The sequence below is a fragment of the Vibrio azureus genome (assembly GCF_002849855.1).
Lineage (GTDB): Bacteria > Pseudomonadota > Gammaproteobacteria > Enterobacterales > Vibrionaceae > Vibrio > Vibrio azureus.
Window position 1 is genome coordinate 1384114 of record NZ_CP018617.1, and the last position, 189378, is coordinate 1573491.

Here is a 189378-nt window from a genome sequence, read left to right on the forward strand (position 1 = left end):
TGCATCACCAGCTCACCATAATTACCCACAGCACATGCGATAATAACCGCCGTACCTCCACATATTGCAGCCTGATATTGACGCCCAGAATCTGTTGTGAAGGGACGTTTATATATTCCTCTGCCAAAAACACTGTCAAAAGGAATATGTACTTCTTCAGGTAATGTCGTTCCTTTAATTTCGACCATATGTGGCTGTTCGATATCAAAATGAGGCATTAATAAGTCTTTTGTAACAAACCGCTTATCGGCTGTGACCACTTTAAACTTTATACGCTCATCTTTCTTGTATTCGATAAGATCAGATAACGAATTAGAGTTGGACATATCAAGCTTACCTACTGGTATCCAAGGACCATTGTTTATTGCATAGAAGACATCCATATATTCGGCTTGGTCACCTGATTCTGATAGCCCATTTTTTATAAAGATGCTTTCACACCAAGCTGATTTAGTCACAACAAATAATAAGCAACATAATATAATTCTTTTTATCATTGGTCCCCTCACAAAAACACCCATTTGGCAAAACAAATAGATAATATTTACTTTACATTAACTTAACAAGATGAGGATTGTTGAATTTGTTTTTTTTTAGCTCAAACGCATATTTTTTCTTATTCATATTTATTTATTTATCACAAATGAAATACGATTTAATAACGCTATACTGATAGTAAGCGTTATTAAATACTTCGATTGGATTATTACCAAGAAAATTAATTATGTTTATCTATACCCCATTAATCACAAGGTGCTCTTAATTAAGCATCTTGCGGCTAATTGAGTATATTATTGTTATTAGCCAAAAATCTTACTCCAAATACTAGGGCTGCGCTTATCATGATATTCTTGGCGTAAGCCATCGATGACATGTAATCCTTGCTTTGCTTTAGTAAAGTCGCCACTTTCTAAGTCATATTTTATCTGCTCTAGTGTCAGGGAAAGCTTATCAAAACCTTGATGATAAGTGTCTGCTTTTTCAGGTGGGAACTTCCCTTTCTTTGACTGTTCAACCAAGCTCTGCATGTGAATGATAGACTGTAACATCGAGTCAACATCGGAGGCTTGAGCTGCATGATGAAACTCTAATTTCATTTCCTTCATATTCCCTTTTAAGTCAATATCTTCTTGTACTTTAGCAGAGGTACTGAAGGCCACAAGTGAACCGATAAATAGACAACGTAACATATCATTCCTTCTTTTTACGATGAGGTTATCCCCGTGTGAACTCAGGTGCTCGATTCAAAGCAATGCTACTTGATCAGGCATTTTGAGGTTACTTCGATAGAAGCAAGAAGTAAATCAGAAACTAAATATATACCCAAGTGACCTCAAGGTGCTTGATTCAGAGCGAAGTCACTTGGGGTATAAGTTGTCTCCAACTCGCATTCATGTGGGTTAAATTCATATCGACTAGATACACAATAAATTAATGTGGTCTAAAATTAAGGTAAGATAACAGAATCAAGGATGATGTAATGAGGTTATATTCTGCCTTCATGGGTTTGTCACTACTAGTCAGCTTTACCACACTCAGCTCAGAACAAGGCGAGTCTTCTGAATTAACCGCATACATTATCGGAGGTAAACCCGCCCCTCTAACCCAGCCACCTTTTTTCGCAAGAGTGATTTTGCATCGTACTGGAGAAGCGCAATTCAATAACTTATGTGGTGCTTCAATCATTAATGACCGTTACATCATGACGGCCGCCCATTGTCTAGGAGATGACGTTTTTACTGATGGTTGGACGATCGATGACTTACGTATTCTAGTAAAAAATCCAACCATGAATGATGTTTATCTTGAAGAGTTTAAAGATGTTCGTTCATTTATAGTGCATCCGGATTACGATGAAACAAATTTGTGGATAAACGATATCGCTCTCATTGAACTGAGCCATCCCATCACTGATAACGTTCAGTCCATCACTTTACCACAAGACTTTGGCGACTATAGCAACGAGGCTGTTTATCAAATATTTGGTCTAGGACAGACCTCAACATCGAATACAAATGAACCATCACGGTTACTCTGGGCAGAAGTCGAACCACTAACAGACACTCAATGCTCCAGTATGATCTCTGACTTTAATACTCAGGAATCGCTGTGCGCAACGGGAGTGACGAATCAGGCATACACTGGTATTTGTAGTGGTGATTCAGGTGGGCCTTTGACCTATCAAGACAGTAGTAGTCAATATCAGCAAATCGGCATTATCAGTTATGGCTCATCGATTTGTGAGTCCCCACGTGTTCCTAGTGTATTTACAGAAGTATTGAACTACACAACATGGATCGAAGCCCACACCAGTTCTGGAGAAAAGACTCAATATGATGCTCAACTTGCTGCAACGGAGACATATTACAGCAATGGTGATAATGGCTTTCAACCAGAAGAAACCAATGGCTCTCCGCCTGAAAGTATTACCAGCTCTACCAGCGGTGGAGCTATCCATGTTTTCTGGCTTTTGATGGGGGGAATGCTCACTTATCTAAGACGTAGCGCTTGTTCTTTAAGGAGTCGAGTCAAGGCTTGACTTTTATAAAAGCAGGACCTCATATACCCAAGTGACCTCAAGATGCTTAATTCATAGCGAGGTCATAAAACCCTAAGGCCGTCTCGCTGAACATAGTGTCTTGAGGTTACTTTGGTATAGATATTAAAGATAAAGACCAGTATGTATTAAAAGTGAGTAATGACCAGGAGCAAACATCTTATTCCCATTTGGCATTTGGATTTGATAAATATACCAGTGGCTCACTTGTTTGTTTCCTGGATGAGCGACCATGCCTTTCAGTTCACACTGAGATTGTAGTTTTAGATAATCTTCGAGACTCAATGTAAAATAATAAAAACCCTGCCAACCAGAAGCTCTGTAAAATCCCCATTCTCCTGTTGCACTCGCAAATTCCCCATCAGTATCTTGTAGCCACTCCCAATGTTTGCCATCGGTGGTTGCGCAATATACGTTGGCAGATTCCGCAAAACCTAGAATGGGCATGAGTAAAAAACCGCTCAACCAAAAAATCGTTAACGTCTTATTCATTCTAGTGAATACGCCAGCATTAAAGGTGGAAATCAATGGGGACTATGACCGAATAGACCCCTTGAGTAAATGCTGAATGTCCACTCGGCATCTTGACCTGAAACACGTACCAAGAGCTATAGCGATTGTCTCCGGGGTGCGCGACCATACCTTTATCTTCACATTGGGATTGCACACTCTTATAATCATCAAAGCTGACGCTTAAATAACCAAAGCCTTTATTTTCCTGCTGCAAATGAAAGCCCCACTCTCCATCGATTCTGGCGTAGTCTCCGTTTTCATCGTACAACCAAGTCCAGCTATTGCCATCAATCGTTGCACAATAAACGTCGGTAAGTTCTCCGCGACAAATAAAAGATATCAAAAGAGAGCAAGCCAGTATGCTATGTACCAATATTAATTTCATTATTTAGCCATTTATTTTTAAGTCAACACGAAGCAAGAATAATAAAATATGATAAACAGTATTCAAGTCATCTTGACAAAACAATAGTAATTTGCAACTTGACTCACATTTACCAATACTATTAATGATTTATTACTCACTTATAATGAAATAATGCTTTCAATACCTTAATATATCCAAGTGACTTAAGGTCATCTCGCTGAGCACAGTATCTTGAGGTTACTTGGGTATATTAAGCGTTAAACCTCACTCGAGCATTAATAATATCTTCAACGACACGCTGCTCTTGTTTAATTTTTGTTGTTTTCTGCAAGTCTCGCCATTGATGAACCAAATTTTCTAAACCTTTAACACGTGTTTTTTTATAGTACAATCTATCTTGTATGGCCCGAATTTCAGCTTGCAAGATACTTCTCTCTTGTTCGAAATGAGAAAAAGTAGTTTGTAACATCACACTTGTCTGGTTAGCATTAAGTAACAAAGCACGACAAAGACGCTCTCCTTTATTAATATGTTGAACCGTGGTTTGTCTTAGAACAGAAAGTTGCTCAAGTTGAGTGGTTAGAGCATCATAGCGCTGATGAATCGATTGTAACTCTCGTTGTATCTTCTCACATTGTATTTCCTCAAATTGCCATAATTGAATTGCTGCTCGTAACTTGGATTCCATATTTTTCTCCTAAGTATGCCCAAGTAACCTCAAGATACTGCGTTTCAGTGAGACAACTTTTGGGAGTATGTTACCGAAGTTACTTGAGTATCAATCCGTTTTATTCTGTAAACATCTGCATTAACTCATCACAGCTTGGGGCAAAAGCCACAGCCTCATTAGCCGCTTGTTTTAAGTAAGCATTCATTATTGGATAAAGTGAAATCGATTTATCTAGCTCTAAATCTTGCCCAGCTTGATAACCTCCAAGTGGCAGCAGGTCCTTGACTTGTAAGTAATTTGCATAGTATTGACGGAAAAGGTTGGCCGCTTGGCTATGCTCTGGTTCAATACAAGCGTTCATGCAGCGGCTGATCGATGCATTAATATCAATCGCGGGATAATGATTTTTCTCCGCTAAAGAACGGGATAAAACGATATGACCATCTAAAATAGCTCGAGCTGAATCCACAACAGGATCTTGCTGATCATCCCCTTCCGCTAACACCGTATAAATCGCAGTCAAACTTCCATCTTCATGTTCACTGTTTCCTGCTCTCTCTAGCAATTGCGGTAATGCACCAAAAACCGAAGGTGGGTAACCTCGTGTTGCTGGGGGTTCTCCTAAAGCTAAGGCCACTTCACGCAGTGCCATCGCATAGCGGGTTAACGAATCCATGAGCAGTAATACGTCTTTTCCTTGATCACGAAAATACTCTGCAATCCGATGACAAAGTAACGTGGCGCGAAGCCTCATAAGCGGAGATTCATCAGCGGGTGCTGCAACAATAATGGCTTTCTTCTTTGCCTCAGAAGTCAAATTGCGTTCGATAAATTCACGTACTTCTCGCCCTCTTTCACCAATCAACCCGACAACGATCACATCTGCTTCAGTATTTTGCGTGATCATACCAAGCAAGACACTTTTACCAACGCCACTGCCTGCCATCAGGCCCACCCTTTGCCCCTTGCCTATAGTGAGCAAGCCATTGATCGCTCTGACTCCAACATCAAGTGGCGTATCAACATGACGTCGTTTCAAAGGATTGATGGGGTGAGGTTGTAAAGACACTCGTTCTCCTTGAGCCAAAGGTTCTCCATCATCAATCGGCTCTCCTAAGCCGTTAATGACTCGCCCCAGCCAACTCGTACTGAGTTGTACTGTACTGTCCCCATCAATAGGGATCACTTTTGCACCAGCAAACAGTTCACCCAAACGCCGAATAGGCATTAAGTAGGCAATGGCATGCTCAAATCCAACCACTTGAGCTTCCATCATGGTACCATCGGCAGTTTCAACCAAGCAGCGTTGTTCGAGTTTAAACTGGCAACCGACGGCTTGCAGCATAAGCCCATTCACTTTGATAAGACGCCCTGTCACTCGAGCGACAGGAATAGCTTCAAGTGATGCTAACGCCCCATTAAACCGTGAGCTTAAAATATCCACACAACCAGCCTCACTCATTTTCTTTACTCAGTTGCGGTAAAGATTCATCCAGTAAGTGCTGCTTTACGTTGTCCATGCACGCTTCTAACCGAGAGTCACAGCTTGCATCCGCTTCTGCATCATCAGTGATCAATAAACACCCTCCACTAGGCAACTTTTCATCCGCCACCAGCTTCCATGCTTCAGGTAAATCGGCATTAATTTGACCAATACGTTCTAAGTCTTGAGGATTAAGCTGCACTGTCACCGTCTCCGGTTTGCCTGGCATCGCGGCTAATGTTTCATCTACCAAAGCAAGTATTTGCTGTGGCATTAACGTTAACTCTGCACGTACAACCTGTTGAGCTACCTTTTGTACGAGCTCGCAAATCATATGTCGCTGCTGCTGTTCTTTTTCTTTTTGCCAGCGTGAAAGTTGTTGAAAAAGTTCGTGTACTGGTTTGGCCGCTTCAATAAAGTTCTGCTTTCCTGATTTCTCACCAGAGATAAACCCCTTCTGAAAGCCTTCTTTTTGGCCATCGAGCATACCCAGTTGCTTGCCCTGCTCAAGACCTTGACGTAAGCCCTCATCGTGACCTTGCTGCAGACCTTGCTGAAAGCCTGCCTCAAGCTGCTGTTGAAGGTCTCCTTGTCTATCTTCTTGCCAAGACTGCTCTTCTAGTAACATATCATCACCCATTATAGATTCCGCTAAAGGAGGGAATCGATGCTGACGATAGGTACCCGGTGACAAACGTAAAATGTTAGGAATTCTTTTTTTGTCATTGCTTATTCCACCGTAGGTTCTTCGTAAAGCATGAGCTGAATTTCTCCAGATTCATCCAACTCTCGAACCATCTGCATAATATCGTGACGAGCTTTTTGCACATGACTGAGTGCTATCGCTCCTCTCAGTGACATATCATCTTCCAATGCTTTTACCATACGTTGAGGCATCGATTGCTTGATGGCTTTTTGCAGCTCTTCATCTGCACCTTTCAAAGCAACAGCCCATAATGCGAGTGGAATCTGCTGGGTCAACGAATCCATCGTTTCTTCTCGCTGTCGACCGAGTACCATGAAATCGAACATATTCTCTTCAATTTCATGAACCATTTCTTCATCATGCAGTTTGAGCATTTCCATTAATGACGCTCGGTCTCCTTCGAAGCGGTTGATAATGTCTGCCGCTTGTTTGACACCTGATAACGGCGTGCTTTGTATCGCCGACACTTTCTCTATACAACGCTCGACTAACTCATGCAGATCGATAGCGACTTGGTGATCAATATCTTGCAATTGAGCAATTCGATACAGGATTTCGTCATGATCACTCTCAGGCAAATACTTTAATACTGATGAAGCACTATCTGCAGGTAAATAAGCTAAAAAAATCGCTTGCATTTGAGGGTGCTCGTGCCTAATAAAACCCGCTAGCACATCTGTCTCAACCCATTGCAATCTTTGCATGTTATTACGAATTTCATCGCCATAAAGGCTATTTAGCAAGCCTTTTGCCAAGTCGTTACCCAGAGCTTTACGTAAAGTGTTTGAAAGGTATTCCTTGGAAGCCCCACGTATGCCACTATGTTCGCTAAAATCTTCAAAAAAGTGTTGAATAACCGTTCGAGCAGAATCACTTTTAATCCCATTCAACTTGGCCATCGCACGAGTGACTCGCTGTGTTTCAGCCCGGCTAAAATGTTGTAACACCTGCGCGGCGGCTTCTTCCCCCATACCAAGAAGCACTAGGGCGGTTCTTTCTACATAACTAAATGTTTGTGCTGACATCGACGGTACTGTGTTCATTGATGTTTACCCATTGTTTTAAAATTTCGGCTACTCGCTCTGGTTCCTCATTTGCTATAAGCTGCAAATGTTTCAATTGGATTTCTAATGGCGAATCTGATGGTGGAAGCATGTCACTCTTAATGTCTAATCCAGTAGAACTGCTGATGCCTTTCTCAGACAAACGTCGGTTGAGATCTTCTTCATATTCCAATTCCTTACGTGTTTGAAGATCATTCATTTCAGGCTCAGGAGTTTGCTGAAGTTGTGCGAATTCCAGTTCTGTACTCTGATCTTGCTTGTCTGTGCTTCCTGTCAAATGTTTGATCAAAGGACGAAGTACAAACAAAATCATCGCTAAACCTAATATCCCACCAATAAGATACCTTAACGGCTGCTGCACCATTGGATTTTGCCACCATGGTTGTACTGGTGGCGCCCCAATTTCAACGGGTGTAAATTGAAATGTCATCAAACTCAATCGGTCACCACGTTCTGAAGAAATACCTACCGCGTCATTAATAAGCGTGACGATCTGTGCCTTCTCTGCTTCTCCCCAAGCCACACCATCTGGAGCAGATTGTGAATTCAGCAATACAGACACGCTGATTTTTTCAATTTTTCCTTGTTGATATTGCGTTCGGCGCACACTGCTGCCCACCGCATATTGGCGGTTAATTTCTGAACGTGAATTTGAGTTTTGGTTTTCTTTATTCTTAACAGGTTCTTCTCCGGTTACCGGTGGTTGATTACTCAGAGAGCCAGGAACACCCAATGCTATTTGATCGACCGAGTTATTTTGAATACTGTGCTCGTTGCGTACCACTGGCTCGTCATCGAGTATTTCTTGAGTCTCTTCTACCTGACTGAAGTTCATATCTGCAGCAACTTGAACACGAAAGTTACTCGGGCCAACAATAGGGGTCAGCATATCTGCAGCACGTTGTATGATCTGCTTTTCGACCGTTTTTTGGTAATCAAGATACTTCGCGTTGACCTTACCAACCTCTGCCGAAGCCACATCGGCACTCAGCAAGCGGCCGTATTGATCCACCACAGAGACAAATTCTGGTTTCATCCCAGTCACACTGCCTACCACCAAGTTAATGATCGCTTCCACTTGCTCAGATTTAAGATCTTCACTAGGAGTAAGTTCCAGCATCACCGAGGCTGAGGGCGCTTCTGCATTTTGTCGAACAAAGAGTGTTTGCTTTGGAATCGCAAGGTGAACTCGAGCATTCGTCACTGCATGCAAAGACATGATAGTACGAACCAGTTCTCCCTCTAGACCATGACGATATCGCGCCGTTTCCATAAATTGGCTGGTACCCAGCGCACTGTCTTCTTTCAAAGATTCCAATCCTGTCGGCAACTGAGCTTTAACCCCCTTTGACGCCAGCAACATACGGATACGAGCCACTTGACCTTCAGGTACAAGCACTTGGCCATTTTGTTCCTGCATCCGATAGCTGATACTTTCATTTTCCAAGACCGAAATGATTTCTCCGATATCAAAGCGTTCTTGCTGGCTGTACAGTGGACGATAGCTCTGAGATGAACTCCAAAGTGCGACAACAATAATCGCCGCAATAACGGCTGCTAACACGGCCGAAAGAACCAAATTTCTTTGGCTGCTTGACCACCATTGTTTCAATTTATTGGTCGCTTCGTACATACTGCTAGATGTAGAAAGCGACGGGGCTGAATTGGCTTGAAGAACCGAGTTTCCAGCGACTTGAGTAGAGAGTTCTGACATAAATTACACCGGCATTTTTCTAATATCTTCAAGTGACGAGATGACTTTTTTGCTCACTTGCATCATAGCCGTTAAGGAGAGATTCGCTTTTTGGCTTGCAATCATTGCACCCACGAGATCATCACTTTTTCCCGTTTCAACCGCGGTCATTTTTTCACTCGCTGAGACTTGATGGCTATCCACCTTGTTTATGACACTGATCATCGCTTGCGAAAAAGAGAGCGCTGGAAAAGAAGAGAAGCGGTCTGTGTGTATTCTATCGATCGGATTTGCGCTCACGGCAAATTCGGATGTTGGTAAATGCGAACGCATTACTTCCATTTTATTCAGCATCATTTGCTCTGCTGACAATAAATGAGTTGATTGACTTGCCATCGATTTTCTCCTTTTAAGCTGCCGAACCCACTGCCGACTGTAAATCAATTCCATGTTCACGCATTGCTGCGAGTTTATAGCGCAGCGCTCGAGTAGAGACGCCTAGCGCGCTTGCTGTTTTGGTGCGGTTTCCGCCAAACTGCCTGAGTTTTTCAAGCACAAACTGGAACTCTGCTTGTTTTTTCGCTTCCACATGCCCAAAACTTGGCATCACTTCCGGTATGTTTGATGATTGTGGTAAGTCCATTGGCAACATCAAATCATGAGCAGTGATGTAGTCGCCATGCCTCATTACGAGAGCTCGTTGAATCACATTTTCTAGTTCACGAATATTGCCCGGCCAGTGATAGTGGTTGAGTGCCATAATTGCGTCTTGTGATAAGTAGCAGTGGCTGGTTTCTTTGTACTTGCGAATGAAAAATTCGCTGAGAGGAATAATATCTTCATGACGTTCACGCAATGCAGGCCAGTGAAGCGGCAAAACATCCAGTCGATAATAGAGATCTTCACGAAATTGACCTTTCTTTACCTCTTCCCTTAAGTCTTTATTGGTTGCAGCAATCACACGTATATCCAGCTGCACCGATTTATGACTGCCAACTCGTTCAACCTCTTTTTCTTGTAAAACACGCAGCAATTTCGCCTGAACCGCAGGGGACATTTCACCAATCTCATCCAGTAAAATGGTGCCTCCGTTCGCTTCCTCAAATTTCCCACTCTGTGAGTGTAAAGCCCCAGTAAAAGCGCCCTTGACATGACCAAATAACACTGCTTCAAGCATCGACTCAGGAATGGCTGCACAATTGACCGCGATAAATGGTCCCGTATGGCGAGGGGATTGTTGGTGCACATAACGAGCCAATACTTCTTTCCCTGTCCCTGACTCTCCCGTAATTAAAACACTGGCACTGGTACAAGCCGCTCGATGCGCCAGCTGCAAAACTTGCTTGCTGCGCCAAGAACAAGCAATCAGATTTTCAATCGGCTTTTCGAGTGCTTCCACACGCTCAAGAAGGGTGAGTAATTGCTTGATTTCATAGGGTCGAAGTAGATAATCCGTCGCACCAGATTGCATGGTGTCAGCCGCAAGTAACCCTTGGTCCTTGTCCACAATCGCAATCACAGCAGCGGACTTATTTTGTTTTTGGTGGCATGCTACAAAGTCACGTATATCCATATCAGACAGGTGAGAACTGACTAAAGTGATGCTCGCTCTATTTTTATCTCGAACATTTATTCCTGTCTGTAGTAATGCTCTGCGTCCGGAACGGTAGTGGATGACGTTATAACCGGCCTCGACTAAGCATTCCTGTATTGACCGCGCTGAGCATTCATCTGGCTCCACCAACAGGATATCCATTTTCATCATTATCGAGCCTTATCCTTTTCTGGTTGTATTCATTGTTTTTTCTGAATGGTTACAGGGAAATTTTTAACTATTTATTGGGAACCGTTTGTTCGTCATCACGCACTAAACGTAATGTCACCCGCCGATTCTTCGCTTTACCTGACTTTGTATGATTGCTGGCTGTTGGGTAGCGTGCACCATGAGCTCTTACCTCAATCATCTCACGAGCGATGCCTTGTAAAACTAATTGATCCGCCACTTGCTGTGCTCGGCTGCGTGAGAGCGTCAAATTAGATAATGCATCACCAGTATTATCGGTATGGCCATCTATGAGGATCTTGATCACTCGTTTATCCTTCGTTATATAGTTATACACATCACGCAGTTGAGCTTTATGTCTATTACTAAGGTGCTTTTGACCGATATGAAAACGTAAATTGACATCTCTTGCTTGCGAGAATGACAGTTTGGGTAACTGTCCACGGCACCTTTTAAAATCTGCCAATGCGCTCTGAATGCCAATCACTGGCAAAGTCACTCGCAAGCTTCTTGATAACAACTCATCATCATAGAGAGATATCGACACCCAACGTCCATTTGCCATATTCTCTAGTAAGTCCTCAACACCATCATTAAGTGAAAATTGATTCGTCGCTTTAGACACAGTAACGGAAGAATGCTCGGAACTTATTTGCTTTTTCTTCCACGGCGGAAGTTGACTCGATAAAACAACACCACGCCAGTTATTTCCAGAGTCTTTAAAATTTAAAACCAAGCTGACTTTTTTATTAGGTTCCGCATGGAAATAAAACTTCCCATGTACGTTATCAGAATGAATAAGCCTGCATTTAAACGAATCACCTTTATAATTCCATTTAGATAGATCCATTGAAGCAATAACGTCTTCAAAAGCAAAGCTCGTTTTAAAAGGAACAAAAGAAATAATAATAAGCGAGAAGGAAAATCGTATAAATTTCACCCCACCAAAAAATCTAACAAATGACTCAAACATGTTTAAATAATATCTCAATTCTAGAACCTTGGAAAAGGAATCAAACAAAAAATCAATTACGAAAATCAAAAAACCAATTAAAACAAACATTTAAATAAAAATTATCACTAAGGAAAAATAAAACCTTATTAATTCCTTATATATTATAATGTTAAATATCTTATTTATTGTATAAAACCAAATTAACTCTTTTTAATTTTTATTAAAAGTACCCTTTTATCAATTAAAGCCAACATGTGAACTAAAGTCACAAACTTTTAATTTACCCCTAATATAGATTAAATTATCAAGTGTAAAGTGACTGCTATTAAGTTAAAAAAGAAAATATTGTCAAGGAACGGTAAATAATGATGAGAGGCGAAGTGAAACCACCAATTAGCGAGGTTAAAACTCTAGATGTAGAGTTATTAGGCAAACCTATTCATATTATTCGTGATAAATTAGAAAAAATGATATTAGACTCTTGCTCTACTCTAACTAATGAACTGCAACGTTGGGTTCAAAAAAACAGTTTAGACGTAGAGCTAAATTCAGTCTCTATCCAAAAATTACATCATGATGCAGTAAATAAAGAACACTTTTCCACCTTTGCACATCAACTAGGTGGGTTGGTCAATGTTTACTTTGAACCAAACACGTTACTTAGGCTGGCTGATTGTTTTTATGACAATACTAATGAACGCCCATCTTCGCATGTCACCACCAGTGACGTACGAATCCAAGAGCGTATTGGGCGTCTGGTGCTTAGTTTTCTGGCACCACAAGAGATGTGGCAGAGCGGATTATATGAAAGTGCTCAAGAAATCGGGATAGAGATAACGCTCGTCATCCGTATTGATAACAACAAGGGGCTGTTTAAAGTGACATTAAGCAATGCTCTAATCCAAACGCTACTCAAACAATTAAGCCTATCTACAGAGCATGATCTATCAGAGCCTTTCTGCCACGCACTGCAAGGGACGCCAATACGGCTCAATGTCACGTTAGCTAAAAAGCAAATGATATTAAGTGATGTGATAAACCTAAAACCAGATGACATCATCCCTATCGAGCTTTTCAACTCGGCCCCCGTTCACATAGGTCATCATTCACTTTTTACCGGTCATGTTGCGGACCAAAATGGTCAACTTGTATTAATTCTCAATCCAGATAAGGAATCACAGTAATGAACGACTCAACGAATACAACTTTTGATGCCCAAGAACTCAACTTTGATGACTTCCAGTTGAATGACTTAGAGGGTGAATCATTACCTAATGAACCAAAGAAGGTCGTTCAAAGGGATATATCGTTTTTTAAGCAAATACCTGTCACCGTCACGTTAGAAGTCGCCAGTAAAGAGATCTCACTCGGAGAGCTGATGCAAGCAGGCGAAGGAAGTGTTATTGAATTGGATAAGCTCAATGGTGAGCCTTTAGATGTGAAAGTCAACGGCTCTTTGATGGGGCAAGCGGAAGTCGTTGTCGTCAATGACAAGTATGGTCTCAGACTGGTGGAGGTTTATGATTCTGCACTAGATAGTGTCGGTCATTAAGATCGATGGTGGGCGATGTCATGCAACAATCAAACATTAAGCAGCGACCGATACATCGGATGATCATTCTATTCGTCTGTATGTTACTTTCTTTTCCCAGTCTCGCTGTCGACAATGGTCTTAATATTTTGACCGTTTATGACGGTGATACGCAGCAAGAGTATAGTGTCAAACTGCAAATTCTCTTACTGATGACCGCACTCAGTTTTTTGCCTGCTTTTATTTTAATGGCAACAAGCTTCACCAGGATCATCATTGTTCTTGCTATTTTGCGTCAAGCTTTAGGTTTACAACAAAGCCCACCTAATCGAGTCCTCGTCGGTATTGCTATGACTCTAACGTTACTGATCATGCGTCCGGTTTGGACAGACATCTATGAACATGCGTTTGTTCCGTACGACCAAGGTGATATTACCCTAGTGCAGGCATTTTCTATCGCTGAAAAACCCGTCAGAAATTTCATGCTAGCCCAAACTCACCAAAGTGCCCTTGAACAAATGCTGAATATTGCCAATGAACCCAAGGATCAAAAAGTCGAGGATATTTCTTTTGCCATTATCCTCCCAGCGTTCGTTATTAGTGAATTAAAAACCGCGTTTCAGATCGGGTTCATGTTGTTTATTCCATTTCTTATCATTGATTTAGTTGTCGCGAGCGTTTTAATGGCCATGGGAATGATGATGCTATCGCCCTTAATCATTTCTCTCCCCTTTAAACTGATGATCTTCGTCCTTGTCGATGGATGGACAATGACAGTCGGCACACTGTCAGCCAGTTTTGGATAATAGGAAAGCACCATGACACCTGAATTAACCGTTACCCTATTTTCTGATGCCGTCTGGTTAATCATCGTTATCGTTGCTGTGTTAGTTGTTCCCGGTTTGATCGTCGGTTTAGGAATTGCCATTTTTCAGGCAGCGACTCAAATTAATGAGCAAACCTTGAGCTTTCTTCCCCGGCTATTTGTCACTCTTCTTATGGTTATTTTTGCTGGCCATTGGATGCTCAGAAAAATCATTGACCTATTTAACTTCTTGTTTCATAACATTCCGGGGATGATAGGTTAATGGCAATAACATTTGAAGAGCTGTCAGTAATACTCGGCCAACTTTGGTGGCCATTCTTTCGTGTGTTTGCGGTATTAGTCTCGCTCCCCTTTTACGGCGATGCACTTATTCCTATCTGGGTTCGCAGCTTACTTGCACTCTCACTGGTTGTGATTACTGCTCCTCTAATGCCAACAATGCCAGCATTGGAACTCTTCTCTGTGAGCGCGATTCTTCTTGCAGTGGAACAGGTAGTCTGGGGAATGCTGTTTGGCCTGATCCTACATATGTTATTCAATGTATTTACTATGCTAGGTCAAATTGTATCTCTTCAGATGGGGTTAGGTATGGCAATGATGAATGATCCGATTAATGGCCTTTCTGTTGCCATTCTCGGACGGCTTTTCTTGTTATTCTCAACCCTTCTTTTCCTAGCGTTGGAAGGGCATTTATTAATTATTGACCTCGTCATCCAAAGTTTCGTGATCTGGCCTGTCGGCTCTGGTATCTCAGCACTCTCATTACAGGTGATCATTAACGTATTCGGCTGGATGTTAATGGCCTCTTTGGCCTTAGCCCTTCCCGCCATCGTCTCGATGCTATTGGCCAATATTAGTTTTGGTGTCATGAACCGCGCCGCACCTTCCTTAAACGTTTACGCACTTGGCTTCCCAATGACAATGTTACTTGGTCTATTCAGTGTCCTACTTTCTGTTTCCGGTGTGCCAAGCCGATACACCACGCTGGTGCATGAGATGTTTCAGTACCTTAACCACTTTATTCAGGGGGGAGCATGAGCGAGTCTACGTCACAGGATAAAACCGAAAAAGCGTCCCCACAAAAAATCAAAAAAGCCCGCCAAGAAGGGCAAATACCGAGAGCAAAAGAGTTTACAGCCGCAATTATCTTTTTGGCGACCTTAATCTTTTTCCAAACCCAACTTGATTCAATTTGGGAAAATGTCTCTGGCCTATTTACTTATAACATGACCTTAACTAGGCAGACGCTAGACAGCCCAAACAATATGTTAATTCAGCTAGGGCAAAGCCTCAGTGTTCTCATCCAATTACTGCTGCCATTTTTCGTAATGATTGCCTTAGTGGTGTTGGCCAGCAGCATGGTTGTCGGAGGCTGGCTGTTTCGCCCTGCTAATCTCACACCGAAGCTCAATAAACTTAACCCTATATCGGGGGTCAAACGGATTTTTTCCACACGTTCACTGGTTGAACTCATCAAGTCAACATTGAAGGTGGCGGTGATATTTGCCCTTCTCTATAACTACCTCAGCCACCAGCTTCAACCAATATTGCACATACAAACCTTGCCTCTGAATCAGGGCGTGGTGACCATATTAGCGATTTTATTTGAAGGCATCTTATTACTTGGGTTTGCGCTCTTACTGTTCGGGGTTATCGACATTCCTTACCAGCGTTGGGAACATTTAAAAGAACTTAAAATGACAAAACAAGAGCTTAAAGAAGAGTTCAAAAATAATGAAGGGCGCCCGGAAGTAAAACAGCGCATCAAACAGGTTCAACAGCAATTTGCTCGGCGTCAGATCAATAATGCTGTACCAAAAGCCGATGTCATTATTACCAACCCAACACACTATGCGGTTGCTTTAAAATACGATCCCACTCTGTCTGATGCACCTTTCGTCGTAGCAAAAGGCATTGATGAAACGGCCATGCATATTCAGCGCATTGCCAGAGAAAACCAAGTGGAAGTGGTGAATGCACCACCACTTACCCGCTCTATCTATCATACAACGGCCATTGAACAAGCCATACCCAGCCAACTCTATGTTGCCGTTGCTCATATTCTTAATTACGTCTTGCAATTGAAATCATTTCGGAAAGGACACGGTGATCAACCTACCCCTCTGCCGTCGTTTTCGATTCCAAAACATTTACAACACTGATTAGCCTGCATTGGCTCTAGGACACAAAAGTATGCTGAACTGGTTAAAACACATTCGCACTTCCACCCGGGGATACATCGGCATCCCTATTGCCTTATTAATGGTGCTCGCAATGGTTATTTTACCCTTGCCTCCATTGCTATTAGACGCGTTATTTACTTTTAATATCGTTTTAGCCATTCTGGTACTCTTAGTCAGTACAACAGCAAAAAGGCCACTAGATTTTTCAATCTTTCCAACCATTTTACTGGTTGCCACTTTGCTTCGCCTGACACTGAATGTTGCTTCAACGCGAATTGTCTTACTCGAAGGCCACAATGGTGGAGATGCTGCTGGTAAAGTGATTCAAGCCTTTGGTGAGGTGGTAATTGGTGGTAACTACGTGGTTGGCCTTGTGGTGTTTATCATCTTAATGATCATCAACTTTGTCGTGATTACCAAAGGGGGTGAGCGGATTTCTGAAGTTTCTGCTCGCTTCACATTGGATGCACTACCCGGTAAGCAAATGGCGATCGATGCCGATTTGAATGCTGGGCTGATTGATCAAGAAGCCGCCCGCCAGCGCCGTCAGGAAGTCGCTAATGAAGCCGACTTTCATGGCTCAATGGACGGTGCTTCTAAGTTTGTCCGTGGTGATGCCATAGCTGGATTATTGATTCTGTTTATTAATATTATCGGTGGTGTCAGTATTGGGGTCTTTGAATATAACTTGCCAGCATCGGAGGCCTTTAAGACCTTTGCTCTACTCACCATCGGTGATGGTCTGGTTGCCCAGATCCCTTCACTTCTTTTGGCAACCGCTGCCGCAATTATTGTTACCCGGATCAATGACAGTGATAACAGTATGTCGGAGACTATGCAGCAGCAGTTGTTAGCCACACCGGCGACAATCTTTACTGTTGCAGCCATCATGGGCGTGATCGGTCTTGTGCCTGGTATGCCACATCTGGCTTTTTTCACTTTTGCCTTTGCTCTGGCTTTTGCTGGCTGGCGTCAAAGTAAAAAACAACAAGGACAGGTCGACATAGAGCAAGTGGAGGTGCTTGCCAATGCGATGCAGGAAGATGAAGCCCCGTTAACTTGGAACGACATTCCTCATATTAATTCTATCTCTTTAGCATTAGGTTACCGTCTGGTGCACCTCGTCAATAAAGAGCAAGGCGCACCTCTTACTCAACGCATCAAAGGAGTCAGGCGTAACCTCTCAGAGCAAGTCGGTTTTCTACTTCCAGAAGTCCGGATTCGCGATAACTTAAATCTAAAACCCAATCAATATACCATTTCCCTAAATGGAGAAGTCATTGAACAAGGCTTTATTGAACCCGATAGACTCATGGCGATTGCTGTCGGTGAAACCTATGGGGAAATCGATGGCATCTTAGGCAGTGATCCAGCTTATCACTTGCCTGCAGTGTGGATAGAGCATCAACATAAAGCGAATGCCCTGAATTTAGGCTATCAAGTTGTTGATGATGGCACCGTCATTGCGACTCATATCAGTAAAGTCATGAAGACTCATTTAGCAGAGCTATTCAATCATGATGACGTAGAAGCAATGACACAGCGTCTTACCCATTATGCGCCAAAACTTGCTGAAGCTCTGACTGCAGCTTTAACGCCTGCTCAACAACTTAAAATATATCGCCAGTTACTGCTTGATCAAGTGCCACTCCAAGACATACGCTCGATCGCCAACACCATGCTAGAATCATCAGAAAATACTAAAGACCCGATCTTAATTTCTGCAGATGTCCGCTGTGCCCTGAGAAGAACCTTAGTCAACTTGATCGCAGGATCCAAAGATGAGCTGAGTGTCTACGCCCTATCAGATGAACTTGAACAGATGCTCTTGGCCTCATTGCAACAAGCCCAAGCGACTGGCAACGTCATGTTAGACAGTTTTCCAATCGAACCCAATATTCTCAGTCAGTTTCAGCAAAACTTGCCACTCATTCGTCAACAACTGAAACAACAGGGGTTGCCACCTATTCTGCTGGTTATGCCACAGTTGCGCCCTCTCTTGGCCCGCTATGCACGAGCCTTTACACAAGGGCTTGCCGTACTGTCTTATAATGAGATCCCTGAAAACAAAAATATTAATGTGATTGGTAATTTAGGCTAATTCCCTACTTCTTATACCCAAGCAACTTCAAGATGCCGAGCTTAACAATGCGTAAGCTCGGCTTTTTTATACATATCCCCAATCGTCCTCAAAATTCTTGGGTGTAACGTGGACTAAAAACATGATTTTTTGTGACTTTACTCCATAAAAAATGCCTAAAAACCCTATTTTATAAAAAAATCTTAATTGCGATTAACAAATCAAATCCATTGGCCGTCTGTAAATAATGAACAGGGAATAACCCAAAAGCCCGCTTAAAATAGTAATAAACCAAGGAGATTACAATGGCTTTATCTATGCACACTAACTACGCTGCAATGGTGACTCAAAACACTCTGAACAACACAAATAACCTACTAAGCACTGCGATGGAACGCTTAAGCACGGGTTACCGTATTAACTCTGCTGCTGACGATGCTGCTGGTCTACAAATCGCAACGCGTCTTGAGTCTCAAACGCGCGGTATGAATGTTGCCATGCGTAATGCTCAAGATGGCATTTCAATGATGCAAACAGCAGAAGGTGCGATGGACGAAATGACCAACATCGTTTACCGCATGAATGACCTAGCGACACAATCAGCAAACGGCACATACACAGGCACTGATCGTATAGCATTGAATGCTGAATACCAAGAGCTTGGTAAAGAACTTGTCAATATTATGGACACAACCAGTTTTGGTGGTCAAAAACTGCTAAAAAAAGATGAAGGTCAATTTGAACAAGGTGCCGTTAATTTCCAGATTGGAACACAAGCTGGCGAACAACTGGCAACTAACGTTTCAACGCAAGTTCAAAACATTAATGATGTGCTTATTGCTCTTGGTGATTTGCTAGATGAAGGGACTGCTAACACAGCTATGACGACTCTTACTGGTGGTACAGGCTCTGAAGGCTTGTTAGCTAACCTGGGTACAGCTCGTTCCGCATTCGGTGCTAACATTAACCGCTTAGAGCACACTATTGCGAACTTAGGCAACATGGTTGAAAACACAGCGGCGGCTAAAGGTCGTATTACCGATGCTGACTTTGCGGTCGAATCATCAAATATGACAAGAAACCAGATGCTAATGCAAGCAGGTACCACTGTTCTGAGCAAAACAAATCAATTACCAGGTATGGCAATGTCACTGCTTCGTTAATAGAGTGGTTCATTGGCAAACATTGCTTAATAAAGAACCTTACCTATATTATAAGCCTCTCACAAGAGAGGCTTTATTGTGTTATCAACATTCCTTTAATGTCTAGCTAAACATTTGCGTGTTGCCGGTAAGCTTCTTACTCTCATATTCTGATACTTTTATATTCTCATACCAAAAGTGCCCTCTCTGACTAGGCTCGAAAGGGTGAGCACTCCGCTAAAGGTCTTTGCTCATTGACAGCTTATCCCCGAGTGACTTCAAGGTGCATAGTGCCGTTATGACTAATAGATTGGCACCGCATGCCTTTACTTATTATTTTCAATATCTTAATTAATTTTTTTTGTTATTTAAACCGCCTATATATTGTGAAAACCCATGATTCCCCAAGTCACTGGCAGACACTTGTTTCACATCGCTCTTAGCGTAATAGACCTAATTAGCTAAAGGCCTCTACGCGTATGGCTCTCTGAATCCATGTCGAATGCTGTCATTTGATGAGAGCAATGGGGGAAACGGAACCCAACAAACGGAAGTTCACCTTCCCAAACAACAGAAATTTAAAAGTAAACCATTGTTTTAAAAAGAAAATAAAACAGGCGCATATCTTGCAAAATATCCATGCATTACAGCAAGACAAGTAAGCCAGCATCAAGGAGAAAGGAGTAATCTCATGAATTCGTTAGATCCGATCACGATGGCAACTCAATTTGCCACACTAGACGTACAACCCTTTCAGCAACGTAACCAAAAACAAGCCGCTCAACTTCAGGCTGAACAGAAGGCGATTGGCAAAGTAGAGAGTGCTTTACGGGACTTTCGCTCTGCTATAAATGCAATGAACAAAGATGATCAGAGCATCATCAAAAATAGCGCGACTCTATCCGATGAGGGTTTCATGGCAGTGGCCGCCGATGCGAAAGCTTTACCTGGACGTTATCAAATCTTTGTCGAGCAAATCGCGACTTCCCATCAAATCTCTATGGCCATGCCTAACGGTGGTGATGGCAATATTAACCTGCCAGGTTCAGGCAACTTAACGCTGTCTATTAACGGCGAGAGTTTAGACCTCAACCTTGCAAATTTAGACAAGAATGAGGACGGTAGGCCGACGATGGCTGCATTAGTTAAGGCCATCAATAATGATCCAGACAACCCTGGCGTTAACGCATCTGTCGTGCGCTCAAATGGTCAGACTCATTTTATGCTGACAAGCACGGAAACTGGAGCACAAAACAGTATTGCAATCCAAGTCTCTAATACCAATCAGACAGAGTTTGAAAGTGCAATCAACAACCCCACCACTTTGAGCTCTGCTCAAGATGCGGTTATTTGGTTGGGAAGCGAGAACAGTGGCCTAGAGCTAACGAATGCGAGTAACCAATTTAAAGACATGATTGATGGAGTTGAACTTACCGTAACCAAAGCACAAATAACGGGAGAATCGCCAATCACAGTAGACATTGCCTTTGATCAAGAAAGCACCCAAACGCAAGTGAATAGCTTTATTGAAGCCTATAACACATTAACCTCAACGCTTGATTCCTATACACAAATTGGAACAGACAACCGATCACGTGGTGTTTTAGCCAGTGATCCAACAATACGTTCTCTTAAAAATGAACTCAATGCACTTTCTAGAGGCCAATATCAAGGTACGAGGCTCAGCCAAATCGGCATCAGCTTAGATCGTAGTGGCAAAATGAAGCTCGACCAAGACAGGTTTGAACAGGCGCAAAACCGTAATAGCACCACTTTGGAAAGTATTTTTAACGGCGATAATGGCTTATTTGATTCTTTTGAGGCCGTCGCAGCACCACTACTGAGTTTTTCTTCCGGGGCATTTAACTCTAAAAAGGAAGCACTGCGAAATAGCCTTGAGCGTATCGATGAGAAACAGGCTTCACTTGAACGCAAATACGACAAGTCATATCAGCTCTACCTCAAACAATTTACTCAGATGAATACCCTGATGACCCAAATGAACCAAACCATGTCAATGTTTGGTTAATACACTTAAGGAGAAGTTTTATGCTCATGGATTCCGGCTACGACTCATATCAGCAAGTTGATGTTGATGCTCAAGCAGCCTCAGCGAACCCTCACCAACTGGTCGTCATGCTTATTGATGGCTTACTCAATGAAGTCGAACGTGTACGCGGCCATTTGGCCGCCAACCGATTGGCAGAAAAGAGCAATAGTATTAATAAGTGTATGAATATTCTTGTTGGACTCAGCAGCGCATTAGACGAAAAGAACGGCGGTGAAGTAGCACAAAGTTTGCACCAGCTCTACGAGTTCTGCCAAGTCGAACTGTATTACGCAAGTATACACAATGATGCGGAGCGCTTAACCAATGTTGAGCGTGTCATGAGTAACATAAGAGAAGGCTGGGTCAGTTTTGGACAACAAGCATAAACATTCGCCTCAACGATATCGTAAATTGTCGAACAACATTCGTCATGCCGCTGACGCTCAAGACTGGGCAGCATTAAAACGTTATGACTTACTCCTTCGTCAATTGCTACGCGATGATCAAAAAGTACTGAGCCACCCTGCTCTCGCCAAGGTCATTCGAGAGGCAAAAGCGGAGCACAATGCAGCTTGTGAAAAATTACGCATTGCCACCCAAGCGATTGAGCGAGAAATGCAGCAGGCTCGTGGCCTACAGGATCGTGCGATGGCATATCAACTCACTACTCCAAGGGGGATCGTTCTATGATGCTCACCAATATGATAGCGCCGAATATTTTGCTCCGTTCAGATGTGAGCAATTCGTTCGCCGTGGAGCAAATAGAGGTAAACCACCTATCTGAAGCGGCATACGCAACCCAAATTGCTGGGGAGACGCCAAAACCTCCCCCACGTTTTCAGCTTGATTTCCTCCCAAGTCGTCCCGCTCCTGAGCCCGTACAACATTCATACGGGGTTAACCCTTACAGTGGGGTGTCAAGGGAGCACAATGTGTCCAAGGATCAAAGTGGAACAGAGTTATCGATGGTGAGAACCCTGCCTTCATTTACCCAGCAGGACTTGGTTAAGGTGGCTAAAAAGAATGAGCAAAGTGCTATTAGCTTTCATGCTACACCGACCAACCGCATTATGATTTCTGATTGCCTTCAACTTCAGCCTACACAGCCAAATCATGATGTTACCGCATCCAGCAGCACACAAAGTTCGTCGTTTAATGCGCTTTCGCTCATTCAATCTCAAACAGCGAATTCGTCAAGCGTTGTAGAAAGCGGAGAGTGGGCGGCAATTAAAGTCAATACTCATTCGAGCCGCTGGGGGGAGCAAATGATGCAAGTCCTTCAAGATCGAGTCACGTTGCAAGCGAACCAAAATATTCAAGAAGCTAAAATTCGCCTTGACCCGCCCGATTTAGGAAAACTAGAAGTCTTAGTACGAGTCGAAGGGGATCGCCTGAATGTACAGCTCAACGCCAATATAGCAGCAACCAGAGAAGCACTCGCCCAAGTATCTGAACGATTGAGAGTTGAATTACAAGAACAACACTTCGTTCATGTCAATGTCAATGTCGGCTCTGAATCAGGGCAGGATTCTCCCTCAAGTGCCTACCACCAAGAGGAAGCCATCGTTGCGGCAAATCATCAGCCCACTCTGACGGATACCACTCCTGATCTTAAAGACTCAGACCATTGGCTCAACACACACGCCTGATTAATCACCAAGGAATAAACAATGACTAAAAAACAAATGATCCTGCTTTTTATTAGTATGATCATCACTATAACACTGGTTTCAGTCGCAGCCGTGACAGGTAGCATCTGGTATCTCACTCAAAAAGAGGATCCCTTCACCATTGAAGAAGGTACTGACCGCTTCTCTCACTTTTTCAATAAAGAAGAACCTGCAAGCAAAGAACCTCGTTTCCATACCCTCGACAAAGTCGTTGTGAGTATTAAGGGAGAGAAGCGTTCTCATTTTGTCATGCTTGAACTGGCCATCGAAACTCGTCGCCCAGAGCAAATAAAAAATATTGATCACTACTTGCCAGTTGTGCAGAACTCGATGATCAAACTATTCAGTCAAAAGAATCTGGATGAATTGCAGCAAGCAGGAGCTATCGATTCTCTGCAAAAAGAAATCAAACAAACCTTGCTAGATACCTTTGCCAAAAACGACCTTGTGCGAAATATCGATGACGTATTGGTGACCAAGTTCGTGGTGCAATAACGGAGGACACGCATGCTAGAAATGAATTCATCTCAAAGTTATCAAAGCCAAGAAGTGTCAACGCCCTCTTACCCACCTCTTGATGAAGCTGCTTTACTGCAACGCCATCAAAAAATGGTAAAGCGAGTTGTCAATCAATTCCGTATCCACGTTTCACCTCACTGTAGTCTTGAAGACATGCAACAAATCGGATTAATTGCATTAATTGAATCTGGAAGACGCTATCAAGATATTAATGACCCTCATTTTCCTGCCTTTGCGGTGTGTCGGATTCGTGGAGCAATACTGGATGAGCTTCGCCGCCTAGACTGGCGCTCTCGTAATACGCGGCAAAAAGCGCATGAACTAAATGACATGACTCGGGAATTAACTCGCAAGCTAGGAAGAGTGCCCTTCGATAGTGAGTTAATTGATGCTTTAGGTATCGACGAACAGGACTACATGCGCAGGCAAAATGCCGCATTAGCTGGGGAAATGCAAAGTCTCGATCAAATCTTAGAAGCCAGTGGTGACAGCGTTATTGGCGGACAATATGATGGCATGGAGCACGAACATCTGCGCCGAAGCCTTGAAAAAGTCCTTGATCAACTTCCAACTCGTGATCAACTTTTGTTGAGCTTGTTTTACCAACATGAACTCAACTTACACGAAATCGCGCTTGTACTTGACTTAACTCCCCCACGAATTTGTCAGTTACACAAGCAAGCACTCAAACAACTCAATCAATTACTGTCGTCTTAGGAGTGACAAGATGCAAAAATTTTTTGGAGCCATTACCGTTTTAGTTTGTGTTTTTGGTGGTTATGTATGGGCGGGTGGCTATCTTAGCGCCATTTGGCAACCCGCTGAGTTTATTATTATTTTAGGGGCAACCGCAGGTTCGTTGATCATTGGTAACCCACCTCAAGTGCTCAAAGAGATGCGTCGCCAAGTACAAGCAACCATTGCTGGAAAAAAAGAAGAGTACGAATATTATATGGAGCTCATGGCTTTACTCAATAATTTACTCGAGACCGTAAGAAGCAGAGGCTATAAGTTCCTTGATTCACATATCGAAGCGCCAGAGCAAAGCTCAATGTTTCTTGCTTATCCACAAGTCAGCGAAGACCCGCGCCTTATTTCTTTTATAACCGACAATTTGCGCTTAATGGCAATGGGCCAAATGTCGCCTCATGAATTAGAGGGGCTTTTAGAGCAAGAAATTGATGCGATTGAAGCTGAGATGTTACTGCCTTCACGGTCGATGCAACGAACCGCCGAAGCATTGCCGGGTTTTGGCATTCTTGCCGCAGTAGGTGGCATCATTATTACCATGCAATCTATCGATGGTTCGGTCGCCTTAGTTGGTTACCACGTCGCAGCAGCGCTAGTAGGAACCTTTATTGGTATTTTTGGTTGCTACTGCTGTTTAGATCCTCTCAGTAATGCCATGGCTCAACGAGTCAAACGTAACATGACAGCATTTGAATGTGTTCGGGCTACACTCGTCGCCTATGTGGCCAAAAAGCCAACACTTCTCGCAATCGATGCTGGCCGTAAACATATCCAGTTAGACATAAAACCAACCTTTAACCAAATGGAGAAATGGCTAGCTGAACAGGAGGGATAATGCAAAATCAGGAACAAGTGGTATTTAAACGTGCACGGACACGCTATGACGCAGATTTTCATTCAGGGGCTTGGAAGGTCGCGTTTGCCGACTTCATGATCGCTTTAATGGCGTTATTCCTTGTTCTTTGGGTCATGCAAGTTGTAGATAAAGAAGATAGAAAAGCCATCATGGCACATCTTCATAGTTCAAGTGTGTTCGACAAAAGTTATGGTAACCCATTTGATTCCAAACAGAGTATCTCTCCTATTGACTTGGCACAAGATTCGTCAGTGCCAAGTCAACATGATTCAAACCACGTTGTTCATTCTTATTTTCAAGGCGATGGAGAAGGACCAGAAATGGACGCACTCATTCCAGGTCAGTTCGATACTCAAGAGCAACTGGCACAGTTGGCAAAGGTCATGGAGGTATTGATCAAACAAAGCCGTGCTGATGGAAACGTGAATATCACTGTTGTCCCTCAAGGGCTCCGCTTGGTACTTCAAGATGACAATCATCACACTATGTTTGCCCGTGGCGGTTCCACGCTGACTCCTTTCTTTGAAGATTTACTTTTGGCATTTTCGCCCGTCTTCCAACGAGTGACCAACACCCTCATCATCAGCGGTCATACCGACTCGATCCCTTTTAAAGGCAATCTAGATAAACGTTCAAACTGGGACTTATCTAGTGCCCGTGCTGGTGTAGCAAGGAACACGCTTGTAAGAGGAGGAATGCCGGAAGAACGAGTATTTCAAGTGACTGGCATGTCGAGCCGCTTACCTCTGAGTCCAGACCAGCCAGAATCAAGTGAAAATCGCCGTATTGAGCTCTTTATCTTAACCACATCAGCTCAAGAAGTACTAGAAGGGCTATTTGGCTCTGGGCACAAGGAAAGTAATGATAATAACGAGCTAAACAAAGCAAAGCAAAGTGCTGAAATGAACCAGCCTGTCACTCGGCAAAAAATCCCGCCTCAGGTAACAGAATAATCTCGAGTTTTTGACTAAAATCGAGCGACCCAATCAACATAGCGCTTGTGGAACTGCAAGCGCAACATACTCTAAAAAATTCACTTATGGCAAAAAACGTTTTTAGCACACAAAAGCAAGACTGCGTCAAAAAGGGCTTTCTTTGGCTTATCTTGATCGATTATCTACTTTTGGCCTTCTTTTTGTTTCAGCTACCCAGTTTGACACTTAACAGCGGTACCACTATCAGCTTTCTCCTTGTCGTGTATAATTTCTTATTAGTCAGCCTGTGTTTTCATCGCACTCAAAAGCAAGATTCGTATATTATTTATCCTATTTTATCTGCAACGCTTCTCGCATTTACTTGCTTTATTTATTTCTTTTTTTGGATTTAGTGTTGCCCAAGAAGCACATCCGTCATTGTCATAAGTGAAAAAAGCGAATGTGAGTATCAACTCAACATCCGCTTTATGAATACACCTAAGTCACCTCAGATACCGTGTCAAATGGGACGATCTTAGCACTCAGGCGCAGCAACGATTCATAAATACAGTGGTTCTGCATTAAGAGTCGTTAGTCAACAATGGCAACGTTTGATGGTGGGCAAAGTTCCTGATTTCTTACATGTTGCTCTACCATTAACTCACCTCTGTGATTGTCAAATACGACACCGCTCCAAACATCACCATTTTCTAGTTCAAACTCAATGGCATAATGCTTTTCATTACCACGAACAAATTGTGTTAGAACATGCCTTACTTGTTTCAGGTTTGCTTGAAAATCGATTTGATGAAGCAGCAGCTCCAACCCCCGAGCCGCAATGCGATCAGGGCTTTCTTTCTGCCATGTTACTTGTTCCATCTCAGTCGTGTCACAAATTTTCTTTTGTCCAGCACTGATTGAAAAAGAGAGCAAAATCAATCCAAACATCAGTGTTTTTTTCATTGCCAACCCCTTAGCTTAAAATTAAAGCTATCACTTTAAATTCAGTTAGTTAGAGCATAAAACCCCAATAAAAGTGTAGCATTGTTAAGCCAAAGGAAAGCATTTTTTGAAAAATCCCGAGCAACATCACTCTAAGTAAAAATTTACAAATACCCAAATGACCTCGCTCTGAACGCAGCATCTTGAGGTTATTTGGGTATATAGCCAATTACTCCTCTCGCTCACTCAGACCAAGAATTGACATATTTGCCAAGAAGTAATCAGGAACTCCGCGAGGGAAATATTTATCCTCTAGACAACGATAGTAATACTCTCTGCGATTTTTATAATGGTATGGTGGTAATCCACATACCTTATTTGCTCTTGTTAAATTAATATGCTCGGGCTTAGAGTGATCATCGATTTTTTCAACAAAATAAAATCGTTTTCCTTTGATAACACCTGCCATATTCTCATTAAACATCGATGATTTTAACTTTAATGTTGCTACATTCGTGTCATCGACATTACTAAAGACTTTTAGCGTATAGTTGTTAATATTTTCCCCCAAGAGCATTTTCTTTTTGAGAATAATTTGTTGCTTAGCGAAGACCACACTACGAAAAACAATAACCCCAGAATCATGGACGAGAAACACTCGATACCCCACATCATCCTGACCATAAAAGCTAAAGTCATCGTCAAGATAAGACTTGATCTTATCTATTAAAACCTCCCAAGAATTTGTCAATGATGATAAGTATATAGCCCGAAGCATATCGCCTAGAACCTTGCCATGAAATTCACTGCTGCTGAGATTTCCATCGAGTTGAGAACTAATCGTAATAGGAAAACTCTCAGCTCTAAAACTTGGAACATAAACACAGATTTCTTCAAGACTTAGACCATTGGTGAAGCCAGAACCTTCAATAGAGTCACTGTTACATAAGTAGCGAATTGACTCACCAACGACAACTTTAGGAATATGTTTAACCACTGTATCGAGGGCACTAGCCACATTAAAAGTTTTTCCAATATTGCTGATTTTAAACTGACTTGTCACCGCTCGATTCATTGCTATTGAAGCGGTATTTGATAAAGTCGCTCCCGTGGCATCTGTGGTAATATTAACCAGAGAGTTAAATAAACGACGAATATTAGGTATCATAGACTTATTCCAAATCGAGCCACCTAAATAAAACTTATCGACGCCATCTTTCATCATCCTCCATGAATCAATATCTATAGTATCAGGTTTAGTATCTAGCATAAGCTTATCGATCGAAACAAGTAGATTATTTTGATTTTGCTGAATGTATTGGTTTAAGAAATACAAAAACTCAACAACTGATGTCCCTTCATTATCTCTTAGATAATACTCATCTGGATAAAGAACTTCTATTTTTTTAGCAGGGCCAAAAGCGCTGAAACCAAAGAATAACATCTCGGTAATGGAAAGCTCATGATAGATATTACCAGCAGGTCGTTCTAATTCAACAATGACACTTGTTGCACATTCAACACAACCAGTAAGGTCCCTAAAAATGGACTTTAGGTAATTGTCAAAGTTTTTCTGAACACTGGTTTGTAATACTTTTTTATCGAGGTATTCCAGAGCAAAAAGTAGCTCTTGATACTGGATTTTTTCACCCTTTTTTAGACTTTCACCTGCGATTTCAATCGCCTCTAGTACATCAATGCGATATCGCGCCACTTTATTTGTATATTCCTCCAGCAGCTGTTCATAAGCAGGCTGATAATTCACCCCTGTCCTACCATTATTTTCTTCCAATTCAGAAGCAATAATTTCACTAATGCGAAGGTTAAAAAAGTTATCAAACATCGTTTGTATATCTAAAATGATCGGACTTACTTTTTCTGTTTCACCATAACGTATAGCTGTTATAACATCACTGGTGTCTTGGAGCATTTTTAGTTTAACGTCTAAGTATTGCTTTTTATCTGGATTATTTTCTTGGTACCAATCAGACCATACTTCCATTTCCTTTTCATTTAAATAGAAGTTACAATCTTTATCATCATATTTATAGTTCAAACATTTTCTAGACATTACAAGTTGAAATAGATACAAAGCCTTATGATAATCCTTATTTACTTGGCTATAATAAGTATAACTATGCTCATGTTCTAAGTGGAGTGATTTTGAATTAGCTTTAAATGAAAACAATATTACTATTAGAAGGGAAATTTTTAATCTCATATTATCAATTACTATTTTTACATTACAAAATAGTAATCTTTGATTATAGATTATCAACACATTAAAAATAGGGTCATTATTATTTCATTCATTAAATTTATTCATAAATAAGAATAAAAATCATTACACCAATAAAGAGAATAGCCTCATTAATATTTCGCAGCAAAAAAAACACCATAAGTCACTGTTATATATGATAGGGAAATATTTCTGAAACAAATGCGGTGTACTTTATATTTTCTATTCTATATAAGTAAATTACTATGAAAACTGTCAGGTTATTTCTTTTTATTATAAGTTTTTTTATTGTATCTGTGGCTGGTGCAAGTACATATTCTCAAGAAAGTCATGATACTAGCAAAACGACATGGCTTGATGGTGCATCACTAGGCGTACCTCTTTGGTATGCAGTGAATAATAATGGTGATATACAATGCTATTCTATCGATGGTAAAAACTGCATTTGGCAACCCGATTATAAGCAAAGAACGGTGATGACTGACAATAAGTCATTAAGTAAACTCAGCCATAACCCCGAACCTTTAGAACTTTTGCTTTCCAAGCATAATCAGGTGAATATTAATATTCAAACGGCTGAGGTAATACAAAGTATTATTCTCCCGGATCACGTCCAACAGGGCGCTAAAGTTGTTGTTTATCTAAACTCCCCTTACAGTCTTCAGATACATTTTCCTAATGGACAATCCCAAACACTGGAGCAAGGTAATCACAGCAGTTGGGTATTTCTTGGTCAAGGGTGGTATCAAGAAGGAACACATATCAGCGATTACACTAACATTATGGCTGTAGCAAACCCTGTTATGTGTGGAGAGCCGCATAAGAAAGTATGGGGAGTCACTGGTTATGATAGCCCCAGACATTGGTGCAGTAAATTAAGCAATACCGACCGACTCTATTTAACCAAAACACTCAAGGCCGCAATCAAGGATAAACATCAAAAAATTAAACACCTCTCTAAGTTCATCGATAGCATGCCCTCAAAAGAGCCAAGCTATACCACTGACTACCCGAAACTGTTAAAAGAGCTAGGTGAAGCTCGTGATTCGAAGTATCAAGCTCGTGCTTTGACCTGTGGTTTAGCATGGTGGAACATACCAGGTATCGTTGCTTGCTCTGTTTTGTCTAAACAATATGACGATCTCTCCGAAGCATATCTTGCGCTTTCGGCAGAGAGTCAAGCACATCTTCATGCTATGAATGAAGTAAACAACCTAGAAAGAAGTCGTGGACAACAAGATTTCATCACGGCCATGACGAAAAAAAATATCGAACATTTTCGGGCATTACTTCAGGAAGAAAACCAAACTGTCGAAGAGTTGAACGCACTCCTTGCTCAAAATAATAAAAGCTTACAAAAGGCACATACTGACTATCAAGCTGCGATAAAGAATTATGAATTGGAGTCTAATTTCGGCCATATTGTGCTCAACTCTCTCGAAGCAGTCCCTTTCTTAGCAAGAGAATTAGATCATATCTCAGCCTATTCAAAACAGCCCAGCTCAAAAAATTTAAGGAAGATGCTATTAGGGTTAACAGGGCCAGTAGGGGAAACCTTAGAAGGCGTGATTGAACTAGAAACAGAAGATAAACCTCTTAATGAGAGTAAGTTAGATTTAATCTATCGCAGCCTGAGGCATTTGACACACGATACAATAGGCCAAGCACTGCAAGAAGTTGTCAGTGATACGATAAACAACTTAGGGGACGAGGCCATTGAGAGCCTGCGTCAAACAGGCCTATGGAAAGTATCTGAAAATAAACGTCCAATCAGAGATATTGCGTCTCAAAGTTTGGTTGATTTAAGAGCACAACTCACTCCTATTTCCTACGACTTTTGGCAAGGCGATTCAGTTGTTGAGTCCCGAGCCAAAGAGAAATTTTATCTATCACCTACCGCACGAGATGCGACTGCCATCAATCGTTATTATAATGAAGTCAGTGCACTGTTTAGGCATGCATTTGGGGCCAATTATGCACAAATCACCAAGCAAAACCCTAAATTTGCTTCTTGGACAGATCGTAAAGTAAATAAAGCATTATTAGAGGTACTTCAGAACCCTATCTATAACAACGTTCGAACCCCTTATTGGGGTAGTACTGAGTTAATGGGTGCTCGCCCTGCTGCTATGATTTTTAATGAACAGCACGCAATGATTGTGCTTAATCGAGATTTAGTTACATTACAAAGTGAAGATTTTCATAAGTTTTACTTCGAAGAACTCGGGCACTTGCTTAACTGGTGGCGGTGTAAATTGTTTGAACTGTTGCCTTCTTATTGCCAAGTCATTGGAGACGTGGGCGCTCGTTTTAGAGATGCTGTAATGCTTGATCCGAACCTGCATGATCGATCACTAGAAAGTTTACTTTTTGCTCTACCAATGCATACCAATAATACACAAGAGACATTACGGTTTCTGAATGGTCAGTTTGCCACACTTGAAGGTTGGCCAAATTACTACACGATCAATGAGCATATTGCTGGCCAAGGTAGGTTTTCCTGGCTAATGAGACTGGGTCTTGACATCACCAACCCAGAATTTGCTTTTTTGAGCGATGAGCTGGACATCGAAATTTCGATAACTGCCCCTATTGCCGCGATGAAAGGGAATCCATGGAAAAAATCAAACAAGGGTTACTGCACGCAAGATACTCAATCAGATTGCAATATGCCCACTCTATGGTTATCGGTATCGTTTAGAGATGCCATAAAAGTATCTGCGGCTAAATTACCTCGCTTTAAAAATAGTGCATTTTCTCAGGCAGGCGTAGACGTCTCACCTAGAATTGTCAGAAAACATGGTGGTAAACTGCCCTTTCAGTTGAAATCCGTTAATGGCGTTCAGTGGCAATATTTTAAACAACACAATATTTACGCAAAAAAGTTTACCGCAGGTCTGGAAAGTAAGCTCGACTTATGGAAACTCGGTCATGTTTTCGGCAAACAAAGCTTAAGTAAAACCCATCGGCCCGAGTTTTCTTTAAAAACGACCCCCTTATCAGGTAGCTTTTTAGTCGAAGTCGCAGCAAAAGACACCTCTGATTTAGCAGAGTGGTTAACCGGTGATATCACCAGCTCCATTGCAGGCTGCTCTTTGGGATTTGCAATTGGGATTCTTGCTGAAACCGATCCAGTGACGTTTTGTCACTCCATCTCATACTTATCAGAATTGGTTGAGTCGGCTCTTCAAGGCATTGACGAGCATCCCAGCATGTTTTTAGAGGCGGATGCAAGTGTTACTATCCCTACTTCTATCGAGTATAAATACGCAACCACAGGATCTCAATTAATAGGGATTGATCCCCACTCTTATGAAATGGGCAGGACTCAATATCATAACGACTCTGAGCTCACGACTTGGTTCACAGATGAAACGAAAACATCGAATCAGAGCTTCCGTCACCCTCAAATTACTAAGATTAAGCAAAAGGCACAAAGAATATTCTCTAAACTCGCCAGTACACCACTCTCACCTATTTCCGTGTTCCGAGCTCGAGTAGGCTTTAACTACTCAGAAACCATGCTAAAAAAAGGAAAATATCCGCTTCCATCTGTCATCGTTGTCGATTAGCCCTGATCAAACATCAGAGGAACAATTTCATCATCTTTGTAAGAGGCAGCCACGCCATCAATGGCAGCCTCCTTCAAATTATAAAAATACCCAACACCATTTGTATCAAGATCAGTCTCGAACAACATGGTTTTTGTTTCTAAGCGCACGTACGCTCGACCACTTTGTGGAAAATAGACCAACAAGCTATTTGCCCCCTCCTCGCCCAAAAATTCATAAACCCATCGGTTTTCATCTGGATAAACATCCACCACCTTCAACTGTAGCTTTTCATCAGGCAATTGAAGATTAATGGTCGAGCCTACAACGATCCTATCGGAAGAGGACAAATCTAAACTGAATACACCGTGATATTGTTTAAGAAGCGACACAGGCTCAATTTCTAAAACTGATCGGGACTGACTTGAAGATGTGGCGGAGAGATGTTTAATCCTTCTTTTATGTTGAGATGTTTGAGGATCCATTTTTGATACAATAATGTGGTATTGGTCACCACTTTCTGAAGGATAATCACTAGGCCCGAGCACAACAATTACCACGAAGAACAGAGCAATGATGACAATAAACACAGCAAACACTGGATATGAATACCTCACTACAATATACCTTATTTAATCATTTCTAATAAATCGTTCAGTATTCTGATTAATAAAGCGGACCGCATCGGCACTTTCAGCATCACCACACTGATAAAAAGCATCACATTCCAATTCTGGGTTAGAAAAAACCTGTTTTCTAATTAAGCCTCCATGATAAAACTGATAAGCCATGACTGTGACCCAAAGAAATGTTCCATGCCCAGCGGCATAAGGAGCGAGACTGTCTTGATTGGAAGAGTGAGTCAACCCCAAATTATGACCAACTTCATGGATAAAAGTATCCCCGCTTAAACATAACCAGTGACTATACCGACCAACAGAATACGCCGTTTCATTGTTGCCACTGACCACACCTAAGCCACATTCTGAGGTGCCAAAATTGAGTTCACTCAGTAAAAAGACTATGTGCGCATTTTTCTCCTCTTTCAACTTTCTTACTGTATGATTAAAGACAAGGTCTTCAATTTTATTAAAGGCTATATCTAAAGAATCAATACCTACTAATTTTGCTTTTACATTAATTCGAGAGCGCTTCAGTACGGAATTAAGTAGTGAGACTCTCGCTTGCGCATATTCTAGAAAGTTTTCACTTACTTCAACTGTACTGTCTTTTAAAATCAGAATATTCACTGCATATTCTGGCTGCCATTGTGCGGAGGGAGGAGAAGTTCCCGCAAAAGAGATAGACTGATAGAGAAAAAAATTTGATATGATAAATAATATTTTCTGCATGGCTTACTTAGGATAAGTAGAAACAGATTTAATCCTAAGCCACTTTATTTTTTTATGGCGTTTACTTAATCACACATTTTGATCTAAATAATAATAAATTTACTTTTTAATAAAATTAACCAAAAAGTAAATATACCCAAGTAACCCAAGATGCTCTATAAACGGGAGAACCTTGGAATGTTACCTGAGCATGACGTCATAGGGAGGATTTACAGAGAGTCAGAGTTTAAAAGCAGCTAACCGGATTAAAGTAACATTGCCAGAACTTTATACTTACTGGTTTCTCAGGTTCATCTGCACTCGTCGTTTCTGCATAAGAACTGATGGAAAAAATAGAAAATACGATAAGCCCTATAAAAGAAAGCTTCTTTATTTTTCTCATTAGAGACCTCTTAATATTAAAGTGCTGTTGTAGTTGATATCGATAGATCAAAGGTAGGATTGTACCCCAGTCGCATCAAGTTCCTTGATTAAAGACATACTAAACCACACCTAAGAACAGACAAGTTATACTAGAAGAAATAAAAAAACAATAACAAAAACACAATTATTAGAGTAAAAAACCTATCGTTAAAATTAGAAATACAAAAGATTTACCTTATTGATAAAATATAAAATAATTTGAAAGTTTTATAGGCTTTACATTATTCACACCATGGTTATTATTAGGAAATAATCAAATAATATACTCAGGTAACCTCAAGGTGCTGAGTTCAGTGAAATGGTCTTAGTACCTTGAGAACACTTGAGTATATACCTCCAAATTAATTACTCACGTTGGCAGCGAATGTTATGGTATCAAAGTTCACAAGAAACCTCTTTTTATTTATTCTTTTCATGTTTCAAGTAAACACTTACGCTCTCGACTCTGTACCTTCATTGAACATTGTTTTTCAGAATAATACTAATCAACCCATTCCATTATCTAATGTAAACCTACAGCGTAATATTGAGAGCCATGTTCTCAACTCCAAACAAGCTGTAGCTCTAGAAAATGTTATCGGCCTTTTGCTGCCTGAGCAATGCACACAAACCAAGCTCTACACAGATGCCACTTCAGCAGATGGTTCTAAGCGTAACTGGAGTATGAAATCTTCTTCTGCTTTAGATTTCAATATTAATATGTCAGGCTTGGGCAAAGCCATTACCTGGCCTAATTTCACTGCATTAGACTTTTATTCATGCCACACCACTCCAGCTATTGAATATCGAAAATGGATGAAAACAATTCAGAATAAGACCTTAACAATTGGTAATAATACGATTGACTATCAAATTGCTACCAATTCCGGGGCGGGTTCGATGCAAGGGACCTTTATCGTTGATGATATGGTCATTCGTTGGTGTTCGTATAACTTCGACATAGGCCTAAATAAATGTAACCAAAAAATACCAAGCCATAATCGTTTTTTACTTAATTACTACCCCACGACCAACCAAACACCAACCTATTATATCACTATCTCTAAACTGCCTAAAAATACAACACCTTATAAGGAGATGTTTCTATTTGGTGACAGCCTGACCGATACTCACAACTCTTTTGCTCTCAGTGGAGGCGATCTGCCAAAAGGTCCATTTTATAATGGACGCTGGTCTGATGGTTTAATGTGGCCCGATTATGTTGCACTGTTAACGGGCATCCCTGTCAATAATTACGCCTTTGGAGGAATGCGTATTACACGTCGATTTGATGCAAATAGAAGCTCCGTAATGCACCTAAATAAACTCGGTATTGACATCGTCTTTATGCCGTCAGGGCTTCCAATGTCACCTAACCTAGTCGATGAGTTAAAAACCGCTTTACCTCATTTAAAGTCCCAACTGTCTCATGCAAGCACACAACGTAAAATACTGGCTTCATTTTTAATGGGAGGCAATGATTTTATGGCCATGGCTGGAGGAGAAATTCCAGCAGATTTCCAAGGCGTTTTTGACTCATTAGCCACCTCTCTTCGCAGAAACTTTCTGGCTGAACTGACATTTACAGAACAAGAAAAACTTTCCGTTGCTCTATTTGAGTTACCTGACATCAGTATCGCACCTCAGCTTTATCACTCTTTTAAGGATGGCGCCACACAGATCAGCCTGGAAGATTTTCAAGCTGAGATCAGCACTTTTAACCAAAAACTGTGGCAGCTTTATGTGCAGTTACAAAATGAATACCCACATATTAATTTCATTCACATCCCGACTGAAAAATGGTTAAAAGACATTACGCGTCACCGAGGTAAATATGGCTTTTCGGATGGTATATACAATGGCTTTTACGAGTATCAATTATCATCACAAATCTGGGGACAACCTAAAACAATAGAAAATGAGCCTACTGAAAACAGCACCATTGTTAGAAATATCAATGATAGCAGTAACTTCCTCGGGGTCTTCAATCTACGTGGCATGAACGAAACCGCAGGCTCGGTGGGTGTAGCATCGGTAACAGTTGGTCCCACCGATGATTTTGTTAAAGACTCATTAATCCCATATCGCCCCTCATTGATTAATAAGGCTATTGTAGGGGGCTCTGTACATCCTTCAACAAAAACTCACTTTATTCTGGCGGCTCATTTTATCGATCAGAATTTAATGAGTATTAATAATCATAGAGCAACTGCCATTATGTCTGACATCTATGAATCAAAAGGCTTTCGACCACAAATAGAAAGCAATCGAAAAGCTGCTTTTGAACGCTTGCTAAACTACTCTAACCAAACACATAAGAAACCTGATTTTGCTGGTTGTGCATCTGGAGAACAATGTTATTTCCGCAATGGTAACCATACTTACGTTGAGCGTGATGGCTTTACTCCAAAAGTATTAAAGATCATTAATCACACGGCTAACCCAAATTGTCCTGAAGGAAACTGTTCTGTCTTTTCTGCTTTTAACGTTCAAGGAGAATCTCGCCACAACAAAAAAATGGAGTACCTTCGTTTATTCCCATTAGATGGTTCTGAGTTGAGCATCCCATTGGGCAGTTACGACAGATTACACTTTAATTTTAAATCACCTTACACCGATTTTTCGGTAGGCTCTGATAAGATACAAGAACATGGGAAATGCAAAGTGTTGGCCGTCAGCCATGGTGCTTGGGGGACCACTGACGGACGTTGCTTTAATGATGACTATAAAGTTTGTATCGCAGGAAAAGGTTGCGAATAACATTGTTGAGCCACTTCTAAATGCCCCGTAGTGATAACAACTTAATCCGTTGGATTAAACTTCACCTTACGGGGCTGAAGAAATTACGAGAAATAATTTGAAATTTTAGGGTCAGATTTAATTCTAAACGCCTAGCTAAACCTCAATAATGTTACATGCGAAAGCCATATGGCATATAGGTGTAAAGCTGATCTGAGCCATCCCCTCTCTTAACTTTCAACGGTGAATTGGATGTATTACATAAGTAGTCCGTAATCAACTCTTGGTTGAGCGTTTTAAATCTCTTACTTACCATGCGTCCGTCCACTAACGAGTGGCTCACCCCCAAATCTCCTTGTTGAATATAAACAAGATTATCATTTGCATAGCGGTACTCAATAGCAGGCTGATTGGGAATATTCTGCCTACTCATACGCCCAGCAACATCATATTCGTAGCTCGTTAACTCTTGCATTTGTGCATTAAAGACTCTCACTAGCTCTCCATATTGGTTGTAGCGAAGTTGCCTCCCTTCTTGATCCTCTGTCAGTGCACCATGAACGTTGTATTTACCTTCGAAGTTAACATTGGTATAAGCAGGATTACTGTGTTCAATAGAGTACAATTGTGTTGGATAATCTGGGTTATATCCATATAAGGAAGTATTGCTCGTTTGATCTTGCATCTCACTGATCACTTCACAAACATTACCGAAGTCATCGAATATAAAGTGCTGCTGTAAAATAGTTTTTCCAATCTCATCTTTAGGCAATAGCTCCGAGCTGCCTGAAGCAGAATAATTAACCAAACGGCGCATGGCATCGTACTCAAATGACTCAACCAATTCTTGGGAACCTAAACGAGTCACTTTATTTTCAACCAAACCATCTTTAGTGTAATGCTCTATCTCTTGCAATACATCTTGTCCTTGCTCTGTCGTCGTCACCATCACGTTAGGCAAACCAGAGTAGTCATACTGAATTGTCGTAGGGGTTACACCTGCGATTTCAACTCGTTGTGGTCTAGAAAAGGCGTCAAAGTCTAAATACTGTGCAACGTTCATCCCATCGTCAACCGTTGCAATTCGTTGAAAATCATCATAGGTAACAATGTCACAATTACCACCAGCAACTGAACTCGCAAGCAGTTTCCCTAACAAGGTATAATCATAGCCATTTGTCACACCGTCTATTGACTCGCTTTTTACTAAGCCATCAAATCGATGCGTATATTCAACAGATGAACCGGTTTCTTCATCATGGGCCTTTTCAATTAGCCCTCGAAGGCCCGGAGTTTGCACTTTAGACCCTGTCTTTTTATAGAGATTAAATTCAGGATCATAGTCTGTGTCTAACACGGTGCCATCAGGGCAAGTCACTTGATAGTGCTGCATGCTACCAGGAAGATAACTGAGGGTTGAAATACTATTATTAACTGTTTGTTGACGTAAACGGGAGAAAGCATCGTAGTCATTTTCTCCTAGTAGCGCTTGGTTAATCGCAATTGATTTCACACACTCTGTACCAACTTGATACGGAGCATACACAATGTCTTTGACCACTTCACGCGGCTTCTCTTCTGCATCAATATAACTTGTCTTAGTCTTCGCAATGCGGTCCAGCACGTCATAGTGATAATTTGTTGTGACCCCAAAGCTATCCCATCTGACACTTGGATTCTCAAACATATCAAACGTCACTTCAGAATGCGTGAGCAATTGATCATTCTTATCAAAGGTTTTATCTATCTGCTTTCTAGTCGCCGATATGACTTGGGTTTGCTGATACCCCTTTCCTTCAAAGCCAGAGAGCGTCGTCTGGGTAATAGGGTTGAAATCACTAATTTGAACGGTTCCATCAGGTTGAATTGTCCGTGACACATTCATCCACCCATCATATTCATACTTTGTTTTTAGCTTCCATGTTCGATTTTGTACTGATGCACCTGTTTGAGTTGCCTTCAGTGTGATATCAATCATCGTCTGACTAATTTTTTGTCCTAGGGAATTGTATTCTCTTTGTTCAACAACAAAATCACTCACAACATTAGGTACGGTGATTTGAATCTCAGTCATATTACCTAAGCCATCAAAATAGCTTCTTTTAAGATTATTGAATTGATCTCTCATGAGAGTCATTGATTGCTCGTCAAAGTATTCATACTCTCGAGCGCATTCATGGACACTATTAGGACTACTGATTTCTTTCTTCAACCGTCCGTCTGGGTAATACTCCATTTTTACAATAGAGCCTGAATCATTAACCAGTAGTTTTTGTCCAGTATATTGATCAAGTTCTAATAAAATATAAGACTGCTCACCGGGCAGACTATCGGCGCTTGTTATGCCTTTGACAAACAAAGTCGAGTCACCATCCTGATACTCAAATGCTTGTTTAGTACACTGCTGATCGTTTTTCATGACTTGTCGAGAAAGCAGTCTGCCTTGATGAACACCAGTTGGATAGTAGTCAAATTCAATGCTGGTATGAGAGTATGGGCTACTATCTGACTGTAAGTAGATAGCATCATTTATTGCGGTATATTTTCTGACAGATACTTCGCGCGTATTTGGCTCTCCATCAGACGCATTGAGATCGGTGACAGATTGCTTTTTCAAGAAGAAGACGAAATCTTCATATTTTGGACACCCTTCGACTGCATCAGCACGGGTGTCATAGTATTCATAGTCAATTCGAACATTATGAACATGATCTATTTCATGAAGCACATTACCAAATTCATCATAGTCGTATTCGTAAGTTTCCGTAAAAGTCGCTTTAGTTCGATCGCTATAGGTTTTTTCGATCTTGTTTGCTAACTTAAAGCGCCCTTCTTGAACAGAAATGTCATTATCATCGTTGAGATAATAGTGGTAAATTTCAGCCTGAGTACACCCTTTGTATGTTTTCTTTTGCTCTCTAAGGTTATGAAACTTGTCATAAATACACTCAACCACACTCTCGTTATTATCATGATCTTTTTCCGTCACGATCACCTTATAGAAGTAAGGTTTGATAATCGAATAGGTTGGGTCGCTACCTCGAGTATTGGAGATAGTCGCCTTGTATCCATAAGCGTTGTAATCTTTTCTATATTGATAATCGCTGGAGTCATCCACAGAAGGTTTAAAATCATAGGTGGTACGCTTTAACGTTTTACCGTTAAACTCAATGCTGTGCTGCTTAACCACAGCCATTAAATTACCTCTGTAATCATTAAGAGCCTCCCCCGAACGTTCTCCATGTTCAACAGACTGTAGAGCACCGTTGGGCGAAGTGATACTGTCGATAAGGTGGTATTTTACATTGGTTGAAAAACGTACACTCAATTTATATTTCGGTTGATCACGGTATTGTGATTGTTGAAAGTATGGCGTACTCACTTCAATTTTTTCAAAACGAGAATTAATGTAGGTATAAAGATAGTAGCGACCTGATAACAGAGTTAATTCTCTGCCACGGCTACTGGACGTGCTCCCTATAGACAGATATTCAACATTGTTATCATCGACAATCCGCTCTAATTTAGTGCCATTCCAGTCTAAATGAAGCGCATTGCCAGCTGAATCGCGTCTTTTAGCCAAAAATGCATAATCAGCCTTTGGCGTCTTCTTAAACTCATCCACTGATCCATCATGGTATTTTACCAAAAGCAATGAGCCATTATCGGTTATTTGAAAGTTACTTAAACACGCTTCGATGGGCTTGGCTAAGTTACGATCGGAGAGTTTGACTGATACGCCTTGGTCAGTATGTAAAATGGCTTTGGTACAATCAAAAAATGGCAGACTAAACTTTAATCCTTCTCCCAACCCCATATCAATAGATTTGAAGTGGTCAAAGCTTAGAGAAATATTCAGTTCTGGCCCTTTCAAATGATTACCAACAATATTGACAACGCCAGTAGAGAAATCAAAAAAGCCATTTCTTTCATTAACACTACCAGCAACTAAATTTTTATAATTGTTACTATAGCTAATCACATCACTCATTTTCTATTCCTCTAAGCTGTAAAAATACCCTGACGTACTTGTGAGTTTATCGATGCGGGGTTGGTTTCAATATTAAGAATACTGGTTCTAGATAAGCCGGGGGCACTGACCCTATCCACATATTGATTGGCACTTCTGTCTGAAAGAGCCACGAAAGTTTGATTGGGTAATGTGGTTTGTTTTTCTGCTAAAGCATTTGCTTTTATGACAAGACCAATACCACCACTTCCTATAGCGCCGACTTGGTCAATGACCGTTTTACTAATGGTTAAAGCTTCTTTCCAAGAATTCATACTTTTTCTAACTGTGTAGGTTTTTATCATCCTACTTCCCATAAAGCCAGAACTGCCAAATTGCTCAACTTTGTCCAAGGTTTCAGGAGCTTTAAGCACTTCACCAGTCTTTAAGTTTTTCATTGAAACAGGAGTAACAGATTGAGCATTTTTAAGCGCATATTTATCATTAGGAGTCCAATCAGCCTTAAGACGACGTGCCTTAACCTGACCTTTAGGCCTGAACTTAATATCCACTTTCAACCTAGACTGCCCTAGCCTTCCCTTTGAAAGCTTTGAAATGAACCCTGGAGCCTTAGTTCCTTGATAAATGCCACCCGCAGCACCAACCGCGCCAGCAACTAAAGAAATACCAGTAAATGCCCAAGAAGCAATATCTAACTTATCGGCAACATCTGGGTTTCTTTCTGCAACAACAGCAGCAGCAATACTTAACCCACCGCTAATCGCACCTGCAGCAGAACCAATCACGCCTGCAGCAATAGCCAGAGAAGTACCGCCCGTAAACGGTGCTGCAATCGCTCCAGCAATACCGACTAAGACGGCAAAAATACCCAGCCCCAGTTTCAATCCATCAAGGTGACCACTTGGGTCACTTCTATTGATGGGATCACCACTACAATACTGATAAGCATTAATACCCGCTTCAGAAAAAGGGCTTAATGAATCTTGTGACATAAATCGAATCAGAGTTGGATTATAAGCACGGTAACCATTACCAAGCATATAATTCCCAGTGACTGGATCGAGCGTTTCACCGTTAAAGCCTGTAAATTCATGAGAAAATAGAGTGATAAGATCATCTTCATCTAGATTAAAGGTTTTCGCAAAAACACTTAACGCATTCAAAGAGCATGTTGCAGTAATTGCGATTGAAACACTTCTACTCAAAAAACTTCTACGTGATATATTTGGATTCAATATAAATTCAGAGTCATAATCTTTCATGGGATACCAATATCAATGTTTGGTTATAAAACTTCTGATTTAAATAGTTTTGATTTAATTAAATCGAGAGGTTGAACAATATAAAAAATCTTTAAATCGAAATGGAGGGATACCCGAGTGTTGATGAAACACTCGGGTATAATTCAGTCAAGAATCGGTTCTAATGTTTCATCCTTCATACGGGATAGAACATAGTCTTTAGAGACACTATTTGTTGCTCCCATATTTGGCTCTGCATATAAGGTCGCATTAAATCTGAAGCGGTTACCGTAGTTATCTTCAATCACTGATGATATTTTCTTACTAACCTGCTGAGTTGAAGCCGACCAGTGGCCTCCGTCAGGCCTCGTCCAAATGACAAAACGGTGTGTATCTCCTTTTCGAAAATCAATCACAGGCAACACGCTAAAGACAGAGAAGGTTCCTGCACGGTCAGTATCTATAGCATCGGTATCGAATTGCCATGTATCTCTGTCTCCAGGCACAAAGCCCGGTTTATCGGCATCTTCAGTAGAATATGAAATAGGCATTGTTTTAGCGGAACCAAACTGAAGGTCGGTAGTGTAGAAACTTACGCCAGCAAAGCCATCTTCAACCACGCGCGTACAAATTCCATCATCTTTAGAGTCACTGCCGCCGGAAGCATCACGGACACAACCTCTAGCTAAAGTGGTTGATTTCGCATTTTCTACAGGAATGAAAGAATGATTTGGACGTCTTGAAGAATATTTAAACAAGTTAGCATCGGCATAGGAAATACCTCGCGCCCAACCATTGAAAATTCGCCAACCAGGTCGTCCGTGACAATCAGACTCATTCTTACAGACTCCATCAACTAAAGTCATCTCTTTGACAATATCAGGGTTGTTATTCATTGAGCCTTTGTAACTTCCATCTATAATGGAAATCCTTCTAGAAGAACTTCCAGTTCCATTTTGATTGCAGTCTTGAGTATCAACATTATTAATGAAATCACCATTTTCATCTTGCCAACGCTGGAATGCACAAACATTTAACGTTTTTTCCTCACCAAGGAATTTTGCTTTATATCTTAGCCAAAACGTCGTGCTTCTTAGGCCTCGTGCTGTAAGCGTTTTCTCATCTGTTGGTAAGGTCTCTTTACCATTTTTACCTGGTAGGCTAGATTGATACCTTGGATCTTTTTCATAATCGACAAAGATTTCATCATCCTCCACTAAATACTCAGGGCGACCAGCATCGTTTCTTCCATATCGGCCCAAATGAAGGTAGTACTGCGCTTCTTCTTGTGTAATATCGACTGAAGAACAAGAATCCTCATCTATATCAGCATCTTCGGTTAAACAAGCTCGATACCTAATTTCGATGGGCTTTTGCATTCGACCATTATTATAGAGGCCAGTCCCATTGATGCTTGTATCCACAGAGATATCAAAAAATGTTAGGTCACGTATGCTATCTCTTTTTGAGTCTACGCTTGGATTTTGCGCGTCAATCACATCCCATTTCGCTTTAGCATCATTCCAAGTAAAAACGTAGTACTCACCTTGTTTAATTTTTAGATTGGCGCCCATATTTCCAAGCATTGAGTTATCAACATACGTATCATATAGAGCTTGTGACCTCACTAAAATCTTGCTTGCCTGACCTTTTTGTGATGGTAAATGTAATAGACTATTCCAGTTAGCATCAGCAACATAATAACTCACATACCTTTTATCATTAGGAATATGATTTCCCACAGTATTAGGAGACGATTCATTTTTAAGACGCCAAGCAGATAGGTGAGCATCGAAGACGACATCTAACTTATCCTTTGTGTGCATTTCTAATGAACCAAAGCCCAATAAATTACCGACCAATCGTGATGTATAGGTCGCATTTGCGACAAAGGAAACCACATCACCATTTGATGGGTAGGCCGGCAAATAAATTTCTTTATTCCAATTCGCATCCATCGTTTGGATAACAATATTGGCGTCATTACTAGGTAGCCTTCCTTGGATTAAGTCATTGGGAGTGTAGGTACCCGCATTACATGCCGTTGCAACAGCAAGAGCAGTTAAAGTAAAAACGGAGATAGAATAACGCTTTCTTCTGATCATAATATAGCTCTGCATTTCTATGGTGATTAAAAGTTAACTGGGTATATAAGGGAGTCTTAAAAAAGCCTTAGTAATTTACTTACCACTTAGACGTAAAGACCAGCTTACCTCACTCCTAAACGTTATATTTATTTATAAATAACGTAAAATAATAGAAATATAGATTAGTTATTTAGATAAATGTTCCATTCGTAGATTAAATACATCCCATATAAATCACATACTGTAGTAAGAAGGATAAAACGATGATTTCATGTAAATTTAAATGTTAACAAATCCTAATGATAAATTTAATAATCAATATTAACTTTGAATTACATAGAAAATTGATCTACCTCAAATTAAATAATTTAATAATATAATTAGTTTTTATCGTTTATTTGTGATCATCATTCCATAAAAACCACCTCTTAATATCATAAAAGGTCGCTGACTATTTTTTATTATGCTTAAGTGACATAAAATTTGGGTATAATGTTAATAGCGATGTGCTGTCAGGTCGTCATCAGACGAGTGAGGCTTCCTACAGAGTAAGCAATGAGAAAGCCCTAGAATTGATAATAGAAAGTGTCCCAAAGTGACTTCAAAATAATTAATTAAGACTATACCCAAGTCACCTCAAAATGTTTGGGTATCTCATTTAAAAGATACAATGCTTAGTGAAGCCCGTCGCCTCATTCGCGGTCCATTCACCTTTAGGCTTATCCTTTAAATCTTTACACCATTGCTCACTACCGATACCGTCCTCAAGAACACAATGTTTTGCGTAGTCGACCGCAATCTCTGTCGTCCACTCTGTCTTAGGCTTACTGCGCATATCTTTACACCAGTTTTCTGTACCCACTTCGTCTGAACATGCCGCCAGTACTGTCAGAGCGGCTACAAGCACCATTGATTTCTTCATTTTTGATTCCATTTCACATTAAAATTTGATTAAAAAATGTTCTAAACCCAAATGACTTCAAGAACTATTAGCTTTAGCATCAATAACTTGAGCTAAGTCTACTCAGCTACCTTGTTAACATAGAAGGTTTATCGGATTTCGCACGATTAATTTCGTAATTACAAAAGCGCCATCAGCACTCAGTTATCAAACGTAATCTTCACTAACACTGAACTTCCGTTCACAGTCACTTCAATACGCCAAATAACCTAAAAACAATCGCCAAGTATTGCGATAAGTTGGTTCGAAATCAATTTTAATGTCAACAAACTCAATAAAAGGAAGCTGGTGAAAATATGGCAATGCAAAGCCCTCCGGCATTAACCAGAAGAACGGTTTGTCTGAGTTCGTTGATGTAAGGCTACCAATGTACATACCTTAGGAATAGCGACTGACTCAGACACGTCACAAAACTGGATTTTACCTTTTTCCAAAACATAAAAGAGAGGGATAACGAGGTAATCTTGATAATGCTTTTTATAGTCTTCATAAGTGAAGTTTTCACTTATCTTAGTGTGCTTTATCTCCGCATTTTGGCTAAATAAACTTGCTAATTGGCTGTAGCTGACATTTCCTCCCATTAGCAACTTGCCATGATATTCTTCCGCAAGCCAGTGCTTTTCATTAACACTTGAACGATTTTTTTGTAAGCAATGCACCTTATCTTCACCAAAATCATCAACAAAATGCATGCAAGCCATAATATTAAAATGCTGATCTGGGGTCAGTGCCACGACCTGTCCAACACCAATCAAATTAAGATTATCATCAGCATGGCTAGAGATAGGATTTCCGTAGTAATAATCCATGCCAAGCATCCTAACTTGACTGATGTAATCCCAATTCGAATCCGCTAACAATACTTTCCGATTATATTTCTTTAAGGCTAGACCAATTTCTCTTGCAACACGGTTAGCACCGATAATGAAAAAACCATGAGGGGCAGGCTCTGAAACACCGAGTAGAGACGCCATTTTTCTTGCGGTCAAACTTTGAAGTACAACCGTGCCTATGATGATCATAAAAGTCATAGGCACAAGTAACATTGCTTCGCTGAGACCATTGTCAACGAGTTTAATCGCAAACAAAGAAGAAATAGAAGCGGCAACGATGCCTCTCGGAGCGACCCAAGATAAGAATGCCTTCTCCTTAAAAGATAACTGATTGCCCATCGTAGATAAGAAAATAGATAAAGGTCGAGAGATAAACTGCATAAACAAAAATAATAAAATGGCACCGCTGCCTAATGCCGTAAACTGCTCAATACTGATGCGAGCAGCTAAAAAAATGAATAACCCTGTGATCAGCAATATGGTTAAGTGCTCTTTGAAATGTAATATTTGTTGAATGTTGATCCCTTTTGCATTGGCAAGCCATAGCCCCATGACTGTAACAGTGAGTAAACCGGCTTCCGATTCAAGTTGGTTTGATAGTGAGAAAACGCCCAGCACTACCATAAGCACTGCAAAAGGTTGCAAGTATTCGGGCAACCATCTGCGTTTTAATATACTCGCCACCGCCGCACCAGAAGCCGAACCAATGATGACACCGATCACCACAATCAATGCAAATACCTCAACACTATTTATAGCGCTATGTGAGACAATAAACTCATACACCATGACAGCAAATAATGCCCCGAGAGGATCAATCAATATCCCTTCCCAACGTAAGATGTTAGCCAGTTTTGTGGTTGGACGTACAGTTCTTAAGATTGGCACAATAACCGTCGGCCCTGTCACTATGGTTAAGCTTGCAAACAAGACGGCTAATTCCCAACTAAAACCTAACAAATAATGCGTCGCTACACTCGTAGCAATCCATGAAAAAATGGCCCCAAACGAGACAATCTTCCATACCGATCCACTTACACCACGAATTTCTTTCAAGTTAAGCGTCAGACTGCCCTCAAATAAAATGACAGCCACCGCTAGCGATACAAGTGGAAATAATAACTCTCCTAATAAGTCATCAGGATTTAGCCATTGAAGAATAGGTCCAATAAGGATGCCAGCAAGCAAGAGGAAAAGGATCGCAGGCAGGCGTACTCTCCAAGCGAGCCATTGACAAGCAAGCCCAATAACACCAACCGTAGAGAGAACAAGCGCTGCGTTACCTATTTGCATATAATCACGCTATCTATTCGGATTATGAAGGAATACTTTTAGTGTAGAACAAGTGATGATAATATCATTTGATAAGCCAAAAGATGTACCCAAGCAACAACGAAATACTTGGGCAGCCAATTTGTAGCCTAGCTTTTACTTAACCCATCAAGTCTCCTGCACTTTCTGCTCGAATCATTTTAATTAACATCGCTTGGTAATCATTAGCAATCTGAGAAGCTAATTCTGCAGAAATTTCAGAGCGATCATAATACAAACTAAACCCTAAAGATTCGCCAGGAAATAAGCACAAAACGATCTGATGGTTTGTGCCACTTACCGTACCTAAATGTCGGTAAGTTAGACTCGATTTATCCTCACCTTTCTGTTCAGGATAATTTTCGAACACAAATAAAGTGCCAAATGGTGCCGTTGGTCGCCATTCATCGTCGTAATGGTTAAGATCATAAAACGCATGATCGATACGTTGTTGATTATTCTCATTCAACTTTTTCACCATCTGAGAAATAGGGCCTTCGAGATGAACCCTAAGTGGTGGTGTTGCAACAAACAGTCCGACCAATTCAGTGACTTTACCAACATCCATCGGCCGGTTAGTCATTGTGGTACCAAAAACAATATCACTGCTATCTAGGTATTGAGACAACATAGCAGCCCAAGCCAATTGGCAAAATTGGTTAACCGTCGCTCCATGGCTTATTGCTGCTGATCTAAATTGCTCACTTTGCTGTTTGTCTAGTGCTCCGACAACGGAGTGAATACGCAATGCATTGGCATCTATACCATGATTGTCAGGTTTGAACCTCATATTCATTTGTGCATCACAAAGGTACTCTTGCCAAAAACTCGCTGATACCTCTTTCGGCTGAGCGCGAAGCCAACGAGGAAAACCAATGAAGCTGCGTTGTTCGATCTGGAGAGGTTCACCTTTTACCAGTTTTTCATAGTCATCCCTGATCTCACGTAAAAAGATCTGCATCGACCAACCATCAAACAAAACATGGTGGAAGGTAAATAATAAAATGTGTTTTGATTCACCGGTACGCGCTAGCAGCAATCGAAGCAAAGGCGGATTATACCAATCAAATGGACGCTGACGTTCATTAAGAACAGCATGTTGAATCTCTGTCTCCCAATCTTTATCTTGCCAATCCTGCCAGGTTAATGGTAGCTCGACATGGCGAGGAATAAGGACCAGTGGCGTTCCCTCGGTATAAGTATCATCAAATCCTGCCCTTAACATGTCATGTTTGCTCAGAGCTCGGTTCCACGCTGTTACGAAAGCTTCTTCATCTAAATCACCAGCCAGTTCAAAGTAAAGCTGGTCAATCTGATAATCAGGATTGACACGATTAAAGTACAAAAGCTCTCGCTGAAAGTCAGTTGCTGGGTAAATATTCTCTAATCGACCCACTTGTTTTTCCAAATTTTCAATGACTTCTTGCTCAAGGCTAATATCAGTAAGATCACTCGGCGTTAAACCACCAAGACAATCATCAGCAGTACAATGTCCAAGAAGTGCTTGTATAGACCTATGAATATTCTGGCTCAACTCTTCCACACTTATATCTTGAAAGGCACTTTCAACCATATCAAACTCAACATAGAGCTTTTCATCACTGACCCATGCATTAATATCTAAGGCACGTAGTGGTTTATTATCCTCACTGACAAGATATTGATTATACTTTTGCTCTATTTGCCATGCCTCATCACCACCTCGTCCAAAGCGCCCCAAGAAGTTGAAGCTGATCGGCAACTTTAATAGTGATTGGAATTCGTTTCTCACTGCTTCAGAGTTATGGCCGTAAGCAATCGCCAAAAAGTTTTCCCCTTTAGAAGGGAGACTGCGTAACGCCTGCTTAGTCTTTTTGATTAACTGCTGCCAAGTGTCATCATGTTTTGGTAAGCAGAGAGGGAAAATGCTGGTAAACCACCCTACCGTAGCATCACAGCGCACCTCATCCGAGAAGGACTTACGTCCATGCCCTTCGAGCAGCAGATTAAATGATCGTCCTTTACTGCCGAAGAAGGAATACAGGGCACTAATAAGCAACTCATTGGTATTGGTACCATATGGCTGATTTGCACTACCCAACAGGGACTGAGTTTCGTCCTCAGAAAGGATGAAATGACCTCGTTTCACATCCTTTGCTAGTTCAGCTTTGGGTGAAATATTCGCTCCAGAGCTGAGCCAATAATCGACTTCTGTATCACTGTATCGGAAGCAATCCCAGTGCTTACGATAACCTTGTGTATTGGTATAAGGTGTTGGCTGAAAATTGGCGCCTTGTTCATAAAAGCCCTGAAGATCACTACTGATGCGTCGCCAAGATACGCCATCCACAATCAGGTGATGACCACAGAGATAAAGGATCGGCTGTTGTTCGTCCGTAATACGCAGGAGTAACCCTTTCAGTAAAGGGCCAGTATGCAGATCGAAGGACGTGTTTAATTGGGCAATTTCTTCTTCAGCATGCTGCCAATTCAGCTCCTCCAACTCTCTCAGTTCAAAATGGTAATCGCCCATTTCGGAGAAAGTCTGCTGGCTGCTGTCATGAAATCTCAGCCAAAATGCATCATGGTATTGAGTTAAACGAGTTAGAGCCGATGCTAAATTAGCAAGCTCAACAGACTCAGGTAACTTCATCATAACGGCTTGATTGAAATGTTCTGGTTTAACAAAGTTTTGAGCAAAAAACCACTGTTGTACTGGGAGCAAATTGAAATGACCAAACTTTTCACCCAATTCAACCGAGGACTCTTCCGCAACCGAGATTCTATCAGCCATCTCTTCAAATAGACGAAAATTCATGATATCGGCTGTAGTAAGACGCATTCCCTGCTCTTCCAGTGCCACAGATAAAAGAATCGCTGATATTGAGTCGCCCCCTTGGTCAACAAAATCATCACTCAATGACACTGAATTCAAGTCCAGCACTTTACAAACCTGTTGCAACAACACTCTTTGCTGCTGCGTCAACTCACCTTGCTCTTCCTTCGATTCAACGGGCTCAGGCAACCTTTGCTTGTCGATTTTGCCATTACGATTCAATGGCATTTCTTCAACATGGATAAGATGAGCTGGAACCATATAACTTGGAAGCCAATGATGAAGCTGTTTACGTAGCGCTTTGACATCAATTGGCTCTTCTGCCTGATAGTAACCGAGCAATTGTTTATTGTTGGCTTTTTCTTTAAGAATCACAGTAGCCATTTGGACTTCTGGGATATGCTCCAGAGCTTGGCGGATCTCCGAAAGCTCGATACGGTAGCCACGTAGTTTAATTTGGTCATCCCGACGGCCCCGGAAGATCAGCACGCCATCTTGACGGAAATAACCAAAGTCTCCAGTACGATAAATGGTTTGCGGTTGATCGCCGTTGCACCCTTTAATCACTCGTTCACAAAACTTATCATTTTGGCCTGGCGCGCCTACATAGCCTTCCGCTAAGCAAGGTCCTGATACGATAATGTGGCCAACCATACCGGGTCCAAGTAAACGATCATGATCATCCACAATCCAAACTTGCGCATTCGGGCGTGGTTTGCCAATCGGAATCGCTCCTTCAACAAGGTCTTCTTGTGAGCAACGATGTGAAGTCACAAATATTGCCGTTTCCGTCGGTCCGTAAAGGTTTAATAAGTTTTGGATATTACACTCCATGCCATGCTCTATTGCTTGCTTAGAGACAGCATCACCACCAAAAGTCAGTGTCTGTAGGTCGTTAAACATCTCCCGTTTGGTCGATGCCATGTAAGTTTCAAAAAGTCCTGTGGTCAGGAAAAGATGATCAACCTTATGATCGTTGATCAAGCGTTCCATACAGTCTGGATTGGCAATTTCATTGCGACCCGGGATCACCAAAGTGCGACCGTGCAATAAAGCCAACCACATCTGCAAGGAAGCGGCATCAAAGGCTTCGTTTGCCGAATAAAGGACATTTTTTCCAACCGGAATCACACTTGTCTCATATAACGTGCTGACAAAAGCACGATGCGATAGCTCAACCGCTTTAGGCTGCCCTGTCGTTCCAGAAGTAAAGATATATTGACTGATGTCATGTTCAGTGACATGGCAAGGTTCAAACAAGGTTGCATTACGAGGTAACACCTCTAATGAAGCCAAATGTTCAAAATGCCCGCCTTCTTCCAACGCGATCGCTTCACCAATCAACACCATAGGCGACAATTGAGTCATCACAAATTGTTGTCTCGCTAAAGGAGCACTGCAATCCACACAAGTAAACGGAAGCCCTAAATATTGAGTCGCAAGAATACTGACCACAGTATCCGTTAAACAAGTTAAGTTGATCGCAACACAAGGGTTAACCGACTGTGGCTTTCGAGCTTTAACTTCCGTGAGATAATGAGCAACATCGGAGATTTTGCTATGAAGTTGTTGATAGCTGATCGCTTCACCCGAAACGGAATTCACCAGCGCAATCGCCTCGGGCGTACTGCCTACCCATTGATGTACCAATTGAGCCAACGATTGCTGAGGAAACGCTTGATATTCTTGGAGGGGAAGATCTCTTGGTGTTAAAAAAGGAAGATCAGATAATTCCACTTGATTCAATGAAATACAATATTCGACCAATCGTCTCAAACGCGGTAAAAAATCTTTAAAAATCCCACTATGTTCATAGGTTTTTAAGTAGTCGAAACGGAAGTTAAAACTCTGCCTACTGCTTTCACAAAAAAGAAGTTGGATATCCGTATTTAAATCTATAAAACTGTAGTTCTGGGTGATGAAACAATTATGCTCCAGCGATTGTGTCTCATTGATTCCAACCGTACTACCAAATGAAACATTACTCACCATTAATTCAGGTTGATCACTATTTTGCTTCAGGTAATGTATTAATTCCATATAAGGAATATCACCAAAGGCTTTGGTATTTTTACTGAATTGCTTAATTTGCAGCCAGTAATCATCCAAGGTGTTAACCTCGTTAAGATCAAATATATCAAGCCTAGTGTTAACGAAACATCCGATCGTTTGTTTGGTATTTTTGTTTCGCCTGTCCATCGGTGAAGTCATCGTAATCAAAGGTTGATTACTGATCCTAGAAACCAACAGAGCATATATCCCCTTGAAGAATAAATTTATGGTCAGGCTATTTTTCCGGCAGTACGATTTAACCTGATGGCTAAGCTGATGATCCAAGGATATATGCTCACTTTCAACACGCCTTTGTTCGGGATAAGTGACATGACCAAACTCAATTCTTGCAGGTTCGTTACGCAACGCATTCAACCATACATCGAAAGATCGCTCATGCTCATTAAGACTCGACGTTTCATCAGCAAGAGGGTTTAGCTCATTGGTTTGCTCTGCCCCAGAAAGCATTTCACCTTGAATAAGTCTTTGATAAGCAGATTTGATATTGGAGAAAAATAATTGAAACCCTGTCCCATCTAAGCAAATATGATGAACCATAATAATGACTTTGTAACGATTCGACTCGATTTTTGCTACTGCACCTCTAAAAAGTGGTCGACCATCAAAGATCATTTTATCTTGATAGTAGTCTTCAAGCAGGCCATCAAATGCTTGTTCTGGTGAAAGGGCTTTGGAAAAATCAAAATAAGGAATATCGATACTGCCAACTTTAAGTTCCTTATAGAGCTTTTCACCTTCCAGTGTATATTGATAATGAAAACACGGTTCACGAAAGCCATACGCAATCGCTTGTTGCATAAAATCAGGAATAAACTCCCCTTCAATATCCCAAACCATATACGTATTCGAAATAACATTACAAACTTCTGTTTGCGAATCGATGTAAAATGACTTTTCGTAACTGGATGCGAGGTACTTCATTATATATACCCTTTAAAGTTATTGACTTAAACATCAAATTTGAGTTGGAGAAAACGAGCTACGCCATCTGTAGAATGACAATCGGCGATGGGTAACATAGAGAGTTGATTAGCGAGGTCTGGCATCGCATTACGCATAATCACACCTTGCGCAGCTTGGCTTAAGAGAGGCAAATCATTAAGGCTATCACCAAATGCCATAGCCTGTTTCTGAAAGGAAATGCCCTTTTGAGCGAGTAGCTTGGTCGCGGCACTGGCTTTTGAAACATTAGCCGGACCGATCTCAAGTTGGTGCTCGGAAGTCCGGTAACATTCAAGTTGACCACTTAAGTGCTGCTTAATCGTCTCTTCGACGAATTGGATCCCTTGGTTTTTCCAAAGAAGTAACTTATTGATTTTTAGCTGACTGATTTCCTCAGCTGTAATCACTTTATAGGGAAAGCCCGAGAAAGAAGCGTATTGCTTAGCCATTTGATTTTCTTCCAGCAACTTCCACCCATCACGGTCAAAAAAACTAAGATGAACATCATGCCCCTGTACCAACTCCAATAATTTATGTATTTGCTCGGGACTAATATACTGTTCATCAATAATGTTCTGACTCTCACCGCACCAAGTTAATGCACCATTTAACCCAACAATACTGATATTGCGTCCTAATGAATCTGCAACGAGTTTGGCATCTCTCGGATGACGACCTGTGGCAAAAACAATTTCGACTCCAGCATCGCAAAGCTGGGTTAAAACTGTCTTTGTGATATCGGATAGTCGACCATTAGCATTAAGCAGTGTTCCATCTAAATCAGAAACAATGGCTTTATAAGGCATAAAACTTCACCTCTCAGTGTTATGTATCGGAGACTCTGCCAATGATACTAGACCATATGAACAAACATGCTTATTCAGTTTCAGGTAAATTCAACTTTTCACAAAAAACGCATACAGAAGCAAAAAAAATGATAGATTTAGAAATAAAAAAGCTAACAATACGAGGAAATAAGAACAAAAAAATAAAAAAATGTCAGGTTATTTGAATTAAAAGTGAGTATCAGTATATAACCCATGGTTAATGCAAAATGTAAAAATAAATCAATTCATAAGATCATCATTCAATATCTATAAATTTAATTATAAATACATTGCTCAATCCCACCCCTTTTGATAATCATAAAAAATACAAATATCAATATGGTGTTTTTTATGAAAAATAAAGTTCATGCGCTCACTACTCTTTTGCTAACAATGTTTTTTTCTTCTCTAGCAAATGCAGCATTAGGAGATTACAAAGTTATCCTGATTCATGGTTTTCAAGCAGGTCAGTTACAAACTAAGCCGACAAAAACGGAAGTAGAAGCCGATGGTGATATTTACTGGCAAGATTATTGGTCACAATATGCCGATGCTCGTATCGATTGGCCTTCTCATGAGCGAGTTGAGGGGAGAATCAGCAGTGACTATGTTTGGCCAAAACTACAAGAATTATCGCAAAATGGCACTTGTGATACAGGCTGTATCCTTGTGACCCACTCTACGGGTGACTTAGTAGCAAGATACTTACTTGATAATCAAGAAAACTGGCTTGAAAATGCTGGCCTACCACCTTTGAATATTGTTGCAAGCCTTGACTTTGCTGGTGCTGGTGGCGGTTCTGAATTAGCCGATCTAGCCATCAATTTCACCGACGGCAATGACTGGTACGACAGCGCTGTAAGTTATGCGATTTCACTTTGGTTAGGCGAAAGCCCGACAAAGGAAAATACGGGGGTTCTGAATGACTTAAGAGTGGCGAATGCTCGTCAAATTTCTATGTTGCCTGACAACCGTGTTCCTAGAATTCGCTTTGTTGGTAATGGTTCCGATTATCTAAAGGCAACATCGAGCTTCTTACCGGGTAATGATGATGGTGTGGTAGCAGTGCACTCATCATGTGGCTCTGCAAGTTCTGGTGACTTTGAAAGCTGTTTTTATAATCTTTCAATGAACGGTAAAGTCAAAGAACAAGCTAAAGCAGTCACTCGCTTTCTACCAAACCATTACCCACTGATCATGGGAGACGGATACAGCCACGGTGAAACGGTTGGTGCAAAACACCAAGGCCATATCACTTCAGGTACGCCTTCAGTATCATTTTCTGATGGTAAAGAGATCAAAGTAGAGACCTACCAAGAAAGCGGCTGGTTTGGCTCTCACTATATTTATGTACAAGACTCTGAGCAAAAGACGATGTCTGAAGTAGCATCACAACTTTAATTTGTTATTCTGAGCCAAACATTTATTATGTTTGGCTCTAATTTCATATATTTTGAATAATTATTAATAACTTAAGGTGTCGAGCATGAAAAATAAAAAGCGTCTTACCGCTATCATTGCCACGGGTGGCGTGAGTGCGTTCTTAATTTTACAGCAACCAGTGCATGACTCAGAAGAACAAGAAACAACAAGCGTCAATAAAGTAGCACACTCACACTCAATGCCAGCCAAACCCACAACATTAGGTGATAAAACACAACAACAAGCAGATTTGCCTTCTCCATCTGTGAGTCATGTTTCTTCACTAAAAAACGTTAAATTGATCGCCTATCAACATGAGCAGACCCTTCAGCATCCGGCTTACTCAAAACCAATCACGGACGAAAATAGCCCTTACTTGCATTGGAACCGTTTTGAAACAATTTCTTTACCCGTATTAGGGGGAAGCGAAAAGGCAGCACTGAGTGTGAACAAATACCGACATTTTTACCCAGATAGCATTACCGTCGCTCTCCACTCATCAGCCCCAGTGATTTCTAGCACTCTTGAAATCGTTGATGTTCAAAATCAGCAGGTGCTTAGTCGTCTCCCAATGGGAAATGAGGAATGGGAGATCACCCCTCAAGCGAGCTGGCCAGAAGAGCTAAGATTAATAGCCAGAACCGTATTTGAACAAGGCGAAGATATTGTCAGTGCAGATATCCGTCTATACCCACATATTGCAGATGTCGTTCACGTCGGCCAAAGCTACGCAGATAATACTGATATGGTTATCCCTGTGACACTCCAAGTGGAGAAGAATGGTATTTATCGTGTTCGCGGAAGTCTCTATCAAGCAGATGGCTCTGTCGTTGCCCTGCTGACACAAAAACAACGATTGCCTCAAGGCTCACATACCATTGCTTTAAAAGCCTTTCACAGCGTCTTACCAAGCGGCAATGTCAGCTATGAATTACGAAATATTTTTATCGAAAAAATGTCAGGATTTCCTGGACAAAAAGCCCAATACGGCCAAGCAGCTACCAGCGTTTATCCAGTTGGAAGCTTTAACGCTGATCACCTATCGCAAACTCCGTACCAAATGAGCAAAAACGAAAAGAAGCAACTTGAGTTTCTCAATCAAACGGCAAGCTCTATCTAATTCTATTACCAAGTGACTTCAAGCAGCTTAATTCAAAACATCTTGAGGTCAATTGGTATACGTAACAAAGGAAGCGCCCAAGTACCATTGGTATGCTGCCGTATGACTTGGGCTTATTTTTGTTAAAAGCTTAGAAACTTAAGTTATCGAAACTGAGCTTCAAAAACAGCAACTAAGAAGAGGGAATATCCCATTAAATTTTATCGTAAGCTTTGATTAAAACCGACGTATCCATTCGCCCTAAACCTCTCTCTTGTAGACCCTGATACTGATTATTCACTTCTTCAGTAAGCGGCAAATTCAGTGCACTTTTCTTCGCCTCATTCAAACAAATATCGAGATCTTTTCGCATCCAATCAATAGCAAAGCCAAAATCAAATTTATCTTGTGACATGGTGACCGCACGGTTCTCCATTTGCCAAGAACCCGCCGCGCCATGCTTAATTACGCTCACAACTTGTTCCATATCAAGACCCGATTTTTGTGCTAACAATACCGCTTCACTTAGGCCTTTTAAAACACCAGCGATACAAATCTGATTCACCATTTTACAGCGCTGACCTTGACCATTTTCACCCATTAAAACAGCCTGATTTGAGTAACTGGACATGACTTCTGACACATTCTCAAAAGCATCTTGTTGACCGCCACACATGATGGTTAAGCTGCCATTTTCAGCACCAGCTTGACCACCGGACACTGGGGCATCAATAAATTGAATGCCTTTTTCTGCACACTTTCCTGCTAACTCTTGAGCCAATTCAGCCGATGTTGTGGTGTGATCAATAAGAACAGAACCTGGCTGCATGCTATTTAATACCCCGGTGTCACCGTAAATAACACTTCGAACATCATTATCATTGCCAACACAAACTGCGACGACGTTTGCCCCCTGAGCAGCTTGAGAAGGCGTAGGAGCCGACTGACCAGAATGCTCTTTAACCCATTGTTCCACTTTGGCAACACTGCGGTTATAGACAGTGACATTAAATCCATTTTTGACTAGGTGTCCAGCCATTGGGTAGCCCATTACTCCCAACCCAATGAAAGCAACATGTACTGTGTTGTTAGATGAACGCATTATTCAGCTCCTAAAGTAATCACATCGAATAAGATTGACACACCTTAATCGATCTCATTGACATATGTCAATTTTAAAAACAGTGTTTGCACCACATTGGGCAACTCAGTACACGGCACATATAGCCAAGTAACCTCAAAATAGTGATTCCGCTTATTCTTTCAGTGACAATGAAAATCAACAACTTGATATCATTGTTGTTAGATATTGCGGTGTAATACCTATTCTGTGTTGGTAGCCACAATAAATATACAACAGAGATAGAAATGATGACTTTAATTACTATTATATTAATACTTTTTGTCTGCTTGGCTGGATGGAACCGTCTAAATAAAGCGAAAGAATGTTTATATGATACTGAACAAGAAGATACTGATGCTCAAGATTATACACAAGCCACTGAAAGTTTGATAAAAGCCGCCCAAAAAGGGGATGATGAAGCTCAATTATACCTGGCAGCAATGTACTTTCTAGGGAGAGAGATCACTCCAGATCAGGCCCAAGGAGTATACTGGCTGACACAATCCGCCAACCAAGGAAATGCTTACGCTCAGTACGCACTTGGTGACAATTACTATAACAATCAAGATGATAAAAAAGCATTTCATTGGTACACCAAAGCCGCCGAGAAAGAAAATGCAGAGGCTCAATATGCGTTGGGCACTATGTACGACGATGGAAAAGGGATTGCTAAAGACGAGGCACAAGCGGCATATTGGTACAAACAGGCGGCCGAACAAGGACATGCAGAAGCTCAATATGCACTTGGCGTAATGTACGATGAGGGTGAAGGCTTCGCTCAAGACGAAGCTCAAGCAGTGTATTGGTATACACAAGCCGCCGAGCAAGGAGATGTTCACGCTCAAAATAACCTAGGTCTTATGTATGATGAAGGCAGAGGTGTTACTCAAGATAAGAAACAAGCGATGTATTGGCTAAGAAAGGCAGCCGATCAAGATCATCCTGATGCACAAATATATCTAGCTGATATGAACGCGGAATAAATAAAAGACTTCTTATCTACGATAGGGCTATAAAAATCGTTCCTGACAATGCAAAAGCGGTCAGTGGTTCCAAGACGGACTTAACATAGAAATAACCCCTGAACAAATAACCAAAAATCAAAAATAAAGCAAAAACTACAATCAGAGATAAAACAGAGATGATGATAATTATAATTTTTATTTTAATACTCTTTATAATCGGCTCAGCGGTAAAGGAAGAACCACATAAAGCCAAAAGGGTAGAATATTTTCATAGAGCGGAACTTGGGGATGCTGACGCCCAAAACAATCTCGGCGTCATGTACTACGAAGGAGAAGGCGTCTCTCAAGACGAGATACAAGCCGAGTCTTGGTACAGAAAAGCCGCAGAGCAAGGCCAGGCTGACGCTCAATACAACCTAGGATCTATGTATTACCTTGGCAGAGGCGTGATTCAAGACAAAACCGAAGCACTATCTTGGTATAAAAAAGCAGCTGAACAAGGACATGCCGGCGCTCAAAATAATTTAGGTACAATGTATGATGAAGGTGATGGTATTTACTTAGATGATACCCAAGCGGTCCAGTGGTACCAGAAAGCCGCCAAACAAGGTGATGCTCGTGCTCAATTTAACCTAGCTCTGATGTATCATGAAGGTGAAGGCATCGCTCAAAATCACGCCCAAGCTGTAATGTGGTACAAAAAAGCAGCCTTGCAAGGGGATGCCGACGCTAAATTTAACCTAGCCTTGATGTACCATGATGGTGAAGGCGTTACTCAAAACAATTCCCAAGCGGTAAAATGGTATAAAGAAGCTGCCGAACAAGGCCATAACCTCGCTCAAAGCCAACTTAATGGGATGTGCAAGGAAGGGGAAGTATAACGCCACAAATGGTAAAATAATGCGCCTCTGACTGAGCTAAACCTAAGTAATCTCAAGATATTGTGTTCAGCCAGACACTCTTTGGGATCGTGTCACTTGGGTAGACATAGCACCTTAAAGTGACATTGGTATATTAATTCGATTAAACTAAGTCATATACCCAAGTAACCTCAAGATGCTTGAGGTCACTTGGGTATAGTCATCCTAATTATCAGCCCAAGGAGTATTTGTGAGTAGTGCAAAGTTCGTTCATATCGCGAAAGTGATCGAGGAACGTATTAATCAAGGCGAATACCGCCCCAATACAAAATTGCCGACTCACAGGGTACTCGCTGCTGAGTTAAAAACAACACCAGCAACTATCGCCAAAGCCTATCAACTCCTGGTTAATAAGCGTCGTGTCAAGTCTCATGTTGGCCGTGGGACCTACGTGTGTGATACATCTGCGCTCGGGCAGGCGATTCAAGCACCTGAACACGGACATGACTTTAATTTTTCGATTCTTCAGCCATGCTTGCACAAAAATTCTGAAGCAATCCGAGCAGCGTACTCCGCAACTGCTGATCATTTAACTCCCGAACTCATCGGTTATGTCGAACACTCCGGGCATAAAGCTCATCGCCTAGCGGGCTGTCATTGGGCCAAATATTATGGATTAGAAGGTGGTAATCTCAACAATACCCTGTTAACCAATGGCGCTCAGCATGCCCTCTCGCTCCTGATTCAAACCTTTACTCAGCCTGGCGATACCATTGCAGTTGAGTCACTGACCTACCCTGGTATTTTTGCCATTGCGAATCTTTCAGGACGTCAAGTTGTCGGCGTGGCCATGGATGATTATGGTGTCTCACCTGAGGCTTTAGAAACGACTATTGTGGAACATCAGCCTAAATTAGTCGTCCTCATCCCCTCACACCAAAACCCAACGGGAATTACCATGCCCGTATGGCGTCGTAAAGAGGTCGCTCAAATCATTGCCAAACACAATATCTGGCTGATTGAAGATGATATATATGGCTTTCTTAACGCAGAGCCCATTCCTGCAATCACGAATTTTATTCCTGATCATGCCTTTCATATTTCTGCGTTATCCAAAGCCATCAGTCCGGCGATGCGATGTGGTTATATTAAAGCTCCGAACGAGCAAATCACGCGAATACAAGCCTTCATTCGGGCAAATATTTGGCTTCCTTCTCCCCTCAATTTTCAGGCAGCAACAGAGCTTATTGAATCCGGTGAAGCCTTTACACTCGCACATGAACAGCGTCTTACCGCCCAAAAACGACAACAGATCGCTCGCGAGGTATTGCCTGACTTTATCAGTGATGACAGTAGCTATCACATTTGGTTGCCTTTACCCAACCACTGGAAAGCCGAGCACTTTGTACAACACGCCAAGACAGAGCATATCTTAACCAGCAGCGGCAGTTATTTTGATGTTACAGGCCTTGAGTCTCGTCATATTCGCCTATCATTAATGTCCATCAATACAGAAGATAGATTGAGAGAAGGGCTGAGCCAACTCAAAATGCTCTTGGACAGTCAAATGAATACTCTTTTCCCAATTTGACAGTGATATCCTAAGTTAACATTAATACCCTAGGTTAACAGCAATACCCAAGCCTGACCTTGGGTATATGGTAGTTGGAATAGATTACTTTAGCAGCGCAACAACAGTGTGACGTCGTACATTTGCTTGAGCATTTAAGGCTTCAAACGTGGTTGTAAAAGTTGAGGAAGCCGATGTCCACTGTTCTAATTTGTGATTCACTTCATCGCTCATGAGTAAATCCTGACGGTGTATTCTTTGCATTTGATCTTGTAAATCAGTATGGAACGCTTTTGCGGCATCGAAACTGCTTCTGACCTGACGGAGATGTCGGTTCACGTTCGAAATAGCTTGCTTTATGGCCTCTCGAGACCCCAAATCAAACGTCATTTCATTGACGCCATCTGGCTCAGACTTGAGTGTCATCAGGTTCGCTTGACCAGCCGGGAAGCGATGTCCTTCACCAGTGATCTTTACTTTTTGCTGCATGAGCTGATAGGCAGCATCACGAGCTTCAAACAAAATCGCTCCATCTCCAGCAAGAGATGCTCTCATCCCCATTGGAATCAAGCTTCTATCGAGCATCTTTACCATCTTAGATGGCTCTGAATGCCCATCGAAATGTATCATCACTGATTGGCCTTGTGGAAAGTCAAGACGAACCTGCTCTGCTTTATCACTTAGCCTGTTGGTATTGAGCCCCGGAATCGAGAAACGCCGTATATCTGCCCGATCCAAGTTAAAACGTAACCCATTATCGATGACCTTTTGACCATCAAAGCGTGTTTTTTCAACTTGCCTTTCTATCACTGCCTTTGAGCGAATTAATTGTTCTTGTATCCCATGAGCATTAGCCAAACCACGTTGCATTGCTTGCGTCAGATTACGTTTAATGCTCGTTAGCTCTTTGCCTATCACCTGTAAAGATTGAGAAGCAATTTGCACCGCAGTCGCTTGCTGCTGCCCTTGATTAAGGCGAACTCCCGTGACCGAGTAGGAAATGGAAGCTTCAACGTTCGTTGAGGAAACAGGCGGCTTTATAATGCCACCGGAGCTCATAGAGCGAGTCGGGGTAATTAGGGCTTTCCCACTCTTTCCCAAAGGAAGACTTGGTGAAGTGATTTCGACAGAGCTCATCGCCATAATATTTTTCCTTTCTTAAGCTCACATACGATCAAAGAGACGCAGATCGTTTATTTTGACATAACTGGCCTGTGTCGCTTGCAGCGCAGCCAGAAAGTTATGTAATTGAACAGAAACTTCACCGTAATCTAATGCCGATAACTCCTTGGTCACTTTATCGACAAACAAAGTATTCTCACCATGTGCACTGTCTAACAACGCCAAATTATTGTGACGCCCACCTATTTCCGTTCTGGCGCCGAGAACATTAGCCAACGTATCATCAATGCTCGACAGACTGGCCCCGACTTCCGCTTGAAACTGCTCGCTCGGACTCTTAAATTCTGCAATTAAAGCATCGATCTGATTAAGCACGTTCTCACCTGAGTCACGCCTTAGAAGCTCAGTGGCGGTTACATTTGCCTCTATGGTCACGCCTTTAGCGACGGTAACAATTCGTTTGTCATCGTTACCCACTACGGTATATTTATCATTAACTTTAGTCACCGCCGCTTGGTTTGATTGTGTCCCCGCAAAGAGAAAGTGGCCTTCTTCATCTTGGTTATTTAGGGAAGATTGAATCGCATCACGATAGCTTTTGAGTTCAATCACCATTCCGGTTCTGTCTTGATCTGTCAGGGACTCATTGGCTCCCCATAACACCAAATCACGCATACTCATCAGACTGTTGCCCATGGTCTCTAATTGGACTTCTTGCTGAGATAATGTGGTAGTAACGTTGGCAATATTTTTTTTATATTGTCCTAATGCGCTTCCCTCTCGCTCTAAATTCAACAACTTAATTGACGACATAGGATCGTCAGACAACTTTGTTAAACGCTCACCGGTCGCCATTTGTTGCAGCACTTGCCCTAAGCCAGCATTATTTCGTTGCAAGCTATGTAACATCATTTGGCTAAATTGACTGTCACTGATTCTCATGTCTACCTCCTTTAGAACAATTGCAGCACTGCATCAAAGAGTTGATTCGCTGTACTGATGACCTTGACATTCGCGTTATGTGCATTAGAAAAAGTCATTAGGTTTGCGGCTTCTTCATCAATATTCACCGCACTCACATTATCGCGTTCCGCTTGAACCTGCTGATTCATCGCATTTTTCACATCTCGATCTGTATTAGCTTGGCGAGCTTTAATCGCAAGCTCTCCTACCATTGAGTTAAATGCCTCATTTAAGCTCAGTTGACCGTATCCGGTCACCGCAACGGACTGATTACTGATTCCAATCAGAGCATTTAATACATCAGCATTACCTGGCATTCCATCACTTGAAAAAGCCAACTCTGCAGGACGTATATCATTAACACTTAAGCTTGCCGCTGGACTGTCTACATTGAAATCAAAAAGCGGTTTACCTGGTTGTCCATTGAGGTCGATCCCCGTTGCCAATCGGGAGTTATATTGTTGCGTGAGCGCTTTCGCCATATCGTCTAATGCAACTTGGTGAGGTTGAAGAATCTCTTTTTGATAATCCTGAATCGCCCCCAGCTCACCACCAACGGAATGATTCACCATAAATTGCTGCTGAGAAAACTGGATAGTCAAATGAGAAAGGTCATTATCATTTTTTGTCGGTACACTGCCTAATAAGCCGTGCTCAGACCCCATCACTAAAGGTTGTCCAGAAGCAAGCGTGACTTGTAATCCTCCGTTGGGTTGAGAGGTTGTCCTCACTTCTACTAATTGTGACAGTTCTCCAAGCACGGCATCTCGTTTATCAAGCAGTGGCGAAGGGTTTCCTCCTACCCCATTGATTTCTGCAAGTTGCTTATTTAACGTCGCAATATTCGCCAGTAGCGTATTCACATTTTCCAGTCCAGCTTCTCGTTGCTGGTTCAAGTCATGATTTTGATTGTGCAACGATTCAGATAACGTATTAAACCGTTGTGCCAAAGCTTCTGCTTCATTAATCACTTGCTGACGATAAGGTATTGACTCTGGTTTGACCGTTGCATCATTCAATGCAGCATTTAAAGAGTCCAACCCAGCCGAAAGATTAAACCCATCAGCACCAAAAGTATTTTCCAGTTGACTGAGGCCTGCACTATAGCTTTTTGCGTAAGAGGCGAGACTATTACTTAACCATACCTGCTTGACTAAGAACTGATCCGTCACACGCCGAATACTGGTGACTTCGGTACCCATTCCTGGACTAAAAATATTATGTTTCTCACCTTCGACAGAGGCAAATAATGCCTGCTGTCGGCTGTAACCTGGAGTATTCACATTGGCGACATTTTGCGCTGTTACGCCCAAGGCTACTCGGTTAGCACTTAACCCTGAAAGGGCTATATTTACAAGATTCATCTACCACTCCATTGTTTTGAGTAACGGTTGAGCAAACGCTGTTGTCATCCCCGCTTCTTTGAGTACCTGTTCTAGAGAAGCGACCGTTTGGGGATCAGTATTAATTCCTTCAAGCATTGGATTTTCTAGCATGTTTAGATCTTGTCGCGCAGATTTAGCATCAGCAGAAGAGAGCGATGTTATGCGCTCTCTCACATCAACTGCAGTCAGATGCACCGGTGATGCCTTCCTTCCTGAAACAAAATCACTTGAATGACGGCCTTCGTTTGCAGCATTGATAAAGCGAGAAGCTTCAACAGGACGGCTTTGCTCTACAGGACTCAATTGCTTAATCAGCATCTGTGCAATGCCCGCATTGTGTTTTTGAGCCAGTTCGATCGCCAATTGACCATCATACATATCGCGAAAAACACCCTGATTTTGATAGGAAAATGGCGAGTTTTTTGCAGATAAAACATCACTACTGCTTCTCATTTGACGCAGCACAATTTGTAAAAACATCGCCTCAAATTGACCAGCCATCGTCGATAATGCTTCTTTACTGCCTTGATGCTGCTTAATGTTCATCACCGCGCTATTGTCATGATAAAGAACACGATTTACATTCATAGAATTACCCAGTTCTTGTAACTTCATATCAGACTCCTTAGATAACGACCAGCTCAGCATTTAAAGCCCCAGCTTCATCGAGAGCCTGCAAAATTGACATGAGATCTGAAGGTGAAGCCCCTAAGCTATTCACTGCATTAACAATGGTATTGAGTTCTGTCCCCGCAGGCCAAATCAGCATTTGCGCCTCCGTTTGTTCAATATCAATATCACTTTGATTCACAACTTCGGTATTGCCTTGAGCAAATGGGTTCGGTTGGCTCACCTGCTGAGATTCCGACACTCTTACCGTAAGATTGCCATGGCTGACCGCCGCCTCACCAACTTGAACATTTTTACCGACAACAACGGTGCCAGTTCGAGAGTTAAACACAACTCGAGCTGGCTTTTTGCCTTCAACGACACTGAGCTCTTCCAGCATTGACATCATGGTGACACGTTGCTGAGTATCCATTGGCGCTTCCATTTCAACTCGTGCCTTATTGATCGCTTTCGCGACATTAGGCCCAAACATTGTGTTAATTTCACGGGCAATATTTTTTGCCGTAGTAAAGCTAGGTTTGCGTAGATTTAGGGTAATTTCACTTCGCTGGTTAAAATCTGTTTCAATTTCTCGCTCCAGCGTTGCACCGTTAGGAATTCGCCCTGCCGTTGGAATATTCATAGCAATTTTGGAACCGCTACTGCCTTCAGCACTGAGCCCTCCAACAACAACACTGCCTTGAGCAATGGCGTACACTTCCCCATCAATGCCTCGTAAGGGGGTTAATAACAACGTGCCACCACGTAAGCTCTTCGCATCGCCAATAGATGACACAACAACATCTAATGTTTGCCCCGGTCCTGCCATTGGATCGACCGATGCGGTAACACTAACAGAAGCCACATTACGCAACTTCGGGTTCATCGAATCATCAATTTGAACACCAAACTGGCGGAGCATATTAGTGATCGATTGAGCAGTAAATTTAACCTGATTGCGGTCACCTTGTCCTGCGAGGCCAACCACTAAGCCATATCCCACGAGTTGGTTTTCTCGGATACCTTGAATATCCACCAAGTCCATAATTGGAACGCTCGTTTCAGCTCTTAGCAGCATTGGCATTGCCACCGTCAGAGAAAATAAAAAAGAACAAAAAAATACATTAAGTGATTTCATTAAAAGGGTACCCATGGGCTGTTGAAGAACTGTGTTAACCATCCTGCAGCATTACTGTCTGACAAGGCTCCACGACCAGAATAGGTGATTCGAGCATCTGCAATTCGCTGAGAAGACACCTGATTACTCCGATTAATATCATCAACTCGAACAATGCCAGTTAAACGAATAAACTCATCGCCTTGATTAAGCCTTAACCATTTCTCACCGCTAATTCGCAGCACACCATTAGGTAACACTTCATGTACCGTCACAGTAATCGCACCTTGTAACTTGTTTCCTTGCGAACTGGAGGCACGACCATCAAAGTTTCGACTGGCATCAAGGCTCGCGCCGAAATCATCAAATGTTTTATTCCCAATCGTCGGTACAGCAAAATCGACACCTGAGCTTTTACCAAATTGAGTGCCTGCTTTTTTGCTTGATTTCGTTTCTTCAGAGAGTTGAACCGTCAGGACATCTCCAACTCGATACGCACGGCGATCTTGAAAAAGCGTCATGGTGTATTGGTGACGATAAAGACTGCCAGATTTTTTTTCTGGTAATGTATAATCTAGCACTGGTGGTGCATATTCTTGTGCATTAGGCTCAGGAGGAATAAACTCCTCACGCCCAGCACACCCCACCAGCAGTACGACGACCACTGCCCAACTGTTTGAAAGCCATTTCATTGCTTCTTCCTTACCATCACCAATAATTACTACAAGGACTGCGAGACGAACTTAAGCATATCGTCTGTTGCTGACGCGACTTTGGCGCTCATTTCATAAGCACGCTGAGTGGTGATCATATCAACCATTTCTTCGACAACCTGAACATTCGAGCCTTCTAATGCCCCTTGCTTAATACTGCCAACACCGTCGGTAGCCGGTGCGAGATCTGCCGCAGGACCACTGGCAGCCGTTTCTCTAAATAAATTGCCACCAATGGCTTCTAAACCGGCTGGATTGACAAATTTTGCTAAAGTGATTTGGCCTAGTGCTTGTGGCGTAGGATCATCGGATGTTGTCGCTGTGACCATGCCATTCACTCCAACTGAAAAAGATGTGGCATTATCCGGCACCTGAATTGATGGCTGTAATGGTAAGCCTTGACTATTAACCATCAGGCCTTCGGAGTTAATATGGAACTGCCCATTGCGGGTATACATGATCTGCCCATCAGAATTTTCAATTTGGAAAAAACCTTGGCCCATCACCGCTAAATCCAACTCTTGCGTTGTGTTTTGAGTATTGCCCTGAGTAAATACTTTTTGAGTCCCAACAACACGAACACCTGACCCCAACTGAACACCACTTGGTAAGGTGTTAACTTGATCGACTTGTGCTCCCGGCTGACGCTGAATGGTATAAAAGAGGTCTTCAAAAACCACTCGGTCACGCTTAAAGCCAACAGTATTAACGTTCGCTAAATTATTAGAGATGGCTGTCATCTTAGTATCTTGCGCAGCCATGCCTGTTTTACTTATCCATAATGCTGAGTGCATATTTTACTCCTTTAATACGACTAGCTCGCCGACATCAATTTATTACCGGCTTGAGCTAAGGTCTCAGCGGTTTTCATCATGCGAACTTGCATTTCGAAATTACGTGTTAGAGACATCACATTCATGAGCTCTTCAATTGCAGAGACATTACTGCCCTCTAGGTGCCCAGAAGAAATTTGCACCGTTTCGTTGGCTGGAAAAGGTTGACCATCAAGTGAATGCAAAAGGCCATCCGTCTCTTTTTGTATTTGCGCGGCTTCTGGCTTGACTAGTTTGAGGTCACCAACCTCGATTTCAGCGCCACCGCCAGGGGGAACCACAGTAACCCTGCCACGTTCACTGATCTCAACAGTTTGAAAGTCAGGGAGGATCAGTTGGCCATCTTCACTCAGAACTGGAAACCCATTGATTGTCACCGCTCCTGATGAATCCACACTCATGTTACCAGCTCGCGTGTAGGCTTCATCACCCGATGGCGTTGCTACCGTCAAGTAGCCTTCCCCAGTAATCGCTACATCAAGCACTCTACCGGTTTTCATGACCGCACCAGTATCCAAACGAGTCATGGCTGAGTTTGTGACCACCATCGTCCGACCATCAAATGCTTGCCCGGGCAAAGCCACACTGGTTGCCCGTTCCATATCGGCACGAAAGCCAGAAGTATCCGCATTGGATAAGTTATTCGAACGTACATGTTGCGCTTTCAAAACTCGACTGGCGCCAGACGTAGCTGTAAACAGTAAGCTGTCCATACGTATTCCTCATTACACCGCGTTGAATAGCGCTTGCGTCAATTTATCGCTGGTTGAGATGGTTTTAGCATTGGCTTGATAGTTGCGCTGCGCGGTCATCAACGACACTAGCTCACTGGTTAAGTCAACGTTAGAACCTTCAAGTGCTCCCGGAGTTAGATCCCCTAATGTGCCGCTGCCTGGCGCACCAATAACAGGGCTACCAGAACTGAAACTCTGACTCCATGCGGTACCGCTGACTTTCGATAAGCCTTGTGTGTTAGCAAAATCAGCTAATACTACTTGGCCTTGAAGCTGAGACTGACCGTTGGTGTAAGTCGCATAGACCATGCCATTTTCTTCTACTCGGACCCCGGTCAACTCACCCGATGTATAACCATTTGGGTTATTGGTGCTCACTCCGAATGTGTTACCGAACTGGGTGCTACCCGCAAGGCTAATATCCACACTGATTGCATCGGCACCAGCCACTGGAAACGTCACGTTAAACGCCTCAGTCGGCGAGGATAACGTGCCATTTGTATTAAAGGTCACTTCACGCGAGGTTGCTGGGATTGTCGGAGCTCCATTGGCTTCGACATTCACTTGCCAAGTATTGTCAGATGTTTTAGTGAAGTATTGAGTAATCGTATGAGATTGACCCAGAGAGTCATAAACTTGAGTGGTATAGGAAGAATTGAATGTGTTAGGGTTGGTTGAATCAAAAGGGAGAACATTTTGATCAATCGCCGTCGCGCCAGCAGCAAAGTTAGCCACAAAATCCATTGCATCGGTTGCTTTGGCATTCAAAGAAGAAGTCGAGACTTTGATACTGCCGAAAGATCCCGTCACCAACTTATTATTACCATCAACACTGTAGCCTTGAAGTTCTGCACCATTATTGGCCATGACCACATTGTTTTTATCTGTCCCGAACACACCTGAGCGCGTATAAAGTAGTTGACCCATATTGTCTTTTGTGACGAAAAAGCCATTGCCATTGATCGCCAAATCCATCGCACGACCTGTTCCTGTTACAGACCCATTTTTATCAAAGTTTTGCGAGATAGCCGCCACTTGAACCCCACCGGGTTGCATGCCATTATAAACGGCAGCAAACTCAGTCCTTCCTTCTTTAAAGCCATGCGTCGAAGCATTAGCGATATTATGACTGATGGTGTTCAGCTCTGTATTGGTCGCATCTAGACCACTAAGTGCAATATTAAGACTCATAAATAATTCACCTCTTGTATTTCCATATTTTGGTTAAGCACCAAACTGAGTGATTTGATAGAAAGGAACTTGTCCTACCCCTTCTACATTGACTAAGGTAGGTCCACCTGAACTCGGTATACGAACTTGTTCAACTGTACCCGCTAATAAAACCGTGGGACTGGCTTGCCCTTCTTGAACTTCGACCGAGATGGAATAAGGCCCAGGTTTGAGCCCCAACTCCTCAGGGTCAATAGAAAAGGGCACTTCTCCAGCACCTTTCGCTCCCAATGGCACCTTGGTGGTTTGTCCAAATGCATCTTTAACCAATAAAGTGACTTGATTAGATGCATGGGCTAATTCTATTTTTCCACTTTGTGTTTGCTGATTAAGATTGAATTCATTGGCAGTGACGTAGACAGTTTTGCCCATCAGTCCCGCTGTAGAAAGAACTTGCATATTGTCGAGCGACACCATACTGTTCTGCATCAACGTGGACATATTTTCTGTACTTTGCACCTGAGAGAACTGGGCGAGCTGACTCACGTACTCCGTTCCATCCAGTGGGTTCAGTGGGTCTTGATTTTGAATTTGTGCCACCATAAGTGAAATAAATTCATTTTGTAGCGACGCGGCCTTATTACTTTCCATTGGGTTATTCGAAACACTCGGCATACTTGACTGCGAAGCACTGGGCGCTTCAGAAGAGAGAGCATTAAACGGTGCAATACTCATTAGCTACCCTGCCCTAGTCTAAGCAAACCTTGCTGCATACTTTTCACGTTAGCCAGTACTTCGACATTGGTTTCAAAACTACGAGTGGCTTGCATCATATCGGCCATTTCAGATACCACATCGATATCTGGGTAATAAACGTATCCTTCTTCATCAGCTAGAGGGCTACTGGGCTCAAAACGCTTTTCAGCTTCTGCTGCACTCTTCACGACATCAACAATACGTACTTCTGCATTTGGGTAGACATCATTAGCCGTCGTGAGCTGAGTTTTTTTGTATACCGTTGCAAAAACGGGTTTCAATGCTTTGTACGCGTCGTCAGAGCTAGCCGAAACCGCATCAGCATTGGCTAAGTTACTCGCTACTGTATTCAAGCGCACAGTTTGCGCCGTCATAGCAGAGCCCGTTATAGAATAAATATCGGTAAATGACATCGTTAACGCCCCTCTATCACTTTTGCCAGTCCGCTAAACTTCATGTTCAGAAAAGTCAGACTGGTTTGAAAATCCATACTGTTTTGGGTGAATTTGGCTTGCTCAACCCCTAACTCAACCGTATTGCCATCATTACTGTTTTGATAAGGCACTGAGTATTTCGCCTCAATATTTAATTTCTCCTGCAATTTATGAGCGCTCCTTTGTGAAAAATGGTTCATAACAGTAGTAAATGTCAGGTCCTTAGCTAAATATCCCGGCGTATCAACATTTGCTAGGTTACTCGCGAGGACTTTGGTACGCTGAACGCGAAAATTAAGCGCCTCAGGATGAACACCCAACGCATTTTCGAATGAGATAGCCATGCATCTTTCCTTAATTGGCTCAAGTGATAGCAAAATAGAAACAAAATACATGCCATAAATAAAAAATAGGTTTTTCAATGATTTACAAAAAGGTAAGGAAGCCAAACTTCCGGTTTACGGAAAGCAAACATTACGGCGGGAAGAAAGCATGTTGTTTAGTTACTATACTCGTCAGCGGCCTGATGCTCGCTTTAACTGTGCGCGCAGATTCGAGAAATAACCGAGAAACAATCGACACTCTCAAAGCCATGGCTGCTGAACAATTTGAACAGGAAGTGGCTCAAACAGCCCACTCTCAGCAATGGCAAGATTATCAGCTCAATTATAGAATTTGGGTTCCACGGTCAGCGAAACACCTAACCAGATGTTCTGCCCCATTAACCTTTACCAGTCAAGATCATCAAGTGCTTCCTGTGGGCCATCTTAAGCGCATGCTGAGTTGTAATACGGCAGATTCTTCTTGGCGCATTAATATCACCATTAAAGCCAATATTACGCTGGATGTTGTCGTTGCGGCGAACACCATCAATAAAGGCCAACAGCTCAGTGCTTCACACTTAAAAAAAGCAAGAAAAACGTTCTCAAACCAGTCTAATTTCTACACGCAAACAGAGGCATTAATCGGTTTAGAGACCATTCGACAAATTCGGCTCGGCCAGCCTATTCATTCCAGTGTGTTAACCTCTCCCGCTTTGGTGAACAAAGGTAATGAAGTGCTCATTATTGCTTCTCAAGCTGGATTTATAGCCAGCACGAAAGGCATCGCACTTGAAAAGGGTAAGGAAAATCAACAAATAAAGGTTAAAAACTTACAGTCAGGTAAAATAATTCGAGCGCTTGTCACCGGATTAAATCAAGTTCACACACAATTTTGATTTTGGGCTCAGATTCTCATTTATAAAATGATAGTCTCGTCAAATTAAGGGCATTCTTGTATACAAAAAGAAGCTGGGTATATCCAAGTAAGTTTACGAAAAGTATTTAATATACTTCGAAATCGGCCGCCTGTTAGAAATATACCCAAGTGACTTCAAGATGCTTGATTCAGAGCGAGGTCACTGAGTCGAATTCAAGGAAGACAACGAAGCGGAATAGTATTCTATTTCCAAGTTGTCTGACGCAAGAAGTCCGCTCAGTGACACGCTCCCAAAGGGCGAGCGACCTTAACTCTCAGACTTTGTTAACGATTCTCAATGTAGAACGACTATATCTTCGAATCGTTGCCGCGCCTGAGAGATAAGGTCATCTCGCTGAACACAGTATCTTGAGGTTACTTGGGTATAGAACTTATGATTGAGGACAAAATATGAAAATTGACAAAGTTACCGGTGGCCATATAGCTCAGACCAAATTCCAGCAAGCCACGAAACAACCAATGGATAGCCCTGACGAAAAAACCATTCATGAACCCATCATGCAAGTCAATACTGCGGCCATTGAAAATGCTCAATCGGCAATGAACGCCTTGCCTGATATAGACATGGCTAAAGTGGAAAAAATCAAAGACTCGCTCCAACGTGGTGAGCTCGAGCTCAATACTGAAGCATTATCAAGAGCAGTTATGCAATTTCACACTGGCCATGAATAACCGTATAGGGGGAAGGCGATGACACAAAACTCGTCACAAGTTATTCAACAATTTGTTCGCTCTATTGCTAAAGACATTAAGCTTTATCAGCAGTTGTTGCCTATCATTCAACGCCAAAAAGCGCTTTATCTGTCCTTTGAAAGCGAGAGCCTAGACAAAGACAACAAGCATCAAGTCGAGCTATTAAATCAATTGAGCCAGTCGGCCAAAAAGAGAAAAGAGTGGATGCTGTCACTTGGCGTCCCTTTAAATGAACAAGGCGTATCGAAAATATTCGATGCCTTACCAAAAACCATCGCAATCCAAGCTCGAAAACAATGGACGGTTTTGCATACGCTCATTAAGCAATGCAAGCAAGAAAACACCAATAATGGAAGCACCGCCGCTGCATTTCAAGAGATCGTCACTCAACTCCTTCAGCCCGTTGCACATACTTATGAAGAACAGACTTTCTAAGCCCCAGCAACCGATGGAAATTCGGAATCCAACTCTGTTTCTTCAAAAGGTTATCTATACTTTAATGATGTTATTGTTGAGCTCGGCACTCTGTTCCAGTGCTGTTGCTCGGCCCAGTGACAGCGCGATTAAGCAACAACACCAAATTTTAGCTCGACATAAAACCCACATTTCCAAGAGATTTGAGACCTCGCATCAGTTGGTAAATCACATTCTTCAGCAACTTAAACATCGTTCGCTACCAGCAGATCTCGTTTTACTGCCCATGCTAGAGTCTTCTTTCAACCCTAAAGCCGTTTCTCACGCAAACGCAGCGGGGCTATGGCAGCTAATTCCTGCCACTGCTCGGCGTTTTGGATTGCAAGTTACATCACAACGTGATCAACGATTTGATGTAAAAGCCAGCACACAAGCGGCCCTTGCTTATTTAACATTTTTGTATAAGAAGTTTGACCAAGATATCGCTTTGACTTTAGCGGCCTACAATGCTGGAGAAGGACGTGTCGCAAGAGCAATCAAAAGAGCAGGAAGCCGGGATTTTAGCAAGCTGATACTTCCCCAAGAAACTCAGCAATATGTTCATCGCTTCTTTGCTCTGAGTCAGCTTATCAACGTGAAACAAATGCATTCGACTACAGTTCAACCCTTAATGCTTTTTTCTACACAAGAGACTTTTACTTTCGAACCTTTAGTTGATTGGGCCCCTCTGCCACCTCTAGTTAGTTTATAAAAACTGTACAATACGTGAGCTGGATTCCAATCATTATTCACGAGAGCAAAAAAGCCTCTCATATATAAGAAACGAGGATTAAATGATGATAGTCTGAAAAAATAGTTGATCTTAGCCAACATAAATGCGCTTTGTATATCAGCAAACGTAATTAAAGCTACTTGTTGAACATGATTAAAAAGAAGTGGTATAGGGTGACTATTTAAATCGCTCGAAGAGCAAAAAATGACGCTTCGCTTGCGCGTCTGGAATAGCCCGGGTTCCATAAGGAACTCGGGCTTTTTTTATCTACGAATGCATTCAACTGCATATATGAAGCGATTCTCTAACAACCAACTGCAACAGAAATGTTTCTCGCTCAATACTCATCCCTTTTTTTGGGCTTTCTAGTATTGTCTGCTCATTATGAGCAATCGCTTGATGAATATTGATCCAGACCGGGCGCATACCGTTACGAATCTCATAATCTTCATATGCAGTCTCACCCAATTCACGTTCGACGGTACAGGTATAACAGTAGGAGCTCATATGCATCACTTCTGCTTCTGCTTTATACCAAGGACGAAACTCTTCATATAAACCAAATGGTTTAATATTTTGAATCGACTTTGCCCCTGTTTCCTCTCTTAGTTCACGAACTAAAGCAGAAATGACATCTTCACCATCATCGATTCCACCACCTGGTAGTGTGTAATCATGATAGCGCTCGGTATAAAGAAGCAAAATATCTTCTCCGTGTAGAACAATTGCTCGCGCCGCACGACGTTGAATAATCGACTTATCATCCAAATGGCCAATATCCGGATGTACTGAGGTTCTTAAGTGTCTCAACATAACTCCTTATGTGCTTAGGCTATCTACCCATTATACCCAAATGACCTCAAGATGCTTGATTCAGAGCGAGGTCACTGAGTTATTTACTGCGGACTCAAAAAACTTGGTTATAAACAGAATTTTGCGAAAGCTTTCCTATAATTAATTAAATGGTCAACTAAATTATCACCAAGTGACCTTAATGAGCGGTATTCAATGCAACAATTTGAGCCTATAAGGAAATACAAATGAAAAAAATAACATTAGTGATCATTTCAGCAGTGGTAATGGCAACAGGGTGCTCTCTTCATGAAGGGGTCACTCATTCAAATGAATATACATCAATAACAAATCCTGCTGCACTTTACTGCATTGAGCAAGATGGTCTCCTCGATACTGTCACTGAAAATGCATCACGAACCAGTTATTGTCTACTACCTGATAATGAGCGAGTTGAGCTGTGGGAGCATTATCATATGACCCATTAATCAAGAGCCGTTTTAATTTTTAAAACCATTCAGTTAAATAACCGTTTAGCTAATTACAGTTGTATCTGAAACACAGTCGTATCTGAAACGCAGTAGAGCGATAAACTCATAGTACTAAGAGTGCTAAGTAACATTTGCATCAGACCCAACACATACAAAAAACCTATCAGTCCAAGAGCAATCAATTAACCTACTTATTCATCAATTATGAACACTGTTCAATTTAACCATAAAATGACTTTATTTACCCTTATCAAAGTGGTATTTATAATAGTGTCAACTAATTTACAATTTGAACGTTATTTTTAGAAAAATGAAAGAAAATACACAAAGCCAAACTGTGCTCCCTGCACAAAAAGCACAAATCACTGCAAGTAGTAAGCAAATCATATATGGTTCATTAAAAGTAGTGTTAATGACAATAATCATCAGCCTGTTGGTTAACTTTAGTTTACGAATTGACTTCATGTACTTAGAGGTCGGTTTAGGCGAGCGCTCCATCACTGAAAGCCTTCAACTCACAATGCTGCTTATCACAACGATTTCATTTTTTCGTTTGAGTCAAAAAAGCCAGACAGTTTCGCACGCTGCAATACTGATTACGGGTTTCTTTGCTGCTCTACTGATTAGAGAAATGGATTACTGGTTTGATATAATTCGCCACGGATCTTGGGTATATCCAGCACTATTAGTCAGTGTACTGGCGTGCTTTAAGGCTTACCAAGGTGGAAAAAACACGGTCAATCAAATGGCAGATCTCCTCCGAGAGCAATCCATGCAGCTGCTTATTGTCGCTGTCATTTTATTATTAGTATTCTCTCGAGTGTATGGCATGGGAAGTTTCTGGCGTCATGTAATGGCAGAACACTTTGTTCATGATGTCAAAAACATCGCTGAAGAAGGGATCGAGCTACTTTGCTATAGCCTGATCGCGTTTAGCTCTATCGCAACTTACCGTAAAGTGATGCGATAGATTCAGGATCAAAACGACGGTTTAGCATGGTTAAAATAGGGTCAATCACCGCTAATGCGACGTTAATTTCCTCAGCGGAAAAAGTAAAGGCTGTCTGATCGATGGCCTTTGCTAATTGGATAACGTGTTCATGAGCATGATCATCAAGCGGCATTAGCAATAACTGTTTGATTGCCTTTTTTGCAATGCTTAATGGTTGATGTTGAACTTCTGCCAACGGGCGCTGAAAAGCCTGATTCTTTACCCCCTGCAAATAAACACGATAAGTCGTCAAAGCTTCACAAGCTAAAAATGCTTCTGCCTGTGCTCCTTTATTTGGGTATGGCACACCAATGTGTTGCTCAATATCTAAAGGGATATTGGCAGTAATATTCGCTTGCGCACAGTGTAATTGAAATAATCGCAATAAACCTTGCTCATCTAACAGAGTTTGAATCTCAATTAATCGGGCTAGGTGGTAGTCATTTGATAGCAAAGATACATCTATAGTGTCACCACTATTAGCAAAGCCATTCTGAATAAGCAGAGCTGCTGCATTTTGTATGTTTTGAACTGTGTTGACCGACTGATTTTCAAGTAAAATAGGTAACTTAGGCAAACGACTCTGTGAATGATTTATAAGTTGTTGGTAATACCAAAACATCGCATCGGCTTCAGAAACTGCTTGCCCAACTGTTTTACCACCGCAAAATATCACTGTCGTCGTTTCTGCACACAACTTGGGCATCATTTCGATGAGCGCTTCAACTCGGGAGCGCCCCTCCGCAGTTAAATTCCCTCTAACTAGGCGCTTACCTAAAACAAGTAACACCTTTTTGCGTTTCATCGGCTCACATTACCCCAAGTTGCTATATACCCAAGTCATTTCAAGATCCCCAAGTGACCTTAAGATGCTTGAGTACAGCTTAAATCTCAAGCAAATAGTTCTGACCTTCAGTTTCTAAACGATCAATCAGCTTACGGCAGTGATCCAAATCAAGGGATTGATTAAATCGTCGTTTCAGATTCATTAAGAAGAAAATATCTTCACACATTGCTTTCTCTGGCTCATCACTTATTTTTGCCACAGGGGAGCCATTACAGGCAACCATTTTGATCACAATCGAAAGAGGAGAATAAGTTTCACCACGCTCATTAGAGTAAGTATCCATATCATTTGCTAAGAAAGTTCCGATGCCAAAGCTCACTTGAGCTCTGTTCTGGAAATGCTCGCAAATATCAAGTGCTTGCTCAAAGTTTAGCCCGTCAGTAAACACTAGGGTTTTACTCATGGGATCAATGCCGTGTGACAGGTAATGCTTAATGATCTTCTCACCCCATTCATAAGGGCAACCGCTATCGTGTCTTACGCCAGTATAAGCACGGCTCAAGCTTTCATCAAAATCTTGTAAGAAAGCGTCAATCCCAATGGTATCGGTCAAGGCTATACCTAACGCCCCATTAAACATCTTATGCCAGCGCTGTAAGGCTACCTTTTGCGAGTCTTGGACATTCACCAATGCTTGATGCCCCATGAACCACTCATGAGCAACTGTTCCTATCGGTGTAAGTCCTAACTGATGAGCAAGGTGATAATTGCTGGTGCCTGTCAAGCACTCAGGGAGTGTCGCACTGATATACTCGAGCATTAAGCGCTGAGCTTTATAAGAAAAGCGTCGACGAGTCGACATATCAGCAAATTTAAAGTTAGTGATATTACGTCGCTTTAATTCAGCTTTAAGAATACGCACCTTTTTATGAAGGGTATCAAGAAAGTGCTCAGCAGGAATATCAGCCCAGCGTGAACGGCTTCGGACTTCAGAAACAATACTCATGATGATCGTTTCATAAAGAATGGTTTCCTGCCATAGACCAGCAACGGTAATGTGTAGCTGATTCTTACCGTCTAAGCCCTTTTTAATACTGAAAGTAACATGACGTTCTGGATGAAAACAAAAAGACCGGAGAGACTCAATAAATTGCGTTGATAAATAAGGCGCAACACGTTGAATGTACTTAATGTGTTCAGGTGTAAATCTAATATTCTTCAACAGGTTAACTTGCTTTTCCACTTCAGGAAGCAAAGCAGAAAGATCTTCATCGCTACGAACAATGAATTTATAAGCGACTTCAATATCAGGGTAGTGTGACACTACCGCGCTCATCATATTCACTTTATATACGTCAAAATCTAACGCACTTTGTATGATACGAGAAGAAAATAAATTACTGGTCATGTGGAGCCCTTTTGCATGCCCTGTTAAAATCTACTCAGTCTTGTTTCATCCCACCTGAAAGTCCTAGAATATTGGTACTTTAAAGCTGTGTATATCAACATAAATTGAGTATATAACTATTTGTTACTTACTTAGTGCATAAACAATAAACACCCAAGTTTAGTTTGTCAACTTTTGTTACTAACTACTCTAAAGAATAATGTTTCATGAGCCTTTTAGTGATTAATTAATCCTCAAATCCCCAAAACATCTTCAATTTAACACAAAATTCATCGATAAAGAGACAACCTCAAAGAACCCCTTAATCACAAAATATAATTTAGTTTATAACATTTCGTTACTTACATATTGATTGAATGTAGCTTATACGCTAGATTACTTACAAATCATATTTAGGGGCTTATCATGATCGTCTGTGTCGATATCATTCCATTTCGATTATCTGGGTGCGCAGAGAAAAGACTTGAGGTGTTATTACTGAAACGTTCTAACCCTAACCGCCCCTATCACGGTGTTTGGGCCTTACCAGGCGGCTTCGTTTTCGATAAAGACATGACAGAGCAAGGTGGACGTCCAGCAGATGAGAACTTTGAGTCGGCACGCCGTCGTATCTGTAGAGAAAAGATCCACACTTATCCACGTCATTTTAGTGAAGCTTTTTTTGATAGCGATCCAAAACGCGATCCAGAAGAGTGGAGTTTAAATATCACACACTATGCTTTACTCGATAGAAACAATGTGGAACAAATCAATGACGCAGGTATGCCAGAATGCCACCTGAAATGGTTTCCACTGCAGGACATTCTTAATGGGGATGAAGTTCTGGCTTTTGATCATCAAAAAATGATCGAAATTGCATGGCAGAAGCTCCGTGCATCAATTGAGTATACCTCTGTCTTGCTTTTTGCCTTAGATAAGGAGTTCCTGGTTGCTGATATTATCGCGGCTTACCAAGAGTTTGGTATTGATATTAGCCGTATGACCATAAAGCGTCGCTTAATTGACTCTGGTGTAGTTAAGCCTACCAATAAAGTAGCCTCAACAAATAGAGGGAAAGGAGGTAAGCCAGCAATGGTCTATGCGTTAGCTAATGATGGCGTCACTTTCTTCCAGAACTGTTTACGCGGCTAGGCTTGCATTCCTCAGCTTGCCCAAATGAGAGCAAGATAAGGCATTATTACAGAACATCACAAACACGTTCAGTATCCTACAAAACTCAGTAGCCCTAACAATGAAAGATATATAGGCAATACATTTATGACTATTTCCGTTAACTATCAAAACACAGCAATTATCGATGTCGATCCCCAAAAAGGGTTTTCTGAGCTTTGTCCTGATGAGCTCCCCGTAAAAGGAGCATTAGAGATAGTCCCTGAGTTGGTGAAAAACCATACCAAAGGCAGACTTAAGCTCGTAAGTCGTGATCTTCACCCACCTAAAGCAGCTTGGGATGCAGAAACGCCAGCCAACATGTTAGAACCCGTCGGATTGCCAAATGTTGACTTAAAATGGAACCGTCATTGTGTGGTAGGCACTCAAGGTGTCGAATTACTGAACGGTTTACCTCCTGTATTGGATTATGATTTTCAGGTGAACAAAGGTATGGATCCTGACGCACATCCTTATGGGATTTTCTTCCACGATATGGCCGACACTATCACAACCGGTGCCAATGAATTCCTCAAATTTAACCAAATCGATACTGTCATCATAGGTGGCTTAGCGCTCGACTTTTGCGTTAAGAAGTCCGTTTCTCAAGCCCTCGACCTAGGTTTCAAAGTGATAGTCAACCTCGCCTCAACTCGCGCTGTGTTACCCGAAACCTGTCAACAAGTTATCACCGAGTTAGAACAACAAGGTGCGATTTTTGTCGCCTCATCTGATGAGATTCTGTGTCATATAACTGACTGAACAGGAACAGAACGGATATAGCCGAGTCAACGCAAGCAGTTTGGCTATGGCAGCATGATTGAAAGTCTCTAACTTTTACCCAAGTGATTCAAGGTGCTTGGGTATATTATCTTGGCATTGCCCCTAAATGCTTCAGGTTACTTGATGCACAGTGAAAGAAGCATTTACATATCAATATGGTAAGTGTTATTTGCTTGATTTAGTGAAATCACCCAGTTCTGCTCTGATTCATTGACATTCATCGGCACCCAATGAACATAAAGTTGTTGCCAATTAGTGTTGATTTCCAATTCTATCTGCTCAGTCAATTTCGGGTAAACAGTCGTTAACCTTGAACGCGGATCTCCAATAGCATCACCAGATGAGTCGGTATAAGCCGCTTCTGAGTAAATGTGTAAAGCGCCATCGTTCTCACCCTTATAATTCATAGAAAGCGTGATTTTAGTCCCAATATCAAAGTCAAAGTCACGAGCCGCCACAAGACTCTCCGTGTTGGGTAATGATTTCGGGACAGGAGTCACTGACGAGCTGTCCTCACCATCACCGCAAGCAGAAATCAAACCTGTGCACAAAAGGCTAACGAGCATAACTTTAACATTCATATCTTACTCCGGATGATCGAAAGGTATCGTTTTGATAGAGCTGTAGTTAAAGCTTTATCTCAAATTACTAATATTTGCTGTCTATACCCAAGTAACCTCAAGATGCTGTGTTCAGCGAGATGACCTTAGCTCTCAGGCGCGGCAACGATTCCAAGGTATAGTCGTTCTACATTGAGAATCGTTCACTGCATGTTTAATAAATAAGCAAGTTTAGTACCTGAACGTTTTTGCATTCTGACAAAACTTCGATATGACGGCCAAATGGCTTTTATCGAGACTTTTCATTTAAAGATATAATCCAATCAAAAAGTCATCCATGACTCCTTTTACTTTATTGAGTAAATCAAGCTTAGTACAAATACATTTCCTGACCAATGTGCCTATTATTAATAGGAACGGTATTTTTGAACTTCTACTTCTCAAAATAGGAAAACCATATGTTTGCTCAAGCTTACGTTACCAAAAAGAGTTTTATCTTGAGAAAATTACCTCTCCTCTTGTACCCACTTCTCCTTTCTTTTGCACCTTTCGTGCTAGCTAAGACTCAATTAACCTTCGGTGTCGTCCCTCAGCAATCTGCAGCAAAGCTTGCCGAGCAATGGCAACCTCTTCTTGATGCTTGGGGTGAACTCGCCAATGTCGAATTTAAATTTGCCACCGCTCGTGACATCCCAACTTTCGAGCAGCGCCTTGCTGACGGTCAATACGATGTCGCTTATATGAATCCTTATCATTTTACTCTGGTGAATAAGACTCCTGGCTATAGCGCTGTAGCACATGCTAAAGATAAGAAAATTAAGGGTATTCTAGTCACAAAAGCCGATTGGTCCGGCACCATAGCTGATCTTGCAGATGAAACGATTGCTTTTCCAGCACCAAGGGCGTTTGCCGCTTCGATAATCAACCAATCCGAGCTAGCACAAAAAAACATCCCAGTCACTGCCAAGTATGTCGGTTCCCATGATTCCGTATACTTGAATGTCGCGAAAGGGCTATACCCTGCGGGAGGAGGGGTTATGAGGACCTTTAAAAGCCTGCCAAAAAAAACACAACAACAACTGAAGATTCTCTATACCACTTCTTCGTATACACCTCATGCGATTGCGGTATCTCATAATGTTCCGATTGAGGCCCAACAAGCATTGCGCCAAACCATCGAAGCATTGAATTCAAACCAGCAAGCACAACAAAGCTTCAAGCAACTCAACATCAAGGGGTTACAAAAAGCAGATGACAGTGATTGGGACGATATTGTGCAACTTAATTTATCTCTTTAAAGGTTCGGAATGACCTTAAGAATAAAAACGATCATTGGTATCGCTTTAATTGAAGCCTTAGCACTCGCTATTCTTATTATTAGTGGGTTAAGTTGGCTTAAAAGCTCAAATGAGCAAAGTTTAGAGCTAGGCAGCAAGCAACTGGTTAATGTTTTTGCTAAAGCGTCAAGAGATGCGGTAATAGCGACAGATCTTGCTTATTTAGAGAGTTTCGCTAAGTCTGTCGTCAGTGAGCATAATCTTGCTTATATCAGAATTACTGATAGTGACGGTATCATGTTAACCGAACAGGGCAATTACGACGCAAATGAGGTAAACACCAACTTAAGCCCATTCGAAAGCCGCAATGGCATTTATGGTGTTGCAGGATCTATCCTACTCGGTTCTACTTCTTATGGACTTGTGGAAATGGGAGTAAAAGTCGATTCGATTCACCAGATTCTCCATCTAGCAACAAAAGCGAGTATCCTGATCGCTCTATTGGAGATGACTTTTGTTGCTCTATTTTCGTTCGCTCTTGGCAGTTATTTAATGAACCGTCTTGATTCATTAAGGCAAGGTGTTGTTAGAATAACCCAGCAAGGGCCTGGAGCAGAGTTACCCCTATCAGGTAACGATGAAGTCACACGCGTTGTCGAAGCATTTAATCAGATGTCGACATCATTAGCCGAAGCTCAAGCAACTCTCAGTCAGCAATACCAAAAACAGAAAGCGCTCTCTAACAAAGTAAAGAAAGAAGCTGAAAAAGCAGCGCAAGCGACTCGTGCAAAATCTGAGTTTTTAGCCAATATGAGCCATGAAATTCGTACGCCTATGAATGCTATTATGGGCTTCAGCGAAATTTTAATGGAGAATGAAAAAAACACCGAACAAAGAGAGTTGCTTCAGTTAATCTATGCTGCCTCCGACAATTTGGTCAACCTTATCAACGATATTCTTGATTACAGCAAAGTCGAAGCAGGTAAATTACACCTAGTTGAGGAAGAATTTGATCTTATCACCCTGATAGAATCGAGTATGGCCTTATGTGCTTTTCAGGCCAATCAGAAAGGTTTAAAGTTATTATTGGATGCTCCTCCCGATATACCCAAGCTTGTTTCAGGTGACAAAGGCAGAATTAATCAAGTTTTAATCAATCTACTTGGAAATGCCGTTAAATTTACTGATGACGGTCATGTCTTATTGAAATTAAGGCTACAAAAGACTGAGCGGAGTGATATCTACCGCTATCACTTTGAAATTATGGATACAGGGATCGGCATTTCAGAACAACATTTGCCCAATATTATGAATAAGTTCGAGCAAGTCGATAGTTCAATGACACGAAATTATCAAGGGACGGGATTAGGCTTAGCCATTTCACAACAACTGGTCGCCCTGCATGGCGGCAAGCTCAATGTAACATCACGCCTTGATGAAGGTTCTTGCTTCTCTTTTTCACTTCCACTCACAATCAACACAACTCAACAAGAAGCTCAGTTTGATCCTCTCAGTGAACAAACTGTTTTGCTCATTGATGACTATCAACCTCGGATTACTATCTTTAACTCTCTTGCAAGGTCGATGCAATGGTCACTTACAGTTATACCCAATGTCGCTACATTATCAGAGCAACTTATCCATTCTATCCACATGGAAGATTTTAACAGCGTCATCATCCAACCAACATCCTGTGCAGAGATAAGCAAACTGATTGAACTTGGTAAAACATGCACTCAGGGTCAACCTAAGCTTATTCTTATGGCTCCATACTCTCCCAATCTCCTTAGTCACGATCAGAAAACACGCGTAATTCCACTTCAGCAACCTATCACTCGCAATCAACTGCTTAAACTACTCATAGAAGAAGAAGCGTCTGACACGAAAACAGATTCAACCTCTGAAGTTTATCTTCACGGAAAAAAAATACTCTTAGTCGAAGACAACAGAATTAATCGTGTTTTAATCTCCAAAATGTTGCCTGTGAACGATATCGAACTGACTCTGGCCGAAAATGGAGTAATAGGCTTAGAGCTCTTCCAACGCATAAAACCGGATATTGTTATTACTGATATCTCAATGCCTGATAAAGACGGTTACACTCTTGCTCAAGACATTCGTTTGTTACAGCAAACAGGCGATTGTCCTTGGTGCCCGATCATCGCTCTTTCCGCTCATGCATTTGCAGAAGACCAAGTCCAGAGTATAAAATACGGGATTAATGATTATCTTACCAAGCCAGTGAAAAAGCATGACCTGATCGAGATGATTGCAAAATGGCTAACAGCCAAAAGTCACTAACAACCGATTCTCGCCCGTCTATTCCTCAAGATGCTGTATTCAGAGAGATGACCTTTAGGAGCGTGTCACTTGGGCATATTCCCTCCATTATTTATGGTTACTGGGTACACACTCCCTCTACTACTGTTAAAAAAATTCACACTTCTGGCACGTAAGAGTTGCAATCAAATTCTTAACAATGCACTCTTCCCACATATTCATTACTGCATTCAGGATATAAACAATGAAACTAATCAAGCCATTAACTTGTGCGCTTGCTTTGGCATTGAGTAGTCAAGCCTTCGCGAACATCACCATCACCGTCCCTGATGAAGTTTCCATCTTGGCCGCTAATGGCGAAAAAGCTCAATTATCTGGTGATTTCTTCGATGCTGAGAAATCATTGACGCTTCCAGACGGAGAAAACCAAGTCGTATTTCGCTATTCTCCATATTTCAGTCAAGGAAATGACCGCGTCAATGCAGAAAGTGACGTCATCGTAGCACGTTTTGATGCGTCAAATACCCAGCTCACCTTCGAAATGCCTAAATACCGTGATTTAAGAGATGCCAAAAAGCATATCAAGGACTTAGACTGGAAATTAGTGAATACTTCTGGCCAAGCGGTTCCAGTAAAGCAAGACAAGCTACTTAAGTCCGGCATGCAAATTGGTCGTGATTATGTTCGTGAAGTAGAAAGCTACAACAAAACAGGTGGCGTTGCCGCAATCGGCTTTGGCAGTGCCATGGTACAGCCAGTAACATTACCTGCACGATTACCAGCGGGTATGAAAGCAGACTCAACTGCAGAGGAAATGTTGCATTTCTGGTATCAAAAAGCAGACGCAGAAACCAAAGCCCGCTTTAAAGATTTCATCAATAAGCTATAGTATTTGCTTAATTTCTCTTGGGATCGGAGAAAATTGCAGGTATAAGGGATAGAAAGTCATCAACGAGAATTAATTATGAAACTAGATAAAATCGATAATAAGAACCGTCGTCTGCGTAAAAAGCTATTCCTAGGTGAATTCGCAATTTTAGGCTTTGAGATAAGTTGTGAAACTGACATCAAAGATTTTGATCGCTACGATCTCTTTGTTGATGAATTCATTGACTATATTGATGGACTAGAACTTTGCTTCGGCGGTGGTGGTTTAGAGCTATTTGAAGGTTTCCTATGCTCTACCGAGCGCTACAGCAGCGCAACTGAAGAACAAAAGAAACAAGTTTTAGCTTGGTTAGAAGCTCGCCCAGAAGTAAGCAGCGCTAAAGCGGGCGAACTGGTAGACGCTAACTACCTCTAAACATATACCCAAGTGACCTCAAGACGCATGAAGCAGTGCTCAAGTATTTTTAGAGCACTGTCATCGGACTGAGTTAGACATTCTTAATTTTGATTTGAGAATTGTGATACTAAAGTTCAACTGCGCGGCTAAAAAGCTGATTTTAGGATCAGCTTTTTTCGTCATCAAACTATGTATTTCAACACAAGTATTTAATTGTAGGTATTATTTGTAGATACTATGGCTTTCGCGCCGTTTCTGTTTTGGTATCTTTCCAATATTGGATTCGCACACGATGCAATTGTGCCCTTCTCATTTTCTTCATAGCCATCTCCCTAATTGGTATAAGTAGCGCTCATCATGAGCTTATTGTTTTATATCACGTATTAAATCTAACTAGTAACAGATAAATAAACAGTGATGCATATCACAAGATAATTACAAAACAGCCAATTTTGCAAGCTAATTTTTGACCATTTTACGTCCAAGTAGCTTCAAAGTGTTGAGTTAAGAAAAACAAACTTGGGTATATACCGTTCTCAAAACTCGAGACAGTCATAAAATTACCTCATGTATATTACAAATAGATGGCAGCGGAGCGAACGATTTCGATAACCTTAAGAAAAGCCCTCAACTCTTTTCTATGAGACTTCGATTTATTAAGGCCACAAGTTATTGAGTTCACAAATTATTGAGACCACAAGGTTCATATTAAATTACCCCACCACCTTGTAAGAGATCTCTCACAAAGAATGTAAGCTTAAAACCAAAAGCTCCCTAAGAAAAAACCAGATAACTCTGACAAATAATTGATTTTTAATAGATAAAATCAAATAACTCATTTTAGGCAGGAATATTTTTCTATTAAACAAATTGAACATCACCTGCGAAACCGCCATACTGAATTTGTCGACAGGATGTTGATAGGAACAGGAAAAGCCTAAAGGAATAGGTCTCTTCAGGAAGAAGACGTGGTTATTTAGGATGAATAACCCACAAGGAAGTTTGTAGCTCTAGGAAGGGCGCACCCGTCAGGATGACAGGTTAGTATGGACACCGCTAGGAAGGCGATGAACAAGGAAATTGGTTAAAGGATTTAGCCACAATCAAGGATAGATGCAGGGAGCACCTATTAGTAGCTGGATTGCTGCACAAAAGAATAGACCCCGCTTGAGTAAATCAAGCGGGGTTTTATTTTTTTAGCAACGTCATACTCAGTGATCCTAAGAGACTTAATTTAAATGGGTGACTTAGGTCCCTACTTCCAGTTCTTACCAAGTCCGTGTTAACCTTCCATCAATCACTCGTGCGACCGCTGATAATCACTATGCTAAATCCAGTCTGGCTCCATACTTTCAAAACACTCATAGAAGTTGGCCACTTCACAAAGACAGCTGAAAAACTTCACATGACTCAACCAGGTGTGAGTCAGCATATTAAAAAGCTTGAGCAAGCATGCCAACATGCACTAATTAAACGTGAAAATAAAAGCTTTGAACTGACTGAACAAGGCCGCATGCTTTATCATTATGCTTTAGAAAGAGAACAAAATGAAAAAAAACTGCTGGAAAGTTTAAGCTTTGATAATCCACTTGCGGGTTGTTGCAGACTTGCCTGTTCCGGCTCTCTGGCTTTGCAGATTTTTGAGCCTCTACTCGAAAAGCAATTGCAGAACGAGGAATTGTCTATTCATCTCGAAGTCGCTCCAAATCGCTCGATTCTCAAAAACATCAGCGACACAAACATCGATCTTGGTATTGTAACCGAGCACCCCAGCTCAAGAGAATTTGATTACGAAGTTATCGGTAAAGAGCCATTGTGCTTAATATTACCTCATTATTATAAAGGTAAGCAGATAACACCTGACTTATTAGCACAGTGCGGCGTGATCTCACACCCAGATGCTGCTCACTATATTTCTTTGTTTTTTGAGCAATGCGGTGAACCATCGATACAAGATCTAAGATTTGATGAACTACCAACCTCCAGTTACATCAACCAACTTTCTCAAATTCTATTACCAGTCAGTAAGGGGCTAGGTTTTACCGTTCTCCCCATCAGTGCACTCCACTCTTTTCCAAATCAAGAAACACTTTTTGTTGCTGATACAAAAAACACTGTCTACGAAACTTTATTCCTTGTTAAAAAACGTAATCGCACACTGCCCACTCGATATCAAACACTCAAAGAAATACTGATGATGGTTTGTAAAACCTCTTAGCCAACCGACCGACTGACACATTCCATACTTGTGATTGAAATCTCAAATCGAATGTTTTTTCTAAATACTGAAAGCGTCATGTATCCAAGATGCCCTTGCTCTGTAAGGCACGGAAAAGTCGATAAAAAATATTTGTCGTCACGATGATTTTTTTTCGTTTTCCTCCAAGACAAAAAAAACTATGGTTCGCAGCTCTAACGACGTGGTTGTTCAACCACTATCCTAAGTCATTGAAGTGAGAGAATATGGTGAATTCAATTCTCCCTCTCACAGGACTCTTTTATTAATGCTTTTATTTTTTACTGACTGAGCTAAGGAATTGTCATGCGTATTGCTATTCTTTCTCGTAATGAGAATCTATACTCCACCATGCGCCTCAAACAGGCGGGTGAAGAGCGCGGACATCAAGTCGATGTCATCGATACTCTGCACTGCTACATGGACATTACGAGCAATAACCCTAGGATTCGCTACAAAGGTGAAGAGCTTCCTCAGTACGATGCGGTTATTCCACGTATCGGAGCATCCATCACGTTCTACGGTACGGCGGTCGTGCGCCAGTTCGAAATGATGGGCACATTCTGTGTGAATGAATCCGTAGCGATCAGTCGTTCTCGAGACAAACTTCGCTCCATGCAATTACTTTCCAGAAAAGGGATTGGCCTGCCTCGTACCGGCTTTGCTCATCACCCGGATAATATCCAAGATGTGATCAAAAATGTTGGCGGAGCGCCACTGGTTATTAAACTTCTTGAAGGCACCCAAGGCATTGGCGTTGTCCTTGCAGAAACAACCAAAGCCGCAGAAAGTGTCATCGAAGCTTTCATGGGACTCAAAGCAAACATCATGGTGCAAGAGTTTATTGAAGAAGCCAATGGCGCTGACATCAGATGCTTTGTCGTAGGAAGCAAAGTTATCGCAGCGATGAAACGCCAAGCAAAAGAAGGGGAGTTTCGCTCCAACCTTCATCGAGGTGGCTCAGCACAGTTGATTAAGCTAAGTAAAGATGAACGAGCCACCGCACTTAATGCTGCAAAATCAATGGGTTTGAACTTATGTGGTGTCGATATACTTCAATCGAAGAATGGCCCTGTCGTAATGGAAGTCAACTCCTCTCCAGGTTTAGAAGGTATAGAGACTGCGACGGATAAAGATATTGCAGGAATGATATACGAATTCATTGAAAAACACGCGAAACCGTTTGCAAACCGCACTCGTGGAAAAGGCTAATATTCACACTATGCTCGCCTGAGTGTTTAACTTAGGCTTGTCACTCATCGCTGGGATAACACTATGAATCAAAAGATTATTATTGGTAACGCCGAAGCCATTGGTTTACCAGATTTGGGGATTAGCCAGTTAGAAGCACGCATCGATACTGGTGCCCAAACTTCTTCCTTGCATGTAGATAACTTGTATTGCTTTGAAAGAGATGGTCAATCCTTCGTAGAGTTTGATCTCCACCCTGATGTGTATCACTTGGAACATACTGTCCGCTGCGAGGCTCCGCTCAAAGCCAACCGTAAAGTTAAATCGTCCAATGGTACCTTTGAACATCGCTGTCTTATCACAACAACACTGCGCATGGGCGATACCGATTGGCCGATAGACATTACACTCACCAACCGTGAAGAAATGACTTATATGATGCTCTTAGGACGTCAAGGCATGGCTGATAAAGTGTTAGTTGATCCAAGCCAATCACACCTACTCGCTCTGTAGCTATTGCTTTTATCTGTCCGTTTTTTCGGTCATTACTTTTGGGGAAAACGTCAATCACCTTCCCCAAAAGTAATCTTAATCGAATCGTTTTCTTAGTGATGAACAATTATCTTTAATCGAAATCATAAAATTTAATTGTTAGACACCGTCACGATTTTATCCGTTAATTCCTGCCCACAATACTACCTCTAGATGTGCTTATCGCTCATTAACATGAAGTCTGGCTTTTATGCCATCTTCGTCGCGTATGGCTCAACGTGATTAGTGATTGTTTAATCAAGAGTTGAGGTCCAAGCCTCATCATTTGCTTTTTTGTATTTTCTCCTCTATTCCCTATGAGGGTGAAAATATACATTTGTGAGAATCGAGTTGGAAAAAACAACAAAATTAGACCGTATCAGAGCGGACTACAACGTACACTACTGGAGCCAAGGTTTTTATGGCATTGATAATCAAGGTGAGGTTTATGTCTCTCCTCGTAGTGATTATCCACATCAAATTCCTTTTAGCGCCATTGTCGATAAACTAGAAAGCAAGCAATTAAACTTGCCTGTTTTAGTGCGTTTTCCACAAATTGTACATCAACGCGTGCACGGTATTTGTCAGGCTTTCAACCAAGCAATTGAAGAGTACCAGTACTCAAATCAGTATCTTCTGGTGTATCCAATTAAAGTCAACCAGCAAAAAGAAGTGGTCGATGAGATCCTTGCTAGCCAAGCACAATTAGAAACCAAACAACTAGGATTAGAAGCTGGCAGTAAACCTGAGCTACTGGCGGTTCTCGCTCTTGCACAGCAAGGCAGTTCTGTGATCGTATGTAATGGATACAAAGATCGAGAGTACGTTCGTCTTGCTCTAATAGGGGAAAAGCTTGGCCATAAAGTTTTTATCGTGCTTGAAAAGCTGACTGAGCTTGATTTGGTTCTACAAGAAGCAAAAAGTTTAGGTGTGACACCTCGACTTGGTCTTCGCATTCGCTTAGCTTCTCAAGGCGCAGGAAAATGGCAAGCTAGCGGAGGCGAAAAGTCAAAATTCGGTCTTTCCGCCTCACAAGTTTTAAATGTGATTCAACGCTTAAAGCAAGAAGAGTTGCTCCACACGATGCAGTTAGTCCATTTCCATTTAGGTTCGCAAATGGCCAACATTCGTGATGTCAGAAATGGCGTCAACGAATCTGCACGCTTTTATTGTGAGTTACGCGCTATTGGTGCACAAATCGATTATTTTGATGTCGGGGGTGGTCTGGCTGTGGATTATGATGGAACTCGCAGTCAATCGTCTAATTCTATGAACTATGGCCTCGCAGAATACGCTCGCAACATTGTTCAGACTATCGGGGATGTTTGCCAACAATACGAACAGCCCATGCCTGTGATCATTTCAGAGTCAGGACGTTCTTTGACTGCTCACCATGCGGTTTTAATCTCTAATGTTATCGGTACGGAAACTTACCAACCAGAAGCCGTTTGTGAGCCGGCCGTCGATGATCCGATTTTGCTGCAAAATATGTGGCGTAACTGGCAAAACTTACAAGATGACTCTGATGCACGAGCCCTTATCGAACTTTATAACGACACGCAAAGTGATTTATCTGAGGTTCACTCACAATTTGCTACCGGAGTTTTAAACCTAGAGCAGCGAGCATGGGCAGAACAGCTGTCACTGCGAATCTACTTCGAGCTCAGCACAAAAATGAGTACCAAAAATCGTTTTCATCGACCCATTTTAGATGAGTTGAGTGAGCGCCTCGCTGATAAATTTTTTGTCAATTTTTCTCTTTTCCAATCTCTGCCTGATGCATGGGGCATTGATCAAGTCTTTCCCGTTCTTCCTCTCTCTGGACTTGGAGAGTCAGAAGAACGTCGAGCCGTTATGCTTGATATCACCTGTGATTCTGATGGTGCCATTGATAACTATGTTGATGGGCAAGGCATAGAAACGACCCTACCCGTTCCAGCCTGGAGTAAAGACAAGCCTTATCTCATCGGTTTTTTTCTCGTTGGCGCCTACCAAGAAATCCTTGGTGATATGCACAACCTATTTGGCGATACTCATAGCGCTGTTATTCATGTTGATGAACAGGGTCAGTTTGAGGTCAGTTATATCAATGAAGGTGATAGCGTTGAAGATATGATGCGTTATGTCCATATCGATGTCGCTGCTATTCGTGACAATTACAAACAATTGGTTTCAGAGCGAGTTGAAGCCAGTGAACAGCAATCCATTCTTGCTGAGTTAGAGCAAGGGTTAGCTGGCTATACCTATTTAGAGGATTTTTAATATGAATGATTTGTTTACAAAGACTGATTATTCGCTTTATTCGAATTCGATGTCGTTTCTACGTTTACCTTACATTAAAAACCCAGTCGCGACACAAGCCGATGTTGTCATACTTGGCGTCCCTCTTGATATGGCCACCTCTGGCAGACCTGGCGCACGCATGGGGCCCGATGCGATTCGAAGAGCATCCGTTAACCTCGCTTGGGAAGGTAAAAAATTCCCGTGGGATTTTAACCTACTTGATAAACTGAAAATCGTAGATGCTGGTGATCTTGTCTTCGATTGTGGTGATGCTGAAGATTTCACTTACCGTCTGGAGGCCGCGACCAGTGAAATTCTCAAAAGTGGTAAAACCATGTTAGCGTTAGGTGGGGATCATTTTATTACCTTACCGATACTACGTGCTTATGCTAAACATCATGGTCAAATGGCATTGGTTCATTTTGATGCTCACACGGATACCTACGCCAACGGCAGCTCCTACGACCATGGCACCATGTTTTACCATGCGCCAAAAGAAGGTCTTATTTCTGAAAAACATTCAATACAGATTGGGATCAGAACCGAGTATAAGCAGCAAGATCATGTTTTTCATGTGCTTAATGCCATGCAAGCGAATGACATGCCAGTCAACGAAATCGTTGCAGAAATCCAACGCACAGTGGGTGACAAGCCAGTTTATGTCACTTTTGATATTGACTGCTTAGATCCTGCTTTTGCCCCAGGCACCGGAACGCCTGTTTTAGGTGGATTAAACTCTGATAAAATCCTCAAAATCATTCGTGGTCTTGCTGGGATGAATATCGTTGGAATGGACGTCGTAGAAGTCTCCCCTCCCTACGACAATAGCGATGTAACGGCCCTCGCTGGTGCCACCATTGCTCTGGAACTCTTGTATGCTTATTCTGTAGGTAGAGAATAAATACCGAGAACTCAGGTACCTTACTCAATCAGAGGGGACTTAGGTTCCCTTTTCACCTCCAAGCCCACCCAAAATTCTATTAGTTTTTCTAATCCTTGTGTAGAGTATTTTTCTTGCTTAGAGTCACAAAACGTTGTTGCTAATATGGTCATCAATCTCTAATATCTCGCGCTCATGCTAATTAGCCATAGATTTATAACTAGATATGGTTGCTTTTGCATAAATCATTGTTCTTTATGACTGCCTGATATTTGGAGAAATACATTAATGTCTGCCTCATTCCCATTAGCGAAACTTACCTTTCTCATCGCTATTTTGACCGCTGTTGGTCAGCTGACACAAACCATGTACGTCCCATCTATTGGTTATATGGCCGGTGAATTTTCAGTCTCAGCGTCAACCCTTCAAGCAGTGATGGCATGTTATTTAATTCCCTACGGCTTTTCTCAGTTTATTTATGGACCGTTATCGGATCGCATTGGACGCAAACCTATCATTATTGTCGGCCTGTTAATCTATGTTGTTGGAACATTGATTGCGTTATTTGCCCATCAGTATGAATGGTTTCTTGCAGGTAGCTTTGTGCAGGGGCTCGGCATCGGCTGCGGAGGTGCCATGTCACGTACTTTGACTCGTGACTGCTTTGAAGGTACAGAGTTACATCGAGCAAACAGCCTGATCAGCATGTGTGTTATTTTTTCACCTTTGATCGCTCCCGTACTAGGTGGGTTCCTGACAGAAGAGTTTGGTTGGCGCTCCAGTTATTTATTTCTGTCGCTCTTTGCGATTGCGGTAACGATCACCATGATGACCAGCATGGTGGAAACCTTGCCAAAGGAAAAACGCCAAGTCGAATCTGTAACAAAAAGCTATCGCTTCGTCCTAGCTGATAAGCGTTTTCAAGGATTTTTACTCGTCCTTGTAGCTACTTTTTCAGGTGTTGCCGTATTTGAAGCCGCTGCCGGCGTCCTACTCGGAGGGGTATTGGGCTTACCCGCAACAACCGTGAGTATTTTATTTGTGTTACCCATTCCGGGCTACCTTGTCGGTGCTGGACTTTCTAGCTATTTAGCGCAACGTTACTCTGAGCGTCTATCTCTTAACGTAGGGCTAGGTGCTATCTTTGTTGGCTCTGCAATTGTTTTGGCTCCTGGTCTAATTGAAGCAACTTCCGCTGCCGCTCTTGTTGGGGGAGCAACATTGTACTTTTTAGGTGCAGGGATCTTATTCCCAGCCGCGACAACAGGTGCGTTATCTCCTTTCCCACTTCATGCGGGAACAGGCGGTGCAATTTTAGGTGGGATGCAGAATCTTGGCGCAGGATTGGTGACCTTATTCGCTTCAATATTTCCAACTCAAGATCAGTTACCGCTTGGGTGCTTAATGATGGCAATGTCGCTCGTCGTTTTATTTGGCCTACGCTGGATACAACGTCAGCAAGTTCAAACCAACCAAGCAGCATTAACGATTTAAACCACTATACCCGAGCAGCCTCAGGATGCTTGGGTATAAACGAAATAGACAAAAAGAGACGAAAAGCCAATTTAACCTTCTCCATTTCCGCTCACTGCGACTCAATTCCTTCTTTATACCTCATTTGCCATTAATAACATTTAAATAAGCCATCAAACTTTGTTAAAAAAATGTAAAACTCAAGTCACAAGGATACCCTAATGCGTTTTACTTTTCTTTCGATCGCAATTTCGACCATACTGGTCACTGGATGTAATAATAATAACGGAGTTCAAACCATGAGCCCTGCTTCTCAAGCGCAAATCACTGCTCAAGCGACATCGGCCCCCGTCGCCAAAAAAGAACCCTATCCCATGACCATACATGGCGATACTCGTATCGATGATTACTATTGGATGCGTGATGATCAACGCCAAGATCCAGAGGTATTGGGACACTTACAAAAAGAAAATCAATATGTCGAGACCGTTTTAAAGCACACAGAACCATTACAAGAAAGCTTGTTTGAAGAACTCAAAGGTCGTATTGCAAAAGATGACAGCTCGGTGCCAGTCCGTGAAGGAAAGTATTTTTACTCCAGTGAAGTGACCGGAGACAACGAGTATAGAACCTACCTGCGTTCTATCGATGCTCAAGGTACCGACAAACAAGTTATCTTAGATGTCAATCAATTGGCAAAAGGTCATGAGTTTTTCAGCATTGGCGACCTTTACGTTAGCCCAAACAATCACCTCTTAGCCTATGGCGAAGATACTTTGAGTCGTCGCATTTACACAATCAAGATCAAAGATCTCACAACAGGTGAGTATTTAGAAGATGAAATCCATAATGCAGCGAGTTCAATCGCTTGGCAAAACGATAACCAAGCCTTCTACTATATAAAGAAAGATCTTGAAACGTTACTGGGCTATCAAGTCTATCGCCACCAGCTAGGTACGCCACAAAGCGACGATCAACTGATTTATGAAGAAAAAAATAACGCCTTCTATACCGACTTAAGTAAAAGTAAAGATGGGCAAGAAGTTTACATTTGGCATTCCAGCACTGAAACAAGCGGAGTGTCGGTCATCGATGCGAATAATCCAGATGCCCAAGCTAAGATTTTCTACCCTCTAGCAAATGGGGTTGAGTACAGCGTAGCCAAACTTGGCGACTGGTACTACATCTTAACGAATGATAAAGCGGTCAATTTCCGCTTGATGAAAGTCGCCAAAGACCAAGTTCAAGATCGTTCTAAATGGGTTGATGTGATCCCTGCAAATAGTGATGTTCAATTGGTTGATTTCACTCTACTGAATGATCACTTAGTGTATGAACAACGAAGTAATGGCCTATCTAAGATCACCATTCGCCAACTTTCTACTGGAAAAGATTACCCACTCGATTTTAATGATTCAGCGTTTACTGCCTACTTAACGGGTAATTATGAACTGGATAATCCATACGTTAGAGTGTACTACAGCAGTTTAACGACTCCGGGAACTTACTACGATTTCGATCTGCAAACACATAAGTCAGAAATCGTTAAACAAACCCCAGTTCTGGGAGATTTTAAAGCCAGTAATTACCACTCAGAACGTATTATGCTGCCAGCTAGAGATGGCAAACTGATTCCTGTTTCTTTGGTGTATCGTAAAGATTTATTTAACAAAAATGGTACCAACCCCATTTATCAATATGGCTATGGCTCCTACGGCTCAACCATTGATCCTTCGTTTCGGTCATCCCGCTTAAGCTTGCTAGATCGAGGCTTCGTCTTTGTGATTGCGCATATTCGTGGGTCAGAAATGCTTGGCAGACCATGGTATGAGGATGGCAAGAAATTAACCAAGAAAAATACTTTCAACGACTTTATCGATGTGACTAAAGCACTCGTTACAGAAGGCTATGGTGCAAAAGATAAGGTATTCGCTGTCGGAGGTTCCGCAGGTGGTTTATTAATGGGAGCGATCATCAATCAGGCTCCTGAGCTTTATCGTGGTGTCGCGGCACACGTTCCATTTGTTGATGTTGTCACCACCATGCTGGATGAGAGCATCCCCTTAACCACCAATGAATACGATGAATGGGGTAACCCTAACGATGCACAATACTATGATTACATGCTGAGTTATTCGCCTTATGACAACGTGACAAAACAAGAATACCCTAATATTTTAGTCACGACAGGTCTGCACGACTCACAAGTTCAGTACTTTGAACCGATGAAGTGGGTCGCCAAGCTGCGTGAAATGAAAACCGACAATAATGTGCTGTTATTCAAAACAGACATGGAAGCTGGACACGGTGGAGCATCCGGTCGCTTCAAGCGTTTGAAAGAAGATGCACTAGAATATGCTTTCTTCTTAGACTTACTCGAAACCAAGTAGCTAAAGCAGTTTATTATTCTCAAATACTAGCCTAAACCTTTGCCCGTTTATTGCGGGCATTTTTACAAGCTCGGAAAGTGAAGGCATAGAAATATCCAAGTAAGCACCAATGATAACTTATCCCGATAAAATAAAACGCCCACCAAAAGGTGAGCGCTTATCATCAATCTGTTAGGTTGGCCGACTTAGAAGTAGTAGCGAGCACCTAATGTCCACATGTCGTTATCTGGCTTATTCTTGTCATTACCTAGATCAAACTGGTAGCCAGCGTAGCTAAACAATGAAGAAGTAACAGCGTACTCGGCTTGCAGTGCGGAGTGGCTGTAAAGTGTTTTACTATCAGAGTGATCATCAACAGACTCATAGTTAACACTGAAGTTCCAATCATTAACACCGTAAGCCAGCAGGCCTTCTAATTGGCGAGTTTTTTCATAACCTTCATAGAAGTACTTATTCATACCATACACTAATGCAGCATAAAGACCAGAACCGTATTCACCGTAATTGGCAGAAACGATGTGTGAAGTTGCATTTTCAGATGAAACTACACTTATATCACCACCACTGTAGGCATAACCCAAACCAAAGCCAGCAATCTCAGTGCTGAGCGCTATTTGAGCACGACTATGATACTCACCTATCAAGTCTAATGGACCATCTATTGGTATAGCTCCATCATGTTTACCTTGCCAACCTAAACCTAAGTTAACAGCTAAATCTTGCCCTAATTCAAAAGTCTTACGGTAGCTCAGCATTTTATCCGCACGAGCCGTACCGAGGTTGCCCTGGTTTTCATAAAGGAAATCGTTACCGTAAGCAATCGGTAAATCTGCTACACCAGCTACGTCGTAGTATGGTGCCCATTGAGTACCTGCTACAAATAAGCCGTATTCTTCATGGGCAAGACCAAGATAACCAAGACGAGTAGAAAAAGATTGGTCGCCGCCATCTAAGAAGTTTAGGCCCCACTCACCTTTCGCCTCGACAACAAAACCGTTACCAATATCTTGTAAACCAACAATATTGATACGAGGTGAGTTAGACCCGATTTCTGTCTCACCTTCATCAGAACCGTTCAGGTTAACAGAAACATGACCACCGATAGAGAGAGCGGTACTATCACTGTTGTAAACTTCTGCTGCAAATGCTTGAGAACCGACGAGCGCTGCCACTGCAATGGCTACATTTTTCATTTTCATTGTTAATATCCATATAGTTGTTTGGGTTAGCCAACTGAGAAATCGTAAATCCCGATTGACGACTACAAGGTAGTAACGAAATGACCATGTCACAAACCAAAGGATAGGCAATTTGTTTTATATTGATTATTTTTGTGAATTACATCATGAAAATAAATTGAACTTTTCATTATTTAACAACGATAACGCATGTATCATCACGTTATAACTGCCATCGAACTAAGGGATTCTCGTCGTTCACATTATGCTGACCTAAACGAGCCAGAGTATCGATTTCCATAATTCGTTCCTTAGGAACCAAAGCCAATAAAGATGAAGAGGGGCGCTTATCGGTAAGCAGCCATAATGACTTATCCTTTTCAAACTGTTGCTTGAGAGCCTGTTTATCCGCTTCCGTCCACTCTAACTCAGGGTTGAATTGGCGAGCGGCAACAAACAGCTGGTGGCCAGAGGCAAAGTCTTCTAGAGCCGTACTCAGTAACACCACATCTTCAATGTTTTTCTCTAGCAAAACCTCTTGCTGTTGATTAATTAATTGACGTATTTGTGTCAATAATCGCTGTTGATTATGCTCTATCTTGGTTGCATGCTTCGGATATATTTTCTTTAGATCTTCACCGATGATCGACGCCATACGAATCAAGTTCGTCGGATTCATCCAAACATATTTGGACAGAGCTTGCTCATCAGCTTTCAACACAGCAACACTTTGAGCTCTTGGAGAGATTGCTTGAGAGGCATCGATTTCAATCATACGAATGTTGCCCTGTCGCGTATAAACGAACGTCGGGTCTTGAGGCCAAACTGCCCCTAATGTAATCGCAACCGTCGCTTTCTCACCCGCTTGTTTAGCGAGTTCATGACCTTTTCCAGCAAACCAATTGACTAAACGTTCAATGCCATAACGTTTTGGTGGTAAATAGATCGTTTCGATCCCTGTTTCTCTCATTAATTGCTCAGACAAAATATACGTTGTGGGTGTACTGGTCACGATATCTTTAGCCAAGCTCAAAGAAGGAAATAAAGTGGAAATAAATAGAGTAGAAGCCAGTAATAAACTTCCAAATTTAATAGGGGGTATTTTCATGTTAATCGACTCACATTTCTTTGCATATAATTCGGTACATTGTGGCCAGCAAAAAGAACATGGCAGAAACAATGATAATGGATGCCCCTGATGGAATGGGAAGAGCAAGCTCCATCGGCAGTAAGGTTCCGGTTATACAAGCCACCGTCGCGAGAAGCGATGAAAGTAAAACGAAGCTTCCCATTCGTCGGGTTAATAATCTTGCGGTTGCACCAGGGATCAGAAGAAGAGCCCCAACCAAAACAGCACCAATGATTTTAACTGCAGCAATCGTGACTAGCGTGATCATCATAACGAAGAGATAATCATAAAAGCGCGTATTAAAGCCTCGAACTCTTGCAATATCAGGGCTAATACATGTCAGTAGCATGCGGTTAAAGGTGGGCAACATTAATAGTAAGATCAGCAAACAGCTCAAAGCTAAAACGATGATGTCACTGTCTGTTACCGTCAAAATAGAACCGAATAGTACATTCTCCAGCATATGAATATTGATCTTTCGGGCCACAAACATCAACAGGGCCGCACCCACAGCTAAAGCCAGTGCCAAAAATACCCCAACTAATGTGTCATACGGAACATGGGTTCTGTTGCGAACAAAATGCAACAAAAGGGCAAAAATCATACAAAAGCTGAATAAACCAACAAATGGATTTTCTGGAGGCTCACCCAACAGCACACCAATTGCAATCCCTGTTAGAGCCGCATGACCTACCGCTTCAGAGAAAAAAGCCAAGCGTTTCGCAATCACTAGGGTTCCTAACCCTCCTAATAAAGGACCAAGGATACAAGCAGCGACGAGTGCATTCACCATAAAAGCATAGGCAAAGCTGTCGCTTAACCAACCCGCTTCCACACCATATAGTGCCTGTTGACGTAACCAATCCATTACGCTGCCTCCACGTTGGCAGAGTGATGATGGAAAAGGGTTTCTATGCGCTCGGGCCTTAATACTTCAGCACAGTTTCCAGAAGCAACGATTTGACGATTGACGATGTGTACCTGAGCCTTCAGCCGACGAACTGCAGAGATGTCATGGTGCACTGCTAGCACTGTTTTTCCTTGTGCAACAATCTCATGAATCAAGCCTTCTAGATACCTTACCCCTTGATCATCCATACCTGTTGTTGGCTCATCCAGAACAAGCAGGTCAGGATCGTCCAATAGAGCCTGTGCAAATAACACCCGTTGCTGCTCACCTCCTGATAACTGCCCCATTCTACGATCATGACGGGCAGCCATTCCTACTCGATCTAGCTGTGCCATCGCCCGTTCAAATTGCTGGGATCTTCTTTTCCAAAAAAGTGGAATTCGAGTTTGATTGAGCAAAACAAAATCCATGACTGTCAATGGTAAGCTGGGTTCAAATACCGCACTCTGAGGAACATAACCGATGTTACCAGCCTTCTTCGTTAAACTTGCTTGAGGCCATTGCAGACAAATCTCTCCTGTGAACGAGGTAAGGCCCAGTATCGAACGCAATAACGACGTCTTGCCTCCGCCGTTCGGCCCCATGATGACATGGCATTTACCTGCCTCAAAATTGGCCGAGATATCCTGTAAAATAAGGTGCTCACCATAATTTAAGCTGAGATTTTTAAGCACTATCGATGGACCTATTGCCATTGCTCTTTCCTCACTGGCTTATTAGCAACAAATTTGATTGCCTGAAGGAGCGTGTCGACATTGTCTTTCATCTCTAATTCCACTTTTTCAGCTTGATACTCACCGTGTGTCATATGTGAAAATCGATATAGTTGCACGTCTGTGGCTTTCTCAATCGTCGTCACGAAGCGATTAGGCATATTTAATTCGTAGAACAAGACATCAATATCTGAAGCGCGAATCTTTTCGATGGTTTCCTGCAATTGGCTGGCACTTGGCTCAACACCGTGTGCTGGCTCTATTACAGCATCCACATCAACACCAAATTCTTGTAACAGATAACCATAGGCATTGTGTGTTGTGGCAACTTTGATGCCTCGCATTTCTAGTTGACCGAGGGCAAGCATGGCCTCGCGTTTCATTAAACGAAATTTCTTAGCATAGCTTCGAGCATTTTTTCGGTAGTAATCCGCATTTTCTGGATCAAGCTGTCCTAGTGCTGAAGCAATGGTGTACACTTTTTGTACCGTGGTAGATAAACCAACAAAGGTATGTGGGTTGACCGCACCTTTGCCAACCGACTGCCCCATTGCAGGTAGTAGAGGAACCTCTCTATTTGCTTCAATCACAACTAAATCATCACGCTGCGCAGCTTGAATCACTTTCAAAGCAAAATCATCGTGACCGATCCCATTGACAACGATAGCATCCATTTGACTGAGTCTTTTTAAATCATTAGGTTGTGGTTGATAGTTGTGAGGGTTGAAACCCGCATCAACCAAGGGGATCACCTCCGCTTTGTCTCCCACTACCGCCTTAACGTAACTGTAGTAAGGCTGTAAGGTGATGCCAATTTTCAATTTATCCTCTGCAAAACTGGGATAACAAGCCATAAAAAAAGCGCCAATGGCGAGCAATGGTGAGAAAAATAGTTGTTTAAACATGATAAAATTACCCATTTGTCATTAGTGAGTAAGATGGTTGGGTGATGCAGGCGCAACAAGAACCACTTGACGCAACCCTTTTGGAAACTCTGTTGCTGCTTGAGTTAATGCACCTGTTACATCAGGCAAAGATACCGCTTCCGTTGTTGACAACAACGTTGACAATGATTGCGAAGAAGACGCCTCTGATGAAAACCAAATGTCAGCGACCTCATAGCGACTATCTAATAAAATAGTAGCAACACCTTGTTCATTGCTTGCCACACCCAAATAAAGCCCGGGGGCAACCATTTGCCAACGGTGAGCGCCTTGAAATTGCCAACTTTGATCCTCAACAAAAGGGGCTAACCACATTTCCTGCAACTCATTTATCTCTGGCCACTGGGCGCTCTCACTAAATAGGTCTCTGATCTCTTCATGAGCCAATTTGAGCTGAGCGATGATCGTAAGGGCATTTTGATCGAGTTCAGTCAAGAGCACCTGATGTGATAGCAGCTCTTCAGATTCCGGTGCTAGCTGATGATATGGCAATATCGCCGCCGAAAAAGCCACGATCATGATAATCATGAGTGCCACCCACTTACCTTCACGGCTGCCACTATCTGGGTAAACCTTTTGCACGACCATCATGGTTTGGTCTCAATTTCAACCACATCAACTTCTACTGGATTTTCATGCCCTGCATCAAAGACCAAGTAAAAGTCATTTTTTGGCAATACAAATTCGGCAATAGACCGCTTATCGGTGGCCACTTTGGCAATCAAGTTATCATCATAGTCATACATAATAACGTCGTAATCTACAGCAGTTGAGCCATCAGAATACCCGGCTTCACAAAGTACTTTTTGCTGAGCGATATGACAGCTCATTAAAGGAAAATGAGCCAATGTTTGTGAAGAAAAAGTACTCAGTAGCAGAGCAGAAATGCCAAAAGTAATACCATATTTCATATTGATACCTGCAAGATCATGAAAACGAGTTCAATCATAAATGGGTTGGAAAATACAGTGGTTAGAAAACAAGCTAGTTAAGTTGGGCTTCAAACGTAAGGTGTACGTTCATACTAATGCGATCAGCCAGTGGATCATTCTTTAGTTCCCCCTTGTAATTCGCCTTCATTAAGTAACGACCTGCAACACTTGGTGTGAATGTGATCTTGCCATCTTGGTCGCTGACCACATCAATTTGTTCTTGATGATTGCGATACAATGTACCCTCACGAGTAATTTCTGCCGTCACTCCAGATTGTGGCTTACCATCAAAAAAGAATTGAAACGTAACCGCTTCTCCTTCAACAATATCGGAAGGATGAGTTAAAGGTTTCATTTCCAATAGGCGACCTTCAATATCTAAAACTTTTTCGGTCGGTTTTCCCACGGTAATATAGCTCTCTGCACGAGTTGACGTCAGTTGAGTCATCAAGTCTCTCGCCTGTTTTGGCAGCACAGTATCTCGATTACTTTTGTTCGCTTTTATCCACTTTATGGTATCGCGACGTCCAGCTTTATATTGTGTGTAATAATCAGGCGCATTATTAATCGTAACTTTATGTGTCCCCTCTTCTACAAAGAAAAAATCAAAAACAGATCGGCGCTTGCCACGTAAGACAAAATTGGGTCGTTCGGAACGGCCATCTGGCATAATAATTAACGCTTGCTCACTGCTAGCAGGCTTATCAAACACAAATGTTCCGTGTGAAGCGGTGACATCAAATGTCAGCCAATCACCGCCCTCCTTAGACACGGTAAAGTGGGAAGGTAATACCCAGCGAGGGTGAGCATGAACGCCTATTGCTACAAAAGAGTTCAAAGCGATAAAACTTACCAACGCGATTGCTTTCATGCGTTTTGTCATGATGTTTGTTTCTCTATTTAACTTGATAATTTAAGGTAATCTGACCGGTTTCTTCGGTCGGTTTGATTTGATAAGAGACTTCGTTATCGGCAAGCTGCATCTTTTGACGCAGGTAATTTCGTCCACCATGCTCCCGAACCACTTCAACGTGAAAAGTATATTCACCTTGTTCTAACGGTTGCCCAGCGTCATCTTTACCATCCCAAATGAATCGGTACTGGCCAGCAGGGCGCGTAGCCGAGGTGACCGCATCCACCAATTCACGATCATATCGCCCCACTTTGCGCCACCAGCTTCGTAAGTCTTTCAGCCACTCATCTTTACCCACCCATAATTGAATGGTTTTAACTGGTTTGCGATCGGCATCTTCTATCCATACTGCGACATAAGGGCGAGCATAGGTCGTGGTATTGATGGTTGGCAATTGGAACTCGACATCGACCCTGGCCTGCTCAGGCAATGGTAAAGCAAAAGCCCTCGCAGAGGTCAATGACGCCAATAACAACATGCCTTGCCAATAACCTTTAAATGCAAACCGCAATTCATGTCGAGAGTTAATTTTTATAATACGTCGGTAAAAAGGACGAAATCTAAGTAACATAATACATTCTCTACACGCGCCACTAAGGCACGGCAAAAAGATAAATAATCAACGTGAGTAAGGTACCCAACCCCGTCCACTGTATCGAAGTGATCAAAGTTTTTCTTTTAGGTAGAAGCAAACACACACCAGACAAAACAAACAACACCATCAGCATGGCAGAGATATCGATAAACCCTTTCCAAACACCACCACTGTTACGGCCTTTGTGTAGATCATTCAGTAATGCAACCCAACCATAATCAGTAGTCTCAACTTCTGTTTTGCCTGACAACAGGTCAACAAAAGCCGTTGCGTTATAACCAGGCCCTTTAAAGTCCAGAGATATCTCACCCATGAGCAACTGGCCGTTTTCCACTTCGGTATAAATGTCCATTTCTGATGGTGTACCACGTAGTTCAAACTGCGAGTTCATTAAAGCCAACAACCTAGACTGCTCGATCTTAACTCGGTGATCGGCACCTAACAGAAGATCGGTTGAAATAGTAAAAGTGTGTTGCTGACGAACTGGTTCTCGGAGTTCAAACCAATCTGGATGATTTAAAGTGATTCCAGTTAATGCAAAAAATAGTGTGACTACTAAAAGCGCCATCGATATGTATATATGCAGACGACGAGCCCAAATTTGTACCGCTTTGCTCTTTAACCACATAAAAAAGTCATTAAGAATTATTGTCGGCACAATGTAGATGATAATCATTCTTATTGGCATTTAATTTACATTATTTACATTGATATTGTCCGTTCAGTAAATAGCGAGAAATAAGTGCGATAAAAATTAAGGAAGAACAGGAAGAAGAAGTTAGAAGAAGTTAGAAGAGAAGAGAGAAGAGAGAAGAGAGAAGAGAAAATATAAGTCCCCCCTCCAAAGTGGTCTAAAGGTAATGAGATATAAAAATATCGCCAATATATACCCAAGTAACTTCAAGATGCTTGGGTATAGATATATTGGCGATATTAACTGTTGAACAAACTCAAGTGCTCTCTAGATACTTAGGCATCTGTATTTAAAACTCATTTTTGTGTTTAAAAGAGTGTAAAAGCACAAGGACAATACATACAGCAGCACTACCAATCAAAGTCATTGCCAGATTACCTATTTCAGCAGCCTTATGAAGACCAAAACCAATAATCAGGTAATAGAAGAGGCCTAATAAAGCACCTGCGCTGCCTAAATGGTCACGATACTCAACTAATGCTCCACTTAATAGGTTAGGTAATGCAAGCCCAAATGATAGTGAAACTAGAACCACTGGTACAAAAAACCAAACTGAGTCCTGCATCATCCATACACAAAGGCCACCCATTAAAAGTAGTACTGATGCGAAGGTAACAATTTTATCATGGCTTAAATGAGCACGGATTAGTCGCATATTAATAACCGAGCCCAGCACAGAACCAGCCGCTAACACAAAACCTGTATTACCAAAAAAGCTGACACTTGCTCCCAATTTCTCAAACATAAAAGGTGCAATACTGTAGTATGAGAAGAGAGCAATATTGAATAAGCCAACCATCAACGTCACGTACCAAATATGGCTATCTGTTAACATTTTTAAAGCCACAGAAATTAAACTGTCACGCCTACTGTTCTCTGCCTTAGTTTCCGGAAGTTTAACTATTGACCAAATAAGTAAGGCTGCCACAAAGACCACCATTGCTACGAATACTAATTTATAACCGCCAAAAGAAGTTAACCAGCTACCAACTAACATACCAACAACAGGACTAATACCAATTGATGTCCCGACAATTGAAAATACATGACTTAATTCTTTACCATGGTAACCGTCACGGATGATCGTTTGTGTACAAACAGATCCAACTGCAGCACCAAAAGCACAACAACCAAAGCCCGTTAGTAAGAGATCAAAGTTTGGAGCAAGCATGGTAAATATTGCCGCTGCAATAAAAACGACTAAGCCAGCCAAAGTTGAAACTCTTCTTCCTATCACATCACACATTCTGCCCCAGAAAACGACACCAAAAGCAAAAGCGATAAAGAAAATGGACATTGCTTGAGATGCTTCATTCGAAGTTACTCCGAACGTATTTTTTACTGAAGTGAGCGCAGGGCTATACATTGTTTCGATGATCTGCGGAAACATCAAAAGTACCACAGCCAAAGGGATCGATATTTTCTCTATAATTTTATTCATTTTCGGATTCTCAAATATACCTCAATTTTTCATTGTTGATTCACAACACAACAAAAACCAAGCTAGCTAAGTAACCTCGTGTACGCAGTAGCTCAATCGATGTAAGGAGTATACAGCCACTATTGATTGGGCTTATAATAGGAAAAAGACTTTAAATACCATAATTCGGACAAGGAGAGGTGTACGATGGCTTTCATTAAGCAAAATGAAGTCTTTAATGAAAATGATTACGACAGCTTAGTCGTGGGCATAGCCTCTGAGATCTCACAGCATGATTCTGGCCTACACAAACACAAAAAAGATCAATTAATTTCCTCAAAATCTGGCTGCATGACAATCACATTAGATAATATCAAATATGTGTTGCCTCCAATGAGGGCAGCTTGGGTACCTAGTGGCATTGAACATAATGCCCAATCAACGAACATGACTCACTATCGTTCCATGTACTTTCATTCTTCACTTGAACCTCAATTACCTCGTCAAATTAAGATTTTTGATGTCACGCCATTAATGCAGGTCCTGATAGAAAGGATGTCATTCTGGCCTTTTAACAAGCCTGATGAAGAACAAATCAATACCGTCAATTTATTTATAGAAGAATTGAATGCTTCAGAAGAAGTGTACTTAAAGCTACCTTTACCAAAAGACCCTCGCTTAAATAAATGGCTATCCAAAATAGATACCGCGGATTTTCTTGTTCCTTCTTTGGCTAAGCTAAGCCAGAAAGTAGGCGCGAGCGAGAAAACCATTACTCGAATTTTTAACAGAGAAACGGGAATGCCATATCAAAGTTGGCGACAACAGTGGCGCTTACTTGGTGCTATTGAGCTCTTGTCAAACGGTATGAGAATTACGGATGTAGCTGATAGGTTGGAATTTTCGAGTGATAGTGCTTTCATTGCATTCTTTCGGCAAAAAACAGGGCAAACGCCAATGAACTTTATGAGCAATAAGCCCAGTGATTAATATTGTGCTTATACCTAAGTACCTCGAGATCACTTGGGTATCAGTGACCTCAAGATACTTAGGTATACCCAAATTACCTTATGCGCATATCATTGAATCACACCCATTAGGTGCTCCCGCCCTGCTTTAAGCCCCATTCTATATCCCTCAATTAGAACGGATTGCTTCATCGACAGACGGTGAACTCTAAATGTTTCTGGAGGGGCAATAACGTTTATGACGGTATTTGGGGGTGGGTTTCGGATGAAATTAAGGGATGCATTATAATTCTCCGATCTGTGAATAATAGCCTCAGCCATTTCGGGATACTCCAGAAAGCATTGTTTAACTAACCAAGGCATTTTCACTCTTTTCTTCTCATAACTCAGAGGATGAGAGAGGACCACTGTGATATCACATGCACCGCGACGGTATGCTTCTCGCACTGGAATAGAATCAGCAATACCTCCATCTGAATGGCAACTACCGGTAAAAAATGGAAGATGCTTATATGCAATAGGTAAAGCTGTCGTGGCCTCAATCACCCTCTCAAAGTTATTGCGATCAATGCGGTAATATTCCGCCAGTCCTGTATTGGCATTTGTCGTTACCGCAACAAAAGGAATATCATTAAACAATTGATTTCTATTGAGGGTATAAGTTCGATTAGACTCTTCAAATAACCATTTAACATCAATTAAATCGCCTCCTTGTAAGAAGCGATTTACATCGAAAAAGCGCTTACTTGTAGCAAGCTTTGTAATAATATTAATACTTCGATGAGGATAGTCCGTGAGATAACCAATTAAATTAGAAGCGCCTGCTGAGACACCGATTGCAAGATCAAAAGGTTTATAACTTTTCTCTAGAAAGGCATCCAAAACCCCACTGGCGAAAACGCCACGCATTGCGCCGCCTTCAACAACAATTGCTTTTTTCATATTCTTTCTCATTAAATAAGCTTCTATCCTCCAGTAGCATCAAGGTGGTTGATTAAGAGCACCTTGATACTGTGCCCAGGTAATCTCAAAGTGCTTGAGGTTACTTGGGGATACTGGGTTATATTTAAATCGAAAACAGTCTATCGACTTTTAACCTGTCATATTACTGACATTAGGACTAATAATATAAAAATAAGAACAGTGCTTATTGATGGCAGCAAGCAATTATACAGTATTTACATATACCCTTGACTTACGGCCTTTGTGCTTGCCTCAGTTGAGAAAGATATTTCACCCAGCTTTGTGCTTGCGTGGATGGTGCCATTTCATTTGAACGTTTTGCATAAGCCAATGCGTCATCAAATTTCTGTAACTTAAAGTAAGCACGAGTTTTCATCAAAGCGACATCAGCTTTACGCCCCGATACTTTATCTAATGCAGCAAGCGCACTTTGATATTGGCCTTCTTGAACTAATAATTGCGCAAGATGCCAATTATACTGACGATCCAACTTTGCTGCTAAGCGCCAGCTTGCGATAGATTTCTGCCATTCCTTAGCCATTTGCCAGTAAGTAGCTTGCTGCGCTTTTAGTTTGCGGTCAGAGTCGATACCCGCAATCTCACCCAGTTCTTTTGCAGCTCGTTCTGGAATACCACGCTTGGCATATAATTGAGCCAGTAGTTTATGATCACTGTTATCAAAAGGGACCCCTTTCAACTTGGCCAGAGCCATAGTATCCAGTGCCTTACTACTATCATTCACATGCAGATATAAAGCAACGAGTTGACGCCACCACTCAGTGCGACTTGGTTGCAGATCGATCAAACGCTTGATCGTTCCAATCGCGGGTCGCCACTTTTTCAGTTCAAGCTGCGCCGATAATGTCATCGATAAAGGCGCTTGAGTGTCAGGAAGGTGGAAGCGATCATAGCTAGCCATCGCTGATAACACCTTTTTCCACTCTTTCAATTGGTAATGAGATTGGGCAATACGCAGCCAAACTTGGTCGACTTTTTGTTTTTTTGGCGTCGCTTTAGTCAAATGATAATAATGTGGTAACGCCTGCTTAAACTGCTGGGCGTTGAGTAAGAGATCAGCCAACATTTTTTGCGTTTGCCATGCCTGCTCGTCTTTTAATTGCCCACTTTTCACCGCTAGGGTTAATTGCTTAATCGCAGGTTGTACTTGCCCATTTTGCCAATAAAAGATACCGAGCATCCTAGCAACAAAAGCACGTTCATACCCCCGAGACGGATCCAGTGCTTTAAGTATGGCAATCGCTTGGCTAAATTGCTCTTTTTCAGCCAACTGATGAGCCTTTTGCACACGACCAGCCGTATATTGGCTTAATTCATTCGCACTAGAGCTCAAAGCTGCCAAACTAAGTGCAACCCCCAGCAAAAATAACTTCATCATTTATCTAACTTAAACTCCAATCTCACGGTTTGGCCTTGCTGTTCAATAGAATGGCCATTTTCAACTTTCGGCTGATATTTCCACTTTTTTAACGCACGAATTGCATCTTTCTCAAACCAGCGTTTAGGCTGAGCTTCTATGACTTCAATATCTACAGGGCGACCTGATGCATCGATAGTAAAACGCATCACGACGTAGCCTTCTATTTTACGTTTCAACGCTTTTGATGGATAACGAGGTTCAACACGGTAAAGTGGCATAGCCTGCTGGGTACCCATCATCCCTGATAAATTTGGGGCTTGAATGGCGATACCATCCATAGACGTATTCAGACCCAAAGCTGCAATAGGTGACATCTGTTGCATCGCTTGCTTCGGTACTTCTGCTTGCGACAATGCCATTGGCTCCGGAATCGATGGTGGTTTGGGTTGTTCAGGCACAGAGCGCTGTCTTCGTTGTATATCTGAGTCATTTTCGAGCATGACCATATCAAAGCGAACCGCCTCCGAGGCTGGTTGGACATCTTGTTTGCCTCTATCAACCATCCATGCCATCAAACTAAATAAGCTGAGTGTAATGATGCATGAAAGTGGCAATGCCATCATCAACAAGCGCATTAGTGTTTCTCCGCAGCTAAGGCGATATTTTTCACTCCAGCACCTTTCGCTGCATCCATCACTTTGACAACTGTACCGTTATACGCATGCTCATCCGCTTGAATCACCAATGCCGCCTCCGGTTGCTCCAATAGTAAATGCTCTATCGTCGCTTCAACACGTTCAATATCAACCATACGTTTATCGATATACACATCATTCGCAGCCGTAATTGCGATAAAAATACCTGCCTCTTTTTGACTGATAACATTTGACGCTTGCGGGCGATTCACTTCGACACCCGATTCACGAACAAAAGAGCTGGTCACAATAAAGAAGATCAACATGATGAATACAATATCAAGCATCGAGGTTAAATCTATCTGAGCTTCATCTTGTTGAATGGGTCGGCGTCCGAGTCTCACTTTTGACTCCTTAATGATTGTTCTAGTTGGATTATTTTTCTTTCACATGACTTACTCAAGCGAGCATGTACAAACATTCCCGCCAAGGCGGCGACCATACCTGCCATAGTAGGTAACGTCGCAAGAGAGATACCTGAAGCCATCAGTTTAGGGTTGCTGCTCCCTTGGGTTGCCATCATGTCAAACACACTGATCATCCCTGTTACCGTGCCAAGTAGACCGAGCATGGGGCAAATAGCGACTAAGACTTTCATGGTTGATAAGTGCTGGTATAGATCACCTTTAGCCTTCGAGATCCATCCTTCTCTAATCTGGTGTGCATACCATGACTGCTGTTCCAACCTAGAGCCCCATCGTTGTATCAGGTGTGCTTTTACCCTCGGAAACACAGTATGGAGGTAAAGCAGTCGATCGATAGCCAGCAGCCAATATAGAGCAACGACAGCGGCTAACCACCATAAAATGGGACCTCCTTGATGCATAAAACTCATCAATGTCGAACCCCAATCTTTCACGATTACCTCCTCCACGCTGGATACGCTCAGTGCCATTACGCTGCACTCTCTGTCGTCAAGTGTGAATGAGCTGTGCTTAATAAACTGCCTTGTTCTGCTTGCTCCGCGATAAGGCCAAGACCTTGCTTTTCAAGAACATTTCGAATGCGTTCTGCTTGAGAGCTTAAAATATTATGCGCCAGTAAAAGAGGCATAGCAGCAATAAGACCGAGTACAGTGGTCACGAGCGCCATCGAGATCCCTCCAGCCATCACTTTCGGATCACCATTACCAAATTGAGTGATCACTTGGAATGTTTCAATCATCCCTGTCACCGTACCAAGTAATCCTAGCATTGGCGCCAATGCAGCCAATAACTTCAACATTGATAAACCTTTTTCCAAATGCATTTGCTCATCAACAACCGCTTCTAATAAACGAAGTTCTAATGCCTCGACACTGCGGTGCTTATCTTTTTGGTACACCGCAAGAATTCGACCCAGAGGATTATCAGTTAATTGTTCAGGATTTTTGAGCTGCTGAGTAATACGTTGGCGAGCCATAAGCAAAGACACACCTCGAATCACGGCAATAGACAACCCAATCACCAGTAATCCAAGTATTATCTTGCCTACCACTCCACCGGCATTAAATCGGTCTAAAAGGGTGGGAGATGTCGCTAGCTGTTCTAATAAAACACCACGGGATGGGTCAATGACAACGCTATCAATCTGGCCAGCGTTTAATGAGTCTATTGTTGGGGCATTATCTGGTTGGCGAAGGTATTGAACAGCATCACCTCTCTGACCTTGCCATTTAACGAAACCTTTATCGTCAACAAGTGCTATCGCCCCTAAACGTACTCCGTTGGCTGTTTGTTCTCGCCCTTCACCATCCAATAATGGGAAAGAAACATTGACCAACTCTCCGCTGGCTTTAATTTGTTGTTCCATACTGCGCCACATGGCTTGCAACTGAGATAATGTTGGCAACGACTGCGCCGCAATAATATTCTCGACATTATCAAAACCAGCGTGAGCATCCACACTCGTGACGGACTGTTTTAGCTCCATTTCCAAAGACTTAGCACTTTGGCGAACCACACCAAACAGTTCACCTAAACTCCCTGTTTCTAAACGCAATTTCTCTTCTAATTGTGCAAGCTGAGATTCATTTTCACTGAAGGTTACACTCAACGTATCAGCTTCACTTTGTAGTGCTGCACGCTCTGAAGCCAATTGATTTTTTATCGACTGAAGCTGTTTTTCATTTTTATTAAATCCGGCTTCTCGGCTGTTATTATGTGACTGCTGCTGGCGCTGCTCTTGATGTGCACTTTGTAACAAAGCCTTACTTTCTGATGCCGAAGTATTCCCTGTTAAAGCAGCAAAAGACAATATCACGGCAGAAATTGATGCCTTCAGTGAACGGTTATTGATCATTTATTTCTTCTCCGCTACTTGGCTTGATAAAGGTAATGTCAGTAAACTTGGAACCAACTGTTTATTCGCCATTGCGTATGCTTTGCTCAATTCAGCAGACTGCTGGTCATCAACATATTCCCAAGCGTTGTTTTGTTGAGACCAACGCCAGAATTCATTACCAGAGAGGCTACGAGCGATCAGCGAGATACGCCCCAAGTAAAGCACATCAACTTCAATGAGATCACCATCTACAGGTTGAATTTTACCTCGGTAGGTTCCCAGCTTACTGCCGTAATCGATTTCAACCTGATACGCTTCCAAGATTCTTCGAAACTTCTCAGCATCGGCAACATCTGCACGCTTCATAACGGCTTCTAGCTTCGCAATTCGCTCTTCCCTTTGTTCTTTGCGGATAGGTAAATCATCAGCCACTATCGCTTTCAACCCATCAAGCATATGGTACATCAAAGGCACAATCCCTTGACGCGTCTTCGCAATCTGCTCAATCTGCTTATTCAAGCTAACCACTTCTTGATTTTGGCTCTCAACAAGACCGTTCAGGTGATCACGATAAATTTTCAAATTGCTGATTTCCTCACGCAACTGATCGATTTCAGCTTCCAAAGTCAGAGCTTTTTCAGCACTCACATCAATACGTTTTTGGCTCGATGCTGAAGCCTGATTTGTTTTGCTCTGGACAGTTTGTGCTCGGTTAAGTTCATCCGCCATAGCAGGCAGCAAAGCCGATGAAAGTAACAGAGCAAGGCTCGATTTAAATAGATTCATATGCGTTAAAATATCTTTATTTTCAGACCCTAGGGTTGGTTGACCTTTGTTGTTTTACTCAAGATACCCTGAAGTACCTTGAGTAAGTGTATTTAATACTTAAATTGCAGTGAAGCCATGTAGTTTCGTCCTTCACCAATCACGACACCGTTCGCGCCCTCTTGATTCTTCTTGGTCGTTCCTCCACCAGCAAGGTACTCTTCATCAAAGAGGTTTTCGATATTAAAGCGAGCGATAATATCCAACGAGTCATCGTACTTAAAGGTATGTGAGAATCCCATATCAAAGCGTGTATAGGCTTCTTTCTTAAACGTATTCGCAGCGTCACCGTAACGTTCACCTTCATAGATCATACCGAGATTGATGTTAGTATTCGGCTGAACTTCATAATTGGTCCAAACACTGGCTGACCATTCTGGCACGTCTGCTGGCTGATTACCTTGATAAGTTTTGCTTGCGGTTATTTCCGCATCTAAATACATCGCAGAGGCATTTAGAGAAAGAGTGTCAGTAATCATTCCTTGAGCAAGAACTTCCCCGCCCTTGTGGACTTGTTCGCCATCCTGAGTCGCAATTTCTTTGTTTGGATTACTTGGATCATCAATATCTAAACGAACATTTTCCAAAGTAATATCAAACAAAGATCCAGTCAGATACAAGCGCTCATCCAACAGTTCCCACTTAGTCCCAATTTCATAAGAGATCCCTCGTTCTGCCTCTAATTCCTGACCATCATTAGAAAAGTCAGGATCATTGACACTACCTTGAGGCATAAAGCTCTCAGAATATTGCACGTATATCGAACCATTACTTGCTGGATGGAAAATCACACCAAGCTTCGGAGAAACTTGCTGTTCTGTCAGGCTATCACTGCGTTTCTCATCATAGCGAACCCCTGCTAATACTTGCCATTTATCGCTTAATGTCAGCATATTTTGTGCATACAGGCCCCACGTATCATATTGGCTGGTTGAACGCTTTACTGAATTTACTGAGTTGGGTTTGGCAACCGTTTCGCCAGCAGGTACAAGCTCAGCATCATAAAATGCCATTGAACGGTCATAATGATAATCTAAGTAGTTAACACCAATTAAGAGGCTGTTACTGGTTTCAAACAGAGAAAAGTCTGTTGTGATATCTAAATAAGCCGTATCAAATACCCAATGATCAGAGCGTTCATTACCTTTATGCTTAATTTGACCAGTTTGGTCATACTCTTCAAAACTTGGGTAAGATTCTACATCAAAACGTTTAAAGTCTTGTCGATTGTAGCTCGCTTTCACATGCATGTTGTCCATTACTTGAGCATGAATTTCAACACCGTAGTTCTCTACATCGTTATCTATCTTGGACCACTGTGCATCCCAAATGTAATTTTCATCAATAACTGGTTTTCCATCCACAATATAAGCCCCTGAGTCCACACTACCGACCTCTTTAGTGCGATCATAGTGTGCAGAAAGCATGATATTTTCGGTTACGTCGTATTCGACAACGAGACCACCAATCGCTCGATCAGTATCAGGTTCTGTACCATCACCATATTGTCGCCAAGAACCATAATTCTCCTGAGCCAGAATCGTGCGAGCTCTTAATGATTCCGTATCATTCAATGCACCACCCACATCTAATACAGTGCGAGAATGATCATTAGAACCTATATCCTGACTAAAATGAGCTTGTGTCATTGAAGTTGGTTTTTTGGAGATCATGTTAACCAATCCACCCGGCTCTGATTTCCCGTATAATAAACCGGAAGGCCCTTTCAACACTTCTACTCGCTCTAATAATTCAATCGGCTGGCGATAGTGCGACCAATGCTGGCGACCATCTCGTAAAAACCCATCAGAGCTGCCGAGTTCAAAGCCTCTCAGTGAAAATCGCTCTCGATTCCTTCCCTGCCCACCAGCACTGATACTGGCGTCATTTTTTAACACTTCCCCAAGTGTACTTGCTCGTTGTTCATCGATAACAGCGGAGTCAATAATGCTAATTTGTCCCGGGGTTTCTAATTGCAACATATCCATTCGCAGTGCAGTCGAGTTATGATCCGCCTTGTAGCCAAATTCTCGACCTTCAATAATTAGGTGCTCATCCTCTTGAGCCACTGCGGTATTGATAAGAGCCCCCCCAATAGCAACGGCAAGTAAACACTTATTACACATATTCTTTAAGCTCCATTTTTGGGGGCACAGACAATCAAAGTGTGCGCCCATTTATTTCGAAGCACGAATATAAGTAATAATCATTCTTATTTATAACACATTTACATTCTTTGCTTTTGTCTTTTTATAAATCTTTGAATGTTCGTTCAGGAAAACATAATGTCACGATAAAACCACCACTGACTCTATTCGCAGCAATAACTTTTCCACCCATAATGCGCATTGATTCCTTAACAATTGCAAGGCCTAAACCGTATCCTCCGGCTTTTTTGTCTCTAGACGCTTCGAGCCGAGTAAACGGTGAGAAAATATCATCCAATCGATCTTCAGGAATACCTGCTCCGGAATCAGCGACACTCACAGTAAGGTAACGTTCTTTTTCAATGGTTTGATTCGCTAAAGAGACCTCTATAATTGCTTGCTCTCCGGCATATTTAATCGCATTTGTCACCAAATTACTGACACAGCGAATAACCAAAGCTTTATCACATAGAACCATCGTTTGCTCAGCCTCTGACGTAAGAGTAATGCTTTGCTCTGGTCTTAATTCAATTTCACACCGTGAGATTTGTAGCTCTAATAATGACAATAAGTCGGATTTTACTAACTCCGTTCTGTATCGTGTATTTTCAAGTCGACTGAACTCTAATATTTCCCCAATAAGATCGTTCAACTGTGTCGCTTCATCTTCAAGACGCCCTACAAGTTTTTGTTCTTTTGGGCCGACTTTATTGCGTAATAAATGTAATACCAAATTCTGTCTCGCCAAGGGGGTTCTTAGTTCATGAGAGACATCTCGAATCAAACGACGCTGCTTTTCTGCAAGGCGGTGTACTTCTCGAGTCATGTGATCAAAGTCTTCAGCTAACTCATTAAATTCACGTGTTTTAGAATGCAGTTCATCAACAACACACACATTAAAGTCACCATTGGAAAGCTTTTTGCTCGCTTCTCTAAGGCGACTAAGAGGTTGCTGTAAATTCCTGGCAATTAAAATCGAGAACAACACCAAAATAACCACAGCGATAAGCAACTTCAAAATGGCAGAATAAAAAATAAATTCACGGGCAGGGTGCAGCTGATGAGGCAGTTGTATCACCAAGTCCATACCTTTTTTTAAAGGAATAGAGATGATAGGTCGGCTGACTCGATTTTCAAGCTGTTCATCAATGCTGCGTTTAAATTGTAATTTAAATTGAAAGTGAGGATGCATCATTCTCTGGGTGAGAGGTTGAGCATTTTCATCGACAACAAACAAATCAAAACGCTGCGCCTGTGCCCAGTTTGCAAGCGCCTCCATATTCCCATCTTCTATCAAAACATTCGCTTTCTGTGCCAAATCTAACATTTCATTTTTTACACTTTGTGGCACTTTAAGCATCGTCTTAACTAAGGCTTGTTCAGCTAAAGTTTGCGCAACTAAAATACTGATAACAATAACCACCATATAACTAAACAACTGAAACGCTAGACCATCTTTATGGCGTGACATATAGTTAAATAACAAAATAGTCACTCACGTAATGAAGCATCTAAGTAACTGTAACCTTTGCCGCGAAAGGTTTTAATGTGCTGTTTTGATAAACCCGCCTCGACCAATTTACGTCGAATATTACTGACATGCATATCTAAGTTGCGATCAAATGGGCTTAACTCTTTTTTCAAGACCTCTGTCTGTAATTCTGCTTTAGAAATCACAATCCCTTGATGTTGCACTAAGTAACTCAGCAAATCAGCCTCTGTTCCTGTAAGGGGCAGTGAACTTAATTTATCGGTGATGGATTCAACAGTCTTATAAATCACTTGTCTTTGACGCTCTAACCCAACTCTGCGCAAAATAGCTTTAATCCGCATTAAAAGTTCTGCGACATTAAATGGCTTACCAATGTATTGGTCTGCACCAGCCTGGTAACCTTCAAGCATCGATTGTTCATCATTCAGTGCGGTTAGCATTAAAATGGGTGTAGCAAAGCGTTGGCAAATTCTTCGTGCGACTTGCATCCCCGATAAGTTAGGTAGCATGACATCGAGCAGTACTAAATCTACCGAGGTTTTTTCCATGTAACTCAAAGCACTTTCACCACAATGGACAGAAGAGACTTGATATCCCTCTTCTTTTAACACCACTTCAAGCAATTCACATAATGACACATCATCATCAACAACTAAAATCCGAGACATAGAAAAACCAACAATGAAAATACAAACGATTCTCATTTTAACCACCAAGTAAAGTTAGTGCAACGGATATCATAAAAAAGGCACTGGTTTGGCATGAATACATTGACAGGATGAACAAACTGAAAAGCAAATAGGCATATGGGTAGTGCTCTGACGAGCCACTTAATTCCCTATTAAACTTACATGTACTTTGTTCAACGAGACGCAGTATGTGGGTGTGTCACTAGGATATCTCACTGGTCTAAAGAAAACCTGAAAATATAAAAACCCTCAATAATATACCCAAGTGACCTCAAGATGCTTGATTCAGAGCGAGGTCACTGAGTCGAATTCAAGGAAGACAACGAAGCGGAATAGCAGGCTCTTTCTCATTTTTGTAAGAAGAACGGTTGTCTGACGCAAGAAGTCGGCTCAGTGACACGCTCCCAAAGGGCGAGTGACCTTAACTCTCAGGCTTTGTTAACGATTCTCAATGTAGAACGACTATATCTTCGAATCGTTGCCGCGCCTGAAAGTTAAGGTCATCTCACTGAACACAGCATCTTGAGGTTACTTGGGTATAGTGAATGCCGTACTACACCGGGCAAAAAATAAAAAAGAGCAAGTACACTTTTCTATTGTTTTTTTTATAAAAATTTAACCCTAACAAACCAACTTCATCATGAAAAAACCTGATTTTATTGACCCATCATTTTATTTCATTTTTTATCTTTTTCTATCACCTTTGAATCATTGATACATTGATAACTGAAGGCTAATAAACAGTGATTACAAAAGATGGAGTTGTAAAGAATGATAAGACCGCAAACAATATCATCCGTTCCAGTGAACCTTAAAAGAGCAAGAGAAACAACAACGGATGAAGTCCCACCTTTGCAGGCTAAAATCAAGTGTATACGTAATGAAAAAGAATCTTCTATCAGACGTAAACCTTCAATGCCATCTAGAAAACCATCTCAGACTACAATAAAGTTGGGGGGGTCGGCTAAGTCCTCTAAGCCTAACTCAGTCACTGTTCAACAACTCGTCAAAGATATAGCAAAACACACAGGTATTGTTGAATCGCACTTAGAACCACTGCAAAAACTCGCTAATGATACCAATCAAATCATCTCATTTCGTCCTGTCGATCGAATGTCAACAGGGCTGATTGAAAAGGGATACCCAACCAAAGGGTTTGAAATCAAGGGTAAATCAGCGAACCATGGTCCCCAAGCAGGCTTTATTTGTGTAAAACAAGAATTGAGTAAGCTTCACAAGGCAAATTTAGAGATATCAGAACTATCAAAAAAAGTGAAAAAGTACAACGGGGAGGTACAGTCTTGTATAGAGAAAAATGATGCCAAGCCCGTTCAATTGAGATTATCTCCAGATCGCCTTAGTTGGCTATCACAAAATGGCACAATTACGATTCCAGATCTCTCAAAATCATTCAACTCCTTTACTATTCACTCTGAAGGTCTTACTTATCAAGCTGATAGGAAAGGAAATGATTTTGTCATTTCCTATAATAATGAGCCACTAGAAGTACTTGCACATCCAAAGAGTAATATGCCCCTTACGGCAGATTATGATCTCATGTTTATAGCACCAAAAGCAGAACAGCTCGATGTGGGAAGAGAGGACAAGGTACCCGTCCCGCGTATACACTTTGGTGATATAAGTAAGATTTATAAAGAGAAATATGAAAAAGATAACAATGGAAAGTCTTTTACTCCCAAAGAATTCTTTGCTAAAGAGAACGAAACTCAAGGAAGTTGGGGGCAAGGTATCGGTAATGCCACACCAAGAATAAACAAGATGATCGATTCACTTAATTTAGCTACCGTCGGTAAAGGAGGTAATCCCGTTGTACATCACAATGCGGACTCTGGAAGCCCAGCGACGGACCCTAGCTCTAACTATCCCATCACTGTGTTTATGCCCAAAGCCTTTGATGATTATCAATCTATCCATATAATAAAGGACACTAAAGAATTGGCTGAGTTTGTGAAAAAGGCAAAAGACGCAGGTTTTTCAGTTCCACTCAACCCAAAATGGGAGAAACCAGTAGCTCAAGCACGATCAGCAAGGTTTACTGACGCACAAAACACGATTCTCAATTGGGCCCAAGAGACTCATATACCGAATTTAGCCAAACAAACAAGTACTTCACAATAGTCCTTTTCAAGTAAACCGGACATTTCGAGTTAATTTTTGCAGCGAATTGTTGAGTATTGATACAAGGCGAAGACTTAGATGGGAAGTCGGTAACGCAGTAGAAAAGCTCAACAGACGCTGCCCAAAAGGTTCAGCTAAAATCGTAAAGTGGCTTCAAGAAACTGGTTTGAAACTATTCTCATATTGGACTCTTCTATTAATGTCGATAGAGTATTCGCTGTTTTTAATGTGATCACCTAAAGTACTGGATGAGTACACGCTTAAGGTATAGATGTGACATGGAAACAATCATAATCGGACATCGCGGGGTAGCAGGGCATTACCCCGAAAACACACGTTCCAGCATTCAAGCAGCCATTGATATGGGGCTAAAGTGGATTGAGGTTGATATTCAACCAACTAAAGATAATACGCTTGTGGTGTGCCATGATCATACCGTCAACCGTTGCAGCAATGGAACAGGTAGATTAGATGAGATGAGTTTGTCTGAACTTAAAGAGCTCGATTTTGGCTCTTGGTTCAGCCACGAATTTGCCAACGAGAAGCTGCTGACTTTAGATGAATTGTTGCAATTAGCCGCTGAGAATAGCCTCAAACTCAATTTAGAAGTCAAAGTAGACAAACATGATGCTGCAGAGGTTGCAAAACTCGTCATTGATACTCTCCAAAATGGGCCCGTAAAAAGCGAACACCTACTTTTGTCGAGCTTCAACCACACGGTTATAAAAGCCCTTTACAATCAAAGTCAGGATTATCGACTGGGTGTGCTTAGTGACTTTTTAACACGAAAGGATCGTGAACTTCTTAATGAAGTGAATGCATATAGCTGTAATCTTAATATCAATTGGATACGTCGACGCCAGATAGAGAGGTTGCGACAAGAAGGTTATAAAGTCATGTGTTACACCGTAAACAACCCAAACAAGCTAAAGCATCTCCCCTCTCTTGATGGAATCTTTAGTGATTATCCAGAGCGGTTTATATAAAAGCATGGGAAGATGCCACAGATTTTACCATTCAATAAAGATCGGCGTACCCATCTTAACTAATCGAATAAATTCATCCATATCTTCATTGGATAACGCAATACAACCGTTAGTCCAATCAAAACTCTGGATAAACTGAGCTGGTTGCGTTTCGCCATTTTTCAAACCGTGGATTTTTATCTCTCCACCAGGAGAAACGCCTCGACGAAGAGCATCAGCACGGTCATGAGCATTGGGATAGCTTATATGAACGGAGCGGTAATAAGCCGAATCATTGATCACATACTTCAGTGTATAGTTTCCCTCGGGAGTTCTATTATCCCCTTCTTGCTGTTTATGGCCTTTGGGATTCGCACCAAGAGCGACTCGATACTCTTTGATGACTTCTCCTTGTTCCAGCAAGTACATTCTCCGTTTGGATTTATCAATTTTAACTAAATCGATCGCAGCTTGAACATCGTATGTGAAAGAATAACATACCGCTAGGAACACCCATCTTCTTAACATCACCAAAATACCTAACTCGCTCATTTAGAGGGAATTTAAACAAAGAACGACTATGCTAGACAGGTAAGCAGAGTAAATCAAATTGAATATTCACAGATTTGATGACAAGACTGCTTATACCTTGAGATGCTTGATTCAGAGTCATAACACTGAATTGAGTTAAATGAAGATCATAGAATGCTACAGAAGAAACCAAACCTTTCAGAGGGAGAGTCATGATTAATATTGCTTTTTTTAGCGCTAAATCCTACGACGAGATTTCATTTAACAAAGTCAAACACAATCAATTTACTTTCAACTTTCATGATTTCAGGCTGACAGCGACCACAGCTAAAATGGCTCACAACTGTGAAGTCGTTTGTGCCTTTGTTAATGACGACCTCTGTGATGCTGTACTGGAACAATTGGCACGAGGTGGCACGAAACTGATCGCGATGCGCTGTGCAGGCTATGATAAAGTAGATTTAGCCAGCGCTAAGAAATACGGTCTACAAGTGGTGCGTGTCCCTGCCTATTCACCAGAAGCTGTAGCAGAGCACGCTGTTGGCATGATGATGTGTTTAAATCGCCGTCTGCATAAAGCTTATCAACGTACGCGAGATGCCAATTTTTCTTTAGAAGGACTGGTTGGATTCAATTTCTATGGAAAAACCGTCGGGGTCATTGGTACAGGCAAGATCGGTATGGCAGCGATCCGTATCTTTAAAGGTCTCGGTATGAATGTACTGTGTTATGACCCGTACGAAAACCCTTTGGCAATTGAAATGGGGTGCCATTATTGTTCACTGAGCGACATTTATGCAAAAGCGGACATCATCTCCTTACACTGCCCGATGAGTGAAGAGAACTACCACCTATTGAATGAGAAAGCCTTCTCGCAAATGAAAGACGGTGTCATGATCATCAACACAAGCCGTGGAGAGCTCTTAGACTCAGTGGCCGCTATAGAAGCATTAAAGCAAAGTAAGATCGGTGCACTTGGTCTTGATGTTTATGACAATGAGAAGGATCTTTTCTTCCAAGACAAATCCAACGATGTGATTGTTGATGATGTATTTCGACGTTTATCTGCTTGTCACAATGTGTTGTTCACTGGACATCAGGCTTTTCTTACCAATGAAGCTCTGCACAATATCGCCTCGGTCACATTGAGTAACATCGAAGCATTTTTCTCAGGCGGAGTATCAGGTAATGAGCTTATTCTTTAGGGCCTTGAATTAGGCCCCATCTGTTATCAAGAGATATAGTAAGTCGTAACATGTTAACTATGCTATAATTGCCGACTAACAAATTTTTGAGTCCTTATCCATGAGCATAAAAACTGATATCCAAAAGCTGCACAACCGTCTAGATAACTGCCAACGAAAACTTGATGCGGCACGTTCTCGTGGTGATCATGAAATGATTTCTAAGTTCACTGATGAAGTGGAACAGTTAACCAAAAAACTTAATCAACTAAAACATAAGCAAAAATACGAGCTAAATAAAGAGCGCAAAAGCTTGCTTGATATGCCTTTCTCACGTGAAATAACCAAGGCTGAACAAGCGGATATCGGTAAATTGAAAAAGCGTGTCAAAGGTCTCGTTATTGTTCACCCATTAACTAAAGTGGGCAAAGAGCTACGTCTAGACGTTATGACAGGATTTGCTCCAAAAGAGTTTTAGCGATAACAGCTTGGCTTTATCTAAATACCAAGAAACCCAAGCTTATATAGGCTTGGGTTCTTAATAGCGGCATTTCTGCATAAAGGCTTATTTTTGAAACACAAGGGTTGCTATTGTGCTCCCAGTCCCCTCAAACAAGGGGCCAAAATCGCTTGGGGCTCGGGCTTGTTCAACACTCGGGTTTTAAGGTTGGAAGCATAGCGCTTAATCCTTATTTGTTGCATGTTACAGACTTAGTTAGCTGATTTAACTGCAATAAGTCCCATTTTGTACCGTATAAATCTTTAAACACAACAACTGTTCCGTATTCTTCAACACGTGGTTCTTCAGTAAACTCGACATCTTGAGCTTTCATAAACTCATAGTCACGCCAGAAATCATTAGTTTGAAGAAATAAGAAAACACGACCGCCAGCTTGGTTGCCAATTGATTTTAGTTGTTCGTCATTACTTGCTTGAGCCAATAGTAAATTTGTACCTGTTGAATTAGGTGGAGATATTTGAACCCAACGTTTACCACCGCCTAAATCAGTATCTTCGACGAGTTCAAATTGTAGTTTTTTGGTATAAAATTCAATTGCATCATCATAATTTTCAACAACTAGAGCGATATTACCAATTCTTTGTTCGATAGGCTTATTCATTTTTTACTCACTGCAGTTCAAAAATAGAATTCTACTCTATTTAGCTCATAGACTCACTTTTGCATATAACACCGCATTAAGGTCTGATCGGCGTAATAAAAAAGCTACCGCAACCCACACTAAACGCAAGAATAACGCATAATGAAAATACCACGTGTTATAAATCCCGCTTGAGCAGTTTATTATATTTTATGTAACCAACCCAATATTCTCTCATTTTTCACAACCCATTTACCATTCTTACTTTCAAGTAGATACCTTTCTCTTGACTGAGAAAATGGACCAGGATTTTGTTGAATTACTTCAATATAACCTTCAGATAAATCGACTTTTGATACTATAGCAACGTGACCATAGGGGTTTGTAATTGTCGACTTATAAACTAGAATATCACTAACTTTAGGCGAGCTTAAGCTACCATTCTCATACTGAATAAGATTTCTTTGTTTATTTAAATCGCCATCAGCCAAATCTAAATTAAAGAAGTCTTTAGCATGGCCATAGGTATCAGGCATTTTATGATTTAAATATTTATAATAATATCTTTTCACAAATTCAACGCATTGATACTTCAAGCCTAAATTGTATCCATCATCGGTTAAATTGCGCTCTAACACATGATTCACACCACCATTATAATATACCGAAACATCATTAAAAGAGTCTAGGGCTTCACCAATTTTATGCTTTGAGTTGAGGTTAATATTGGTTAGCATTTTATAACCGATAAAAATTAATGTAATTAAAGAAACAAATGATATTACTATTTTTCTCTTGATATTCATTGAACTCCAAACCTAATTTAAAAACATGACGCCGCATTAAGGTGCGAACAACACTAAACTAACGCTTACAGAACGAGCAAAATACCGGTACTTTTTTATTATATTCTTATTAACCAACACATGACTGTACACTTTTTCAGTACTCCTTGTTTATCAATATCTCTAAGTGCTGCCTTGGTGATTAACTCCGGTATTTACAGAACAAGAATCATATGTGAAGCGCCATAGTGAAAACGAACCTTAGTACCATCAATACAATCTCCATAAGCCGCCATACCCTCAGGAACCCACCTTTTATCACCTGAGTTAGTGGTTACGGAGACTTCACAATTGCAGCTGTACGATGCAATTCAATTGGATCTTTAATTTAGATGGATTCAATATTCATGCAAAACATATCATTTTATTCGTGCGCATGAGTAGTTAACTATCTGTATAAAAAGAATTTATCAGAATTCTGGTAAATATACCATCTAATAGCAATTAGATTAACTTTCATCATAAGCATCACCCTAACAATGGGTACGGAAGAATTTTTAATAGACAAGCAATGAGCCGCTCTTTTGCAAACAAATAGAATCGAATTTCTTTTGGATACCAGAGGGCTTAAAAGGAATAGGGCGCTGCAATACAGGGATAGTAAACGCTATTTGGGAGTCGTAACAAATACATTTGTATCATCCTTTGTACTTGTCGACTTTTGAGCTGTAAAAACGAATAAACCGCTGTAAAGACAGCGGTTTATTCTTTAATAGTGGCGGAGAGATAGGGATTTGAACCCTAGAACCGCTATTAACGGTTGCCGGTTTTCAAGACCGGTGCTTTCGACCACTCAGCCATCTCTCCACAAATTGTTACTAAAACATAGTCTTATCTTTGATGCTAAGTCTTAGCTTTACACCTAGATTTTAAAAATCTAAATGCATTAATCAAGCCTGGCGATGTCCTACTCTCACATGGGGAAGCCCCACACTACCATCGGCGCTAATTCGTTTCACTTCTGAGTTCGGGATGGAAATCAGGTGGGTCCAAATCGCTATGGTCGCCAAGCAAATTCTGTTTTAAACCCTCTCATCAGGATTTAAATAATCTGGAAAGCTGTTTACTTAATAAAAGTAGATTCTCTACACATTCAATTCGTTCTTGCTTTGAGTCCATCAAAACCCTTTGGGTGTTGTATGGTTAAGCCTCACGGGCAATTAGTATCAGTTAGCTCAACGCCTCACAACGCTTACACACCTGACCTATCAACGTCGTAGTCTCCGACAACCCTTTAGGATACTTAATGTATCAGGGAGAACTCATCTCAAGGCTCGCTTCCCGCTTAGATGCTTTCAGCGGTTATCGATCCCGAACTTAGCTACCGGGCAATGCGTCTGGCGACACAACCCGAACACCAGAGGTTCGTCCACTCCGGTCCTCTCGTACTAGGAGCAGCCCCTTTCAATTCTCCAACGCCCACGGCAGATAGGGACCGAACTGTCTCACGACGTTCTAAACCCAGCTCGCGTACCACTTTAAATGGCGAACAGCCATACCCTTGGGACCGACTTCAGCCCCAGGATGTGATGAGCCGACATCGAGGTGCCAAACACCGCCGTCGATATGAACTCTTGGGCGGTATCAGCCTGTTATCCCCGGAGTACCTTTTATCCGTTGAGCGATGGCCCTTCCATACAGAACCACCGGATCACTATGACCTGCTTTCGCACCTGCTCGAATTGTCATTCTCGCAGTCAAGCGGGCTTATGCCATTACACTAACCTCACGATGTCCAACCGTGATTAGCCCACCTTCGTGCTCCTCCGTTACGCTTTGGGAGGAGACCGCCCCAGTCAAACTACCCACCAGGCACTGTCCGCAACCCCGATGAGGGGTCGACGTTAGAACATCAACACTACAAGGGTGGTATTTCAAGGACGGCTCCACCAACACTGGCGTGCTGGTTTCAAAGCCTCCCACCTATCCTACACATGTAGGGTCAATGTTCAGTGCCAAGCTGTAGTAAAGGTTCACGGGGTCTTTCCGTCTAGCCGCGGGTACACTGCATCTTCACAGCGATTTCAATTTCACTGAGTCTCGGGTGGAGACAGCGTGGCCATCATTACGCCATTCGTGCAGGTCGGAACTTACCCGACAAGGAATTTCGCTACCTTAGGACCGTTATAGTTACGGCCGCCGTTTACCGGGGCTTCGATCAAGAGCTTCGACCCCTCTCTATAAAGAAAGAAAATCTAACCCCATCAATTAACCTTCCGGCACCGGGCAGGCGTCACACCGTATACGTCATCTTACGATTTTGCACAGTGCTGTGTTTTTAATAAACAGTTGCAGCCACCTGGTATCTGCGACTCTCAATAGCTCCATCCGCGAGGGACTTCACCGTCGAGAGCGTACCTTCTCCCGAAGTTACGGTACCATTTTGCCTAGTTCCTTCACCCGAGTTCTCTCAAGCGCCTTGGTATTCTCTACCCGACCACCTGTGTCGGTTTGGGGTACGATTCCTTACAATCTGAAGCTTAGAGGCTTTTCCTGGAAGCATGGCATCAATGACTTCACTACCGTAGTAGCTCGACGTCGTGTCTCAGCCTTAAGAAGAGCCGGATTTACCTAACTCTTCAGCCTACGCACTTGAACCTGGACAACCGTCGCCAGGCCCACCTAGCCTTCTCCGTCCCCCCATCGCAATTGTAAGAAGTACGGGAATATTAACCCGTTTCCCATCGACTACGCCTTTCGGCCTCGCCTTAGGGGTCGACTTACCCTGCCCCGATTAACGTTGGACAGAAACCCTTGGTCTTCCGGCGAGGGGGTTTTTCACCCCCTTTATCGTTACTCATGTCAGCATTCGCACTTCTGATACCTCCAGCATGCTTTACAACACACCTTCAACGGCTTACAGAACGCTCCCCTACCCAATGCACAAAAGTGCATTGCCGCAGCTTCGGTTTACTACTTAGCCCCGTTACATCTTCCGCGCAGGCCGACTCGACCAGTGAGCTATTACGCTTTCTTTAAATGATGGCTGCTTCTAAGCCAACATCCTGGCTGTCTGAGCCTTCCCACATCGTTTCCCACTTAGTAGTAATTTGGGACCTTAGCTGGCGGTCTGGGTTGTTTCCCTCTCCACGACGGACGTTAGCACCCGCCGTGTGTCTCCCGGATAGTACTTACTGGTATTCGGAGTTTGCAAAGGGTTGGTAAGTCGGGATGACCCCCTAGCCTTAACAGTGCTCTACCCCCAGTAGTATTCGTCCGAGGCGCTACCTAAATAGCTTTCGGGGAGAACCAGCTATCTCCAGGTTTGATTGGCCTTTCACCCCTAGCCACAAGTCATCCGCTAATTTTTCAACATTAGTCGGTTCGGTCCTCCAGTTGATGTTACTCAACCTTCAACCTGCCCATGGCTAGATCACCTGGTTTCGGGTCTATATCCAGAGACTGAGCGCCCAGTTAAGACTCGGTTTCCCTACGGCTCCCCTAGATGGTTAACCTTGCCACTGAATATAAGTCGCTGACCCATTATACAAAAGGTACGCAGTCACCCAACAAGTGGGCTCCTACTGCTTGTACGTACACGGTTTCAGGTTCTATTTCACTCCCCTCACAGGGGTTCTTTTCGCCTTTCCCTCACGGTACTGGTTCACTATCGGTCAGTCAGTAGTATTTAGCCTTGGAGGATGGTCCCCCCATATTCAGACAGGATATCACGTGTCCCGCCCTACTCGATTTCACTTTAAATGCGTTGCCGGTTACGGGGCTATCACCCTGTATCGCACAACTTTCCAGAAGTTTCACCTGACGCATAAAAAGCTTAAGGGCTAGTCCAATTTCGCTCGCCGCTACTTTCGGAATCTCGGTTGATTTCTTTTCCTCGGGGTACTTAGATGTTTCAGTTCCCCCGGTTCGCCTCGTTATGCTATGTATTCACATAACGATACGTGCTTATGCACGTGGGTTTCCCCATTCAGAAATCCCAGACTCAAATGGTTGTTACTACCTAATCTGGGCTTATCGCAAGTTACTACGTCTTTCATCGCCTCTGACTGCCAAGGCATCCACCGTGTACGCTTAGTCACTTAACCATACAACCCCAAAGAGTTTCAGAAGAAATCTTGAGTTTGTTGTTTAAACAACCAAAGTTTGCTATCTCATTATTTGAATGAGCGAGATAGCGTTCGATTTTGCCGGACTCAAATATGTTTTTCTTCATTCGTTAAGAACGAAGTAAAACCCAAGAACACTTGAATGTGTATTGGTACCTACATCTTTAAAAGACATAGGATTTGAGAACTTTTATTAGATAACAATCAATCAAATTGTTATCTGTCAGCTTTCCAAATTGTTAAAGAGCGAATTACTTAAGATAAAGTAACCATTTTTAAAAGCACTCGTCTTTTTCAAGAAAGTACGCTTAAAGATGGTGGGCGATACCGGGCTCGAACCAGTGACCCCCTGCTTGTAAGGCAGGTGCTCTCCCAACTGAGCTAATCGCCCTCAATGCTTGTTCATGCCAAATAAGGCAATAAACAAAACTGAGTGTTCTTTTATATCTTAAGATTCAAGATGGTGGAGCTATGCGGGATCGAACCGCAGACCTCCTGCGTGCAAGGCAGGCGCTCTCCCAGCTGAGCTATAGCCCCATCTTGAGAATCATTTCTAAAGGAAGAAATGGTGGGTCGTGCAGGATTCGAACCTGCGACCAATTGATTAAAAGTCAACTGCTCTACCAACTGAGCTAACGACCCATTTTACTTCAAAAAGAAGTGGTATCCCGTAGGGGAGTCGAACCCCTGTTACCGCCGTGAAAGGGCGGTGTCCTAGGCCTCTAGACGAACGGGACACTAAGTTGAACATCTTGGGGGATGTTCTTTCTCTTTTACTTTATAAACCGTATCAATCTGTGTGGGCACTCATCGTAATAATCATCGTATAAGGAGGTGATCCAGCGCCAGGTTCCCCTAGCGCTACCTTGTTACGACTTCACCCCAGTCATGAACCACAAAGTGGTAAGCGTCCTCCCGAAGGTTAAACTACCTACTTCTTTTGCAGCCCACTCCCATGGTGTGACGGGCGGTGTGTACAAGGCCCGGGAACGTATTCACCGTGGCATTCTGATCCACGATTACTAGCGATTCCGACTTCATGGAGTCGAGTTGCAGACTCCAATCCGGACTACGACGCACTTTTTGGGATTCGCTCACTTTCGCAAGTTGGCTGCCCTCTGTATGCGCCATTGTAGCACGTGTGTAGCCCTACTCGTAAGGGCCATGATGACTTGACGTCGTCCCCACCTTCCTCCGGTTTATCACCGGCAGTCTCCCTGGAGTTCCCACCCGAAGTGCTGGCAAACAAGGATAAGGGTTGCGCTCGTTGCGGGACTTAACCCAACATTTCACAACACGAGCTGACGACAGCCATGCAGCACCTGTCTCAGAGTTCCCGAAGGCACCAATTCATCTCTGAAAAGTTCTCTGGATGTCAAGAGTAGGTAAGGTTCTTCGCGTTGCATCGAATTAAACCACATGCTCCACCGCTTGTGCGGGCCCCCGTCAATTCATTTGAGTTTTAATCTTGCGACCGTACTCCCCAGGCGGTCTACTTAACGCGTTAGCTCCGAAAGCCACGGCTCAAGGCCACAACCTCCAAGTAGACATCGTTTACGGCGTGGACTACCAGGGTATCTAATCCTGTTTGCTCCCCACGCTTTCGCATCTGAGTGTCAGTATCTGTCCAGGGGGCCGCCTTCGCCACCGGTATTCCTTCAGATCTCTACGCATTTCACCGCTACACCTGAAATTCTACCCCCCTCTACAGTACTCTAGTCTGCCAGTTTCAAATGCTATTCCGAGGTTGAGCCCCGGGCTTTCACATCTGACTTAACAAACCACCTGCATGCGCTTTACGCCCAGTAATTCCGATTAACGCTCGCACCCTCCGTATTACCGCGGCTGCTGGCACGGAGTTAGCCGGTGCTTCTTCTGTCGCTAACGTCAAACAATACCGCTATTAACGATACTGCCTTCCTCACGACTGAAAGTGCTTTACAACCCGAAGGCCTTCTTCACACACGCGGCATGGCTGCATCAGGCTTGCGCCCATTGTGCAATATTCCCCACTGCTGCCTCCCGTAGGAGTCTGGACCGTGTCTCAGTTCCAGTGTGGCTGATCATCCTCTCAGACCAGCTAGGGATCGTCGCCTTGGTGAGCCCTTACCTCACCAACTAGCTAATCCCACCTAGGCATATCCTGACGCGAGAGGCCTTGCGGTCCCCCTCTTTGGTCCCCTTCGTTTATAGAAAACGACATTATGCGGTATTAGCCATCGTTTCCAATGGTTATCCCCCACATCAGGGCAATTTCCTAGGCATTACTCACCCGTCCGCCGCTCGACGCCGTTATCGTTCCCCGAAGGTTCAGACAACTCGTTTCCGCTCGACTTGCATGTGTTAGGCCTGCCGCCAGCGTTCAATCTGAGCCATGATCAAACTCTTCAATTTAAGATTTTGTTTGACTCAATGAATACTGAATAAATTGACTGTGCCAAGTCTTTCGACTTGATTGGTCACTCAGTTCATTGAAATCGAATTTGAAGCCTCTCATTAAGAGAAGTTTCTAATTGGATTATCATCAACGAGTGCCCACACAGATTGATAGGTCTATATTGTTAAAGAGCTTGGCTTTTTGGACTTCTCCATAAAAGCGGAGGCGTATGATAATTAATAATTTATTTTTGTCAACCTTTATGACATTCAAAATTTTAACTCGCCTTGTTATCAAAGTTTTGCTTACACATCTCCTTGACAACGGAGGCGCATTATAAGGAGCTTATTTATCTTGGCAACCTTTTTTTAAATAAAAATTCAAAAAAAAATTTCAGCTGTTCAAACAGCACCCAATCGTTCATTTATTGCGCCAAAAGGTTGCTTGTTGTGATGAAATGTTATGGCTAAGTAACGTCAAGATACTCTATTAAAAGAAAAGACTTATACCCAAGTGACTTGGGTATAAAGGTGGGTGCTATATCAATATGCATCTAACCACGATTCTTGAAACGAACTAACATCAATCTTTTTAGCCTGCTCATTTTCTCTTATCTCTATATCTGCAAGCTCTTTTTCTACATTACTCATAGTGAGTGTGTTGTTATCCAAGCTGTATACTTCCTTTAGCGTCACGTAATAATATTTAAGGATGGTCATTGCTTTCCAGTCGTTATCATTTGCAGCAGCTTTCAGTTTGCGCAGCTTCCGGTAGATTTTATTTTGTATCTGTTTTAACTGCCAAATATATCTAACCTCACTAAAATATGGCCGCCTCTTAATTGAATTAACCAATGTCAGTGTGAGCGCTAACCCAAGTAAAACACCTAAAAAATTCCAGTAAAAGTTACCTGTTGATTGATCAGGTACTATGTGATGATTACCAAAAAAGTAAATTAATATCGCGCCGCAAACAATTGAACTCACTACCAATAAAAAGGCAAATCCAACGATGATGATATTGACCTTTTTCCTATAACTCGCCTTATTAATTGTTTTAATTTCCATTATTTCACCTGCTTTATTCCCAGTGACCAGTTTTTGGAGAGAGTGACTCTGGAAGTCGATTCAGTGGCGCACTCCCGACATAAGAAGTTGCTTTGAGTGAACGACTTCTTCTCCATTGTCACCTTTTGCTGTCTATCTCTAGTTTAGTGACCTTGGTGACTCTCACCATTTGAGCTTTGTTATTAACGTCACATTTGTTCACTTTTGTTTGTACTTAGGTATATACTTCCGCGCATTCACTCTTCCTATATAGAGGCTAAATTCATGCGCTCTTTTGTTTTACGAGCTCGCGCAGCGCCAACCACCAGCAAAGCACTGTTAGAAGGTGTTGGTACTGAAGCGCATACAGAGATTCTCGCTCATACTATGATGAACACTATGTTCGTTGCTCAATCGCACCGTGACGATGTCGTTGTTCACTTGGTTTTAGAAAGTACAAAAGATTTCTCACGTACCATTACTATTCGCTCCAATGACATCACCAATATCGGCGGCTTTCATGAGTCAACGTTAATTGCAGCAGTGGCACGTGCTTTGGACGCTTCGGTTGGCATGGGTAAAGAACAGCTTCGTGAAGTCGAGCCCGGCATTACGGTTCGTACGGTCAGCTTTGAACGCCTAGTGCAAGAACTTTCAGAAGACCACCAGCTCTATATGCTGGACAAAAAAGGCGAGTTTGTTCGTGATGCAGAAATCGGTGGAAACCCATGTTTCTTGTTAACCGACCATATTCCGATGCCGAAAAAGTCTTTCAATAGTTTAAAGCGCCTTGGCACAGAGAAGATCAGCTTAGGTCCTAAGATGCTTTTCGCTTCTCAGTGTGTGGTATTGATCCACAATGAGTTGGACATCCGCGAATTTTAATCCTCGCGTAATCATTCGATAAAAGAAAGAGGACTCCGTTGAGCCCTCTTTGTGTTTCTCTTGGAATGCTAGACTTACTTGCCACCAATACTCAAACGAGCAAAGCGTACGTCTGGAGCAAAAAAGGTACGGCTGTCGCTAATAAGCTGAGTATCGCCGACCGCCTCAACTTCTTGAAGCATCTTATAGAAGTTACCCGCAACCGTGATACCACGAACTGGTTGAATCCGTTGTCCATCACGACACAAGAACCCACTGGCACCAAACGAGAAGTCACCACTCACCGCATCTGCACCAGAGTGGACACCTTGAAGTTCGACGAGCTCTAAGTACTCACCCGCTTTTACTTCCGACGCAGTGCTGTTGCCTGTCGCAATTACTTTATGATTTGCCGATACATCTAGGCTCGATTTTGCACCGCGAGCAGCACTTGCCGTCGATAAAGCCCCTAAGTAACTTGCGGTCTGGCTGTTGTGTAGCAAGGTTTTCAACTCACCATTGGCAATGATGGCATTATCTTGAGTAGCGAAGCCTTCACTATCAAAGCCCGAAATTGCCATACCATTTGGCATGTAAGCCGCGTCAGTAAAAGTAATCAAATCACTCGCAATACGTTGACCAAGCTTGTCACCCAGTGGGGTAATACCTTTCATTGCGCTGACACCAGAAAATGCACTACCGAAAGCACCAAACAAACTTGCAAGTGCATTGATGTGGAAAATAGCAGGGTAGTTACCCGTCGCAACAGGTGCACCTTCAAGAAGATCACGAGCAAGGTTGTAGCCACCTTCGATACAGTAAGCTGGGTTCAACTCATCAAAGCGACGACCAAGTGACATTTTCCCTGCCATCGACTGCTTGCCGTCTTTTTCAAACAAGGTATACGCGTAACAAGTAAACGAGCGTTCGAAGTGTTGACACAATGTGCCTTGAGTATTGGCAATAATTAGTTGCGTTTCACCATCGCTATAGCCATTGTAAGGCGAACTAGAAGCATGAGGCAAAGCCACAACCCCTTGTTCAAGGGCGAGGGACAGTTCGATCTTTTCATCAACCGAAGTGGTGTCTTCTTGCGCAATCTCAGCTACGTCAGTCGTGATTTGGCTGTTCACGCAACTAATGGTCTGGTGTTCGTCTTGCTTGGAAAAACGAGCGCTTTGCAGTGCATTAGTCAGCATCAAATCTAAGCTCGGTTGCTCTAATGATTCAGAGTAGCTCGTTGCGACACGCGCATCTTTAACAACACGAACACCCAGAACTTGGCTTGAGCTTACTTTGTACTCATCCAACTGCCCTTGGTTCGCTTTCAGAGAAAAGCTGCTGTTGCGGTTTACAATCACGTCCGCTTCTGCGCCTTGGCGCTTTGCTTCTGATAGGACGTAATCAACCGCATTAAGAAGTTGTTGTTCTTGCCTCATTAGTTACCGCCTCCTACCAGAATATTATCGACTTTCAATGTTGGCTGACCGACTGTGGTTGGTACTGAACCACTCACTGAACCACACATGCCTGGAGCAAGCGCCATATCTTTACCAACCATGCTGATTTCTTTCAACACTTTTGGCCCCGTGCTGATAAGCGTTGCTGTTTTCAGAGGCTTGGTAATCTTGCCATTTTCGATAAGGTAAGCTTCACGAACGGCAAAGTTGAACTCGCCCGTTCCCGGTTGAACTGAGCCGCCACCCATCTTCTTCGCGTAGATACCTCGTTCGATGCCTGCCAACATGTCATCAAGTGAATGATCGCCTTCTTCGATAAAGGTGTTACGCATACGCGAAGTCGGTGCGAACTTGTAATTTTGACGACGACCAGAACCTGTAGGCTCGTAACCTGTCTTCATACCACCCATTTTGTCAACCATAAAGCTGGTTAGCTTACCGTCTTTGATTAACTGAGTGCGCTGAGTCGGCATGCCCTCGTCATCAATATGAATTGAGCCCCATTCGTTGGTCATTGTGCCATCATCCACTGCATTCACAGCTGTGTGAGCTATCATTGCGTCCATTTTGTCGTGGAATACGGATGCTTTTTTGGCAACTGAAGTGGTCTCTAACAAATGACCACACGCTTCATGGAAGATAACGCCCCCAAAGCCGTTACCAATCACCACTGGCATCTCGCCCGATGGGCACGCATCCGCGCCAAGTTTCACCAACGCTTGTTGCGCAATAATTTGACCGAGCTCTTTCGCATCAAGTTGTTCACTGAACTCCCAACCAGCAAGAGCGCCAGGACCTTCCATACCAGAAGATTGCTCATTACCTTTTTGAGCGACGGTATTACCAGCAACTCGGATGTAATGACGAGTATCGTCAACGTGCAGACCTTCTGAGTTGAAGATGGATACTTGTTGTTCACGCTGAAGGACGCTGCCGATGAACTGGCTGATATGTTCACTCTCTGCACGTGCTGCATGGTCTACTTTCAATAAGAAAGCGATTTTAGAGTCGAGGTTAGCGTCTTTACCTAGAGGCATGCGACAGCCATGTTGAATTGGGTAGCGGTTCAGATTGAGAGAACCTGCTGAGGCGATTTGCTCACGCTTGTCTTTTGCTGCAAGCAGTGAGGTGACCCGTTTCAATTCTGTTTCATCTGTACTATTGGTGTAACCGTAAAGCACTTTATGTCCGAAAAAAAGACGAATCCCGATACCAAAATCGATACCTGAATTCACTTTATCTACTTCACCAGAGGCTATCTGAACAGAATTAGTTTGGTGGTGTTCAACAAATAGCTCGGCGAAATCTGCCCCCAAAAAGAGAGCATGATCGATCACTGTTTTCGCTGTTGCAGAATTAAGCATGAAATCTCCTTGCTCGTAATCCATTTTTCCCGCTCACCTTTTAACATACTCAAGCGATATAAAAACGCACCTTCGCAACATGACGTGCTAGGCATACTGAAAGTGTTCGGGCATTTATCAGTTTTTACACTGCCTAACTTTACTTTATGCTAACGATTATTAATATCAAAAAAGATTTGTTATGGAATATTTCTGACACACTTATGTCCGAGTAAATCAAAGGTGCTGGATATATGAAAGGAAAGAAGAGAGTACGAGCAAAGAAATGTTATGGCAATGTGGGCCCATAAAAGCCCACATCTATTAATGGATATTCTAACCTAAAGATGCTGTATCCAAGTGACTTCAGTTTTAGTCGCGACGTCTTTTTAGTTCAATCGCAGAATCTGAAGCGTCAGTGATGATTCGGAAACCACCCACTGCTGAATCGTTGCGATCTTTAAGAAAACGTTCGGCAGCAATACGCTCTACATTCATCACTGTAGGACTTGGCATATTCATATCAACCGTACCATTGTACGAACCATCTTCTGCATATACTGACGTTACAACACTAGCAAGGATAAGCGCTTTAAAAACATTTTTCATGATCATTTCCTATCTACTCAAAGGCAGTTTCTTATTATTCTATGGAGAGGTGCAGTATTTGCAGCACCCCCTCATTTATTCAATCTATTCAAAAGTGTGATAATTAGTCACGACGTCTTTTTAGTTCAATTGCAGAATCTGAAGCATCAGTGATGATTCGGAAACCACCTACTGCTGAATCGTTACGATCTTTAAGAAGACGCTCGGCAGCAATACGCTCTACGTTCATCGTTGTAGGGCTCGGCATATTCATATCAACCGTACCATTGTACGAACCATCTTCTGCATATACTGACGTTACAACACTAGCAAGGATAAGAGTTTTAAAAACATTTTTCATTATCATTTCCTATCTACCTATAGGTAGTTTTAATTCTTTTTAAAAAAGGGCTTATTTAATTTTGGGTTTGCCCTTGAACGAGACGAACTATAAGTGACACCAAAACATAATGCAAGCAATATTTTACCTATCAGTAGGTAGCCAATAGTAAAATGAACGCAATATATTGATTTAAATAAAAAAGAAAAGTGGCACTTTTTTGCATAAGAAAGAGCTGTTATGCTCTTAAAACAGTATGAGGAGACAGCAAGAATGTCTAAAGTAGCTTCTAAAGCCCACCCAAGCCTACGCCGTAAAATTCCCATTGTTTTGACTATTGCTGGTTCTGATTGCAGTGGCAAAGCTGGGATACAAGCAGATATAAAAGCCATCTCAGCTACCGGTGGTTATGCATGCTCAGTGATCACTGCAATCACTTCTCAAAATACTCAAGGAATGACGGGAGCCTTTCCGGTTCCAGTTGATCATGTGCAAAGCCAATTAGACGCAGTTTTTACCGACCTTGATGTCGCAGCAGTAAAAATCGGTATGCTTGTACAAGAAGATGTCATTACTGCCGTTGCAGAAAAGCTAAAGCAATACCGTCCACGAAACATCGTTCTAGATCCTGTCATGGTCTCAACTCGCGGCGATTTGCTTCTGCAACCAAGTGCGCTCAAAGCCTTGAAAGAAACCCTGTTTCCCCTAGTCGATTTAATAACCCCTAATCTACCTGAATGTGCCGCGTTGACGGATCAAACGCTACCTCAAACTGAACAAGAAATGTATGAAATGATCTCTGCTATACGTAAACTAGGCGCAAAGTCGGCCCTACTAAAAGGTGGCCATTTGATGGACTGCACATCCAGTAATGATTTACTCATCACTTCACAGAACACTGAGATGTTTCGCTCAGAGCGCATCAATACACTAAACACCCGCGGGACAGGCTGCACGCTTTCTTCTGCCATTGCTTGTTATCTCGCTCAAGGCGCTACACTAAGCCAAGCTGTCTCCTCAGGAAAAAACTACATCACACAAGCCATCCAGCATGCTGACAAACTAGACGTAGGACGAAACGCAGGGCCTGTTCACCACTTCTTCAAGCGACTTTAATCGCTGATTTTTGCCTGTAATTCATTTGGGCATACCCTAACAAATACGGTAATATAGCCAAGTAATTCCAAGAACCTCAATTCCAAGCACCTGACTTTCATGAAAACAAAACTTTACGGCTTGCTTATGCTGGCCTTATTCACTCTAACAATTATCTTTCTTTCGCTGTTAATTCCTGATTATGATTTAACCTCGCAGGTCAGCCGTACTACAGGACAAACCATTGCCTTATTAACTGACTCAGCCGGCAGTCATGGCTTCTTGTTGACCTTAATAGCTTTGCTTATTGCGCTTTCTAGAATGCATTCAACCAAGGCACTATGGATGAAACAACTCCCAACACTCGGATTGCTGTTAATTATTGGGTTTGCAGGAAAGACTGGTCTGAAATTAATAACAGAGAGCCCACGCCCTTACACAGAACTACTCGCAGCTGAACAGTTGATTGAACAACCACAATCTTTCTATCAACTCAGTACAAACCAACAATCCGATATTATTACGCGCATTTCTATTAACGTCAGTGAATGGCGAACTCAACACTGGCAAGGCGAAAAAGATTATTCCTTTCCTTCAGGTCATACTATTTTCGTTGCCATTTGCTTAGTATTTTTTGGTGGTTTGTTCTTACAAGCTGGAAGCTACCTATCTGCTGCCGTATTACTTCTATGGGCTACGGGTGTTGCCTTCAGTCGCTTGTGGCTGGGTATGCATAGAGTGGAGGATTTAATCGGCTCTGTTGCTTTTGTCGCTGCACTCTACTGCTTGATACCACTTGTATATTTAACTAAAAACAGACCATTCCTAAAAATAGGCAGGTCTTAAAGTAGGTCGAAAGTAATACGCTGCGCTCTTTTTAATAAACAAAAAAACAATATACCCAAATGACCCCAAGATGCTTGATTCAGAGCGAGGGTCTTGAGGTTATTTGGGTATAAGAAACATTACGGATAAAGGAATTATGGATAAAGTCGTTATCGTTACTGGGGCGAGTCGAGGCATTGGTGCGGCAAGCGCAAAGCTACTCGCTACACAAGGCTATTTTGTTTGCGTCAATTACAGAAGTCGCAGTGACGCTGCTCAAAAAGTGGTTGAAGGTATTGAACAAAGTGGTGGTAGAGCTATTGCCATTCAAGCTGATGTTTCCGATGAACAGCAGGTCAAAGATCTCTTCGATAAAACCGAGCGAGCATTAGGTAGCGTCACTCATTTAGTCAACAACGCTGGTATTTTATTTACTCAATCTCGCCTGACAGATATCAGTCTTGAGCGTTTTCAAAAAGTAATGAATGCCAACGTCGTCGGTTGTTTTTTATGTTGTCGAGAGGCCGCTAAGCGCTTTAAGTCTGGCTCAGCTATCGTAAATGTCTCCTCTGCTGCATCTCGCTCTGGTGCACCTTTCGAGTACGTCGATTATGCCGCCTCCAAAGGCGCTATGGATTCACTCACCAAAGGGTTATCTTTAGAACTGGCTGAAAACAATATACGAGTTAACGCTGTTAGACCCGGTTTTATCCATACAGAAATGCATGCCGATGGCGGTGAACCAGATCGAGTCAAACGACTCAGTCCCAATATACCTTTAAAGCGAGGAGGAACAACAGATGAGGTTGCGAACGCCATTGCTTGGTTACTCAGTGATGAAGCCTCATATGTCACTGGTTCATTCATCGACCTTGCAGGGGGCAAATAACTCTTTTTATTGCAGATACCTACTCGAACAGAAGCTTAACCAAAAGACTTTGAGTTTAATAAAAAATTAATCAGCAGACGCATTCTTTTTGGTAAGTGTTCTCGACTGGGATAAAGTAAATAACAGGAGAGTTGCTGAGCTTTCCAACCGGAAAGTACTCGAACCAACTCCCCTGAATCGATATAACTGCTGCTAATGTTGTTAATCAGTAGCCCAATCCCCATCCCTGATAAGATTAAATCCCTTGAAAAAATAGGAGAGTTGGTTTGTATAGGGTTAATCGGCGTAAAACGTCGCTTTTCAGTCCCATTCTGTAGCCAGATATCGCCATTTTCACTCAATCGCTTAAGCAGGACCCAACGCTGTTCAAGCAAATTCTCATCACCGATAGGCTCAGAAAGTGACTGTAAATATTGAGGAGCAGCGTAGACCTCTAATTCATCATCAAAGACTTTTCTTGCCACAAAACCATATTCATTCATCGCAGAGACTCTGACTGCCAAATCCACCTGATTTTTTATCAAGTCCACTTTGTCATCAGTGATCAGAAAATCAAACTCAATATTAGGGTATTGCTCAGAGAACGTCTTGATACGAGGTAGCAGCCAGTTATGTGCAATATCATAAGTGGCTGTCAGGCATATTTTTCCGACCATTTCATCTTTGGACAGAACACGCTCAGTCATCAATAAGGAGTCTAATACCGATTGAGCTAACGGTAATATCTTTTCACCATCGGGCGTTAAGCTCATCATACGTGTAGAACGTTGTAAGACTCTGACTTTTAGTAGTGCTTCTAACTTCCTGATTTGCTCACTTACCGCAGGTCTACTTAACCCAAGCAACACAGCAGCTTTGTTAAAGCTACCCGTTTGTACAACGGCTGCAAATACCGCCATGGCTTTCAATCTTTGTAACTGCATGACCTATTATTCCGTTTTTCGTAACAGTGAAATCATAACTTAATCCCTTACTGATACAAATAAAATCTTTTAAAGTACCTTCATCGCATCAACTTAAGAACACAAAACACCGTTAAAAGGAAAAATAAATGTCTGATTTAACAACTCAACAAAAAAACATTGCTGTCATAAACACTTACTTTGCTAGCCTTGCAGTCGGTGATATGAATAAATTTGCAAGCCTACTTGATGATAATGTTATCTGGCACCAACCTGGAAACAACTCATTCTCTGGTAAGAAAAACGGAATAGAAGAGATCGGTGCAATGGTGGCAGGCATGATGACCAAAACACAAGGATCTTTTGCAGTACAACCAAATGCTCAACCAATGGCAAGCGATGATTTAGTCTCTGTACCTGTATTATTTTCAGGCCAAAGAAATATCGATGGTGTAGAACACAGTATCCATATGGAAGGAACCGACTTATTCAAACTCAGCAATGAGAAAATCACCGAAATCTGGTTATTTTCATCTGATCAAGCAACAGAAGATAAGTTCTGGGATCGCTAATACAACCTTACTCGTTTGCCTTTAGGAGCCTTTTATGACTTCAACCAGATTAAACCTTTTTACTTTTCCTCATAAAGGGCTACGTAATGCACTCGCCCAGCTTAGTAGGCTTGCAGGTCAAGTAGAGTATAAAGATACTCATTCGTTAGAAGCATTGAATGATCTTGCCAATGAAGTATTTCTGTTGCTTGATCTACATGCTCATTCCGAAGAGTCCGTCGTGTTACGCGCTCTAGAAAGCGAACAACCGGGCAGCGCGACTCATAACCTAAACGAACATAAAGACGTTGAGCACCAACTAGGTAACCTAAAGAAGCAGCTTCATATACTCAACCAGCAACCTGTCTTGTCACATAGTCAGACGTTCTACTCAATGATCAATAATTTTTATTCTTCTTATTTAGCCCACATGGAAATGGAAGAGAGCGATATCAATGAACTATTGTGGACAAACTTTACTGATAAAGAGTTGATGCAACTGCACCACGATGTCATGTCGTCTTTAACTCCAGAGCAAGTGAGCATATGGTTTAAATACATTGTTCCTGCGCTTAACCAATCAGAGCGAGTAGCTATTATGAATAGCCTAAAAGAAGCGGCTCCAGAACCCTTTTTTCACTCTGTGTTAATGATGCTCGAGCACTATCTGGACCAAGGGGAATTCAAATTTCTTTGTCACCAGTTGGGATGTGCATAACTTCGACTCAAATGACGCCGAGCTGCTTGGCCATATAACCTCATCATTTTATAACCGAACTTATGGACTTTAATCCATACTTTTTTCATGGTTAGTAATACATATGTTGTTTATAAGGTTATAAGATGTGAGAGTCACAACGGTAAAAAGTAAAAAACATCAGTACCATGGACTCGCGTTATACATTTGCGTACTCACATTTGCACATAACGGGCCTAACTGGATTTCCCTATCTAGTTAGTATTTACCTAGTTAGCTCCTACAGCTAACTAGGTTTTTTTATTGTACTGTTGCAAAACCTTAAAGCAGACATTTCTACCGAGCTTGTATGTCACATTGACACTTATGGCGTATGTGAAATACAAGAACTTGAGATAGCCTGATTTTTAGTTGCAGCTGTAATGCCACCCGTTATTTGGAAACGGTATCCCGCATAATAGTTACTGTCTTCATATTGATCTTTTGCATTGTAATCGTGGGCTATATACCAGCCAAATATTGTCTTCATATCAAAAATATTTGTCTCATTAGCACTAACTGCATGTTTAAAAAAGCTTTCTAATTCAAAAGATAAAGGTCGTTGCCAGTTACTGCGCCCCGCAAAGTTCATTTCAGCCAGATGTTTGCAATAACGGTCAAACTGCCCCATCTCACCATAATCTTGCCCATTGGGTAAGCTGTCTGGTGGGGAAATAACACCCAATCCATCTTGCACTAGTAGTGCATAACCTTTATTCTTTTCTAAAAAGGTCTTCCCACTATCATTCGCTGCATCGGCAATCTGAATTTGTTTATACCCCAACCTTTCTAAGACATTGTATGATGGAGTGTTTGTTAACCAATTCCCCGTACTTTTATCCGATGCAACCTTTATACATGCACCAGAACCATTATTTTTATCGGTATCATCAACACCTGAGCCGCACATTTTAGGAGTGAAATCGACACTGATTGTCGATTGGCCAATATTTCCATCATCATCGATGGCTTGAACATGCACCGTCCCGACACGATCCTTTCCAGTTACCGCGCCATTATCGACCGTTGCTCCAACAGCTTCAACGACTTGCCATTCGACAGAATCGGTGACATTTTGTGGAGCTTGATCGTAGGTATAATAAGCCCATGCTTCGAGCTGTATTGTTTCCCCATTTTTCACTGCTGCGCTCTCCGGCAAAACCATAATGCCAAGCACTTTTGGTTTTACAACCGTGAGATTTGAAGTAGCGTCTGAATTGTAATTCCCAAGGGAGTCTCCATTAGGGGTGGCGGTTATCGTCACTTGATTAGCAGAGGCTTGGGTGAACATGATCGTCTTGTTCGAGTTATTGATTACACTATTCCCTTCATCTGATGATGAAAAAATAACTAAGTTTGTAGCATCAATCAGGTCACCATTCTCCTTTATCGCAGTTGCTTTGAGAGAGTACTCATAATTAATAATGACACTTTCACCATCAAGGGGAGAGATAATAAGGTTGTTAACATCGGATTCCACCACCTTAAAATCGTCTTCGGCTTTTTCATTCAATATAGAACCCTCGGGGAATGCCCCTGTGATAATACTTGCTTCAATGGTTGCTGAGCCAAGTCCTGTACCTTGAACAAGATAAGAACCATCCATACTCACTGCACCTGAAACATTGTCGCTCCCCTCTTTAATCTCCCACTGTACTTGGCCTGATTCGAGCTTGACATCTAATCCTGTATTAGTGACAGCAATTGCCTCAAATGTTTGATAAAAACCATCAACAAGCTCTTCAATATCTGGGCTAATTCTTAAACTTGTAATTGATTCATTCACAATTTCAATTGGATATGAAGATGACGAGAGATTAGGAAATGCTTTATAAGTTGCAACAACATTACCAACACCGGGCTCGACTGCGACTAACCTAGCATTATCTTTTAAAGCATAGGCTGAACTTTCAGGTGAAAAGTTGGCTGACCATGTTATAGATGCCGTATCCAATAGCTTTGAGCTACCGTCCTCATAGTGACCTTCAGCACTCAGTGCTAACTTTTGCCCTGGAATCAGCTTTTGCCCATCGGAAACTTTGATACTGATAGACTCTAATGCATTCTCATGAATGATTACAGAGAGTGATTCCGTTGGTATTTCACCATCAACTGTCTCTTCTGATGTAAGGGTTTTATCAGTCACAATTAACGTTGTATTCCCCTCTGTTGCGCCCGCAATGATCTTACCTTCATTCGAGTTTATATCTAACCCCAACGGTACAGGACCAGAAAACTGATAGCTGAGAAGGGCTGGAGGGACCAAAGTTCTGGAGCCATCGACGCTGACACGATAAACGCTAAGTAACTGAGACTGTGATGGCGTTAGATTCACCTCTTTAGGATAAACAACCAAATTTGACGTCATCTTAGGTGCTTGAATAATGATGTCTTGCGTAGTGGTTTCTAAGATTAAATCTGAGTTAGCAAATTCTTTTACTGCTTTGATCCGAACCGTGCCAGCTGTTGTCGCATAAAAGATCCCATCGTTGGAAATACTAGGGGTTGAATTTTCTTCGCCATCCCATGCCTCAACATTCAAAAAAAGATCTGCGGTTTCGGCAGGTAACTGCTCTGTTGAAGAATCATCGTAAACCATTGAGGTGGTTAATTGGATAGGAAGGCCAACAGAAAAGTTTTGAGTTGGGGTAAGCTGTATTGATACGGGTACTTTATCATCCACTTCAACCGTTATCGACGGAGATTTATCAGGTAATAAAGAAAACTGCCCGGTGACAGAAAATATTTCTGCGTCACCCGTCATCAACAATCCCTTTTTAATATTAGAAAAATACGCATTTTTAGCATCAGGTGTACTCCAGTTCATCAGAGGATTATCGGTAATATTTACCGTTATTCCATCAGAGTAGGTGGCAAAAGCTTCCATTTGTAGCTGCTCACCGTAATTCAGTTTGGTTGAATATGAGGGAGATAAAATGATCGTACTTACACTAGAATCAACCAACTCAACCTCATAAGATGAGTTCAATGAACCATTTTTTGCTGTTACCGTTACTGTCAGAGATTCTGGATAACTCAGGTCGTTTTGATAACCTTCAGGTGGAATAGCAACCAGTTTGTTACCTTCCATATGCCCATAAGTGGTATCACTCAGTGACCAAATAGTGGAAGGACTATGGGTTAACTCCGCTAAAACGCCATCGCTTCCCTTTGCCACAAAACGGAGGGACATGGATTCCCCCTTACGTAATGTCTCCTCAGTGGCAAGAACGACACCGACTGGATCCCTTTGTTTATAAACATAAAAAGGTTCCACAGCCTGAAGGTTAGCCATATTTGCTAGGACCTCTGCAGCCCTATCGCCTTGTTGCCCAACAACGAAAACTCGAGCATTATCGCGTAAAAGTGATATGGCATCATTGCTCGTAGACCAGTCAACTTTTTCATTACTCAATCGTTCTTCAGTGCCATCAGACATAATTGCAATAGCAGCAATCTCTCGAGCTTCGCTTGCTGCAAGTTCATTATTCCAAACTTCACCATCTAGCAGCTCAATTCTAATGTTTTGTACAGATAAATCTGATACGTAGAGAGTCGATTGGGACTCCAAATTTTTACCGTGAATATCCAAATTGGCTTGGATGAGCAGCGAATTGCCGATTTGCTCTTCGCTAGGGCTAACTCTGCCATAATCAACTGGCTGTTTATCTGCTGTCCAGACAACTTCTGTTTCGGACGTTAAATCTAAAATGCGATGGTCAGATAAAGAAGCATGAACATAAAATTGTCCTTCCAAACCTGCCGGAATGGACATTGTGGGTGGAGTGATATTTATCGCTTCAACGACAGCTTCAGAAACAAATAAAGTGATTACATTATCACTTCTTATCGAACCTAATGTAGCATGAATGTCAGCTTGATTGTTTTCTTGTTGATGAGCTTTAAAGCGCTGATGAGCAACATTTGTTAATCCATTAGGAGTAAAAGCGTTGTTTGAAGAGTGCCACTGAACATCAGCAGACACATTTTCTACAGTATTATCCGAAAATGTCGCTAAAGCTTTTACGTAACCATTAAGTCCTACAGGGATTTTATTGTCACCTTCTAAAACCAATGAAATTGATACTAACTCAGGTGTAACACTACCATCATTGTTTGAGCCGTTGTTGTCATTGAAGCTTTCATTTTTATTACACCCTATTAAGGTAATGAAGAACATAGGGATTATGATATAAATTTTGAATAACCTAATCAGCCATACCATATTTATACTCGCACTCTAAAGCTTGTAAATCCTCCATAAACTTTAGTTGATATAAAAAACAATACCAAAAAATGAACTCGACCGATTAAGCGCTAAACTTTAATCATTACAGCAGTTCAGAAATTCGCTCCTCCTTTACTTTCAAGTGATGTTTACTAGAATTTTAACGAATAACCTTCAAAAGTTAACACTACGCTAGACGACACTAATTTGAGTAAAAACGATATCTAAAGAGGTTCTTTATGTTGTTCAATAAAAGCTTAAACATGTTGTCTGTATTTTTTATATGCTTATTCTCCTCACAAAATTTATCTGCAGCCCCCTACCTTCAAGGTTTATACGGTTATGGAAAACACAGCACCTTAAACTGGGGCATCGGGGGTGGTTATGATTTTGAAATTTATCCTTGGGGAGCAGAATTCAACATACAACAATCATCAAAAATCAAAACAGGTACACAAAAAATCGAACAGCAATGGTCTTCTTTTTCAGCTACCTACCGAAAAGAAAATTTTATTTTTGAGCCATTAACTTTTAAGACGAGTTTGGGACTTGCAACATTAAATCAAACTACTCAACGAGGAGAATTCAGTAATAATAATTTCTCTTGGAACTTAACGTCAGATATTGAAATAGGATACCAATTCAATCCATCTTTTGAGATATTTGCTGAGTATCGATTTTTCATAGGCGAAACAACAAAAAACGTTTCCGCACCTGAAACCTTCATGTTTGGTGGGCGTTTATACTGGGTTGACCTATAGATGCCAATTTACGCTAAGTTAAATGGTCATTTTCTTGTGTTGATCAATAGTAATCTCGCAACATTTTCTGCAAGTTGAGTGAGGTTAGCTTCAGCGTCGTTGATTGCCTGTGTCAAATTCATCGCTCTAGGCACCGCGCTAAATACCGCATCAATACCAAATTCATACACCGCTTCAAACCCTTCACCGGTACAACCTGCTAAAGCAATCACTGGAATATTAAACTGTTTGGCCGCTTTTGCTATACCCAAAGCCGTCTTACCGTGTATCGTTTGCCCATCAAGGCAACCTTCACCAGTAAAAACGAAGTCAGCGTCTGCTAGGTGTTCAACGAATCTGACCGTCTCAATAACAATCTCGATACCAGGCTTTAAGTTGGCAGAAAAATAGCCAAGAAAAGCGGCCCCCATACCACCAGCCGCTCCTGATCCTTTTTGATGACTTACAGGTTTGCCTGTCAACTGTTCAGTCAGTTCACCAAAATTTCTTAGTGCGCTATCAAGGAGTTCAACATCTGCCGACGTTGCTCCTTTTTGCGGACCAAAAACAACCGAAGCGCCATTCGTTCCACATAGGAGAGTGTCAACATCACTGGCCACCAATACTTCACAGTCAGCTAAGCGTGGATCAAAATCAGAGGCATCAATCTTCGCAAGATGGGTTAAGCCAATACCATTTGCAGAAATAGCCATTCCTGAGGCATCGAAGAACTTCATTCCCAAAGCTGCTAACATTCCAATGCCAGCATCATTGGTTGCACTCCCTCCTAAACCAATAATAAAACGTCGGATGCCGCAGTTAAGCGCATGAAGGATAAGCTGCCCGGTGCCAAAACTACTGGTTTGTTTAGGATCTCGCAATTCAACCGGAACAAGATGTAAGCCGCTCGCCTGAGCCATTTCAACCACCGCAGTTTGACCGTCTCCAAGAATGCCATAGCAGGCACGGATTGGTTTACCTAATGGGTCACTGATTTCAACCAAAACTTGGCGACCATTCGTTGCATCAAGCAAAGCATTCATCGTCCCCTCTCCCCCATCAGCAACAGGCAATGTGACGATCTCAGCATCCTTCCATACTCGAGATAAACCAGTTTTTATGGCTTCACTTGCTTGCTTTGCTGTTAGGCTCTCTTTAAATGAATCAGAGGCAACTACGACTTTCATTTCATTCTCCTACAAACCATTTATAGTTATACCCAAGTGACCTTACTCTGAATTCAGCATCTTGAGATCACTTGGGTATAAGTAAATAGGATTCAGGCACAAAAAGCACCATTCAATTGAGTGGTACCCCATCTAAGAATAGGAAGAATTATGTATCAAGACATCCTAACCTTTTGGTTTCAACAACTCTCGCCTAAAGACTGGTTTAACTACAATGCTGAAGTCGATCAGCAAATAGAGGAACAATTTCTTGTCACACTTAAGCAAGCAGAACAATCTGAGCTATTTAGCTGGCGAAAAACGGCTCACGGGCGCTTGGCAGAAGTGATTGTTCTTGACCAATTTTCTCGAAATATTTACCGCAACTCCCCCAAAGCTTTTGCTCAAGATGGAATGGCACTGGCTCTCGCGCAAGAAGCAATCAGCCTAGGTTTGGATAAGCCGTTAAGTGCTGTTGAGCGCAGCTTTCTTTATATGCCTTTCATGCATAGTGAATCAAAGCTTATTCATCAAACCGCTGAACAATTATTTAAATCACTAGACCAGCCTATCAGCTATGAGTTTGAACTGAAACATAAAGCCATTATCGATCAATTTAGCCGCTACCCACATCGTAATGCAATACTAGGTAGAACGAGTACAGAACAAGAGTTAGAGTTTTTGAAGCAACCTAATTCAAGTTTTTAATTGGTCACATTCAATTCAAATCTACTTCAAGGTGCTTGTTTTCACAAGGTTACCTGAATCGGGCATCTTAAAGTAGATTGAGCGGCTCTATCGTTCACACCCACCCGTTGATAACATAAAATTATCAAAACAAGAAAATATGATAATTTCAAACAGCTCGATGATAGGCTTATTCTGAACTTCAACAAAATAATGAATCTCTCATATACTGTTTGGAGTACACAATGAAAATGAATCATGTTGGTATTATGGTTGGCAATATGGATCAAGCGGTTGAGTTTTATACCAAAGCTTTAGGTCTCAGAGTCGTTATGAATAACACTAAGGTCATCGAAGAGCGTCAAAGTGCGATTGGTAGAATGTGTATTGCTGTTTTTGGTGAAGGCTTTAAAGGTTTCAATATTGCACACCTTGTTACAACCGATGGCATTGGAGTGGAACTCTTTGAGATGGTAGACCGACAAGAGCGACACGACGTGGATTTTTCTCGTTTGGGGATCTTCCACTTCTGTCTTCAATCTGACGACTTTGAAGCCACTATCCAACGCGTTGAACAATATGGCGGTCGTGCACGTATGGATGTGATGCGCTATCACCCAGAAGACGATTCGAAACCTGCAAAAATGGTTTACCTTGAAGACCCATTTGGTAATTTATTTGAGCTTTACTCGCACTCTTATGAAGAAACATACGCGTCTGACTATGAATAGTATACCCAAGTAACTTCAGGAGCCCTGCTCAGCGAGAGGACCTAAGCTCTAAGATACAGCAATGATTTTTAGATAAACGGGAATAGAAACAATGACGAATACCATTATAAAAATCAGAGCCATTGATCATGTCGTGCTTCGGACTTCTCGCTTGGAAGCAATGCTGCAGTTTTATCAGGGCATTCTTGGTTGTGCTATCGAACGACAGCTCGATGAACTGGGCTTAACGCAATTAAGAGCTGGCAATGCCATTATCGATTTAATCACCATTGATAAGCCACTGGGTCAATTAGGCGGTAAGCCTCCGAGTCAAAATGGTCGGAACCTTGACCATTTTTGCTTACAAATTGAGACATTTGATGAAGCTGAGTTGCTCAAGTTTCTCAAGCAACATCACGTTCAGGTCGAAGAGTTTACAGAGCGCTATGGAGCCCAAGGTTTTGGCCGCTCTGTTTATATCCAAGACCCAGAAAACAACATTATCGAACTAAAACCAACGAAATCGTAGGATGACTACCGAGTCACCTCAGGTACTTTATTCAGAGAGACGACCTTAGCGCTCCAGCCAACTCGCTAAATACTGTATCTTGGGGTGACTGGGTATATTTAATATTAAAAAATATAAATTATACTTCTTCTGCATCAATAAAGACTTCAAAGTCTGGCGCTTCAGCTATCCATAAGAAGTCTTTCTCATTAAGTTTAAATACGTAATCTTGAAAAAGAATACCCGTAGAACGGAACTTGTTTAATTCAGCATCACTGCAGTTGGCAAACAAGTTTTCACTGGTGATCGCTAAAATATCGCAGTAAGAATTAAGCGTGCTAATTAGATTTTTAAATTCAAGCGGTTCGCCTCGTAACATTTCGGTTATCATAATGCACTGCTTAAATTGATTGGTAATCATATTAGGTAATGTAATCAAAATAATATCCCTATACCATTGATTGATTTTTATTAACGTACACATTAAACCATCAAACTCCATGATTGTTTCCGGTCGTTAACTTCGTTGAGTATAGGCAATAAAAGTGAAAAAAATAAAAAATTTCCACCTTAATCGCTATCAGAGTCACCTTACTTAGAACGAATCAAAAATAACATTGGCATCATGATGACAAACATTACCCCAACCAATTGAAATGTATGAACAAACGCCACCATTTGTGACTGCTGGTGCAGCATTGTTTGATATTGCTCTAAAGCGAGAGGATCCATGATATTGAGGCCTTTCGCCTCAGCCCACTCATGCAACACAGGGTTATAAGGATTAATCCCTTCACTGAGCGCATGCCATTGTTGCTGGCCTTCGCGGTATTGGTATGTCGTGGCAATAGAGATACCAAAAGAGCTCCCAATGGTACGAAATAAGTTAAAAATACTCGCACCCGCAACAGACTGTTCTTTAGGCAACGTAAGATACGCAAGCGCAGATAGACTAGAAAATGTTAAACCTAATCCCATTCCTTGAATCATACTTGGCATCACGATCCAGAACGTATCAATCTCAAGCGAATATAAGGTCATCAGATAGCTACCAATGCCGATGCAGGTTAGACCAAAAACAATTTTTAACCTGGGATCAAACTGCGGATTAAGTTTGATCACCAATATTAACATCAGAGCCGAAGCAATCCCTCTTGGCGCCATGAGCATGCCAGTCGTTGAAACCGGGTAATCCAATAAATTTTCCAACATCATAGGCTGTTGCGTCGTCAAGCCAAACATAGCCATTGAAACAACCGCTATCATCAGCGACGAGGACAACAGGTTCCTATCTTTAAGTAACCAAAGTGGAGCAATTGGGCTTTGTGTTTTCCAACTGCGGTACAGCCACATAATGAGTCCCATGATGGCAAGGAACAAGGCCGTCTGTATAACGCGAGAGCTAAACCAATCTTCGTCATTGCCTTTATCGAGCATAAACTGCAAAGCCCCAACCCCCATCGCCATATAACCAATTATCCACCAGTCAAAATCCGGTTTCGATTTATTGCAGATATGGATATAACGATAAATAAGTGCTAAACACACCAATCCAAATGGTAAGTTGATATAAAATATCCAGCGCCAATCGACGTTCTCAGTGATCACACCTCCAACCACGGGTCCGAAGATTGGGCCAAGGAGAATACCGATGGAAAAAATCGCCATTGCTTTACCTTTTTGCTCAGAAGGGTATATCTGAACCAGCATCGATTGGGATAAAGGAATGACCGAAGCACCAAAGGCACCTTGAATAATTCGAAAGAACACCATTTCTTCCAATGTTGTTGCCTGACCGCACAAAGCACTGGAGATAATGAAACCAAGTACTGCCACCAGCATGACTTGACGTTCACCAAAGCGAGATACCCAAAAACTCGTCATGGGAATAAAAATCGCTTCTGCCATGCTGTAGCCAGTCAACACCCAAGTAATTTGGTCGGCATTGGCACCAAGCGCTCCCATCATGTGTGAGAGCGATACATTGGCAACGGTCATATCGATCAATACCATGATCGCAGACAGCATCAGTGCAACGGTGGCTATCCCGCGTTTGTCAGCCGACATAGGCAAGCTCATTGACTGTGGCTTTGCAAATCAATGGTAACTTCTGAGCTTGCACCAACTCTGAGTTGTGGCGAGCCTTGTGGAACTTCTAAGGTTAAACGCACCGGAAACCTTTGTTTAATTTTAACCCAGTTGCCAGTGGCATTTTCAGGCGGCATCAAAGAGAAAGCAGTACCACTGGCTGGTGAAAGTGCATCCACAGACGCTTTCCATTCAATATCAGGGTACATATCAATCACCACTTTTGCTTCCATGCCCGGTTTAATATGCGTCAAAGCCGTCTCTTTAAAATTGGCACGAATCCAATAGCTGTCTTTAATGATGATTGGGAAGAGCGTCTGCCCAATATTTACGACCGAACCCAATTGTGTTTTCACTTCACCACTGATGCCATCAACAGGTGAGGTAATATCGGTATAGCTCAAATTTAATTTCGCTTGAGCCAGCTGAGCCGAAGCTTGCTGCACAATAGCCGCTTCCGTCCCAGTTTGCCCACGATTCGCCACAGCCTTTTCTACTGCGGCTCGAGCTTGATCCAAACTGGCTTGAGCGTTAGATAATTTATTCTTCGCAATATCAAGATTTTGAGTAGAAACAAGCTTGCGTTTAAATAATTCGGCAACGCGTTTGTGCTCTAACTGCGCTTCCGTTAGATTCGCTCGCGCTGCATCCAAATTCGCCAATGCTTCAGTGACTTGCTTATCCGCAACATCATGCTGTTGAACTGCCAACTGGTAAGCGGCTTCAGCTTGCTTTACTGCTAACAGATAAGGACTAGGATCAACCTTAAACAGCAAATCGCCTTTATTGATAGGCTGGAAGTCCTGAACTTCTACCGCAGAAATTTGACCACGAATTTGTGGAGCCACAGAAAGAATATTCGCCCGTACATACGCATCTTCGGTACTTGGGTGTGCATCTGAGTATTGCCATGACCAATACATTAACCCAAAGATGACGGCACAAATGACAAGAAAAATAACTTTAGTCAGTTTGGAGGTTGAAGACTCTGTTTTTGCAATATCATCACTCATTTATATCGTCCAAGTGTTCAATGAATTAGGGCAGTGTAAAAGGTTCATACCATTGAACAAGACAATGATTTGCAAGCTTAACTTTCATTTTTACGCTGTGTGACCTTATTGACTCTCATTGTACATCCACCTCTGTAAATACTGAGTTGTACAGGTAAGAGCATTCGTCGTTTCAACGCCTTGTAAGATATGATTTTCAACACTTTACACTTCGATGTGATAAAGAGTATAGAAGGTAAAATGAGTCATACTGTCATAAAAAGGAAAACCTATTTCAAATATTCCAACTTTTCTTGTCGCTCACTAAATCACCTCAGGTATTGTATCAACTCCAAAAAGAGACTACTCAAAAGCCAGCATATTTTGGTAATTGTCTGAAATCAGTCGACTGTCTTTGCGATCAAACTTGATGGTTGGAACTTGCGACATATCGATGGTGGAGGTTCCCTGAAATAGTTTCATAATATCAACAGTGGCATGGAGTTCTTCACCATGGTCAGGGAAAGGAAACATTAAGGATTTGTAGTTTTCATCAAATCCAATGTGGTAAACCAGCGGAGTGCTTTTTTCACCACGGTGAAGTGTCCCTTCAAAGAGGACAAATTTATAACCAACATCCCAACTCCATGCCATTCGGCTATTGGGATTTACGTCACCACTGACGGTGATCGTTCCATTCGCTTCTGCATCAACACCAATCGATAAACCGATCGCTTCATATGGCAAATTGGGGACATCATCGATAACAATGGTGTACTGGTTTTTTTCATTATCAAATCGTACTAAATGATAGCTGTCTGGTTCTAAGTAATGACCTTCTTCACTGAATAACTTGATATTACTGATATAAAATTGAAAGGAACGAATGCTAAACAGACCGTCGCCACCAGGATTTGGGTAGATAGCACGATTGAATACAAGAGGTTGCTGATCCACAGTCGGTGTAATGACCAGTGTTAAAGAAACAGGCGCTGAGCTCTGATACAAAGTAAATAAACCGACAACCACAAAAAACAACACGACTGGAAATAGTGATTTTTTCTTCAAGGTTGTACCTCCCCTATGAAAGGATTAGACAATTTTGGATCAGTAATAAAAGACTCATCCGTGAGTGTGTGTAAAAAAGCAATAATGGCTTGTTTCTCTTTTTCACTTAAATTGAGGCTGGGTTGATAATCCAACGTCTGCTGCTGGTTATCAGCTTCAACAATCAAAGGGCTCAATGTGGAACTTACCTTGATCCCTTGGTTATAGTGATCCAAGACCTCCTCCAAAGACTGAAAACGACCATCATGCATATAGGGGGCTGTTAGTGCGATGTTGCGCAAAGTAGGCACTTTAAATAACCCTTTATGTTCCGCTTTACCTGTGACTGCCATAAGTCCCGGTAAAAGATCTTGTTCCTCATCCAAGCCATTATTTGAAAAGCCATCATATTGGGTATCAAAGCCACCGGTTAGAAATTGACTGTGACAATCAATACAATTGCCTCCTCGTAAACTCGCTTTGACATCTGGATGGGCCATAAACAATTTTCGACCTAGCTCTTCTTGATCACTTAATATGACTGTGCCTGCCAAGAATTGATCATATTTAGAATTAGCTGAAACTAACGTCCTTTGAAAAGCAGACAATGCTTTTGCGATATTCTGCTGATTGATTTCACCGTATGCTTGAGAAAACAGTTGCCGATACTCCTCAATACGTTTTAATTCCGTCATCAGTTCGTCCAAATCTCGATTCATTTCATCTGGATTCGTGATGGGTAATAACGCTTGTTGCTCCAATGATGGCGAACGACCATCCCAAAAAAAGTGCTGCGGCCCCCACATCAAATTCGCTAATGTTGGGGTATTAAATGGTAACGGCATGCCAGAGGCCCCAAGAGAGCGCACCATACCATCAGTGAAGGCTCGACTTTGCTGATGACAATGCGCACATGAGATCTGATTGCTGCCCGACAAAATGGGATCATAAAACAGCCTGCGCCCTAATTTGACTCCCTCATTGGTTAATGGGTTATCTTTTGGGACGGTAAAGTGACCAAACACAAATGGAGCGGAAAAGTCGTTCAATACCGTCACTTTCGGGGATGTGGGATAGCGATTGAGCACAACCAACAAGAGCACTAAAACCAGCATCAACACCAGTAACGTAAGTCGTATTTTCATTTTGATTATCGAAGTGAGGCAGTTAAAAATAGACCACGGCTTTCTCACTATTGAATGTTAATCACTTCGCATCTGATTAACGGATACAACAGCTAATGTCTTCAATAATTAATGTATCCTGTAACTAACGGATTCAACAGTGAGAAAATGATGCTATCTATCTAACGTATTGGTTAAAAAATGGGTTCACTACTAGACAAGATGTAGCGTAATCCACCCATTTAGATGAAACAGGACAACTCTCGCTGCCTATTTAATGATGATGAACAAAACCAGAACCAAACAATGCTTCAATATTTTCAACACCTTTGCCATAGCTTTGCTTAAAATCTATCGTCTTCAAGCGTTCACTGCTCTCTAAATCATGGACCGTCACCGTATGTGCATTAAGCTTGGCAATAAAGTCGATATCCGTTGGGTCGTTATCCTCTTTATTCCCTAGATTAAGTAAGTTATTTTGCACTGCAATCAGATCTTTTCCAGAGCTGTCGGTAAAGAAAATCATATGGTGAGCACCTGCTTCGGCTTCGATATCGGGACCCGATGACACCAGCTCAGGTAAACGGTCTAAATGATAGCGCTTCACCACTCCTGGAATGCCATGACTAATAAACAACTCATCTTCAGTGCCATAGAACTCTAAGGGAACACCTGAGCCTTGTTTTGCTCCATCGTACAACTTTAACGGCTCACTAAACAGCTTGTGATCTTCGTAGTATGGAATAAACCAAGTTTCAAATCCCAACATAGTATTGACCAAAACGCCAGGCTGGACTCCTTCCACAATGCTTGGTCGAAGGAACAAAACTTCGACAGGCGATGATGGCAACCCGATAGGCGAACTGTCTTCTACTACAATGGTTTCCAAGGGCTTAAATGTATTGAGATCAATCACCGTTATGCTGTTGCCAACTCCCGTTCTAAGATCTGGGTGTGCTGTAGACGAAATAACCATTCGGTCTTGATACGCAGAAATACCATGCGGATACATAATGAAAGGTTCGCCTTCCGCCACTTGGCTCTTCCGACTGTCGATCACCTTGATCACTTCGTTGGTTTGAGCATCGAACACCACCACAGATCCGCCATCTTCTTGATCGAGGCCGCCACCGCCCATAAACGTCACAAACATATATTCTTGATCGCCGACCTTGTGCCACATCATGTCCTCACCCACAACTTGGCCCTGCGTATCGAGGCACTGGTGGCTTTGGATTTCAGGAGAACCACGTGTATTTCTGGTCAGTTTTATTTCCGCCAAACTGCACTTAGGATCTAACCCTGTCGCATATAATCGACCCGTTGGACTGTAATAGAGATGATGCAGCGGCTCATCCAATTCAGGAAACTCATAGTCTTGAAATATCTCGCCAAACCGCGTTGAATTAGGATCAAGCTCAACAATCGCCATACTATGGACAGTATCCTTGGTTGGTAACCCTCTCAACAAGACAAGCGCTTGGCTTTCTTCATTAATTTCTTCGTCATACTGTGAATCTTTTGAGCAAGAGAATAGAAAAAAAGTGACACACAGAACTGCGAAAAGATTAGCGATTCGCTTAGCCATCATCGTATTGTTATTAAGCACGTTTACACTCCTTCACTTAAATTAGGCAGCTTTAACCTTTAAAATGGCACATAGGGAGTCATCCCATCACCCACGGCCAATGGCTAACAAGGCCAGCGTTAACCTTTTTCGTTAACGGCTGGCCTCAACACTACTTCATCAGCTGCTCAAACGAGGGCGTGCTCATTAAGAACTTATGATGAACCTCAAGGTAAGTACTGCGGTACATCTCATCAATTTGCTCAGGAGTCGGGAAAAGTGAAGAAAATTCAGGGTGCTCGCTATCAATCGATAATTTAGCTGCGCTGATAATATGTGCAAGGAACACTCTCGGGTCTTCCAAACCAACAGCAATTCTCATAGTCGTTGGCTTAATACCTGCCTCAAGTTGCGCTTCTTTTGGCAATTCTGAATGAGTGGTCATGGCAGGGCATAAAGCAACCGTGTTGGTCTGACCTAAACTGACTTGCATTCCGATAGCAGGCTCCAACATATCGAAGAACTGTTTGTAAACGACCGGATTAATCGCTTCTCGCTCACCACACCCTTCCATATCAATAGTAAATAGCGATGCGGGTAGCGCTAAGTGCATATTGGTTTTCAAGATCGGATAGTTCGGATTAGTCTCTAGCCCTGGGCAAGACACATTAATATCTGGGTGTGCGTCAAACACACGCGCTAAAGTTAAGGTATTGACGGCTTTGCTTACGACACGAAGCTCAAATGTTTTCATGCCATTTAAGACTTCAAAAGCTTTGTCCGCATCCAAGAACGCACCTTTCACATAATATACATTCCAGAACAGCGTCTCATCCCAGTTTCTCTCTCGCGATTGACCATTAGGCAAAGTGTATGTAACACGATCACCTTTAGGGATAAACATCTCTTCATTACGTCCAATCACGACCCCAGCGGTTGTGGTGCCAGATCCTGCTAAATCTTTGGTATAAGAGTGAATCACAAAGTCTGGCCGTTCAATCTCCTCTGCACGTTTCAATACTGGATGTAAGAAAGGCGTCCCGACGGTCGTATCGACCATAACCAGCCAGTTTCTCTTGTGCGCTTCTCTTGAAATGCCAGCAACGTCAAGCACATATCCATGAGGGTTACATGGGCTTTCAAGGTAGATATAGATTTGTTTGCCAGAAGCAATACGATCGTGATACTTCTCCGCAACTTTATCCATCGCCAGTGAAAAATCATCAGCTTCATAGCCATCGACCCACTCAATCGCGACATCAAGATTAGAAGACTTGCGATACCAGTCTTGCAGTAACTGGTAAGAGCCTCCATAAATATTACGTGATGCAATGACAATATCTTCACGTCCAAGCAAGTGGCTCAACAGCCCATCAATGGCCGCCATGCCGGAGTTAAAGTTCCATGCTAGATATTGATTAGCGTTTTCACCGGCTTCAATATCAACCATATGATTCGCTAAGCTGATCGAGGTTGGATTCAGTAGACGTGAGTAAATTTCATGTAATGGCTCACGGCCTTTAAAGGCATCTTCCACCCACTCTGTACAAGCAAATAAATAGGTTGCAGTCCGAGTGATCACTGGGCTGGCAGAAAAGATCGCAGCCACATTGTCGAAGATCGGGTAAGCACCTTTAGCAGCAAAATGACCATTATTCGTTGCGATCGATTGATACGTTGCTCGCATCGGATTTTGTAGATTATCTAATATTTTAGCCAACTGAAAAGAAAGGAAGCGTTTCGCATTAAACCAAGCAATACGATCACTTTTATCCAAGCCTTCTAAGCCTTTCAGGGTCATGCTCCAAAGGTCATGGGTTTTGCTATTTGCTGTATAGAGTGTCGTCGCTAGCTCAACAAGTGTGCGTCCGTAATCCGTTTCAGGATCGATACCAAAATGCAGTGCTTGTTCATTGGCGAGTGACATCGCATCGTCATTTTGAGTTGAATTTCTCAGTGGACTCAACTGTTTAGTGATACTCATCGTACTTCCTTACGTGACATTGTTAACAGAGTGTTAATTCTACCAGCTTATCTGAAGTGGATGATTGCCTTTTATGCTAAATTGATCCGTCAGTTTGGCAGGATATTTCAATATCAACGAAATATAGGCAAGATATGGATAATATAGATAAAAAAATCATCAAAGAATTGCTCAAAGAGGGTCGCCTTTCTAACCAAGATCTCGCAGAAAGAGTCTCGTTATCTCCCTCACCTTGCCTCAGACGAGTCAGAGCGCTAGAAAAAAAAGGCATCATTCAGGGGTATCATGCCCACGTCGATCAAGAAAAGTGCGGCTTACCACTCAACGTCTTTGTGTTCGTAAAGCTAGAAAAACCAACTCAAGAAAACATCCAACAATTCGAACAAAGAGTACAAACCATGGAAGGGGTCAGCGAGTGTTTTCTTACAACAGGTGTGTACGACTATGTACTGCGTCTGGTGAGCCCATCTTTACAAGACTATGAAACTTTCATTCGTAAAGAGTTAACCTGTTTACCCAGTATTCAATCCATTGAATCCAGTTTTGCTTTTGGGCAAGTCAAAAAACAGTTTGACCTGCCCATTCGTTAGTCGTTAACGCCAAACACCCCATTGACCCGTGGTGCCCGGCTCTTCGCCACGAGTCCACCATTGCGCAGTCCACTCTCGGCCTTGGTGCGTTACGACATCACCTTCGTCGTAAACGGTCTCTTTATTCCACAGATTATCCGGTACGACAGGTGGCGGCGTATCCGCTTTAATCAGAGACAAAGCAAAGCTGTAATTGACGTCTGGAGCAAACACCTTATTCGCATAAATATTCTTTGTATCAAACATATAATGCTGCATCGCTTCATGCCAGATACCAATATACCAATCGCCCGTTTGCTGTGAATTAAATTGGTCAGCGAGTTCAGCAGGCCAAGTCGTCGTATTATTGGCGCTGATCGATAAAGAGAGATCGACAATTTCAGTACCAGAATGATCAAAAGTACGTAAGCGCACGCTATCATTGACTTCTATTGGTCCAAATCCCTGCGACACGAAATAATCCAGCGCAGTCAAATTATTCGCCGGATCGTTTGGATTACCCGGATCCGTAGGTGGGTTAGTTCCAGTATCAGTAAGGGTAATGTCGCTGCAGTTATAGAAGCCCTCTCCTGCAACATCAATGCGTTGCCAACGCGTATAGAGGATCGCATCACCAGAGCGGTCTGCAGGGAAAGTGACCTTCATTCGATAACGTTTTTCCGCATCGACAAAAACATTACCCGCAGTATCAATTAACTCTAAATCATCCCAATTCAATGGCTTTGAAGCATCATATGTGGGCTTAGAAAGGTAAAACTCCCAATAAGATGGGTTGTGAGGAGCATGGCCGAAAAAGACCAATTCAATTTGATTATTCTCGTCTAAGTTCACGTTAGTACGTTGCCAATTCGGCGATGGAATATTCAGCCCTTTTTTGGCCGAATCACCGGCAGAGCATAACTCACCATCCCGAACAACAGCTTTCACGTGCTCCATATCTCGATAATTGGCGACGTTCGCTGCCACTTCACTGCGCTGTACAAACGGATAAGCGCCTGATTGATCAAAAGCGGCCTGACAAGCTTGATTGGGAATTTCATCGGTCCAAAATCCGCCGTCTAAATAACACGTATTTTGACGCGCACTAGGAAACTCAACCCAACCATGGGCACTAACATTAAACGTACTTAAAGCCGCAATTGCGCTTACAGTTACAAGTGGAAACGTGACATACGATTTCATGATTCATCCTTAATTAGCCAACGCGATGCCGATTAAAACAAGCACCAAACATCTGAAAATTAGCAAGATGAAATCCCTCAAGTCGCGAAAATAAATGTTAAAAGTATTAATTTACAGCAGACTTCTTAGTTTAAATGTCATATTCCCAGAGCAGTAGCATGGTTTTACAGTGCACTTCAAAGAAACGAAGTCGTTTTGAGATCACATGGGTATAACGATAGTTTTTGATAAAAGTACGGCTTTTAATATAAGAAAAAATACTTGATAAATTTAAAATACCCCACGTAACCTCAAAGTATTTGAGTGGATAAAGTTAACAATTACGCATTAAAAATAGATGATTAAAGGAATATTATGAGCCACGAGAAAATAAAATCATTAGTGATCCAACTCCCAAATTTAATGGATGTTGAATATATAGACCAAGCTCGCAGTAATGATATATGGAGTATTGTTAACAACTCTGACAATGAGATAACCATTCAATATCTTCAACAAAAAAATGAGATTCTCGTGTCTATCAATAACGATGTCCAGTTTGACGCTCTTAGTCTGGATAATTGTCAACTTTTATTGCAATTTAATTTTATCTACAAAGACACAGGTGGCGCACATTTCTCGATAAGTCCAGAGGACAATAGCGTTCATTTACAACTGGGCTTCACTGCAGATTTGAGTTTAGTTGAACTGGTTAAGATAATAGATAGTTTAACTGATTTAAAATATAACTGGTCAAGATTGCTTGTAGAAAACAACGAGCCTTTAAATAAAGAAGAGACCAAGCTTCCAGGCTCTATCATTCTTTGTTAATACGACGCCCAATAAAGTTGCTTCGGGATAATTAAATTTCAAAATACTAATCACACTCTATACCCAAGTGACTTCAAGGTACCTAGGTGTAGACAAAATATAAGCAGTAGGATAAGAAAACATGACAGCCATTAATACCAATTCATTATCAAGCTTAATAAAAGGATTTGATAATGCTGATGATTCTAAAGAAATTCGAGCTAAAAGTGATAAGAACATTTATGTTAAAAATAAAAGCGCTCGAATTTTCAAAAGTGAGACATCACGAATGAGACACCAGAGTAATGCTAGAAATTTGGTGTTAAACTCATTAATTAATTCCGGGGTAAAAAAATCGGATGCCGAAAACATCATTAATAACAACGCAATAGATAATAAAAAGATTACGGTTGGCGATGTAAAGAAAATAATCAAAGAGGCTCAATTAAAGATAGTAAAGAATAGTCCTCACTTTCTTTCTGAAAAACCAAGTAACAGTTTTGCAGCCGCAGTTCCAAAATTTTGGCCAAGTGCTTCAGAGCCAGGTAAATTCGGCATGCTAGTCCTTAACAGAGACACAGGTAGCCCACAGCTCACTATCGTCACTTCGGACGAAATGCTCAAGCACGCGTCCAATATTATTGAGCAACAAGCGAAAAATGAATCCATTAAAAATACTATACTGGCAGAAGTTGCTAATCATTCTTCCTCAAAGTTTAATAGTAAATTTGAAGAGTTTGAAAATAGAATGGAGACAATTAATAAGCATTTAACAACAGATTTTAAAGAAGAGGCTCATCTAAACCACTTAAAAGGAAGAGATCGTTTCAGAGACATCTTATCGAATAAATCCACTAATATTGATCCTTTGCTAAACGCCAACCAGATAACTGTTGCAGGAAAAAAAGTAGGTATAGCGACACAATTCCCTTTAAAGAAATCCATTGGAATTCAATTACGAGAAATGCTTGAGCGTAAATCCCCTGCTTTAGGCGTATTGACCAACACTAAAGAAATGAACAATTCTGCACTATCAGAGAAAAGTCTAGATTGGTACTTCCGAGACAACATTAGTGTCGATGGCATCAAATCTGAGTCGATAAAAAATGGAGTCGTTCGCCTAGGGGAGATGGTAAATAAAAAAGGGGAATTAGTTTCTATTGATGCTCAACTTTATAAAATGACCATTACGGATACAACAACCAAAAAGTCACATACCGTTGATGTTATGCATGTCATTAATTGGCCTGATCAAACGGCAGTCAGCGTTGAGATCATGGATAAAATGGGTGGCCTTATGAATAGCTTCGCAGAAAAATCCGGTTTAGACTCAGAAAACTCATTTGTGCATTGCCGAGCAGGTGTGGGGAGAACACTACAACTTATGGCTGGTATGCTTACTGGACTTGGAGGCACTCTTCCAGCCCATGTAAGCGCCGAAGAAATGCTGGCTGATTTCCGTTTTTCTCGTAATGGCGTTATGGGCCAAACTTCAGATCAAAGAAGAATGCTTGTCGACTCTTTTGAACAGAAAGGACGTCCTATACTCAGAGAAGATCCTGTGAAAGAGCTTGACGAAGATATATACGAAGAACTAGATATATACCAAGAACTAGATATATACGAAGAACTAGATATATACGAAGAACTAGATATATATGAGACTAACGATGGTTATGATGAAAAAAATAACTCTAATCATAACATCTATGTTTGATAACAAATTCAAAGAGAGTACTGTGCTAACTTAAGGTACATTCTCTCCTAATTTAGACGACAATGACAAAAATGGGGACGGCCATATCGCTGTCCCTTTTTCATCCCCTATTCGTTCACTCAAGCGGATTAAAACCCATTCTATTCCAATATAATCAGCAAACGATTTGATGAATTATTCAACGCAAAACCATTTCATAAAATAATGCATTCACACTGGAAGTTTAGATAAAAACGCTATCAATTACGGCATCTTAGCTAAAGATAAAACACCTTAAAATGCGTAAAATAGCATCATATTTATCTTTAATTTCGAGAATGTAATGGATTTCCGTAAACATAGACCCAAAACCTCAGCTGCCTACCAATGTGTTAGAGATGAAAAACCTATCGAAAAAGTCGAAAAAGTCTTTCAAGAAGCCAAAAAAGAACCCGCGTTCGCTTATGGCATCGAGTTCGCTTGCGATCATTCATTATTTAAACAACATGTTTGGACGTCTCTTGCGGTCAAGCTGGCAAAAACGGGCGCCGAAGATCAAATTTCGATGTGGAATAGCGTAGCAGCTGGCAAGCACACTCACTACATCGCTAAAGTAGCCGAGCAAGAAGAAAAGACCCTAAACATTGGCTGGAACAACCAATCCGCCACTCCTTTTGACCTGGATCCAGTGACTCCACAAGCAAAAGACAACCTCAACATCACTGAAGCCTTTATACCCGTTCGTCCTGCTATTCAGATGGGGACCATTTTAGGCTTGCCTACAGAGGGATATTTATATCATTTTTTAGACGGGAAACTGCTCACTGAATATCGTTGTAAAGGTGAAAAAAACCATCGCTTCGTTGTGACACGTAGCCAAGAAGGAGCGATGAACCCAGAGCCAATCGATGAACAAACTTTTGAATTTATCCTAGCCTTGTGGAAGCGTGGCGAGCAAGTGGTCACCGATCAATATTTATTCTACAGTCTTGAACCACTCGATGATGATGCCATCAAAGGAGTGGATGAAGGCTTTTTAAATGAGCACGGTATCAAACTGGATATGGACAAGTTGCTGCCGCTTACTGAAGGCCCGGGTGTGCGTAAATGTCACATCATAGAAAAGGGCGATACCTTGATTGGCGTGGCGAAAAAACACGGCCTAACTTTAGAAGAACTCATTGACCTTAACCCGCACTGGAAAGGCAATGAGCGTGCACTTGAAATCAATGCACGCCTCTACCTTGAGGAGGTCAGTGATTACAATCACGGAGATGACGTAGGCTACCCTTCAACGTCTGCCTTGATTGGTAAAGGGCTCTTTTCCATTGGTAGGGAATGCACAAAAAGACCTTTTCCAGTGGTACGTATTACCACGTCTCCAATGGCCACCTACAGTGCATTAGCCCCTGTTCGATATGCCATTGACATTATCGATAAAGAAAAATCAAACCCAGATCAATCCGTCGGTTGTAACCCTCCTAAAGAAGACACGTTGTTTCCCGGTGGTATTTTCCGCTCGGAGCATACCCCCTATACTTTAAGACAACTCCGTAACGGTTGGGTATACATCGTCAGCCAAGATCTAGAAAGCAGCAAATGGTCAGTGGAAGAATACCAAGCCTTGAGCGGTGAGTTTTACCGTTTTATCGGAGAAACGGAGCAAGAACGCCTAGAAGCCGAAGCTGAAAAACCAAAATCCCACTTGCTCTACCTTTCTGATCGACCGTGCTTTATCGGTTTTGCCAGCCAACGTTGGACACAGTTAGTTCAAGATCTGTATACAGGAGAAAGTGAAGAATCCGATACTGCTCGCACAGACTGGTTACGCGATGTTAATGGCAAAGAACACCTCAGTGACATCAATACGATTGAAGATAATACTGCTGATGTCGGTGAAGAAGACATCGATATCTTCGAAGAAACTTGCGCAGCGCCATCAATATCTAAAGATTTAAAGAGTCATCTCTTATCTCCCCTAAAACTGCGTAACCAAGCCGATTACCAGTATCAAGTACCCACCTTAACGCAGCATAATATGATCGCCTTAGACGATCCCATTGGCGATATGGTCGATTTATACATGCGATTATCACGTTATGTGGCACCCACGGTCAAAGATAAGCAGACACAGCGAAAGTTAAATATCGCCAGTACTGTCCGTTCTCTTGTTCGTGTTCCTTTAGATTCAAAAATAACCGCGGACCTATCGATAGAAGAGCAGATCCAATTAGAGTCAGACGTTGATTATGTCTTGGGTACGATGAATCATCTGGAGGCATCCCAGAAGCTACTTGATGGTGCCCATGGAAGAAAAGACGCCTTTATACTTGCCCAATCCTCCAAGGGAAGTGCAGAGAATAAGCTCAAAAACCCAGAAATCCTTAACAGGCTAAGTAATAAAGGACTTTCATTAAAAGATGTCGAGGCTCTTTTACCTGATTATCAAAAAAGGCTGAGAGCGCATGGTAATATAGACTGGCTTGCTATGGACGAGTTTTACGCAAAGCATTCTAAATTGCAAAATGAATGTATTGCCGGAATCCAACATCACGCCCCTATTCTATTAGATGCATTTTACACTCTCGGTAACGATCCACGACGATTTGGCTATGATATCAGTAGCCCGGTCCATCTGACGACTTTACACGAACTGATGGACTCTATATTAAATGATGTTTATCTGAGTGAAGAGCTAAGCGAGTCAGTTAAAGATAAAGTCGATGAACTAAGTTCGAACTGTTATAACCTCATTGGCCTCACACCTTACTTTTATAACGTTTCTTTATATGCAAGTGTCAACGATTTAAGTAATAAACCTGACTTCAGAAAACAAGTCGGAGAGGTATACGATAACGGAAGGCTGCCTTTTTCTGCCTTTATTGCGGCTTTTGATGATATTATAGGATTTGATTCTAATAGTAAGCTCTTCCAATATACTAAAAGTGCTCTTGTCCCAATAGAAAACACCCTAAACAAAATCAAGGGGGCCTTAACTTCTGCAGGCGATCAGATGCTTACATCTATGTCAAGCGTCACTTTTAGAGTTGCGAGTCGTAATATGGGCTCTAAAATCCCCGCTGTCAGAGAGAGCTCTACAGCTGCGATACTATTTATTCAAAATAACATTTATGACCTTGATATAAAACAGAACAAGTATTTTCGCGCGCACCACAGGGAGCTAAAAGCCAAAATTGATGAAATCAATAAACTTAAAAAAGCATTAAAAGGTCTCAAAAAAGGCTCAAAAGCTTACAATGTAAAGTCAAACCTGCTCAAAAATACAGAGAAAAATTTAAGAGGGATGGAGCTAAATATTACAGATAAAGACAAACCTCCCATGGACGGTTTCTTACAAGCTAGGAACAAAATTTCTAACAAGCTTAACACCCTAGGCAGATGGGATACCGTAGTTTCAGTCCTTAACCTTGTCAATACCCTAAATCAGGTAGAAGCGCTTCAATATATGCATGGCAACGCCTCTGAAGCAGATATCGCAGACCAACAGTTAACCGTGGCTTACAGCGCAGCTTGGTTTATCAATGCTGTAGCAGGAACGGCAAGAAGTATGATGTTAAGTAAAGTTTTAGGTAAGAATGACTTACTCGAAAATTCATTAAGAGCATTAGCGAATAAGTCATCTAGCTTACAACTCGCCAAAAGCTACATTACTGCTTCTTTGCTAGCGGGAACTGCCGGGATCATTGCTATTGGTTTGGAAGGCTGGCAAACCTATCTGCAACACGCTAATTCAACTGACTCTACAGAACGAATTCTTTTAAAAGCAAAAGGAATAGGCCTTGCAGCTCAAGGAGTCGGCTGGGCTGGATTACTTATACAGGTTTTCAGAACTCGCTTTTTGGGATTAGCAGTGGGCAGTGTATTAAACGGCTGGATACTGGCGTTTAACTTTTGGGGAGCTCTGCTCTATTTAGCAGCAACTGTCTTTTTGATATTAACAAAAAAGCTCCCTCTTGAAGCTTGGCTTGCTGATTGTGTTTGGGGAATAGACCCAGATACATCATTAACTCCACAACAAGAGTTTAAAAACCTGATTGCAATTTTACACGCACCTAAAATTGAAAATATGAGCTTATACCAAACGTCTGAAGGTGTTTATCATCATATATTAATTACCATCCCAAACTCCCAGCCAGGCGAAAAGATTTGGCTAGGCTTATCTCAAGGGTTTTCTTCCAGGAAAGGCGATTGGCTTACCAAGCAAAAACTGGAAGGTGGCTTGAGCGGCACTTTAGTTGAGAAATTACAGCAAAAAATTAAGCAAAAAATACAGGCTCAACACAATGAGATAAAGTCGCTTAAAAACGCAGATGAAATAGAAAGTATGCAACAAGAACTCACTGCTCTACAAAAGAGGAGCCAAGAAATTGTTGGCGGTGAAAAAGGATTGACATTCGAAGAATGGTCACAAGAAGATGGCAGTATTGTTATAAGACTAACGCCACCAAAACCATTACGCATATTTTCAGAAACGAGGTATCGAGAGCATATTGAACATTTGGAGCAGCTTAATATTTATATTAAGCGTGAAGATACCGATCCCTACGATGACGCCAAAAATAACAAATTGTATAATACTTACATCCAACGTATTATCGCGAATGCGAACCAACAAGAAGCACGAGTAATGGCACAAGAAGAAGCGAGTAAACTACCCGATATTCAATTTATAGAACTGCAGGTCCCAAACAATGAATAAAAATATTCCCACTCTTCCAGAAATAACTGAAGAATACAAACAACAGCAGCATCAAGCGGTATTAGATGCCGAAGTCATTTATGAGTTTGAACTACTAAAAGAGCCCAAAGTCGAGATCATCCTCATCATTTTTTTCTCGATAGTTTCTCTTTTTACTTTTTGGTTTGTCTATCTTGATGTCGAGTTTTTGTGGGCAGTAGTTATTTTAAACTTGATGGTTTGGGGAACATACCTCTCTTCCGGTAATCCGCAAATCGAACAAAAAGTCACGCTAACGAAAAAAGGCTTAATACTTAGTGAGTTAGAGCTAATACCCGAAGGGTTTTATACCGCGCTACGTAGTACTGGTTTTATCGCCGCTGCACTTTGCGTCATCGCTGTTATTTTTTTCGGTCCTATGATGCTAGTCGGCGCTGGGGCTGGAGCATTAATGGGCTTTCAAATGACTGGGGCTCAAAGGAAAGCTAGAGTTTGGATCACGCCATTTAATGAAAACGCTAATTATATAGGTTGCGTGTATAGTAAAGAAGGTTTCAAGAATCGATTTCAATCCTGTAATTACAGACTGTACGATGAAAACGATGAAGTGCCCGAAGAGCAATATGATTTCTTCTATTTTAGATATTCAGCTTCTCATGATGACCATAAGAGAATGAATGAAGAGATTAGTAAGCTCATAAATATCACAAAAGTGGATGATAAAACTCACTTGTAATCGCTTCATGTTAACAGCCTTAGGCCATATCTGGCCTAAGGCTGGTATTCACTCAAAATAATATGAATAAAAATATTTCAAAACTGCCGGAACTCACCGAAGAATACAAACAACAGCAGCATCAAGCCGTATTAGATGCCGAAATCATTTATGAATTTGAACTGCTTAAAGAGCCTAAAATAGATATTGTAAATATCATTTTTCTATTAGCTGTTTCTCTCTTCACTTTTTGGTTTGTCTATCTTGATATCGAGTTTTTTTGGATAGTGGTGCTTTTGAACATGATTATTTGGGGAACATACATACCCTCCGGCAATCCGAAAGTCGAACAAAAAGTCATGCTAACGAAAAAGGGCATTGTACTCAGTGAATTAGAACTGATACCTGAAGGGTTCTATGTTGCATTGCGCAGTACTGGTTATATTGTCGCTGTATTCTGCATTATCACGGTCTTCTTTTTAGGTCCTATGATGTTAGTGGGAGCTGGGGCTGGAGCATTGATGAGTTTTCAAATGGCAGGAGCTAAAAAGAAACCCAGAGTCTGGATCTCGCCATTCAGAGAAAGCGCCGACTACATATATCAAATTTACACTAATGATAATTTAAAAAATAAATCTTTTGCTTACATGTATAAACTTCGAGACGAGGAAGGTGATATACCGATGGAACAACGAAATTTCTACTCTATTAGATATTCTGCAACCGAAGAAGAGCATGAAAAAATAAGCGTAGAGATTAAAAAAATTATCAACATTGCAAAGGTGTATGATAGAACTGACTTGTAATAAGCTTATTTTACCAGCCTTAGGCCATATCTGGCCTAAGGCTGGCATTCACTCAAAATAATATGAATAAAAACATGCGAAAACTACCAAAAATGACAGAGGAATTCCAGCAGCAAGCAGTTCTAGATGCCGAAGTCATTTATGAATTTGAGCAATTGCTCGAACCTAAGTACCCCTTTATTGATGTCATTCCATTTATTATTGTTATTTTAGCTGCGACATGGTGGAGCTTTTATGAGCCTGAGGTTGCTTGGGTCTTCATACCAGTATTTCTGATCACTTGGTTAACCTACAGGGCATCAGGCAACCCAAATATAGAACAAAAGGTGACCATAACCAAAAAAGGCATTATCGTCAGTGAATTGGAGTTAATACCTGAGGGCTACTTCACTATCCTACGCGCCACCGGCTATATTGTTGCTTTAATTTGCATCGTCTCAATATTCTATTTTGGGCCTATGATGTTGGTTGGCGCTGGGGCTGGAGCATTAATGAGTTTTCAAGTCACCGGAGCGCAGAATGAACCCGAAATTATAACAACACCATTTAACAATAATTTAGATTACATGCTCTGTATCACAAAAGGACGAAACTTCAAAAATGGTATATTAAACTTTACACACTCATTTAAATATGAAGAAGGTAACAACTACCCTGAAGATGTTCATAATTTCTTCTCTTTTTATTACTCTGCAACGTTACAACAACAAGTCAAAATGAGGGAGTTAATTAACAGAGAAATTAATATAACTTTTGAGGAAGATGTGACTCATATATAACACCCATTACCAGCCTTAGATCATATCCGTCCTAAGGCTGGTATTCACTAAAAAATAATATGAATAAAAATATTTCAAAACTGCCGGAACTCACCGAGGAGTACAAACAACAGCAGCGGCAAGCAGTTCTAGATGCCGAAGTCATCTATGAATTTGAGCAATTGCTTGAACGTAAATACCCCTTTATTGATGTCATTCCATTTGTTATTGTCATTTTAGCTGCGACATGGTGGAGCTTTTATGAGCCTGACGTTGCTTGGGTCTGCATGCCAGCATTTCTGATCACTTGGTTAACCTACAAGGCATCAGGCAACCCAAATATAGAACAAAAGGTGACCATAACCAAAAAAGGCATTATCGTCAGTGAATTGGAGTTAATACCTGAGGGCTACTTCACTATCCTACGCGCTACCGGCTATATTGTTGCTTTAATTTGCATCGTCTCAGTATTCTATTTTGGGCCTATGATCTTGATTGGCGCTGGGGCTGGAGCATTAATGAGTTTTCAATTCACCGGAGCGCAGAACGAACCAGATGTAATAGTTACACCATTCACTAGAAATTCAGACTACGATCTGACTATGTTTACTGACAATAGATTTAAAAATGGTTTATTAAGATACGACTACTCGCTTAATGATGAAAAAAGAGCTTTGCTGTCAGAGCAGCGTAATTTCTTCTTTTTTGGCTATACTGCTCCCCCAGAAGAACAAGAAAAAATGAGTGAAGAAATAAATAAAATCCTCAATGTTGTATCAATTGATGATCTAACACATTTATAACACTTTTATGTTGTCAACATGTAACATATGTATTCCAGCCTTAGGCCATATCTGGCCTAAGGCTGGCATTTACCCCAAATAATATGAATAAAAATATTCCCAATCTTCCAGAAATAACTGAAGAATACAAACAACAGCAGCATCAAGCCGTATTAGATGCCGAAGTCATTTATGAGTTTGAGCTAATTAAAGAGCGTAAGTTTCCGTATATAGACGCAATCCCATTTGCTTTTCTATGCTTAGCGGGTATTTGGCTTATGTTTCAAGTACCAGAATCAGCCTGGATGGTGGCTACTAGTTTGCTTATTCTTTGGGTAACCTATAGAGCAGCGGGTAACCCTGATGTTCAACAAAAGATCACACTAACTAAAAAAGGCATTATTCAGAGTGAGTTAGATTTAATCCCTGAAGGATACTATAAGACCCTGCGCTGCACTGGCTATCTTGTTGCTGTACTCTGCATTATCGGAGTCTTTTTCCTTGGCCCTATGATGTTTGCTGGGGCTGGAGCTGGAGTATTGATGAGTTTTAAAGTGACTGGAGCTAAAGGACAAGCCAAAGTTTGGGTTACGCCGTTTCACCACAAAACAGATTATGTGCATAGTACCTACAATGAAGCAAGCTTCAAAAATGAATTTCAAAGCTACGACTATAGCCTACAAGATAAAAATGATGAGATTCCTTATGAGCAAACTAAATTTTTCTCTTTTCGGTACTCTGCTCCCGATGAAGCACATAAAAAAATAAACGCGGAGATTAACAAAATAATCAACATAACAAAATTTTATGATGAGACCGATTTGTAACATACGTTTACCAGCCTTAGGCCATATCTGGTCTAAGGCTGGCATTCACTCAAAATAATATGAATAAAAACATGCGAAAACTACCTAAAATTACAGAGGAATTCAAGCAACAGCAGCAGCAAGCAGTTCTAGATGCCGAAGTCATTTATGAATTTGAGCAATTACTCGAACGTAAGTACCCCTTTATTGATGTCATTCCCTTTGTTATTTTAATTTTAGCTGCGACATGGGGGAGTTTTTATGAGCCTTTCGTTGCTTGGGTCTCTATACCAACATTTCTGATCGTTTGGTTAACCTATAAGGCATCAGGCAACCCAAATATAGAACAAAAGGTGACCATAACCCAAAAAGGCATTATCGTCAGTGAATTGGAGTTAATACCTGAGGGCTACTTCACTATCCTACGCGCTACCGGCTATATTGTTGCTTTAATTTGCATCGTCTCAGTATTCTATTTTGGGCCTATGATCTTGATTGGCGCTGGGGCTGGAGCATTAATGAGTTTTCAATTCACCGGAGCGCAGAATGAACCTAAAGTTAGAGCAACACCATTTAACGACAATTTAGATTACGTGCTCAGTATCATAAATGGACGCAATTTCAAAAATGGCATATTAGGCTATACACATACATTTAGCAATCGAGATAACTACCCTCAAGATGTTCGTAATTTTTTCTCTTTTCATTACTCAGCAACATCACAACAACAAGCCAAAATGAGGGAATTAATTAGCAGAGAAATTAATATAATTTTTGAAGAAGATTTAACTCATATATAACACCCTTAGATCATATCCGTCCTAAGGCTGGCATTTACTCAAAATAATATGAATAAAAATATTCCCAAACTGCCGGAACTCACCGAAGAGTACAAACAACAGCAGCATCAAGCGGTATTAGATGCCGAAGTCATCTATGAATTTGAACTACTAAAAGAGCCTAAAGTCGAGATCAGCCTCATCATTTTTTTCTCGATAGTTTCTCTTTTTACTTTTTGGTTTGTCTATCTTGATGTCGAGTTTTTGTGGGCAGTAGTTATTTTAAACTTGATGGTTTGGGGAACGTACCTCTCTTCCGGTAATCCGCAAATCGAACAAAAAGTCACGATAACGAAAAAAGGCATAATACTGAGTGAGTTAGAGCTAATACCCGAAGGGTTTTATGTCGCCCTGCGCAGTACTGGTTTTATCGCCGCTGCACTTTGTGTAATCGCTGTTATTTTTTTGGGTCCTATGATGTTAGTCGGCGCTGGGGCTGGAGCATTAATGGGCTTTCAAATGACCGGAGCTCAAAGGAAAGCAAAGGTTAAGGTAAAGCCCTTTTGTGGAAGTATTGACTACACATTAACTTTTATAAAGGCTTCAGGCTTCAAAAATGGCTTGTTAGACTATATTTATAAGCCACGTGATGAAGATGATGAGTTACCTTGTGAACAGCGCAATTTCTACTCATTCTCCTTTTCTACCACACCAGAAGGACATAAAATAATAGCAAAAGAAATCAACAAGTTTCTCAATATTTCAAAAATTAACGATCACACTCACCTGTAGTATCCGTTACCAGCCTTAGATCATATCCGTCCTAAGGCTGGCATTCACTCAAAATAATATGAATAAAAATATTTCAAAACTGCCTGAACTCACCGAAGAATACAAACAACAGCAGCATCAAGCCGTATTAGATGCCGAAGTCATTTATGAATTTGAACTACTAAAAGAGCGTAAGTTTCCTTATATAGACGCAATCCCATTTGCTTTTCTATGCTTAGCGGGCATTTGGCTTATGTTTCAAGTACCAGAATCAGCCTGGATGGTGGCTACTAGTTTGCTTATCCTTTGGTTAACCTATAGAGCAGCGGGTAACCCTGATGTTCAACAAAAGATCACACTAACCAAAAAAGGCATTATTCAGAGTGAGTTAGATTTAATCCCTGAAGGATACTATAAGACCCTGCGCTGCACTGGCTATCTTGTTGCTGCACTCTGCATTATTGGAGTCTTTTTCCTTGGCCCAATTATGTTTGCTGGGGCTGGAGCTGGAGTATTAATGAGTTTTAAAATGACTGGTGCAAAAGGACAAGCCAAAGTTTGGGTTACGCCGTTTTACCACAAAACAGATTATGTGCTTAGTATCTACAATGAAGCAAGCTTCAAAAATGAATTTCAAGGCTACCACTATAGCCTACAAGATAAAAATGATGAAATTCCTTATGAGCAAACTAAATTTTTCTTTTTTCGGTACTCAGCTCCCGGTGAAGTGCATAAAAAAATAAACGAGGAGATTAATAAAATAATCAATATAACAAAAGTTTATGATAGTACCAATGTGTAACATACGTATACCAGTCTTAGGCCATACTTGGTTTAAGGTTGAGCTTACATAAAGAAAGACTTAAAGTCCTCGAAACCTCAAATCAAGTCCATGACTGTTATTTAGCCTATTAATTCAGTGAAATAGATAATTTTATTAGTGATATAATTGGCATTTAAAAACTCACTGCATGGAAAGATAAATCAAAGTATGAATATTGCACTTAGCTATGAATGCCCCAAATGTGAGCAAGATGCCCAAGTAGACGCAGCGCAAATGAATCAATTAATCAAAGAAGGTTCAATATCTTGTGTATCATGCAAACAAGACTTGTCTTTAGATGAGAATGGAACTGATGTGCTTAATAAACGACATAATGAGATCAAATCTATCCAGAATCATCAACTCCTTGTTAGCTCTTGCTTATTCGGAACCACATTACTGCATTTCTCTGGTTTTATACCGTTAGCTGGATTAATTATTGGTTATGCCATAGCGGCTTTTTTGTACATGTTCTCGTCACCTAAGCAGTTTGAAGATCTGGATCTCACCTTTCATGAGCCCGCAGTGAATTCTCTCTTTAAAAATCAAAGTATTGTATATAAAGATTAATTGGTAATTAAAATGATAAAATTTTCAGAATATAAAATTATTCACGTTGTAGAAGGTGGATGTGGCACCGTTTTACTTGGAGCCAGCGGACTGCCTATTCAAAAAATGGAAGCCGAGATCAACAAGTATGCACAAGACGGTTGGCAAGTCGTTTTTCAAGTCGTTGAACAAAAACGCTTTATGCTATTTTGGAAACGTGAAGCGGTGATCATTACTCTTGGTCGCTAAGTTCTTATCCTTAACGTTGATCCATCGCTACCAAGCGAGCGGTGGTTCAAAAAAGTTGTTCAATCTTGAGTGCAACTTTGAGCCGACTTGCTCTGAATACACAAGGCAATGTATCGTCAAGTACGGAGCCATCAAAGGTTGGAAACTTGGATTGGCCAGAATTAAACGCTGTAATCAACCTGACCTTGTTGAAAAAATTCATGATGAGGTACCCTAATGCCCTTATTCAAACAATTAGAACAAAAAGAGGAACTACTGAGAAAACAAGTAAACACTCTGCCTGAAAGCCAAAGAAAAGAGTTCTATCATCGCCAATCACAAAAGCTTAAAGATCCTGATACCTACGCAACATTAAATTGGTTCTTTTTAGGAGGTATCCACCATTGTTATCTCGGAAAGTATGCCATATTTTCATTCGAGCTAATATTGTTAGTGATAAGTTTAATAGGCCTTGCTCTTGAACATACCAGCGCGTATGTCATTCTCAGTTTGCTCACAATCTATGAATTGCCACAATTATTTTTCTCACAAAAAATTGTAAGGCTACACAATTACAAACTATCTTGTGAGATCTTTAATCACGTCCGAAAAGGCTAATTTATTTCTTATCAAAGAATTTCGTTAAACACGACTCCTATTACCAGGATAGAACCGTTTTTGATTTTTGTTTATACTTTTATTTTCAACGGAAAATCATTGTGTTAAATAAAAATATTGCGTTTTTTATTGCTTCTAGTTTGAGCAGTATAGTGAGTGCACAATCTTTAACAACCACTCACCTTTATTGTGCTAACAGTAATGGAACGGACTGGAGCTGGGCCCAAAAAAGTAATGGCGATTACATAACGCTCACTGGTTATTGGAGCAGCCTGCAGTACGGTGGCTACTGGGTTGGTTACTTCACTATTAATGACAAACAAGCTGACTTATTAAACCAATGTGCCTGTTATACAGATAGCTGTCTTAATTACTTTCCTCATCCGGGTAATGATTCAAATAGCTATTGGTATTTAATTAGGAATGCAGATACTGGGCAATTTTCAGGTGGGTATTACACTAAGTTTAATTATAAGCCTTTCTAGATCTATATCCTAGTCACCTCAAGATGCTGTGCTCAGCGAAATAGCTTTTGGGAGTGCACCACTTGGGTATAGTTAGCTGTAAGTAAAGTAGAGAATATATTTCCCTACTTTATTTTCCGACAAAGACATTATCACCGACTAACGTATAAACTGCGGTGCATGAGCGTCTAGAGATAATTCAGAATTGGCGAAATAGCGCTCATCCCAATCATCATGGGGCTCATATAACCATTTGCCTTCACTATAAATAAATGACCATCCAGAACCAACGACTCCCGTCATCATATCCGTAATAACTAAAGCAACGGGTCTGCCATTTCTGTCAAAAAACATCTGACCTGCATATTTTATGGTATGCCAATTTGTTCCAGCTAAGGTAGTAAAATTATCGCTCTTAGTGCTGCTTGTTACATCTTTACCAACCACACCCACTGAGAATGAACCATCGTTAAACACCAATCCGTAAGGATTATAGAGATCATTACCCATCGCTTGCTCTAAGCCGTATCCATACAAGCCGTAACCAAACGCATGTTTCCAGGCTGATGCTTGATACCATGCTTTCCAAGAACTCCAATTCTTAGCGTAGAAACCACCGCTATTTTTAGCTCTTAAAAAAGCCTGCTTGGCAACTAATAAGTTTAGGTTTTTAAAATCCCTTTTAATCAACGGATAGCCTGCAGCGAATCGAATATCCTCTGTTACCGGTTGGACTCGCAATGCATTATCAATACTGCATCGACCAACAGATTGGCTCGCGCTCGCACCAGTAAAAAAAGCGGCCCCCATATTGAAATGGTCATCATCAAAATCAGGTAATGGCGGTAAATCAATTTGGCTTGATGAGCAGTAAGACGTCAGTAATGTAAATTGATTAGAGGCTCTTAATCCCGAAGCAATCGTCGCGAGCCTACTCATGAGTTCACTCGCTTCTGCGGGATGTCGATTAATCGTATCAATCAAAGCATTAAAGTTACGTCTTTGAATACCTTCGGTTCGTTCTGGATCGCTATACCCTCTAAAGCTTGGCACAAACCAATTATTTTCACGGGCAACTCTTTGTGCCAAAATTTCCGTTGGGCCATGTCTCACTTCTGAATCTGGATCAGAAGAGCCCGTAATATGGTGAATCATTTCATGGATCAGTGCTTCTTGCCACCAAGAGTATTCTTCAGAGTGAGTACTTGGCGCGAGGCAAATGTTCACAATGGGATTGCCTTCATCATCTTCCTTAGCTTCATTGATACAAATTAGAGGTGAATTCGTGGCGTCTGATTCTTCAATCTCCCAAGCTTCTATCTCATCGATATCTTCAAACATATCTTGATCCGGGTTGATTTCGTATTCGTTGCTAAATTGAATACGACCAAGGGTCTCTTGCTGGTTGTTAATGCCAAAAGAAACGGCACTCTGAAACGTTGGAGAATTCATTAAAGCATCAATCAGTGTGTATTCAATGGATGCGGCTGTATGTCGGTCAATAAGTCTACCGTAACTGGCCACAACCGAGCGAGAAATGGCTGATGACAGTTCAGACAATTGGGTCGCCGTTAATCGGTGCTCATTTCCTTTCGATAACACATAATCTGCGTATTCATCACTGCCGTAATGTGGCTTTTCATTATTTGCCATTACCGGGGTGATAGTTAGACTGGAGAGCGACAAAAGCACCGCAAACACACGATGTTTAAACATGTTTATCCTTTTTGATTAGCCATATATATCAGTTTTTAGCAATTTGTTATTACATTGAAAGGAGAGAATACAAGTGCTTTTCTATGACACATCATTTTTAACCTGCCACGGACAATTCACACTGTAAATTTTCAGTAAGGGCTTTCAGAGAAATAAAAAAACTGATAGGGTGAAAGAAGAATCATTATCATTTGCATGTCCTAGAGAAGTATCATGAAAAAACAACTCATACCAAAGCAACTTACTGTTATACAAAATAAAACGATCACGCCAAATATGCAACGTATTGTTTTTCATAGCAATGATTTGGCTCACTTTCCAGCAGATTGTGAAGGTGGATATATCAAGTTGCTCTTTAACCAATCAGGCGGCACGGAAATACAAGAACCTTTGTCAGACAATCGTCCAATGCTAAGAACCTACACCATCCGACGTTTCGATTTGCAGCAAAGAACGATTGAAGTGGACTTTGTTCGCCATATTACCTCTGACCTACAATGTGGTTTTGCTGCTCGCTGGGCAATGTCAGCAAAGCCAGGCGACACCATTAATATCGTTGGCCCCGGCAGTATTTCAAACTTAAACACCGAAGCAGATTGGTTCTTCATGGCGGCAGATATGACCGCCCTACCTGCACTCTCCGCTAAGTTGCGCACCTTGCCTAAACACGCGAATGGTTACGCAGTGATCAGCGTGATTTCAGAACAAGATATTCAACCGCTACATGCACCCGAGCAAATGGAAATTTACTGGATAACCCAGCAACCTCTCGCCGATAAAGTGCGTGAACTGGAGTGGAAAAATGGTGAAGCCGCAGTGTGGTGTGCTTGTGAATTCGACTCCATGCGAGAACTACGTCAATACTTTAGAAATGAAAAGAACGTTGAGCGTGACAATATTTATATCAGTAGCTATTGGAAACAAGGCGTGTCCGAGGATGGGCACAAGGCAATAAAGCTGGCGGATGCAGAACAGCAAGCCTAACCTAGAATTGATATTCCAGTTATGCCCAATGATTTATCTATACCTAAGTAACCATACACCTAAGTGATAATACACTCAAATAACAATGAACCTAAATAATAACATACCTAAATAACAAGTTAGGTGGCGCTCAGTTTTACTGCCTGCCACCTAAATGTTAAGTTAACTGAGGTGTTCAGCCAAGAAATCAATCAACAGCCTTACTTTAGGCGATAGATTGCGGTTTTGTGGGTATAACGCCCAAATACCCTCGCGCTCAACTCGGTAGTCAGTTAAAACTTCTACTAACTCCCCTTGATCTAACGCCTCCTGAACATAATAGTCCGGCAACTGCACCAAACCAAGCCCACGTTTTGCTGCATCAACCAGTGCAAAGCCACTATTACACTTTATACGGCCTGATACTCGTAGAGACTTTTCACGTTTTTCCTCCTTAAAATGCCAATAATCAGCGCTACCGACTAAGCATTGATGGCGACTGAGTTCCGATAGCGTATGAGGTTCTCCAAAACGGTCCAAATAATCAGAACTCGCACAAACATATAATTGACGAGAAGAAAGTCGTTTCGCAATTAAACTGGAATCTTGTAATCGTCCGAGGCGAATCGCCAAATCAATACCTTGTTCGATGAGGTCCACTTTGTGGTTGGTGAGATTAAGCTCAAGATCGACCTGAGGGTATTGCTCTAAAAACTGATTCAGTAACGGAGATAAATTCATCTCTCCATAGGTCACTGGCGCGGTAACTTTAAGTAACCCTTTTGGTTCTGATTGCATCTGAGTGACTGCCAATTCAGCCAGCTCAAGCCCTTCTACTAAGTGCTTACATTGTTGATAATAAAGTTGCCCTGCTTCAGTAAGAGACACCTTCCGCGTCGTGCGATGCAGTAACTTAACCGCTAAACGCTCCTCAAGTGCCGATACTCTACGGCTAATCTGCGCTACCGATGTATTCAGTTTATTCGCCGCTCCGGTAAAACTGTTGGTTTCTGCAACAGCAACAAATTCACTCACACCTTCCCAATTTGCCATAACTTTAAATCTCAAGCTCTTTACGCCCATGCATGCTGACATCACTCGGGCATTTACTATTACGTATCTGTAAAAATCATTTTCACTTTAGCAGGATTATCATTTTATTTGAAGTATATAAAATAATGCCCAACAAAACGGGAAAGCACAAAAAGCATTATTCGACTACGCTTACTGCGCTACCTATCTACCAAGAATATAAAGGAAACCTCTAATGGCACTTGAAATCAAACCAGGTCAAACTCACATAAAATCTAAGGCAATGGTTGCATGGGCTGCTGGCGAGCCTCTAAAAATGGAAGAAGTGGATGTACAACTTCCTAAAGCTGGCGAAGTTCTTGTCCGTATCGTTGCAACTGGTGTTTGTCATACTGACGCATTCACTCTATCAGGTGACGATCCAGAAGGTATCTTCCCTTCAATTCTTGGTCACGAAGGTGGCGGTATCGTTGAAATGGTTGGCGAAGGCGTAACAAGCGTTGAAGTAGGCGATCACGTAATCCCACTTTACACTGCAGAATGTGGCGAATGTAAGTTCTGTAAGTCTGGCAAAACTAACCTATGTCAGGCTGTTCGTGAAACACAAGGTAAAGGCCTAATGCCAGATGGCACAAGCCGCTTCTCTGTAAACGGTGAAACAATCTATCACTACATGGGCTGTTCTACTTTCTCTGAGTACACAGTACTACCAGAAATTTCACTAGCGAAAGTTAACAAAGAAGCACCACTTGAAGAAGTTTGTCTGCTAGGCTGTGGCGTTACCACTGGTATGGGTGCAGTACTGAACACGGCTAAAGTTGAAAAAGGCGACACAGTTGCGGTATTTGGTCTAGGCGGTATCGGTCTTTCTGCCATCATCGGTGCTCGCATGGCTGGTGCAAGCCGTATTATCGGTGTCGACATCAACGAGAGCAAATTCGAACTTGCTAAACAACTTGGTGCGACAGATTGCATCAACCCAATGAACTTCGATAAGCCAATCCAAGATGTTATCGTCGAAATGACAGACGGTGGCGTTGATTACTCATTCGAATGTATTGGTAACGTAAACGTGATGCGTCAAGCACTTGAGTGTTGTCACAAAGGTTGGGGTGAGTCAGTTATCATTGGTGTTGCAGGTGCTGGCCAAGAGATCTCAACTCGTCCATTCCAACTTGTAACGGGTCGTGTATGGCGTGGCAGCGCTTTCGGTGGTGTTAAGGGCCGCTCTGAGCTTCCAGAAATCGTAAACCGTTACATGGCTGGTGAATTCGGCCTACAGGAATTCATCACTCACACCATGGGTCTACAAGACGTGAACGAAGCGTTCGAACTGATGCACAAAGGTGAATCGATTCGTACTGTTCTTCATATGGATAAGTAACCTTAAATCTCGGCTCTCTTTGATAAAAAGGGGGCCGAATCGTTTTTTTAACGGCTAACTAAGCCCAGTTAAAGACCTCGTTTTATTGAGAGATTCCCATGACCATAGAAAGCCTAAGCCAAGCCAAAGTTTTTGGCGGTTGGCACAAACAATACACTCACGACTCCCGCGCCCTAAACTGCAACATGCGCTTTGCGATTTTCTTGCCACCTAATGCCACCAAATCCAACCCTGTTCCTGTGGTTTACTGGCTATCTGGTTTAACCTGTACTGATGAAAACTTCATGCAAAAAGCGGGAGCATTTCGCATCGCTGCTGAGTTAGGTATCGCTATTGTTGCCCCAGATACAAGCCCACGCGGTGACGATATCGCAGACGATGACAATTATGACTTAGGCCAAGGCGCAGGGTTTTACCTAAATGCTACCCAAGCACCATGGTCACGTCATTACCATATGTACGATTACATCACTCAAGAGTTACCTGCGATCATTGAGGGTAACTTCCCTGTTTCCGACGTTAAATCGATTTCTGGCCACAGTATGGGCGGGCATGGCGCTCTTACCATTGGTCTGAAGAACTCAGAACAGTATCGCTCTATTTCTGCTTTCAGCCCAATCAGTAACCCCATTCAATGCCCTTGGGGTCATAAAGCGTTTACGGCTTACCTTGGTAGCGATATCGAGAGTTGGAAACAGTACGACGCAAGCGAATTACTGAAACAGGGCAAATCCCCATTACCTATCTTAGTGGATCAAGGTGACGCTGACAGTTTCCTAAAAGAACAATTAAAGCCAGAAATGCTCTTAGCGGCAGCAGAAATGCATCGTTCACAGCTCGAATTGCGTATGCAACCCGGTTATGACCACAGTTACTTCTTTATCTCAAGCTTTATTGAAGACCATCTTAACTTTCATGCTAAGCATTTGTTTTCTTAGTGCTCTTGTGAGTTCAGGTGACTTAAGCCACTGAATGATTAAAAGAGCCATTCCTGTTCAGAATGGCTCTTGAATGAGTGCAAGCTGCAGTGCATCACGACTAAGCCATGAACCCTAGAAACGTTTTGCGAAGCGTAGCAGCAATACTTGTTGGTCACGGCTATAGCTTTGTAACTGGAGCCTCACAAACCAATCTGATGTCATGTCCCAGCGAACTCCAGTCCCAATACTGACCGAAGAGTGGTGTTTTTCCTTTACTTTAGCTTTATCACTGCTGCCGTTGACAAAATTTAGGCCACTACTGAGGTAAACGCTCACGTCTTCCATGAGCAAGTATTGATACTGTATTTCAACACCAAAGTTCTGATATTTGATACCAGTCTGCCGACCAGAAGGCAACGAAACTTCGGCTTCTCCCATCGCAGTGTAATAACCTTCAAAGGTAAAAGCCCCTTCTTCAACGCCTGCAAATAGCTGGTAAGCCATATCATTATGTTGTTTGACCTTAAAACCAGAGTCACCATTGTGAGGCGAAAGATGGCTCCCTCCAACAGAGGCCCCCACATACGGTGTAGCTTGGGCATTAACAGCAGAAACCTGAAAAAGCATCGGCATCAATGCTAACGCGATGACAGAGCGACGTACTAGTAATCCAAACAGTGCAACAATCGATAGCCACCCCGCACTACCACCGGCACTGCGCCCGATTTCCACCGTCTCTTTTGGCGTCGTTAATGCCGTTGCAAGCGTCACACTCACGTGCACTTCACCATTTACTATACCATCGCGATCGAAGTCTCCACCATCTTGAACCATTAGCAAGATACAATGATGACCCTTAGTTAAATGGCTCGTAAAGCGGTCTTTCTCTTGCAAGGTTGGACAAACACCCTCTTCGCCATTTTTCCAATCAGATGACATGACTTTTTGAGCATCCGATGATTGTGCTTGGTAAACATCGTTCGACCAGTCTCCCTCACCAGACATACTGTACATAACGGAGCCCTCTTTGATAGGATCAGCCATCGGCAACACCACCTGGTAGCTCTCTTTGGAGCCGTTCAATTGTAACTTCATGTCAAAGACTTCATGATGATCTTCACCATCAGGTGACGGCACTTCATAAAAGTCCATAAAGTCAGAGATCGGCACCATCGTAGAGGTGGACTCGACGCTTTGTGCATAGTCCGCAACCTTAGGTCTTACACCATCATCAGTAACAATCTCATGCCTTTCGTCAGTCAAGACAGGTTCTGTAATACATGGAGAAGATATGCTCGGGTCAACCGCATCATCGATACCATCTTGGTCTGCATCAGTCATCACTAAGCCATTATCTTTAACCACAATTTCATATTGTGAGTTAAGGTTAATCACCGTGTCTCCAATATATTTAGTAATCTCAACGAGGACGGTATAGCGGCCTGTTGGATAAACTGTGTTTGCAAAAGTAAGGCTGTTGCCTGTTACGTTTATATCAGCGGGTAAGCCCATCTCTTGCGGTAAGGTCCACAAAATATCTCGTTCTACCGCTTGTGTTCCTGGCGCATAGACCTCCAAACTCACAACATTGCCATTATCGCGCAGCCTACTTCCGACCCAGAATGGAATGTTATCACTTAAGGTTGGATCGGCAGCGGCTCTAACTTCATCTTCATTAGCGATACCATCACCGTCTGCATCATCTGCCAAGCCATCCAAAATAGATTCCTGTGCGATGGTCAACCCATTGCCATCCGTATCTTCACCACCGTTAGGTTCTGGGCTGTTCGCATTGGTAAAGTCATAGCCCTTCATTACTTCATAAACATCACTCAAGCCATCTTCATCAAAGTCGTCATTAAGCGTGACGGTGTGATTACCACCCACATGAAGTAAAACGGTTTCTAAAATATCTGGAATCGCGTTACCGTTCAAATCACGCTCATAAGCACTGATAGGATTAGAACCAAGCTCTATTTCACGCTGATTAGAAATGCCATCGGAGTCCCAATCACCTGTTGGGTCTCTTTCTACCATCGCCATGATTGAGCCGAAAGCTTGATCATTGCCACTATGTTGAAGAGGATCCAGCTCACACACGAACTCACTTAGATTATTCAGGCCATCACCATCCAGATCTTCATGTGCATCGATGACACCATTTTCTTCATGTTCACTGCCCAGTAATTGGCTACGTGAATCAGGATCATTATCCAACGTTCCCAGCACGGCTTCTTGTTCAGCGGTCAAGCCATCTAAATCCAAGTCAACATCAGAGGTAAGCAGGGTTTGATTGAGATTAACTCTATCAATAATGGCCTGAATCTCTTCCGCTGTTGGGTTTTCTGGGTCAGCAAAAGTGCCGGCTTGGAACGCCTGATTATAGCCAGCAATACTGTTTGGATTGACTCTGTCTACACCTTCAATCGTATTCAACTGGTCGACGGAGACGTCTTTTCCGTCGGTCCCTAGAGCAACATTTGACACTACAGCAATACTGTTCACTGAATCAATCACCGCTTGGATTTCTTCTGCCGTTGGATTGCTGCTGTCGGCATACGCCCCATTAGCTAACGCATCAGCGTAGAGCGATTCATGTGCTTTGTCAGCCCCACTTACTCCTTCTATTGCATTAAGTGTATCGACGGTGATCGTTCCACCAGCAACCGCTCCAGATGTAATATCAAACACACTCACCAAACCATTCACCGAATCAATCACTGACTGAATTTCTTCTGGGGTTGGGTTGCTGCTGTCAGCATAAGTACCGTTCGCCAGTGCATCGGCATACAGGGATTCATTCGCTGCATCCGCACCACTCACGCCTTCTATTTTGTTGAGATCTTCAGCAGTTACAGTGCTGCCCGCAACACTCCCTGAAGTGATGTCAGAGATAGTATCTAGGTTTTCCTCACTAGTGTTGACCACATCAATCACCGCTTGGATTTCTTCTGGAGTTGGGTTGCTGCTGTCGGCATAGGTACCGTTCGCCAGTGCATCCGCATACAGAGATTCATTGGCCGCATCCGCGCCACTCACGCCCTCAATCGCATTCAGCTCATCAGCCGTGATGGTGCCGCCTGTAACCGTGCCGGATGTGACTCCAGAAACTGTTTCTAGGCTGTTGACCGAGTCAATCACTGCTTGGATTTCTTCTGGAGTTGGGTTACTGCTGTCAGCGTAGGTGCCGTTCGCCAGCGCATCCGCATACAGGGATTCATTGGCCGCATCGGCACCACTCACCCCCTCAATTGCATTCAGATCATTGGCTGAGATGGTACCTCCTGTAGCCGACCCAGACGACAAACTCGATACCATTTCTGAGCTGTTCACAGAATCAATGACCGCTTGGATTTCTTCTGGAGTCGGGTTGCTGCTGTCAGCGTAGGTGCCGTTCACCAGTGCATCCACATACAGAGATTCATTGGCCGCATTCGCACCACTCACGCCTTCAATCGCATTGAGCTCATCGGCCGTGATGGTACTGCCTGTAACCGTGCCGGATGTGACTCCAGAGACCGTCTCCAAACTGTTGACCGAGTCAATCACCGCTTGGATTTCTTCTGGGGTTGGGTTGCTGCTGTCCGCATACGTACCGTTCGCCAGTGCATCGGCATACAGGGATTCATTCGCCGCATCCGCACCACTCACGCCCTCTATATTGTTGAGGTCTTCAGCCGTGACAGTGCTGCCCGTAACACTCCCTGTTGTAATGTCGGAAATCGTATCTAAATTTTCCTCACTGGTGTTCACTGCATCAACAACTGCTTGGATCTCTTCTGGGGTTGGGTTGCTGCTGTCCGCATACGTACCGTTCGCCAGTGCATCGGCATACAGAGACTCATTAGCCGCATCCGCACCACTGACCCCCTCAATCGCATTTAGCTCATCAGCTGTGATGGTGCTGCCTGTCACTGTACCTGAAGTCACACCAGAAACCGTCTCCAAACTGTTGACCGAATCAATCACCGCTTGGACTTCTTCTGCGGTTGGGTTGTTGCTGTCCGCATACGTGCCGTTCGCCAGTGCATCCGCATAAAGGGATTCATTGCCCGCATCCGCGCCACTCACGCCCTCTATATTATTGAGGTCTTCAGCCGTGACAGTGCTGCCCGTAACACTCCCTGAAGTGATGTCAGAGATAGTGTCTAGGTTTTCCTCACTGGTATTCACTGCATCAACAACTGCTTGGATCTCTTCTGGGGTTGGGTTGCTGCTATCCGCATACGTGCCGTTCGCCAGTGCATCCGCATACAGAGATTCATTCGCCGCATCCGCAACACTCACGCCCTCTATATTGTTGAGGTCCTCAGCCGTGACAGTGCTGCCCGTAACACTCCCTGTTGTAATGTCGGAAATCATATCTAAATTTTCCTCACTGGTGTTCACTGCATCAACAACTGCTTGGATCTCTTCTGGGGTTGGATTGCTGCTATCCGCATACGTACCGTTCGCCAGTGCATCGGCATACAGAGACTCATTCGCCGCATCCGCACCACTCACGCCCTCAATCGCATTCAGCTCATCAGCCGTAATGGTCACGCCGGTCACTGTACCAGACGTCACACCAGAAACCGTTTCTAGGCTATTGACCGAGTCAATCACTGCTTGGATTTCTTCCGCGGTTGGGTTACTGCTATCCGCATACGTGCCGTTCGCCAGTGCATCCGCATACAGAGATTCATTCGCCGCCTCCGCGCCACTCACCCCCTCAATCGCATTCAACTCATCGGCTGTGATGGTGCTGCCTGTCACTGTACCTGAAGTCACACCAGAAACCGTTTCTAGGCTATTGACCGAATCAATCACCGCTTGGATTTCTTCTGCGGTAGGGCTGCTGCTGTCCGCATACGTACCGTTCGCTAGTGCATCCGCATACAGAGACTCATTCGCCGCATCCGCACCACTGACCCCCTCAATCGCATTCAGCTCATCAGCTGTGATGGTGCTGCCTGTAACCGTGCCGGATGTGACTCCAGAGACCGATTCTAGGCTATTGAGCGAATCAATCACCGCTTGGATTTCTTCTGGAGTTGGGTTGCTGCTGTCCGCATAAGTGCCGTTCGCCAGTGCATCGGCATACAGAGACTCATTCGCCGCATCCGCACCACTGACCCCCTCAATCGCATTCAGCTCTTCAGCCGTAATAGTGACACCGGTGACTGTACCAGACGTCACACCAGAAACCGATTCTAGGCTATTGACCGAGTCAATCACCGCTTGAATTTCTTCTGCGGTCGGGTTGCTGCTGTCCGCATAAGTGCCATTCGCCAGTGCATCCGCATACAGAGATTCATTCGCCGCATCCGCGCTACTCACGCCCTCTATATTGTTGAGGTCCTCAGCCGTGACAGTGCTGCCCGTAACACTCCCTGAAGTGATGTCAGAGATAGTGTCTAGGTTTTCCTCACTGGTGTTCACTGCATCAACAACTGCTTGGAGCTCTTCCGCGGTAGGGTTGCTGCTGTCAGCGTAGGTGCCGTTCGCCAATGCATCCGCATACAGAGACTCATTCGCCGCATCCGCACCACTCACCCCCTCAATCGCATTTAGCTCATCAGCCGTAATGGTGCTACCTGTCACTGTACCTGAAGTCACACCAGAAACCGTCTCCAAATTGTTGACCGAATCAATCACCGCTTGAATTTCTTCTGGGGTTGGGTTGCTGCTATCCGTATACGTGCCGTTCGCCAGTGCATCCGCATACAGAGATTCATTCGCCGCATCCGCACCACTCACGCCCTCAATCACATTCAATTCTCCAGCCGTAATAGTAACTCCAGTGACTGTTCCCGAGGTCACCCCTGAGACTGTTGCCAGATTTTCTTCACTGGTGTTGACCGCATCAATCACCGCTTGGATTTCTTCTGGAGTTGGGTTGCTGCTGTCCGCATACGTGCCGTTCGCGAGTGCATCCGCATACAGAGATTCATTCGCCGCATCCGCACCACTCACGCCCTCAATCACATTCAATTCTCCAGCCGTAATAGTGACTCCAGTGACTGTTCCCGAGGTCACCCCTGAGACTGTTGCCAGATTTTCTTCACTGGTGTTGACCGCATCAATCACCGCTTGGATTTCTTCTGCGGTTGGGTTGCTGCTGTCCGCATACGTGCCGTTCGCCAGTGCATCCGCATAAAGAGATTCATTGGCCACATCGGCACCACTCACCCCCTCAATCGCATTCAGTTCTTCGGCCGTAATAGCGACACCAGACACTGTACCCGAGGTCACGCCTGAGACCGTAGCCAGATTATCCTCACTGGTGTTCACCGCATCAATCACTGCTTGAATTTCTTCTGCGGTCGGGTTACTGCTATCGGCATAGGTACCGTTCGCCAGTGCATCGGCATAAAGAGATTCATTGGCTGCATCCGCGCCACTCACGCCTTCAATAGCATTCAGATCTTCAGCCGTAATGGTCATCCCGGTCACTGTACCTGAAGTCACACCAGAAACCGTTTCTAGGCTATTGACCGAGTCAATCACCGCTTGGATTTCTTCTGGAGTGGGGTTGCTGCTGTCCGCATAAGTGCCGTTCGCCAGTGCATCGGCATACAGAGATTCATTCGCCGCATCTGCGCCACTCACGCCTTCAATCGCATTCAGCTCTTCAGCCGTAATAGTCACCCCTGTCACTGTACCTGAAGTCACACCAGAGACCGTTTCTAGGCTATTGACCGAGTCAATCACCGCTTGGATTTCTTCTGGGGTGGGGGTTGCTGCTGTCCGCATAGGTGCCGTTCGCCAGGGCATCCGCATACAGAGATTCATTGGCTGCATCCGCACCACTCACGCCTTCAATCGCATTCAGATCTTCAGCCGTAATAGTCACCCCTGTCACTGTACCAGACGTCACGCCAGAAACCGTTTCTAAGCTGTTAACCGAGTCAATAACAGCTTGGATTTCTTCTGCAGTGGGGTTGCTGCTGTCAGCGTAGGTGCCATTCGCCAGTGCACCCGCATACAGAGACTCATTCGCCGCATCCGCACTACTGACCCCCGCAATACCATTAAGTTCGTCGGCAGTGACTGTTACACCTGTCACGGTTCCAGAGGTCACACCAGAAACGGTCACTAAACCATTCACTGAATCAATCACCATTTGAATTTCTTCAGCTGTTGGAGTGGCTGCCACTGCATAACTGCCCGTTGGAAACGCTGCGGTGTAAAGCGCTTCATTTTCAGCAACAGCACCACTGACGCCCACGATAAGATTGATATGCTCCGCAGTGACTGCAACTGTGTCAGAGTTGCCTGCAATGTCTTCCGCTACTTTATCTAATAAAGCTTGATTCTTTAAAGGGTCGATAGCAGCTTGTAATTCTGCGCGGTTGGGTTGAAGCATCANATTCACTCTCCGCAAGCTCCAAAA

Annotated in this window: 162 protein-coding genes, 5 tRNA genes and 3 rRNA genes (1 of these 170 only partly in view); 79 read left to right on the forward strand and 91 right to left on the reverse strand. The window is 42.1% G+C overall.

The genetic code is table 11. From position 1 onward, the window contains the following. Both BS333_RS19960 and BS333_RS19965 read right to left on the reverse strand, forming a co-directional pair. On the reverse strand, nt 1–497 hold the 5' portion of the coding sequence (locus BS333_RS19960; protein ID WP_021709807.1) for a hypothetical protein. 247 nt of this gene lie to the left of the window's left edge; the window shows 497 of its 744 coding nt (coding positions 1–497); it begins with the start codon at nt 495–497; its stop codon lies beyond the left edge, outside the window. 303 nt (nt 498–800) lie between these two features. Further along, nucleotides 801–1190 (reverse strand): cytochrome b562, encoded by a 390-nt coding sequence (locus BS333_RS19965; protein ID WP_021709806.1) that lies wholly within the window; start codon nt 1188–1190, stop codon nt 801–803. Nucleotides 1191–1480: 290 nt separating this feature from the next. Between BS333_RS19965 and BS333_RS19970 the strand changes: the two genes are divergently transcribed. Continuing rightward, nucleotides 1481–2539: a S1 family peptidase gene (locus BS333_RS19970; protein ID WP_021709805.1), complete on the forward strand. Its 1059-nt coding sequence runs from the start codon at nt 1481–1483 to the stop codon at nt 2537–2539. A gap of 123 nt (nt 2540–2662) precedes the next feature. On the opposite strand, the gene BS333_RS19975 is transcribed toward BS333_RS19970, so the two are convergent. From BS333_RS19975 to BS333_RS20020, 10 genes are all read right to left on the reverse strand, one after another. Continuing rightward, nucleotides 2663–3049 carry a hypothetical protein gene (locus BS333_RS19975; protein ID WP_050568040.1) on the reverse strand — a complete coding sequence of 129 codons (387 nt, stop codon included), beginning with the start codon at nt 3047–3049 and terminating at the stop codon, nt 2663–2665. Nucleotides 3050–3068: 19 nt separating this feature from the next. Then, nucleotides 3069–3455, reverse strand: a complete 387-nt coding sequence (locus tag BS333_RS19980) for a hypothetical protein (RefSeq protein ID WP_033003735.1) — start codon at nt 3453–3455, stop codon at nt 3069–3071. A gap of 232 nt (nt 3456–3687) precedes the next feature. Beyond that, nucleotides 3688–4125, reverse strand: coding sequence for a hypothetical protein (locus BS333_RS19985; protein WP_021709802.1), 438 nt, complete (start codon nt 4123–4125; stop codon nt 3688–3690). A 100-nt stretch (nt 4126–4225) separates the two neighbouring features. Further along, complete coding sequence (locus BS333_RS19990; protein WP_021709801.1) at nt 4226–5569, reverse strand: FliI/YscN family ATPase; 1344 nt, start codon at nt 5567–5569, stop codon at nt 4226–4228. Further along, entirely contained in the window at nt 5562–6302 is a 741-nt protein-coding gene (gene fliH / locus BS333_RS19995; RefSeq protein ID WP_418369080.1) for a flagellar assembly protein FliH, read from the reverse strand. The genes BS333_RS19990 and fliH overlap by 8 nt, the downstream gene beginning before the upstream one ends. A 17-nt stretch (nt 6303–6319) precedes the next feature. Further along, nucleotides 6320–7339, reverse strand: coding sequence for a flagellar motor switch protein FliG (locus BS333_RS20000; protein ID WP_033003733.1), 1020 nt, complete (start codon nt 7337–7339; stop codon nt 6320–6322). After that, on the reverse strand, nt 7302–9074 hold the full coding sequence (gene fliF, locus BS333_RS20005; protein ID WP_021709798.1) for a flagellar basal-body MS-ring/collar protein FliF: 1773 nt from the start codon (nt 9072–9074) through the stop codon (nt 7302–7304). Before fliF ends, BS333_RS20000 begins: the two co-directional genes overlap by 38 nt. 3 nt (nt 9075–9077) lie before the next feature. After that, complete coding sequence (gene fliE / locus BS333_RS20010; RefSeq protein WP_021709797.1) at nt 9078–9449, reverse strand: flagellar hook-basal body complex protein FliE; 372 nt, start codon at nt 9447–9449, stop codon at nt 9078–9080. Between the two features lie 13 nt (nt 9450–9462). Beyond that, on the reverse strand, nt 9463–10818 hold the full coding sequence (locus BS333_RS20015) for a sigma-54 dependent transcriptional regulator (protein ID WP_021709796.1): 1356 nt from the start codon (nt 10816–10818) through the stop codon (nt 9463–9465). A 67-nt stretch (nt 10819–10885) separates the two neighbouring features. Beyond that, nucleotides 10886–11809: a MotY family protein gene (locus BS333_RS20020; RefSeq protein WP_021709795.1), complete on the reverse strand. Its 924-nt coding sequence runs from the start codon at nt 11807–11809 to the stop codon at nt 10886–10888. Nucleotides 11810–12171: 362 nt separating this feature from the next. On the opposite strand from BS333_RS20020, the gene BS333_RS20025 reads away from it, so the two are divergent. The 17 genes from BS333_RS20025 to BS333_RS22390 all read left to right on the forward strand — a co-directional run bounded on the left by BS333_RS20025 (nt 12172) and on the right by BS333_RS22390 (nt 26725). After that, nucleotides 12172–12975 carry a FliM/FliN family flagellar motor switch protein gene (locus BS333_RS20025; protein WP_237359113.1) on the forward strand — a complete coding sequence of 268 codons (804 nt, stop codon included), beginning with the start codon at nt 12172–12174 and terminating at the stop codon, nt 12973–12975. Beyond that, nucleotides 12975–13343: a flagellar motor switch protein FliN gene (gene fliN / locus BS333_RS20030; RefSeq protein WP_021709793.1), complete on the forward strand. Its 369-nt coding sequence runs from the start codon at nt 12975–12977 to the stop codon at nt 13341–13343. Before BS333_RS20025 ends, fliN begins: the two co-directional genes overlap by 1 nt. A 59-nt stretch (nt 13344–13402) precedes the next feature. After that, nucleotides 13403–14128, forward strand: coding sequence for a flagellar type III secretion system pore protein FliP (gene fliP, locus BS333_RS20035; protein WP_101903985.1), 726 nt, complete (start codon nt 13403–13405; stop codon nt 14126–14128). Between the two features lie 12 nt (nt 14129–14140). After that, the gene (gene fliQ, locus BS333_RS20040) at nt 14141–14410 is read left to right on the forward strand and encodes a flagellar biosynthesis protein FliQ (RefSeq protein ID WP_021709791.1); all 270 of its coding nucleotides are present in this window, start codon (nt 14141–14143) and stop codon (nt 14408–14410) included. Next, on the forward strand, nt 14410–15186 hold the full coding sequence (gene fliR, locus BS333_RS20045; protein WP_021709790.1) for a flagellar biosynthetic protein FliR: 777 nt from the start codon (nt 14410–14412) through the stop codon (nt 15184–15186). Before fliQ ends, fliR begins: the two co-directional genes overlap by 1 nt. Continuing rightward, the gene (gene flhB, locus BS333_RS20050; RefSeq protein ID WP_021709789.1) at nt 15183–16310 is read left to right on the forward strand and encodes a flagellar biosynthesis protein FlhB; all 1128 of its coding nucleotides are present in this window, start codon (nt 15183–15185) and stop codon (nt 16308–16310) included. The genes fliR and flhB overlap by 4 nt, the downstream gene beginning before the upstream one ends. Before the next feature lie 31 nt (nt 16311–16341). Next, nucleotides 16342–18432, forward strand: a complete 2091-nt coding sequence (gene flhA, locus BS333_RS20055) for a flagellar biosynthesis protein FlhA (protein ID WP_021709788.1) — start codon at nt 16342–16344, stop codon at nt 18430–18432. Between the two features lie 284 nt (nt 18433–18716). Then, nucleotides 18717–19574, forward strand: a complete 858-nt coding sequence (lafA, locus tag BS333_RS20060; RefSeq protein WP_021709787.1) for a lateral flagellin LafA — start codon at nt 18717–18719, stop codon at nt 19572–19574. A 670-nt stretch (nt 19575–20244) separates the two neighbouring features. Next, nucleotides 20245–21582: a flagellar filament capping protein FliD gene (gene fliD / locus BS333_RS20065; protein WP_021709786.1), complete on the forward strand. Its 1338-nt coding sequence runs from the start codon at nt 20245–20247 to the stop codon at nt 21580–21582. Between the two features lie 20 nt (nt 21583–21602). Then, nucleotides 21603–21989, forward strand: a complete 387-nt coding sequence (gene fliS / locus BS333_RS20070) for a flagellar export chaperone FliS (RefSeq protein ID WP_021709785.1) — start codon at nt 21603–21605, stop codon at nt 21987–21989. A gap of 25 nt (nt 21990–22014) precedes the next feature. Continuing rightward, a complete protein-coding gene (locus BS333_RS20075; protein WP_227739125.1) occupies nt 22015–22293 on the forward strand; it encodes a LafD in 279 nt (92 codons plus the stop codon). After that, nucleotides 22290–23252 (forward strand): flagellar hook-length control protein FliK, encoded by a 963-nt coding sequence (locus BS333_RS22385; RefSeq protein WP_021709783.1) that lies wholly within the window; start codon nt 22290–22292, stop codon nt 23250–23252. Before BS333_RS20075 ends, BS333_RS22385 begins: the two co-directional genes overlap by 4 nt. 21 nt (nt 23253–23273) lie before the next feature. Further along, nucleotides 23274–23768, forward strand: coding sequence for a flagellar basal body-associated FliL family protein (locus BS333_RS20085; protein ID WP_021709782.1), 495 nt, complete (start codon nt 23274–23276; stop codon nt 23766–23768). A 12-nt stretch (nt 23769–23780) separates the two neighbouring features. Next, complete coding sequence (locus BS333_RS20090) at nt 23781–24509, forward strand: FliA/WhiG family RNA polymerase sigma factor (RefSeq protein WP_021709781.1); 729 nt, start codon at nt 23781–23783, stop codon at nt 24507–24509. Between the two features lie 10 nt (nt 24510–24519). Continuing rightward, complete coding sequence (motA, locus tag BS333_RS20095) at nt 24520–25377, forward strand: flagellar motor stator protein MotA (protein ID WP_021709780.1); 858 nt, start codon at nt 24520–24522, stop codon at nt 25375–25377. Further along, nucleotides 25377–26351, forward strand: a complete 975-nt coding sequence (locus tag BS333_RS20100; protein WP_021709779.1) for a flagellar motor protein MotB — start codon at nt 25377–25379, stop codon at nt 26349–26351. The genes motA and BS333_RS20100 overlap by 1 nt, the downstream gene beginning before the upstream one ends. A gap of 86 nt (nt 26352–26437) precedes the next feature. Beyond that, nucleotides 26438–26725: a hypothetical protein gene (locus BS333_RS22390; protein ID WP_033003747.1), complete on the forward strand. Its 288-nt coding sequence runs from the start codon at nt 26438–26440 to the stop codon at nt 26723–26725. Nucleotides 26726–26903: 178 nt separating this feature from the next. Here BS333_RS22390 and BS333_RS20110 read toward each other — a convergent pair whose 3' ends face one another. Together BS333_RS20110 and BS333_RS20115 are read right to left on the reverse strand one after the other, a co-directional pair. After that, complete coding sequence (locus BS333_RS20110) at nt 26904–27275, reverse strand: hypothetical protein (RefSeq protein WP_021709778.1); 372 nt, start codon at nt 27273–27275, stop codon at nt 26904–26906. Nucleotides 27276–27483: 208 nt separating this feature from the next. Further along, nucleotides 27484–29475 (reverse strand): hypothetical protein, encoded by a 1992-nt coding sequence (locus BS333_RS20115; RefSeq protein ID WP_033003731.1) that lies wholly within the window; start codon nt 29473–29475, stop codon nt 27484–27486. Nucleotides 29476–29738: 263 nt separating this feature from the next. Here BS333_RS20115 and BS333_RS20120 point away from each other — a divergent pair, with 263 nt between their 5' ends. Further along, complete coding sequence (locus BS333_RS20120) at nt 29739–33065, forward strand: hypothetical protein (protein ID WP_021709776.1); 3327 nt, start codon at nt 29739–29741, stop codon at nt 33063–33065. Here BS333_RS20120 and BS333_RS20125 read toward each other — a convergent pair. Beyond that, on the reverse strand, nt 33062–33634 hold the full coding sequence (locus BS333_RS20125; protein ID WP_152428723.1) for a hypothetical protein: 573 nt from the start codon (nt 33632–33634) through the stop codon (nt 33062–33064). The genes BS333_RS20120 and BS333_RS20125 overlap by 4 nt on opposite strands. A 42-nt stretch (nt 33635–33676) precedes the next feature. Further along, nucleotides 33677–34294, reverse strand: coding sequence for a zinc-dependent metalloprotease family protein (locus tag BS333_RS20130; RefSeq protein WP_158297096.1), 618 nt, complete (start codon nt 34292–34294; stop codon nt 33677–33679). Nucleotides 34295–35233: 939 nt separating this feature from the next. Between BS333_RS20130 and BS333_RS20135 the strand changes: the two genes are divergently transcribed. Continuing rightward, entirely contained in the window at nt 35234–37558 is a 2325-nt protein-coding gene (locus BS333_RS20135; protein WP_021709773.1) for an SGNH/GDSL hydrolase family protein, read from the forward strand. Nucleotides 37559–37709: 151 nt separating this feature from the next. Here the strand turns inward: BS333_RS20135 and BS333_RS20140 are convergent, their stop codons facing one another. The 7 genes from BS333_RS20140 to BS333_RS20170 form a co-directional block, all read right to left on the reverse strand. Further along, a complete protein-coding gene (locus BS333_RS20140; protein ID WP_021709772.1) occupies nt 37710–41528 on the reverse strand; it encodes an RHS repeat domain-containing protein in 3819 nt (1272 codons plus the stop codon). 11 nt (nt 41529–41539) lie between these two features. Continuing rightward, nucleotides 41540–42712 (reverse strand): RHS repeat-associated core domain-containing protein, encoded by a 1173-nt coding sequence (locus BS333_RS20145; RefSeq protein WP_217995527.1) that lies wholly within the window; start codon nt 42710–42712, stop codon nt 41540–41542. 200 nt (nt 42713–42912) lie between these two features. Beyond that, complete coding sequence (locus tag BS333_RS20150) at nt 42913–44853, reverse strand: hypothetical protein (protein ID WP_021709770.1); 1941 nt, start codon at nt 44851–44853, stop codon at nt 42913–42915. Between the two features lie 640 nt (nt 44854–45493). Next, nucleotides 45494–45757 carry a DUF3012 domain-containing protein gene (locus tag BS333_RS20155; protein WP_033003728.1) on the reverse strand — a complete coding sequence of 88 codons (264 nt, stop codon included), beginning with the start codon at nt 45755–45757 and terminating at the stop codon, nt 45494–45496. A 359-nt stretch (nt 45758–46116) separates the two neighbouring features. Next, a complete protein-coding gene (locus BS333_RS20160; protein ID WP_021709768.1) occupies nt 46117–47922 on the reverse strand; it encodes a cation:proton antiporter in 1806 nt (601 codons plus the stop codon). 139 nt (nt 47923–48061) lie between these two features. Then, on the reverse strand, nt 48062–53749 hold the full coding sequence (locus tag BS333_RS20165; RefSeq protein ID WP_021709767.1) for a condensation domain-containing protein: 5688 nt from the start codon (nt 53747–53749) through the stop codon (nt 48062–48064). A gap of 26 nt (nt 53750–53775) precedes the next feature. Beyond that, nucleotides 53776–54576, reverse strand: coding sequence for a Cof-type HAD-IIB family hydrolase (locus BS333_RS20170; RefSeq protein WP_021709766.1), 801 nt, complete (start codon nt 54574–54576; stop codon nt 53776–53778). Nucleotides 54577–54948: 372 nt separating this feature from the next. Here BS333_RS20170 and BS333_RS20175 point away from each other — a divergent pair, with 372 nt between their 5' ends. Beyond that, nucleotides 54949–55998 carry a hypothetical protein gene (locus tag BS333_RS20175; RefSeq protein WP_021709764.1) on the forward strand — a complete coding sequence of 350 codons (1050 nt, stop codon included), beginning with the start codon at nt 54949–54951 and terminating at the stop codon, nt 55996–55998. 85 nt (nt 55999–56083) lie between these two features. Further along, nucleotides 56084–57139, forward strand: coding sequence for a hypothetical protein (locus BS333_RS20180; protein WP_021709763.1), 1056 nt, complete (start codon nt 56084–56086; stop codon nt 57137–57139). A gap of 193 nt (nt 57140–57332) precedes the next feature. On the opposite strand, the gene BS333_RS20185 is transcribed toward BS333_RS20180, so the two are convergent. Next, nucleotides 57333–58220, reverse strand: a complete 888-nt coding sequence (locus BS333_RS20185; protein ID WP_021709762.1) for an NAD(P)-dependent oxidoreductase — start codon at nt 58218–58220, stop codon at nt 57333–57335. A 266-nt stretch (nt 58221–58486) separates the two neighbouring features. On the opposite strand from BS333_RS20185, the gene BS333_RS20190 reads away from it, so the two are divergent. The 3 genes from BS333_RS20190 to BS333_RS20200 all read left to right on the forward strand — a co-directional run bounded on the left by BS333_RS20190 (nt 58487) and on the right by BS333_RS20200 (nt 61657). After that, complete coding sequence (locus BS333_RS20190; RefSeq protein WP_021709761.1) at nt 58487–59224, forward strand: tetratricopeptide repeat protein; 738 nt, start codon at nt 58487–58489, stop codon at nt 59222–59224. A 158-nt stretch (nt 59225–59382) separates the two neighbouring features. Beyond that, nucleotides 59383–60087 carry a tetratricopeptide repeat protein gene (locus BS333_RS22540; RefSeq protein ID WP_021709760.1) on the forward strand — a complete coding sequence of 235 codons (705 nt, stop codon included), beginning with the start codon at nt 59383–59385 and terminating at the stop codon, nt 60085–60087. A 229-nt stretch (nt 60088–60316) separates the two neighbouring features. Further along, nucleotides 60317–61657 carry an aminotransferase-like domain-containing protein gene (locus BS333_RS20200; RefSeq protein ID WP_021709759.1) on the forward strand — a complete coding sequence of 447 codons (1341 nt, stop codon included), beginning with the start codon at nt 60317–60319 and terminating at the stop codon, nt 61655–61657. Between the two features lie 84 nt (nt 61658–61741). Here the strand turns inward: BS333_RS20200 and BS333_RS20205 are convergent, their stop codons facing one another. The 12 genes from BS333_RS20205 to flgB are packed head-to-tail and all read right to left on the reverse strand — an operon-like array spanning nt 61742 to nt 71816. After that, nucleotides 61742–62779: a hypothetical protein gene (locus BS333_RS20205; RefSeq protein WP_021709758.1), complete on the reverse strand. Its 1038-nt coding sequence runs from the start codon at nt 62777–62779 to the stop codon at nt 61742–61744. Between the two features lie 21 nt (nt 62780–62800). Next, entirely contained in the window at nt 62801–63700 is a 900-nt protein-coding gene (gene flgL, locus BS333_RS20210) for a flagellar hook-associated protein FlgL (RefSeq protein WP_021709757.1), read from the reverse strand. 11 nt (nt 63701–63711) lie between these two features. After that, nucleotides 63712–65085, reverse strand: coding sequence for a flagellar hook-associated protein FlgK (flgK, locus tag BS333_RS20215; protein WP_021709756.1), 1374 nt, complete (start codon nt 65083–65085; stop codon nt 63712–63714). Then, nucleotides 65086–65721 carry a rod-binding protein gene (locus BS333_RS20220; RefSeq protein WP_021709755.1) on the reverse strand — a complete coding sequence of 212 codons (636 nt, stop codon included), beginning with the start codon at nt 65719–65721 and terminating at the stop codon, nt 65086–65088. Between the two features lie 10 nt (nt 65722–65731). After that, nucleotides 65732–66853, reverse strand: coding sequence for a flagellar basal body P-ring protein FlgI (locus tag BS333_RS20225; RefSeq protein ID WP_021709754.1), 1122 nt, complete (start codon nt 66851–66853; stop codon nt 65732–65734). After that, on the reverse strand, nt 66853–67524 hold the full coding sequence (gene flgH / locus BS333_RS20230) for a flagellar basal body L-ring protein FlgH (protein ID WP_021709753.1): 672 nt from the start codon (nt 67522–67524) through the stop codon (nt 66853–66855). The genes BS333_RS20225 and flgH overlap by 1 nt, the downstream gene beginning before the upstream one ends. A gap of 29 nt (nt 67525–67553) precedes the next feature. Then, nucleotides 67554–68339, reverse strand: a complete 786-nt coding sequence (flgG, locus tag BS333_RS20235; RefSeq protein ID WP_021709752.1) for a flagellar basal-body rod protein FlgG — start codon at nt 68337–68339, stop codon at nt 67554–67556. A 20-nt stretch (nt 68340–68359) separates the two neighbouring features. Beyond that, the gene (locus tag BS333_RS20240) at nt 68360–69091 is read right to left on the reverse strand and encodes a flagellar basal body rod protein FlgF (protein ID WP_021709751.1); all 732 of its coding nucleotides are present in this window, start codon (nt 69089–69091) and stop codon (nt 68360–68362) included. A 12-nt stretch (nt 69092–69103) separates the two neighbouring features. Next, entirely contained in the window at nt 69104–70303 is a 1200-nt protein-coding gene (flgE, locus tag BS333_RS20245; protein WP_021709750.1) for a flagellar hook protein FlgE, read from the reverse strand. Nucleotides 70304–70336: 33 nt separating this feature from the next. Next, entirely contained in the window at nt 70337–71017 is a 681-nt protein-coding gene (gene flgD, locus BS333_RS20250) for a flagellar hook assembly protein FlgD (RefSeq protein WP_021709749.1), read from the reverse strand. After that, nucleotides 71017–71451: a flagellar basal body rod protein FlgC gene (gene flgC, locus BS333_RS20255; protein WP_021709748.1), complete on the reverse strand. Its 435-nt coding sequence runs from the start codon at nt 71449–71451 to the stop codon at nt 71017–71019. The genes flgD and flgC overlap by 1 nt, the downstream gene beginning before the upstream one ends. Nucleotides 71452–71453: 2 nt before the next feature. Next, entirely contained in the window at nt 71454–71816 is a 363-nt protein-coding gene (gene flgB / locus BS333_RS20260) for a flagellar basal body rod protein FlgB (RefSeq protein WP_021709747.1), read from the reverse strand. A gap of 77 nt (nt 71817–71893) precedes the next feature. On the opposite strand from flgB, the gene flgA reads away from it, so the two are divergent. The 4 genes from flgA to BS333_RS20285 all read left to right on the forward strand — a co-directional run bounded on the left by flgA (nt 71894) and on the right by BS333_RS20285 (nt 74590). Beyond that, entirely contained in the window at nt 71894–72691 is a 798-nt protein-coding gene (flgA, locus tag BS333_RS20265) for a flagellar basal body P-ring formation chaperone FlgA (RefSeq protein WP_021709746.1), read from the forward strand. 431 nt (nt 72692–73122) lie between these two features. Beyond that, nucleotides 73123–73404, forward strand: a complete 282-nt coding sequence (gene flgM / locus BS333_RS20275) for a flagellar biosynthesis anti-sigma factor FlgM (RefSeq protein ID WP_021710992.1) — start codon at nt 73123–73125, stop codon at nt 73402–73404. 18 nt (nt 73405–73422) lie between these two features. Beyond that, the gene (gene flgN, locus BS333_RS20280; RefSeq protein WP_021710991.1) at nt 73423–73860 is read left to right on the forward strand and encodes a flagellar protein FlgN; all 438 of its coding nucleotides are present in this window, start codon (nt 73423–73425) and stop codon (nt 73858–73860) included. A gap of 64 nt (nt 73861–73924) precedes the next feature. After that, nucleotides 73925–74590, forward strand: a complete 666-nt coding sequence (locus BS333_RS20285; RefSeq protein ID WP_050568048.1) for a lytic transglycosylase domain-containing protein — start codon at nt 73925–73927, stop codon at nt 74588–74590. 300 nt (nt 74591–74890) lie between these two features. Here the strand turns inward: BS333_RS20285 and BS333_RS20290 are convergent, their stop codons facing one another. After that, nucleotides 74891–75421 carry an NUDIX hydrolase gene (locus tag BS333_RS20290; RefSeq protein ID WP_033004249.1) on the reverse strand — a complete coding sequence of 177 codons (531 nt, stop codon included), beginning with the start codon at nt 75419–75421 and terminating at the stop codon, nt 74891–74893. 230 nt (nt 75422–75651) lie between these two features. On the opposite strand from BS333_RS20290, the gene BS333_RS20295 reads away from it, so the two are divergent. Continuing rightward, nucleotides 75652–75891: a putative hemolysin gene (locus BS333_RS20295; RefSeq protein ID WP_021710988.1), complete on the forward strand. Its 240-nt coding sequence runs from the start codon at nt 75652–75654 to the stop codon at nt 75889–75891. A gap of 313 nt (nt 75892–76204) precedes the next feature. Beyond that, complete coding sequence (locus BS333_RS20300) at nt 76205–76864, forward strand: hypothetical protein (protein ID WP_021710987.1); 660 nt, start codon at nt 76205–76207, stop codon at nt 76862–76864. Here the strand turns inward: BS333_RS20300 and BS333_RS20305 are convergent. Further along, the gene (locus BS333_RS20305) at nt 76833–77690 is read right to left on the reverse strand and encodes a YdcF family protein (protein ID WP_021710986.1); all 858 of its coding nucleotides are present in this window, start codon (nt 77688–77690) and stop codon (nt 76833–76835) included. The two genes, BS333_RS20300 and BS333_RS20305, sit on opposite strands and share 32 nt — an antisense overlap. 79 nt (nt 77691–77769) lie before the next feature. Then, a complete protein-coding gene (gene pncB, locus BS333_RS20310) occupies nt 77770–79080 on the reverse strand; it encodes a nicotinate phosphoribosyltransferase (protein ID WP_021710985.1) in 1311 nt (436 codons plus the stop codon). 405 nt (nt 79081–79485) lie between these two features. Here pncB and BS333_RS20315 point away from each other — a divergent pair, with 405 nt between their 5' ends. Both BS333_RS20315 and BS333_RS20320 read left to right on the forward strand, forming a co-directional pair. Continuing rightward, the gene (locus BS333_RS20315; protein WP_021710984.1) at nt 79486–80211 is read left to right on the forward strand and encodes an NUDIX domain-containing protein; all 726 of its coding nucleotides are present in this window, start codon (nt 79486–79488) and stop codon (nt 80209–80211) included. A gap of 126 nt (nt 80212–80337) precedes the next feature. Continuing rightward, complete coding sequence (locus BS333_RS20320; RefSeq protein WP_021710983.1) at nt 80338–80991, forward strand: isochorismatase family protein; 654 nt, start codon at nt 80338–80340, stop codon at nt 80989–80991. A 164-nt stretch (nt 80992–81155) separates the two neighbouring features. Here BS333_RS20320 and BS333_RS20325 read toward each other — a convergent pair whose 3' ends face one another. Then, nucleotides 81156–81593, reverse strand: coding sequence for a hypothetical protein (locus BS333_RS20325; protein ID WP_021710982.1), 438 nt, complete (start codon nt 81591–81593; stop codon nt 81156–81158). A gap of 437 nt (nt 81594–82030) precedes the next feature. Here BS333_RS20325 and BS333_RS20330 point away from each other — a divergent pair, with 437 nt between their 5' ends. From BS333_RS20330 to BS333_RS20380, 11 genes are all read left to right on the forward strand, one after another. Then, entirely contained in the window at nt 82031–82870 is an 840-nt protein-coding gene (locus tag BS333_RS20330; RefSeq protein ID WP_021710981.1) for a phosphate/phosphite/phosphonate ABC transporter substrate-binding protein, read from the forward strand. A gap of 9 nt (nt 82871–82879) precedes the next feature. Then, nucleotides 82880–85150, forward strand: coding sequence for an ATP-binding protein (locus BS333_RS20335; protein WP_021710980.1), 2271 nt, complete (start codon nt 82880–82882; stop codon nt 85148–85150). A 223-nt stretch (nt 85151–85373) separates the two neighbouring features. Beyond that, nucleotides 85374–86018 (forward strand): DUF2057 domain-containing protein, encoded by a 645-nt coding sequence (locus BS333_RS20340; protein ID WP_021710979.1) that lies wholly within the window; start codon nt 85374–85376, stop codon nt 86016–86018. A gap of 75 nt (nt 86019–86093) precedes the next feature. Further along, nucleotides 86094–86432 carry a YggL 50S ribosome-binding family protein gene (locus tag BS333_RS20345; protein WP_021710978.1) on the forward strand — a complete coding sequence of 113 codons (339 nt, stop codon included), beginning with the start codon at nt 86094–86096 and terminating at the stop codon, nt 86430–86432. A gap of 1306 nt (nt 86433–87738) precedes the next feature. Then, the gene (locus tag BS333_RS20350) at nt 87739–88632 is read left to right on the forward strand and encodes a LysR family transcriptional regulator (RefSeq protein ID WP_021710977.1); all 894 of its coding nucleotides are present in this window, start codon (nt 87739–87741) and stop codon (nt 88630–88632) included. Between the two features lie 324 nt (nt 88633–88956). Further along, complete coding sequence (gene rimK, locus BS333_RS20355; RefSeq protein WP_021710976.1) at nt 88957–89862, forward strand: 30S ribosomal protein S6--L-glutamate ligase; 906 nt, start codon at nt 88957–88959, stop codon at nt 89860–89862. Between the two features lie 63 nt (nt 89863–89925). Next, entirely contained in the window at nt 89926–90354 is a 429-nt protein-coding gene (locus BS333_RS20360; protein WP_021710975.1) for an ATP-dependent zinc protease family protein, read from the forward strand. Nucleotides 90355–90723: 369 nt separating this feature from the next. Further along, nucleotides 90724–92634, forward strand: a complete 1911-nt coding sequence (speA, locus tag BS333_RS20365) for a biosynthetic arginine decarboxylase (RefSeq protein ID WP_021710974.1) — start codon at nt 90724–90726, stop codon at nt 92632–92634. Nucleotide 92635: 1 nt separating this feature from the next. Beyond that, a complete protein-coding gene (speB, locus tag BS333_RS20370; protein ID WP_021710973.1) occupies nt 92636–93556 on the forward strand; it encodes an agmatinase in 921 nt (306 codons plus the stop codon). A 267-nt stretch (nt 93557–93823) separates the two neighbouring features. Further along, complete coding sequence (emrD, locus tag BS333_RS20375) at nt 93824–95029, forward strand: multidrug efflux MFS transporter EmrD (protein ID WP_021710972.1); 1206 nt, start codon at nt 93824–93826, stop codon at nt 95027–95029. Between the two features lie 278 nt (nt 95030–95307). Further along, complete coding sequence (locus BS333_RS20380; protein ID WP_418369081.1) at nt 95308–97398, forward strand: S9 family peptidase; 2091 nt, start codon at nt 95308–95310, stop codon at nt 97396–97398. 185 nt (nt 97399–97583) lie between these two features. Here the strand turns inward: BS333_RS20380 and BS333_RS20385 are convergent, their stop codons facing one another. The 11 genes from BS333_RS20385 to BS333_RS20435 all read right to left on the reverse strand — a co-directional run bounded on the left by BS333_RS20385 (nt 97584) and on the right by BS333_RS20435 (nt 106847). After that, entirely contained in the window at nt 97584–98597 is a 1014-nt protein-coding gene (locus BS333_RS20385) for a porin (protein ID WP_021710970.1), read from the reverse strand. A 202-nt stretch (nt 98598–98799) separates the two neighbouring features. Beyond that, nucleotides 98800–99669 (reverse strand): metal ABC transporter solute-binding protein, Zn/Mn family, encoded by an 870-nt coding sequence (locus BS333_RS20390; protein WP_418369082.1) that lies wholly within the window; start codon nt 99667–99669, stop codon nt 98800–98802. Between the two features lie 25 nt (nt 99670–99694). After that, nucleotides 99695–100573, reverse strand: coding sequence for a metal ABC transporter permease (locus BS333_RS20395; RefSeq protein ID WP_021710968.1), 879 nt, complete (start codon nt 100571–100573; stop codon nt 99695–99697). Continuing rightward, nucleotides 100573–101310 carry a metal ABC transporter ATP-binding protein gene (locus BS333_RS20400; protein WP_021710967.1) on the reverse strand — a complete coding sequence of 246 codons (738 nt, stop codon included), beginning with the start codon at nt 101308–101310 and terminating at the stop codon, nt 100573–100575. The genes BS333_RS20395 and BS333_RS20400 overlap by 1 nt, the downstream gene beginning before the upstream one ends. Further along, nucleotides 101301–102182, reverse strand: a complete 882-nt coding sequence (locus tag BS333_RS20405; protein WP_021710966.1) for a metal ABC transporter solute-binding protein, Zn/Mn family — start codon at nt 102180–102182, stop codon at nt 101301–101303. Before BS333_RS20405 ends, BS333_RS20400 begins: the two co-directional genes overlap by 10 nt. 72 nt (nt 102183–102254) lie before the next feature. Further along, nucleotides 102255–102863: a DUF6162 family protein gene (locus BS333_RS20410; protein ID WP_021710965.1), complete on the reverse strand. Its 609-nt coding sequence runs from the start codon at nt 102861–102863 to the stop codon at nt 102255–102257. Next, entirely contained in the window at nt 102860–103183 is a 324-nt protein-coding gene (locus BS333_RS20415; RefSeq protein WP_021710964.1) for a hypothetical protein, read from the reverse strand. The genes BS333_RS20410 and BS333_RS20415 overlap by 4 nt, the downstream gene beginning before the upstream one ends. A gap of 73 nt (nt 103184–103256) precedes the next feature. Further along, entirely contained in the window at nt 103257–104087 is an 831-nt protein-coding gene (locus tag BS333_RS20420; RefSeq protein WP_021710963.1) for a DUF4198 domain-containing protein, read from the reverse strand. A gap of 13 nt (nt 104088–104100) precedes the next feature. Next, a complete protein-coding gene (locus BS333_RS20425) occupies nt 104101–104595 on the reverse strand; it encodes a DUF2271 domain-containing protein (RefSeq protein ID WP_033004242.1) in 495 nt (164 codons plus the stop codon). 115 nt (nt 104596–104710) lie between these two features. Continuing rightward, the gene (locus BS333_RS20430; protein ID WP_033004236.1) at nt 104711–105340 is read right to left on the reverse strand and encodes a PepSY-associated TM helix domain-containing protein; all 630 of its coding nucleotides are present in this window, start codon (nt 105338–105340) and stop codon (nt 104711–104713) included. 355 nt (nt 105341–105695) lie between these two features. Further along, complete coding sequence (locus tag BS333_RS20435; protein WP_021710960.1) at nt 105696–106847, reverse strand: MFS transporter; 1152 nt, start codon at nt 106845–106847, stop codon at nt 105696–105698. 186 nt (nt 106848–107033) lie between these two features. On the opposite strand from BS333_RS20435, the gene BS333_RS20440 reads away from it, so the two are divergent. Further along, entirely contained in the window at nt 107034–107816 is a 783-nt protein-coding gene (locus BS333_RS20440; RefSeq protein WP_021710959.1) for an AraC family transcriptional regulator, read from the forward strand. 89 nt (nt 107817–107905) lie between these two features. Here the strand turns inward: BS333_RS20440 and BS333_RS20445 are convergent, their stop codons facing one another. The 10 genes from BS333_RS20445 to BS333_RS20490 form a co-directional block, all read right to left on the reverse strand. Continuing rightward, on the reverse strand, nt 107906–108736 hold the full coding sequence (locus BS333_RS20445) for a patatin-like phospholipase family protein (RefSeq protein WP_021710958.1): 831 nt from the start codon (nt 108734–108736) through the stop codon (nt 107906–107908). Between the two features lie 253 nt (nt 108737–108989). Further along, nucleotides 108990–110153 (reverse strand): tetratricopeptide repeat protein, encoded by a 1164-nt coding sequence (locus BS333_RS20450; RefSeq protein ID WP_021710957.1) that lies wholly within the window; start codon nt 110151–110153, stop codon nt 108990–108992. Further along, nucleotides 110150–110770 carry an energy transducer TonB gene (locus BS333_RS20455; protein WP_021710956.1) on the reverse strand — a complete coding sequence of 207 codons (621 nt, stop codon included), beginning with the start codon at nt 110768–110770 and terminating at the stop codon, nt 110150–110152. Before BS333_RS20455 ends, BS333_RS20450 begins: the two co-directional genes overlap by 4 nt. After that, on the reverse strand, nt 110770–111174 hold the full coding sequence (locus tag BS333_RS20460; RefSeq protein ID WP_021710955.1) for an ExbD/TolR family protein: 405 nt from the start codon (nt 111172–111174) through the stop codon (nt 110770–110772). The genes BS333_RS20455 and BS333_RS20460 overlap by 1 nt, the downstream gene beginning before the upstream one ends. Then, the gene (locus tag BS333_RS20465) at nt 111171–111725 is read right to left on the reverse strand and encodes a MotA/TolQ/ExbB proton channel family protein (protein WP_033004234.1); all 555 of its coding nucleotides are present in this window, start codon (nt 111723–111725) and stop codon (nt 111171–111173) included. Before BS333_RS20465 ends, BS333_RS20460 begins: the two co-directional genes overlap by 4 nt. Beyond that, nucleotides 111725–113107 carry a MotA/TolQ/ExbB proton channel family protein gene (locus tag BS333_RS20470; protein WP_418369083.1) on the reverse strand — a complete coding sequence of 461 codons (1383 nt, stop codon included), beginning with the start codon at nt 113105–113107 and terminating at the stop codon, nt 111725–111727. Before BS333_RS20470 ends, BS333_RS20465 begins: the two co-directional genes overlap by 1 nt. A gap of 3 nt (nt 113108–113110) precedes the next feature. Beyond that, a complete protein-coding gene (locus BS333_RS20475; RefSeq protein WP_021710952.1) occupies nt 113111–113878 on the reverse strand; it encodes a DUF3450 domain-containing protein in 768 nt (255 codons plus the stop codon). 92 nt (nt 113879–113970) lie between these two features. Beyond that, nucleotides 113971–116043 carry a TonB-dependent siderophore receptor gene (locus BS333_RS20480; RefSeq protein ID WP_021710951.1) on the reverse strand — a complete coding sequence of 691 codons (2073 nt, stop codon included), beginning with the start codon at nt 116041–116043 and terminating at the stop codon, nt 113971–113973. A 124-nt stretch (nt 116044–116167) separates the two neighbouring features. After that, nucleotides 116168–117535, reverse strand: a complete 1368-nt coding sequence (locus tag BS333_RS20485; protein ID WP_033004239.1) for a HAMP domain-containing sensor histidine kinase — start codon at nt 117533–117535, stop codon at nt 116168–116170. Nucleotides 117536–117555: 20 nt separating this feature from the next. Further along, complete coding sequence (locus BS333_RS20490; RefSeq protein WP_033004238.1) at nt 117556–118224, reverse strand: response regulator transcription factor; 669 nt, start codon at nt 118222–118224, stop codon at nt 117556–117558. 792 nt (nt 118225–119016) lie between these two features. Between BS333_RS20490 and BS333_RS20495 the strand changes: the two genes are divergently transcribed. Together BS333_RS20495 and BS333_RS20500 are read left to right on the forward strand one after the other, a co-directional pair. Next, nucleotides 119017–120384 carry an anthrax toxin-like adenylyl cyclase domain-containing protein gene (locus BS333_RS20495; RefSeq protein WP_021711871.1) on the forward strand — a complete coding sequence of 456 codons (1368 nt, stop codon included), beginning with the start codon at nt 119017–119019 and terminating at the stop codon, nt 120382–120384. Between the two features lie 278 nt (nt 120385–120662). Next, nucleotides 120663–121370: a glycerophosphodiester phosphodiesterase family protein gene (locus BS333_RS20500; RefSeq protein WP_021711870.1), complete on the forward strand. Its 708-nt coding sequence runs from the start codon at nt 120663–120665 to the stop codon at nt 121368–121370. A 24-nt stretch (nt 121371–121394) separates the two neighbouring features. Here the strand turns inward: BS333_RS20500 and BS333_RS20505 are convergent, their stop codons facing one another. Continuing rightward, nucleotides 121395–121877 (reverse strand): L,D-transpeptidase family protein, encoded by a 483-nt coding sequence (locus tag BS333_RS20505; RefSeq protein ID WP_033004564.1) that lies wholly within the window; start codon nt 121875–121877, stop codon nt 121395–121397. Nucleotides 121878–122092: 215 nt separating this feature from the next. Between BS333_RS20505 and BS333_RS20510 the strand changes: the two genes are divergently transcribed. Together BS333_RS20510 and BS333_RS20515 are read left to right on the forward strand one after the other, a co-directional pair. Continuing rightward, on the forward strand, nt 122093–123085 hold the full coding sequence (locus BS333_RS20510) for a 2-hydroxyacid dehydrogenase (protein ID WP_021711867.1): 993 nt from the start codon (nt 122093–122095) through the stop codon (nt 123083–123085). Between the two features lie 100 nt (nt 123086–123185). Then, nucleotides 123186–123542: a YibL family ribosome-associated protein gene (locus BS333_RS20515; protein ID WP_021711866.1), complete on the forward strand. Its 357-nt coding sequence runs from the start codon at nt 123186–123188 to the stop codon at nt 123540–123542. A gap of 211 nt (nt 123543–123753) precedes the next feature. Here the strand turns inward: BS333_RS20515 and BS333_RS20520 are convergent, their stop codons facing one another. The 11 genes from BS333_RS20520 to BS333_RS20580 form a co-directional block, all read right to left on the reverse strand. Then, entirely contained in the window at nt 123754–124185 is a 432-nt protein-coding gene (locus BS333_RS20520; protein ID WP_021711865.1) for a VOC family protein, read from the reverse strand. A 182-nt stretch (nt 124186–124367) separates the two neighbouring features. Further along, nucleotides 124368–124970, reverse strand: coding sequence for a CHAP domain-containing protein (locus BS333_RS20530; RefSeq protein WP_021711864.1), 603 nt, complete (start codon nt 124968–124970; stop codon nt 124368–124370). Nucleotides 124971–125725: 755 nt separating this feature from the next. Next, nucleotides 125726–125816: transfer RNA gene (locus BS333_RS20540), tRNA-Ser, on the reverse strand. A gap of 87 nt (nt 125817–125903) precedes the next feature. Next, nucleotides 125904–126020, reverse strand: a 5S ribosomal RNA gene (rrf, locus tag BS333_RS20545). 128 nt (nt 126021–126148) lie between these two features. Continuing rightward, nucleotides 126149–129055, reverse strand: a 23S ribosomal RNA gene (locus tag BS333_RS20550). A 336-nt stretch (nt 129056–129391) separates the two neighbouring features. After that, a tRNA-Val gene (locus BS333_RS20555) sits at nt 129392–129467 on the reverse strand. A 70-nt stretch (nt 129468–129537) separates the two neighbouring features. Next, a tRNA-Ala gene (locus tag BS333_RS20560) sits at nt 129538–129613 on the reverse strand. A gap of 29 nt (nt 129614–129642) precedes the next feature. After that, nucleotides 129643–129718, reverse strand: a tRNA-Lys gene (locus tag BS333_RS20565). A 19-nt stretch (nt 129719–129737) separates the two neighbouring features. Then, a tRNA-Glu gene (locus tag BS333_RS20570) sits at nt 129738–129813 on the reverse strand. A gap of 90 nt (nt 129814–129903) precedes the next feature. Next, nucleotides 129904–131470, reverse strand: a 16S ribosomal RNA gene (locus BS333_RS20575). The 16S, 23S and 5S rRNA genes sit together here with 5 tRNA genes alongside, the layout of an rRNA operon. Before the next feature lie 525 nt (nt 131471–131995). Continuing rightward, nucleotides 131996–132520 (reverse strand): DUF3087 family protein, encoded by a 525-nt coding sequence (locus BS333_RS20580; RefSeq protein ID WP_021710712.1) that lies wholly within the window; start codon nt 132518–132520, stop codon nt 131996–131998. A 264-nt stretch (nt 132521–132784) separates the two neighbouring features. Here BS333_RS20580 and trmY point away from each other — a divergent pair, with 264 nt between their 5' ends. Continuing rightward, a complete protein-coding gene (trmY, locus tag BS333_RS20585) occupies nt 132785–133384 on the forward strand; it encodes a tRNA (pseudouridine(54)-N(1))-methyltransferase TrmY (protein ID WP_021710711.1) in 600 nt (199 codons plus the stop codon). Between the two features lie 74 nt (nt 133385–133458). On the opposite strand, the gene BS333_RS20590 is transcribed toward trmY, so the two are convergent. The 4 genes from BS333_RS20590 to BS333_RS20605 all read right to left on the reverse strand — a co-directional run bounded on the left by BS333_RS20590 (nt 133459) and on the right by BS333_RS20605 (nt 137115). Then, entirely contained in the window at nt 133459–134802 is a 1344-nt protein-coding gene (locus BS333_RS20590) for a TldD/PmbA family protein (protein WP_021710710.1), read from the reverse strand. Next, nucleotides 134802–136187, reverse strand: a complete 1386-nt coding sequence (locus tag BS333_RS20595) for a TldD/PmbA family protein (protein ID WP_021710709.1) — start codon at nt 136185–136187, stop codon at nt 134802–134804. Before BS333_RS20595 ends, BS333_RS20590 begins: the two co-directional genes overlap by 1 nt. Before the next feature lie 351 nt (nt 136188–136538). Next, the gene (locus BS333_RS20600) at nt 136539–136775 is read right to left on the reverse strand and encodes a VPA0252 family protein (protein ID WP_021710708.1); all 237 of its coding nucleotides are present in this window, start codon (nt 136773–136775) and stop codon (nt 136539–136541) included. Nucleotides 136776–136878: 103 nt separating this feature from the next. Next, nucleotides 136879–137115 carry a VPA0252 family protein gene (locus BS333_RS20605; RefSeq protein WP_021710707.1) on the reverse strand — a complete coding sequence of 79 codons (237 nt, stop codon included), beginning with the start codon at nt 137113–137115 and terminating at the stop codon, nt 136879–136881. Nucleotides 137116–137367: 252 nt separating this feature from the next. Between BS333_RS20605 and thiD the strand changes: the two genes are divergently transcribed. From thiD to BS333_RS20620, 3 genes are all read left to right on the forward strand, one after another. Beyond that, nucleotides 137368–138210, forward strand: a complete 843-nt coding sequence (gene thiD / locus BS333_RS20610; protein ID WP_021710706.1) for a bifunctional hydroxymethylpyrimidine kinase/phosphomethylpyrimidine kinase — start codon at nt 137368–137370, stop codon at nt 138208–138210. Nucleotides 138211–138309: 99 nt separating this feature from the next. Further along, entirely contained in the window at nt 138310–139035 is a 726-nt protein-coding gene (locus tag BS333_RS20615; RefSeq protein WP_033004140.1) for a phosphatase PAP2 family protein, read from the forward strand. Between the two features lie 136 nt (nt 139036–139171). Next, nucleotides 139172–139903, forward strand: a complete 732-nt coding sequence (locus BS333_RS20620; RefSeq protein WP_021710704.1) for a glucose 1-dehydrogenase — start codon at nt 139172–139174, stop codon at nt 139901–139903. A gap of 35 nt (nt 139904–139938) precedes the next feature. Here BS333_RS20620 and BS333_RS20625 read toward each other — a convergent pair whose 3' ends face one another. Then, entirely contained in the window at nt 139939–140826 is an 888-nt protein-coding gene (locus BS333_RS20625; RefSeq protein WP_021710703.1) for a LysR family transcriptional regulator, read from the reverse strand. A gap of 128 nt (nt 140827–140954) precedes the next feature. Between BS333_RS20625 and BS333_RS20630 the strand changes: the two genes are divergently transcribed. Then, nucleotides 140955–141377, forward strand: a complete 423-nt coding sequence (locus BS333_RS20630; RefSeq protein WP_021710702.1) for a nuclear transport factor 2 family protein — start codon at nt 140955–140957, stop codon at nt 141375–141377. Nucleotides 141378–141411: 34 nt separating this feature from the next. Next, nucleotides 141412–142074 (forward strand): hemerythrin domain-containing protein, encoded by a 663-nt coding sequence (locus BS333_RS20635; protein ID WP_021710701.1) that lies wholly within the window; start codon nt 141412–141414, stop codon nt 142072–142074. 343 nt (nt 142075–142417) lie between these two features. Here the strand turns inward: BS333_RS20635 and BS333_RS20640 are convergent, their stop codons facing one another. Then, complete coding sequence (locus BS333_RS20640; RefSeq protein WP_152428708.1) at nt 142418–146272, reverse strand: hypothetical protein; 3855 nt, start codon at nt 146270–146272, stop codon at nt 142418–142420. A gap of 287 nt (nt 146273–146559) precedes the next feature. On the opposite strand from BS333_RS20640, the gene BS333_RS20645 reads away from it, so the two are divergent. Continuing rightward, nucleotides 146560–147081, forward strand: a complete 522-nt coding sequence (locus BS333_RS20645) for an outer membrane beta-barrel protein (protein WP_021710699.1) — start codon at nt 146560–146562, stop codon at nt 147079–147081. A 26-nt stretch (nt 147082–147107) separates the two neighbouring features. Here BS333_RS20645 and BS333_RS20650 read toward each other — a convergent pair whose 3' ends face one another. Continuing rightward, complete coding sequence (locus BS333_RS20650) at nt 147108–148247, reverse strand: glycerate kinase family protein (protein WP_021710698.1); 1140 nt, start codon at nt 148245–148247, stop codon at nt 147108–147110. A 150-nt stretch (nt 148248–148397) separates the two neighbouring features. Between BS333_RS20650 and BS333_RS20655 the strand changes: the two genes are divergently transcribed. From BS333_RS20655 to BS333_RS20665, 3 genes are all read left to right on the forward strand, one after another. Next, complete coding sequence (locus BS333_RS20655; protein WP_021710697.1) at nt 148398–148934, forward strand: DUF924 family protein; 537 nt, start codon at nt 148398–148400, stop codon at nt 148932–148934. Nucleotides 148935–149158: 224 nt separating this feature from the next. Next, nucleotides 149159–149644, forward strand: coding sequence for a VOC family protein (locus BS333_RS20660; RefSeq protein WP_021710696.1), 486 nt, complete (start codon nt 149159–149161; stop codon nt 149642–149644). 91 nt (nt 149645–149735) lie between these two features. Next, nucleotides 149736–150152 (forward strand): VOC family protein, encoded by a 417-nt coding sequence (locus tag BS333_RS20665; RefSeq protein ID WP_021710695.1) that lies wholly within the window; start codon nt 149736–149738, stop codon nt 150150–150152. 118 nt (nt 150153–150270) lie between these two features. Here BS333_RS20665 and BS333_RS20670 read toward each other — a convergent pair whose 3' ends face one another. The 7 genes from BS333_RS20670 to BS333_RS20700 all read right to left on the reverse strand — a co-directional run bounded on the left by BS333_RS20670 (nt 150271) and on the right by BS333_RS20700 (nt 158933). After that, nucleotides 150271–150633 (reverse strand): hypothetical protein, encoded by a 363-nt coding sequence (locus BS333_RS20670; RefSeq protein WP_021710694.1) that lies wholly within the window; start codon nt 150631–150633, stop codon nt 150271–150273. 89 nt (nt 150634–150722) lie between these two features. Further along, nucleotides 150723–152210: an MDR family MFS transporter gene (locus tag BS333_RS20675; protein WP_033004138.1), complete on the reverse strand. Its 1488-nt coding sequence runs from the start codon at nt 152208–152210 to the stop codon at nt 150723–150725. Next, nucleotides 152207–153232, reverse strand: a complete 1026-nt coding sequence (locus tag BS333_RS20680) for an HlyD family secretion protein (RefSeq protein WP_021710692.1) — start codon at nt 153230–153232, stop codon at nt 152207–152209. Before BS333_RS20680 ends, BS333_RS20675 begins: the two co-directional genes overlap by 4 nt. Nucleotides 153233–153574: 342 nt before the next feature. Beyond that, entirely contained in the window at nt 153575–154279 is a 705-nt protein-coding gene (locus tag BS333_RS20685; RefSeq protein ID WP_021710691.1) for an MbnP family protein, read from the reverse strand. Next, the gene (locus BS333_RS20690) at nt 154276–155403 is read right to left on the reverse strand and encodes a cytochrome-c peroxidase (protein ID WP_081638537.1); all 1128 of its coding nucleotides are present in this window, start codon (nt 155401–155403) and stop codon (nt 154276–154278) included. The genes BS333_RS20685 and BS333_RS20690 overlap by 4 nt, the downstream gene beginning before the upstream one ends. A gap of 253 nt (nt 155404–155656) precedes the next feature. Continuing rightward, a complete protein-coding gene (locus tag BS333_RS20695; RefSeq protein WP_021710689.1) occupies nt 155657–156991 on the reverse strand; it encodes a YncE family protein in 1335 nt (444 codons plus the stop codon). A gap of 130 nt (nt 156992–157121) precedes the next feature. Continuing rightward, a complete protein-coding gene (locus tag BS333_RS20700; protein WP_021710688.1) occupies nt 157122–158933 on the reverse strand; it encodes a trans-sulfuration enzyme family protein in 1812 nt (603 codons plus the stop codon). A 134-nt stretch (nt 158934–159067) separates the two neighbouring features. On the opposite strand from BS333_RS20700, the gene BS333_RS20705 reads away from it, so the two are divergent. Next, nucleotides 159068–159523: an Lrp/AsnC family transcriptional regulator gene (locus BS333_RS20705; protein ID WP_021710687.1), complete on the forward strand. Its 456-nt coding sequence runs from the start codon at nt 159068–159070 to the stop codon at nt 159521–159523. Nucleotides 159524–159526: 3 nt separating this feature from the next. Here BS333_RS20705 and BS333_RS20710 read toward each other — a convergent pair whose 3' ends face one another. Next, nucleotides 159527–160705, reverse strand: a complete 1179-nt coding sequence (locus BS333_RS20710) for a lytic polysaccharide monooxygenase (protein ID WP_021710686.1) — start codon at nt 160703–160705, stop codon at nt 159527–159529. 354 nt (nt 160706–161059) lie between these two features. Here BS333_RS20710 and BS333_RS20715 point away from each other — a divergent pair, with 354 nt between their 5' ends. The 16 genes from BS333_RS20715 (at nt 161060) to BS333_RS20790 (ending at nt 176009) form a co-directional block, all read left to right on the forward strand. Beyond that, on the forward strand, nt 161060–161515 hold the full coding sequence (locus BS333_RS20715) for a type III secretion system chaperone family protein (RefSeq protein WP_021710685.1): 456 nt from the start codon (nt 161060–161062) through the stop codon (nt 161513–161515). Between the two features lie 121 nt (nt 161516–161636). After that, nucleotides 161637–163211, forward strand: a complete 1575-nt coding sequence (locus tag BS333_RS20720; RefSeq protein ID WP_021710684.1) for a protein-tyrosine phosphatase family protein — start codon at nt 161637–161639, stop codon at nt 163209–163211. A 322-nt stretch (nt 163212–163533) separates the two neighbouring features. After that, nucleotides 163534–167910: a LysM peptidoglycan-binding domain-containing protein gene (locus tag BS333_RS20725; protein WP_021710683.1), complete on the forward strand. Its 4377-nt coding sequence runs from the start codon at nt 163534–163536 to the stop codon at nt 167908–167910. Beyond that, entirely contained in the window at nt 167903–168625 is a 723-nt protein-coding gene (locus tag BS333_RS20730) for a hypothetical protein (RefSeq protein WP_021710682.1), read from the forward strand. The genes BS333_RS20725 and BS333_RS20730 overlap by 8 nt, the downstream gene beginning before the upstream one ends. 62 nt (nt 168626–168687) lie before the next feature. Continuing rightward, entirely contained in the window at nt 168688–169410 is a 723-nt protein-coding gene (locus BS333_RS20735) for a hypothetical protein (RefSeq protein WP_021710681.1), read from the forward strand. A gap of 62 nt (nt 169411–169472) precedes the next feature. Next, nucleotides 169473–170189, forward strand: coding sequence for a hypothetical protein (locus BS333_RS20740; RefSeq protein ID WP_021710680.1), 717 nt, complete (start codon nt 169473–169475; stop codon nt 170187–170189). A gap of 59 nt (nt 170190–170248) precedes the next feature. Continuing rightward, nucleotides 170249–170971, forward strand: coding sequence for a hypothetical protein (locus tag BS333_RS20745; RefSeq protein ID WP_021710679.1), 723 nt, complete (start codon nt 170249–170251; stop codon nt 170969–170971). An 83-nt stretch (nt 170972–171054) separates the two neighbouring features. Further along, nucleotides 171055–171777, forward strand: a complete 723-nt coding sequence (locus BS333_RS20750) for a hypothetical protein (protein ID WP_021710678.1) — start codon at nt 171055–171057, stop codon at nt 171775–171777. A 59-nt stretch (nt 171778–171836) separates the two neighbouring features. Further along, complete coding sequence (locus tag BS333_RS20755; protein WP_021710677.1) at nt 171837–172556, forward strand: hypothetical protein; 720 nt, start codon at nt 171837–171839, stop codon at nt 172554–172556. 48 nt (nt 172557–172604) lie between these two features. Then, nucleotides 172605–173327, forward strand: coding sequence for a hypothetical protein (locus BS333_RS20760; RefSeq protein ID WP_021710676.1), 723 nt, complete (start codon nt 172605–172607; stop codon nt 173325–173327). Between the two features lie 58 nt (nt 173328–173385). Continuing rightward, nucleotides 173386–174108: a hypothetical protein gene (locus tag BS333_RS20765; protein WP_021710675.1), complete on the forward strand. Its 723-nt coding sequence runs from the start codon at nt 173386–173388 to the stop codon at nt 174106–174108. 189 nt (nt 174109–174297) lie between these two features. Next, on the forward strand, nt 174298–174699 hold the full coding sequence (locus BS333_RS20770; protein WP_033004133.1) for a hypothetical protein: 402 nt from the start codon (nt 174298–174300) through the stop codon (nt 174697–174699). A 12-nt stretch (nt 174700–174711) separates the two neighbouring features. Then, nucleotides 174712–174927, forward strand: a complete 216-nt coding sequence (locus tag BS333_RS20775) for a DUF4177 domain-containing protein (protein WP_021710673.1) — start codon at nt 174712–174714, stop codon at nt 174925–174927. 16 nt (nt 174928–174943) lie between these two features. Next, nucleotides 174944–175144 (forward strand): membrane protein insertion efficiency factor YidD, encoded by a 201-nt coding sequence (gene yidD / locus BS333_RS20780; RefSeq protein WP_173391663.1) that lies wholly within the window; start codon nt 174944–174946, stop codon nt 175142–175144. Then, the gene (locus BS333_RS22405; RefSeq protein WP_021710672.1) at nt 175144–175524 is read left to right on the forward strand and encodes a TM2 domain-containing protein; all 381 of its coding nucleotides are present in this window, start codon (nt 175144–175146) and stop codon (nt 175522–175524) included. Before yidD ends, BS333_RS22405 begins: the two co-directional genes overlap by 1 nt. A gap of 101 nt (nt 175525–175625) precedes the next feature. Beyond that, complete coding sequence (locus BS333_RS20790) at nt 175626–176009, forward strand: hypothetical protein (RefSeq protein ID WP_021710671.1); 384 nt, start codon at nt 175626–175628, stop codon at nt 176007–176009. Between the two features lie 138 nt (nt 176010–176147). Here BS333_RS20790 and BS333_RS20795 read toward each other — a convergent pair whose 3' ends face one another. Then, entirely contained in the window at nt 176148–177704 is a 1557-nt protein-coding gene (locus BS333_RS20795) for a M85 family metallopeptidase (protein ID WP_021710670.1), read from the reverse strand. A gap of 213 nt (nt 177705–177917) precedes the next feature. Between BS333_RS20795 and BS333_RS20800 the strand changes: the two genes are divergently transcribed. Then, a complete protein-coding gene (locus tag BS333_RS20800) occupies nt 177918–178688 on the forward strand; it encodes a siderophore-interacting protein (protein WP_021710669.1) in 771 nt (256 codons plus the stop codon). A 162-nt stretch (nt 178689–178850) separates the two neighbouring features. Here the strand turns inward: BS333_RS20800 and BS333_RS20805 are convergent, their stop codons facing one another. Continuing rightward, nucleotides 178851–179720, reverse strand: a complete 870-nt coding sequence (locus BS333_RS20805) for a LysR family transcriptional regulator (protein ID WP_021710668.1) — start codon at nt 179718–179720, stop codon at nt 178851–178853. 214 nt (nt 179721–179934) lie between these two features. On the opposite strand from BS333_RS20805, the gene BS333_RS20810 reads away from it, so the two are divergent. Together BS333_RS20810 and fghA are read left to right on the forward strand one after the other, a co-directional pair. Continuing rightward, a complete protein-coding gene (locus BS333_RS20810) occupies nt 179935–181083 on the forward strand; it encodes an S-(hydroxymethyl)glutathione dehydrogenase/class III alcohol dehydrogenase (protein WP_021710667.1) in 1149 nt (382 codons plus the stop codon). A gap of 98 nt (nt 181084–181181) precedes the next feature. Then, on the forward strand, nt 181182–182021 hold the full coding sequence (fghA, locus tag BS333_RS20815) for an S-formylglutathione hydrolase (RefSeq protein ID WP_021710666.1): 840 nt from the start codon (nt 181182–181184) through the stop codon (nt 182019–182021). Between the two features lie 114 nt (nt 182022–182135). On the opposite strand, the gene BS333_RS20820 is transcribed toward fghA, so the two are convergent. Then, the gene (locus BS333_RS20820; protein ID WP_158297100.1) at nt 182136–188738 is read right to left on the reverse strand and encodes a porin family protein; all 6603 of its coding nucleotides are present in this window, start codon (nt 188736–188738) and stop codon (nt 182136–182138) included. Nucleotides 188739–189378 lie beyond the last annotated feature (640 nt).

What these genes read in the sequence shown, in the direction of transcription:
- BS333_RS20600 (WP_021710708.1), bottom strand. Translation starts at nt 136,775, where the DNA reads ATGAAAAATGTTTTTAAAGCGCTTATCCTTGCTAGTGTTGTAACGTCA.
- BS333_RS20740 (WP_021710680.1), top strand. Translation starts at nt 169,473, where the DNA reads ATGAATAAAAACATGCGAAAACTACCAAAAATGACAGAGGAATTCCAG.
- BS333_RS20405 (WP_021710966.1), bottom strand. Translation starts at nt 102,182, where the DNA reads ATGGCTTGTTATCCCAGTTTTGCAGAGGATAAATTGAAAATTGGCATC.
- BS333_RS22390 (WP_033003747.1), top strand. Translation starts at nt 26,438, where the DNA reads ATGGCAAAAAACGTTTTTAGCACACAAAAGCAAGACTGCGTCAAAAAG.
- BS333_RS20615 (WP_033004140.1), top strand. Translation starts at nt 138,310, where the DNA reads ATGAAAACAAAACTTTACGGCTTGCTTATGCTGGCCTTATTCACTCTA.
- BS333_RS20705 (WP_021710687.1), top strand. Translation starts at nt 159,068, where the DNA reads ATGGATAATATAGATAAAAAAATCATCAAAGAATTGCTCAAAGAGGGT.
- BS333_RS20700 (WP_021710688.1), bottom strand. Translation starts at nt 158,933, where the DNA reads ATGAGTATCACTAAACAGTTGAGTCCACTGAGAAATTCAACTCAAAAT.
- BS333_RS20090 (WP_021709781.1), top strand. Translation starts at nt 23,781, where the DNA reads ATGCTAGAAATGAATTCATCTCAAAGTTATCAAAGCCAAGAAGTGTCA.
- BS333_RS20665 (WP_021710695.1), top strand. Translation starts at nt 149,736, where the DNA reads ATGACGAATACCATTATAAAAATCAGAGCCATTGATCATGTCGTGCTT.
- BS333_RS20415 (WP_021710964.1), bottom strand. Translation starts at nt 103,183, where the DNA reads ATGAAATATGGTATTACTTTTGGCATTTCTGCTCTGCTACTGAGTACT.
- BS333_RS20730 (WP_021710682.1), top strand. Translation starts at nt 167,903, where the DNA reads ATGAATAAAAATATTCCCACTCTTCCAGAAATAACTGAAGAATACAAA.
- BS333_RS20495 (WP_021711871.1), top strand. Translation starts at nt 119,017, where the DNA reads ATGATAAGACCGCAAACAATATCATCCGTTCCAGTGAACCTTAAAAGA.
- BS333_RS22385 (WP_021709783.1), top strand. Translation starts at nt 22,290, where the DNA reads ATGATGCTCACCAATATGATAGCGCCGAATATTTTGCTCCGTTCAGAT.
- BS333_RS20155 (WP_033003728.1), bottom strand. Translation starts at nt 45,757, where the DNA reads ATGAAGAAATCAATGGTGCTTGTAGCCGCTCTGACAGTACTGGCGGCA.
- BS333_RS20110 (WP_021709778.1), bottom strand. Translation starts at nt 27,275, where the DNA reads ATGAAAAAAACACTGATGTTTGGATTGATTTTGCTCTCTTTTTCAATC.
- BS333_RS20500 (WP_021711870.1), top strand. Translation starts at nt 120,663, where the DNA reads ATGGAAACAATCATAATCGGACATCGCGGGGTAGCAGGGCATTACCCC.
- BS333_RS20510 (WP_021711867.1), top strand. Translation starts at nt 122,093, where the DNA reads ATGATTAATATTGCTTTTTTTAGCGCTAAATCCTACGACGAGATTTCA.
- BS333_RS20475 (WP_021710952.1), bottom strand. Translation starts at nt 113,878, where the DNA reads ATGAATCTATTTAAATCGAGCCTTGCTCTGTTACTTTCATCGGCTTTG.
- BS333_RS20800 (WP_021710669.1), top strand. Translation starts at nt 177,918, where the DNA reads ATGAAAAAACAACTCATACCAAAGCAACTTACTGTTATACAAAATAAA.
- BS333_RS20755 (WP_021710677.1), top strand. Translation starts at nt 171,837, where the DNA reads ATGAATAAAAACATGCGAAAACTACCTAAAATTACAGAGGAATTCAAG.
- BS333_RS20640 (WP_152428708.1), bottom strand. Translation starts at nt 146,272, where the DNA reads ATGTTCTTCATTACCTTAATAGGGTGTAATAAAAATGAAAGCTTCAAT.
- fliR (WP_021709790.1), top strand. Translation starts at nt 14,410, where the DNA reads ATGGCAATAACATTTGAAGAGCTGTCAGTAATACTCGGCCAACTTTGG.
- BS333_RS20725 (WP_021710683.1), top strand. Translation starts at nt 163,534, where the DNA reads ATGGATTTCCGTAAACATAGACCCAAAACCTCAGCTGCCTACCAATGT.
- BS333_RS20455 (WP_021710956.1), bottom strand. Translation starts at nt 110,770, where the DNA reads ATGCGCTTGTTGATGATGGCATTGCCACTTTCATGCATCATTACACTC.
- trmY (WP_021710711.1), top strand. Translation starts at nt 132,785, where the DNA reads ATGCGCTCTTTTGTTTTACGAGCTCGCGCAGCGCCAACCACCAGCAAA.
- BS333_RS20660 (WP_021710696.1), top strand. Translation starts at nt 149,159, where the DNA reads ATGAAAATGAATCATGTTGGTATTATGGTTGGCAATATGGATCAAGCG.
- BS333_RS20465 (WP_033004234.1), bottom strand. Translation starts at nt 111,725, where the DNA reads ATGGCACTGAGCGTATCCAGCGTGGAGGAGGTAATCGTGAAAGATTGG.
- BS333_RS20350 (WP_021710977.1), top strand. Translation starts at nt 87,739, where the DNA reads ATGCTAAATCCAGTCTGGCTCCATACTTTCAAAACACTCATAGAAGTT.
- BS333_RS20520 (WP_021711865.1), bottom strand. Translation starts at nt 124,185, where the DNA reads ATGAATAAGCCTATCGAACAAAGAATTGGTAATATCGCTCTAGTTGTT.
- fliS (WP_021709785.1), top strand. Translation starts at nt 21,603, where the DNA reads ATGCTCATGGATTCCGGCTACGACTCATATCAGCAAGTTGATGTTGAT.
- motA (WP_021709780.1), top strand. Translation starts at nt 24,520, where the DNA reads ATGCAAAAATTTTTTGGAGCCATTACCGTTTTAGTTTGTGTTTTTGGT.
- BS333_RS20490 (WP_033004238.1), bottom strand. Translation starts at nt 118,224, where the DNA reads ATGTCTCGGATTTTAGTTGTTGATGATGATGTGTCATTATGTGAATTG.
- BS333_RS20430 (WP_033004236.1), bottom strand. Translation starts at nt 105,340, where the DNA reads ATGTGGTTAAAGAGCAAAGCGGTACAAATTTGGGCTCGTCGTCTGCAT.
- BS333_RS20795 (WP_021710670.1), bottom strand. Translation starts at nt 177,704, where the DNA reads ATGTTTAAACATCGTGTGTTTGCGGTGCTTTTGTCGCTCTCCAGTCTA.
- BS333_RS20775 (WP_021710673.1), top strand. Translation starts at nt 174,712, where the DNA reads ATGATAAAATTTTCAGAATATAAAATTATTCACGTTGTAGAAGGTGGA.
- BS333_RS20385 (WP_021710970.1), bottom strand. Translation starts at nt 98,597, where the DNA reads ATGAAAATGAAAAATGTAGCCATTGCAGTGGCAGCGCTCGTCGGTTCT.
- BS333_RS20445 (WP_021710958.1), bottom strand. Translation starts at nt 108,736, where the DNA reads ATGAAAAAAGCAATTGTTGTTGAAGGCGGCGCAATGCGTGGCGTTTTC.
- BS333_RS20205 (WP_021709758.1), bottom strand. Translation starts at nt 62,779, where the DNA reads ATGGCGATGAGCTCTGTCGAAATCACTTCACCAAGTCTTCCTTTGGGA.
- BS333_RS20675 (WP_033004138.1), bottom strand. Translation starts at nt 152,210, where the DNA reads ATGAGCTTGCCTATGTCGGCTGACAAACGCGGGATAGCCACCGTTGCA.
- BS333_RS20630 (WP_021710702.1), top strand. Translation starts at nt 140,955, where the DNA reads ATGTCTGATTTAACAACTCAACAAAAAAACATTGCTGTCATAAACACT.
- BS333_RS20345 (WP_021710978.1), top strand. Translation starts at nt 86,094, where the DNA reads ATGAAACTAGATAAAATCGATAATAAGAACCGTCGTCTGCGTAAAAAG.
- BS333_RS20115 (WP_033003731.1), bottom strand. Translation starts at nt 29,475, where the DNA reads ATGAGATTAAAAATTTCCCTTCTAATAGTAATATTGTTTTCATTTAAA.
- flgL (WP_021709757.1), bottom strand. Translation starts at nt 63,700, where the DNA reads ATGAGAATCAGTGACAGTCAATTTAGCCAAATGATGTTACATAGCTTG.
- BS333_RS20670 (WP_021710694.1), bottom strand. Translation starts at nt 150,633, where the DNA reads ATGGAGTTTGATGGTTTAATGTGTACGTTAATAAAAATCAATCAATGG.
- BS333_RS20810 (WP_021710667.1), top strand. Translation starts at nt 179,935, where the DNA reads ATGGCACTTGAAATCAAACCAGGTCAAACTCACATAAAATCTAAGGCA.
- BS333_RS20185 (WP_021709762.1), bottom strand. Translation starts at nt 58,220, where the DNA reads ATGCGTTCATCTAACAACACAGTACATGTTGCTTTCATTGGGTTGGGA.
- emrD (WP_021710972.1), top strand. Translation starts at nt 93,824, where the DNA reads ATGTCTGCCTCATTCCCATTAGCGAAACTTACCTTTCTCATCGCTATT.
- BS333_RS20580 (WP_021710712.1), bottom strand. Translation starts at nt 132,520, where the DNA reads ATGGAAATTAAAACAATTAATAAGGCGAGTTATAGGAAAAAGGTCAAT.
- BS333_RS19965 (WP_021709806.1), bottom strand. Translation starts at nt 1,190, where the DNA reads ATGTTACGTTGTCTATTTATCGGTTCACTTGTGGCCTTCAGTACCTCT.
- BS333_RS20240 (WP_021709751.1), bottom strand. Translation starts at nt 69,091, where the DNA reads ATGGACAGCTTACTGTTTACAGCTACGTCTGGCGCCAGTCGAGTTTTG.
- BS333_RS20440 (WP_021710959.1), top strand. Translation starts at nt 107,034, where the DNA reads ATGGCTTTCATTAAGCAAAATGAAGTCTTTAATGAAAATGATTACGAC.
- flgH (WP_021709753.1), bottom strand. Translation starts at nt 67,524, where the DNA reads ATGAAATGGCTTTCAAACAGTTGGGCAGTGGTCGTCGTACTGCTGGTG.
- BS333_RS20315 (WP_021710984.1), top strand. Translation starts at nt 79,486, where the DNA reads ATGATCGTCTGTGTCGATATCATTCCATTTCGATTATCTGGGTGCGCA.
- fliE (WP_021709797.1), bottom strand. Translation starts at nt 9,449, where the DNA reads ATGGCAAGTCAATCAACTCATTTATTGTCAGCAGAGCAAATGATGCTG.
- BS333_RS20750 (WP_021710678.1), top strand. Translation starts at nt 171,055, where the DNA reads ATGAATAAAAATATTCCCAATCTTCCAGAAATAACTGAAGAATACAAA.
- rimK (WP_021710976.1), top strand. Translation starts at nt 88,957, where the DNA reads ATGCGTATTGCTATTCTTTCTCGTAATGAGAATCTATACTCCACCATG.
- BS333_RS20760 (WP_021710676.1), top strand. Translation starts at nt 172,605, where the DNA reads ATGAATAAAAATATTCCCAAACTGCCGGAACTCACCGAAGAGTACAAA.
- flgN (WP_021710991.1), top strand. Translation starts at nt 73,423, where the DNA reads ATGACACAAAACTCGTCACAAGTTATTCAACAATTTGTTCGCTCTATT.
- fliF (WP_021709798.1), bottom strand. Translation starts at nt 9,074, where the DNA reads ATGTCAGAACTCTCTACTCAAGTCGCTGGAAACTCGGTTCTTCAAGCC.
- BS333_RS20305 (WP_021710986.1), bottom strand. Translation starts at nt 77,690, where the DNA reads ATGAAACGCAAAAAGGTGTTACTTGTTTTAGGTAAGCGCCTAGTTAGA.
- BS333_RS20655 (WP_021710697.1), top strand. Translation starts at nt 148,398, where the DNA reads ATGTATCAAGACATCCTAACCTTTTGGTTTCAACAACTCTCGCCTAAA.
- BS333_RS20085 (WP_021709782.1), top strand. Translation starts at nt 23,274, where the DNA reads ATGACTAAAAAACAAATGATCCTGCTTTTTATTAGTATGATCATCACT.
- BS333_RS20190 (WP_021709761.1), top strand. Translation starts at nt 58,487, where the DNA reads ATGATGACTTTAATTACTATTATATTAATACTTTTTGTCTGCTTGGCT.
- lafA (WP_021709787.1), top strand. Translation starts at nt 18,717, where the DNA reads ATGGCTTTATCTATGCACACTAACTACGCTGCAATGGTGACTCAAAAC.
- BS333_RS20320 (WP_021710983.1), top strand. Translation starts at nt 80,338, where the DNA reads ATGACTATTTCCGTTAACTATCAAAACACAGCAATTATCGATGTCGAT.
- thiD (WP_021710706.1), top strand. Translation starts at nt 137,368, where the DNA reads ATGTCTAAAGTAGCTTCTAAAGCCCACCCAAGCCTACGCCGTAAAATT.
- flhA (WP_021709788.1), top strand. Translation starts at nt 16,342, where the DNA reads ATGCTGAACTGGTTAAAACACATTCGCACTTCCACCCGGGGATACATC.
- flhB (WP_021709789.1), top strand. Translation starts at nt 15,183, where the DNA reads ATGAGCGAGTCTACGTCACAGGATAAAACCGAAAAAGCGTCCCCACAA.
- BS333_RS20150 (WP_021709770.1), bottom strand. Translation starts at nt 44,853, where the DNA reads ATGATCAGAAGAAAGCGTTATTCTATCTCCGTTTTTACTTTAACTGCT.
- BS333_RS20335 (WP_021710980.1), top strand. Translation starts at nt 82,880, where the DNA reads ATGACCTTAAGAATAAAAACGATCATTGGTATCGCTTTAATTGAAGCC.
- BS333_RS20020 (WP_021709795.1), bottom strand. Translation starts at nt 11,809, where the DNA reads ATGTTTGAGTCATTTGTTAGATTTTTTGGTGGGGTGAAATTTATACGA.
- BS333_RS20820 (WP_158297100.1), bottom strand. Translation starts at nt 188,738, where the DNA reads ATGCGGACAGCAGCAACCCCCACCCCAGAAGAAATCCAAGCGGTGATT.
- flgA (WP_021709746.1), top strand. Translation starts at nt 71,894, where the DNA reads ATGATTTACAAAAAGGTAAGGAAGCCAAACTTCCGGTTTACGGAAAGC.
- BS333_RS20395 (WP_021710968.1), bottom strand. Translation starts at nt 100,573, where the DNA reads ATGGATTGGTTACGTCAACAGGCACTATATGGTGTGGAAGCGGGTTGG.
- BS333_RS20340 (WP_021710979.1), top strand. Translation starts at nt 85,374, where the DNA reads ATGAAACTAATCAAGCCATTAACTTGTGCGCTTGCTTTGGCATTGAGT.
- BS333_RS20770 (WP_033004133.1), top strand. Translation starts at nt 174,298, where the DNA reads ATGAATATTGCACTTAGCTATGAATGCCCCAAATGTGAGCAAGATGCC.
- BS333_RS20690 (WP_081638537.1), bottom strand. Translation starts at nt 155,403, where the DNA reads ATGAAAATACGACTTACGTTACTGGTGTTGATGCTGGTTTTAGTGCTC.
- BS333_RS20485 (WP_033004239.1), bottom strand. Translation starts at nt 117,535, where the DNA reads ATGTCACGCCATAAAGATGGTCTAGCGTTTCAGTTGTTTAGTTATATG.
- BS333_RS20135 (WP_021709773.1), top strand. Translation starts at nt 35,234, where the DNA reads ATGTTTCAAGTAAACACTTACGCTCTCGACTCTGTACCTTCATTGAAC.
- BS333_RS20000 (WP_033003733.1), bottom strand. Translation starts at nt 7,339, where the DNA reads ATGAACACAGTACCGTCGATGTCAGCACAAACATTTAGTTATGTAGAA.
- BS333_RS20160 (WP_021709768.1), bottom strand. Translation starts at nt 47,922, where the DNA reads ATGCAAATAGGTAACGCAGCGCTTGTTCTCTCTACGGTTGGTGTTATT.
- BS333_RS20530 (WP_021711864.1), bottom strand. Translation starts at nt 124,970, where the DNA reads ATGAATATCAAGAGAAAAATAGTAATATCATTTGTTTCTTTAATTACA.
- BS333_RS20650 (WP_021710698.1), bottom strand. Translation starts at nt 148,247, where the DNA reads ATGAAAGTCGTAGTTGCCTCTGATTCATTTAAAGAGAGCCTAACAGCA.
- BS333_RS20015 (WP_021709796.1), bottom strand. Translation starts at nt 10,818, where the DNA reads ATGATGAAAATGGATATCCTGTTGGTGGAGCCAGATGAATGCTCAGCG.
- flgB (WP_021709747.1), bottom strand. Translation starts at nt 71,816, where the DNA reads ATGGCTATCTCATTCGAAAATGCGTTGGGTGTTCATCCTGAGGCGCTT.
- BS333_RS20710 (WP_021710686.1), bottom strand. Translation starts at nt 160,705, where the DNA reads ATGAAATCGTATGTCACGTTTCCACTTGTAACTGTAAGCGCAATTGCG.
- BS333_RS20605 (WP_021710707.1), bottom strand. Translation starts at nt 137,115, where the DNA reads ATGAAAAATGTTTTTAAAACTCTTATCCTTGCTAGTGTTGTAACGTCA.
- BS333_RS20805 (WP_021710668.1), bottom strand. Translation starts at nt 179,720, where the DNA reads ATGGCAAATTGGGAAGGTGTGAGTGAATTTGTTGCTGTTGCAGAAACC.
- BS333_RS20450 (WP_021710957.1), bottom strand. Translation starts at nt 110,153, where the DNA reads ATGATGAAGTTATTTTTGCTGGGGGTTGCACTTAGTTTGGCAGCTTTG.
- BS333_RS19980 (WP_033003735.1), bottom strand. Translation starts at nt 3,455, where the DNA reads ATGAAATTAATATTGGTACATAGCATACTGGCTTGCTCTCTTTTGATA.
- BS333_RS19970 (WP_021709805.1), top strand. Translation starts at nt 1,481, where the DNA reads ATGAGGTTATATTCTGCCTTCATGGGTTTGTCACTACTAGTCAGCTTT.
- BS333_RS20715 (WP_021710685.1), top strand. Translation starts at nt 161,060, where the DNA reads ATGAGCCACGAGAAAATAAAATCATTAGTGATCCAACTCCCAAATTTA.
- BS333_RS20165 (WP_021709767.1), bottom strand. Translation starts at nt 53,749, where the DNA reads ATGAAGTACCTCGCATCCAGTTACGAAAAGTCATTTTACATCGATTCG.
- BS333_RS22405 (WP_021710672.1), top strand. Translation starts at nt 175,144, where the DNA reads ATGCCCTTATTCAAACAATTAGAACAAAAAGAGGAACTACTGAGAAAA.
- BS333_RS20175 (WP_021709764.1), top strand. Translation starts at nt 54,949, where the DNA reads ATGAAAAATAAAGTTCATGCGCTCACTACTCTTTTGCTAACAATGTTT.
- BS333_RS20300 (WP_021710987.1), top strand. Translation starts at nt 76,205, where the DNA reads ATGAAAGAAAATACACAAAGCCAAACTGTGCTCCCTGCACAAAAAGCA.
- fliQ (WP_021709791.1), top strand. Translation starts at nt 14,141, where the DNA reads ATGACACCTGAATTAACCGTTACCCTATTTTCTGATGCCGTCTGGTTA.
- BS333_RS20635 (WP_021710701.1), top strand. Translation starts at nt 141,412, where the DNA reads ATGACTTCAACCAGATTAAACCTTTTTACTTTTCCTCATAAAGGGCTA.
- BS333_RS20295 (WP_021710988.1), top strand. Translation starts at nt 75,652, where the DNA reads ATGAAAAAAATAACATTAGTGATCATTTCAGCAGTGGTAATGGCAACA.
- BS333_RS20120 (WP_021709776.1), top strand. Translation starts at nt 29,739, where the DNA reads ATGAAAACTGTCAGGTTATTTCTTTTTATTATAAGTTTTTTTATTGTA.
- BS333_RS19985 (WP_021709802.1), bottom strand. Translation starts at nt 4,125, where the DNA reads ATGGAATCCAAGTTACGAGCAGCAATTCAATTATGGCAATTTGAGGAA.
- BS333_RS20515 (WP_021711866.1), top strand. Translation starts at nt 123,186, where the DNA reads ATGAGCATAAAAACTGATATCCAAAAGCTGCACAACCGTCTAGATAAC.
- pncB (WP_021710985.1), bottom strand. Translation starts at nt 79,080, where the DNA reads ATGACCAGTAATTTATTTTCTTCTCGTATCATACAAAGTGCGTTAGAT.
- BS333_RS20410 (WP_021710965.1), bottom strand. Translation starts at nt 102,863, where the DNA reads ATGATGGTCGTGCAAAAGGTTTACCCAGATAGTGGCAGCCGTGAAGGT.
- speB (WP_021710973.1), top strand. Translation starts at nt 92,636, where the DNA reads ATGAATGATTTGTTTACAAAGACTGATTATTCGCTTTATTCGAATTCG.
- BS333_RS20285 (WP_050568048.1), top strand. Translation starts at nt 73,925, where the DNA reads ATGATGTTATTGTTGAGCTCGGCACTCTGTTCCAGTGCTGTTGCTCGG.
- BS333_RS20225 (WP_021709754.1), bottom strand. Translation starts at nt 66,853, where the DNA reads ATGAAATCACTTAATGTATTTTTTTGTTCTTTTTTATTTTCTCTGACG.
- flgD (WP_021709749.1), bottom strand. Translation starts at nt 71,017, where the DNA reads ATGAGTATTGCACCGTTTAATGCTCTCTCTTCTGAAGCGCCCAGTGCT.
- BS333_RS20590 (WP_021710710.1), bottom strand. Translation starts at nt 134,802, where the DNA reads ATGAGGCAAGAACAACAACTTCTTAATGCGGTTGATTACGTCCTATCA.
- BS333_RS20745 (WP_021710679.1), top strand. Translation starts at nt 170,249, where the DNA reads ATGAATAAAAATATTTCAAAACTGCCGGAACTCACCGAGGAGTACAAA.
- BS333_RS20480 (WP_021710951.1), bottom strand. Translation starts at nt 116,043, where the DNA reads ATGTGTAATAAGTGTTTACTTGCCGTTGCTATTGGGGGGGCTCTTATC.
- BS333_RS20435 (WP_021710960.1), bottom strand. Translation starts at nt 106,847, where the DNA reads ATGAATAAAATTATAGAGAAAATATCGATCCCTTTGGCTGTGGTACTT.
- BS333_RS20400 (WP_021710967.1), bottom strand. Translation starts at nt 101,310, where the DNA reads ATGGCAATAGGTCCATCGATAGTGCTTAAAAATCTCAGCTTAAATTAT.
- BS333_RS20380 (WP_418369081.1), top strand. Translation starts at nt 95,308, where the DNA reads ATGAGCCCTGCTTCTCAAGCGCAAATCACTGCTCAAGCGACATCGGCC.
- BS333_RS20720 (WP_021710684.1), top strand. Translation starts at nt 161,637, where the DNA reads ATGACAGCCATTAATACCAATTCATTATCAAGCTTAATAAAAGGATTT.
- flgG (WP_021709752.1), bottom strand. Translation starts at nt 68,339, where the DNA reads ATGCACTCAGCATTATGGATAAGTAAAACAGGCATGGCTGCGCAAGAT.
- BS333_RS20595 (WP_021710709.1), bottom strand. Translation starts at nt 136,187, where the DNA reads ATGCTTAATTCTGCAACAGCGAAAACAGTGATCGATCATGCTCTCTTT.
- BS333_RS20735 (WP_021710681.1), top strand. Translation starts at nt 168,688, where the DNA reads ATGAATAAAAATATTTCAAAACTGCCGGAACTCACCGAAGAATACAAA.
- BS333_RS20325 (WP_021710982.1), bottom strand. Translation starts at nt 81,593, where the DNA reads ATGAATGTTAAAGTTATGCTCGTTAGCCTTTTGTGCACAGGTTTGATT.
- BS333_RS20330 (WP_021710981.1), top strand. Translation starts at nt 82,031, where the DNA reads ATGTTTGCTCAAGCTTACGTTACCAAAAAGAGTTTTATCTTGAGAAAA.
- BS333_RS19975 (WP_050568040.1), bottom strand. Translation starts at nt 3,049, where the DNA reads ATGAATAAGACGTTAACGATTTTTTGGTTGAGCGGTTTTTTACTCATG.
- BS333_RS20360 (WP_021710975.1), top strand. Translation starts at nt 89,926, where the DNA reads ATGAATCAAAAGATTATTATTGGTAACGCCGAAGCCATTGGTTTACCA.
- fghA (WP_021710666.1), top strand. Translation starts at nt 181,182, where the DNA reads ATGACCATAGAAAGCCTAAGCCAAGCCAAAGTTTTTGGCGGTTGGCAC.
- fliD (WP_021709786.1), top strand. Translation starts at nt 20,245, where the DNA reads ATGAATTCGTTAGATCCGATCACGATGGCAACTCAATTTGCCACACTA.
- fliN (WP_021709793.1), top strand. Translation starts at nt 12,975, where the DNA reads ATGAACGACTCAACGAATACAACTTTTGATGCCCAAGAACTCAACTTT.
- BS333_RS20220 (WP_021709755.1), bottom strand. Translation starts at nt 65,721, where the DNA reads ATGAAGTTACAAGAACTGGGTAATTCTATGAATGTAAATCGTGTTCTT.
- flgC (WP_021709748.1), bottom strand. Translation starts at nt 71,451, where the DNA reads ATGTCATTTACCGATATTTATTCTATAACGGGCTCTGCTATGACGGCG.
- BS333_RS19990 (WP_021709801.1), bottom strand. Translation starts at nt 5,569, where the DNA reads ATGAGTGAGGCTGGTTGTGTGGATATTTTAAGCTCACGGTTTAATGGG.
- BS333_RS20505 (WP_033004564.1), bottom strand. Translation starts at nt 121,877, where the DNA reads ATGTTAAGAAGATGGGTGTTCCTAGCGGTATGTTATTCTTTCACATAC.
- BS333_RS20645 (WP_021710699.1), top strand. Translation starts at nt 146,560, where the DNA reads ATGTTGTTCAATAAAAGCTTAAACATGTTGTCTGTATTTTTTATATGC.
- flgK (WP_021709756.1), bottom strand. Translation starts at nt 65,085, where the DNA reads ATGAATCTTGTAAATATAGCCCTTTCAGGGTTAAGTGCTAACCGAGTA.
- fliP (WP_101903985.1), top strand. Translation starts at nt 13,403, where the DNA reads ATGATCATTCTATTCGTCTGTATGTTACTTTCTTTTCCCAGTCTCGCT.
- flgM (WP_021710992.1), top strand. Translation starts at nt 73,123, where the DNA reads ATGAAAATTGACAAAGTTACCGGTGGCCATATAGCTCAGACCAAATTC.
- BS333_RS20425 (WP_033004242.1), bottom strand. Translation starts at nt 104,595, where the DNA reads ATGTTGTTATTGGCGTCATTGACCTCTGCGAGGGCTTTTGCTTTACCA.
- BS333_RS20100 (WP_021709779.1), top strand. Translation starts at nt 25,377, where the DNA reads ATGCAAAATCAGGAACAAGTGGTATTTAAACGTGCACGGACACGCTAT.
- BS333_RS20140 (WP_021709772.1), bottom strand. Translation starts at nt 41,528, where the DNA reads ATGAGTGATGTGATTAGCTATAGTAACAATTATAAAAATTTAGTTGCT.
- BS333_RS20625 (WP_021710703.1), bottom strand. Translation starts at nt 140,826, where the DNA reads ATGCAGTTACAAAGATTGAAAGCCATGGCGGTATTTGCAGCCGTTGTA.
- BS333_RS20180 (WP_021709763.1), top strand. Translation starts at nt 56,084, where the DNA reads ATGAAAAATAAAAAGCGTCTTACCGCTATCATTGCCACGGGTGGCGTG.
- BS333_RS20420 (WP_021710963.1), bottom strand. Translation starts at nt 104,087, where the DNA reads ATGACAAAACGCATGAAAGCAATCGCGTTGGTAAGTTTTATCGCTTTG.
- BS333_RS20170 (WP_021709766.1), bottom strand. Translation starts at nt 54,576, where the DNA reads ATGCCTTATAAAGCCATTGTTTCTGATTTAGATGGAACACTGCTTAAT.
- BS333_RS20765 (WP_021710675.1), top strand. Translation starts at nt 173,386, where the DNA reads ATGAATAAAAATATTTCAAAACTGCCTGAACTCACCGAAGAATACAAA.
- BS333_RS20680 (WP_021710692.1), bottom strand. Translation starts at nt 153,232, where the DNA reads ATGAGTGATGATATTGCAAAAACAGAGTCTTCAACCTCCAAACTGACT.
- BS333_RS22540 (WP_021709760.1), top strand. Translation starts at nt 59,383, where the DNA reads ATGATGATAATTATAATTTTTATTTTAATACTCTTTATAATCGGCTCA.
- BS333_RS20620 (WP_021710704.1), top strand. Translation starts at nt 139,172, where the DNA reads ATGGATAAAGTCGTTATCGTTACTGGGGCGAGTCGAGGCATTGGTGCG.
- flgE (WP_021709750.1), bottom strand. Translation starts at nt 70,303, where the DNA reads ATGAGTCTTAATATTGCACTTAGTGGTCTAGATGCGACCAATACAGAG.